A 230,686-nucleotide genomic window follows, 5' to 3' on the forward strand; every position below is an offset into this window, starting at 1 on the left:
AAATATTTTGTGGCTAACACCCCACTAAGGGGCGATAACACATGGGCTAAAATTAGGAACGAAGTGACGCAGCCCATGTGTTAGCGTCCCAGCGAGCGAAGCGAGTGCCTTGAGTGGATTGTTATGTGCGTTTAAAAACAACAGCATATTAACTACGCAGATAACGGACAAATTTAAGCGTTTGTTTGACCGCAAAAAAAGCCATAAATACTACAGCTACTACAGAAACTATAAAAACGAACCAGGTAGGAAAAAAATTTAAAAACCTAGTTTTTCTGCTTACTAGCTCGAAAGCCGTCCCGTTTTGCCATGCTTCGAAAACAGATTTTGACATCCAGCAGGTTGCAATAGTTGCTACCCAGTAAAAAAGAGCTGCTAAAAAAGCAATCTCAGTATCGCCGTTTTCCTTTTGCATGTTACTCCAAGCACATAACGGTTAACATATGGGGATTTTAGGAGCGCTTTTGGCCGAAGGCCAGCGAGTAAAATTCCCACCATAATGTTTTTGTTAGTTGCCACTTTCATGATACTTCCCTACCGAGCAGTTTGCAGGTCTTGTATTATTCCAAACTGTGATAAGTGCTTTTTTAGCCTTCATATTGTTAAACCAGTATTCAACCTTTCTTTTTTCTTTATTAGGCAAGCTGCCTTCGATTAATTCACAATTGTCGAGTCTAAATGCTGCTTTTGAATTTGGAGTTACAACATGAAAATGAGGTGGCGGATGTTCATTTGCGTATATTTCAATTTTGAGACTATTTATTCGCTCTACAAGTTGCTTAATTTCTAAAAGAACTGGACCGTCAGGGTCTAGATCATCTCTGACCAAAGTTTGTGATGAAAGCAAAGAATGTAGATGTTCAGCTAACTCATCTAAAGAATCAAAATCTTCAGGTGAATCATCATAAAACCATTTTGTTCCTTTAAAAGACATAAACCTTCCTGTGGCAACTAACGCCCAAATAATGGGCTAAAAATGGTTGGCTAAAATAAGCGACGCAGGAGCAAAAGCCAACTGTTTTTAGTCCTGATTAATTTGCTTGTTAGCACTTGTCAGCTTCAGACTTTAAGGAATATTCAATAACTGTTCTTGCCATAACATTTCCTATCTCATATTGGACAATAGCCTGTTTAACAATGGATTCAAGATGCTCCAGTAAAGGCCTCCATTCTCGATACCAGTCAATCATAAGCATTTGCTCTGTTGAAGTAATAGTATCAATCACTTCGTTTTTGACTTCTGCGTCTGCATTTTTTGTGAAAGCTGTTATAGCCGTGTGAATATACCTCATGTTCCGCACTATTGTTTCTAACTTCAAATATGCTTCGTAATCGAAATCATCTCTAACAGAATCAAGCGGATATAATAATTCATTTTTTACATCCTTTTTACGAAAGTATCCCCATATTTCCATTATGTCTTTGTGGGGTTGAAATGTTGCATTTGGATGTCTTCCGGTATCATAGTTACTTACGAAACTTTCGATTTCCATATTTATTCGCTCACGGCACTCTTCGATATAAGGAGTTAACTTTTCTATTTTATGATCTACATACTCTAATACTTTGAATATTTCTGCTGACTTTAGAGATCGAGCCTGACTTTCATTAGCCTTTTTCATACTCTTAATTTCGGAATACTGAAGCTTTAAATCTCTATTCTGTAACAACGCAGTTACGATAATCCATAAAAAGGCTAATACTCCAGCAAACCCAGCCAGTGAATCCCCAATTTCATTCATGTTTTTAGACATGATATTTTTTTCATTAGCAGTAATAATAAAGATCAATACAACCACAAAGCTAATATAGCTAGGGTAAGTTATTAACTTAGGATTTTTCTTATGAAATTTTTTAAGCATCACCGTGATGTATCTTAAAAGATACTTACCAAATTTTTTTAACTTATCCATACTAAGAATGCGATCCTTTAAAGAGTGCTAACGCCCGTATAAGCGGCACAAAAACGTAGCGGCGTTAAGTTAAAATTGCGAAGCACAAAAATAAACGCCGCGTAGTTTTTGTGTCCGAGCGAGCCTGCGAGCGACTTGATGCGTTTGTTAGCTGCCCAACTGCGTAATGTGCAACAGTTCACCCACTGGCCCCCATAAATAAAATACCTTACCCCATGACTCTTGTTGAACAGGGGTGATTTTTGTTTTGTGCTTTGAGTTTGAGCACAATTCAAATGCTTCGTAGATGTCTGAAACGCATATTTGAAGCATAAAATTATTTGCCAAATCTTGGTTGTAAAAACGTTGAAGAAAGAAAAGACAATCGCCGTTTTCAAACAAAGTGAGATCGTTTGTAACATACTCTGAACTAAACCCAATTTCCGAGTAAAACGATTTTGAGATTTCGTAGTCTTTACTTGGTACAAATGCTTTTATATCTATTACATCCATGATTCTTTCCAAAGGCAGCTAACGCCTAAATAAGAGGCTAAATATAGTGGGCTAAAATGGAGCGAAGCGAACAGCCCGCTGTATTTAGTCCTGCTTAATTTTCTTGTTATACGTTTTTACTACTGATTATTAGATTACAAGCACTTACCACATCAACTCGGTAAGACTCTACAATTTCAGCTAACTCTTTATCTGATTTAATTAAGAACTCAGCTGAACAAGCTTCTCTAACATGACTTAAAGGTAAATGATCTGTATCAGATGAAATTACACCAAAAACATGAAACTCAGTATTCCAACATTGACCATACCTTTTATTTCCAATTCGACAAAGATTTATAACTGTATTTAAGTAATCATCATCGCTTTCAAGTAATTTAGTAGCAAGTTTTATTGCATCATCAGACATTTAATTTACACCGAACTTTAGAAACGTATAACACCTAAATATGGGGCACAAACAGGCAGGCTACAATGGCGAAGCCGCCTGTTTGTTTGTGTCCCAGCCCGCCTGCGGGCGACATTATTTTTTTGTTAGGTGCCGACATAGTCCATTAAACCCATTTTATTTTTAATCCTTTTGGAAAGCGTGTTAAGCTCATTTTCTCTTTCAAAACCTTTACAGCCATGGTCTACTCGAACGGTTTTATGTTGTCCCGCATATTGAAAAGATAATATGCTGAATGGTTTATGAGGCACCTTTTTCTTACATTGAGGGTCTACTCCCTCCATATTCACACCATAACTATCTGAAAACAGGGTAAACTGATAACTATCTAATAGTTGCAGTATTTCTAAAAAGGTATCTGCTGAATTTTCGATTTTAAATGTTCGGCTTACGAAAGTACCATTTTCAATAATAAGCACCGTTGTACCATCACTAAAAATGGTTGCTTTATAATGTTCCCAGGGTTCCTCAAAGCTAGCTGAAGATATTGTAAATGAGTCGTGACTTGGCTGCTCACAAAACACGTTAAACACTACTAGATAGAGAGTTAGAAAGATGAACCTCATTTGAATCCCTTTAGCACCTAACTTTTAAATAAGGGGCGCAGACATGTGGGGCATAATGGCGAAGCCGCCCCGCGTGTATGCGTCCCAGCGAGCGAAGCGAGTGACTTAATTTTTTTGTTAGGCGCGCTACTAAACTGTTTCATATAGTTTTTGCTCCACTTGATGGTAAGCATTAATTTGAGATACTACGCTGCTTACCTCATCAAATGAGAATTTTGAACCGAAGTACAATATATATTTCTGATTTTCATCATCCATAACCCTGAACTCACAATCAACATCAAATTTTTCAATTAGCACATCATCTATGTAATCAATATGTTCGTAATCTAAAAGCTTGATTGCAGCGCCATACTGAGTATCTTGAAAAACTGTTATTTCTGAAAGTAGATACTGAAATTGATTTAACACTCTAGCTACCTAACGTTAAGCGAACCGGCACAAACCGTGGGCTATCATGCGCAGCAGCCCACGGTTTGTGTCCGATTGCGCGTTTTGTTAGCCACACTAGCAAACTGTCGCGGCTTGCCGCCAACAAATGCTAAAACTGCCGATTGCATTAATATATTGGCTTTTACTTTATGACAACCTAGGGATATTTGAAACCACCTTTGTTGTTTTAATTGACCTTTGAACGGATGCTGAAAAAAGAGAACCCTGTTAGGTAGACGATTAAGTAGTACAACTAACGTTGCCGACACTGATTTAGGCAAGTGGTTGAATGTGGCTAAGAAACGTGAAGCTACAAACGGTTGAGCATAATTAAAACCTAACTGCTGATATTTACCTGAGAAATCCATTCTCTACCCTGATTGATGCTTATGGTGGCTAACACCCACATAAGGGGCAGAAACACGTGGGCTAAAATATGGAGCGAAGCGACAGAGCCCACGTGTTACTGTCCCAGCGAAGCGACTTAATGTGTTTGTTATATTCGTTCCAAACACATCCTTGATGGCGTTTACCAAGGTTGTTGCAACTTAATAGCATACTTCTATTATCGTTTTATGTGTTAAATGCTTTATATAAGAAACCACTAAATGCAATAAGTAACAGAGCGTGTAACGCAATAGCTAATATGAAAAGGCTTGAGCAAGTTTCTTTAACATGTTCATCATCTATGGAATTCCATTTTCGCGTAAGAAGGAACTTTAAAAAGGCTACATTGTTAGAAGGCGTGCTGTTCATGAGCAGGGAAGGTGAGCCTATACTTTTAAAAGTCTCTGTATGATTTTCTTCTAAATAATGAAAAAAGTTCCTGCACAGAGCCATCCAGCACAGCACTGCCGGTATCAGTAAAACGAATAGGATTTCCATGGTATCCCTTAAGAATATAACGCCACGTTAAGCGGCAAGTAATAGCTGGTTAAAATAGCGAGGAACGAGCAACAACCAGCTGTTAATTGTCCGTTTGAACGCCTTGTTATGTGTATTTGCTTGTTTCTAATAGAATTTCATTTATTTCATGTTTTAATGCAAGGTCTGAAGATGACTTTGCAGCCTCATTTGCAAAATTAGCAAACTCCCAAGATTTATTAAACTCTTCCAATTCTTGGTATTGACATGCAATTGCTAAATTAATAGATGCAATGTACTCAATTAAGTTAGATTTTTTTGCAAGTTCTAATGCTTTAAAATAAATTGATAGTGCTTTTTCATTATTTGTATACGTAAAGTCACCCAATGTCTCCCATTGAAAAGGATGATCTAAAGGTGTGCCTTCGTGCGTTTCGCAAATATCTCGAATTGCATCATAAGCACCACTCTCTGAATTACTGTCCACAGCATTTACAATTTCTAAAGCTAGTAGATGAATTTTTTCATGATGAGGAGGTCGATTCATACTCTATACACATAACGCCCCAGTAAGGGGCAAATGCTTGCCCGCGAAAATAGCGGCAGCGCGGGCGAGTATTTGTCCCAGCGACCGAAGGGAGCGAGCTTGACTGGTTTGTTAGGTGACATTAGCGCTCCGGACTTTCCTGTAACGCATAGCAAGAATTGTAAGAATGCCACATAAAATACCGGTGCTAATTGCTCCATTTAGACCAAAAGAAACTACAAGCGGGCGCAAGATAAGCAAATGAATAATAAGCGCTGGTATTAATGCAATAGCGAATACTTTCAGCTTAACCGTTGATTCAAAAGGAGAGTTGCAGTGTGGACATACTTTTTTCTTTCCCCACTTATTGGCAGTTTTAGAGAAGAAACCTATTTTCTCTTCACAGGTTGGACACTTAAAGAACTGTTCGTTTGGTTCAAAATTATCTTCAAGCGTCTCTAGGCTACTTTTCTCTAATGGTTGTCGCGAAATTAATTCGCCTTTTATTCGCTCTGCTCGGTCTGGAAAGGCTTCTTTATCTATATTGGCTAGTGCATCTTCTAGCTCTGTAATCGAATACTCTGAATAATTTGGTTCCATCTATTAAATTCTCCTTGTCACCTAACACCTAAATATGGGGCACAAACAGGCAGGCTATAATGGCGAAGCCGCCTGCGTGTTTGTGTCCCAGCCCGCCTGCGGGCGACATAATTTTTTTGTTAGCTGTCATTGTTTAAACTGCCTCTGAAGCTTTTAAAAAGTCGAAGAAGACTAACAGTAAGTAATACGATAGCTAATGACGGGGAGTAAACCACTAACAACTCTGTTAAAGACAACGTATCGTTTTCCTGATAGCTATACTCTGATACGACGCCGGATAGGATACTTAGAATCAGTACAGTTATACAAGAGTAGACAAGCAGCCGAGAATCTTTGGAGTTAATGCGATGATTTAACTTAATTGAACTTACTAGCAAAGCGATGAAGCAAACACAGATGACAAGGGCATCTATAGCGTAAAAAAGAAATTCCAGTAAAGTAAAACCGTACATTTCATATATTACTTCCTCAAAAAATTCCATTTAACTTAATCCTAAAACCTGACTGCTAACTTTTCAATAACGGGCGCAGGCGCGTAGGGCATAATGGCGAAGCCGCCCTGCGTGTATGCGTCCCAGCGAACGAAGTGAGCGAGTTAATTGAGTTGTTATGTGCGTTCACGTCATTACCCCATTTAGCAGCATTCCAGGCATGAAAAAGCTAAAGGCGAATATACCAGAGCCTGTCAAAGCTAATGCCAGACAACAAAATGATGCTTGTAATGCGAAGACGCTAGGTTTTGCAGAATTACTATGCCTGATAGAAATTAATGCGAGATTAAGAATGTTTTTAAACTGTACGTAGAAGCGTTGTAGCCAAGCCGAAAGAGGTTGAAAGGCGACAAGCAAAAATGCAAACGCTACTTCGATACCGCCAAACTGCAAGAGTAGCGCGATTTCGGGAGCTAACGCTGCAATTACCAATATGCAGATGCCTATTACAGCCTTCTGAATGAATGTTAAATTTTCCCAATTTCTCATATAAATCCTTTTAGCACATAACAATTTAATGTACGGAAATAATCCTTTATGCAACATGGAATATTTCCATATATCCGTTTAATCATACTCTAACTTTGGCACGTAACTTCACATATATCAACATCCTACACTTTGTATCTGAATATCCTGTATCTAAGTACGGAATGTTTCCTTTTTATTTTACTGCGTTACAAATTCGCGTAAGACTGTTTGTATTTACAGTGAAAGACGAGAGCTATATGAGGTCTATGTTTATGCAGATGGTGGTCCAGCATATGCGAAATCGTCGGTATGCTAAGCGCACTATCGAGCTTTATTGTCGCTGGATCGTCAGCTATATACGCTTTAATAAAAATACTCATCCAGCAGAGATGGGAGACAAAGAAGTCGAGTTGTTTCTCTCTTATTTAGTGAACAAAAAGGATGTGGCACCAGCAACCCAAGCCAGTGCATTAAACGCATTGGCATTTCTTTATCGCGATGTGCTAGAAAGCCCTTTGTCTTTAAATTTAAACTTCGTTGCAAGTCGACGTCAGGCGAAACTACCCGTGGTATTAACCCAAGACGAGGTTGCGCGACTTTTGTCACAAATTCCCGCTAATTTGAAGCTCCCTGTTTCCTTGTTGTATGGAAGTGGTTTGCGGCTGATGGAAGCTGTTCGTTTACGTGTTAAGGACATCGATTTTGACTATAACGCAATTCGTATTTGGGACGGAAAAGGGGGTAAGCATCGTGTGGTTACTTTGGCTTGTGAGCTTAAACCTGGGCTAATACGGCAAATAAGCCTAGTGGAAAATTATCTGGCTGCTGATTTAAATAACCCTAAGTACAGTGGCGTCTATTTACCGCACCGTTTACGCGTGAAATACCCCAATGCTGCTAAAGAGCTTGGCTGGCATTATCTTTTTCCTTCTGCTCGTTTATCTGTAGATCCTGAAAATAAACAAATACGTCGGCATCACATCGATGAGTCGAGTATTCAAAAAGCAATCAGAAATACAGCCAAAGTGTGCCATATCAAAAAGAAGGTAACGCCCCATACATTACGCCATTCATTTGCCACGCATTTATTACAAGGGGGCGCTGATATTCGAACGGTGCAAACACAGTTAGGTCATGCTGATGTAAAAACCACACAAATTTATACCCATGTGCTGCAACAAGGCGCCCAAGGCGTTGTAAGTCCTCTTTCCCGGGTACTAAAATGAGTAAACAAAAAAGGGCCAAAGGCCCTTTTAAAATTAACACCAAATGAAGCTAGCTAAACCCGTTCAAACACCGTGGCTATGCCTTGGCCAAGACCGATACACATGGTTGCTAAACCAAGGGTCTTGTCTTTGCTTTCCATAAGGTTTAGTAAGGTCGTACTGATACGAGAGCCAGAGCATCCTAAAGGATGGCCAAGTGCAATAGCCCCACCGTTCAGATTTACTTTCTCATCGTATTTATCCAGCCAACCCAATTGCTTAATACAGCTCAATGCTTGAGCGGCAAAAGCTTCGTTGAATTCGGCGATTTCAATGTCATCCATAGTGAGGCCAGCCCGTTTTAGTGCTTTTTGTGTTGCAGGCACTGGGCCATACCCCATAATGGCCGCATCACAACCCGCTACCGCCATACTACGGATTTTGGCGCGAGGGGTGAGCCCTAACGCCTTGGCTTTGTCGGCAGACATTACCAGCATGGCCGATGCCCCATCGGAAATGGCCGAGGCCGTCCCTGCTGTTACCGTACCGTTAACTGGGTCAAATACGGGGCGCAATCCTGAAAGGGTTTCCACGGTGGTTTCCGGGCGAATAACTTCATCAGCTTCAATGAGTTTTAAAACCCCGTCTGCATCATGGCCTTCCACCGGCACAATCTCGTTGTTCCAGCGTCCTTCAAGGTGGGCTTTATGAGCCAACTGGTGTGAGCGCGCACCAAAGACATCCTGCATTTCTCGGGTGATGCCATTTTGACGCCCCAGCAATTCTGCGGTCATCCCCATATTACCCGATGCTTTTGCCGTATATTTTGCCAGTTCTGGGTGGAAGTCCACATTAAAGGTCATGGGAACGTGGCCCATATGTTCTACGCCGCCAATCAGGTAAACGTCTCCGCGTCCTGTCATGATGCCACTAGTAGCATCGTGCAAGGCTTGCATTGACGAGCCGCACAAGCGGTTTACGGTTACCGCCCCCGTAGAGCGGGGAATGTTCGTCAACAATTGGGCATTACGGGCAATATTAAAGCCCTGTTCTTTCGTTTGTTGAACACAACCCCAAATAATGTCTTCAATTTCAGCCGGATCTAAGTTTGGATTTCTTTCTAACAACGCATTCATTAAGTGCGCGGTAAGGGTTTCGGCCCGTACATTGCGAAAAACACCGCCCTTCGAGCGACCCATGGGCGTACGAATGGCGTCAACGATGACTACTTCTTTCATTTTCTTCTCCTTGGGTCGTTATGCGAAATAAGATTTGCCTTCGGCGGCCATTTGGCGAACACCGTCGGAAATCTGATAAATAGGGCCAAGATGGGCGTATTTATCGGCCAATTCCACAAATGCGGTTAGCCCCATTGTTTCGATATAACGGAAAATACCACCGCGGAAAGGCGGGAACCCTAAACCATATAACAGCGCCATATCTGCTTCGGCGGCGCTGGCCACAATACCTTCTTCTAAGCAACGAATCGCCTCATTGGCCATGGGGATCATAAGCCTTGCGATAACTTCCTCTTTGCTAAAGGTTTGGCTTTCTGCACTATGGGGAGCAATTAGGGCATAAGCGTCTTCGGCGGCTTCCTTCGTTAGACGGCCGCGCTTATCTGTACCGAAGTTATAAAACCCTTTGCCGTTTTTCTGACCTAAACGAGAGGCTTCATAAAGTAAGGTAACCGGATCATTAGGCAGCTTCTGCATACGCTCGGGTATGCCTTCAGCCATCACGCTAGCGGCGTGATCAGCGGTATCCATGCCCACCACATCAAGTAAGTAAGCAGGGCCCATTGGCCAACCAAAGTCTTTCTCCATCACTTTATCAACGCTAACAAAATCAGCACCGTCTAGTACCAGTTGGCTAAAGCCGGCAAAGTAGGGGAACAATACGCGATTGACCAAAAAGCCCGGGCAGTCGTTCACCACTATGGGCGTTTTGCCCATAGTAAGGGCGGTGGCAACCACCGCATTGATGGTATCTTCAGAGGTGTTTTCACCCCGAATAATTTCCACCAAGGGCATACGATGCACCGGATTAAAAAAGTGCATGCCACAGAAGCGTTCTGGCTTGTGGAGGTTTTTGGCTAATTGGTTAATAGAAATGGTTGAGGTATTCGAGCAAATAATTGCGTCATCACTGACCACTTCCTCGGTTTCCTTGATAACAATACCTTTCACTTTGGGGTTTTCTACCACGGCTTCAATAACTACGTCACAGTCTTTCATGGTGCTGTATTCAAGGGTCGGCGTAATGGCATTTAACGTTGCGGCCATTTTCTTGCCGTCCACTTTGCCCCGCTGCATGCCCTTGTTTAAAATTTTAGCCGCTTCGTTTAGGCCTAACTCCAAGGCGTCTTCATTAATGTCTTTCATGACCACAGAAAGACCTTTAGAGGCGCTTTGATAAGCAATGCCACCGCCCATAATGCCTGCCCCTAAAACCGCGTTTAATGTTGCCGTTTTCGTGGCCGCCTTAGCGAGTTTTTTACCTTTACTTTTAACCAGTTGGTCGGCTAAGAAAATACCTATCTGTGCTTTAGCCGCATCGGTTTTAGCCAGTTTGACGAAACCTTCGTTTTCCAATTTTAAAGCACCGTCACGATCAAGACGGGAGGCATTTTTAACGGTTTCCACCATCATATGCGGGGCGGGATAGTGTTTGCCTGCTTTAGCAGCAACAAAGGCTTGAGCGGTAGAAAAGCTCATGGTGGCTTCGTTTTTATTCAGTTTAAGCGGTGCTTTTTTACTTGCTCTGCGGCTTTCCCAGTTTAGCTTGCCAGCGATGGCATCTTTAACCATCGATTTGGCGGCGTCACCTAGTTTCTCAGGTGACACTACAGCATCTACCGCACCCACGCTTAATGCTTGTTCACCTTTGTGGTTTTTGCCAGTAGACATCCATTCCAAAGCGTTGTCTGAACCAATAAGTCTGGGCAGACGCACCGTACCACCAAAACCTGGCATCAATCCAAGCTTAACTTCGGGTAACCCAATAGAAGCCGTCGTGTCTGCCACCCTAAAATCACAGGCCAAGGCCATTTCACATCCGCCACCCAAAGCAAATCCATTTACGGCGGCAATGGTCGGGAAGGGAAGGTCTTCGAAGCGGTTAAATACTTCGGAGGTTTTCCCCACCCAATGCAATATGTCCTCTTCGGATTGCTCAAACATGGCTGTAAATTCAGTAATATCAGCACCTACAATAAATGCAGATTTGCCACTGCGTACTACAACTGCAGATACACCGTCATGACTAGATAGGGCAGTGGTGGCTTCATCAAGTTCAGTAATGGTTTCACGATCAAATTTGTTAACTGAACCATTGGCATCAAAAATCAGCTCAGCAATACCATCATCTGACAACGTAACGGTCAGATTTTTGCCTTCGTATATCATATTCGTCTCCTTCGGCAATGGCGGAAAATCAGATAAGCAACAGCTAAAATTTCATTTTAGCGTCATACTCTGACATGTTAGTGTGGCATTGATTCTGACAATGCTACGAAAAATTTCAATAAAAATTCAAACAACTGTTTACATTTTTTTATTAAGTGGCGTTTTGTGCGGTGAAATTCAAGGTCGAATTAACCTCGTTAGTTTGTATAATGGTAAGAGAAGCAGGTGTTCGCCAGCATAAATCGTTTTTTGGGGTGTTTTATGTTCATGCTCGTTGGCTTCACTGTTGTCCTTTTTTCTTGGCTGGATGGTTAATATGCATATTTTTGCGGTAACCCGCCTTAAGTGTCTTTGGTGTTTTTCGTTCTCTGGTGTCTTTCTCTGGGGTATTTTAAGTGCGGGTGTTCTAGCGCAAAGCCAGGATGAAGGCTCATCAGCATTGCTATCTCAGCGTGCACAGTTTCTTGAACTTGAAAAACAGCTTGGTCGCGCCAGCCGGCAAACGGTAGAGCGTTTAGAAGATGAGGTGGCCGCCTTGTCTAGTTATCCTTTGCACCCTTATTTGGTTCGACAGCAACTCGATCAGCGAATGGACTTAGCCCATCGCCATGCCATTGAAGAGTTTTTACTCACATACAATAACCAACCATTTACCTACGGACTAAGAGGTAGATGGCTACGTTATTTAGCTAAACATGATCAGAAAAAAGCGTTTTTAGCCAATTACCGAGATGGTATGGGCGCCACCATTACCTGTCAGTATCTTGAATATCAATTGCAAGATGCCAAGCAACCACAGTATTGGTTAGAAAAAGTCACGCCGATATGGTTAAGTGGCTATTCGCAGCCAAATGAATGCGATCCCGTTTTTAAGCAGTGGCAACAAGCAGGGTTGATGACCACAGAGCATGTGCTGCAACGTATTGAAAAGGCGGCATTGGCCGGCAATGCCAATCTCGTAACATACCTCAAATCGAAATTACCTAAAGCCAAGCAATACCTTCCTGCCCTGTGGCTAGGAATAACTCGCGCTCCTCAATGGGCGCTCAAACAATCGAAGTTTCCATTAGCTCAACCCACTGTAGAAGCCAAAATGCTCGCTTACGGGGTTGAAAAGTTAGCTTGGAAAGATCCCGAATCAGCCATTCGTGCCTATCATTTATGGCAACCTAAAAATCTGTTTAACCAAACCCAACGGCTTAGTATTCATAGAGCTATCGCACTAAGCTTGGCTATTGATGATAAGCCCCAAGCAGACGAGTGGTTGCGGCGGGCCGATGTAGCAGGTGCAAAAAGCGATATTAAACGCTGGCATATGGCTTATTTATTGAAACACAGGCAGTGGAAAGAAGTGTTGGCACTTATTGCTGATGCACCAGATACTATTCAACAACAAGATAGCTACCGCTATTGGCGCGCCCGCAGTTTAGCAGAACTGGGAATGGAAGATGAGGCGCAAACCTTGTATCAAGCCCTATCTCAAGAACGGCATTTTTACGGTTTTATGGCCAGTGCGAAACTGGCACAGCCGCCAACCATCAAGCACCAATCAGTACCTAAAGACGAACAAACCTTGTCAATGATAAGTCAGCGTCCAGCTGCACAGCGCGCGAAAGAATTTTTGGCACTTAACCGATTAGTGGACGCACGTCGTGAGTGGCGTTATTTGGTGAAGTCGTTAGATCCGGCGCAAATTAAAGATGCGGCTTTACTGGCTAGTGAATGGGGGTGGTTCGATCAAGCCATTATCAGTTTTACTCAAAGCGGGTTTATGGACGATATCGAAAAGCGTTTTCCATTAGCTTATGCTGAACAGTTTGCGGCGCTAGGAAGCGTGTATGATATTAAGCCGGCCTTTGCCATGGCTATCGCCCGCCGCGAAAGCTCATTTATGGTCGATGCCGTGTCGCCAAGCGGTGCTCGTGGCCTCATGCAGCTCATGCCTGGTACGGCTAGGTATATCGCCAAGAAGAAGGTCACCACCAGTGAATTGTACGATGCAGACCAAAATGTTACCTACGGTGTGCAGTATCTGCGGTATTTGATGGATAAAATGGGCGATGATCCGGTACTGGTGTCGGCATCCTATAACGCCGGTTGGCAAAGGGTAATGCAGTGGTTACCCGAAGATCGCACAGTCGACACCGATATATGGATTGAAACCATTCCCTATAAAGAAACCAGAAGTTATGTGAAAGCAGTTATGGCCTATCGCTATATTTATGAATATCAGTTGGGTGAATCTCCGTCACTTTTCCAGCAATTGGCAAAATCTGCTATTCCTTCTGCTCCTGGGCTGTTGCCCGCCTCAGGAGGAAAAACGGGTACCTACGCACCGAAATAACCGCTGCCAGTGAGGTCATGTACTGACCTCATCTTCGCTTTATTTTTTCCGGCTTTTTCTCGTGATAAGCTTAGCCCGTGGCTTAATCGGCAGTGTTAAAAACGACAGTATAAGAGGCTTTATGACAATAATAACAGACAGTTATGCATCCCATGTTGCAACCATGCAAACCCGAACAAAAGAAGCGCTACAGCGTGAAGGTCTAGATGGGTTTGTAATACATGCCGGTCAAAGTAAACGCTTATTTTTAGACGATAACGATTATCCGTTTAAGGTAAACCCCCATTTCAAAGCTTGGCTACCGGTTATCGATAATCCCAATTGCTGGTTGGTAGTCAACGGCTCAGATAAGCCCAAACTCATTTTTTATCGGCCTAAGGATTTCTGGCACAAAGTGCCCCCAGAACCTAATGATTTCTGGGTAAACTATTTCGACATTGTGTTACTGACACAAGCCGACGCGGTAGAAAAATATCTGCCGTATGACAAAAAAGGCTTTGCCTACATCGGTGAGTATATCGAAGTTGCCAGAGCATTAGGCTTTGACAATGTAAACCCCGACCGAGCGCTTCACTATTTGCATTATCAGCGCGCTTATAAAACCGATTACGAACTGGAATGTATGCGCGAAGCTAATAAGTTGGCGGTACAGGGGCATAAAGCTGCTCATGCTGCATTCATGGAACAAGGCAGTGAATTTGAGATTAAACAGGCATACAACAGCGCGGCATCCCATGGCGACAACGACTTACCTTATACCAGTATTGTCGCATTAAATGAGCATGCGTCTATTCTTCACTATATGCATTACGATATTACCCGCCCTGGGGTTCATCGCAGTTTTCTTATCGATGCCGGTGCGACTTATAACGGATATGCCGCTGATATTACCCGCACATATAGCCATCAAGATGATCACTTTGCCCAACTTATCGCCCAAGTTGACAAGGTAACCACCACATTGGGCGATGCCCTTAAGCCTAACGTGTCCTATTCAGATCTCCATGTACTGGCCCATGATGGTATTGCTCAAATTTTACATGATGCCAATATAGTTAATTTACAGCCCCAGGATATTGTAGAGCAGGGCATTACCCGTACGTTCTTTCCCCATGGGATTGGTCATTTTCTTGGCTTACAAGTGCATGATGTGGGCGGGCTCGTTAACGATGATCGCGGCACACCTAAACCACCACCGGAAGACCATCCATTTCTTCGCTGTACCCGCCTGGTAGAAGCCAGACAAGTTTTTACCATTGAGCCCGGGCTCTATTTTATCGACAGCTTATTACGAGAACTTCAAGCTAGCCCAGCGTCAAAATACATTAACTGGGATACGGTTGAACTGTTTCGTCCATTTGGTGGTATTCGAATTGAAGACAATATTATTGTTCATCGTGATCGTAACGAAAATATGACCCGTGAGTTAGGATTAAAGTAAGGAGCAAGCCGGTATGCCTGATCAGCATGTGTTAACGGTGATTGGTGTTGCACTGCTGGCAGGACTCGCCATGCCTGCGGGCGCAATTTTAGCCTTTAACGATAAAATACAGCCCCAGTGGTTAGAGCAGGAAATTCGTCACGGGGTAATGGCATTAGGGGCAGGGGCGCTTATTTCAGCCGTTGCCCTTGTGCTTATCCCTGATGGCATAAAGCATCATACAACGGTGTCAGCTTCTTTGTGTTTTATTGGCGGGGCGTTGGCGTTTATGGCGCTTGATGTATACCTGGCTAAACATAATACGCCGGCCAGTCAACTGGCGGCCATGCTTAGCGATTTCATACCCGAATCTCTTGCGTTAGGAACAACTGCAGCCATGGGCGGCGGTACCATGTTATTGGGAATGCTCATCGCCATCCAGAATTTACCTGAGGGGTTTAACGCTTATCGAGAAATGAGCGACTCTTCGGCGTCGAACCCTAAACGACTGATTATGAAGTTTGCAACTATGGCGTTGCTAGGGCCAATCATGGCGGCCATAGGATATTACTGGCTTGCAAGTTATCCCACCATTATCGGTGGAATTATGCTGTTTGCTGCGGGTGGTATTTTATATTCGGTTTTTCAAGATATGGCGCCACAAATCCATATGAAGAATCGATGGATGCCGCCAATGGGGGCAATTCTAGGTTTTCTTATAGGAATAATTGGGTTTATGCTCGAAACAAGCTAATACTCTTTTTGTTCCTACTCCCTCCATGGAGAGGAACACGGTAGTCTTGTCACAACGCTAGCTTGTTCGTGCCACTGCAAGGTGAGCCAAGCCTTTAAGCGCCTCTTTAAAAGGAGAATCCGCAATAACAGCAAGGGCTTCTATGGCTTTGTTTTTTTCTTCTTCGGCGCAGCGTCGGGTGTAGGCTAAAGCGCCAGTTTGATGCATGATTTTTTGAATCCGAATCAAATGTGGCAATCCATTGGCTTTTTCTATTGCCTCTCGAATCAGCGCTTTGTCGTCGGCATTATCACTATGCCACATGGCGTATAACAGCGGCAGAGTGGGTTTGCCTTCGGCCAAATCATCACCGGTATTTTTACCCATTTCTTCGGCTTCAGAGGCATAATCAAGAATATCATCGGCTAGTTGAAAAGCGGTGCCTAAATGTTTGCCATAATTTTGCATTGCAGTTTCAACTTGCGGTGACTGATTAGTGAGTACCGCGGCAAGTTGTGTGGCAGCTTCAAATAAGCGGGCTGTTTTTCCATAAATGACATCAAAGTAACGTTGCTCGGTGGTGTCTGGGTCGTTGCAATTCATTAATTGCAGTACTTCACCTTCAGCAATGCGATTGGTGGCATCTGACAGAATTTCCATAACTCGCATGCTGTTTAGGCTCACCATCATTTGAAATGATCGTGAATATAGGAAATCACCCACTAACACACTGGCTTGATTACCAAAAATCGCGTTGGCGGTTTCTTGTCCACGCCGCAGTGTTGATTCATCAACAACATCATCATGAAGAAGGGTTGAAGTATGAATAAATTCAATGATGGCAGCCAGTGTATGATGCTGCTCGTTTTCGATACCCATTGCTCTAGCAGACAGAACTGCTAGCAGTGGACGTAACCGTTTGCCGCCGCTATTTACAATGTAAAAGCCCAGTTGATTAATAAGGGAAACCTCAGAATCTACCTGCTGTTGAATGAGTGCATTCACGGCTTTCATATCCGCAGCGGCAAGCTCGCGAATCTTATCTATATCCATTAACATTACGTGCGCGTTGATTCTATTATGTTTAGTCTGAAGCGATGATTGTACCTGAAACTCTATGGGTATCCACCCACATAACTGAAAAACTCAGACTTCCGCAGAAATTTTCGTCAAAAACCCAAAGTTTCGTCGAAATTATTCGTATAAATGTGTGTAACATCGAAGTTAAATGGGTCAAAATGCTAGCATCAGTCTGTTGCGGCTGTGTTTAGCCGAATTAGTTGGCATACTGGAAAAAATATTGTTATATCAGTGTTCTAGTAGAATATTAAGGCGAATTTTTGTGCCACGAAACTCACAGGAATCGATATCTAACCCCATGATTATCACAAAGAGTGAAAAATAATCAAATTTTGTGATTTTCGGGGTTGTGATTTAAGGATGTTTCACGTACAATTCGCGCCCTGTTTTTTGAATTGAAGCGTCAAGTGACGCAGAGCGGAGTAGAATATGTACGCGGTTTTCCAAAGTGGCGGTAAACAGCACCGTGTGGCTGAAGGCCAGACCGTTCGTCTAGAGAAGATCGAAGTCGCGCCAGGCGAGACTGTTGAATTCGATAACGTATTAATGGTTAGCAACGGTGACGATGTTAAGATCGGCACACCTTTAGTGGCAGGTAGCAAGATTACTGCTGAAGTTGTACAACACGGTCGTGGCGATAAAGTAACTATCGTTAAGTTCCGTCGTCGTAAGCATTCTCGCAAACAAGCGGGTCACCGTCAGTGGTTCACAGAAGTGAAAATCACTGGTATTAACGCATAATAGGAGCACTAACACATGGCACACAAAAAAGCTGGTGGTAGTACCAAAAACGGTCGTGATTCAGAAAGTAAACGTCTTGGTGTTAAACGCTTTGGCGGTGAATCTGTTCTTGCTGGTAATATCATCGTAAGACAACGTGGTACACGTTTCCACGCTGGCGACAATGTAGGTATCGGTAAAGATCACACGTTATTTGCTTTAAAAGACGGTAAAGTTCAGTTCGATATAAAGGGCAAGAACAACCGTAAATTTGTAAGCATCGTTGGCGAGTAATCGCAACCAAGCTTAACGCCGAACAGGCTTAAAAAACCCCGCTTAGGCGGGGTTTTTTGTTTCTACCGGTGTTGCCGTTTTATACACTGGTACAAATAAAACGAAAAACCAAAACTGATTTGACACTGTAGTGATTGGCACAATGGTGTAAACTTAGCGTTCAAATTGAGTAGTCGATAACGACTCGGAGTGATAAATGAAATTTGTTGATGAAGCTGAAATTCGTGTTGAAGCCGGCGACGGTGGGAACGGCGTAGTTGGCTTTAGACGAGAAAAATACATCCCGAAAGGTGGTCCTGACGGCGGTGATGGTGGTGATGGTGGCTCTGTTTACCTACAGGCCGATGAAAACCTCAATACCCTCATTGATTATCGCTTTGAGCGTTTTCACCGTGCCGAACGTGGTAAGAATGGCCAAGGAAGCAACTGTACGGGGCGTGGAGGTGAAGATCTCACTTTACATGTGCCAGTAGGTACCCGAGCAACGGATATCGAAACAGGAGAGGTTCTTGGCGATCTCACCAAACATGATCAACGAATGAAAGTGGCCCAAGGCGGATTCCACGGCTTAGGTAATGCACGGTTTAAAAGTAGTACTAACCGTGCACCTCGACAAAAAACCAATGGTACGCCGGGGGAAATTCGTAACCTTAAACTTGAATTAATGCTGTTAGCTGATGTGGGCCTACTTGGTATGCCTAATGCGGGTAAATCTACCTTCATTCGTTCCGTTTCGGCCGCTAAGCCAAAAGTGGCTGATTATCCGTTTACTACCTTGGTACCGAATCTTGGCGTGGTTAGACAAGACGCTCAGCGTAGTTTTGTCATTGCCGATATTCCCGGTCTTATTGAAGGGGCAGCAGAAGGCGCGGGTTTAGGTATCCGGTTCTTAAAACACTTAGAACGCTGTCGCATCTTGCTCCATCTTGTGGATCTTCTGCCCGCGGATGAAAGTGATCCTGCTGAAAATGCACAGAAAATCATTTCCGAGCTAGAAAAATACAGTCCAAAACTGGCAGCTAAGCCTCGTTGGTTGGTCTTTAACAAGGTGGATCTTCTGTTAGAAGATGAAGTTGAAGCGCTTTGTAAAGAAATTACCCAAAAGCTGAACTGGGATGGCCCTGTTTATCAGATTTCTGCGTTCCAAAAAATGAATACTGACCCCTTGTGTCACGATATCATGAACTTCATTGAAACCTTGCCCGCAGTGGAAGAGGTAGATGACAGTGAAGAAGAGGAAATCGAATTTAAGTGGGACACTTACCACAAAGAAACATTAGAGGCTGACGTTGTTGATTACGACGACGAAGACGATGATAATGACGACGACGAATGGGATGATCATCCCAACGTAGTTTACACCAAAGAATAAGCGGCGTTATTTGCCTTTTCCCCACCTGCTGCGAGTGCGTCGGCAGGTGGTATATGAGGTTTCTGCTCTTTTTACTCCCTATCTGTTATTAACTAAGAAGCTTTTTGATTTTCTTATACGCCTAAATCTGGCCCGTTTGTTCAGTAGTCTCCCGCTATTATCACTGTCACTATAGAGTCACGGATTGTGATTTTGCTAATTAGGTTACTAGTTACGTTAAAGGGACTACGCCATGACGATAAGGGAATATTTTCAACACTACTACCACATTGTATGCCAAGGCGATTTAGCCCAACTAGATGGGCTGTTTCATACCGATTCCCCGTTTTTAATTGCCATAAAAAATCAATACGAGTTACTGCGTAAACAGGTAACCATGCGTGTGGATATCGAATTGCTTGAGTTGCTAGCCAAGCAAGATGATCTCATTGTAGTACGCGACAAAATTATGGTTGAAGGGGCGAACGGCAACAATGTACATCGTAACCATTCGGGTAACCTTCATGTATTAACTAAGCGCGCTGATGGCGAATGGAAGTTTCTTTCCTCGCTGTGTATTGATGCGGTAACGCCGTAATACGTGTAGGTACAACTATGTCTTCATTTTTTAGAAAAGAAGCATTGGCTCATCAAAAACATAAATTAGACGGCAGCGTTATTATCGCTACGCCGATGTCTTTTCACATCACCCTGGCACTCATTGTGTGCATTGTACTTACCACAGGAATGTATCTTTTTTGGGCCGAATACCACCGTAAAGAGGTGGTCGCAGGGTATTTACGTCCTGCCACAGGCGTAAGTAAGGTCTATGCTACAGCATCAGGCATTGTGGATGAGGTGTACGTTAAAGAAGGCGATGTGGTGGAAAAAGGCCAGCCTTTGGCTCGGATCCGACTGGATAGACAATTAGGATCTGGGGCGGGTCTTAACGAAGCTATTATTAATGAACTACTTACTCAAAAGCATTTACTCGAAACCAACTTGCATCGTCGTCAAGCGCTATACCAAGTACACGATGAAAAATTAACTGCGCAAATACGAAATATAAAAGCGCAACACCAGCAAGCCCTTACCCAACAAGATTTATTACGGGAACGTTTACGCCTTAGTGTGGAAAAGCATGATGATATCCAAAAACTGGTAGAGCGGGGGTTTGTGGGAAAGCACCAACTTGATACTCAGCAAGATACGGTACTTACCATCCGTCAACAATTACAAGATATCAATACGCATATATTGGCAGTGACCGATGAGCTCAATCAGTTTCACTATCAACACCGTCAGTTACCCATCGAACATCAACAATCTATTGCTGACCTTCAATCTGAACTAGCAGGGATTAATCAGCAAATATCCCAAGCTGACGCTCAGCGCAGTTTTGACGTTGTCAGTAATCGGGGCGGAGCCGTAACCAGTTTGCTGGTCAAAGACGGAATGATGGCCCATGCTAATCAGCCATTAATGTCTATTTTACCTGAAGAAGCACCTTTAGAAGCGGTGTTATTTGTGCCTACCCGCGCCTATGGTTTTGTGACCAAAGGGCAGTCTACTCGGATACGTTATCAGGCGTTTCCTTATCAGCGTTTTGGTATTTATGAAGGTCAGATCAGCGCGGTGGCTAAATCGGTATTATTGCCTAATGAAACGGCACTGCCAGTGTCTTTTAATGAGCCAGTCTACCAAGTAGTGGTAACCCTAGCGCAGCAAAATATCATGGCTTATGGTGTTACCGTATCCCTTCAATCGGGCATGTTACTCGAAGCTGACATTATGGTTGATAACCGCAGTTTACTTGAATGGTTGTTTGAGCCTATTTTTAGTATTCAAGGAGCCGTGTGACATGAACAACCCACGGCACTTACTCAGACTTAGCGGCACTAAGCGGCTTCCGTTAATTATGCAAACTGAAGGGGCGGAATGTGGCTTAGCTTGCTTAGCCATGGTGGCAGGATATTATGGCTATAAAACAGACTTAACCTACCTTCGACAGCGCTACGCCATCTCTTTACAAGGTGCCACCCTAGAACAATTAATGGAAATAGCTGACCGAATGCAGCTAAGTTCTCGAGCGCTTCGGGTAGAAATCTCGCACCTAAAGCAACTCACATTGCCGTGTATTGTGCATTGGGATATGAACCATTTCGTGGTGCTCAAGCGAGTTAAACGAGATCAGGTCGAGCTTCATGATCCCAGTTTAGGCGAGCGTACCGTGAAAATGCGTGTTTTCTCAAACCACTTTACCGGCGTTGCACTTGAACTGTCGCCTACCAAAGGGTTTAAACCCGAAGATACACGCACCAAGATGACATTGAGTGATTTTTGGAGCAGTATCTCAGGGTTAAAATCGGCCCTAGCAAACCTCTTTATTTTATCTCTATTGCTGCAGCTATTTGTCATAGCGTCGCCTTATTATCTGCAATTGGTCATCGATGAGGTAACTATCAGTCATGATAAAAATCTCCTGATCGTACTGGCGATGGGGTTTGGTGCACTGATGTTCATTGACGTTGTCACCAGTGCCGTACGAAGCGTACTGATATTGCATTTTGGTAACCTTATGAGTATTCAGTTAGGCGCAAACTTGTTTCATCATTTAATTAGATTACCCCTACAGTACTTCGAAAAACGTCATATCGGCGATGTGGTTTCTCGGTTCGGTTCTTTGCAACACGTAAAAGCTTTGCTCACCCAAGGGCTCATTGAAGCCGTGGTAGATGGCATGATGGCGTTAATTACCCTAGTGATGATTTTTATTTATAGCCCACTACTTAGTATGTGGGTGCTTGTGGCTATTGTTCTGTATGGCCTTTTTCGCCTTGTGATGTACCGCCCATTGCGCCACATGTCTGAAGAAATGATTATTAACCAGGCCAAAGAACAATCTAATTTCATGGAAACCGTAAGAGCAATACAAGCGATTAAGTTATTTGGCCGAGAGGTGCAACGGCAAAGTTTGTGGCATAACCGCTATGCCGATAGTTTAAATTCAGGCATAAAAGTGGGTCACTTAACGATAACCTACGAAACCTTTAACAAATTTATCTTTGGTTTGGAAAACGTGCTGGTGGTGTATTTTGCCGCCTTATTAGTAATGGATGGCGCGTTTTCGGTGGGTATGATGGTGGCGTTTATGGCATACAAGCGCCAGTTCACAGAAAAAATGGCAGGGCTTATTGAAAAGCTAATCGAGTTTAGAATGATCAGCTTGCATTTTAACCGGTTGGCCGATATTGCTTTAACGGCAAAAGAAACAAGCTTAAGAGGGATGCAAGCCCTCAATCCCTTGTCTGGAAATTTATCGGTACAACAACTCACGTTTCGCTACAACCACAAATCGCCACCTATTTTTTCTGGTCTGAGTTTTACCATACGAGCAGGAGAATCACTTGCCTTGGTAGGGCCTTCAGGCTGTGGCAAAACCACACTGATAAAAATTCTGTTGGGGCTTTTTATCCCCGAAAGAGGCCAAATTAAAGTGGATGGCATAGAGATTCATCAGGCTGGGTTAGAAGAATACCGTCATCAAGTTGCAGCCGTCATGCAAAATGACCAATTGTTATCAGGCTCCATTGCCGAAAACATCAGTTTTTTTCACCCTATACTGAATATGAAGCGAATTGAATGGGCCGCAAACATTGCCGCAGTCCATCAAGATATTATGCAAATGCCAATGGGGTACAATACCTTGGTTGGCGACATGGGCGCTGCGCTATCCGGCGGACAAATACAACGAATTTTGCTAGCAAGGGCATTGTACAAACAGCCTAAAATTCTAATTATGGACGAGGCGACCAGTCATCTAGATACCGCGCTGGAGTCGAAGGTAAACAGTCAAATAAAAGCACTGGATATTACTCGCATCATCATTGCACATCGCCCTCAAACCATCGCCAGTGCAGACCGTGTTATTGAAATTAATCAAGGCAGTCTTATCGAGTGGGATACACCGCTGGGTTTCAAACCCGAGCAACCTTGCCCTGCGGTGTGTTTGGATGTCAGCGATGTTGCCCCTTTGCACGAATGTGATCCAAAAGGTTGTGAAATAGACCTAAGCCATTGCTAATTCAGTGACAAAAAGCAATACGCTATACTCAAATATAAAGCGGTGGGCCAAAACCGTATTACTAGGCATGCAGGGTAAGTTCTATTACACTCGCTGCCCTCAACAACATGAATATTGCAACGGTAGTAAGCGAATATGAAAATAGCAATGATAGCCGCCATGGCAGAAAACCGAGTTATTGGTGCCGACAATGATATGCCATGGCATTTGCCGGCTGATCTAAAGCATTTTAAATCGGTCACTTTAGGCAAGCCCGTTATTATGGGAAGAAAAACCTATGCTTCCATTGGTAAACCCTTGCCCGGGCGTCCTAACATTGTTATTTCGTCCCAACCTGCATCTTCGTTTCCTGCTAGTGTTACCGTGGTGAAAACGCCCCAAGAGGCACTCAATCATGCTGTGATGTTGGTCGGCGAGCAAGATGAAGTCATGATCATTGGTGGCGGGGCCATCTACAATACCTTCCTTCCATTAGCCGATGTGCTTTATCTTACGTTTATTAAGTTACAAACCGAAGGGGATACGGTTTTTCCTGATTATACTCAAGAAGGAGCGTGGCAAGAGGTCTCTCGAGAATCCCACTGCGCCGACGAGAAAAATGCTTATGATTATGAGTTTGTGACATTGCAGCGAAGCTAACAAAAAAAGCCAGGGGATGAGACCCTGGCCTTTTGTTACACATTACACACGTACGGGTGTTATTCACCCATTTGATCGAACATGCTCTCTAATGTTAGCCCTTGATGACCTAACGTGTCTTTCAGGCGACGTAACGCTTCTACTTGAATTTGTCTAACACGTTCTCGGGTTAAACCGATCTCTGTGCCCACATCTTCTAGTGTAGACGGTTCGTAACCAAGAAGACCGAAACGACGAGCTAATACTTCACGTTGCTTAGGATTCAGATCCTCAAGCCACTTTACAATATTCGCTTTCATATCGTTGTCTTGAAGGTTTTCTTCAGGACCACACTCGTTGCTATCGGCAAGGATGTCCAACAACGCCTTGTCATTTTCACCACCAATGGGAATATCAACAGAAGTAATGCGCTCGTTGAGTCTTAGCATTCGGCTGACTTCTTCCACCGGTTTATCTAACGCCTTCGCTATTTCATCCGCCGTAGGCTCATGGTCAAACTTCTGTGACAACTCTCGAGCACAACGCAAATACACGTTAAGCTCTTTGACCACATGAATGGGCAAACGGATTGTACGGGTTTGATTCATAATAGCCCGCTCAATGGTTTGTCGAATCCACCATGTTGCGTAGGTTGAGAAGCGGAAACCGCGTTCTGGATCAAACTTCTCTACCGCTCGAATTAATCCGAGGTTACCTTCTTCTATCAAGTCTAGCAGTGCTAGACCACGGTTATTATAGCGTCGAGCTATCTTAACCACTAAGCGAAGGTTCGATACGATCATTCGCTTTCGAGAGGCGTCACAGCCTTTGAGCGCGCGACGTGCGAAATAGACTTCTTCTTCAGCGGTTAGCAAGGGAGAAAAACCTATTTCTCCTAAGTAAAGCTGAGTGGCGTCTAAATTTTTTGGTGCTTCCTCCTGAGATAACTTGTTGTTATCTTTGTCAGATTTTATATCAGCGCCAGAATTATGATCCGGCATTTCCCTCTCGAGTTCTTCCCGAGAATTTGATTCGATTACAGCGGTTTTTTGTTGACCCACGACTGCATCTCCTGCGTTGTTGGTTACCCTGCGATGTTCTCCTTAACTTTCTTATTATTTATTTTTATTATTTTATTTTTTTGGCAGATAACGGAGTGGATCTAATGATTTCCCCCGATATCTAACTTCAAAATGAAGTCTGACCGAATCTGTTCCCGTGTTACCCATGGTGGCAATTTGCTGCCCTGCGGCTACCCATTGCTGTTCTTTCACCAAGATTTTGTCATTGTGTGCATAGGCACTTAGCATGGCATCGGTGTGTTTTATAATCACCAGGTTGCCATACCCGCGTAACGCATTTCCTGCATAAACGACTTTACCTAATGCCGCTGCTACAATGGGAGTCCCTTTTGGGGCTTCGATATCAACGCCTTTGTTACCCGATGCTTCGGGGTCAAAAGCGCCACTTACCTTCCCATTTGTTGGCCAAATCCATTTTGACACCGTTTTCGGAAAACTCCGCCGAAGCGGTTTTTTCTGCTTTTCCGTCAAAGGTTTGACAATAGTAACTTCTTGGTTGTTAACACGAATTTCACTTTCACTGTACGCTTGGGGCTTTTTGGGGTCAACACTCCTTTTGTCGTAATTTTTCGTGGTCGTACCAGTTTTTTCTTGAACTTTTGGATGAGAGGTGTTTTGTGTCAGCGCTGTCATTTTCTTCGGTTTAAGACGCAGCGTTTGTCCGGGGAAAATAGAGTAAGGTGCTGAAAGATCATTGTAATTTGCAAGATCACGATAGTCGTTTCCGGTGTACCAAGCGATGGCAAATAAGGTATCTCCTTTCTTTACCATATAAGTACTACTGTGAAATGCATTTTCTTCGGTAAGGGGTTGGCTATCTAATAAAGTGACCGGAGCGGGGGCTGTTCTACTAGAACAGGCCGTCAAAAAAATGACGGGGAAGAGTAGGGAAATTGACAAATAAGCTGTTTTTTTATCCATTTCCCCCTCCATCAATGTAATAGTAAATAAGCAATAACGGCGATAACGACAGTTGCCCAACCTAATATTTCAACGTAATCCCGCAATTTGGCTTCCATTGCGGCTCCTCCCCATCGCATGAGTCCGGCAACCAGAAAAAATCTAGCGCCTCGTCCAATGGCTGAGGCAATAATAAATGGCGCAAAGGCCATACTGAGTATACCGGCACTGATGGTAAATATTTTATACGGAATAGGTGAAAAGCCAGCTAAAAATACAACCCAAATGCCATATTGTTCAAACCAGCTCATGGTGGTGTCTAGTTTCTCTCCATAACCGGCAGAAAGAATAATGGGCTCTAACCATACATCAAAGGCAAAATAGCCTAATACGTACCCGCCAATCCCGCCTAACACCGAAGCCAGAGTGGTAAGGGCAGCATATCGCCATGCCCGATGAGGCTGAGACATAGACATAGGCGCTAGCATGACATCTGGTGGGATGGGAAAGAACATGGATTCTGCAAAACTAAGCCCAACCAAATACCTGCCGGCATGACGGTGTTTTGCCCAACGTAATGCAAGGTCATAACACGACTGAAATAACTTCACTGCAAGTCTCCTGCAATTAGCGGTACAAAGCGTACGGCTTCAATGGTATTGGTTTCAAGTTTGCCGTTGATGCGATCAATGCATAATAGATTTTGCTGTTCACTGCCTACGGGAATGATGAGGCGTCCACCTTCTTTAAGTTGATCACACAGATCATGGGGTAATTGACTCGCCGCTGCGGTAACCAGAATGGCGTCGTAAGGGCCTTTGCTAAGCCAACCTTTCCAGCCATCACCATGCTTCATGGATATGTTGTGTAAATTCAGCTGATTCATTCGGCGTTTAGCCTGAAATTGTAAGGTTTTAATTCTTTCTACACTAAAAACATGACCAAAAAGCTTAGCCAAAACGGCGGTTTGATAACCAGAGCCCGTACCGATCTCCAGGATCTTTTGCGGTTGATTTTCTGCCTTTAGTAGCAACTCGGTCATCTTCGCCACTATATAAGGTTGAGAAATAGTTTGTCCTTGGCCAATAGGTAGCGCCGTATTTTGATAAGCCTTGTGCTTAAGAGCATCAGGGAGAAACAAATCTCGGGGTGTGGCTGCTATGGCCATCAGTACTTTTTGATCCCTAATCCCTTCACTGAAAAGCAGTTCGGCGAGTTTTTCGCCTTTTCTTGTTGTTTTCATCGCAGTGAGTCTGTTCCTGTCTGATTATTATGAAATACTTTTATTTAACCAGTCTTCCATACTGGCAAGGCTATTTTGTGCAGTCATATCGACGCTAAGAGGCGTCACTGAGCAATAGCCATGGGCGATGGCGTGAAAATCGGTGCCGGGCCCGGCTTCTTGTTCTGCACCTGATGGTCCATACCAATATATTTCCCGTCCAAAGGCGTCGGTATCCTTTACCATGCCTTCAGCGCGGTGGCGTTTTCCTTGTCGGGTTACCTTGATGCCTGTTAACTCGTCGTAGGGCACATCAGGTACATTGATATTTAAAATTTGATTCGAGGGTAATGGGTGTGCCTGAAGCTTACGAATAACCTCAAGTACTACTCTGGCGGCGGTATCAAAGTGCTTGCCTTCATGACTGGTTAGCGACACCGCAATGGCAGGTAACCCCATGTAACGGCCCTCTGTTGCTGCGGCTACCGTACCGGAGTAAATCACGTCATCGCCAAGATTAGCCCCGTGATTAATGCCAGATACAACCAGTTCGGGATCTTCATCTAAAAAACAGTTTACCCCTAAATGCACGCAGTCAGATGGCGTGCCGTTTACCGAATAGAAGCCGTTGTCGAGTTGTTGGATCCGAAGAGGATTATGCAAAGACAGGGCATTACTGGCACCACTGCAATTTCTGTCAGGAGCGATAACCGTTACATCATGGACTTGTGCCAGTGTTTTATGCAGTACGGTAATGCCCTTGGCGAATACGCTGTCGTCGTTACTCAACAAAATTCGCATGTCTTGTTCCTTATTAGCTAAGTAGTAGGTTGTACATGGGTAGGATCCGCAGCTTATAACAGCGTCACACACTCACGCAAAACAGTTGTGGCATAGCAACCGGCGGGTAAACTGAACGAAAGGATCACTGTATCACCCTTGTGTTGCCATTCAAGTTGTTGTGGCCAGATTTTTACTGGACGCCTTTCTTGCTTCATGCCTGTTTCTTCCAGAAAGTGCACCAACTGAGGATAGCGAGTGGCAACCGTTTGTTCTAAGGCAAGGGCATCGTGAAGCGTGGGCGGCACACCGACGCCCCAGAGCGGTGCTGTGGGCGACAGGTCCCGTTGTACGTACCGCTCTAAAAAGCTTGAATCGTTATCGGTGTTAATAAAAAAGCTGTGTGAGCCAGACAACATCAATGCATCTCCGGGCATTACCCGGTCAAGCCAACCCTTTTCAATGCGTTGGCTTAATACCTCATTAAACAGCCAACTACGCAATGCTGATAGCGCCATATTGCGTTTGTTTCGGTTACGAATGACTTCTTTTTCAATCATTCGCATGCCTAATTGAAGGTTACCTCCTTCCATCCGTTGACCTTGCTCGTCCGTCCGTACTTGTCCAAAACGCTGATCACCAAAATAGTTAGGTGCGCCGTGCTCATTAACATAGGTTAATCTGTCAATTAGCTCTTGGCTGTTGGCCACTTCCCGTAATGTAATACTAAAATGGTTGCTCTTAAGCTGTCCGGTTCGTAGTTTTTTATTATGTCGATGAGTCGACAATACTTTTACCCCGGGTATGGACATTGATGAAAAATCAAAATCATCTTTGCCTGGGGCATGTAAACCAAACCATTGTCGGGTGACCGCATATTTGTCTTTTCTGCCTGCATAGGACACATTTCGCAAAGGAAGGCCGGTAAACTTAGCAAGTTGTTCCGCTACCCATGCTGTATTGGCCTGGGTCTTTTCCACCCAAATAAACTGATGCTCACCTTCCTCGGTAAGTGAATAGCCTAAATCTTCTGTTACCACAAAGTCTTCGGGCTCTTGCTTAAATACGCCAACAGCGGTTGGAGGCGATGTGGCGTAGCGCCAGTGATCAGTACTTAGCATGGTGTGGATACCTTTTGTAGCAGTACCACTGCATGAGCGGCAATCCCTTCTTTTCGGCCAGTAAAGCCCAATTTTTCGGTGGTGGTGGCTTTCACATTGATGGCACCGATATCACAATTGCAATCTTCTGCAATTAAGGTGCGCATGGTGTGAATATGCGGGGCCATTTTTGGCGCTTGTGCCACAATGGTCATGTCGGCATTGCCTATGCAGTAACCTTGCTCATTTACCAGTGACAAAACATGGCGCAACAATTGACGGCTGTCAGCGCCAGAAAAAGACGCATCGGTATCTGGAAAGTGCTTACCAATGTCGCCTAAAGCAGCGGCACCAAGTATGGCGTCACACAACGCATGTAACAGCACATCACCGTCTGAGTGGGCGATAAGTCCCTGGGAATATGGAATAGCGACGCCACCTACAATAATAGGTCCGTCACCACCAAATTTATGTACATCAAAGCCATGTCCTATTCGCATGCCGCGCCTCTCAACAATTAGGGGGAGTGAGTTGTTTAAGATAAAATTCAGCCAGTGAAAGATCGGCTGGCTGGGTAATTTTGATATTACCCGGGTGGCTGTCAATCAGTGCCACTGTATAACCTTGGGCTTCCATGGCCGAGGCTTCGTCAGTAATGGTTAATCCGTTTTTCATGCCACTTAGCAATGCCTGCTTAAGTAAAACCGCAGGAAATAACTGAGGCGTTAGGGCGTGCCACAGGTGTTCTCGGCTTTCTGTATGTGCAATCTTTTGCGACCCAGCGTTAGCCCGTTTCATGGTATCTCTTACGGGCGTCGCTAATATGCCGCCAACCACATCATCGCGCTGGCGAAGGGCAAGCAGTGTATCGAGATCACTATGGCGCAGACAAGGGCGCGCCGCGTCATGGACCAGTGCCCAATCATGACTATCTAATATCGATAATCCAGAAAGCACCGAGTCAGCCCGTTCTTTCCCCCCTTCCACCACCGTTAACCAAGGGGCTTTTGCCACGGGCAAGGTAGGAAACCAAGGATCTTCTTTGTTTATAGCCACAACAATGTGGTCGATGGCACTGTGAGCGTGTAAGTTTGTTAACGTGTGTTCTAAGATCGTTTTACCGGCTAGGGTAAGGTACTGTTTGGGTCTATCAGCCTGCATTCGACTGCCGACACCCGCCGCCGGTACTACGGCCACTACTGAAGGTTCTGTCATGAGGTTAATCGTTGTTCGCGGGAATAATACGGTAAAAAGTTTCTCCGCGTTTTACCAATCCTAATTCGTTGCGCGCCCGCTCTTCAATAGACTCAAGGCCTATTTTTAAATCACTAATATCGGCTTTAAGCAGGCTATTTCGTTGTGCAAGATTTTGATTTTGTGCCGATTGTGCTTTTACTTCGTCTTTTAATTTTAGGTAATCAGGAATGGCATTTTTACCAAACCAAAGACGGTATTGCAGCATGCCCAGAAGTGCAATCAATATGAGGGTTATCCATTTGTCCTGCCGCACAATCGCTACCTAGTTGCTAATCATCGACCTATTATGCCCACTCCGTTGCGGCGGGTCTACTGGCGGCATCGCTTTTACATTAATAGTAGGCAATTTTTAATCAATTTAATGGCTGCACAGTGGGCTTTTCACCGAGGCTGCTTTGTGTTGTTATGGGGCGTGTTAGAAAACAAATATTATTGACATTTTATTGTACATAAATCGGTACAAAACAGCGTAAGAATGGGGGCTGTGAATTACTATTAGGGTCTCGCTTGCGCGTTTAAATTTCGGTAGCATCCGCCAAAATTAAGGTTACACGCTGATCTTTACAGCGTCTAGCCGTTATATAAGACCTTACAGGGGCGAAAACAGATACCACCTGCTTTACTAAGTGGTATTGCCCATAAACATTAAACGATAGAAGGGTTTCAATGCTCAGTCACGATGATCTCAATACACTATCTTCCATTCGTCAGCGGATTCGTGATCACTACCGTATCGATGAATCTACCGCCATTGATCAGATCTTACCTATCGCGGAAGTTAACCCGCGCGCTCGTAGCCGAGCGTGGGAACGGGCGCGTAAAATGGTATTGCAAATACGCCGCGAGCAAGAAGGTCATGGCGGTGTAGATGCTCTGCTAAATGAGTATTCTCTGTCTACAGCGGAAGGCGTGGTGCTAATGTGTTTGGCCGAAGCCTTGTTACGGGTTCCCGATAAAGCGACGCAGGATGAACTGATCCGCGATAAATTATCTAAAGGGCAGTGGACTCCCCATTTAGGGAATTCCGATTCTATGTTTGTTAATGCATCTGCGTGGGGGTTATTGCTCACCGGTAACATGGTGAACTACGCCGATAAACGCAGGCAAGAACAATTCGGCTTGTTGAAGAAAACATTGGGTCGGTTAGGTGAGCCGGTTATTCGTCGTGCCATGAACATTGCAATGCGGGTGATGGGCAGACAATTTGTTATGGGCGAAACCATCAGTGATGCCGTAGAGCGCGCCAAAGAGAAAGAAACCAAAGGCTACGTCTATTCCTACGACATGTTAGGCGAAGGTGCCCGGACCATGGCCGATGCAGAGCGTTATTACGAAGCTTATGTCGACGCCATAAAGGTTATTGGCAATGCGGCAGCAAACCGTGGTCCGAAAAGGTCGCCGGGGATTTCCGTAAAATTGTCAGCCATTCATCCTCGTTATGAATTCTTGCAATCTGAACGTGTATTAGAAGAAATTCCACCAAAACTAAAAGCCCTATGCATGATGGCAAAAGAATACGATATCGGGCTAACGGTGGATGCAGAAGAAGCCGACCGTTTGGATATTTCATTAGACATCATCGAGCGGGTATTTCGTGATCCCGATCTAAACGGTTGGACCGGTTTTGGCTTAGCGGTTCAGGCTTATCAAAAACGGGCTTTGGATGTTATCGAATGGTTACGCACCCTGACGGTTGAAGTCGGGCGAAGCTTAATGGTTCGCCTGGTGAAAGGGGCTTATTGGGACACCGAGATTAAACTGACCCAGCAATCGGGCGTTGAAGGGTTTCCGGTATTTACCCGTAAATCTTCCACAGATGTGTCTTATCATGCCTGTGCAAACCGATTGCTAGATTACCGCGACACGATTTATCCCCAGTTTGCCACGCACAATGCCTATTCTGCTTCGGTCATTATCGAATTGGCCGGAGACGATAAAGAGGGGTTTGAGTTCCAATGCTTACACGGCATGGGCGATACCTTATACGATCAGGTAGTCAGTGAAGATAAAATTCAGTGCCGTGTTTATGCCCCGGTGGGCGAACATGAAGATCTGCTAGCATATTTAGTCCGCAGACTATTAGAAAATGGAGCTAACTCTTCTTTCGTTAATGCCATTGTTGATGACGAGCAGCCCGTAGAGGCGTTGCTAGAAGATCCGGTGGAAAAAACCCAACGTCTTAAAGTGCGCTACAACAAGCAAATTAGCACACCGCGAAACCTATACGCTCCGGAACGTGAAAACTCACGAGGGCTCGATCTAACCGATGTGAATGCGGTGAATGCATTGCAACACGAATTATCCCGCTGGAAGGGGTTTTACACCAAAAGTAAGCAGCAGTTACCCGATGATGCCACCGCGGTTATTAATCCTGCTCATCATCAGGATATCGTCGGTTACCATCATTACGCCGAGATAGACGATATGCGTGGGGCATTGGAGAAAGCCCATACCGGATTTTCGTCTTGGTCTAAGCGCTCCGTGGAAGAGCGAGCCGATATTTTAGAGCGAACGGCCTATGCACTAGAGCGTCACATGGGTGAACTCATTGCCATATGTATTCGTGAGGCCGGTAAGGTTACCCAAGATAGCATTGACGAAGTGCGGGAAGCCGTGGATTTTTGTCGCTATTACGCCGTACGCGCCCGAGAGCTAGATGAAGACCAGCGCTTTGTTCCCCGAGGTGTGGTGTTGTGTATCAGCCCATGGAATTTCCCACTTGCCATCTTCTTGGGGCAGGTAGCCGCGGCTTTAGCAACGGGTAATACGGTGGTCGCAAAACCGGCAGAGCAAACGAGTTTAATTGCGAAACGTGCTGTTGAAATCATGCATACCGTGGGCTTACCCGAAGATGCATTACAACTGATCATCGCACCAGGTAAGCATGTGGGTAGCACCTTATTGCCAGACGAGCGGATCAAAGCCGTGATGTTTACCGGCTCCACCCAAACTGGTACGTTAATTTCCCAGCTTTTAGCCGAACGGGGTGGCGAGCAGGTTCCGCTTATTGCGGAAACTGGCGGTCAAAACTGCATGATTGTTGATTCTACCGCGTTACCGGAACAAGTGGTGGATGACGTGGTCCATTCAGGCTTCCAAAGTGCAGGACAGCGTTGTTCAGCACTACGGGTGCTGTTTGTGCAAGAAGATATTGCCGATGACCTTATCACAATGTTGATTGGCGCAATGAAAGAGCTGGCCATTGGGGATCCCGCCTACCTGCGCACCGATGTGGGGCCGGTCATCGACGAAAAAGCTTTCAATAGCTTAAAAGATCACGAAGAATTTATGCAGGAGAACGGCACGTTGTTGTATCAATGCCAAGTGCCTGATGACCATGATGATGGCTACTTCTTTGCTCCTACGTTATACGAAATTAGTGACATTAGCGTGTTAGAACGGGAAGTATTTGGCCCTGTGGTGCATGTTGTGCGCTTCAAAGGTACAGAAATAAGTGACGTGGTGGATAAAATCAACGGTACAGGGTTTGGTTTGACCATGGGGGTGCATTCTCGCATCGAAGAGCGTGCCAATGAATTAGCGGCGAGAAGTCGAGCCGGTAATGTGTATATCAACCGCGATATGATTGGCGCCATAGTGGGCGTTCAGCCTTTTGGCGGTCGAGGTTTATCCGGAACCGGCCCGAAAGCGGGTGGGCCGAATTATTTACGCCGACTCATGCAAGAAAGAGCGACCCCTAAACCTTCACATGTTGATGATGTGGAAAACTTAGATGCGGCGCTGGTGGGAGAAAAGCAGGATGCCGAAGCCGCCAATCGTTTGATGAACCAAGGGGTTGCAGTAGAGACACAGTGGCGTCATACAGCATTAAACGATCGCATTTCTATGGTAAGGCAGTTGCTTGCCAAGCTCGCGAAAGTCGACATTGTAGATGAATTGGCCGACGATCTTAATCGTACCTTGGCCACGGCACGTCAACAGCTAACCAGTATTGAACGGAAACTGGCTAAGCCTAAACAATTACCTGGGCCAACGGGAGAGTCGAATAAGCTTTACCTTGAACCCCGAGGCGTCATGGTTTGTTTTGCCGACAAAGGGGTAACCTTTGAGTATTGGACATTGTCGATTGTGACAGCGCTAGCCACTGGAAACGTGGTGGTATCAGTGGTCTCCGATCTGTTTTATGAAGAGGCTTTGGCATTTCAGAAAAGCTTCAATAAAACCGGCGCCAGTGAAGGGGTGTTCCAAGTTGCTCGGCTTAGTCATTTAAATGATTTGTTGATGCATGAACATTTAGCGGGTGTGGTGGTCGATTCCAACACCGAACGCACAGCGCAGATTACGGCTATGTTATCTTCTCGGGAAGGGGCAATCTTGCCCGTGATCACCGCTGAATATAACGATAACCTGATTCAGCGTATGGTAACGGAAAAAACCATTAGTATTGACACCACGGCGTCAGGCGGGAATACCTCGTTGATGACGCTAGTGGAAGATGACGAATAGGTCCACAACCATCAACATCGATAGCAAACAAAAAGCGTGTCGAAAGACACGCTTTTTTTTCATCACCGCTTTTTTTGGGTGTTAAAGGTTATACCCACTCGCTAGAGCGTCGACGCTTTCTGGGTAAAAACGTCAGGATCACGCCAAGTAATACGCCACTTCCAGCGACAATACCGCCCCAAGTGAACCACTTAATCATCTCGTCTTTGCTTTGCGCTTCAAGCTGGCTGGTAAGTTTTTGTATTTGTCGAGTTTGGGTCTCTGTCTCTTTAGATAAACGGGACACGTCCTGCTGAGCGGTGTTCAACTGCTGTTTAAGACGGCCGTTTTCTGATTGAAGCCCTTGCACACTGGCTTCGCTGTCCGCTAATCGCTGACTAAGAATCGGAAGCTGTTCTGCGCGAGACATGGTATTACTGACAAATTTAGACTCAACCCAACCGGTTCTATCTTGGGTGTCTTTGACTTGAGTAAATTCGCTCTCGGTGTTCCTATCGAGCACCGTAATTGGCGTTCCCGCCTCAATTGAGCCGAGAATACGATAGTTTCTGCCCGGCCCCGTATGAAGGAAGACAAACAAGTCATCGCGAATATAATGAGAAGAAGAGGCCTCTAATTGTAGAGACTCATCGATGGGCTCCTGTTGCCCGAAAACCTGAAAAGAGAGACCGATCATGGTGATCGTAAGCCACTTTCGTAACATAATGCGTCCGTCGTTATATTGAAAAAACTCTGTGATGGTATTGGCTGTAACACTGAAAGGCAAGCTTACAACCAACGATAGGACAGATAACTTTCCATTCCGTTCATATAAAACGGTAATTTCATTTGTCATAAACGAACTAAGATTGCGAAAAAACATAGACAAAGGTATGGTGTTAGCCTTATTAGCCCACCGACCTGTTTGCGCATTATGTCGGAAATTGAAATAAAATTTGTCTCTCGGGAAAGCGCGCTGTCGCCTTTTTTGGAAAACGTGCTACCCGCCCTCGACCGCGCGGGTTTTTCCGTGCATCGAGAACCTGAAATCAGGTTGCAAAACGATTACTTCGATACCCCAGAACACCAGTTCCAGCATCGTAAAATGGGCTTTAGAGTCCGTGGGTGTAACGAGCAATATGAACAGACAGTAAAAACCCAAGGTAAAATCAGTGGCGGGTTGCATCAGCGTGCAGAATACAATGTTGATTTGCAAAGTGCAGAGCCCGATTTACGTCTTTTCCCCGCAGATATTTGGCCCGATGATTGGCAAGTCGAGCAGATAAACAGCGCGCTACAGCGTCAGTTCAGTACTCACTTTTCCCGAGTCGCCTTTAATGTCAGCCGGGGCGAAGCCCTTGTCGAGGTGGTCGTCGATGAAGGGGAAGCAACCACGGGGAAAAACAGTTCACCCATCCGCGAAATAGAACTGGAATTAAAACAGGGTGAATTAACGGATTTATTTGCCATCGCTAATGTACTTGTTGAACATATTACGGTGCGATTAAGCGATGTGTCGAAAGCCGCCCAAGGCTATCAGTTACTTAATGGGTTATCGCCAGTTGTGGTGCCCATGGATGCCTACCTTTCTTTAAAAGAAGGCATCACTACCGAAGAGGCATTTTGTCGAGCGGTGCAATATGCACTGGGACATTGGCAAAAGCACGAGCATCAGTTTTATGAAACGGGCTCGATAAAGATGCTGCCAGAGATTGCTAATAGCGCGCGATTGTTAATGCAGACCATCTCCTTGTATCTGCCGGTTTTACAATGCCCGCAAATGCTTTCGGTACACCAAGTGCTCATGCGCTATATGCAACATTGGCTGTGGCAAGATGATCTACAAAGCTTGCGTTATTTACTGTCTAAAAAAAGTGTATTTCATAAGTGCTTAAGCCGCTATCCAGCGTTAAACAGCTACCTTCAGGGCAGAAAAGCCGGCCTTATTCATGCCCATGCGCCCGATGAGTTACTATGTAGTAAAGAAACCAATAAATTAAAAATCCTGTTAACAGAGATTATTACTACCAAACCGTGGCGCGCCCATTCTAAGGCGTATGATATACCGGTTATGGAACATGCTAAGGGATGGCTATCTCAAGGTTGGCAAACGGTTCAGCAAACCATGCCTTCCGCCCGGGGAATGGCGCCAGAAAATTATATTGCGATTGAAGTCTTATTGCGTCAAACCCTATGGAATGGTTTTCTATTGGCGAGTTTATTTGATGAAGAACGTCATCATTTTAGAGCGCCTTGGCTCGATCTCTTAACCGGTATTGAAGAACTTAAAGCATTAATGATGTTGCGAGGGGTAGCGGAAGAAGCAGAGCTTGACGATACCAGCGATATTTTTGCGTGGATAGACGAAAAAATTTCACGGTTAATGCGGGTGATGGAGCTTACCCGTAATGCGGGTATGCAAGGCGATGTGTATTGGTAATGTCACAGTGCTTAAAAGGATAAGGTAGGTACACGTATGATGCATCATTACGCGTTGGGTATTCTGTTTCTTTTTTATATTGTATTAATGATTCAGTTTATCCGCGAACGACAACGTATTAATGCTGCTAATTGGGTTTTCGCTGCGTTACTATGTTGGCCCTTCATTCTTACCGACGAATTCATACGTATGACTGGTGAAGGCACCAGCTTTATCGGCCTTACGGTGTTTGTTCCAGTACTTATCATTACGTGTTTGTATCGGGCAGTAAAATTACTGGTGATTGATAATCCCCCCCCTTCTAAATTAATGTTGTGGTTGCCCCTGGGGCTTACTCTGCTTGGTCAACTTGCCATTGTTTTTGTGCCCGTTGCTGAGCGAATGTCTTGGGCCGCCACATCACCGGTCGGCGATCCCTTAGGACACAAAGCCGTTTATCTAACCTCTATGCTGGCAGGGTTTAGCGTGCTGGTTTTAGGAATACTCATCTCCGAAATGGTGCAAAATTATCATCGTTATCTGTCTTCTCAGGTGGCAGAAATAGCACGTTTTAAAGTACGTTGGGTTGGTGGCTCCATTGGTATTTGTGTCGGCTCTGCATTTTGCTGCATCCTGTTGGTAACCGCCGGCACCTTCGGCTTTTTCAACGTAATTTTCTGGCAATCGTTAATTAACCTATTACAAGCCATTGCCATGTTACTGGTGTTATTGGCGTTAATTCGTCCTCAACACACCTCGCCGTCGCCACTAGACTATTATCGTCTTGATGAATTAAAAGCGGAACAGAGTGTGATGCGTGAGGCGCTAGCCCGGGCACAGGCCACTATGGTGAGTTCTGAAGCCTATAAAACCCCAGGCCTTACCCTTAAAACGTTTGCAAAAGAATGTAAGGTAGAGCCGACAACGCTCACCATCGCCTTGCGTTTACTGGAAAAGCGAGATTTTCGCAGTTTTGTGCATCAATATCGATTGGAGCATGCCCAGACCATATTGATCCCCAACAACGAACGTCTTGCCAACTTAGCGAAACGCTTCGGTGTGCAATCAGATCGGTTTTTAAACGATGTATTGTCGGCTTATTTTAAGAACGCCCAGTAGGTTAGTCGTGGCCTAATAATGCATTTGTGCATATTTGTCAGCCAGTTGCGCTTGGCTTTCTCGGTGGGCGGGATCCGGTGAAATACAATCTACCGGGCATACCTGAACACAACTTGGCTCGTCGTAGTGGCCGATACATTCGGTGCAACGGGCATGATTTATCTGATAATACGTTTCCCCTAACGAAATGGCGTCATTGGGGCATTCCGCAACACACATATCGCAATTAATACATTCTTCGGTAATAAGTAATGCCATTGGGATATCCTGTTTATTGAGCAATTCCTAATAGGTAGTGTAACGAAAGGAGACAAAGCGGATCTTGACGTACGTCAAAGTAGCGAAGGTCTCTTTGATTACTACGTAAACTGGTGATGTAGTATGTGTTCAGTGAAGCTTTTTCGCAGATAAAATCCTCGCGGACGGGTTCGAATCTTTTCTCCTTCATCGCCAATGGCGTCGGTAAGAACTTGCCCACTGGCTGCCTTAGGCCGAATATGCAATGCTTGGCCTAAACGGGCGGTAATTTGCTCTACTTTTCCTACAGCGATTAATTCTGTCAGTTCTTCCCAATCTTGTTGTAGCAAGGCGTTCTCTTCGTTATTTGGCTGCCAAAAAAACGCCGTCGCTACTCGCCGGTCTGCAAGGGGGATTTCCCGATCTCCTTCCACAGGCACCCACATCACCCGTTGAAGTTTATTCTTCACATTAGAGGTTTCCCAAGAAACACCGGCTTGATTCGTCAAAGGTGCATAACATACATAGGTGGTTTCAAGTGGTCGGTAGTGTTGATCAATGGGAATGGTTTTTAGCTCGATACCCAGTTCGGGAAAATCCTGTTGTGGCTTAGACCCTGCTGTCGCACCTAACCATTTTTCGATAAGCATACCCGGCCAGCCCTTGTGTCGCTGGAGGTTGGCTGGAATTGCAATTTGTGCCATGTGGGCTAAATCACCAAGGCTGAGGCCTGCAATTAGCTGGCTACGCGCCAGTAAATCAGCCTGATTTTTCGGTGCCGTTTGTGGTGGTTGCAAAGGGATCTCCAGACAATATGCGTTGAATTAGTATTAATGCTTTGAAAGGGCTATAGTTTATGGAAGAATGCATCAATAGAAAAGTTTATCGTGCCCGGGAGTCTATGTGATAGATGCCGACGGATTCCGTGCGAATGTGGGCATAGTGATTTGCAACAAAATGGGTCATGTATTTTGGGCAAGACGTTATGGTCAACATTCATGGCAGTTTCCACAAGGCGGAATTGATGAAGGGGAAACTGCAGAAGAAGCTATGTACAGGGAGTTACACGAAGAAGTAGGGTTAACACAAAAAGATGTCACTATTCTTGGTGTTACCCGCAACTGGTTGCGATATAAATTACCTAAACGACTTATACGTCAGGGTAGTTCTCCTGTGTGCATAGGTCAGAAGCAAAAATGGTTTTTACTCCAGCTTGATTGCCAGGATAAAGACGTGGATGTGTTAAAAAGCGGACATCCAGAGTTTGATGACTGGCGGTGGGTAAGTTATTGGTATCCCATTCGAAACGTCGTGTCTTTTAAACGTGACGTTTACCGCAAAGTGATGAAAGAATTTGCTGGAGTGGCTATGCCGGCCGGGCAGCGCATGCATAATACGCAGTCTAACAAGCGTTATCGCAAACGCCGTCGAAATGGATAAATAGGAGAGCATCCAGGTGGCCGAGACTGGGAATATTCTCACCACGTTAAAACGTATCGTACAAGAGATGATCCAAATTCCAGAATTGGATCAAGCTCTGTTTCGTCTTGCCTCTCGGGTCAAGCAAACCATGCGTGTGGATTCCTGCTCAATTTATCTTGCCGACGAAGAGCACCATGTTTTTATTCTTAAGGCCACCGACGGACTGCATCCCGATGCGGTCGAATTTGTGCGCATTGGCTTTGCCGAGGGGCTAATTGGTTTAGTGGGGCAGCGAGAAGAGCCCCTTAATATTGAAAATGCCCACAATCATCCACGCTTTAAACATTACCCCGAAGTAAAAGAAGAAAACTACAATGCCTTTTTAGGCACCCCAATTATTCATCAACGGCGCGTGCTTGGTGTGATCACCATGCAGCAACAAGCCATGCGCAGATTCAGCGAAAATGAAGAGGCGTTTCTGGTGACACTGGCGGCACAGTTAGCGTTAGAAATTACCAATGCAGATATTCGAGGGGCGTTAAGCCATTCTTCTGGGGTGGGGGTACTGCCCCGGCAAAAGAACGTTAGAGGTATCGCCGGTTCCCAAGGACTTGCCGTGGGTATCGGCTGCTCCAACGACAGTTCCATCTCGTTACGCAATTATGTGGTAAAGCGCTGTGTAGACAAAGATCACGAAATTCATCGCTATCGGCGTGGTGTGGAGTTAACCCGTAAGCATGTGGATGACTTATCCAGTCGTTTAGACAGTGCCATTCCCGACGATGTGAAATCCATTTTTCAGCTATATCACCAATTACTTGATGCCAACAGTTTAGGGCGCGAAGTAGAAGCAAAAATTCGTGAAGGGTGGGATGCCGGTTCGTCACTAAAGATGGTGGTGGAAGATTACGCCACGCGCTTTCAGAATATGGATGACCCGTACATGCAAGAACGGGCTATCGATATCGTCGACCTGTCTAATCGTATTTTGCTTAATATACTGTCTGATGACGACGGTAAAATGCCGGCGGCCAGAGATGTTACCCAACCAAGTATCTTAGTGGCCGAAGAAGTCAGCGCGTCTATGTTAGCTGAGTTTCCCCGTGCCTATTTAATGGGGATAATCTCTATTCGGGGGTCAAACAACTCCCATGCTGCCATTTTAGCTAGAGCCATGGGCATACCTGCGGTAATGGGGTGCCAGAATATTTCTCCGGCCCTGATCAATGGCAAAGAGCTGTTACTGGATGGTTATTCCGGCGAGGTGATTATCTCACCGGAAAGCTCTATTCGAGCAGAGTTTATTCAGCTTATTGAAGAAGAGGAAACCCTTGCCGAGCGCATCGACGCAGAAGCCAGCTTAGCCTGTGAAACCCAAGATGGGTGCAGTATCTCGTTGTTTGTGAATGCGGGCTTGTCTGCCGATATTGAAACGACCCAGTACGCTAATGCACAAGGCATTGGGCTGTATCGCACGGAAATTCCCTTTATGTTGCGAGAGCGGTTTCCCTCTGAACAAGAGCAAGTGGAATTATATCGGCAAATTCTCATGGCTTCTCCCGAGCAGAGTATTACTATGCGTACGTTGGATGTGGGCGGTGATAAACCCCTTCCTTATTTTCCCATTAACGAAGAAAACCCTTTTCTTGGTTGGCGTGGCATTCGTTTAACCTTGGATCATCCTGATATTTTCTTGGTCCAGATCAGGGCCATGTTGCGAGCCAGTATTGGTCTGACTAACCTTAAAATCATGTTGCCTATGATTTCCTCGGTGGGTGAAGTGGAAGATGCTGCTCGACTGATAGAACAGGCTTACCTTGAAATCAGCGACGAAGTGAGCGATTCCGACGTGATTTTGCAAAAGCCTAAACTTGGGATCATGCTGGAAGTGCCTTCGGTACTGTATCAGTTACCCCAACTGGCCAAGCTAGTGGATTTTTTCTCCGTAGGTAGCAACGACCTAACCCAGTATTTATTAGCGGTAGACCGTAATAACGCTCGGGTGGCCAGTTTGTATAACAGCTACCATCCTGCGGTACTCAGTGCCTTGTATGATATTGTGCGACAGTCTAACGCCAATAAGATCCCCGTTACCGTTTGTGGTGAAATCGCCGGCGAACCGGGTGGGGCAATTCTGTTAATGGGGATGGGATATCGCAAACTTAGTATGAATGCCCATAATTTGCGGAAAATTAACTGGGTAATACGTAACGTAAGTTTAGATGAAGCAAAAGCGTTGCTGGCAAAAACACTCACCGCATCCAGTCATGAAGAGGTATTTAATCATATCAATCATTACTTAGAACATCGGGGGCTAGGCGGGTTAGTTCGCGCGGGTTCCTAGACGCTTTTGTTATTCATTGCACAGCATCTTCGATTTGTCGGTTATCGCTGCCTTAGCGCTTTATGGCGGCCCATTCTGTGATAGGCTACGTCCTCATTTTTAAGAGATTTTAGGCATGGAACCAACTACGCTGATTTTTCTATGGTGTCTGGGTATCGGCTTAATCGTTGGGTTATTGGCGGGTATGCTAGGTATAGGAGGCGGACTGATCATTGTTCCTGCCTTGTCTTACCTGATGGTACATTTTTTAGATATGAGCACAGACACTGTCATGCCGATGGCGGTGGCAACGTCCTTATCCACCATTATTTTTACTGGTTTCTCCTCTGCGTTGGCGCATCACCGGTTGGGAAATTTAAGTCGTTATCTGGTGACATGGAGCGGCATGGGTATCGCGGTGGGGTCCATCGGTGGCGCATTAACTGCCAGCTCTATTTCTGGGCACACGTTAAAAAACATTTTTGCCGTATTGGTAATGGTTGTGGCTGCGCAAATGGTGTTTCACAAACGTCGTCCCTCATCCCACACAGCCAATAAGCCTGTGTTGATGGGAGTGGGAACCGGTACTGGATTTATCAGTGCTCTTATGGGCATTGGCGGTGGTGCTCTGTTGGTTCCGGCGCTAACATGGTTTCAGGTGAATGTTCGCCAAGCCATTGGTTGTGCCGCATTTAGCGGTCTTATTGTGGCGCTGTTTGGCACAGCGAGCTTTATCAGTGCAGGGCTTTCAGCGCCAGGTTTGCCAGACAATGCCATTGGTTTTGTCTATTATCCGGCCACCCTGGGTATTGTCACAACATCGGTATTTACCGCTAACCTTGGCGCAAAGCTAGGGCAAAAAATGAATACCGATTTACTAAAAAAATTGCTAGCCGGATTATTGGTGCTGGTGAGTATTCGAATGATAGTAGGAATTGAATAAATCATGGTAGAAAGTGGTTTCCTGGTTTTTCCAAATATAGACCCCGTCATTTTTAGTGTCGGGCCGTTAAGTGTACGATGGTACGGCATGATGTATCTGGTCGGCTTCGTTGCTGCCTATATGCTGGCACAGAAGCGTTTATCACAAACTAATTGGACACGAGAGCAACTTAGCGATCTATTGTTCTGGAGTTTTGTGGGGGTGATTTTAGGCGGCCGCATAGGTTATGTGTTGTTCTATCAATTCGGCATGTTTGTCGATGATCCCCTCTATCTATTCCGTATCTGGACTGGCGGCATGTCGTTCCACGGCGGCTTGTTGGGCGTTATTGTGGCGTTATTTTGGCAAGCCAAAAGAATGCAAACCACCTTTTTACAAATTGGTGATTTTGTCGCACCTTTGGTACCCATTGGTCTAGGAGCAGGGCGCATTGGTAACTTTTTAAACGCCGAGCTTTGGGGTAGAACCACGGATGTTCCATGGGCTATTATTTTTCCTGCTGCTGGCAGCGAGCCCCGTCACCCTTCTCAATTGTATGAGTTTGCCCTCGAAGGGGTGTTACTGTTCGCCATTTTATGGCTATACTCGGCAAGGCCTCGCCCTGTAGGCGCAGTGGGTGGTCTGTTTTTACTCGGCTACGGCTGTTTCCGGTTCTTTGTCGAATATTTCCGTGAACCAGATAGACAAATTGGCCTGTATCCAATGGGCTTAAGTCAAGGGCAGCTTCTTTGTATACCGATGATTGCTCTGGGCGCAGGGTTAATGATTTGGGCATACAAACATACCGCTTCGGCAACCAATAAGAACCAGTAAAAGACATCGATCATGAAAGAATATTTGCAGTTAATGCGTCATGTGAAAGAGCAGGGCGTCAAGAAGGAAGACAGAACCGGCACCGGTACGGTGAGTGTATTCGGTTACCAAATGCGCTTTGATTTGGCAGAGGGCTTTCCATTGGTTACCACCAAAAAATGTCATCTTAAGTCGATTATTCACGAGCTGCTATGGTTTCTTAAAGGCGAAACCAATATCCAATATTTAAAGGAAAATGGAGTTTCAATTTGGGATGGCTGGGCAACCGAAGAGGGCGAATTAGGGCCGGTTTATGGTAAGCAGTGGCGCAGCTGGGATGCCGGTGACGGCACCACCATCGACCAAATTCAACAAGTCGTCGAAGAAATAAAAAAGAACCCCGATTCCCGTCGACTTATTGTGAGTGCGTGGAACCCCTCGGTTTTGCCCGATCCAACTTTAAGCCCTAAAGAGAATGCGGCAGCAGGAAAACAAGCCTTACCGCCGTGTCATACCATGTTTCAGTTTTATGTGCTAAACAACAAACTGTCTTGCCAATTGTATCAGCGCAGCGGCGATGTCTTTTTAGGTGTGCCTTTTAATATTGCCAGCTATGCTTTACTAACACTGATGATCGCTCAAGTCTGTCACCTTGAGCCTGGCGAGTTCATTCATACCTTGGGGGATGCTCACTTGTATGTGAATCATTTGGAGCAAGCTGAACTACAGCTTTCTCGGCAGCCCTATGCTCGTCCTACCATGGCCATCAACCCTGAAATTAAAGATATATTCGATTTTTCGTTTTCTGACTTTGAATTGAAAGACTATCAGTGCCATCCTCATATAAAAGCGTCAGTAGCTATCTAATGTAGGGAATGATCAGCGATGACAACGCCGGTTCTTATTTGTGACGATTCGTCTTTTGCCAGAAAACAAATGGCTAGATCCATACCCGATGGTTGGGATGTGGCCTTATCATTCGCGGCGAATGGTGAAGAAGCTTTAGAAGCTATTCGGGCCGGCAAAGCCGATGTTATGTTTCTGGATTTAAATATGCCGGTTATGGATGGGTATCAAACCATGGAGGCCATTCGGGAACATGACCTACCTTGTCTGGTGATTGTTGTATCAGGGGATGTACAGCCCGAGGCCCGCAGCCGTATGATTTCGTTAGGTGCTCTGGATTTCATTCGTAAACCGGTGGACAACATCAAGCTGTCAGAGTTGCTTAATCAGTATGGTATTTACCGGGGAGAAGCGACGGCAGAAAAGCGTCTGGCAGACACCCTAAAAAATGATCAAGGCAAACCTGATGATCGCCTTGATGCCTATCGCGAATTAGTCAACGTTGCCATGGGGCGAGCCGGAGATAACCTGGCGCGCTTGCTAGGTGAATTCATTGATTTACCCATTCCCAATGTGAATGTTATTGAAACCACCGAAGTACACATGGCCATTGCTGAAATCAATCAAAATGAACGGGTTTCGGCGGTTTCAAAAGGATTCACCAGTGCCGGTATTCACGGCGAAGCCATCGTAATTTTTAACGACATGAAATTTGATAATGTTATTAAGCTTTTAAATTACGATACCTCTTGTGAAGGCGAGCAATATCAGTTGGAAGCACTCATGGATGTGTCCAATATTCTTATCGGTGCGTGTTTAAATGCCTTGTCCGCCCAGCTTAATGTTAATTTTAGTCATAGCCACCCGATATTACTCGGTCAGCACAGTGGGCTAGGTGCTATGCTAAGTAGCAATGGCATGCGCTGGGGGAAAATCATGGCGGTGGAAATTGCCTACGCCATTAAAGAGCGGGATATCTCCTTTGATCTATTGTTACTGTTCCCTGAACACGCAATGAAGAAAATCTACTCCCGTTTAGTTGATGAGGAATCTGTGGCGTGATTGATGATGAAATTCGGCAAATGCATTGGCAAACAGACTTACTTAACTCCATCGAAGTGGGTATTGTGGTCTTGGACCGAGATCTACGTATTGAAGTGTGGAACCAGTTTATGGCAAACCATGCCGATAAGTTGCCCAGTGAGGTCACCGGTCAGTCTCTGTTTTCCCTGTTTCCCGAAATCGAAGAGAAGTGGTTAAGAAGTAAGGCCGAACCGGTGTTTAACCTTAATACGCCGGTTTTTATTATTTGGGAACAGCGCCCCTATTTGTTTAAATTTGCCTCGTCTCGTCCTATTACCTCAGACGCCTCACACATGTTCCAAAATGTAACTATGTTTCCCTTGTCATCCCCTGATGGCACAATTCAGCGCCTATGTATGCTGGTGTACGATGTTACCGACGAGGCGTTGCGAAAACTGCGTATTGAGCGGCTGAACGACGAACTCAAACACATGAGTCGAATTGACGGTTTAACCGGACTATTTAATCGCCGCTATTGGCAAGAGCAGTTCGACAGAGTTTATAAGCTCGCTTGCCGGAAGCACGGTCCCACGTCTGTGATGATGCTGGATATTGATCATTTTAAGAACGTTAATGACACCTACGGTCATCAGGCTGGTGATGCAGTGATACGGGTTTTAGCCAGAGTGATTCAAAAAAGTATCCGTGAGACTGACGTCGCCGGTCGTTATGGCGGCGAAGAATTTTCGATTATTTTGGAAGATTCAACACTAGACAACGCACGTAAAGTTGGAGAACGGATCCGTCGACTCGCCGAGGCGATGACCGTGGAACATGAAGGGCGCCAAATTCCTTTTACCGTGAGTATTGGTGTGAGTGAATACAGCGCCGATATTGCTTCCGCTATGACCTGGCTGGATTACGCAGACAAGGCCTTGTATTTATCGAAAAAGAACGGACGCAATCAGGTGACGGCACTGGAGATCGAAACCGCTTAATCTGGCAATGCCAGCAGCAGTTTCAAGGTATTCTTTAGTTCTTGGTAGGCCACGGGCTTGACTAAATGATACCGTATACCAACCTCGAAAGAGCGTTTTTTATCGCTTTCATAAGCGCTGGCGGTAACCGCTACCATGTGGGCTTTACACCCACGCTCTTTTAGAATTGTCGCGACTTCAAACCCTGACATGTCTGGCAGATGTAAATCGAGCAAAATCACATCAAAATTCTCACTTCCCGCCTTAGATAATGCACTTTCTCCGTCTGGAACCACGGTGGCATCGTAGCCAAGGTTTTCCACCATATCTTGAATTATTTCAGCGTTAATCGGTTCATCTTCAATAATGAGTACAGATACATTGTTGCGCAACGGTGCTGGGCTTTCTTTGCTTAACGTAAGATGATGAATGGCATCAATGAAGCGATTTTTATCCAACGGTTTAACGAATATTTGCCAAGCAGGTATATTGGCACTGGCTATAATATTGCTAATTTGTGGTGCTGCCGACACTAAAATGATGGGGGGGACCCGGTTACCTAGCATCGCTTGCAAGTAATTCGACAGTTCTGCACCGTTTAATCCTGGCATGTAGTAGTCGGTGATAATGCCGCAGTAATCTTTTATTTTTTCTTGGTTGGCCAGAAGTTCTGCCCCAGATTTGTAAGTATCGACATGAAAGCCCTCATGTTCAATTAAATAACACAAATGAATACGGGTAATTTCCTGATCTTCGACCACCGCAAAGCGTAACGCCGGGTTTATCGGCTTAGATGCTTCGTCTAGTTCTGAGGCCTGCAATGGCACCGTAAGAATAAATTCAGATCCACTGTGTAGTGCACTGGAAACGGTAATATTGCCGCCGATTTCTCTTAATTGACGGCGGGCGGCATACAGGCCTACTCCTGCACCACTGTAACGACGAGGATTTTGGTGTGCTTTATAAAAGCGCTCAAAGATATATTCACAATCTTGAGGTTTAATGCCAATACCTGTGTCGACCACTCTAATGGTCAGTAGCAGTTTTCCGTTTTCAGCAGAAACCGTATTGTGAATCGATATCAGGCCTTCATGGGTAAATTTAACCGCATTATCAAGGACATTTTTCAACGCTTTGATGATGGGTGATGGGCATCCTTTAACATGGTGAGGTAACCGTGTTTCATTTACTACCTGGTAGTTAAGGTTTTTTTGATGACAACTAAAGAAAAACTGGCTCAAGCCATCGTCTAACAACCGGACAAGATCAAAGTCTTCCTGCTCTAAGGTTTCATCTACTTGCTTGTTTTGCATGCTGTCTACAAGGTTGCTTGTCAGCATGAGCAACCGATAGCAGGACAACTCAGCCCGTTGGATAAGTTGTTCTTGTCGGGTTTTCATATTGGGTATGAGTTCCAGCGCACCAATAATGGCAGCAATGGGAGAGCGAAATTCGTGGCTCATGCTGGCCAGAAATTCTTCCTTTGTCGCCACTAGCCGGTTTGCTTGTTCTCGTTCAAGTTGGGCATCTTTGCGAGCATCTTTTACCAAGTTAAATTGTTCTAGCACCAAAGCCCGCAATGGTTTAAACAGAAAATGTACAATGGCTAGGGAAAACATGAGCGTGAGCACCCAAATAGCCAAAAGCCATCTTTGATTCAATGCGATTTGTTGGGAGAGCTGTTCCTCAAATAATTTAACCGCAAAATCTAGTTGTTTAAGCATGGCCGAAGCTTCGTTCAGTGACGTAGGCTTCACGGTGACATAGTTTTTGGGTTGAGTACTGACAAGCTGTAAGGCGCTTTCGGTGTAAGCGGCCACGTGTTTATCTAATGCTGCAGGCTCTTTAAAATAGAGTGCTTCAAGCTTATCGGTCAGTGAATTAAATGTACCATCAAGGGATTGACGGCCGACCAATATTTCATTGTTTTGAGTGAAATCCCGCACCAGTGAAATCAATTCTCTTTCTAGGGTAATACGTTGGGAAGTGTCGGTTTCAGCTATGAGTAGGTTTTCTAGAAATGCGATCCGTTGAGAAAGCATGCGTTGGTAACCGGCAATATTAATAATCTGTGGTTGTATGGCGGTGGCGTTTAAATAATGTTGGGTCCAGCCATAGTAAATCGTAAGTAGCAAAGTCATTGTTACGATGGCAATAATATAGGTGTTTTTTATTTTTTGTTTTAAATTATCGAGGCCAGGCATTCACGAATTTCCGTTACTTTAATCCATTCGAACGTGTCAAATGAGCTTATTATTTCAAGTTCCATTATGTTGAACGTTAACTACTAAAAAACGTTTGCATAGAATATAGTCACATAATAAGTACTAGGTACAGTTTTATTTGCCCATGCAAGTAATTTGAACCTGGTTCATATACGTTCTATGGACGAATTCCTACACAATCGGCAGGGTACACGCCACTGCCTTCTAAAAACGACAAACAGGTGTCTAATTCCGTCATTAGGATCTGGTCTTGTTTGAGCTTAACTTCGGACCAATAGTGCAGTTGGTGTAAAACATGCCAGAAAACGCGCTCTTTTGATGTATAAGGCTGGTCTAATTGATAATCAATTTGGCTCCACTCTTCCATTGTATCCCAAAAAAATATATCCAGTTCCGAATAAGGCACACTTTCCTGCCAAAAACCACGCAGGTAAAAACACAGCTGTGTAGCTTTGGTATCGACAAAGGATAAAAGCATAAAGAGGGCTGCCAGACGGTTAAATTGAATATTAGTATAGCCAGTGAGAAAATAATTTCAGTCAATTGTATTTAAAAGTAAACAGGACGTTGATTTTAAACGAAATATATTTAGAGTCGTAAAAATGCTTTTACCAGCCTAAATAGCTCGTCCAACCGTATATTTCTTTATCAAGGGTCGCCGCCAGTGCTGATGTATTATGGTCTGCTGACAAATAGCTCATCACGGCTAGATGCTTTTGTCGGTAGTATAATTTAAGTGTTTTGTTGACTGCCCGCTGACGGGCAGATAAAGGCGAGGTTTGCCGATAAACCGGCGTTGTGTGTAAATCCATGACGGGGATGTCGAGGTGAGCAATGTTGTCGGTGAGTTCAGCGTTGATGTCTTCTTCTGGCCAGTAAGCATCCAGAAAAACTAAACTGTCTGCTTTAGGGATAATCTCTTTTGCCGTTAGACCAATAAGTTGGGCACCTGTCATGCCTTGGGAGATGACCAGACGAAAGCCCGCAATGTCGGCAGTACTGGCAAAGGCGGCTTTCACCCATAACGTAAGCGCAGATTCTGAAGCTGTGAAATCAGCAACATAGGTCGGATTAGACGCGCGAGGGTGTAGGGCATTGGCTGTGGCGCTAAGGTCTAGAGTGCGCATTTGCCATTGCACTGTATCGGAAGGCAAGATGCGGGTATGCCAACCGCGCTGATTAAGTTGGGTGGCTAAGCGTTGCGCATTACTAAGGGTTAACCCTTGCTGCCCGCTATCGAGGAAAATAAGGGCAACGCCGCGACTTAACGGAGTGGTGGGCGTTGCTGTAAATACCGGGACATCTTCGTCGCCCACCAATAGGGTTTCATATTCAGTCGGCAAATAATGTTGACGGATATCTTCAAGCAACCCGTTGGCGTTCACCTGGGTGACAGCCAACAACATGGCAAAGTATAACAGTCGATATATCACAGCAATCTCACGGCGTTTACACGTATAAGGTGTATCGGCCGTGGATGTCATAACTTAATGGCTATAAGTAAAGTGGCTAAATAAGCGGTTGAGGCTGGTGTGTCATAAAGGGAATGGGCGCGCGAAACTGACACCATTGTTCGCTAGTAGGATGCTGCAGCACCAATGTTTCAGCGTGTAATTGCAACCGTGGTGCCCGAGCAATCACGGGGGCAGGGGCATAAAGCCTATCGCCCAAAATGGGGTGTCCAAGAGAAAGCATATGTACCCGCAGTTGATGGGAGCGCCCAGTGACCGGCGACAGTTCCATCCAGGTTTCGTCCTCAAAACGCTCAATCACCCGATAGTGAGTGAGAGAGGACTTGCCGTTTTCCATGTCGACTTTCTGTTTTGGGCGATTTGGCCAATCCACAATTAACGGTAGTGTAATGCTGCCGGAATCTTGTTCCACCACACCATCTACCCTAGCAAAATAGCGTTTTTTGGTTTGCCGCTGCTGAAACTGGCGGGACAGATGGCGATGGGCGGGTTTATTGAGCGCCATAACCATAATGCCCGATGTGGCCATATCGAGGCGGTGTACCACCGTTGCTGTCGGCAGTACTTTTTGAACCCGGGAGATGAGCGCATCTTTATGAGCCGGTTGGATCCCTGTGACGCTCAATAATCCACTTTGTTTGTTGGCGATGACAATATCGTCGTCATAATACACCAACGACAAAAAGGGCGTCATAGGGGGCCGATAAACGAAGTTCTTTTTCATGCTGCCAGTCATTAAGGGTTATTCACTACGATGCGTAATCCGTCTAGCTGTACTGACGCCCCGCGCAACGCATCGGTAAGGCCGCTGCGCTGTTTCTCAATAAAGTCAATTTCGCTATCTCGGATAGCGGGATTTTGTTGCTGTAAATCTCGCAAGCGTTGTGCTTCGTCCTCTAATGTTTGTTGCATGGTGGCAATGGCGTGGCTAAGAATTTCATCGGCTTGATGCTGAGCAGTCGCCGTGGCTTTTTCAATATGCAACGTCAAGGGCTGTTGCAGCGCTTTAATGAGTTGTTGTGATAGCTTTCTGCCTGCGGGGCGGCCCACTTCAAAGTTCAGATCTACCGGTTTGCCTTGGGCATCCATACAGATACGAATAGGGGTGGCAGGCAAAAAACGACCGGGCTGTAAAACTCGTTCTGCGTTGGCTTGCAATACATACAGGGTTTCGAGCCAGTAAGCCCCTTTGGGAAGTGATTTATCAGCAATAAAGCCCACACTGGCTTTACCTAGCACATCAGACAGCACCATATCGATGGCATTGTGTACCAAGGGGTGATCCCAGCTAAGAAAATGCACATGTTCTAAGGTGGTGGCAATACGCCTGCGATAGGTCACGGTCATGCCTTCCGGATCCAGCCCCGGCAAATGGTTGACCATGGATTCTGAGGGTTTCAAAATAAAGCAATCGTTGCCCTTTTCTTCCTGATTCACGCCTAAGGCATCAAATAGTCTGCCCATAAAGCGAGACAGTTCTACGGAGGTATCTTGCTCTACTATTTCTTCAATAAGGCTGTCTACCCGACCTTCTCCCGAAGCATTGAGCTCCAATAACCTATCTCGGCCTTGTTCAAGCTGGGCTTTTAAGGTGGTATTTTGCACTTGTGTTTCTGCAATCATATCATCGATGATGGCGTTATCTTCCGGATCAAGACAGGCGCTAATGAGTTGTTCCTTCACGCTGGCAAAAACTTCAGAGCCGGTGGGGCAGGTATGGGTAAATGCGGCTAATCCCTCTTGGTACCATTGCAACAGCACCGATTGGGCTGTTTGTTCGATATATGGCACATGGATTTGAATATCTTTGGTTTGGCCAATCCGGTCCAGTCGCCCTATGCGTTGCTCTAACAAGTCAGGGGTAAGGGGTAAATCGAACAAAACCAAGTGATGGGCAAACTGGAAGTTACGCCCTTCGCTGCCTATTTCACTGCACAGCAGTATTTGCGCCCCTTCCTCGGGGTCAGAAAAATAGTGCGCGGCTTTATCCCGTTCAACAATACTCATGCCTTCATGAAACACACTATGGCGAATACCACTGCGTACTCGAATGACTTCACCAAGTTGCTGCGCGGTAACTTTGCTGGCACAAATTAACAGTACCTTGGCAGGACGTACCGTGGGTAGAAAGTCCAGCAGCCAGTCTACCCGCGGGTCGTGGTCAAACCAACTGTTTACAAGCGTCGGTTGGCGTTCAGGATACAAAGCCTCGGTAAGATCGCCGCCATAAACTGCACTGTCATAAATTTCCGGTAGCGGTAACGGATATTGATGGAGTATCCGTACTGGGAAGCCTTCAATACCAGCCCGTCGGTTACGAAACAAAATACGGCCAGTGCCGTGTCGGTCAATAAGCTGGGTAAGGATCGCTTGCTTGTTTTCTGCTGCATTAAGATCATCAAAACGAGCTAGTACGTCTGGGGCGAAGGTATTTAACGTGTTTATGGTCTCTTCGGTAAGCGGCCCGTCATCAAGGAGCGGGGTAACGGCTTCTGCCAGGGCACTATAGTGTTTTTCTTCTTCTAAGAAGGCGTGGTAATCATGGTAACGGGCAGGGTCAAGCAACCGCAAGCGAGCAAAATGGCTTTCATGACCTAATTGATCGGGAGTAGCCGTTAACAACAGTACGCCTGGGGTTTGCGCTGCCAAGGCCTCAATACGCATGTAGGCGTCAGAAGGAGCGTCCACAGACCATGCCAGATGATGCGCTTCGTCTACCACCAGTAAATCCCAGCCAGCTTCTAAAGCTTGCCCATGACGCTTTGGGTACTCTTTTAGAAAATCGATACTGCACAATATACATTGTTCATTTTCAAAGGGGTTGGTCCCCGATTCATCTAACGCTTCGCAGCGACTTTCATCGAATATGGCAAAAGATAAATTCACCCGGCGCAGCATTTCTACCAACCACTGGTGAATCAGTGAGTCGGGCACCACTATGAGGATCCGCTGGGCACGACCAGTTTGAATCTGGCGGTGAATAATCAGTGCAGCTTCAATGGTTTTCCCCAAGCCCACTTCGTCAGCCAGTAATACCCGTGGCGCGTGGCGATTACCCACTTCAGAGGCAATGTGTAATTGATGGGGAATAAGTTCAATACGAGCGCCAGATAAGCCGATGGTGGATGACTGCTGGTAAGCGTGTTGATGGGCTAGGGCCCGCTCTCGTAAATCAAACCATTTGGGCGTATCGGTTTGAAAATTAAACAGTCGTTGCTCTGGCTGATTCAGCCGGATGTTGTGATCGAGTAAGGTTTCCGCCAGTTTGGTGCTTTCTTTGGTGTCTTCACGCATACCGTGATAAATCAGTACACCGTTAGATTCTTCCACTTGTTGCACGTACAAATGCCAACCTTCTTGACTGGCGATGGTATCGCCTTCTTTGAAAACAAGACGGGTAAGTGGCGCGTTTTCTTTCGTGTACATGCGGCTTTCACCGGTAGCGGGAAACAGTATTTCCACAGAACGAAAGTCCACCTTAAGTACCGCTCCTAGGCCTAGTTCTGACTCGGTGTTACTTAACCAGCGTTGGCCAACGGAAAATGCACTGACTGAATTCATAGTGATACCTTAATTTTTAGCGGCCGGTATTGTACTGTCTGAACGAGGGTAGTTAAAGGCGCAGGCACCATTTAAACCTCATCAGCCCTTTTTTCGGCATTGAGGCTAACCCTAACATAAAAAAAAACGGTAAAAAAAAGTGATATGTTGGCAAAACTGGATTATGGTGGAATTGAAAGTCGACGCGACACGGAGTAGAGGGTCCGATTCGACGACCACATCTTCTCCTGAGCGAGACTCTTGATTGCACGTCAGCAGTTAGGCGGGCCCTGTATTACTCTTGCCGGAGCGAAGGATGCCAAAAAAAAAGTCCACAGACACTAAGATCTATGTCTTAGATACTAATATCCTGCTACATGAACCTCATGCTTTTCTCTCATTTAAAGAACACGATGTTGTTGTGCCTATGACGGTACTAGAAGAGCTCGATTATATTAAAGACAGCAAAAAAGACGTGGCCCGAGATGCGCGGGTTTCCATTCGTTCGATGGAAGATTTACTGCATGATGCGACCCCAGAAGATATGCTAGCAGGGGTATCGTTGGAAGGCATGGGAGCCGGTGAAAACAAACCGTCGGGAGCCTTGTCTATTTTTGCCGATCTGAACATGGCGGAATCCCAACAAATATTTACCAGTAACGAAAACGATAATCGCATTATCAACGTGGCGTTACATCTTCAGAAAACGTACGCCCCTCAGCAAGTGGTGCTAGTTACCAAAGATTTAAATATGCGCCTGAAAGCCAAAGGGGCAGGGTTAGCCCATGTGGAAGATTACCGCACTGACCAATTAATCAGTGACATTAAGTATCTTTCAAAAGGCTTTTATAAGTTCGAGGGTAACTTTTGGGAGAAGGTGAAATCCGTCGAAAGCCGATCTGAAGGACGGGATACTATTCATACGGTGGCCCGTAATGTCATGCCCGATCCTTATATCAATGAATATTTACTGGATGATAGCCACCAATTTGCAGGGCTTATTGAAGGGATGACCGAAGACACCCTAGAGGTGTTAGATCTTGGTTATGAACGCTTGATGGGCCGGCACGCGTGGGGGATTTCGCCAAAGAATATTGGTCAGGCCATGGCACTGCATTCCTTACTCGATCCTCATATCGATTTAGTTATTCTTACCGGTCCTGCCGGTAGTGGTAAAACCTTACTTGCCTTGGCTGCCGCCCTAGAAATGGTGGTAGAAAAGAACATGTACGATAAAATTATCGTCACCCGTTCTACCCCAGAGATTGCTGAATCCATTGGCTTTTTACCGGGCACGGAAGAAGAAAAAATGGCGCCGTGGTTGGCGGCCATTACCGATTCACTGGAAGTGCTACATAAACATGATGAAAACGCCAAAAGTTCTATGAATTACATTATGGAAAAGGCCAATATTCAGTTTAAGTCAGTGAATTTTATGCGCGGCAGAAGTATCCAAAATGCCATTGTTATTCTAGATGAATCGCAAAACCTCACGGCGGCGCAGTTAAAAACCATCATTACCCGCTGTGGTGAAGGTACCAAGTTGATTTGCTCGGGCAACCTAGCGCAAATTGACAGTAACTACTTAAGTGCCGTGACCTCTGGGCTAACGTATCTGGTAGAGCGATTTAAGAATTTCTCTGGCAGTGCCACCATTAACCTTGATGGCGTGGTGCGGTCCCGTTTGGCGGAATTTGCTGAACAAGAACTCTAAACATCAAATGATAAACGCTGGGTATCTACCCGGCGTTTATTGTATTTCTTCCACAGTATAGCGTCTTTGTGCCAAGGCTAACGCGGTACTGTCTGCGACTTTTCCCATTTCAAACAACGCCGGCCCAGTGGGCTCGAATAACACATAGGTTTTTCCCTCTGCGGTCAGGGTCTCGTCGTCGCCTAGAGGCGTCAGTGCGATCCCCAATAATGCATGCTCAGGTAATAAGATGAGTACCATGGGCGTATCGGGTAAAAATGCCCGAATAATCGCTGCGGTGAGAACCGATTTACTGTCGCAGTCTCCTTTGTTTTCTACCAATAATTGGGCCGGTGGCGCGAAGCCCGAGCCATTGCTTTCACTGCGATTTAAAATAGGATCATAGGGGATGTTTTGTACCCAGCCTAATAATAGGTTTATGTATTCTCGAGCGTCGGAGCGGGTATTTATTTTCTCGTAAAAAGCTTGAGAAAGCGGGATAAGGCCCTTTTGGGTTTCTCGTATATAGCGCGTATGGTCGGGTTTGATCCTTTCCTGATTAAATGAGTTTCGGTATCGGGTGTAGTAGTGGGTATACAAATACTCATCAAAGGCCGTTTCTTTTACTTCACGTAACCGGCGTTGCACAGCGTCAATCTTTTCTTCATTGCGGGATTGTACCGAAATAGACACCGCCTCGCCTTGTTGATGCACCTGAATGTTCACATCTTTGGGGTTATACAGGCGGGCTTCTTGTAAAAGTTTGACTGTCACAAAACGCATGGCCAGTGCTGGGCGATAGTTCATTTGCGCAGAAGGCGAAGCGGCCAGTGCTTGGTTAAGCAGGCTAAATTCCATGGTTTGTGGTTGGTTGTCTGCGTCTATCCAAACGTAGGAGAATTGCAATTTATCTTCTACGGATTGTACAGAATAAGCCGTTTGTTCAGCGTTGGCCCACGCCGTGACGGTTAGTAGCAAAAATGCTGTCAGCCATTGATGTCTCATATCAAGCCTCTAAGGTTCGCTAGGTTGATTATGGCGTAAAAACGGCAAACCTTAAAATCACTATGAAACGGTTTTTACGAAGTTTGGGTAAACCAGTCTAGTTGGCTATGCAAAGAAACCACAGAACCTACGATAATTAACGTAGGGGGCTCTAATGTGGCCACTTTCGGGTTTGCGTTTATTGTGGATAAGGTGCCGGTGACAACCCGTTGTTGATCTCTTGTGGCTTCTTGAATAAGGGCAATGGGCGTTGCGTCGCTAAGACCATGCTCTATGAGCTTTTCACAGATTATGGGCAGTCCAGTTAATCCCATGTAAAACACAACAGTTTGATTCGCATGGGCTAGGGCATGCCAATTTAAGTTAATGGTGCCGTCCTTTAAGTGACCTGTGGCAAAGGTAACCGATTGCGCATGATCGCGGTGGGTAAGGGGAATGCCAGCATAGGTGCTAGCCCCCGATGCCGCAGTGATGCCAGGTACCACTTGAAAGTCGATATTCGCTTGGATGAGCTGTTGTATTTCTTCACCGCCACGGCCGAATATAAAGGGATCACCGCCTTTTAACCGCACCACGCGGTTGCCTTTACGGGCTTCTTCAACCATTAACGCGTTGATGTCGTCTTGGGGCAGAGAATGGTTGCTTTTGGCTTTTCCTACGTAAATTTTCTCGGCATCCCGGCGCACCAATTCCAGAATGGCTGGAGACACAAGTCGATCATAAACCACCACATCTGCTTTTTGCATCAAGCGCAAGGCTCTAAAGGTGAGCAAGTCAGGATCGCCTGGGCCTGCGCCCACTAAATAGACTTGTCCGGTAATTTTTTGTTCTGATTTCGCGGCATCTAATGCGGCTATAAACTGGGCGTCGGCTTTTGCTTCCTGACCCTTTTCCACTAATTCGGCAATATCGCCATCCAACACATCTTCCCAAAAATAACGTCGGGCGGTGACCCCGGCTAAAGTTGCTTTCACTTTCTCACGAAATTTTTCGGAAAATGCACCTAACCGGGCAATATTAGATGGGATCACCGTTTCTAATTTTTGCCGTAGATAGCGCAAAAGTACGGGAGCCACACCGCCGCTGCTTAATGCAATGACAATAGGAGAGCGGTCGATAATTGATGGCGTTATAAATTGGCACAATGGCGTATTGTCTACCACGTTTACCAGAATATCTTGTGCCACTGCCAAATCGTGAATGCTGGCATTAAGTTCACTGTCGCTGGTGGCAACAAAAACCAAGCCTTTGTTGTTTAAGTCCTGTTTGTCGAAGGGACGCTTGAGCACAGTGACTCTAGGATGATTGCTATAGCCTTCTACCGTACTGCATATCCAAGGTGCGACAACAGTCACTTGCGCTTCCGATTTAAGAATAAGTTCTAACTTTCGCGCGGCCACTTCCCCGGCACCCACAATTAGGCATTGTGTGGTGCGAGTATCAATAAATAAGGGAAAGTAACGCATGGAGGCAGTGATCCTTAGAAACAGAGTTATAAGTAAAGTGGTACAGCCCTTATTGTCGCTGTTTTTGATATGAACAAAAAATCGATTTTGAACATTTATATTTCAAAAAGATATAAAAAAGGCAAGCTTTCGCTTGCCTTGTTATATTAGTTTTTACGGGGTTGGCGTCGCTTCGGTGGTGTATCTGACCACTCTCGCATAGACAAACGCTGACCTGCTACACGGGTGTTTTGCAGTAAATCTTTTGTTTCTTTTGGCATACCTTCAGGTAAATCCACGGTACTGAATTTATCAAAGATTTCTATGGCACCAATTTGCTTACTGTTTATATTCCCTTCGTTGGCGATAGCGCCTACGATGTTGCCTGGTTTAGCGCCGTGGGTATGGCCCACATCGATGCGATAACGTTGCATGCCAGCTTCTGGCTTGCTTGGTGTACGTTTACCACGACGTTCGCCACGCTCACCGCGTTCGTTTCTGCGGCTACTGCGCTCGCCTCGGTCACCACGATCTTCTCGAGGTGGCGCTTTGCTGTGCAAGTCTGGACGATCAGTCTCTTTCAATAACAGAGGCTCGTCACCCTGAGCTAGTTTAATCAGTGCGGCAATCAAGCACTCTGGCGAGGCTTCGGTTTCTTGTTGCAATGATTCAACAATGGGCATCAATGATTCTAAGCTGTCATCGGTAGTGGCATCACGAACCGCATCTTTAAATTTACTTAAACGGGTCTCGTTTAATTCATTAATCGATGGGATCGGCATGCGCTCTAACGGTTGACGCGTGGTTTTCTCAATGGCGAACAACAAACGCTTTTCGCGATGAGAGATGAACAAAATGGCTTCACCTTTACGTCCAGCACGGCCAGTACGACCAATTCGGTGAACATAAGATTCAGTATCGTAAGGAATATCGAAATTAATCACATGGCTAACCCGCTCAACATCCAAGCCACGGGCAACTACATCTGTAGCTACTAGAATATCGATCTTGCCTTGTTTTAGTTTTTCCACTGTGCGCTCACGGGCATTTTGTGGAATATCACCATTTAACGGTTCGACATCAAAGCCACGGGCAGATAATTTTTCAGCCAATTCCACCGTCGCGGTTTTCGTGCGTACGAAAATAATCATGCCATCGAAAGGCTCAACTTCCATGATACGGGTGAGCGCTTCCAATTTATGGTGCGGCGCAACTTGACAGTAACGCTGACGGATAGTGCTTGCCGTACTTACTTTTGAGGCGATTTTTACGTGCTTCGGATCTTTTAAGTACCGTTGGGTAATTTTCTTAATTGGCCCAGGCATGGTAGCTGAAAACAAAGCCGTTTGTTTTTCTGCCGGCGCGTGGCTAAGAATAGTTTCTACATCGTCAATAAAGCCCATGCGTAACATTTCGTCAGCTTCATCTAAAACCAGATACTTTAATTCACCTAAGTTTAATGTTTTGCGTTTAATATGGTCGATAATACGGCCGGGGGTACCCACGACAACTTGTACGCCACGTTTGAGTTGACGTATTTGGTTATCGTAAGACTGACCACCGTATACAGGTAGCACTCTAATTTTTTTGGAAAAGCTGGCATAAACTTGAAACGCTTCTGCGACCTGGATGGCCAGTTCGCGGGTTGGAGCGAGTACCAGCAACTGAGGAAGCTTTGCTTCGGGGTCGATATTCGCGAGCATTGGTAAAGCAAAAGCTGCCGTCTTACCTGTTCCGGTTTGAGCCTGACCGAGTAGATCATGGCCTTCAAGCAGAAGTGGAATACTTTCAGCCTGAATAGGAGAAGGCTTTTCGTAGCCAACTTTCTCCAGAGCTTGTAAGATGCTTGGTGGTAAGTTGAGGTCTTTAAATGTCAGCTCGACAGTATTGGTCATTAAGTATCCTGATGAATAGATAGGGGCGCTTGGCATCAGCCAGCATATATTACTAAAAGTGTATTATATTCCATTCGCTTGGTGGTTGCCATGGAATTACATGTAATCCCTTTATCATACAATGAAAGCGATGCCTAGCATATGAATTTACTGACTTATTTTTGTTCGATTACGATCAAATATGCAGGCACTTTGTGAGATAACCGGCGATTGTTTGGATGAATACCAAAAAAAAGGTGTAAGGATGAAGAATAAAAAAGCAGGAAAAAGGTTTTTGGTTTCGCTGGCTGTAGCGGCTTGTTTAAGCGGTGGTTTGGCCGGATGTAGCAAAAAATCTACTGAAGAGCATCTGGATGCAGCCCGCCAGTTTGTCAGTGTAAACGACCAAGATGCGGCAGTTATTGAATATAAAAACGCCATAAAGACAAATCCAAAAGCGGCCTTGCCACGGTTCGAACTGGGGAAATTATATTTGCAAATGGGTGATTACCCAGGGGCAGAAAAAGAGCTTAACCGAGCACTGGACGCTGGCCAGCCCGCGCCTGAAGTTATTCCGCTATTATCGCTGGCCTACCAAAAAACCGGCGCAGAAAACGCATTGGCCGATGTCGATTACCGTATGGACGGAATGACGGCGGTGGAATCGGCTGAAGTGGGTTTCTACAAAATGCAGGCGCTGGCTCAGCTGGGTAAAGATAATGAAGCCCGAGCCATCATCGATGATTTAGAGACCTTAGACACCAGTTCGGTTTATCGAGGTCTGGCGATAACCTATCGTGACATCTTAAATCAAGATATTGACAAAGCCATTGAGTCTCTTAAAACCCTCAGAGTCCAAGCGCCACAAAATAAAGATGTGTTACTGCAACTCGGTAAGTTGTCATTAAGCATTGGCGATAAGAAAACCGCAATCGATGTGTACGAAGATTATGTAGAACACAATCCTGAAGATCTCACCAGCAGGTTTGCTTATATATCGCTATTGGTGGAAGCCGGACGCACAGAAGAAGCCGACCCCTTGGTGGATAGCTTATTGGCTAGTAACCCTCAGCATCCGTTATTAAATCAGTTTAAAGGCATCATCGAAGCAAACGCAGGGGAATACGAAAAAGCCATTGAGCATCTGCAAACCGCCATTAATGGTGGCCAAGATAACCCTGCATTAAAGCTGATTACCGGATACGCAGCCTATCAAATGCAAGATTATGCTTCGGCTAATACCTACTTGGCACAAGTGGTTCCGTCTTTGCCTGATGATCACCCCGCGTTAAAATTATACGCCGATAGCTTGTTACAATTGGGCCAAGGGGAAGTTGCATCTCAGGTACTCAATAGGGTGGACTCTGATAGCACCGGTGACGCCTCACTGTTTAGTAAAGCCGGCTATCAATTGCTGAAACAGGGCAATATTGTTGATGCTAAAGCCATGATCGAGCGTTCTAGTGAAACCAGTGAAAGAGCAATAGACTTAGCGAGACTTGGGTTGTTGCAGCTTTCAGTGAACGATGTGGATGGCTTAGTGAACATAGAAGCGGCAGCGGCAAAAGCGCCTGAGTCTATTTCTACCCAGCGTACCCTCATTTCGGCTTATATGAGTACCGGGCATTTTGATAAAGCCATGAGCACAGCGCAAGATTGGGCTGATAAAGAGCCGGACAATCATGTCCCCCATTTGTACTTAGCTGAAATTGCCTATAAATCCGGTGATAAAGCACAAACCATGGCAGAAATTGAGAAAGCCACAACCCTACAACCCGATGCCGTCGATACGGATTTAGTCAGGGCCCGTTTGTTGCTGTCCGAAAGTAAAATCAGTGAAGCGGTGACAGTATTAAATCAGGCTCTTGAAAAAGCGCCAGCAAACGAACCGGCACTCTCCATGCTGTATGCCGTGGCAACGGTAAACGATAATGTGGATGCAGAAGAGGTGGAACAACGGGTTTTCGCGCAATTGTCCCAAAATGCCGACAACACGCCGCTAAGGTTACTTGGCGCTCGTATTGCTTTTACCAAAGGCGATTTCAATGAAACGTTGAATTTGTTGGAGCCAATTCAGCCTTCTATGGAAACACCAACGCTGTACTGGAATTTAAAAGGGCAGGCATTAATCCGTAAAAATGATTTGCTCGGTGCTGCTGGTCATTACCAACAGTGGTTAAGTTTTTTCCCGCAAGATAAAACCGCGGTATTGGGCATGCTCACCTTACTGGACGCTCAGCAAAAATATCGAGAAGGTCTGGATCTAACCAACCAGTTTTTAAGTAAACGTCCTGATAGTCAGGTGCTGTTGTTAAAAGCGCACTTTTTAGCCCTGACTCAACAACCTAAACCAGCAAGAGCTATTTTAGATAGCCTACCTGAAAATGTGTCTACGCTACCCGTTGTAAGAAGCATTGAGGCAAGGGTGAAATTACTTGAAGGTAAAGGTTTAGCCGCCCTTGATGATGCCATGGCGGCGTACAATGCCAAACCGAACAGTAAAGCTGCCACCTTGGTGGTTGCCACCTATGAAAGTGGTGGTGAAGGCGAAAAAGCCATGGCCTTTATTAATGAACATTTAGCGAAGTTTCCAAATGATACGTTAGTGGCGATGATGCAGGCCGAGCGACTCATTGGCCGAGATAAAGATGCTGCGAAGAAGGCCTATAATGCGATTATCGAGCGGTCGCCTAATAACTTTGTGGTACTCAATAATTTAGCTTATTTGTATTACGAAGACGGAGAATTGGACAAAGCCGCCACGTTGGCGAGAAAAGCCGTTGGCCTACAGCCCAAAAATGCTGACTCCGTAGATACACTGGCACAAATTCTTGCACAACAAGATAAATATGAAGAAGCACTTTCTTTGTATGACAGTGTGATGGAAGAAGGCCAGGTGTCTGACACCGTGTATTTGAACTATGTGCAGGTATTGTTGGATATGGGAAGAAAAGAAATTGCCCGCCAAAAATTGGGGAATAAAACTTTTACTTCGCCACAAGGCAATAAACGGGCAGAAAGAATGCGCGCTCGTTATAGTTTATAGTGCCACAATCGATACAAGCATAGCCCGCTTTTAAGCGGGCTATTTTGTTTTGTCAGCCTGTGATAACTGCTCTACCTTACTATGCAAGGCTTTAAGTTCTAGCATCACATCATCTAGTGTGGGTTCATTGTTTTCTGCCGCGGCTTCTTTTCTTGCGGCGGCGTTTTCTTGTTCCATTACACCCACCACGATACCAATCACCATGTTCAAAAAGGCAAAGGCCGTGAAGAAGATAAACGTAAGGTAATATAGCCAACTAAGTGGGTATACTTCCATGGTCTCGTACATTACATCGGTCCAGTCTTCAAAAGTCATCACCCTAAATAGGGTAAGCATTGAAATAGTAATGTCGCCCCATAAGGTGGCATTGATGCCTTCAAAGAGCGTGCTGCCGATGGCGGCATAGATATAAAAGATGATAAACATCAGCAGCATGACGTAGCCAAGTTGAGGCAGGGCTTTGACCAATGAAACGAGGAGGATGCGAAGTTCAGGAATAATGGAGATCATCCTAAGAACTCTGAACACCCGTACCAGGCGTCCAATGACAGCAAGGTCGGTGCTATCGGCAGGAATTAAACTAACTACAACAATCAGCGTATCAAACCAATTCCAGAAGTTAGCAAAAAAGTGCCGTTTTTGCTTTTCGCCTAAAAAGCGAATTAATATTTCGATGAGAAAAAAGGCACTAATAAACCAATCGAGAATGCGGGTAACGGAAGCGAATCCTCGTGGCATGTCATAGGTTTTCGCCCCCACTAACAATGCAGAAATAATGATCACTGAAATAACAAAAATTTCGAAAGTCTTATTTGAGCGAATGCGTTCGAAGCGGGCTTGGAGTTCGGTGGCTTTCATGAGTATCCAAAATGCGTAAAGCCGCGTTGCTATGCACAACACGGCCTATTATCGTAAGATTACCTTCTACGGTTAGCTTTCTTCTAAAGTCGCCGGACGTAATCCACGGTTTATCATTTCTACATCTTGCACAGTTAACGTGCCAGCGGCTTGTTTTAAATTAACCACGGACTGGATAAAGTCGTAGCGTGCACTGGCTAGGTTACGTCTGGCATCAAACAAATTCTGAGTACTGTTTAGTACATCTACAATGGTTCGCGTTCCCACATCGAAACCGGCTTCTGTGGCTTCCAGTGCGCTTTGGGCCGAGACCACGGCTTGTTCTAATGCACGAATGGTCGACATAGATGCTTTAACATCGTTAAAGGAACTGCGTACCGATTGGACAGTTTGACGATAAGTGAGCTCCAGAGTTTGGCTAGCGGCAACGTAATTATGCTTCGCTTGTTCTGTGGCCCCAGACACACTTAACCCTTGAAAGATCGGTACGTTCAGCTCCACTCCTATACTGTAATTGTCTAAGTACGGCGTGGTGTATTCAGTACCAGAGGCGGAGATATCGTATTTATTTTTACCTGCTGAGGCAGACAAATCAAGGGTGGGATAATGCCCGGCCCGAGCCACCGAAATATCGTCTTTTGCCACATCAAGGGCTAGGCGGTCTACCAACAATGACAGGTTTTTATCTTCTGCTGTTTTTAACCAATCCTCAGGGGTTGCCGGTTGCGGCATGGTGGCAGAAAAGTTCTCTGTGTTAAGTTCAAATAACTTATCGTGGTATTTACCAGAGATAACCCGAAGCGCTTCAAGAGCCAGCTCTACACTATTTTCAGCCTGAATTTCTTCGGCCACGGTGCTGTCGTAATTAGCTTGAGCTTCGTGCACATCAGTAATGGCAGTTAATCCAACCTCGAACCGTTGTTTAGTTTGTTCAAGTTGTCTTTCAATGGCACTTTTTTGCGCACGGACAAACTCAAGGTTATCTTTAGCTCGCAAGACATCGAAATAAGCGGTGGTCACTCGAACAATAAGATTTTGCAGGTTATAAGCGAGGGTTGCATCATATTGTTCGGCAACTTTTTCCGCGCGGTCTAACCCTACCCAATTAGCATGATCATACAGTGACATAGAGAGGCTAAGACCATAACTTAAGGTATCAACATCAGAATCCAGTACCAGCAGCGAGAGTTCTTCTTCGCTACCGGAAAATTGGGTGCTTTCTGACGACGACATGGTGTAGCCCACTGACCCGGATATTTGAGGCAGTAACGCAGCGCGAGTGGTGGTGATGCCTGAATAGGCCGCATCCCGTTCCGCTTTCGATTGATTAACAACCGGATCGTTTGCCAGTGCTTGCTGATATACCTGCAGAAGATCGTCTGCAAGGGCAGTTGCTGGTATGCCAGCCGTGACACCCAATCCAATCATTACCGATAAGAGTGTTCGTTTCATTAAATGTGCCTTCCTGTAAAATTTGACGGTCCACTGGTCTCATAAGTAATGAAGTGTATGAAATCGCGTAGCAAACCGGTAGTCTGTTCTTGGTAACAGGGCATGTCCAACTGTAACAGAATATGTTGTAGACGCTTAAGTGTTTACGCCTTTTACTTGATTTTTTGCCCGTTAACCAAATGGTGACAATTACGTCAGTTTCAAGCTGAAGGTTATCATATGTGCTTTACATGCGAGAATGAATGTAAATGAACAATAAAATAGAGACGTTTAACTCAAAAGATATCACCATAGAAGGGAAATCTCCTTTATATCAGGGGTTTTTCAAGATGGTACGGTATGATTTCAAGCATCGCCTGTTCAAAGGGGGATGGAGTGATCGGGTAAGTCGGGAAATTTTTGAACGTGGCCATGCTGTGGCGGTATTACCTTACGATCCTGAGCACGGCGAATTCGTATTAATTGAACAATTGCGTATTGGCGCCTTGGCCACCAAAGATAATCCTTGGCTCATTGAAGTGATTGCTGGCATTATTGACGAAGGTGAATCCGAAGCGGATGTGTGTCACCGCGAAGCGCAGGAAGAGGCGGGTATCGCTCTTAGTCGGCTTACACCGGCAATGAGTTACTTAGCCAGCCCTGGCGGAACCACAGAACGCATACACATCTTTATGGCACAAACAGATGCTTCTGTCGCATCGGGAATACACGGGTTAGAACACGAAGCAGAAGATATTCGTGTGCACCGGGTTACAGAGCAACAAGCCATAGAGTGGCTAGAAAATGGCCGAATTGATAATGCGGCTACCATTATTGCGCTACAATGGTTTTTTATGCACAAAGCAACGTTACTGGAAAATTGGAGTCAAGTTTGAGTCAGTCAACCCGCAAATATGTTCCTCATTTGCCCAGTATGCAGGCATTGTGTGAGCTTAACTACAGCCGATTTTTGCGGATGCTGCCCGATTGCGATACCGAATCGTTAACGTACCGGTTTTGTGTCGCCGACCAATTTAGCTATTGCATTACCATTGATGATGCGGCTCGTTACACCACCACAGTGACGGTGGAACAAGAATGTAATGGCACGCCGGCTTACTTAAAACCGACTATGTCTGTTCGCTTGTATCATGACGCCCGTATGGCAGAAGTGATAACAAGCCAGAACACCGGGGCCTTTGCGCCCTCTTACGAATACCCCAATAACAAAATGCGCCAGCGCAACGAAAAATTAATGATCAATATTTTTCTGGCTGAATGGTTGCAGTTTTGTTTGAAAAATAAGCCCCGAGTTTTTGCGCCGGTATGACCCGACTGGTTCAACTCACCGATTGTCATTTGTGCGCCGATAGTGGTCAGTCTTTTTATAATGTTAACCCCTATAAAGCCTTACATCGCGTGTTATCACAGGTTGCCAAAGATGCCCCTGACGGTGTGTTAGTTACCGGTGATATCAGTGGCGATGATTCAGCACAAAGTTATCAACACTTTATTGCGTCTATGAAGTTGTTTTTGCCTGATTGTCCTTGGCGAGTGATCCCCGGTAATCATGATAAGAATGACGCGTTTTACGAGGCCATGGGGCAAACACAATTGCAGGCGGGTGTACCGTGGTCTTTGCCAAAGTGGCATATTCATGGGTTAGATACCCGTTTGGTGGCGGCACGAGGTACGGTGCGAGAAAACGAATTGGCATCGGTGGCCGCGGCAATGGCTGAACACCCACAAAGCGCACATTTAGTGGCATTACATCACCATATCCAGCCTACACACAGCTGGATGGATCAACACAGTTTAACCAATCCCGATGTGTTACTGGCATGGTTGGCGCAAAACCACAGGGTGTCATTACTGATACACGGCCATGTCCATGCCGCATTAGCGTACACCGCAAGTCAAAAAACAGTGCTGGCGGCGCCCTCAACGTGTTGGCAATGGGCATTGAACAATGACTTTGCCGTGGCCCCATTGGCACCGGGTTATCGTGTCATCGAACTGGCAGATGACGGAAGCTGGTCGTCGTGGATAAGGAGAGTGGAATGAGTCACCTGTTATACTTACATGGATTTTTAAGTTCACCTAAGTCAGTGAAAGCCCAGCAAACCCTTCAGTGGTGCAAACAACATCTTCCCGACGTCACTGTGCATATTCCCCAATTATCTAACTATCCTTCACAGGTGGGGCCACAATTACAAGAATATCTCTCGGCTCATCCGGCCTTACTTGAAGGCGGCCTAAAGGTGATGGGAAGTTCCATGGGAGGCTATCTTGCGACCTGGTTGTTATCTCACTATCCCGGGCGGGGAGTGTTAATTAACCCTGCGGTAAAACCCTTTGAGCTGCTGTTGGACTATATTGGCGAGCACGTTAACCCCTATACCAAAGAAACCTTTACCATTGCCGCCAGCGACATGGAAGCATTAAAAGCGCTGGATGTTGCACATATTCACGAGCCGGAACGATTTAAAGTGCTACTGCAAACCGGTGATGAAGTGTTAGATTATCGTTTAGCAGAACAAAAATACGCCGGCAGTGTGTTAACAATTGAACAAGGGGGCGATCACAGCTTTGTGCAATATCAGTCCCACCTTGGCAATATCATGGATTTTCTACTTGGCCGCTGAATTGCCCATTGGTGGCCGTCCTGCTACCATCAGAAAATCATCCGAACAGTCACATCTGTGACTTGCAGTGTCATAAGAAACCATCATTATGTCGAATCAATATAATTCTGAAGCCATTGAAGTTCTTAACGGTTTAGATCCGGTAAAACGCCGTCCTGGCATGTACACCGATACCGCTCGTCCAAATCATATGGGACAAGAAGTTATCGATAACAGCGTGGATGAGGCGCTGGCAGGGCATGCCTCCTCGATTAAAGTGATCTTACATGAAGATCAGTCTTTAGAGGTTATTGATGATGGTCGGGGGATGCCGGTGGACATTCATCCGGAAGAAAAAATCTCCGGGGTCGAACTCATCATGACCAAACTCCACGCCGGCGGAAAATTTTCTAATAAAAACTATGCCTTTTCAGGCGGGCTACACGGTGTGGGCATTTCTGTGGTTAATGCCTTATCGACCCGGGTAGAAGTGGTCATTCGACGAGATAGCCAGGTTTATCAAATCGATTTTGCAAACGGGGATAAAACCGAAGACTTAAGGGTCATCGATACCTGCGGCAAACGTAATACCGGCACCCGAGTACGGTTTTGGCCTGATCCTCAATATTTTGACAGTGCTAAATTTTCCGTTAGTCGCTTAGTGCATAATTTGCGGGCGAAAGCGGTCTTGTGTCCGGGCCTGCGTATTCGCTTTGACAATAAGGTCGCCGGAGACACCACCGAGTGGTATTTCGAAGACGGATTACAAGATTACCTATATCAGGCGGTAAGTGAATTTGAAACGCTTCCTAACGATGTTCCTTTTGTGGGTACCTTTTCAAGTAATACCGAAGCGGCAGATTGGGCGGTGATGTGGCTTCCAGAAGGGGGCGATTTAGTGACTGAAAGTTACGTGAATCTTATCCCCACAGCCCAAGGCGGAACTCATGTAAATGGGTTACGACAGGGGTTGCTTGAATCCATGCGAGAGTTTTGTGAATTTCGTAATTTGATGCCCCGTGGCGTGAAATTATCACCGGATGATATCTGGGACCGTTGTGCGTATATTTTATCTACCAAAATGCAGGATCCCCAGTTTGCCGGGCAGACCAAAGAGCGGCTATCCAGTCGACAAGCTTCTGGGTTTGTTAGTGGCGTCGTCAAAGATGCGTTTAGTTTGTGGTTAAATCAACATACCGATATTGCCGAAGCCTTGGCGGAAATGTGCATTAATAATGCCCAGCGCCGGTTACGACAAAATAAAAAGGTAGCCCGTAAAAAAGTTACCCAAGGCCCAGCGCTGCCAGGTAAATTAACTGACTGTTCTTCTCAAGACATCTCCCGATCTGAATTGTTTTTAGTGGAAGGCGACTCGGCAGGTGGGTCGGCAAAACAGGCTAGAGACCGAGAGTTTCAAGCCATCATGCCATTACGAGGTAAGATCCTAAACAGCTGGGAAGTAGACTCTTCCCAAGTACTGGGTTCTCAGGAGATCCACGATATTTCAGTGGCATTGGGCATTGATCCAGATTCCTCGGATCTTTCCGGCTTACGGTACGGCAAGATATGCATTTTGGCTGATGCCGATTCCGATGGGCTGCATATCGCTACATTATTATGTGCGTTGTTTGTTCGACACTTTAGAGCTTTGGTGGATGCCGGCCATGTTTACGTTGCCATGCCACCTCTGTTTCGTATCGATGTGGGTAAAGAAGTATTCTATGCGTTAGATGAAAGCGAAAAACAGGCAATTTTAAATCGTATAGAAGCAGAGAAAAAGCGCGGTAAAGTGAATGTTCAGCGGTTTAAAGGGCTAGGGGAAATGAACCCCATTCAGCTTCGAGAAACCACCATGGATCCCAATACTCGCCGTCTGGTGCAACTGACCATCGATGACGATACCGCCATGCTTGAAATGATGGATATGTTACTGGCGAAAAAGCGGGCCAGTGACCGAAAATCCTGGTTGGAAAGCAAAGGAAATATGGCCGAAGTGGTGTTGTAAAAGCCCTTACATCGCCCTTCGATACTGCTTTAAACCCACCCTTGGTTTAAAATAGATCTTTACGAGTCTGCCTTTACAAGGGTCATATCAATATGAGGGATGTCATCTTCAAGGTAGGGCGCAGAGCTAGGGGTAAAGCCAAACTTACCATAGAAGTGGGTTAAATGGGCTTGGGCGCCAATCTCGATATTATGTCCCGGCCAGCTATTCTCGCATTGATGAAGGGCCTGTTCCATCAGTTGGTAGCCCAAACGCTGACCTCGGCAAGTGGCGTCGGTAAGTACCCGTCCAATGCTCACTGATGGATAGCTCACTCCCGGTGGCAACAAGCGGGCGTAGGCCACAATTTTGTTATCGTGGGTGCCGAGCAAATGTTTCACCCCTATTAAGGTATCTTTACCGTCTAGCTCAGGGTATGGGCAGGTTTGTTCTACCACAAAAACATTAATACGCGCTTGAATAATGGCATAAAGCTGGGTTGGGGTTAGCTGGGTAAAGTCGAGGCACTGCCAGTTGATCATTCGTTTTTTACCAAAGTTAAACCGTGAGTTGTGAGTAGTTTTGTTTTATTACGACCGCTTTTTTTGGCGCCGTACAAGGCCCTGTCAGCTCGCTCCATAATGGCTTGCCAATTCATATCGCCGTGTTCAAGGGTAGCAATCCCTACGCTTACAGACAATGTAATGGCTTGGGTTGAGATATAAAAAGGCGCTTGGTTGATCCCTTCGCGGATCCGTTCTGCGATGCCTTTAAAATCACTGATTTTTAACCCAGTTACCATGACAATAAAGGTTTCACCGCCGATGCGAAAATGATAGTCGTATTCTCGAGTGGCTTCTTTCGCTACCTTTGCCACATGTTTAAGTGCTTTGTCGCCGGCCAGGTGCCCGACGTTATCGTACACTTGGTCGAAATGGTCAATGTCGAATGTGATAAAGGCCAAAGAGGTATTGCTACGCTGACACCGGGCAAATTCCCGTTGGGCATAGTCGGCTAAGGCTACACCGTTCAACCAATGGGTCAGAGAATCAGTACGCGAAATGGTTTTTAAGGTCTGTTCTCTTTTCCACATGTACATATTGAACAAGCTTAGCAAAATAAAGGTAATAATGATTAAATTACCCAATGCTAAATATTGCGGTAGCCAAGCCATCGGTAATGTGTCGGCTAGTCCTGCGCTTAGGGCAAGCAACACAATGAATGTATTGTGAAAAATACTCAAGGCTAATGCTAGCATAATGACACCATAACTTTGTCTTTGTGTAGGTTGTTTTACATGACAAAGAGGAATGAGTGCCAGTGTGTCCACGGAAATCAGAAGCCCATACGTAATGGCAAGTGAAGCGGTTTCGTTGCCGGGTATGAGTAGATGACTAAAGGCCGCTATACCAATACATATTAGGCTAATGATGTGCTGTTTTTTGGCCATAAAATGGGTGGTTAAACCATTGAGCACAAAGGCGTGGGCGGCGATTAGAAAGAGGCTGGCCAGTAAGGTTGTGGAAGCGTTTTGAAAATAAACGTCACCGGCTAATGACACACTCCCATAGCCAAGAAAGCAGAAGCTTACCCAAGCCCAGTTGCGCAAGGATTGATCATTGACGTTGGTGCGTTGTAAGACCATCCACCAAATGGTGAGCACTAAGCTAAGTACAAATGTACTCATTTTTATTGTTATCACGTCCATATGTACCTCTGGGAAATCCATCAGCCTTCTGGTGACGAAATAGCTAATTTGCTGTAATTATTACAACATTTCAATAGCCGTGGGATAAAAGGTTGAAAGATAAGCAGCCTTATGGTCTGTATACGGCGTTAACTTTTACCAAAAAAAAGAGTAGGTTAAATGCAAGGAAAACACCCGATATCAAAGAAAACCCGCACCATATTATTCGATCACGACGGGACGCTCATTGATTCAGAACAAGCCCATTTTGCCATTTGGCAGGATTTACTTGCCAGCTACGGGGTTACCCTGACCGATGATTTTTATACTCAGGTGATGGCGGGTATACCGGTAGCACAAAATGCCGTTGATGCAGTTAAGGCATTTTCCATGACGGTGACACCGGCGGTATTGGCGGAACAAAAACATGAAAAAACCCGTCAATACTTGTACAAACAGGCATTTCCGCTTATGCCTTATGCGCTAACCATGATAAAAAAAACCTACGATGCGGGGTATCAGTTGGCGATTGTAACGGCAGGAAGTCGGTTGTCGGTAGAGCGCACACTATCAACCTATGGGGTTAGGCACATGTTTAGTACAACTGTGGCCGTAGAAGATGTGGCAAACAGCAAACCTGCCCCTGATTGCTACGAGCTCGCCATGGCACGGTTGAACCGTACAGCAGAAGAATGTGTTGCCGTAGAAGACACCGAACATGGTATGCGTGCAGCACTGCGCGCGGGCATTCCTGCAGTGGTGATCCCCACGGCCCATTCCCAGGCCCATGATTTCTCTGATGCCACCGCGCAATACAATTCGTTACAACATTGGTGGGCAAAAGCATTCTAATAACCACCTAAAGCGAGAATTTAAGATTGAAATCAGGCTTTAATTAACGAAAAATAGCAGCGTTGAAAATAAAAGGCGGTGTCGGTTGCGCATAATTCGTGGGTTATTATTAGTTCTTGTTCTGCTAACCATGGCGGTAGCAGGGATCATTGTGTTAATGATTGAGGCCGAGCCGGTGGTTCAGGCTAAGGCGGCGGAACAAGTGGCTGACGCAGATACCGTCCATGATTTACTCAAACAGGTGACAACCAGTATTGAAGATCGGCATCAGGGTCATGTGATCACGGTTTCCTCTCAACAAATCGATTCCATTGTGGGTTTTCTACAGCGAGCAAAGTCAGATTTTCGCGGTTATGTGGATGTCACACCCGCCGGTACTCAGGTTAAAGCCAGTATGGCGCTGCCGCTAGGTGGCTTTACAGGTTATATCAACATCGATTCGACCATTTTACCTGCTGACCGGTTTGTACTGGATGAACTGAAAATAGGCGACCTATACGTCCCCGGTGAGTTAGCCGTTTCATTGGTAGAATGGTTGGTGAATCGGTGGACAAAAAGTGATATTGCCACCCAGGCCCGCACGCAAATAGAAAAAGTCAGCATGGATGAGCAGGCGGTTTCCGTGACGTTGCGTCCGTTAGATGGCTTCTTACGTCAATTAAATGAAGTGAAAAATGGCTTAACGGTGGATCAAGACGACGAGTTGCGAGATCTGACCGCCTACTATCTTCGCTATATTTCTTGGCAAGATATCGCACTGGCCGATACGCCTCAGCCGGCTATCGAGTTTATTCGTCTTACGATGAAACGGGTGCAACAAAAAAGTACCCAAGAAACTGCTGTTACCCATAACCGCGCGGCGATTTTAGCCTTGGCGATATTTATTGGGCATCACCGAGTAGCCAACTTCGTTGGTGATGTACAACCGGATGCTGACAAAGCCTTGCGTCCTGCTTCTTTGCCAGTGTTACGAGGGCGCAACGATCTAGCCCGTCATTTTCTTATTTCTGCGGCGTTAAAAGTGCTTAGTGAGCAGGGGGTGACCTTAGCCATCGGTGAATTTAAAGAACTGATGGACAGAGCAATGGGCGGCAGTGGGTATTCCTTTGTCGACCTAACCGCTGATATGGCTGGAGTCGAGTTTGCCCGAGTGGGCACCACGCCAGAATCCGCTCGCGCTTTCCAGCAAAAAATGAGTACCCTTCAAGATGAAGGAACGATTATGCCGGCCATCGATGGGTTGGTAGAGGGGTTGTCTAAGCAAGCATTCATCGACAAATACCAACAGGTAGACAGTCCTGCCTACCTCCAAGAAGTCGCGCGTATTCGCGAGCGGCTAAGTCAAATCCCTCTCTATCAGTCAGGGCCTTAACTTTTACTCACAGCCTTAAATTGGTTGATGGTTTTTAGGGCCAGTTCGATTTTTTTCACCAGTAGGGGAAGACCAGCTTTGAACTCTTCCTCGGATTGGGCTTTTAAATCTTGCCAATCTTGGGCTATTTCTTCCACATAAGGCGAAAACCGTTTTGCCTGGGTTTCAAAGCCACTGTCTTGGGCAAAGACGGCCTGAAACTTTCCTTTTTGTGCCTGTTGCAGTGCATCGAGAGTGGCATCTGCATCAATGGCTTTTCTGTACAATGTTTGAATGGTGTCTTGAAGTTGTGCGTTGATCGCCTGCATGGTGCTCCAAATCTCTGCTAAAGTTATTAAACGTGTGGCCGATAGCCTTACGAAGGCGGGCAATTTTGCCTACTTTTTTACTTTGCTACAAGCAACAAAGGAAACTGGTATGGATCTACAAGGTGCTAATGCCTCTGGAACGTCCGGTGCATCGCTTGAACTGGCTTCTCTCAAAATGGCGAAAAGCCATCAGCAACAAGAGGGACAAGCGACGCTTCAGCTGCTGGAGTCAGCCGCTGACGTACCAAAACCTTCATCTGCCAACCCTGCGGTGGGCGCTAATGTGGATACCTTCGCATAAGTTAAGGGTGAAGCCGTAAGTCTACAGGCGTCTTTCCGGGTTGTCCCCCGATCTCTCTGGTGAGTTTGGGTACAAGAAAACCGGGAAGACGCTGTATCATTCCCGCCATCAGTTTACGGGCTTCATCGTCGCTAACATCAAAATGTGCGGCACCTTGTACTTTATCCAACAAATATAAATAATACGGCAACACGCCGGCGTCAAAGGACGCTTCTTGCAGTTCACAAAGTGCTGCTACCGAATCATTCACACCTTTTAGTAGCACGGCCTGATTTAATAAGGTAACGCCCTGATTGCGTAATGGACGAAGCCGTTCTTTTAAGGCTGGACTAAATTCGTTGGCATGATTGGCGTGTAATACCAAAATGGTTTTAATGGGTAAGGATGTGAGCCATTGAACAAAGGTATCGTCTATTCGCGAGGGCATAACCACCGGCAGGCGAGTATGAATACGTAAACGCTTAATATGTGGTATCGCTGCTATTTTTTCCGCCAACCACGCTAAATGGCTGTCTTTGGCCATTAATGGGTCGCCGCCAGAAAAAATCACTTCATTGATGTTGTTATCTGCGCTGACATAATCAAGTGCGTCTTGCCATTCTTGTTTGCTGACTGAATGGGATTGATAAGGGAAATGTCGGCGGAAGCAATAGCGGCAGTTGACCGCGCAGCCACCTTTAATAATAAACAAAACCCGGCTTTCATATTTGTGCAATAAGCCTCTGCCAGCAGTGTCATGCTCTTGCAATGGGTCGATGCTGTAACCGGGTGACACGTCAAATTCGTTGGCCAAGGGAAGCACTTGCCTCAGTAAGGGATCATGCCAATTTCCCTTTTCCATTAACGAGGCAAAAAATTGGGGAACCCGCATAGGAAAAAGGGCTCTGGCGGCACTGTGGTGAGCGATATTTTGGGTATCAAGATGTAAATATTTGAGTAATGCTTCAGGCGTGGTAAACGCACTTGCTAATTCTTTTTGCCAGTTAGTCTCTACAGACAGCGGATTTTTAGGTATTATTTGCGCCACTTCGTATTTACACCTTTTTGTATTGGCAGAGGATATATGGCTTCTTACAGCACTAACGAATTTAAAGGCGGCCTCAAAATTATGCTTGATGGCGAGCCTTGTAACATTCTGGAAAACGAATATGTTAAACCGGGAAAAGGCCAGGCGTTTAACCGGGTTAAGATCCGTAAACTCATTTCAGGTAAGGTTCTAGAAAAAACCTTCCGTTCCGGTGAATCAGTTGAAGGCGCAGACGTATTAGATACCGAGTTAGCCTATCTGTATACCGATGGTGAATTCTATCACTTTATGAATAACGATACATTCGAACAAATTGCTGCTGACGAAAAAGCGGTGGGTGAGAATATAAAATGGTTGGTCGAAAACGACGTATGCACCATCACGTTATGGAACGGTGCGCCGATTACGGTAACGCCACCTAACTTTGTTGAGCTGGAGATCACCGAAACCGATCCAGGTCTTAAAGGTGATACTGCCGGTACGGGCGGCAAACCGGCTACCCTTTCAACCGGTGCTGTAGTGCGCGTACCTTTATTCGTGCAAACAGGTGAGGTTATTCGTGTGGACACCCGCAATGGCGAATATGTCTCTCGGGTTCAGAAGTAATCTATTTATCGGCGGAGTCTTTGTGCTCCGCCACAAGGTTGTATGACGACGCCCTCAGCACATTGGATGCCTACCGCTTCGCTTTTTGCTCTTAGGCAACGGGCCGCATTGTTGCGCCTTATTCGCGACTTTTTTGCTGAACAAGGAGTGTTAGAGGTGGAAACACCGTTACTGTCTCACGGTACGGTGACCGATGTGCATATTGCTGCATTTTCCACGGTATTTGACTACAGTGAGCAGGGGTCTCAAGAAACCCTCTTCCTTCAAACCTCTCCTGAATATGCCATGAAAAGGCTGCTGTGTGCCGGCAGTGGTGATATTTACCAAATCTGTAAAGCATTTCGTCATGAAGGGGCTGGTCGCCATCATAATCCGGAATTTACCTTGCTGGAGTGGTATCGATGCGATTACGATCATCACCAGCTAATGGGCGACGTTGACGCTTTGCTGCAACGGGTATTAAATACCCCGCAGGCCGAAAAAATCAGCTATCAACAGGTGTGTATGCGGGAACTCGATATCGACCCGTTAGCGGTGTCTTTGAGTCAATTACAGCGCCAAGCTGTGACCCTGGGACTGGACATGGCATCGGCCATGCCTGACGATGTAGATACCTTGTTACAGCTTCTTTTTAGCTTATATGTCGAGCCTAAAATTGGGCAGGAGGCACCGTGTTTTGTGTACGGTTTTCCAGTCAATCAAGCGGCTTTGGCTAGGGTTAATAGCGAAGATCCGAGAACCGCTGATCGATTCGAAGTGTATTTTAAAGGCATCGAGCTAGCGAACGGATTCTATGAATTGCGTGACGCCGGCGAACAGCGCAAGCGCTTTGACCAGGACAATGGCTTGCGACAACGACAAGGGCTTGCCCCTATGCCCCTTGATGAACATTTTCTTCATGCTCTTGAAGAGGGATTGCCTGCCTGTTCCGGCGTTGCCATGGGGGTAGATCGTTTACTCATGTTATCTCAAGGCATATCTCATATAGACCAGGTTCTTGCTTTTCCTGTCTCGCGGGCTTGATGGTTATTACACCCACACCGCGCGATAAAGTGTAAAAATATTTCCCAACCCGTCGATTATTAATCAGTGAATACGCATTTAATTATGGACTTAATGATTGCTTTCAACTTATGATATGTTATAACATACATAAACGGTTGATTACTTTAGATAAAACCTTGACGATAAACTTGATTCGTTTAAAAATGTTATAACATCACTCAAGCTCACTTAAGTTATAACGAGAATAAAAACATGTTTAAACCAACTACTCTTGCATTGGCCTTAATGGCCGCCTGCAGTGCGCCAGCTATTGCCAATACCATTAGTGGAAAGGTAACCGACGAATCTGGGGCACCCATTACCGGTGCTAAAATTTCTATAGAAGGTTCCCGTCTTATCGTATTTACCGATGAACAGGGGCGCTATTCCTTGGCAAATGTTCCTGAGCAGAATGTGCATGTTCACGTTTCCACTCAGAAATTCCTTCATGGCGATAAAGACCTTGGAAGCATTACAGACGATCAGCAGTTAGATTTTGTGTTACTACCAGCTTCCATCGAAAACATAACTGTTACCGCCTCTGCTATGCACAATTCAGTGTTAGAAAGCGTTACCCCTGTTTCGGTAATCAGTGCTGATGAACTGCGCCGTAAACAACAGCCCACCCTCGGTGAAACGCTGAAAACCAGCCCCGGTGTTCATTCAAGTTACTACGGACCGGTTTCTAGTAGTCCTATTATCCGTGGTGCCAGCGGCCCAAGGGTGAAGATTGTTCAAAACGGCTTGGACGTGGGCGATGCCTCGCGGATCGGCCCGGATCACAATGTGGCAGCCAGCACATCCAGTGCTACTCAAGTGGAAGTGCTACGTGGTCCAGCGACATTGCAGTATGGATCCGGTGCGATTGGCGGTGTGGTAAACGTCGTTGATAAACGCATCCCTCAACAGATGCCCTATGAAACCGAAGGCGAGGCGGAAGTTCGCTACTCTAGCGTAGATAACGGTAAATTCGGCAAGGTAGATGTGACCACTGGGGTGAATGATTTCGCATTTCATTTTGATGGCTTTAAACGAAAAACTGACAATGTAGAAGTACCTGGCTATGCGTCTGTGGAACCCGATGACGATGAAGTAAAGGGTGAAATTGCCAGCAGTGATATGGATACCACCGATTTTACTGCCGGTGTCAGTTATATTCAGGATGAAGGGTACATTGGCTTCTCGGTAGAAAAACTGGATAACCTTTATGGGGTTCCCGGTCATTCTCATGAGCACGAACATGAGGAAGAAGAGGAAGAAGAAGACCATGACGAACTGGAAGAAGGCACAAAAATCGATGTGGATATGACTCGCTATCAAATGGCGGGTGAGTGGTATTCCCCAGTCGATGGCATCGACAATGTGCGTTTTATGGCCGCTTACACAGATTATACCCATGTTGAAATTGAAGACGGTGCAGTTGGAACTGAATTTAACAACGACAGCACAAACGTAAAATTGTCAGCTACCCATAATGGTATTAATGGTTGGCATGGCGTCTTTGGTCTTCAGTATACCAACAGCGATTATGAAGCCATTGGTGAGGAAGCCTTTTCACCACCTACAACAACAGATACTTTTGCCGCTTTTCTTATTGAACAAAAAAAGGTGGGGGATGTGTTGTTTGAATTTGGCGGGCGTGTTGAACAAACTCGCTATGATGTGGACGATACCGAGGTTGAATTTCACGTAGAACACGCTGATGAACATGATGAGGACGATCATGACGAGGACGATCATGATGAAGACGATCATGACGAAGAAGAGCACGAAGAGGAAGCCCTTGCCTTCGATTTTCCTACCTATGATTTTACCAGTGTTTCGCTTTCTGCGGGGGCTAACTGGGAATATAGCAAAGGTTATTCCGCTGCATTGACCTTGTCTCGGAACGAGCGAGCACCAAGTCAGCAAGAATTGTTCTCTGGGGGTCAACATATCGCCACTCGAACTTATGAGTTAGGACTAGTTTACGAGCTGGATGACGATGGTGAGTTGCTGGATACCTTGCGCGATGTGGAAAAAGAAGTCAGTACTAATCTTGATCTAACTTTCCGTAAATTCGGTGGTGACTGGGGCTATACGGTTTCATTTTTCTATACTCAGGCTGATGACTATATCTACGAAAGCGGCACGGGATTACTTGCCGTATCTGAAGAGCATGAGCACGAAGAAGGTGAAGAGGAAGAGGAAGAAGAAGGGACGCCGGTTTATCATTTCCAACAGGCTGATGCCGACCTGTATGGTCTGGAAGCAGAAGCCTTTATCAGCCTAAATGACACTTTAGAGCTTACTGTCTATGGAGATTATATTCGCGCTAAATTGGATACGGAAAACTTACCCCGTATACCGCCTCTGCGTTTAGGCTCTACGCTACGCTATCAAGGGCAGTCATTGTCCGGTGAAGTGGGCGTGGAATGGTACGACGATCAAGATGAAATAGCATCCTTTGAGACCGCTACTGACGGTTACACCATGCTCAATGCCAGTGTTGAATATGACATTGCTGCACAAGGTGTTGACTGGGTATTGTTCGCCCAAGCTGACAATATTACTGATGAAGAAGCGCGGGTTCATACTTCCTTCTTGAAAGATTACGCGCCGCTACCAGGGCGTAACTTCTCAATAGGTGTTCGCGCTGTGTTTTAAGTCCCTGGCTGCTGCTTACGTTGGTGTGTGAGCTAAGTACCTCGATAAGGGGTAAAGTGTAAGCAGAAAATGGCTATACTGACTCCCATTTTGGTTCGCCATTGTGGGAGTTTTTTTATACACTGGGCGTTATGTTACTTGTTCTGTTAATTGCTATGTATAGAAATAACTTGGCAAAATTATGGGTCCGCTAAGTACCACCCGATTGCTATTGCGTTTGCCCAATAAGCACGACCGCAATTGGATTTTTGCCTTGAATCACGACCCTTTGTGGTTGCGCTTTATCGGCAACCGGGGGGTGCATACGTTAAGCGATGCCAATACCTATATCGATAATGTGCATCGTCATTTTTCGGCTAACGGGTATGGTTTGTTTGTGATTGAAAACAAAATGAATCATCGGCCTCTTGGCATGTGCGGGCTAATCAATAGAAACATTTTCTCCGCGCCGGATTTAGGCTTTGCTTTATTGCCACAAGGCCGGGGACAAGGGGTGGGTTTAGAGGCTGGACGCAGAGTCGTGAAGTTCGCGCGTGAGACCCTTTCTTTACCGTATCTTACGGCCATGACGCATATCGAGAACAGGGCTTCCCAGCAGCTGCTTAGCCGGCTAGGGTTTGTGCAAAGAGGGACGCTTTTCTTACCTTCAGTTACACCCCAGCGCTTTTATTGGCTTCATTTAACCTAGCATGGCTGGGGTGAAAATAGAGTAATTACAAGGGAGGAAGTACGGTAACTTTTTTCAGTATAATAGGCTCTAACGGTGCGTTAGGCTCTCCTAAAGCAATCTGATATTCCCGTGGCACTGTCATCATATTTTCCACCACTTCTTCGCCTTCTATAATCATCCCGAAAACGGTATAGCCCCAGTTGCGACCCGGATCTAAGCTAGGGTTATCATTCATGTTGAAAAAAAATTGTCGAGTGGCCGTATGAGGATCATTCTCCCTCGCCATGGCAACGGTATAAAGGGAGTTTTTCAGTCCATTACCTGATTCATTATAAATGGGATCATAGGTGGGACGTTCCTCGTATTCGGGGGTATAACCTCCACCTTGAACCACAAAGCCGGGAACCACACGATGAAAAATGGTGCCATCGTAGCTTTTGTCTGACACATAACGGAGAAAATTATTTACTGTAATAGGGGCTTTGCGACGGTACAGTTCCACCACAAAATCACCCATGGTGGTTTCCATTTTTACCCGAGGATAATAATTATCAGGTTGGATTTGTGAACCATCATTTTTCGTTTTAGCAACGGTAGCCGTTGTTACCAGCAGTAAAGCTAGAAATAACGAACGCAGCATAACAATCTCCCTTAGCGTTTTGCGCAGCACAGAATGACAAATTTTTGATGGCTTGCCAGTTGGGTCACACCACCAAAAATACGTTTTAATTTCACATGGTAATCGAGATGACGATTACCTACCACCACCAATTGCCCTCCACGCGCTAGTACGTGGCGAGCATCGGTGAACATTTGCCAAGCAATATGATCGGTGATGGCATTTTGTTGATGAAAGGGCGGGTTGCAAAACACTTTACTGAAATTATCTTGGCCTTGTTGTTTTAAGCCATCTAAACAGTTTGATGGCACAAATTCACATTGATCTAAGGCATCAGGAAAGTTAGTCGCCACATTGTCTCTAGCCGATGCCAGTGCCATGAAAGATTCATCCACAAATGTCACTTTTGCCTGTGGGGCAAGGGCTAATGCGTTTAAACCTAACACACCGTTGCCACAGCCTAAATCGATGATCCGCTCGTTGTTGGTCACCGTCATATGTGTCAGTAAAAAGCGCGCCCCCACATCCAGCGATTGCCTAGAAAATACATTGGCATGATTGGTGATGGTTAATGTCTGCCCGTTTTGTGCCGCTGTCGTCCAGCTTGTTGGGTAGGGCGAGTGTTGGTCCTTGCTTTTGATGGCTGGATCAACGGTGGCAAATATTAAACGGGATTTTTTCTTCGCTAAAGATGTGGTGGTAGTACCTAGATAACGCTCGAATAAAGCGAGTACAGAGCGGGTAATGGTCTTTACCTTTGCGCCTGCGATGACCCTTGTATCGGCGGTGATCACCTTTTGTAAGGCGATAAGTTGATGTTCTAATAGGGCAAGGGTCCGAGGGATCTTGATGATAACTGTATCGGGTGAGGATGGCAGCGGGTCTAAGCAATCGATGGCGTTAATGGGAGCCCTTACTTGCGCTTTTTCTGATAATTCACAGGGAATGTCATTGCCTGTGAGGTTATCGGCCAACGAGCGATGGGCAATCCAAGAATCGGATACCCAGCACGGGTGCTGAGAAGCAAAATAACAACCTAAGGCACCAAAATCGTCATTGAATATAATGCTTTTACCCAAAGATCCATCCAAAACAGTATGAATATGATCAATGATTAATTCGTCTGCGCTGTCCCAGGCTTGTAAACTGACATGCTGATGTTTGGCAGGGTGGCGGATTAACGTGAATGGTTTGCCGTGGCAAACGAAACGTGTATTGTCACTCATGATGATTATTTCTGGCTCTAGGTAAATGCAATTTTCTTTATTTGATGATGACAATGAACATGCCCCCGTGCCCCGTAGGCTCGATTTGCCCGGCGCGGATGTGGTGTATATTGGTAACTGGCTAGATGGCAATACCGCCAGTGACTACTTTCGTCATTTTGCATCATCGTTATGTTGGCAACAGGATACCATTAAACTATTCGGTAAGCCGGTTAAAATTCCCCGGCTACAGGCGTGGTATGGCGACGCCACCACGGAATATACTTACTCGGGGTTGACCATGACGCCCCATGCCTGGACCCGGGCGTTAACGACTTTACGTATGAAATGCCAGCAAACAGCCAATGCATCATTTAACAGTGTGTTGGCAAATTGGTATCGACACGGGCAAGACAGCATGGGCATGCATGCTGACGACGAGCCTGAACTAGGTGCACAGCCAATTATTGCCTCGCTAACGCTGGGCCAAGCACGGCCATTTATATTTAAACACAAAAAGACAAAACTCACCCACCGACTGCTTTTAGAGCATGGCTCCTTACTGCTAATGCAAGGGGACACCCAACGTGAATATCTACATGGTATCAACAAGACGACTAAAGCCGTAGGTGGTAGAATTAACCTCACTTTTCGCTATGTGTATCCTGCGATACCGGAGTTTCTATGCAAGACGTAAAAGCATTTATTGAACAACAGCTCAGCGATGAGCTTGCCCCTGTCTATTTATCGGTACTGGACGAGAGCCATATGCACAATGTACCGGATGGCGCGCAAAGTCATTTTAACGTTACCATTGTCTCCGATGCCTTTAATGAAGTGCGACGGGTGGCTCGCCATCAACGAGTAAACGGGCTTGTGGCCGCAGCATTGCAAGGTCCTGTTCATGCGCTAGCTTTACACACCTTCACCCCAGAGGAGTGGAAGCAAAAAGGGGGAAGCGTCAACCCATCACCAAATTGTTTGGGCGGCAATTAACAGACAGTCACAAGGTAATATTGTCAGGGTGGTGTGGGGATAAGGCCGGCAAAATTAAGATAAAAAAAACCGCACGGGAACGTGCGGTTAAAAGGTTGGGATGGTAACTCAATTAGCGAGGAGCAGACATCTATTCATTGTCTCCGTCTGCACGGTCTCCGCGGTCTCCACGGTCTCCACGGTCACCTCGGTCTCCATGGTGACCTCGGTCTCCCCGATCTCCGTGTTTATCACCTTTATGGCCGCCACGATGAGGTTTCGTCATCTCTTCTAGCATGGCCACTTTCTGCTCGTCTGTGAATACAGACCAGAATTCATCTTTAAGGGCTTTTTGTTTTTCCCGTATCTCTGCCAATTTGGCTTTTTGTGCATCGGATAAGCTGATGTCATCCATTACTCTGTGTAATTGGGGAGGCATCATTGGTGGTTTTTTCGCGCTTTTACCACTGTCTGCTAGGGCAACACCGCTTGCACCTGCACCGATAAAAAGTAGCGCACATGTCGCCAGGCTAAGTTGTTTCATTGAACGTTTCATAAAGTTCTCCTGTTATTGGGTGAAGCCTCTGTGAGAGGACGATTTAAATATTACCCCTTTGAACGCAAAGTAACGTTAAGAAGTGCAAATAAGGTGTGAACCTATGAAAAGTCAGGCATTATTTTCCTTGAGTCACGCTATTGGAGTCACGTTTTATGTCTATCTTATTAATTGAAGACGATCAGTCGTTAGCCGAACTGCTCACTGAATTTCTCTCGTTATCGGGCTATGAGGTTGTACATTGTGCTGATGGTGAGGTGGGGTTAGCTACCGCGCTGAACACCTCGGGCATAGAACTGGTTCTGCTAGATGTCATGTTGCCTAAATTAAATGGCTTGGATGTGCTTAAAATATTGCGTCAGCAAAGCGAGTTACCGGTATTGATGCTTACCGCTCGGGGCGATGACGTGGATAAGGTGTTGGGGCTGGAATTAGGGGCCGACGATTATCTGGCCAAGCCGTTTAACGATCGGGAATTGTTAGCGCGGATCCGTGCTATTACTCGCCGTACCCGAGAAACATCTGACACTGAACGTCAGAGCAAATCGCCACTTAAGTTTGGCGATCTTATCATTGATAGTGCCAAAATGACGGTGACCTGTCGGCAGCAGAACTTAGAGTTAACGGGCAGCGAATACGCACTTCTTAAGCACCTGTGTAGTACGCCGGGCGAACTTGTTAGTAAAGCGGAGTTATCTGAACAATGTTTCGGCCGCAGATTGCAGGCTTTCGACCGTAGTATCGACACTCACATCAGTAATTTGCGTAAAAAATTACAGGCGGCACAGTCAACGTGCGAGGTAAAAAGCCAGCGGGGTAGAGGGTATGGCATTGTTGAAGGATAAGCTTGGCACCATGGGGAGCTTTAACCTCAAAGTCTTGGGCTGGTTTTGGCTTACATTACTGGTTTGTTTGTTATCTATTGCTATTCCCGCCAGTATTATTAGTAAATTAGACGAAAATACGTTAGAAAGCCGAGAAGCGACGTTAGTGACTAAGGCGGCCTTGCAGGTGGATCAGTATCTGCAAAGTCGAACTGGACGTGTGCCCCGTCGTTTAAACGGTTTTAAGTTCAAAATTCCTTACCAGCTGATGATCGTGGATACCGATTTAAATGTGGTGGCATCTAGCATTCCTATTCGCAACAATCTACGAGAACAGCTTGGTGGCAATGCCTTTTGGCAATTTATTCATCAAACACAACCCCGACAAATCAACGTGGCTTGGACACGCATGATAGGGCCGGTGGCATTATCCACTAATCCCGATTGGCGCCTTATTTTATGGCGGCCCGAGCGTCCTCAATTTAGCGATATCTTCCGTAATTTTCCGTTGTGGAGCATGGTGGTGATATTTCTGGTTGTCACCACTGTAATGAGTTGGCTGCTGGTGCGCTACATCGCTCGTCCGTTAAACCGCCTAGGGAAAGCCTTCAGTGAGGTAGGTCATGGCCGACTTGCACACCGAGTAAAAGAAGACGAAATCAATAAAACGGACGGGCAGTTTGTGAAACTGTTTCGGCAATTCAATGAAATGGCGTCAAAAATAGAAGCCCTTATAAAAAATCAAAAGCGGCAAAGTGCGGATATTTCCCATGAACTACGCACGCCGTTAACCCGCTTACAAATGACTTTAGCCTTGTTACGAAATAAAAATCATGATCATGATTTAACCAGTTTGTTGGAAAGAGCAGAAAAAGAAAGTGAAACACTGAATTTACATATTCAACGCCTATCAGAGCTTACTACGCTAGAAGCACGGGCTATTCAAGAAGGTAAGCAAGTACTTACTGTTTCTTCTTTGCTTTATGAATTGTGTGAAGATGCCGCCTTTGAGGCCAAAGAGCTGGGCATGAGTTGGCATCATCAGATTGGCGAAGGTAAGCTGCAAGTATTTGAAGAGCCGTTTCTTATGGCTATCGAAAATGTGGTAAGAAATGCGTTTAAATATGCTCGCAGTGCGGTGACATTACAAACGGTTTTAGATGATAAATATATCAGTATTGTGGTTTCTGATGACGGCCCAGGAGTGGCACCGAACGAGCTGGATAAGCTGACTGGCGCATTTTATCGAACAGACGATGCTCGCCATAGCGAAACCGGTGGTCTTGGTCTAGGACTGGCTATTGCTGCCGAATCGGTGCGGCTTAACGATGGCGAATTGCTCTTCTCCCATGCAAAAGAAGGGGGATTACAGGTGAGCTTTCGCTTTCCCTTATACCGTTAAGATTATTTACACCAAGCCTAATGCCATAAGGCTAGTAAATGCGATGGCGGTAATGGGTAAAGAAGCCAAGGTCGTCACCGCTATAATGCTGGCCGCTAATCGGTGATCGCCGCCAATATTTCTTACCATCACATAACTGGCCGCAGCGGTGGGCGAAATAGCAAGTAACAGAATGATGCCCAAATGCATACCCCGAAACCCTAATAGGTAGGCTACTGACACCAAAAACAGCGGGTATAGTATGCACTTACTTACCGTGCTTAATGCAATGTTATACCAGTCTGATGAAAACGAACGAAACTGCAACGAAGCACCGGTGCAAATCAGTGCCAACGGCAACGTGAGTTGGGCGAAATACTCGCCAGTTCTAATTGCCACTTCCGGTAAGGTCCACTGAAAATAAGAAAACGGTAAGGCAATAACAATGGCAATAATCAGTGGGTTTTTGGCAATGCCGTTTAATTGTTGTGTTAGCGAACGCTTACCGTGCTGATAGATATTTAAAACATAAACGGACATAACGTTAAATAAAATCGTTACTGCCCCCATGTACACGGAGGCGGCGGCTAACCCCTCCTGACCATAAGTGTTTGCACAATAGGCGAGGCCAATGATACCCATATTGGCGCGAAAGCCCCCTTGTACTACCACACCTCTGGCAGAGTGGGGGGTAACGGTATAGCGGGCAGCCACAAGGAGTAATAAGCAACTGATTACCGACCCGACAAGACCAATCATGATCATTCTTATGTTAGCGGCGTGGCTGAAATCTGACTGACTAATAGACAAAAATAACAGGGCGGGGAGCGCCACGTTGAAGACGAGCTTTGAGCCTGTGGCAACAAACGCATCATCTATCCAGCGGATACGAAAAAAGAACCACCCCATAAGCAGTAAAATAAGCACAGGAACAAGAGTACTGGAAATAAATGACAGCATGAAATTGGATCACGGCGACTGATTAGCTCCAAGTGTACCAAAAATAACAAGGAATTAGCGAACTTGATTGGGATTAACTCGCAGACAAAACAGGCATTACATTGGGATCCAAATGAGTTCTTAATACGAATAAACACAAACTGACTTTTAAGCTGGGTTTACCGTGACAGAATATGTTTCAGCCAAACGCACCTTGTTTTTAGCCGCCATGGGCGTCAGCCTGTTTATTTTGATCGCAGTGTTAGTGAATGCGGGGGCCACTACTGCATTTGACAACGGCTTGTTACGTTTATTTCGAAACGGCAGCGAACCTGTGGGGCCTGAGTGGCTAACGGTTCATTTTCGCGATATCACCACCTTAGGAAGTAACTGGTGGATTATTTTTATCGGTATCGTCAGTTGCCTTATTTTGCGTAATGATCAACACACTGCAATGGCCGGTTTTTTACTGTTAACCATTGGTAGCGGTATGCTGATGAGTTTTGCTCTCAAGGTTGGCTTTCATCGGCCCCGCCCGGATCTCGTTGCCCATGGTACGAAGGTGTACACCAGCAGCTTTCCATCGGGTCATGCCATGGTCTCGGCGCTAGCTTATTCGTCATTTGTTTACGTTATTGATCGCGTCTCTCGAAATGGAAGAATAAGCCGTATTGTGATCGGCGCGGCCGCATTGATAGTGCTATTTGTCGGAATTAGTCGGGTATTTTTAGGGGTGCATTGGCCTACCGATATACTGGCAGGTTGGGTGGCTGGCTTAACCTGGTTTTTATTATGTTGTGGCATACTCAAAATAGGTAGGCAAGAGAATTAACTCGAGCTCACTTTTGCTGCGGCCTTTACTACTTTGGCGGCGACATCCGCAAGACGACAATTTTGATCCATGGCTGATTTTTGTAGCCGGCGGTAAGCCTTTTCTTCTGTGAGTTGCCACTGTTGCATCAACAGTAACTTGGCACGATCGATATTTTTTTGATCGATTATCGCTCGTCTGGCTTCGTCAAGTTCCGCAGACATGGTTTTTATATGCTCAGATTGGTCACACAAAAGGTCGTAAAAGGAGCGGTGGGCAGACAGGTTTTCTGCCTCTGCAATATGATTAGCCGTTACACTTTCAGAGCCTCTTAACCCCGGTATTTGAGGGTCAAAGAGCATCGTTAACGGACTGCCGCTTTGGGTACTTTGCTGTTCTAATGATTTCAGCCGTTGGCGATGGTTTTTTAACTCAGCGTCAGCTTCCGTTACCCGTTTAGTTGCCATATCGACAAGGGCTGCGGTGAGTGTTTCTTCGATATCTTTCATTGCATCAATGCGTTTGGTGGTTACATCGTACCAAACTTCACTGATCTGCCCATCAATGGGGCTGCCATCGGCGAGTTGTTGGATCATACTTCGTAATCGTAATACGTCTTGATGCATCTCACTGGCAAGTACTTGTTCCCATTGGGCATTGATGGTTGGACAAGCAAAGGCGGTAAAAATATCAAAGCTATGGTCTTGATCCTGTTGTAAGCTTTTTAGTCGCTTGCACATGGAACTATCAAAATGGGTTTCGGCAAAACCAATGGCACCCCATGCCCTTTCTTGTCCGGCGTATTCCTTACCTTGCAGAAAATTAAATAACGCCACTAATATGCGGGTGATAGCTGGATCGCTGGCCACATCTGCCGCTTCAAAAATCACCGTCAGTAGGCCGCCGATAAGTCTGCAAAATGCTTGGGTAGAAGAAAGCGCGGTTAATGATCTGTCTTCAATTTGTTGTCGCAGCATAGGCAGGTTATCTAGCCCTTGCAGTGCCATGGTAATACTGGCGAGTAATCGCATGTTGGCGGCGTTCTCATCCCCGCCTAGATACAAGGATTTTAACTGACTACGCAGCTGACCTTCGGCCAAGCGACTTTGATCGACCTGCTGCATACGGTGCTGGCTAAAACGCAGACCTTTAGAAGCCAGAAAGATATTGCTGGCGCCCCGTTCTCGTTGTAATTGGTGAATCATTTCAGCCACAGTGGTCACTAGGCGACAGTTCGACGCCAGCTGATTTAGCGCCTGAATTTCTGCATGTTTTGCCGCAAGGAGAAAGCGTTTGGTAGCTTCGCTGTAAGTAGCCATAGTCGTCCATTGCCTAGGTTATGGTGTAATCCTGTACTTAATTTACGACGTCGTTAACGGTAGTGCCCATGGCGAAGATGAAAGCCAATTGCTGATTTTAGGCCGCCATCAAATCACAAACCATGCCGACGTCTGTTGGTAAACGTAAAAGCAAGTGTTGTTCCACAACTCAAGCACAGTAAAAATACAGATAGCACCCACTACACGCTCACTTAATGAGGGCTTTGCTTAGCCTTTAGGGCATAAACTGCCTTATTTTGAATGCAATTGGTGCAAGTGCGCACTATAAAAGGGCAGGCTGTGTATAGTTTGTTCGTTTTTTTCTTGAGCGGTGTTTGGTATGTTTTTGAAATTTAATGTTTTTAATTTTCTGGCCTTTTCCTTGCTGTAGGAAGTTAGATTGCGTTATCGCTAACAACCTAATGTTAATTTGGATAAAGACGTCCAAAACCACATCGACAGATGTTTGGTTTGGGCGTTTTTTTGTGCCCGCATTTTGGTGTATCGATGAGTTATGCAACACAAGTTATGCAAGTTATTCCAACAAAACATTCAACGTAAAGGTATACACAATGGCTTACTTACTACCCAATGAATTTGTGACCAAAATGGTGGATGCGGGTGAATCCAAAATTTATATGTCTACTCGCGATACCCTTATTAGAGGTTATATGGCAGGCGCGATACTGGCCCTAGCCGCAGTTTTTGCGATTACTATTGCTGTGCAAACAGGGGTGTTTTTCCTTGGTGCAGCCATGTTCCCTGTGGGCTTTTGTATGCTCTACCTGATGGGCTTTGATTTACTTACCGGGGTGTTTGTCTTGTGCCCCTTGGCGTGGCTAGCAAAGCGTCCTGGTGTGACTTGGCCGCAAATATTACGTAACTGGGGGCTGGTATTTTGCGGCAACTTCGCCGGAGCGCTAACGGTTGCGTTGATGATGTCTTTTATCTTTACCTATGGCTATAACACCGACGGTGGTGCCATCGCCACGAAAGTTGCCGGTATTGGTGAGGCGCGAACGCTAGGCTATGCCCAGTACGGTACGGAAGGTTGGTTCACCATTTTTGTCCGTGGCATGTTGTGTAACTGGATGGTATCTATGGGGGTGGTTGGTGCCATGATCTCTACCCACGTGAGCGGAAAGATCCTTTCTATGTGGATGCCTATTATGTTGTTCTTCTTCATGGGGTTTGAGCACTCGGTGGTCAATATGTTCTTGTTTCCCTTTGGCTTGATCATGGGCGGTGAGTTTTCTGTCATGGATTATCTGGTATGGAATGAAATTCCAACGGCGTTAGGTAATTTGGTGGGTGGCTTGGCCTTTACCGGCTTAACTCTATACAGCACCCATTATCGTACTGCACCAAAGCGTAAACTCGCGGCGCAGTCAGCGCCAGTAAGAGCCGAAGCTGAAACAAAACCGGCAGCGGTTTAAGCGTTCAAACTACGATAAAAGCCGCAACAAAGCGGCTTTTATCGATAACAAAAATAATGAGTGAGACTGACTATTTATGTTGAAACTCGCTTTGAGCCAATACTCCAGTGCCGGCGAAAAAACGCAAAATCAGGACAGTTACGGTGCTAGGTTGCCAGACTCAGATCTGCTTGCCTATAAGGGAGCATCTGTGGTTCTTGCCGATGGCATAAGTAGCAGCCAAGTCAGTCACATTGCCAGCCAAGTGGCGGTGAAACAATTTTTAGATGATTATTACTGCACCTCCGATACCTTATCGGTTCCCCGTGCCGCGAATCAGGTCATTCAAGCCATCAACCGCTGGCTCTACGGCCAAACCAAACAAAGCCCTTACGCTGGTGAGCAGGATAAAGGCTACGTATGTACCTTTAGTGCTCTCGTTTTTAAGCATCAGCGTGTTTACTGGTTCCATGTGGGCGATGCTCGTATTTATCGTGTGCGTCACGGACAACTTGAGTTGCTCACCCGTGACCATCGTCAGTATGCCGGCGGACAGCAACATTATTTAGCGAATGCGTTAGGCATTGCCAACACGGTAGGTGTCGATAGCGATAGTTGCGCCTTATCCGTTGATGATTGTTTTGTGTTACTTACCGATGGCGTGTATGAACATGTTGATGACCAGACAATTTGTGGGTTAGTGGCCCAGCGAACGGGTAACGGTAGTGATACAGCCAAAAACCTCGTTGAAACCGCTTTTCGAAATGGCAGTGATGATAATTTAACGGCCCAAGTGGTGTGGGTAGAAAGCGTTTCTACCGACGATGGCGTTATTGCCGCGGACGAGTTACCCATTCCTGCAGTAATGGAAGCCGGTGATGAAATTGACGATTATCGGATCCTGCGTACGTTATACAACAGTGCCAGAAGTCACGTTTATTTGGCCCAACATAAAGGGTCGCAACAACAGGTGGTATTGAAGGCTCCGTCTGTCGAAATGGCTCATCACAGTCGACATTTAGAAAAGTGCTGTTTAGAAGAGTGGATCATGCGCCGCATCCACAGTGAATATGTGGCTAAAGCGCCCGCTCCCATGGGCGCGCGTAGTGCATTTTATACGTTGAGTGAATTTGTGCCGGGTATCACGTTAACCCAATGGATAATGGATAACCCGAACCGTGATATGGAAGACAACCGGCGAGTGATTGAGCAGGTGGCTCGAGGATTAATGGCGCTGCATCGTCGCGATGTACTGCATCAAGATGTACGACCTGAAAATATCATGATAAATGCTGATGGCAACGCCATTTTGATTGATATGGGGGCTGCATCAGTGGGCACAATGAATGAAATGGGAGGCCACGATGACGGCGTACCTGGCACGGCGATGTATGCCGCACCAGAGTATTTTTTGGGGCAAGCAGGCAGCGAGGCGTCGGATTTATTTTCCCTCGCGGTACTGAGCTACTATTTACTCAGTGATCGCTATCCCTACGGTACGGATGTGGCCAAATGTACCAGTGTGGCAGCGCAACATAAATTGTCTTACCGCAGCGTGCTTGACCCAAATCGGAGTATTCCGTTTTGGCTGGATGCGACACTAAAAAAAGCCTTACACCCTAACCCCTTAAAACGCTATTCCACATTGTCTGAGTTTATTTACGACCTCAGGCACCCTAATCCTGCTTACGTTTCCCGAAACCGTCCACCCTTGTTGGAGCGTAATCCGGTGGCTTTTTGGCAAGTCACGAGCGGTGTGCTTTTATGCATTACCCTATGGTTACTTGCTGAACGCTTTTTATAACTTGAACTTAAGGAGAACCACGATGATCACTGACAGACAACAAGTGACAGAGATGATAGTAAGCGCAAAGGTAAGAAAGCACATTAAATGGGCCGATGCTGCCGCCGCCATTGGTGAATCGAAGGAATGGAGTACCGCTGCGTGTCTAGGGCAGATGGCGCTTACAAAAAACCAAGCAGAAGCGGTGGGAAAGCTATTTGATTTGTCTGATGAAGCCATCGCTTGGCTGCAAATCGCCCCGTATAAAGGCTCATTGCCTACGGCCGTACCCACGGATCCTTTGATCTATCGATGGTACGAACTAGTGAATGTGTACGGCACCACATTAAAGGAATTGATCCATGAAGAATTCGGTGATGGCATCATGAGTGCCATCGATTTTTCTATGGATTTAAGCCGCGAACCCGATCCGAAAGGTGACAGAGTAAAAGTGGTGATGTCAGGGAAGTTCCTCCCCTACAAAACGTATTAATCCCCAAAGAGGAAATCGATGGCTTGTGGTTAAGCTTAACGATTTCCTGTCTGTTTTTTATTTTTTCGTGAATCAATCAGCGCCGGACAACATGAAGAAACCAACCTACAAAAACCGATATGAGTATCCCAAAGAAGCCGAGTAAGGGCTGAATAGTCCACACCCAGTCACGGACTTTTTCAGCATTTGCGTCTGTGCCTAAGGGTAAATATAACAGTCCTAAGGTTGTGGCAGCGACAATCAATACTGAAGATAAAAGGGTTGCACGCCAGAAGGGGCGGGGCATTAGCCAGTTGATTGCAAATGCAATGATAAGGGCCACAGCAGCCAGTAAATACGCGGTCAAAACAGCTCCGATTTGCTATTTGGAAAGGGCTACAGTGTGCATAGCTATGAAACCAATTGCAACCAAACTTTAGCGCCTTTAAGGGCAGACGCCACACCGTTTTTTTTACATTCTATTAAAGGACTTTATCAACGTATGATGGTAGAATCGCCGCCCGTTTTTTAACCAACCCATTAACTACATTGGATTTCCATGTTTGATCTGATTACTAACAAAGACAGCAACGTAAAAAATGATGTGCTGTCGGGTATTACTGTTGCCCTTGCCTTGGTGCCCGAAGCCGTGGCTTTTGCTTTTGTTGCCGGTGTAGAACCTATGATAGGCCTCTATGCTGCGTTTATGATGGGGCTAATTACTTCTGCCATTGGCGGTCGTCCCGGTATGATTTCTGGTGCCACTGGCGCGATGGCTGTGGTTATGGTGGCCCTTGTTGCAGAACACGGTGTGCAATACTTGTTTGCTGCTGTACTGCTAGCCGGATTGCTACAAATACTTTGTGGTATTTTCCGGCTTGGAAAGTTCATTAGGTTAGTGCCGTATCCGGTAATGTTAGGGTTCGTCAATGGCCTTGCTATCGTGATTTTTCTGGCCCAACTTGGCCAATTTAAAGTGTTTAATGCCGCAGGTGAAATGACATGGATGCAGGGTTCAATGCTTTACATTATGTTAGGGCTGGTGGCGTTAACGATGGGGATTATCTTTTTATTGCCTAAGTTAACTAAAGCAGTTCCGGCCTCTCTTGTGGCCATTGTCACCATTACCTTGCTGGTGCATGGGTTAGATCTTGAGGCCCGCACGGTTATCGATTTTGTGCGCGACTTGCTTCCTGCCGATCAAAAAGACACTGCCACATTGGCCGGTGAATTGCCTGGCTTTGCCATCCCTATGGTGCCGATGACCTGGGAAACGGTCATGATTATTTTACCCACCTCTGTGATCTTATGTTTAGTGGGATTAATCGAATCCTTGCTGACCTTGTCGCTAATTGATGAAATGACCGACACCCGTGGACAAGGTAATAAAGAATGTATTGGCCAAGGTGTGGCTAACACCGTGAATGGTTTCTTCGGTGGTATGGGTGGTTGCGCCATGATTGGCCAGTCCATGATCAATATTAACTCCGGAGGACGTGGTCGTCTTTCTGGGATCACCGCTGCTTTGGTTCTGCTGTGTTTTATCTTATTTGCAGCTCCATTAATTGAAATGATCCCCCTTGCGGCACTGGTAGGTGTCATGTTTGTGGTGGTTATTGGAACCTTTGAATGGGCGTCGTTCCGTATTATTCGGGGCGTTAACAAAGAAGATGCCTTTGTCTTGTTTTTGGTCACAGCGGTTACCGTGATTTCCGATTTAGCCATTGCTGTGGTGGTTGGGGTTATCGTATCGGCGTTGGTGTTTGCTTGGAAAGCAGCAAGGTATATCGAAGCGAAAACCCATATTGATGATGATGGGTGGAAAGTTTACACGCTGCGTGGACCGGTATTCTTTGGTTCTATTCAGCATTTTAAAGATATGTTTGATGTAGCTAACGATCCTCACGATGTGGTCATTGACTTCAACAACAGCCGTATATGGGATTCATCGGGCATTGACGCGCTAGATACTCTGGCCGATAAATACGAACAGCAAGGTAAGAAATTGCATATTCGTCATATTAGTGCCGAATGTCGTGTACTGCTTAAAAAAGCCGACAAATTTGTAGAAATAAATGTCAGTGAAGACCCCCGTTATCGGGTAGCGACAGATAAACTGGCTTAGGTTAGCGATGCACTTGTATAAAGCATTATGCATTATATGAGTGCATTTAGGGGAGGTATTGACCTCTGCTAGGCTAGCTAAGTCATTGTATTATAGTTGGTAAGAATGTTGGCATTAATGTTGATTGTCTAATTGTATCGTTATAAGTAAGCGGGGCGAAAAAACCGCTTAACGGTAACAACATTATTTATTTTGTACGTTTACGTGCAATAGGCAACGAAGCCCACAACCAGTGAAAACTGGATGTGGGTTTTTTTTTGGCTCAAAAAAGGGTTCAACAATGACAGCATCAACAACACATCCAAAAATCCTGGTCGTCGGAAACGGGATGGTTGGTCATCATTTTGTCGAGCAGCTGGTTAGTAGCCAGTATGCATGCAACATCACTGTATTAAGCGGTGAAAAACGATTGGCATATGACCGTGTTCATCTTTCTTCTTGGTTCAGCGGCTCTAATGCCAGCGATTTGGCCATGACAGACGAACAAACCTATCAACAGTGGGGCGTTAATTTTGAACTTGATGCCCAGGTTATCGATATCGACAGGGTACACAAAACTGTCTCCACGGCCACAAAAACCTTTTCTTATGATGTGTTGGTGCTGGCGACGGGATCCTATCCTTTTGTTCCTCCTATTCCGGGTAACGATCAACCCCATTGCTTGGTGTATCGCACCATTGAAGATTTAGAAGCCATCGAAGCTTCTGCAACCGAAAGTAAAGTGGGTGTAGTGGTTGGCGGCGGCTTATTAGGTTTAGAAGCAGCGAATGCGCTCAAGCAGGCTGGTTTGGAAACCCATGTGGTTGAGTTTGCTCCCCAGTTGATGGCCGTGCAGCTTGATGGTCAAGGTGGCGATTTGCTGCGCCAAAAAATTGAAGACTTAGGGGTAACCGTACATACTCAGAAGGCGACGCAAGTGATTGAAGCCGGTAATGATTGCCGTTATCGAATGGTGTTTGCCGATGAAAGCTTTCTGGAAACCGACATGATACTTTTTTCTGCCGGTATTCGTCCTTCTGACTTTCTCGGTAAGAAAGCCGAACTGGCAGTGGGGGAACGGGGTGGTATTGTGATTAACGACCAATGCCAAACCAGCGACCCGAACATCTATGCCATTGGGGAATGTGCCCTGTGGGAAAACCGGATTTTTGGTCTTGTGGCACCGGGTTACACCATGGCCCGCACCGTCGCTGCCCAAATAGCCGGTGGCGAGGGGGCCTTTACCGGGGCAGATATGAGCACCAAGCTTAAATTAATGGGGGTGGAAGTGGGCTCCATCGGTGATGCCCACGGCAAAACCCCAGGTGCCCTGAGTTATACCTATCATAATCAGCCCGATGGCGTGTATAAAAAACTGGTGGTGGATGCAACACAAAAGCATGTGCTTGGCGCAGTACTGGTGGGCGATACCGGCGACTATGACACCCTATTACAATACAGCTTAAACGGCATTGAATTACCTCAGAAGCCAGAGTCGTTGATCTTACCGTCAGCCGGCGAACAGCCGGCCTTAGGGGCGGATGCGCTACCGGATTCTGCCACCATCTGTTCGTGTCACAACGTAGCAAAATGCGATATTACCCAAGCCATCGACAGCGGCTGTTGCAGCTTAGGTGACGTGAAATCGGCCACCAAGGCCAGCACGGGGTGTGGTGGTTGTACCGCCTTGCTTAAAAATGTGGTGGACAGTGAATTGGAAAAACGGGGCGTAGAAGTCTCCAAGGCCATTTGTGAACACTTCGACTATACCCGCCAAGAGCTTTTTCACATTGTCAAAGTCGAAGGGATCCGTAGTTTTGATGATTTACTGGCTAAACACGGTACTGGGCTAGGGTGCGATATCTGTAAACCGGCAGTGGGGTCAATATTGGCTTCGGTGTGGAATGATTACATTCTTAGCCAAAACAATCTGCCCTTGCAGGACACCAATGATACCTACTTAGGCAATATGCAAAAAGACGGGACCTACTCTATTGTGCCCCGTATTCCCGGCGGCGAAATTACTCCCGAAGGACTTATTCTGATTGGTGAAGTGGCCAAAAAATACGGCTTGTATACCAAAATCACCGGCGGCCAACGTATCGACCTGTTTGGTGCACGAGTAGACCAATTGCCTGATATTTGGCAGACCCTCATTGATGGTGGATTTGAAACTGGCCATGCCTATGCCAAAGGATTAAGAACCGTAAAATCTTGTGTGGGCAGTACATGGTGTCGCTATGGCGTACAAGACTCGGTGGGCGAAGCCATAAACATCGAAAATCGATACAAGGGGTTACGTGGGCCCCATAAAATTAAATTTGCTGTTTCTGGCTGTACCCGAGAGTGTGCCGAAGCCCAAAGCAAAGATATTGGCATCATTGCCACAGAAAACGGATGGAATTTATATGTCTGTGGAAATGGAGGGATGAAGCCTCGTCATGCCGACTTATTTGCCACCGATCTGGATACCCAAACCCTGATCAAATACATCGACCGTGTGTTGATGTTTTATGTGAAAACCGCCGATCGTTTACAGCGTACTTCGGTATGGATGGAAAACCTAGAAGGCGGTTTAGATTACCTCAAAGCCGTGGTGATTAAAGATTCATTAGGGATGGCCGAGGAATTGGAAGGGCAAATGCAGCTTATTGTTGATGCTTATCAGTGTGAATGGAAAACCACACTCGCATCAGAAGAATCCCGTAAACGTTTCAGACAGTTTGTGAACAGCAAACAAACCGACAGCAACATTCAGTTTGTGGATGAACGTGGGCAGATACGTCCGGCCACGGAAGCTGAAAAAATAGCGGGCGAAGCGCGCATTCCCGTTGAAGTGATTTAAGGAGAAGACCATGCAGGCAAATGCAGAAATTACCCCTCTTTGGCACGACATTTGTGCCGAATCTGAACTGATCAGTAATAGCGGCATTTGTGCGCTGATTGACGATCAACAAATCGCCATTTTTACTTTGGATCTAGCTGAAGGGCGTACCCTGTACGCGGTGTCCAACTGGGATCCGGTGGGAAAGGCCAACGTCATTTATCGCGGTATCATTGGTTCGGTGGGCAGTGAACCGGTGGTGGCTTCCCCCTTATACAAGGAACACTACTCGTTAATCAGTGGCCGATGTATGGAAAATGACGGGGTGAGTTTGATGGTGTATGACGCTCAGATCGTTGACGGTCGTGTGCAAATCGCTATTTAGATAAGATTACATAAAAGGTACCAGGTATGCACCACGCGCGCCCCACAGTGATTTCGGTTAAGTCTTCCTCTCAGCCTAATGTCAGGACACCGACGCTGGCACAAACGACTTGTCCGTACTGTGGGGTCGGGTGTGGGGTAGATGTGACCTTGCAACATGCTCACAACGGCGGCTGTAGGGCCACAGCCGTAACCGGTACACCAGAACACCCGGCGAATTTTGGCCGTTTGTGTGTCAAAGGGGCAAACCTGTTAGAAACCAACGATCTTACCCATCGTTTACTGACCCCACGTGTGAATAATAAGCCTGCTTCTTGGGATGAGGCCACCTCAGCCATTGCGGATAAAATGGCCGCGGTTATACAGCAGTATGGGCCCGACGCCGTGGCGTTTTATGTTTCTGGGCAGCTACTCACAGAAGATTACTATGTGGCCAACAAGTTAATGAAAGGCTATATAGGCAGTGCCAATATAGATACTAATTCCCGCCTTTGTATGTCATCGGCGGTGGCGTCTTACAAACGGGCATTTGGCGAAGACATAGTGCCTTGTGATTACGCCGATTTAGAAGCTACCGATTTACTGATATTTGTTGGCAGCAACGCAGCCTGGACCCATCCGGTGCTGTTTCAGCGTATTGAGCGGGCTAAACGTGGTAACCCCAACATGAAGATCATGCTTGTGGATCCCCGTTCAACCGATACCGCGACACTGGTCGATTGTCATCTTGCGATAAAACCCGGTACCGATGCCGTCCTATTTAACGGTTTATTGCGTTATCTCGCCCTGCATCATTATTTAGATGAGGGGTTTATTGGTGAATCGACTCTGGGGCTTGATGAGGCACTATCGAGTGCATCGGCATATACCCCACAGCAGGTAGCTGATGAATGTGATGTGCCTTTAGCCGATGTATTGGCGTTTTACGACGCCTATGGAAACAGTCCCACCGCCATTACCTTTTATTCTATGGGCATTAACCAGTCGACCACCGGCACCGACAAAGGCAATGCCATTATTAATTGTCATTTGGCGTCGGGAAAAATTGGCAAGCTGGGTTGCGGGCCATTTTCTATTACCGGACAACCCAATGCCATGGGCGGACGGGAAGTGGGTGGCCTTGCCAATATGCTGGCTGCCCATATGGATATTGATAACCCGGTTCACACCGAACGAGTGCAGCGTTTTTGGCAATCCCCCACCATCGCCAGCAAGCCAGGCTTAAAAGCGGTGGATCTGTTTAAACGAATGCAGGAAGGCAAGATTAAATTTGTTTGGATCATGGCCACCAACCCTGTGGTGAGTATGCCCAATAGGCAAGAGGTTGAATCGGCCTTACGTCAATGTGAGCTGGTGGTGGTGTCAGATATTGTCGATAACAACGACACCCTTAATTTTGCCCATATTGCCCTGCCTGCCACCGGATGGTCAGAGAAAAACGGCACAGTAACCAATTCAGAGCGTCGCATCTCCCGGCAACGGGGTATTTTGCCCGCCCCGGGTGAAGCGAAACACGACTGGCAAGCCCTCTGTGAGGTAGCCAAGAAACTGGGCTTTGAGGAAGGGTTTACCTACACTCACCCGGCTCAAATTTTCCAAGAACATGCGGCACTTACCGCCTTTGAAAATGAAGGCGAGCGGGCCTTGAATCTGGCGGGTTTAACGGCGCTTTCACTACGAGAATACGACAATTTACGGTCCGTTCAATGGCCGGTGTTAACCGCCAAACCAACAACGACCCAACCCCGTCTGTTTGCCGATGGTCGTTTTTATACGAATACTGGACGGGCGCGGTTTATCCCCATTACCCCCAAAGAGCCAGCGCAGCAAACCTCAAGTGCCTATCCCTTTTTACTTAATTCCGGCCGTAGCCGGGATCAATGGCACACCATGACGCGAACAGGTAAAGCGCCCACCTTGTTAAAGCATGCGGCTTTTGCCGCGTTATCTATGCACCCACAAGATTGTGCCGAATTAGGGCTTAGCGATAACAGTCTGGTGGCCGTTGAAAGTGCAGTGAGTGGTAAAAAGCCCATGATCCTGCCCATCGTTATGGATGATAAATTACGCCAGCAGACCTGTTTTGCCCCTATTCATTGGTCGGCGGTGTGGGGCTCTCATTTGACCTTGGGTGCCATGTTTGATGGTGCTTGTGATAGGGTTTCAGGTCAACCAGAATTAAAGCAGGGGGCTGTATCTGTGCGCCCTGTTACCTATGCCTATGAGGGGCAGATGGTATGCGCCGTTCCTGCATTACAGTCCAAGTTATGTGCGGCATTCGACTATTGGGCAAAAACCACATTAACGCAAGGGGAAGGGGTACGTATTGCCACGGATAGTGCCTTGGTCGATATTGAGAAAGCCCTGATTAGTCAATTCCCCGAACAATGGGTTATCACCGGCGTTAAAAGCGCGCAAAACCTGGTACTGATTGCCCAAAGCAACAACCGATTACAATTTGCTCTGTGGTTAAATTCTCTCTATGCACCGCTCCCTTTTGATTGGTTAGAGGATTGCTTAGGCCAAAGTGAATTAGCGGATGATGCCTTAGCCGCCATGCTTCGCAGCACCGCCGATGACACCTTTTTACAAGGCAAAGTGGTCTGTAGCTGTTTTTCTGTGCGAGAAAAAACCATTGAAACGGCCATAAACGAGGGCTGTGATTCTGTCGAGGCCTTAGGCGAAACCCTTAAATGTGGTACCAATTGTGGCTCTTGTAAGCCCGAGCTGAAAACCCTTCTTGATAAAACCCGTTCAACGATACCGGTTAAAGCGGTAACCAAAGAGGTAATACTTCATGATTAATTCAACAGCGATTAAATTTCCGTTTCTTATTTTCCGCAAACGACTTAATCGAAAGGCGGCGCAAACGCCTACTGGTAACCTCTTACATGCAGATAATACTGCGGGTAAACCCGGTCAGGTATTCATTGTTGGCGCAGGTCCGGGGGATGCTGAGTTACTCACCATTAAAGCGTGGAAATGTTTACAGCAAGCGGATGTGGTGTTATTCGACTGGTTGGTGGATAAATCAGTATTGGCTGAAATTCCTCGCCATGTAAAAACCGAATTCGTTGGTAAGCGTTCTGGGCAACATTCCATGGTGCAACAAGATATTTGCACACGCATGGTGGCGTTAGCCTCATCGGGCTTAAAGGTGGTACGTCTCAAAGGGGGCGATCCTGCGGTATTTGCCCGCACCACCGAGGAAACGGCAGCCTTACAACAAGCTAATATTCCTTTTGCTATTGTCCCTGGGATCACCGCCGCATCGGGGGCTTCTGCCTATACCGGGATCCCGTTGACAGAACGCAACTGTGCCCAGTCTGTCACCCTTGCCACTGCACACTTTAAAGATCCGGAAAAAATGCCTGATTGGCACAGTCTGGCTAAAGCGACAAAGACGCAGACGGTGGTGATCTATATGGGGCTATCTCGCCTTAAAGAGATAGCGGAAAACTTGTCATCAAGGGGCGTAGCTGAAGATTTTCCGGTCGCGGTGGTAGAGAACGCCTGTTGTTCGAATCAACAGGTGATTGCCGGTAACCTAGCGGACATTGCTGATAAAGTACAAGGGGCTAAGTTGACAGGTCCTGCTTTGTTGATCTTTGGAGAGGTGGTAAAGTCTCGCCAACAGGTCTCATTGCAGTTACTTCAACAGGTCACCCATGTCACAGGTTTTTAGTCAATACATCAAAATTATCGGGAAGGGACAAAAAGGCAGCCGTAGCCTTACCCAAGAAGAAGCGTATACCGCAATGAAAATGCTGCTAGCCGGCGAAGTCACCGGTGATCAACGTGGCGCTTTTCTCATGTTATTACGTACCCGGGAAGAAACCCCCGAAGAAGTTATCGGTTTTGTTCAGGCCTGCCGAGAACTGTTACCTGATGCCCTAGCCAGCATAAATCCTATGCTCGATATTGGCTGCTATGCCGGTAAGCGCCGCCAATTACCCTGGTATCTTTTATCTGTGGCGTGTCTTGCCCAACAAGGTATCTCTGTTTTTATGCATGGTGCCCACGAACCGGGTTCCGGTCGGCTTTATGCTTCTCATGTGTTGCCGGCACTCGGCTTACCGGCGGCGCAAAGTATTGCCCAAGGGGAAAGCCAATTAGCCAAGTATAACGTCAGTTATTTAGATTTAGGGGTGGTACTGCCGCCGTTAAATACGTTAATCAAACTTCGCGAAGTATTTGCGTTGCGCTCTTGTGCCAACACCTTAGCAAGACTGCTCAATCCGTCGCTAGCCCCCTACAATGTTCAAGGGGTTTATCACATGCACCTTGATCACAAGCATCAGCGAGTCAATGAAGCTTTTAACCATTTTGATGCCTTGTGTTTTCGTGGCGATGGTGGTGATCCTGAAGTGAACAGTGAACGGCCAACAGAGTTATTTTTTACCCGAAAAGGACACACCGAGGTGGTGACCTTGCCAGAAATGGCCCAAGCTTGGGCAGTGAAGGATAAAGCCATGGATGTTAATCATATGCTGGCTTTTTGGCGGGGTGAAGAAGAACATAAGTACGGTGCTCAGGCTGTCAAAGCAACATTGGTCAGTTACTTAATGCTGGTGAAAGGGTTGGATTTAGCCGAAGCCTTAAGCTTGGCACAAGAGTTTTGGGATAACCGCCACCGACAAGTATTGCCTTTTCACCCTATTGGCGCTTAAAGGCTGCATCATCAGTGAGCAACGTCAGACGTGATTTTGCACTACCTTGATACACGAGGCCTAAGATATTCACTACAGTTTTTAATAACTAACTGAAAAATATGATTAATTAATATTGGCACTGTTGATGCTTTATATAAATTAAGCGGCAGCATAAAAGAATAAAAACGCTTTCAAGCGTACCAAGCTGTCACCACAACATTATGATTCATACATCTTAGGATGTACGGCAACGAAGCCCACCAGGTTAATGGTCAAACATTAACCTGGTGGGTTTTTTTTTGGCTAAGAGGAATACACATGAATGCGTTAACACCCTTACGCGGTTTAACCCACAAAGTAAAAACGCTGGCGTCAGCGCTGGTAATGTCAATTACCTTAACGGGGATAAGCTCGCCTTCAATGGCGGCAGATAAAATCGACTGGCCAGAAAAAGAAGAACTCAAATTTGGTTTTATTAAACTGACTGACATGGCGCCGCTGGCCATTGCGTACGAAAAAGGTTTCTTCGAAGATGAAGGCTTGTACGTCACCCTAGAAGCCCAAGCAAACTGGAAGGTGTTACTTGACCGCGTCATCGATGGTGAACTCGATGGCGCCCATATGTTGGCCGGTCAACCCTTAGGTGCCACCATTGGTTTTGGTACCGAGGCCCATATCATCACTGCATTTAGTATGGATCTCAACGGCAATGGCATTACGGTTTCCAACGAGATTTGGCAGCAAATGAAAACCCATATGCCAATGGAAAATGGCAAGCCGGTGCATCCAGTGAAAGCCGATTACCTAAAACCTGTGGTAGATAAATACCGTGATGAAGGTAAAGCGTTTAAAATGGGCATGGTATTCCCCGTTTCTACCCACAATTACGAACTGCGCTATTGGTTAGCCGCCGGTGGTATTCACCCCGGTTACTACGCCCCCCACAAAGGTGATACATCAGGACAAATAGACGCACAAGCTCTGTTGTCTGTAACCCCTCCGCCGCAAATGCCAGCCACCATGGAAGCCGGCACTATCTATGGCTATTGTGTTGGTGAGCCGTGGAATCAGCAAGCGGTGTTTAAAGGCATTGGCGTGCCGGTGATCACGGATTACGAGATTTGGAAAAATAACCCAGAAAAAGTATTTGGCGTAAGTAGTACCTGGGCAGAAAAGTACCCTAACACCCATTTGCGAGTGGTTAAAGCCATGATCCGAGCTGCCATGTGGTTGGATGAAAACAACAACGCAAACCGTCCTGAAGCGGTAAAAATTCTAGCTAAAAGCACCTACGTAGGGGCTGATGAAGCAGTGTTGGCAAACAGTATGACTGGCACCTTCGAATACGAGAAAGGGGATAAGCGAGAGGTACCGGATTTCAACGTATTTTTCCGCTATAACGCCACCTATCCTTATTACAGTGATGCCATTTGGTATTTAACCCAGATGCGTCGTTGGGGGCAGATTCCTGAAGGAAAACCCGACAGCTGGTATATGGATATGGCGAAGAAAGTTTACCGTCCTGATATCTATGCCGTGGCGGCAAAAGCTTTAATTGCTGAAGGTAAAGCGGATGCGGCAGACTTTCCTGACTTTGACACAGAAAGCGGCTTTAAACCGCCACAAAAAGAGTTTATCGATGGGGTGACTTATGACGGAACCCAGCCTAATGCCTACCTTGAGAAATTTGGGATCGGCCTGAAAGGCGACACGGTTCTTTAATTACTAGCACAGGGATATAACTATGAGTAAGTCAGCGTCTTTGGTGACATCTATCGGACAGTTTAAAGAAGGAGGCTCGGGCAAAATATTGCTGAGTAGCCTGCAGGCCTTGCTACTACCACTAATTGGACTTTTATTGTTCTTGGCAGTGTGGAACGGGGTGGCAAAATCCATTGATACCTCGTTAGGACAGTTTCCTGGCCCGGCCCAAGTTTGGACCCAGGCGCTGACACTGATTGATGAACACAGTGCCCAGCGAGAACAGGCTGAGGCTTTTTATACCCGTCAGGAAGCGCGAAATGCGGCGCGAGTAGAACAGGATCCGTCTTACCAACCTAAGGTGCGTCCTTTCACCGGTGCGCCCACCTTTTTCGACCAAATCTGGACAAGCCTCTATACCGTGATGATTGGTTTTTTGATTGCCTCGGTAATTGCGGTGCCGGTGGGGATCCTTTGTGGATTAAGTAAGTCGGCTTACACCGCCATTAACCCCCTTATCCAGCTTTTTAAGCCCGTATCGCCATTAGCCTGGTTGCCGTTAGTTACCATGGTGGTCAGTGCCCTTTATGTGTCGGACGACCCCATGTTTTCAAAATCCTTTGTGACGTCTGCTTTTACCGTGTCGTTATGTTGTCTGTGGCCCACATTGATCAACACGGCGGTGGGGGTATCGAATATAGAAAAAGACTTGGTGAACGTGAGCCGAGTATTGCGTCTTAAGCCGCTAACCCACCTGACCAAAATTGTACTACCGGCTTCCATTCCTATGATTTTTACCGGCTTACGTTTGTCGTTAGGGATTGGTTGGATGGTGCTTATTGCCGCAGAAATGCTGGCGCAAAACCCAGGGCTAGGAAAGTTTGTTTGGGATGAGTTTCAAAATGGTAGTTCCGAATCCTTAGCGCGCATCATGGTGGCTGTGCTTACCATTGGTGCCATTGGTTTTGTATTAGACCGTTTAATGTTATCGCTCCAGCGAAAAGTTAGCTGGGATAAAAATAGCGTACTGCGCTGATCCACAGGAGAATTGACCATGACAGGAAAACACCTTGAACTGACACAGGTAGGCATTGACTTTCCTACCCCAAAAGGTCCTTTCACCGCACTGAAAGACGTTAACTTAAAAATCAATAAAGGAGAGTTTATTTCTCTTATTGGTCACTCTGGTTGCGGTAAGTCCACCGTATTGAATATTGTGGCGGGCTTACATCAAGCCACCAGTGGCGGCGTTATTCTCGATAATGCCGAAGTAAAAGAGCCCGGCCCAGAGCGCGCGGTGGTGTTTCAAAACCACTCTTTGTTACCTTGGCTAACCGTGTATAAGAACGTTGAGTTGGCCGTAAAGCAAACCTTGCGGGGAAAAACCAAAGCGCAAATTCGCCAGTGGGTGATGCACAATCTTGAATTGGTGCACATGACCCATGCCGCAGATAAGCTGCCATCGGAAATATCCGGTGGTATGAAGCAACGGGTAGGGATAGCCCGCGCCCTGGCGATGGAGCCCAAAGTGCTGCTGATGGATGAGCCTTTTGGGGCCCTTGATGCCTTAACCCGTGCCCATTTACAAGATTCACTGATGGAGATCCACGCCGATCTAGGCAATACGGTGATCATGATCACTCACGATGTGGATGAAGCCGTATTGTTAAGTGATCGCATTGTGATGATGACCAATGGTCCAGCGGCGACGGTGGGAGACATTCTGGACGTTAAACTACCTCGACCCAGGGATCGTTTGGCATTGGCGGATAACCCAGAATATAACCATTACCGCCATGAAGTGCTCACCTTCCTGTATGAAAAACAGAAAAAGATTGAGCCGGTAGGGAAAAGATCGAGCACAAAAAAAACGCCATCGTCAAATAAATCCGACGCGGCTTAAAATTTCATAAAACACTAAAAAACAAAGGGATAGCCTTGTCAGCAGCATGAGGCGGGCTAGATCTGTCTTAAAAACAGAGGAACACATAATGAAACGAGCAGCCATGTACCCACGCACTGTTATTGCCATTGCCCTTACCGGTGTCTTATTTCCTGCCACTGCAGCAGATTGGTATGATGCGATGAAAGAAACCACGGCCCATGCGGATTTCCGTTTGCGCTATGAATCGGTGGATCAGGATAACGCCCTAAAAGATGCCGATGCGTTGACGTTGCGAACCTTGGTTGGCATTACCACCGGAAGTTACAATGGGTTTTCACTGACCACTGAGATAGAAGACGTTCGCATTGCCTTTGGTCAGGGAGATTACTCAGTTCCTCCTGCGAATTACAAAAGCGGTGAGTATTCGGTGATTGCTGATCCTGAAACCACCGAGCTACACCAAGGGTTTGTGCAATTTAAGCAGGATGGCTTTACGGTTAAAGCAGGGCGTCAAATCATTGCTTTAGATGGCCATCGCTTTGTTGGTCATGTGGGATGGCGACAGGATTGGCAAACCTTTGATGCTGTGACGGCAAAATACAGTGAAGAGAATTGGTCGGTATTTTACGGATTTATTGGCCAACGTAATCGTATTTTTGCCGAGGATGGCGATTTAGACAGTAAAGATCATTTGTTTAATGGAACCTATAATTCATCGATAGGTAAATTTACTGCCTATGCCTATTTACTCGAAGTGGATAATGATACCGACAATGGGTTAGATACTTATGGTATTAGCTACAGTGGTTCCATGGCCACAGACAGCGTAAAATGGCTCTACAGTGGCGAATATGCCACCCAAAGCAGCGACAGTGGTGAAAGCAGTTATGATGCTGATTACCTTAAATTGGAAGGAGGCGCCGTGGTGTCCGGCATCACAGGTAAGGTCACTTATGAAGTGCTGGGCTCTGACGATGGAGGGTATGGCTTTGCCACGCCCTTAGCCACACTGCATAAATTTAACGGTTGGACAGATCAGTTTCTTACAACGCCTGCCCAAGGTTTGGAAGATCTAGTCTTCTCACTTAGCGGCAAGCTTGGTGGCGGGGCTTGGACCTTGGCCTACCATGATTTTGAGGCTGACAAGGCCAGTGCTGAAATCAGTGACTTAGGTAGTGAATTTAATGCGCAATATGTGACTAAGGTGGCAGAACACTTTTCTCTCGGTGTGAAGTACGCTAGCTATTCTGCCGGTGATATCAATGTAGATACTGACAAGTTATGGGTTTGGATAGGCACTAAATTCTAATGCATACGGTGGGGTTTGTACTTTGTGGTGGGGCGTCATCTCGTATGGGGGAAGATAAATCTTCCCTTATCTTTGATGGCGAGACCTTGTTGTCTCGGGCCCGCCGTACCTTAGCTCGTGAATGCGACACTGTGTACAGTGTGGGCAAAGCGGGGGCCGATATCATTGATGAGAAGCCCCTTGCTGGTCCCGCCTGGGGCATATTGTCCGCCATAGAAAAGCTTCATAGTAATCAGCCTACCCGTATTGTGATCATGCCGGTGGATATGCCTTTGTGTGCATCGATGGCGATAAAAACCTTACTTTGTGCCAGTGAGGGGCGCCAGCGCAGTGTCTATGCTGAAAAATATTTACTGCCCTTGGTGCTTATTAGCGAGGTGGGAGCCTTAGCCAAAATAAAGCGGGTATGCGCAAAAGAACAATCCTTGTCGGTGCGTTTTTTGTTGTCTTTATTTGCTGCCTTGCCGGTTTCCATGGATAGGTTTCCTAGCACTACCTTCATGAATGTGAACAATAAAGAGGATTGGCAGCGATTGCATCAAGTTAGTCAAAACCAATAAAAAACGCGCCATCAAGGCGCGTTTTTTGTCATTGGGGCAAACTTATTGTTTCGTTAACCAGACGATGAGATCTTTAACATCATCCATAGACATGTCGCGGGTAAAGGTTGCTTGATAACGACCATTGATAATAAATGTTGGCGTACCATGTACTGCACTACGGTAATCTTCCAGCATTTTGTTATTTTTCTTCACCATGCTGTTAACACCAAAGCTGGCGGCTAATTTATCAAATTCAGCAGGATCTACATCATTCACCACATACAGGTTTTTAAGATCGGCTAAACTGTTAACCGGTGCCCGTTGTTCGTGGATATACTTAAAAATAGCGGTGTTGAGCTTATCTTCTTGCTTCATTGCCCGGCCAATCATCATGGCCCGTGTGGCAGCATCTTGGGTTTCAGTGGAAGCGCCACCCATGAAGTTAACATGGATTTTGGTAAACTTAGTCCCTTCTGGTAATGACTTTTTGATTTCAGCAACCAACGGTTCGAACCGGTAGCAGTGACCACACCAAAAAGAAACAAATTCATATACTTCTGGGGTTTTTGTCTCGGGCTTATCGAGCACGGTATAGTGTGTACCTTCTTTCCATTTAACGTCATCAGCACAGGCCTGCAAAGGGATGAGCAACGCCGTTAAAAGAAATAATGCAATTTTTTTCATTGTTCGAACTTCCGTCATACGTTTTTAAAAGCAAAAAAAAGAGTAACACAGAGGGGCAAATAGCACTAGTCAACGGGATAAATCGCAGCCATTGCAAGATAATCGCACCCTTGTTTTTGTTAACCATTCCCCTCAAAAGCCTAATTTTAGCGGCGGCTCATACAGGGCGGCCATTTGCTCCTTTAGTGCGAGAATTTGTCCTTCCCAATATTTGTCTTCGGCAAACCAAGGAAAGGCTCGAGGAAAGGCCGGGTCTTGCCAGCGCTGAGACAGCCATGACATATAGTGCACCATGCGCATGGCGCGAAGGGGCTCGATTAAACTAAATTGGCTATTATCAAAGTGATGAAACTCTTCGTAGGCTTCAATCAGCACATCTAATTGCAGTAACTGTTGCTGGCGATCTCCACAAAGCATCATCCAAAGATCCTGCATGGCCGGCCCCATTCTGCAATCATCTAAATCCACAAACATGGGGCCATCTCGCCACAAGATGTTGCCTGGATGGCAATCTCCATGAAGGCGTATTAGCGACGTTGCTTTGTAACGGGATTGGGTTTCCGCAATTAAGGGGTCAAGAATAGCAAAAAATGCCGTTTGCAGGTGGCTTGGCAGCAGTGTGCTAGATGTGAGTATCTCGCGAGGCTTTTCTAAAAAGCTCTTAGGATCCAATTGAGGGCGACTGGCAAAGGGTTTGCTTTGGGCAACGCGATGGATGCGACCAATAAACCGTCCCATCCACTCTAATTGGTCGATGTTGTCTACTTCAAACTGGCGTCCACCCACCGATGGAAATACCGCAAAACGAAATCCACAGGCATGGTGAAGGGTTTTTCCCTCTATGGCTAAAGGCGCAACCATGGGGATGTCCGCGGCGGCTAATTCCTGGGCGAAATCGTGTTCTTCTAAAATTTGTTCGTCACTCCAGCGGTGAGGACGATAAAATTTGACCACCAATCGCTGTCCATCTTCGGCTTTGAATTGATAGACCCGATTTTCGTAACTATTAAGTGCCAGCAAACCGGATTCAGGATAAATCCGGCAGCTTTCCAAGGCATCTAACACGGTATCCGGACTGAGCCCGGAAAAAGCAAAATCCGTTGCTTGGTTAGTCTCGGTAGAGGTATTTAGTTGGTTCATTGACTTCCACAACATTACCCTCGGCGTCAGTGGTACTTACCCGAAAAGAGATCTCGGTTACCGCCTCGCTGAGGTTTTTGGGTGAGGTTTCCACAGATAGTGGCATACTGAAGACTTCTCCGCCACCCACAGTCACTTCTGTTTCACCCAAAATGTTGTAACTCGCTAACCCTTCTATTTCGATGTTGTAGGTGTGGCGATCCTGAGATTTGTTCAAGATCTTAATGGTATAGACATTTTCCACGTTACCCCGTCCGTTCTCTCGGTAAAGCGAATTGCGGTCACGGATCAAATCCACCGCAAGGGGCACTCGAGTCACAATATCAGCCACTAAAAAACCAATCATTAACAACAGCACAATAAAGTAGCCCACCAGTTTTGGCCTTACAATATGGGTTGTGCCGCCAGATAAACGTTCTTCTGAAGTAAAGCGAATGAGGTTTTTGGGATAATTCATTTTTTCCATCACCCCGTTGCAGGCATCCACACAGGCACCACAATTTATGCATTCGTATTGTAATCCATTACGAATATCAATACCGGTGGGGCAGACCTGAACGCACAGCTGGCAATCGATGCAGTCACCTAAGTTTTTCTCGGCCAAGGCATCATGACTGAGCTTTCTTGGCCGAGGGCCCCGTTTTTCGCCACGATTAAAATCGTAAGAAACAGTAAAGGTGTCTTTGTCGAACATGGCAGATTGAAAGCGGGCATAAGGACACATGTGGGTACACATGATTTCTCGCATCCAGCCAGCATTGCCGTAGGTGCAAAAAGTAAAAAAGAGAATAGAAAAAACCGCCCAAAAACCGGCATTAAACGTGAAAAAATCAATAAAAAGTGCGCCAATGGGGGTGAAGTAGCCCACAAAAGTGAGTGAAGTAAGTAGCGCAATGGCAAGCCAGGCGAGGTGCTTAAGGGTTTTGCGGATGAATTTATCCCCATCCATGGGGCGTTCATCAAGCTTTATACGCTTGTTCCGGGGGCCTTCGATTTTTTCTTCGCACCAGATATACATGTATACCCAGGTAGTTTGGGGGCACATAAAACCGCACCAAACCCTACCGGCAAAGGTGGTAATAAAAAATAAAGCAAAGGCGCCAACAATAAAAATATAAGCTAAAAGGGTGAGATCCTGGGGCCACAATGTTAACCCAAAAATAGTGAACCTCTGCTCCATGATATCCAGCAAAATGGCTTGATGACCGTCATATTGTATCCACGGAAAGACGGCAAATACGGCAAGAAAAATGAAACCAAAAAAGCGTCGAAAGTTCTCAATAGGCCCTTTTACGGCCCGAACATAGATCTGGCTACGAGCCGATTGGCGTTGTTTGCCGCTACCGCCAGCGGGCTTATGCACTTTTACCGGCGTAACGTCTTTAACCTGAATGTGTTCGCTCATGAAAAACCTTAACTGGCACAGGAGTAATTTTAGCGGGCAGTATAACAACAGATGTGTCAGTCGTATTAATATAGATCAATCAACAGATAGACGTAATACTACTCTGGCTTATAAAACTTAATAAATAAGTATGAAAAATAATCTATTTTTTTCCCAATTCACTGAGTACAGTACGCTGCTATAAGTATTCCGCCTAGCCCAAAACATAAAAATATGGCGCATAAATGACGTAGAGGAAGCAGAAATTATGTGGCGCAGTATCGTGGTTTTATTTGAAATTGCAGCACTGATTACAGTGCTTAGACTCCCTTTTGTCCAATACCTTTTTGAAGATGTTCATGAGGAAGTGGCACAGTGGTACGAAAGTATTGCCACCTGGCAAGAAAAAAGAGAATTGTCTGTTTTAGAGCGGCTCACTGCGTCACAGCGTGAAAAGCTTAGGCCGTTTCAACAAGAGTATATTGACGATATACTCAGCAGTCGTGCCAAAATCGCCTCGTTTCACCAGACCTTTTGTATTACCGATAACATCAATCCGTTTATTCATGGCGCAGAGCTGGCTCAATTTTGCAGTGCCATTGACAGTACTCACTTACTCGCAGCCAATCATTAGCCATTTTTACATTGGTTCAGCTTCGGTTCATCCGCGCCAAGATAAAGTTTAATTAGGTTAAATAGCGGGAACTGCCCGTTTTATATTGGCTCTAACCCTATAGGTTCGCCGGTATTCATGTGCATACACTACATGCGCATAAAAACCGGTGGTTGTGATGAATTTGTGAGGAGACTTATAGCATGGTCAAACTAGTGAAAAACAGCGCATTGTGCTTTTTTGTGGCTGCCCTCGCTGTATCAGCTAATGCTTATTCTGCAACTGCCGAGGTAACGTGGCAAGCGCCGGATGACTACACTGACGTTCGCGCAGCAAACGAAAATCGGGCCCGCTTTAAAGAACGTACATTCAAAACCCTTGATGAGTATTTTGCTAAATTAGCTGAAAAGCTCCCTGAGGAGCAAACCTTGGTTATTACGGTAACGGATCTTGATCTCGCTGGCCAAGTTTGGCCAAGCAGTTTTGTTTTTGGTAATGGCATGGGGTCGGATGTGCGCATTATCAAACGGGTGGATATTCCCCGAATTGTATTTAGCTATACGTTGAAAGATGGCGCGGGCAACGAAATAAAAAGTGCTAATGTAAACCTCAAAGACATGGGCTTTTTAGAAAATTCACGTCTGGTCGCACAAAGTGATAACTTGGCTTACGAAAAAGCCATGATTAAAGACTGGTTTCGTGACGAAATGGCCGATGTAACGGTTAAAAATCTCTAATATCTTCTCTTTTTTATGGCGTTTTCGGTGTGATAAAACGCCATATTCCTTGCATAATCTTCTTCGTTAAATACGGCAATATTGCTTTTTTATTCGTCCATTGATGGATTTTCTTTGTGTTTGAGGGGCATTCCCTCTTGCTTATCATTTGTGCATCCCTTACTGCGCCTGACCTACAGACCATCTGGTCAAAAAAGTGGCACGATCGGTCAAAAAGTTGTCATTTCTTTGTAGTAAATTCTTTATACTCTTAAACTGCACTTTGGGACAGTTACTAATAATAAGCAGGAGCATAATAATGAAATCACTCATCCTGTTTCCACTCGCACTCGGTATGTCTGTGTCTGCCATTGGCAGCGAATTACTTATCAGTCAGTACGTTGAAGGAAGCAGTAACAACAAAGCAATAGAGATCTATAACCCCACGGAACTGCCGGTTACCCTCGACAGTTATACCTTATCTTTCTATTTCAATGGCAACGAGGCTGCGGCTGCTAACATTGGTTTGTCTGGCACATTGGCCGCAAAAGACACGCTGGTAATCGCCGATGATAATGCGAGTTCGGCGCTATTGGCGCTCGCAGATATGACCTCGTCCCAGAGTTTTTTTAATGGTGACGATGCCATTGTACTGACCGACGACACCGGCGTTGTCCTCGACAGTATTGGACAGGTTGGCGTTGATCCCGGCTCCTCTTGGGGCAGCGGAAGCATAACCACTGCCAACGATACCTTGGTGCGCCTAGCCACGGTGGTAAGCGGTGATACAAATATTTTTGACGCTTATACCACCAGTGAATGGACAGGTTTGCCGCAAGATGATTATACCGGACTCGGCAGCCACAATGTGGACGACAGTGGTGACGATGGCGGCGATGGTGGCGGCGATGGTGGCGGCGATGAGGGTGGTGATGATGACCCCCTCGATGGAGTGTGTACCAATTGCCCAGAGTTAGACAAAGTGGCTGATGCCAGTACCTTTGATGCCTCTATTTATTATGCCGCGGTACAAGCCGAAATCGATGCTGGGGCCAGTGAAGCGGTGATCCGCCAAGTATTAAGCGACACTATTTCAGGGCAACGGGTACTAACCTACACCCAGGTATGGACCGCATTGACCGAAACCGACGAAGATCCTGACAACAATAACAATATCGTGTTGATTTACTCGGGTAACTCCATTCCCAAAGCCAACAATGGCTCTGGTGCTGATTCTAGCCAACCTGATTACTGGAATCGTGAACACAGTTGGCCAAAAAGTCACGGCTTTGATAGCAGTGGTTATGAAGCCTACACGGATATTCAGCATCTACGGCCTGCCGATATTACGGTGAACAGTAGCCGTGGTAATCTCGATTTTGATGACAGTGATAGCCCGTTAGCTGAAGCGCCAGAAAACCGGGTAGATGGCGATTCCTTTGAACCTCGCGATGCGGTGAAAGGGGATGTGGCGCGTATGATGATGTACATGGATGTGCGTTATGAAGGGGCCGGAAGCGACAGCACTCCAGATTTAGCCCTCGTTAATGAAATCACATCCACCGGAGAGCCCGAATTAGGCATGTTGTGCACACTGCTTTCATGGAGTGATGCCGACCCTGTTGATGAAACTGAAATTCGTCGACAAAATGCTATCTATGAATATCAGGGAAACCGCAACCCCTTTGTTGATCACCCTGAATGGGTAAGCTTGTTCTATTCACAAGACACCTGTGGTGATACAAGTGAAGAGGAAGAAGAAGAAGTCGATCCTATTCCTGAGGCAACGGGCACGCCCGCAATTATGCTTACCGGCGTGTTTGATGGCCCTCTAAGTGGCGGTGTTCCCAAAGGCATTGAGTTATATGTCACCCGAGATATTGACGATCTCAGTGTTTGCGGCGTGGGTAGTGCCAACAATGGTGGTGGTTCTGATGGCGAGGAATTCACCTTCCCATCTGATTCAGCCTCCGCCGGCGACTTTTTGTATATCGCTAGCGATACCGATGGCTTTATGGCCTTCTTTGGCTTTGCTCCCGATTACGTAGCTAGCAGCATGTCCATTAATGGTGATGATGCTATCGAAGTCTTCTGTGATGACGAGGTGGTAGACTTATACGGTGATATCAACACCGATGGTACTGGCGAAGCTTGGGATTACCTCGATAGCTGGGCTTATCGCGTAACCGGTGGGCCGTCTGCAACCTTTGATATTGGTCAGTGGAATGTCGCTGGCACCAATGCACTGGATGGTGAGTCTGATAACACTACCGCAGCAACACCTATTCCGTTAGCGACTTATATTCCGCCAGCCACAGAGTTGTTTTTCTCTGAATACATTGAAGGATCTGGCAATAACAAAGCCGTGGAAATCGTTAACTTAGGGCTAACCGAGGTTGACCTGAGTGACTACGATGTACAGATTTTCTTTAATGGAAGCGTGACCGCCGGACAAACCATTGCTCTGTCAGGTACATTGGCCGCAGGCGATGTGTACGTGATTGCCCATAGCAGTGCTGATACAGAGGTGCAGGTAGAAGCCGACTTGCTATCTGGCAGCTTGGCGTTCAACGGTGACGATACGGTATTGTTACGCAATGACGGTACCGTGGTGGATAGTATCGGACAGATAGGCGTTGATCCGGGCTCTGCCTGGACCAGTGAAGGTGTCAGTACGCAAAATGCCACACTGGTGCGCAAAGCCACCATTACCGGGGGTGATGAAAATGCCGATGATACCTTTGATCCAAGCTTAGAGTGGGATGGCTATGCCAGCAATACGTTCGATTACTTAGGTAGCTACCTTCGTGATGAAACTGAAACCGTGGATTTAGGTTTCTGCGGCGAAAATGCCACCTTGATCAGCACGATTCAAGGTTCAGGTAGTGCTTCTCCCATAAGCGGTCTGGAAGTGGCTATTGAAGCCATTGTTACCCACGTCACCCCTGATCTTGATGGATTCTGGGTGCAGGAAGAAGGGGCCGATGAAGATGGCGACCCATTAACTTCTGAAGGGGTGTTTGTAGCTGGCTCTGATCTACTTGATTCTGTTAGCGAAGGCGATCTCGTTCGGCTTGCTGGTAATATCAGCGAAGAATTTGGACGTACTACGATATCGGCCACATCTGAAGTGCTTGTGTGTGGTTCGGGAAGTGTAGCGCCTACTCTGATTGCTCTGCCGATGAGTGATGCTGACGAGTTTGAAAAATACGAAGGCATGTTGGTAACCAGTAGTCAAAACTGGGTTATCAGTAACGTTTATGCTTACAGCGATTTTGGCGAAATTTGGGTATCTACCGAGCGCTTGTTCACACCAACCCAGTTGTATGCGCCAGGTTCCACCGAAGGCGCTGCGTTAGCACAAAGTAATGGGTTAGATTTACTCATTATTGATGACAATGCCGATGGCTATGCTGAATCGTGGATGTTGCCAGTAGAAGGGTTTTCTCCTTCCAACACCATTCGTTCAGGGGATCTTATCACCGCGGTTACTGGGGTGATGGATTATGGTTACTCTGCTTATCGCATACGTCCGATATCTACGCCTACCTTGGTGGCGGATAACCCACGTACTGAAGCGCCCGAGCTTTCTGATGGTAATCTGAAAGTAGCGAGCTTCAACGTGTTAAATCTGTTTAATGGTGATGGCCTAGGGGAAGGTTTCCCCACCGAACGTGGTGCCACTACCTATGAAGAGTATCAACGTCAATTAACTAAAATTGTTAAGGCGTTGGTTGCCATTGATGCCGATGTAGTGGGCTTGCTAGAACTGGAAAACGATGGTTTTGATAGTAATAGCACCCTGGCACAGTTGGTCGATGCGTTAAACACGACCATGGGTGCTAACACCTATGCATATGTGGATGCAGGCGTAGAGCAACTGGGTACGGATGCAATTACCTCCGGTATTATTTATCGCCCAGGTAGCGTTACCCCTGTGGGGTCACCTGAAGTGCTGACGTCTGCCAATAGTATTGTGGATGACGAGGGCGCCTTGTTCGATGATTACGGAAACCGTCCGTCATTGGCACAGCTGTTTACCCATAATGAATCCGGTGAAAATTTTGCGGTGGATGTGAATCACTTAAAATCTAAAGGCAGTAGCTGTGGTGAAGGCGATGATAGCGTCGAGCAAGGTAACTGTAATCTGACACGGACTCGCGCAGCAACCGGACTTGCGGCTTGGTTGCAAGAGACCTTTGGCGATACCGCTACCATCATGCTGGGTGACTACAATGCTTATGCCCAAGAAGATCCGGTACAGGTATTAACCGGTGAAGGGTATGTGAATACCGTGGCGCAAATCTTTGGTTCACAAGCTTATAGTTATAGCTTTGATGGACTCGCGGGCACCTTGGATTATCAGTTTGTTAACGATACCGCCTTAGCTTGGTTAGTGGATGTCACCGAATGGCACATCAACAGTGATGAGCCTGAAATCTTCGATTACAACGAAGAATATAAAGACGAGACCTTCCTTAACGAACTGCTATATCGTGCCTCAGACCATGATCCGGTAATTGCTACCTACATGCTGGTATCGGAAAGTGGCACCTTAACCGGTGACTGGGATGGCGACGGTGATGTGGATAACGACGATATTCGTGCTTTCTTGCTTGCCTTATTTGCAAGAGAAGATATTGATATGTCGTTTGATTTGAACGGTGACAATAGCATTAGCAGTAGCGATATTGCGGTGATGCGTACCTTGTGTACCCGTGAAGATTGTGCAACCAGTGATGGTGACGATACCACCACAACAAGCACACTGTCTTTGTTCAGTCGGTAAGTGGTGGTAAAAAACCAATACCATTAAAAATAAAACAGTAAAAAAGGCGCTTTTAAAGCGCCTTTTTTTATTGTTTTAAGGTTGTTTGTGGTTACTCGTTGGCGGTATATGCCTGTGGGGTGGGTAAATCACATTTCATCGCCGTTAAGTGTGCCTCAGCACGAGGCAGTATTCGGGTGTTGAAAAAATGAGCGCACTGGTGCTTGCTTGTAGACAAGGCTTTATTGTCTGAACGGGCGGCCACGTCAGCCATGCTCGACCAGCACACACTCAGCAATGAATAGGCGGTGTAAGCAAGATAATCGTAAGCGGCACCTGCCAATTCAGCGGATGGCATATCTAAACAAGCCAAAGACGTTCTATGCCAGTTTTGCAACACTGTTTGAGCCGAAGCTTGGGCTGTGGGATCCTCAATGGCTGTCACTAGGTCAGAGAATACCGCAAAGGTAGTATTTAGTTTTTCGCCTTGATCCCGCACCAGTTTTCGGCCGATCAAATCTGTCGCTTGTATGCCGTTGGTGCCTTCATAAAGCTGGGTAATGCGAACATCCCGCATCAGTTGCTCCATTCCCCATTCACGAATATACCCGTGACCACCAAACACTTGGATACCTAAGCTGGTGGTTTCTAGCCCCATATCAGTGAAAAAAGCTTTGCACACAGGGGTAAGAAATTCCACCACCTGTTGTGATTGGTGCTTGTCTTTATCGCTACCAAAATGGGCAATATCCATATGTTTGGCATACAGTAAACTTAAAGCGCGACATCCTTCAGTGAGCGATTGTTGGGTGAGCAGCATGCGAGCGACATCTGGCTGGTAAACGATGGGGTCAGCTTTAGCGTCGGGCTTAGCCGGACCTTGTGGTGCACGACTTTGCAAGCGCTCTTGGGCGTAATCCAACGCGCCTTGGAACGAAGCTTGCGCAGCCCCTAAGCCTTGTATGCCCACCTGAAATCTCGCATCGTTCATCATGGTAAACATGCAAGATAATCCCTGATTTTCCTCGCCAATCAGCCACCCTGTGGCATCGTCAAAATTCATCACACAGGTGGGACTGGCTTTGATCCCCATTTTGTGTTCAATGCTGCCCACAGACACGGCGTTGTGTGGGCCGGGTTGGCCATGCGCATCAAGTAAATATTTAGGTACTAAAAACAGACTAATACCTTTTACCCCTGCTGGTGCATCAGGCAGTCGGGCAAGCACCATATGAACGATGTTCGATGTCCAGTCATGATCGCCGCCGGTTATAAAAATCTTGCTGCCTGTTATGGCATAACTACCATCATCTTTAGGTATTGCTTTTGTTGACAGAAGCGCGAGGTCGGTGCCTGCTTGAGGCTCGGTCAGATTCATGGTGCCGGTCCATTCACCACTAACAAGCTTGGGAAGATACGTCTCTTTTAGCCATTCACTTGCATGGCGGTTTACCGCTAATACGGCACTTTCGGTTAGCATGGTGGTCAGACGCCAACTTAAGTTAGCCGAGTTGAGCATTTCATGAACGGGAACCGCCATGGTATAAGGCAACCCTTGACCGTCATATTCCTCTGGACCAAGCATGGCGTTCCACCCGTTGGCCACATATTCTTGGTACGCTTGAGCAAATCCAGGTGGGGTCTTAACCTTTCCCTCCTGCAGACTACAACCAATTTCATCCCCAGGTTGATTCAACGGAGCCACTACATCTTGAGCAAACTTCGCTCCAGCAGAGACAACCTCCTGGGCTAGCTCGCCATCAAAACCCTGCAAGTCGAGTTGATGATAATGCTTATCCACCGATAACCAGTCTTGCAGAAGAAAGGTGAAATCCTCAAGGGGAGCTCGGTATTCGGGCATGAAATACTCCAATTTAAACGATTGTTTGAATTTTAACATTATATACACAAATTAATGCCAGGGAGTAGGGGGAAATTGGCTTTTTACTTTTTTACTGTCAACAGGCATGCTTAGGCGTAATTGCTAGCGAAGTGAAAATACAAGTGAGGCTTAACATGAACGATAATTCACCTGTTTGCGTGGTGACCGGCGGAAGTCTAGGTATTGGCTTAGCGGTGGTTAAAAAGTTTGTTGCCGAGGGGTATCGGGTTTTTAACCTGGATATTCGCGATTTCGAGACACCAGTTAAAAATAGCAAGTGGTTACCCTGTGATGTGACCAATATTGATGAAGTGAACGGTGTTATTGCGGCGCTTGCCACTGATACTCAACAAATTGATGTGCTGATTAGTAATGCCGGACGGCATGTGTCAGCCAACATCGAAGAAACGTCACCTGAACTATTCGATGACATCTTTGCGCTTAATGTAAAGGGCGCATACGCCGTCGTTAGGGCGGTATTGCCGGTGATGAAATTGGCCAATTGCGGCGCCATTGTCTTTATGGCCTCAGATCAGGCTTTGGTGGGTAAACGCAATTCCTTTGCTTATAATTTAACTAAGGCTGCCCTGGCATCCATGGCAAAAACCACAGCATTGGATTACGCCTCATTCAATATACGGGCAAATGCGGTTTGTCCTGGCACCATTGAAACGCCGTTATATCATCAAGCCATTGACACTTACGTGGATAAAAGCGGCGCAGATAAGGCCCAAGTGCACCAAGAAGAAGCGGCAGCACAGCCACTTGGACGGTTGGGACAGCCAGAAGAAGTCGCCGAGCTTACCTACTTTTTAGCCAGCGATAAAGCCGCTTTTATAACGGGTAGCCTACACAGTATTGATGGAGGCTACACAGCCCAGTGATAGACATTATCGATAGCCATGTGCATTTTTTTGCCCTCGATACAGGGGATTATCACTGGTTAAAACCCCACAACCCGCCTCATTGGCCGGACAAAACCGAGTTGGCTCGGCCGGTGTCAGAAGCCGATTTACGGTTGGGTGATACCCTGTCCCTAGCGGGGTTTGTGCATATTGAAGCCGGGTTTGATAATGCCCAACCTTGGCGAGAGATCGACTGGTTGGCCCAGCATTGCCATCGCCCTTTTGCGGCAGTGGCAGGGTGGGACTTAACCGATGTTCAGGGCGAGCACACGTTGGCTAAGTTGCTGCAACGAACAAAGGTTACCGGGGTAAGGCATATCTTAGATGAGGACGCCGTTTCGATTCTTACTCATCCACTAGCGGCGCAACATTTCGGCCTGTTACAAGACGCCAACCTGCGCTTTGATGTACAGCTTCCTTTATCAGATAGTAAAGGGGTTAATGCATTGGTTAAGATCATTCGCCAGTTTCCTGCTTTGCCGTTTATTATTAATCATGCAGGCTTTCCTTTTAGTGACACGTTAAGCCCCAACCATTGGCAAAATAACCTGGCTGAATTAGCCCAATATTCCAATGTGGCCATTAAGTTATCTGGGTGGGAAATGCAGGAACGGCAGTGGAAAACAAAGGTGATTCGCCCGGTGATGCATCATATCTTTAATGTGTTTGGGCGGCAGCGAGTGATGCTAGGCAGTAATTTTCCACTTTGTTTGTGGCACGCCAGTTATGAGAATTTTTGGCAGACCATGGTCTCTATTGTTGCTATTGATGATGTTGAAGCCGTGGCATGTAACAATGCACGGCACTGGTACGACATACCAGGCTAGGCTTATCAAGCCCAGCCTGCTGGCCGTTTATTTTAATGCCGTAATGGTCATATGGGGTGAACGGTAAATAATATCGTCATTTAAATCGATACCAATTCCCGGTGTATCTGGCGCTTCAATGTAGCCATTTACTGGCTGGGGATCTTGGATGCATAGCTCGCGATTCCAGTCTTTTGTTGCATAGGTATGATGCTCGTGGATCAAGAAGTTAGGAATAGCGGTTTCTAGGTGCAAGCTGGCCGCAGTGGCTACCGGGCCGCCACAAACATGGGCTTGAATGCGCACATCGTATACATCTGCATAGTCACACACTTTTTTGGTTTCAGTGAAACCACCGCATAAACCCACATCGGGTTGCAGAACATCTATGGATTGATCTTCTAAGTAAGGACGCACACCCCATCGGTTGTATAAGCGCTCTCCGCCAGCAATGGGCACGTTAACGCGCTTGGCCACCTTGTCGTGTACTTTTGAATTAAGATAATTGACCGGCTCTTCATAATATAAACAGCCAATTTCTTCTACTATGTCACCGAGTTGGATGGCAGTGGCAGCGCCAAGTAAGCTATGGCATTCAAAAATGATGTCGCCTTCGTCGCCCATGGCATCGCGTATGGCTTGCAAACGGGCTTTAAAGAGTTTCATTTCTGCGCGGGAGAACAGCTTGGTACGATCATAGTGGGTAACGCCGTCTTTGTCGTACACGATAGGATCAACTTTAACCGCGGTATAGCCTTCAGCCATTGCTTTTTCAGCGGCTTTCCCATAATCGGCAGGATCATTAAGCTTGGTAATTTCAGTATCCCAGTCGAATTGTAATTGGCTGGCGTAAGCACGAAGTTTGCCATTAGTTTTACCGCCAAGGAGCATATAAACCGGTTGGTTAAGGGCCTTTCCTCTGATATCCCACAAGGCCGTATCTATGGCGCTCATGGCAGAATAAATTACCGGTCCACCGCCTAGTCCCCAAAAGCTTTCACGTAGCATGCGCGCCCACAAACCCTCTGTATTAAAGGGGTTCCAGCCAATAAGCATGGCCTCGGCGATTTCTTTTATCATATGCGCTGCCGCACTATGGCCTAGGTCATAGGCAAGACCGGCTTCACCCACGCCGGTGATCCCTTCATCGGTATATATGCGCACAAACACCGGGTTCCACATGGGACGCTTAGGGCATTCGGTGTCAAAAATTTCAACTTTGGTAATTTTCATTTTAATTCCTGATCTGTTTTATCGTGTCGAGGCTTTGAAATCGACAACGCCGGTTATTCGCAAAAGCTAGGATCCAGCTTATAGGCCTTTCTTAACATGGCCGGCCAGGCTTTTTGTCCGCCGGTTGTGCCTGAATGTACAACACTGGCTTGTTCGTAAATCCCTTTGACGATGGGTTCGGGTATTTCCATGACCTCACCCCCTGCTTGCATAAGTGCAAGTTGAATATCGCAAGCCCGTTCTAAATCATAAAAACGCATGAAGGCATCACCCACTGTGGGGCCTACGGTGAGGCCGCCGTGATTGGGCAGTAACATATGATTGGTGTTACCAAGATCGGTTTGCAACCGCTTGCGTTCATTGTCATTGACCGCTAACCCTTCATAGCCGTGATAACTAAGGGATGGCAACGAAAAGAGAGAGTACTGACTCCAGGGTTTTAATCCGCCTTTCATTGAGGCCACAGCAATGGTGGCTTTAGTATGTAGGTGAACCACGCACTTGGCATCTTCACGTACTTCGTGAATAGCACTATGAATGGTAAATCCAGCGGGGTTAATTTCATAAGGTGAACCATCAAGAATGTTGCCATGTAAATCCACTTTTACCAGGTTTGAAGCTTGTACTTCATCAAACCCAAGGCCGAAAGCATTAACGAGATAATGCTCTGTACCTGGTACTTTGGCCGAAATATGGGTATAGATAAGATCGCCCCAGCGCATGTGATCCACTAACCGATAGCAGGCTGCGAGATCGATGCGAGTCTGCCATTCTTCTGGTGACACTTTGTCTTTGAGACTGAAATGCGCAAGTTCGTACATGGCATCACTCCTTTTATTCTATTGATTACAAGGTAGCAGACGTGCTGAATGGCAACAACGTTAGTTGACGTCAGACTGATGCTTGGTGCTACTTTTAGTTTGTTGCTGTAAACGTATTAGTGCATCTCTTACTGGTACCAAGAGCTCTTTATGGGTCATTTCTTTTTCGGTAAGTATAAACGGATCTCGTTTCACCCATTTAAGGGACGGATTTGCCCAATCGGGGCTAGCAAATGACGTCTCGATAGTGGCTAACCCTGCTTGCTCTGCACACTGATAGATACCGGTGTTTTGTGGGGTAGAGATAAGTAATGGACCGACTTCTACATTAATACCCGTTTGCCGCCAAATATGCTGATGCAATACGCACTGCTCATTGGCTTGGTCTGCCGTATCGGCAATGGGTACCGTAACCTTACCGGCTGAGTTTTGTAGCATTAATACCTCATTGAATTCGCCGGGAATCAAACACACTGCTTGGGCATGGGCCTGCACAGAAGGGGCACTCATCCGACATGCGGCATCATTCGGCGCGTCTGTGCAGCCTAAAAGCGGTAGAAGTAACAAAACGACTGATGAGCGAATCCTAATTAACATATGAGTAGGTACAATAAAAACTAAAAATAATATTAATAAGCCGGTGAAAATCCCTCTTACTTCGTTAAAAGGGATTGCAGGCAGTATAACAAGAATAATCCGGGCCACGAACTATCCGCCCAATTTTATGTATCAAGTGCAACACGTTGATAGGAATCAGAGATGTCAAACAAGAAGTTTTTATCGCCCCTTTTGCTGGGTGTCGTCGCCCTTGGCGCGTTTTTAATTTATGTAAATGTGCCGCAAGAGGAATCTTCAAAAGGGCCGGGTAACCGAGAAACCCCAGTGCGGGTGGTTACCGTTACCGAGCAAACCTTTCCTATTACCGTGGAAGCCCTTGGTACAGCGAAAGCCAATGAATCTGTCACAATTACGGCACAGCAAACCGAGTTGATTAGCGAAGTGTTGTTTGATGATGGCGATACGGTTAAAGCCAATCAACTGTTAGTGCAGTTAAACGATACCCAAGAACAGGCTCGACTTGTGGAATTGCAGGCCAATATCGATGAAGCCAAACGACAGTACGAGCGGGTAAAGAACTTGGCGTTAACTCGGGTGGCGTCAGAGCAAATTGTGGATGAACAACAAGCCAAAGTAAAAGCCCTTGAAGCCCAGCTTGATGTGGCAAAAGCGCAGTTAGCCGATTTACAGGTGCGTGCACCATTTGCAGGTGTGCTTGGCATTCGAAGTGTCAGTAAAGGCTCACTTATTCAGCCTGGAGACGAAATTACCACCCTTGATGACGTTAGCGTCATTAATGTGGATTTTAGTGTTGCAGAAGGTCAGTTAGCCAGTTTATCCATAGGCCAGAGCGTGGAGGCCCATTCCGTGGCCTATCCGGGTATCGATTTTAACGGGGAAATTAAAACCATTGGCTCAAGGGTGGATCCGGTGGCGCGGTCGGTGTTGATACGCGCTGAAGTGGACAATAAAACTGGCATGTTACGTCCGGGTATGTTGTTACAAATCACGCTACAAAAGCGGGTATTAGAAACCCTAGTGATTCCCGAGAAATCCTTAGTTCCGGTACAGAAAAAACAATATGTTTTTGTGGTCGACGATGGCATTGTGCATCAGCGAGAAGTGTCTATTGGTGAGCGTAAACCGGGAATTGTTCAAATTGTGAGTGGCCTAAGCGCGGGTGAAGTTATTGTTACCGAAGGCACACTGCGGGTACAAGAAAACTCGAAAGTGCGCATACTCAACCAAGGCGGGCAATAAACATGTGGTTGTCAGACGTCTCAGTTAAACGACCGGTATTTGCCTCGGTTATTAATTTACTGGTGATTATATTTGGTATCGTCGCCATCAGTATGTTGTCGCTGCGGGAATACCCTGATATCGATCCGCCCATCGTGTCCATCAACACAAATTACGATGGCGCGTCGGCCAATATTGTAGAAACTCGTATTACTCAGTTGTTAGAAGATCGTATCAGCGGAATTGAGGGAATAAAAAATATTACCTCTACCAGTCGTAATGGACGCTCTTCAATCACCATTGAATTTCAGTTATCAAGAGACATTGATGCCGCGTCCAACGATGTGCGAGAACGGGTCAGTCGAGCGTTAAACAACCTGCCAGAACAGGCGGATCCACCGGAAGTATCAAAAGAGAATTCTGATGAAGACGTGGTGGTATGGTTTAATTTGCGCAGCACCAACCTAAGCTCCATTGAACTGACCGATTACGCCGAGCGTTATTTGGTGGACCGTTTATCGATTGCCGATGGTGTGGCCAGAGTGAGACTCGGTGGCGGGCGCACCTATGCCATGAAAGTGTTTTTAGATCGCAATGCCATGGCCGCCAGGGGGATTACGGTAACCGATGTGGAATCGGTGATCCGCTCTGAAAATGTGGAGTTACCTGCAGGTGAGGTGGAATCTACCGACCGAGATTTTGAAGTGCGGGTGGCTCGCACGTACTTAACCCCAGATGATTTTTCTCAACTCACTGTCGCGGTGGGGGATGACGGATACCTGGTGCGTTTAGGTGAAATTGCTCGGGTAGAATTGGCCGCAGAGGACGACGAAAATGAATTTCGTGGTGATGGCGTGAACATGATTGGCTTAGGCGTGATTAAGCAATCTAAAGCCAACACCCTTGATGTGGTGCGGGCGGCGAAAGCGCAAATCGCCCAAATCGAGAAAACCCTGCCAGATAATATTTTCATTGTGCCTAGTTATGACTCATCGGTGTTCATCGAAGAGTCCATTAATGAAGTATACAACACCCTTATTGTTGCCATGATTTTGGTGATGGTGGTGATTTATTTATTCTTAGGAAACATGCGGGCAACCTTAATTCCCGCCGTGACCGTGCCCGTCTCCATGATAGGCGCGTTTATTGTGATGTACATGCTGGGTTTCTCTATTAACCTGCTGACCTTACTGGCCATGGTACTGGGCATTGGACTGGTGGTGGATGACGCCATTGTGGTATTGGAAAACATATATCGACGTATCGAAATGGGTGAACCACCTTTGTTAGCCGCATATCGAGGGGCTAAAGAAGTGGGCTTTGCCGTTATCGCCACTACCTTAGTATTGATTTCCGTGTTCGTGCCATTGGTCTTCTTAGAAGGCAACATTGGTCGACTCTTTACCGAGTTTGCCCTTGCCATGGCCGCGGCGGTGGCCTTTTCTAGTTTTACCGCGCTAAGCCTTTCGCCCATGATGGCATCAAAACTACTGAAGCAAAAATCACGTTCAAACGCTTTTGGACGCTGGTTAGACGATCGCTTCAAGCGTATCGAAAGTGGTTATTATCGTAGTTTAGGGCAAACCATTCACCAGCCCATATTGATGGGCTTGTTGTTCGTACTTTCTTTAGTGCTCACTTGGCAGTTGTCGAATAAAATTCCCAGTGAATTCACCCCTAAGGAAGATCGGGGCAATTTTTATGTGTTGATGCAGGGGCAGGAAGGCTCGTCTTTTGAAAATAATGCAGAAAACTTGCGCAAAATTGAATCAATTTTGATGCCTTATCGAGAAGAAGGAAAAATCAGTCGCTTGTTGGTGAGAACCCCAGGATCTGGTACTAATGCCGGCATGGCAGTGGTGGGCGTGGTGCCTTGGGATGAGCGGGATTTCACCTCTTTTGAATTAATGGATGAAATTTCCAAAAAGCTGGAAGCCGTGCCCGATGTGCGGGCTTTTTCTGTGATGCGTAGCGGGATCAGCGGCGGTACTGGACGTCCGGTGCAGTTCGTATTGCAAGGGGATACCTATGAAAACCTGGTGGCATGGCGTGATATCGTGATGGAGAAAGCCAGTGAAAACCCCGGCCTAGTGCGTCTCGATTCAGACTACAAAGATACCTCGCCCCAGTTACTTATTAATATCGACCGAGACCGCGCGGCAGATTTAGGCGTGTCTATCTCCGATATTGGTGGCACCTTAGAGGTCATGCTAGGTCAGCGACGTGTTTCTACCTATTTGGATCGAGGTGAAGAATATGACGTTATTATGGAAGGGATTGAAGCAGATTACCGCAGCCCAAGTAGCATCGATAATTTATATGTTCGCTCTTCCCGCACCGGTCAATTGATCCCCATGGATAACCTATTAACCGTAGAAGAGCAGGCAACGTCGGCACTGTTAAATCGTTATAACCGTATGCGCGCCATCACTATCACGGCGAACTTAGCCCCGGGTTATACTCTAGGTGAAGCGTTAGGCTACCTTGAAGAGATTGTGCAAACGGAATTGCCTGACACTGTGTCCATTGACTATAAGGGAGAATCCCAGCTTTATCATGAGGCCGGTAACTCCTTTGTTTTCGTGTTTGCCTTGGCATTGGCCGTTACTTATCTCATCTTGGCAGCCCAATTTGAAAGCTGGATCCATCCGTTGGTGATCATGCTGACGGTACCTTTAGCATTGGTGGGAGCCTTTATTGGATTGTATCTGGCAGATATGACCATCAATATATACAGTCAGATAGGCCTTGTGATGCTAATCGGACTGGCGGCGAAAAATGGCATATTGATTGTGGAATTTGCCAATCAGTTAAGGGATGCCGGTGTGGAGTTTGAAGAAGCATTACGTCGCGCGGCAGCCCAACGTTTGCGTCCTATCGTAATGACCGGCTTTACCACTGTATTTAGTGCGCTACCCTTGGTCGTTGCCTCTGGGCCGGGCTCTGAAAGCCGCATGGTGATTGGCATGGTGATTTTTGCCGGGGTGATTGTCTCAGCCTTTATGACCTTGTTTATTGTGCCTGCGGCTTACGCAGCCTTTGCTCGCAATACCAGCTCACCGGAAGGTAGAGCCAAATTACTTGCCGAACAAGACGAAGGGATCCCTTATCATAAAGGTGAATTAGAGTAACCAAGGTCGATACGCTGTGTTGGCTAAAATAAAAACACCGGTATGCCAAATACCGGTGTTTTTTTATTTTGCGGGTAATATTTTTTATTATTTGGGGGTTAGTTGCCACACTTGTTCATGAGCCGGAACCTTGCCTTTTAGATTAATAGGGTGGCTGCTAAGACAGGCTAGATGGTAGTGATTCTGGTAATGTTGTTCTACTTCTCGGTCAGGGACTGAAAACGGCGGCCCTGGAAGCACAGCTTGATCGTAATGAAAAGTAATCAGCAATTGAGGGGCACATTGGGTGATTGTTCGCAGGTGTTCTGTGTAGCCAGTGCGCATAGCCGGTGGCAAGGCAACCAATGCCGCTCTGTCGTAGATGGCATCAATTGGGCCTAGCATTTCGCCGGTTAGATGAAATATATCACCACCGAAAACGGTCACCCCATGGCTCTCATAACGGGTAATCTCACCTAGTTTGGTGGTGTGGGGGATCACGTCGAGCTGCTCAAACAATTGTTGAATGGCAATGCCACTGAGTTCTGCACCTACCACCTCATAGCCACAGGAAATTAACCAGGAAATATCTAAGGTTTTTCCGCACAAAGGAAGAAAGACCCGTTGGTTTGGCTGCAGGTTAAGGGCTGGAAAATGGGTCACTAAGTTAGGGTTTGCATCTTCCTCGTGAAAGCCCGTTTCGTTGTTATGCCATTTTTGTAACCAAAATTCCCGATCCATACTACGCTCATTATTGAATTAACTGAGTGGTAGACTAACGAAACTCCGTTCTCGGGTAAATGGAATTTAAAGCCCGATACGGTGTTTTTGGTGAAAGTGTGTATATGCCTATCTAGTGGTTAACCAAGGTAGAACATACATCAGCACCCCTATTAAAACCAAGCTCCACACACCAAGTATTAGTGCCAGTTGATAACTGATACCGCGTACAGAGGGCAGCTTATGTGCTGCATCGTTAGGAAACTTAATGCTGATTAGGGCGCTAGTACTTACCGTGACAATAAAGCCAATGAGGTTCCACCAGAACCAGAACAGGGTACTGTCACTTAACCATAAAAATACATTGATGCTTACCCCAAGAATTAGCCCACAGTTAGCGGCTAACGGGGAGATACGACGACTGTGAATACCGGTGAGGAAAATGGCCAGCACTGGGCCATAAAACACCGATCCGATTTTGTTGATTGCTTCGATAACAGTGGGGGCAATATTGCCGGCGTAAAGGGATAATACCAAGGTGATCAAACCCCATGTGATGCCGGTGATCCGAGCACGTTTTAAATAGCGTTTATCATCTAATTTAGCACCGGTTAAGCGACTAATATCTTCTGTGGTTACCGCCGCTAAACTATTAATGGCAGAACTTAACGATGACATAGCCGCGGCGAGGATAGCCACCACTAAAATGCCTACAATACCTGCTGGTAAGTAATTAATAATAAACACAGGCATCATCCAGTCGGGCTCGTCGGCAGGTATTTGTGCTTGAATGTCAGGAGACGACATAACTACAGCACCTATCACCAGACCGGTACCGCAATATAATGCGGTTATAGGAAACCGGCAAAACGCCACGGTAATGAGCATTTTTTTTAAATCGGTAATGCTATGACTAGATAAAGAGCGCTGGGCTTCGGATTGATCACAACCATAGTAGGATGCATAAAGGACCACACCACCAAATATCATGGGCAGTAGCCCAAAGTCATTACCGTCTAATCCCGCGGTATCGGTGTTGATGGCTTGCAGGCGCTCAGCGGGAATAATGGCCATCACATTTTGCCACCCTCCTGCGGCTTCTAGGCCTGCCCACAAACAAACAGCGGCTCCGGCCACAATCAGTACCATTTGAATGGCATCACCATAAACAACGGCTTTCATGCCCCCCATTGAAGAGTAAATTAGGGTGATAACACCAATCATCAAGATGGCATAAAACTGATCGATGCCCATGGTGCCTTGTAAAATAAGAGCAATGGCATAAATCATAATGGCAGTGGCAAAGGAACGGCTAATTTGAAAGACAGCGCTGATCAACAGACGAGTCGAACGAGAAAAACGTTGTTCCAGGTAATCGTAAACACTGACCACACCGGCATTGTGTAATGTGGGCAATAAGCGCCACAGCATAATGATCACGGCCAGCGGAAGGGCGAGTTCGTAACTGAGCCATATAAGGCCGCCCCCCTCTCGTAATCCCACAAAGGCCGGGGCTGATATAAAACTAATGGCAGATAACTGGGTGGCCATCACAGACAAAGCTAACGCTGGCCAAGCCAGGGTTCTACCACCTAAAAAATATTCTTTTCCTGAGTGCTGATGACGAAACATCAGCCCTAATACCAACATGCCTACGAGGTACGCGCCAACAATGCTGTAATCCAGCCAGGTCATTCCTTCTCTCCTTTTTAAGGCGTGGTACACGCACTTGATGTCAATGGTGACAAGATACGTCAGATAAACGAGTTTCGATTACTCTATCATATTGATTTATCTAGCGCAGAAAGAAGAAATGTGTCGTGTGAGAAGGGATATTGAAGGGCAGTCCTGTTACTGCCCTGTAATCGGTTGTTAGTCTGTGAGGCTGTCAGAGGCTTGCTGCAGTTGTTTGATTATGGAAGGATCCGACACCGTACCGCTATGTTCATCGAAGATTTCATAAAAGTTGGCGACAGAAACCGAGGCCTTCACATTTCCACCAAAAAAGCCCGCGGACTGGGTTGCGGCGTTAAGCACCGACTTGGCGCCGCCAGGGCCAGGGGAAGCCGATAAATATACCGCCGGCTTGTCTGCATAAACCTTGCGTTCAATCCGGGTAGCCCAATCGAATAAATTTTTGTAAGCGGCAGGATAATGGCCATTATGTTCAGCAAAAGAAATAACCAGTCCATCGGCGTCTGCAATGGCAGCAAGAAACTGTTTTGCCCCCTCAGGCTGCCCCACCTCTTTTTCTGTGTCTTCACTAAATAAAGGCACAGGGTAGTCATTTATATCCAGCACCGTCACTGTTCCACCTTCCACCTTCCACCAAGCTGGCCGTGTAGGTGGCAAGGGCTTTGTTTATAGAATGGCGACTTGTGCTGGCACCAAATGCGACGATTTTCATTGTTAAAACTCCATTGATGTAATGATGACCGTTACAATAGTGCTTTATGGCTCGAAGCATAAGCGCTAAAAATAAAACGTATCGTTCGATATTATGCAATGTACGTAACACTGCCGCTTACAGTATTAGGGCGTTCCCCACAAAAACGGCGTAGGTTGCCACATTTTGCCGTTATCAAAACCGAAGCCCTGTGTTCTATCTTGGGCAATCAGCAGCGGTCCGTCGAGATCCACAAATTCAGCCTGGGCACACAACAAGAAAGCCGGCGCCATAGCCAAAGAGGTACCCACCATGCAGCCAACCATCACTGAAAAATTCAGCGCCTTTGCTTCTCGATACAACTTCACCGCCTCTGTTAAACCGCCGGTTTTGTCCAGCTTGATATTGACACTCTGGTAACGACGTTTAAGTACTGAAAGGTTGTCTGATGTGTGACAAGACTCGTCTGCACATAAGGGGATGGGACATTGGTAGGATTCCAATACCTCATCATCTTGGGCGGGGATCGGTTGCTCAATAAGAACCACATTACAGGCTTTTAACGGCTCAGCCACGGCTTTGAGATCGTCAATGCTCCAGCCTTCGTTGGCGTCCACAATCAATTGGCTTTGTGGTGTTGCCTCGTGAATAGCGCGTATTTTCTCAACCACGGCATCGGGATCAAGCTTAACTTTTATTAACGGCGCGCCGGCCAGTTTGCGAGCAGAAGCCTGCATGTTTTCAAGGGTATCTACGCTAATGGTTTGGGCGGTAAAACAATGTGTTGTTTCAGGTAGAGACAACAGGGAGGAAACCGTTTGTCCTGATACCTTCGCTCTGAGATCCCATAAAGCGCAGTCTAATGCATTTCTGGCCGAACCGGCGGGTAAGTACTGGGCTAATTTATGATGGTCATCCAAGGTAACGATATGCTTTGCCACGTCGGCCAATTGTGAGGCAACGCTTTGCAAAGACTCATTATACCGAGCATAAGGTACCGATTCACCTTGACCAACATGTTCTCCGTCTACCACGGTAACCTTGATCACCTCGGCTGCGGTTTTCGCGCCTCGTGAAATACGAAAAACCTGGGCCAGAGGAAAACGTTCTTGCTCAATGGTAATGGTTAAAGACATGACAGGGCCTTGATGATGTTTTCTACACCAAAACGCAATGGATCAGTACAAGGTAAACCTAAACGGGCGCTAGTGGTCGCGCAGTACTCGCGGGCTTCATCCTCGTTTACGCTGGCAGTATTAACGGCAATGCCTGCTACCTTGACGCCGGGGTTGGTAAGCTTGGCGGCGTTTATCGTCATATCGATAACCGTTTCTAACGTCGGTTGAGGGTAGTGGGGTAAGCCTCGCATGTGCGTGCGACTAAGGGCATGACAGATGATCAACGCATCAGGTTGGGAACCGTGCAATAACCCTAAGCTAACACCGGCAAAAGCCGGGTGAGACAAAGATCCTTGGCCTTCGATAATATCCCAGTGATCATCATCGTTATCAGGGCTCAGTGATTCCACCGCGCCAGAAATAAAATCTGCCACCACACAATCAATAGCAACACCTTCACCGGCCACCAAAATGCCACTTTGGCCCGTGGCTCTAAATGTGGCTTTGTGTCCAGCGGCTTTTAATGCATTAACCAAACACATTGAGGTGTACATTTTGCCTACCGAGCAGTCGGTACCCACGGTGAGTAGCCGTTTACCCGTACGTTTAATACCTTTACCGGTTTTAAAGCGGGTGGTGGGGTGACGAATATCCGTTAAGGTAACGCCCTGCTTTTGTGCTGCGGCGACCACGCTGGGAATGTCGGTGAGTTTTTCGTGTAACCCACTGACCACATGCATTCCAGCTTCGATGGCTTCTATGATGGTGGGAACCCAACTTTCATCAATAAAGCCACCGCTATTGGCAAATCCGAGTACCAGTGACTTAGCACCCGCTTCAGCGGCTTGCTCAATACTCATCGGGGCACAACCTGTGGTTACCTCGCAGCCTGGTAGTCTATATTCGCCTACACAGGCGGCGGGGTTCCAGTCGGCGACACTTTTGGCCATTTTAATGCTTAATGGATCGGTAGCGTTGCCGATGAACAGTAAATAAGGGGGGGTCAATACCATGTCAATTCCTAACACGCTTAATCAATCAATAGAATATCTTAAAAGATTCAAGCAAGATGATAAGTAGCTTCCTTTACGGCACCTATAACGTAAGGTTATTGGCTAACCGTATTAATTACTTCTGTCAGCGTATCGAGAAACCCATCACAGACTTTAGCTAAGGGCCGATCGGTTAACGATAACGCTTTTATATCGAAATTCAAGCTGGGAGAAAAGCGGGCTATGCCGGTTTCTTTCGTCAAATTTCCTTGTGCCGTAAGTCGATCTACAATACAGCACCCTAAGCCTGCATGCACGAGTTTGGCGGCGATATAATAGGTGTCCACTTGAATATGAGTTTGAATATCAAGACCTGACTGTTCGATATGCCGCCAAGCCATTTCGCCCAACGGGCCGCTTTCCCATATGCCTATGATATCCATGGAAATCAGTTCGTCGAGGGACAAGGCTTCAGGTTGTGTAGCAAAAGCTTTTTTCGGGTACATGACGACCAAATCTTGCTTTGAAAGCGTGCGCTCTGTCACCCCAGGCATGGTAGGGGAAGAGAACAATACCGCGGCGTCACACTTATGCTCCACCAGCGATTGCAAGGCTTCTGTGTTATGTACGGTTTTAATATTGATCGCCACATTGGGGTGAGCCTGATTAAACAGCGCCATGGCCTTAGGTAGTACGTCAAAGCCAAGGGCAGGGGTAACGGCAATATTAATAAGCCCACTACGCCCACGGCGAATATTGCTGGCTAATTGTTTAACAGTATTAAGCTGCTGATAAATTCTATCGATTTCTGGAAACATCATGTCAGCTTCGGCAGTGGGGCTTAGCTTTCCTTTGTGGCGATGAAATAAAGCAAACCCTAATTGCTGCTCAGCATGGGCCAGTACTTTGGATACAGAAGGTTGAGAGACATAAAGTAAATGTGCAGCGCCGGTGATGGAGCCGGTGGTGTAAATGGCGTGAAAAACTTCAATATGTCGCAAACGCATGATCTTTCCCTGCTTATGGTTAACCTCTCACAATAAGGTGAATGCCAAATTAAAGGCAATGTTGATGAGGTGAGGTGCCATACCCTATAGAGAAGTAGCAGAAGAAGCGAACTTCTTCTGCTAGAAGAGTTTACAAGTCATCGAGCAAAATTTTACGCTTGTCGGCGTATTCTTGTTCATTTATTAATCCATCATCAAACAGCGATTTGAGGATAGCCAGTTTTGCTCGCACATCTGAGGGAATGGCATCAGCGTCTTCGCCCACGATAGAACTACGGATGCCCGTTAGTGTTTCATCAATGGTGGCTACGTAGATTTTGTTATATTTTCCGGCCCGTTTGTACTTGCAGTCGGTTTCACCATCTAAAGCCCACGGGGCATTATCCCATTCTTGTATTTGCGGTGTGTCGTCAGCACATTTGCGAATTTGTCCAAGCTTGATCAAATTTCGCCCTTCTAATTGAAATTTTTCAATAACGCTCCACGACCAATGGGCGTTGCTAGGGTGTTGGCGCACATACGTGGGGGATTCTAAAAAGAATTCTTCATGATGGCCATAAGCCATATACAAGTAACTTCCATCGTATATTGCGAGGATTTTAGAACGGGTCCAATTGCAGTCCGTACAGGTATACCATCCATAAATAACATTATTTTCGTCCATGCGTTCGAACTGAATATAGATGCCATCACTGACATACTGACGATAGAGTTTTTCTTCTGGTTCAATGGGCTTAATATCTACTAACTTTTGATGAACCTCTATCTCGCTCATAGGAGAAGGTGGGTTCCAAATGGCACAACCGCCTAACTGTAATCCAGTAATAATGAGCAATAGGTGTAAAAATTTGTTCATGGATCCTTCCTTATTAGCTATGGCTATCACCCAATATGAATGAAATTTGTACTCCTCACAAGTCAATAAGGAAAAAGAGAACAGATTAATATTTGTACTTAAATAGACGGCAGCGCAAAAAAAAGCCACCTAAACGGTGGCTTTCATAGTATTGGGTATTTACTCGTCGAGGAAGCTTCGTAGTTGCTCAGAGCGACTAGGATGACGCAGTTTCCGTAGCGCTTTCGCTTCAATCTGACGGATACGCTCGCGGGTAACATCAAATTGCTTGCCCACTTCTTCAAGTGTGTGATCCGTATTCATATCGATGCCGAAACGCATACGTAGCACTTTGGCTTCCCGTGCGGTTAATCCTGCGAGAACCTCTTGGGTTGCATCTTTAAGGCTACCACCGGTGGCAGAATCGAGGGGCTGAATAATGGTGCTATCCTCGATAAAGTCGCCAAGATGTGAATCTTCATCATCACCAATGGGGGTTTCCATAGAGATGGGCTCTTTGGCAATCTTAAGCACTTTTCTGATCTTGTCTTCAGGCATCGCCATGCGTTCTGACAATTCTTCAGGTGTTGGCTCCCGACCCATCTCTTGCAACATTTGCCGTGAAATACGGTTTAGTTTATTGATGGTTTCTATCATGTGAACAGGGATACGAATAGTACGGGCCTGGTCCGCAATAGAACGAGTAATGGCTTGTCGAATCCACCAAGTAGCATAAGTTGAAAACTTATAACCACGACGGTATTCGAATTTATCCACAGCCTTCATCAAGCCGATGTTCCCTTCCTGAATAAGATCAAGGAATTGCAAACCTCGGTTAGTGTATTTTTTGGCAATGGAGATAACCAAACGAAGGTTGGCTTCCACCATTTCTTTTTTCGCACGACGTGCCTTGGCTTCACCAATGGACATGCGACGGTTAATATCTTTGATGTCTGCAATCACTAACCCGGTTTCTTGTTCTACCTGGTTCATTTTTGAGACAGAGCGTTCGATATCTTCCTTGAAGTTCTCTAGTACCGGCACATAGGCGGCACCAGAAGACAGTACGGTTTCTAACCAAGCCGTGGTCGTTTCATTGCCAGCAAAAGCTTTAATAAAGTCTTTTTTCGGCATTTTGGAATTGACCACACAGTACTTCATGACCAGACGTTCTTGAATACGAACCTTGTCCATCATGTTCCGCATGTTTTTCACCATACGGTCGAACTGTTTTGGTACTAAACGAAATTCTTTGAAGACTTCACTTAGGGTGGCGATCTCTGCACGGGCTTTTTTATCTGAGCGACCATGGGATTCGATAACCGTACGTGCTTTAAGGTACTGCTCTCGAAGTTTACCAAATTTCTCTCGGGCTAACTCAGGATCGACGCCAGTATCTTCTTCTTCATCGTCATCATCGTCATCATCGTCATCATCATCGTTCTCAAGTTCCTTAGCCGGTAACTCGGAGCCGATGTGGGTGGCGGTGGGCGCTAAATCCTGTTCTTCGTTAGGATCCACAAAACCAGAAATAATATCGCTAAGGCGTATTTCTTCAGCTTCGTATAAATCCCATTGCTCAAGGAGATAAGTGATGGCTTCGGGATATTCAGCCACAGAACACTGTACCTGATTAATTCCGTCTTCTATCCGTTTTGCGATTTCGATTTCGCCTTCCCGGGTAAGAAGTTCCACGGTGCCCATTTCACGCATGTACATGCGCACAGGGTCGGTGGTTCGGCCAATTTCACTTTCTACCGTAGCTAATGCTTGAGCGGCTGCTTCTGCAACATCTTCATCGGCGGTAGTTTCCTGCATCAGGAGTTCATCAGAATCAGGAGCAGATTCTGAAACCTGAATGCCCATGTCGTTGATCATTCGAATGATGTCTTCGATTTGATCAGAGTCGACAATATCTTGCGGCAGGTGGTCATTAACTTCTGCAAAGGTTAAGTAACCTTGCTCTTTACCTTTGGCAATCAAAAGTTTAATCTGAGACTGCTTGCTTTGCGCCATATAACCTACACTTCTCACATTTAAATATTAAGCAAAAAAGCATGCTAATAAACAGAGTGAACTGGCTATTTCATGCTTGCTGTTCGTTCGTTACCGCACCCATAAATACATTGGCTGTTTTCAAATACGGCCTGAAAAATGCATACTAAAAACACATTAAAGATACAAAAAAATGTATTAATGCATTTGAAAAGTCTGCTTGCAGCGAATTAGCCAGTATAACAGACAGACACTATTTTTGACCAGTTGTTCAGCGTGATTTTTCAACAAAATCCTCCCTTCATTACGACTTTTGACGTTCCATCATCAGCAATGTCAGTTCCCTTTTTTCTTCTTGTGAGAGAGGGTGCATACGTGAGCGGGAGATCAGCGTTTCAATTCGGCTATCAAAATGCCAGTCGAGCAATTTAGCAAAACTGTCGCAATACACGGTGTCTGCATCGTCGTCTTTGACCAGGTGTTCTTGTAGCAGTAACTTCGCGATGACAGAAGAATGGGGATGGTCTCGGAAGTTTTCAAGGACCTGGGCAGTATTGAATTGTGGATTTTGTAAACACACATTGTGGGTATCAATTAAAACATCAATGCCAGCCACACCACTGTCGGCCAAAATTTGCGGAGCACACTGAGGATGGGCAGCGGCTAAGGCCGGATTATCAATGAGTAGTCGCAACATGGTGCGCACAGGCGAAATTTGCGCTTTGTGCTGATGTCTTGCTGTCTGTCGGGGCTGGGCACCGGCTTGATTGGCATGCTGTATGTCTTGTTGTAGCTTGAAACGATCGTATTCGCCAATATGCTTTGCTAACTCTGCTTGTAACATGGCGCGCTGACCGTCACCAGCCACGTTATCTATTAGCGGTTGAGCTGCGGCTTTCAACGCTATTTTACCTTCCGGCGTGCCCACTTCATGGGTCTTTAATAAAGACTCAAAGAAAAAACGAGAGAGGGGCAAGGCGGCGTCAACCATTTCTAAAAAGGTGTCGGTGCCAGCTTGTCTTACCATGGTATCTGGGTCTTCACCGTCAGGCAAAAATAAAAAGGTGAGTTTGACGCCATCTTTTAGTGCCGGCAGGGCATTTTCTAATGCGCGCCATGCTGCTTCTCGTCCGGCGCGATCTCCGTCATAACAACAAATAATATGGGAGGTTGAACGCATCAGTAATGCCAGATGTTCCGGCGTGGTTGCTGTGCCTAAGGCGGCGGTGGCGATATTAATGCCATATTGGCTTAAGGCCACTACATCCATATAGCCTTCTACGATAATAACTTTATCGAGATGGCGCTGGCTTTGTTTGGCCTGATAGAAGCCAAATAGCTCATAACCCTTATGGAAAATACGGGTTTCTGGAGAGTTAAGATATTTAGGCCCGTCGCTATCAATGACCCGGCCGCCAAAACCTACCACCCGACCGCGGCGATCTCGAATGGGAAACATGATCCGGTCGCGAAAAAAGTCGTAGGTCTGCCCGCGATCATTACGGGACACCAATTTAAGATCAATTAATTGGGTGATGCGTGCATCGTCCGTGCCGAAGGTCGTTAACAGCTTGTCCCATTCTGCCGGGGCATAGCCAATTTCCCATTGTTTGACAATATCACCGGACAACCCGCGTCCCTTTAAGTAATCAATGGCTTTTTGACTATTCGGATGTTGACGAAGTTGTTGTTGGAAAAAACGGGTAACCTTGTCCATTAACCCGTAGTCGTCTTGCTGTTGCTGCTTTTTTTCTTCCGTCATAGCCGGACGATTACTTTGCTCTCGAGGAACCTCAAGACCATGTATGCGCGCCAACTCTTCAACCGCCTCTACAAAATCCAGTCGATCAAATTCCATTATAAAGGAAATGGCATTGCCATTGGCGCCACAGCCAAAGCAGTGATAAAACTGTTTGTCTTGGCTAACGGTAAATGAAGGGGTTTTTTCGTCGTGAAAAGGGCAGCAGGCCTGATAATTTTTACCCGCTTTTTTTAATTTAACTCTGCTATCGACTATATCAACAACGTCGGTTCGGGCGAGAAGATCATCGATAAAATCGCGGGGTATTCTTCCGGACATTTTGTATCAACCTTACACCTAGGAACGAGAAAGTAGCATGCAGAAGTTTGCTCAGCGTCCATAATACATCGGCATCAATGAGAGACTTTAATTGAAAGACGGTCATGACGGCGGCAACATGATGTAACGCCAGGCTGTTTTTTTTCAATACTGTATCAGGCAAAGAACCCGACGCAAAGTGTATTGCGTCGGGTAAAAAAATTAGGCGTTTAGACGTGCCTTAATCTTTCCGCTCAAGGCACCCATATCGGTACGGCCTTGTACTTTGGGCTTGAGATAACCCATGACCTTGCCCATGTCTTGCATGCCACTGGCACCCGTAGAGGTCATGGCTTCTTCGATAAGGGCAGACAATTCGCTATCAGACAGAGGTTGAGGCAAAAAGGTTTCGATAACAACAATTTCAGCCCGTTCCGTGCTGGCGAGATCATCGCGTCCAGCTTGGTCATACTGGGCCGCAGCGTCGACTCTTTGTTTAACCATTTTGGTTAAAATTGCCAAAACCGCATCATCAGTTAGGGTAATTTGCTCATCAATTTCTTTTTGTTTGATTGCAGCTAGCGCCATGCGTATTGTGCCAAGCTTTACTTTGTCTTTGGCACGCATTGCATCTTTTTGCGCGCTTTTTAAATCGTCAATTAATGCCATGGAAGATTCTCTGTCAAACGAAGGGGGGGGATTTTTTTGTGGCCCTAAGACAACAAAGGTGCCCTAAAGCACCTTTGTTAAGCCAACACTATCTTAGTAGAGTTTTACGCGACGGGCGTTTTCGCGAGCCAGCTTTTTCAGATGGCGCTTTTTGGCAGCCGCTTTTTTACGCTTGCGTTCCCAGGTTGGTTTTTCGAAGAACTCACGACGACGAACTTCAGACAGTACACCTGCTTTTTCACAAGAACGTTTAAAACGACGAAGAGCGACATCAAACGGCTCGTTTTCTCTAACTTTAACGATGGGCATTAAATTCTCACCTCAAAAATTTTAGTGTCTAGCCGGGCGTGAAATTGTGCGCGAAATCGACACCCGGGTTAAAAATGGTGCGAAATTCTATTCTTTTACAGCACAAATGTAAAGTGGCTACAGCCAATAAATTGAACAATATTGCAATAAGAGTGAAGTATACCCGTTTTCACCTTGATTAAATAAGAGTAAACTTGCGCCCTTGAGTCAAAGATAAGGGTGAAAAAATGCGTATACTGGGAATTGAGACTTCCTGTGATGAAACCGGAGTGGCGGTTTTTGATGATGAAAAAGGGTTATTGTCTCATGAATTATACAGCCAGGTTAAATTGCATGCCGACTATGGTGGTGTGGTGCCTGAACTGGCTTCCCGAGATCATGTACGCAAAATTGTGCCTCTTATTAAAAAAGCCCTACTTGATGCTAACACTGATCATAACACCCTAGACGGTATTGCCTTTACTCAAGGACCTGGGCTAGTGGGGGCCTTACTGGTAGGGTCTTCAGTGGCGCGCTCCCTTGCCTACGCCTGGGATAAGCCTGCGGTGGGTGTGCACCATATGGAAGGGCATTTATTAGCGCCCATGCTAGAAACCCATGCACCGGCATTTCCTTTTGTGGCTTTGCTGGTTTCCGGCGGGCATTCTATGTTGGTGGATGTTAAAGGCATTGGCGAATATGAGGTACTTGGCGAATCCATTGATGATGCTGCTGGGGAAGCCTTTGATAAGACGGCCAAGTTACTGGGCTTAGATTACCCCGGGGGGCCGCTATTAGCCAAGTTAGCCGAACAAGGTGAGGCCGGGCATTATAAGTTTCCCCGACCCATGACCGACCGCCCTGGATTGGATTTTAGTTTCAGTGGCCTAAAAACCTTTGCCGCCAATACCATCCGCGACGCCGATGATACTGCACAAACCAAAGCCAATATCGCTTATGCGTTTCAAGAAGCGGTGGTCGATACCCTGATCATTAAATGTCGCCGAGCGCTTAAGCAAACCGGACGCAAGCGTTTAGTGATTGCCGGCGGTGTGAGTGCCAATACCTATTTGCGTGATGCCATGAAAGCCATGATGGCGAAAATGAACGGTGAAGTCTTCTATCCTAGCCTCGGCTTTTGTACCGATAATGGTGCGATGATTGCCTACGCCGGTATGCAGCGATTAAAAGCGGCCCAATATAGCCCCCTTTCTGCGGCGGCCAAACCCCGTTGGCCGTTAGATTCTCTGCCGGCATTGTGAATGGGTTAAAGTGAAGGCAAAAGAACCTAGGCTATTTTAGTTTCACTTTGTCCCAGACTTTGTTTTCTTGGTGTTTAACAAGGCGTAGAATATTGTCTTTGTGGCGAATAATAATCAGTACTGACAGCATCAGCACTGGAATGGTGTAGGCAGGCTTAATAAACCAAGTAAACACAGGGGCAAAGCAGACCGCTATGATGGCGGCAAGCGACGCATACCCCCAAATAAACACTGTAATTGCCCAGGTTAATATCAACAATCCAGTCAGCTCTGCACCAAGGGGCAATAGCACGCCAAAAGCGGTGGCGACGGCCTTTCCCCCTTTAAAATCGAAATAAAGAGGGAAAATATGGCCCAAGCAGGCTGCTAAACCAATAAATCCTAAAGGTATGGGGTCGATGCCCATCCAATAGCTGCTATACACAGGTACTGTCCCTTTTAATATATCCATAAACAGTACCAACGTGGCTGGCATCCGACCACCTAAGCGAAAGACATTGGTTGCCCCAGGGTTTTTCGAACCCGTGGTTCTCGGATCAGGCAGACCGTAAAGTCGACAGATAATCACAGCACTGGACAATGATCCCACCAAGTAGGCAATGCAAATCATCAAAATTACGGTGGCGATCATCTCGTAAGGCTATTGTAAAAAAAGGGTTACCATGTACGCAGACTAACAGGAATAGCCTATAAATTTCCAGTGAGGTTTATCGACATGTTATTCACATGTGGTAAAGTTGCCGCCATCTTTTTCCTCTTTCGGGCTTTGTGCCTGTTTTCATATGCAACAAATCATTTTATCCGGTCTTAAAGTCGATACACTTATTGGGGTTTATGATTGGGAGCGCACGCAACAAACCACATTATTGCTTGATGTTACCGTAGACGCAGATCTGTCTGAGGCAATGCAAAGCGATGATGTCACCCAAACCATAGATTATGCTAAGTTGGCCGATTGTTTAAAGGCTACGGCCTCAGAGCAAACCTTTGAATTACTCGAAGCATTGGGCGCATGCTTGATGCAGGCCGCGTTTGACCGTTTCCCCATACAACGGATGCGCCTGGCCATTACCAAGCCGAACATACTGCCCGATGTTGACACTGTAACCGTAGTGTTTACCCGGTCTCGCGACCTATGAAGCATCGTATTCTTATTAGTCTTGGGACTAATATTAACCGCACTTTTTATGCCCGGCGGGGGCTAACGCGCCTTACACAATCCTTTGCTCAGGTAACATGCTCTCGTATGTTTGAGAGCGAAGCGGTGGGGTTTCCTGGTTCACCTTTTTACAATTGTGTGATTCAAGCTTTTACCCATAAAGATATCGCGGGTGTTGTGCAGGAACTAAAAACCATTGAACGCGAAAATGGGCGTACCCACAGCGAAAAAAAGTATTGTTCTCGCACTCTCGATTTGGATCTATTAACCTTTGACGATGCCGTCACTTGCGACCCTGTGGTGTTGCCCAGAGAAGAAATATTGTTGAATGCTTTCGTCTTGCAACCGCTAGCTGAACTGGTGCCCAACGATATCCATCCTGTGGTGGATAAAAGCTACCTACAGTTGTGGCAAAATTATGATAAAACCGCCCAGAAACTCTGGCCCATCGACTTTACATGGAGTGAATTTTAGCGATGACACTTTTTGAGATCATTATTCTCGCCCTTATTCAGGGAATTACCGAATTTTTACCCATTAGTAGTTCTGGGCACTTACTTCTACCCGCCGAGATTCTAGGATGGGATAGCCAAGGCCTCGCCTTTGATGTGGCTGTGCATGTGGGCAGTTTATTGGCGGTTATACTTTATTTTAGGCAAGAAATTGCTCAGATGACGGTGGCCTGGTTAACCCGTGGATTTAGCAAGCAACAAAATACCGACAGTAAACTGGCCTGGTACGTTATCTTAGCCACGATCCCCGCGGTGTTGGTGGGGTTAGCCTTAGATGACTGGATTGAAATGAATGCCCGTACTGCTTTGGTGATCGCTGCCACCACCATTATCTTTGGTTTGTTGTTGTGGTATGCCGATGCTAAAGCGACGCATATTCGTACTTTGGAAGATATCACGTTAAAACAAGCCATCATTATTGGTGTGGCGCAAGTGATGGCACTGATACCGGGGACGTCTCGCTCGGGCATTACCATGACCGCAGGGCTTATGCTTGGACTTAACCGGGAAAGTTGTGCCCGTTTTTCGTTTTTGTTGTCCATCCCCGTCATTCTTGGTGCCGGTACGCTAAAAACCTTTGATTTGCTTGCCGCGGATAACCCCGTGGATTGGTCCGCGTTACTCTACGGAGCAGCTTTTTCCTTTGTCAGTGCTTACTTGTGCATATTTTTATTTCTTAATTGGATCTCCCGTATTGGTATGTTGCCGTTTGTCATTTATCGCCTCATACTGGGTGCAGTTTTGCTGTGGTTTGTTTTTGGCTAACCGACTCAAAATACGCCGCAAGGCTGGGTGACTCGATTCATAAATCAGTGAGAAAGGTACATTATGTCTGAAACTATTTTTACAAAAATCATTAGCCGGGAAATTCCCGCCGATATTATTTATGAAGACGATATGGCACTGGCATTCAAAGATATCAATCCCCAGGCACCGGTGCATTTTTTAGTGATCCCGAAAAAGCCCATCGCCACTATTAACGATATTAGCGAAGACGATCGTTTAGTGGTTGGGCATTTAAGCTTCGTTGCCGCTAAATTGGCAACAGAGATGGGGTTTGCTGAAGAAGGGTATCGTACAGTGATGAACTGCAATGAATTTGGTGGGCAAACTGTCTATCATATACATCTGCATGTGCTGGCCAAAAAGCTAATGGGTTGGCCGCCTTACACCAATAAAGCAAAAGCACTGGAATAAATACTTTATACCGGTGACTGGCGAGGAAGCTGGGTCACCGGTAGCGCCTTTATTTTCCTTTAAACGCCCATTCTAGCGGCGTTTTAACACTTCATAGCCTGTCATGTCGTCAAGACAAAATCCCATCAATAGTTCCTATCTCTATTCTTAATGTAGAAAAAGTTCATATGCAGGATGCAGTTTTTGCATTCTACTGATATATTTTTATTTCAGACAAAGAAACTAAAACCTTTTCGTTCACGCGTAACGGATTACAATTTTTACATACCTATTCACCGCTTACCCTTGGGTGGCGGCTTTGATGAAATTTATAAAAAGGTGGGTACATGTCTACACAAAATGCGCTTCTCTCTATTCTGGTTGATAAAATCAATAATGACACATTGGTTTTACCCACCCTGCCGGCCATAGCATTAAAGGTACGAAAGACGGCAGATGATCCAAACGTTAACCTCAATGCCATGGGCGATGTGGTGGGGAAAGATCCATCATTGAGTATGCGTATGATTAAAATCGCTAACAGCGCCTATCTTGGCAGGACGGTTAAGGTCACTTCTATCGGTCAGGCGGTTACTCGTATCGGTTTGCGCCAAATAAAGAATATTTCTACCGCATTGGCCATGGAACAATTGTTTGTGTCTAAAAACGGTGTGGTGGGTAACTACATGAAGCGAGAGTGGGAAAATACCGTGAATGTGGTTGCCTATTCCATGGCGGCGTTGCAGCTTTACAATAATCGAACTAAAAAGCGAGAACTAAACCTCGATACCATGACATTAGCCGCTTTAGTTTATCATATTGGCGTGCTTCCCATTCTGACCGAAGCCGAACGTCACGAGGAGATCTTTGCCAACCCCACGTTTCTTGAGGTTGCTATTGATAAACTCGCGGGCCGTATTGGCGGAAGCATTATGCGGGCTTGGGGTTTTGATAAAGACTTCACGATGGTGGCAGAAAGCTGGAATGATTTAGCCGTTATGCCAAATACACTTTCTTATATCGACTTTGTTCGCATTGGCGCAGCCTTAGCAGGCAAAGTTGATTCGCAAAAAGATGCCATACTGAATTTGGCGATCCAGCGCGGTGCATTGGAAGACATTAATGAACTCACTACCGATGAGTTTAAGGAAATGTGCGCCAGCGCTAAACAGGTATTTGCCTGATAAATACCGCAAAAAAAAAGGGCGTTAAGCCCTTTTTTTGTACCGTAAAAACAGTGTGTTTCGCTGGTCTAGCAGAATCACTGATAAGCCCAATAGAAGGCCCCATACGGGAGCCCCAAGTTGCATAATGGAAATGCCAGAGGCTGAACAAAGTAAGGTGATGGTGGCGGCTTTTCTGTGTGCTGGATTAGCGAAACTCCGTTGCACGGATGCTGTAAAGGTTGCGAATAACGCAAGGCCAGCGACCACATGGACGAGTGTTTGATTCATGTGGCTGAACAATATCACCACTACGGTGGCAGACAAGCCAAATATAAGATAAAAGCCACCGGCAACAATGGCAGCCCAAAACCGATGTGATCTATCGTCACCGGCGTCTTCGCCCATACAAATTGCGGCTGTGATGGCAGCTAAGTTAAAGGCAAAGCCACCAAAAGGAGCGGTAACTAAATTAATAATACTCACCCCAGTAAGCACCTGAGATACGTTCGGTTGGTAGTCATAACTTTTTAAAATAGCGATCCCCGGTAAATTTTGCGTTAGCAGGGTAATCAAAAACAAGGGGAAGGCCAAACTGATGGTGGCAGACAGCGAAAAGGTGGGTGTTACCCATATTAATGCTGGCCACGTGACAGGGATTTCAGACCCTTGTCCGCTGTTTAGTTGTAAGCTTACTAGGACAGCAACGGCTAGCATCATCAACATGAGATAACGGGGAAATAGGGCACTGCCTACTACATACAGGGCGACAAACCCTGCCACTAACAAGGGGGCCGTAGTTCCTTCGGTAAAGACTTGCAAGCAAATGGGTAGCAGTATTCCCGCCAGCATGGCAGAGGAGATAGACGAAGGGATGCGAGTGATTTGACGAGTAATAAAGCGACTTCTTGCCGTTAACAAGGCTAATAACGATGAAATAATAAATGCGCCTATTACCTCTGGTAGCGAAAAGTCCCCTGCCGTGCCGATTAAAAACGCGGCGCCGGGTGTGGACCAAGCCGTCACCACGGGCACCTTATAGTGCCAAGAGTAACCGATACAGGAAATGCCCATGCCTATTCCTAATACCAGTAGCCAACTGCTGACCATGTCGGGGGTGGCACCTGCCGCTTTAGCCGCTTCAATGACAAGAATGACCGCACTGCTATACCCCACCAGCACCGCTGTAAAGCCGGCGGAAATATGGCTGATACTCAAATTTCGTTTTTTTGTCATCTGACACCTCGTTATATTTGTGCGTTATAGCGCACGAGTGTTAAGCCTATCATTGTGCGTTATAACGCACAATGATAGAGTGCCGAGGTTAGCAAGACCGTGAAGGGCGTCAGATGAATAAACAAGATAGGGTAGGCCAACAGATTGCCGCAGTGTTAAAACGTGAGCGTCAGGCAAAAGGATGGTCGCTAGATAAAACAGCAAAACAAACCGGGGTATCTAAGGCCATGCTAGGACAGATTGAACGCCTTGAATCAAGCCCCACCATTGCGACCTTATGGAAGATCGCCACCGGGTTACAATGTTCTTTTTCTTCTTTTATTAGCCAAGATGAAGCAACAGATGTCGCCCTTCAGGACGATCCCCGTGTTCAAGGTTTTACCGAAGATCCGAATATGACGGTAACGACCTTATTTTGTTATTCACCGAAGACAAAGTTTGAAACCTTTGAAATTACCTTATCCAACTATCATGAACAGCGCTCGTCACCTCATCATTGTGGAGTGCTAGAGCATATACACGTGTTAGAGGGTCGCTTACGTATTTTTGAAGGGGCTCAAGAGCGCGTGCTCACGGCTAACGAACAGTGTGTGTTACACGGTGATGTGCCTCATGGATACCGTGACGAAGCGGGAAAAAGCCGTTTTATCGATATTATCTTTTACCCCTGAACTTCCCGCCGAGAGCTTGATTGCGGGCGGCACAATCAGAGCACCGTCCGCAATGGTTTTTTTATCACGCTTTTATTGAGGGTTGATGGCCACGATGACCCGACCAGACACCTTGCCCGCTAGAATTTTATCTAGGTAGGGATCAAGTTGGGACAGTTCAATTTCTTCGGTTAACGCATCAAGGCAATCAAGTTGCCATTCGGTGGCTAGTTTTTTCCACAATGCCAATCGAGGAGGCATGGGGCATTGAACTGAATCGATGCCTAATAGGGAAACACCGCGTAATATAAAAGGGAAAACATTAATGGGGAGTTCTGGCGACGCCGTTAAACCACAACAGGTTACCGCACCACCGTAGCGGGTAGATTTTATCGCCGCAGCAAGATAATCACCGCCAACGCAATCCACGGCTCCCGCCCAGCGTTCTTTTAACATGGGGCGTTCTTTATTTTCTAGCAGGGTTTCTCGGCCAATGATCTCACTGGCCCCTAAGGATTGTAAGAACGCATGTTTGTCCGCTTTGCCTGTAAGGGCTACCACCCGATAACCGGCTTTGCTTAGTAGGGCTACCGCAACGGAACCTACGCCGCCGGTGGCGCCGGTGACCAATATGTCACCATCTTCTTTTTTCACTCCCCCATCAATTAAAGCTTGTACTGATAGCGCGGCGGTAAAGCCGGCGGTGCCAATAACCATGGCATCACGGGTGGATAAACCTTGGGGTAAAGGCACCACCCAGTCGGCGGGAACCCGAATTTTTTCACCAAAGCCACCTGGGGTATTCATGCCTAAATCGAATCCGGTCACCAATACTTTGTCACCGACGGCAAAGTCACCTGAATCACAAGACAGTACCGTACCCGCGGCATCAATTCCCGGTGTATGGGGAAAGTTTCGAGATACGCCTGGGTTGCCGGTGGCAGAAAGCCCATCTTTGTAATTGAGCGACGAGTACTCGACGTTAATGACAACATCGCCAGCGGGCAAATCAGTCAAGTTTCGGGTAGTAAGTTTACGGGTAAAGGTTTTTTTATCCACCTGCTCAACAAGCAATGCGTTGAAAGTATCTGTCATATGTACTCCGTATCAATGTGAAGTTATGCGAAAGGCAACTTTTCAATGGTGCCAGGCTAAGCTATTATCCACTTAACGAACTAAAAGGCTAGTATGCACCTTTTGGTATGGTACTTACCAAAAAGATACTATTGAGGCAGTAATGACAACACCAAAAGAAAAACCCACCCCATCGAATGAAGGCCATTACCTGTGTGGGGTAGCGGTAGCATTAAGCTTAATTGGCGGTAAGTGGAAAGGGGTTATTTTGTGGCACCTTACCTTTAAAACTTTGCGCTTTAGTCAGTTGCGAAGACGTTTACAGGGCGTAACTCAAAAGATGCTTACCCAGCAGCTCCGGGAATTAGAAAAAGACGGGTTAATCCATCGGCAAGTGTATGCAGAAGTGCCGCCACGGGTAGAGTATTCTCTTACCGAGCGGGGGGCGAGTTTGCAACCGATGTTACAACAAATGTGTGATTGGGGCCGCGCCTATCATGAGGATCATGGAGGGCAAAATGAAGATGAAAACGTGGCGGGTTGAAAGGCTGCCCCCAGTTGAGAGCAGCACTTTTTTAGCTTAATCGTTTTCTGTTAAATTAAGGGTGGTGCGCATAAAATCTAAGAAGGCACAGAGTTCTGCAGACATAAGCGCAAATTCCGCATCCATACGGGCGCTGGCCTGATCTTTCGGTATATCGTCTGTTTCTTCTTTGAGTCTGTCGGTGAATTTTACCCGCTTAAAAGAGCCATCTTCGGCAATGGTGGCTGTTAGCACGTCTTCGTAGGCAAAGCCTACTTTTTGTACCAGTTTGCCATTATCCAAATGCATGGTAATTTCATCGCTATCTAAAGGCTGGTTTTTACAGCGAATAACGCTTTCTAGATCGTCGGTGGATTTTAGTTCTGCTTCTTCTAGCAGTGTGATCCCTTCAGGTGCACCTTCGGTTAGCCAGTGTGTTAATTCACTTTGCAAGCTTCTACGCGCTAAGGGCACCACGGGCAATGACGTAATGGCCTTTCGCACAAGAGCAAGCCAGGCTTCAGCTTTACCGTCCGCGGAAGCATCCACCACTACCAGTTTTTCCGGAATAGAGATAAAGCCGTGAGTAAAGGTATTGCGCACAAAGGCTTGCGGTAACAAGCGAAACATAATTTCTTGTTTAAGATCTTGTTGTTGCTTTTTTCCTACCGGCGAGCCAGTTTCGGCTTCAATGGCAGCTACTTTTTCTGCCAGTTCTGCATTCACCACTGTGGAAGGCAGAATTTTTTCCTGTTTTTTAACCGTGAGCCAATATCGCTCTTGTACTTTATGAAACATGACCCCTTCGTTGCCTACTTGGGCAAATGGCGAGGCAAACCCCATGGTGGCGGTATCTTGTTTGCCGCAGGGGCGAAAAGCGTTATCCATTAATGCGCTATTTAAATCATCATCGTCAAGCGAGAGTGTTTGCGTGAGTTGATAAGCCTTAAGGTTTTTAAACCACATAAGAATGTAATCCTGATTTGCTCGATGAAAATTTTCGGGCGGCAAGCGTACCAATGGCAGGGCCATGCTGCAACGATGTATTTAACCGTTAGAGGGATTTATTTAAAAACCGGATGATATAGCGAAGACCTTCACCCGGTTCACTGTAGGCTTGAATACTACCGTTTAAAGCTTGGGTAACAAGGTTATACACAATGTGGGTACCTAATCCGCTGCCACCGTGTTCGCGACTGGTGGTATAAAACGCGTCGAAAAGCTGGTTAAGGCCTTTTTTGTCCATGCCTTTTCCATCGTCACTATAATCGATAGTAACGTAATCATTTTCTTGGGTAACGACCAAACGAATATGGCCTTGTTCGCAATTATCAAATCCGTGGACCAAGGAATTAATGATCATGTTGGTGATAATTTGCGCAATAACACCGGGTGCGCACAGTATTTCCAAATCGTTAGGACAGGTAATGGTCACTTGGTGCTGGGTTTTTTTAATGGTGGGTTGGAGTGACAGTAATATTTCATGTAGGTAGGTATTTAAATTAAAAAGACGTTCAGCCTCACTGGTTTGATCAACCGCAACCTGTTTAAAGCTGGCGACTAATTCAGATGCCCGGTTTAAATTATTCATCAGTAATTCAGCGGTTTGACTCGCTTCTTCAATAAAGGCGGACATATTTTTACCGGATAAGGATTTGTCTTTATACGCGGCATTTAATTTGTTGATACGTTCTTGTAAATAACTGGCTGCGGTAACACTTACCCCAATGGGGGTATTCACATCATGGGCAATCCCCGCCACTAAGCCCCCTAAGGACGCCATGCGTTCGGATTCCACTAACTGATCTTTGATAAGGTTCATCATGTCCATATGCTTGGCCAGCTCGCTATTGCGTTTACGCAATTCATCTTCGATAAATTGACGGTTTTCGTTTTCCTGTCGAAGCTCTCGTTGGTTCGCAATTAACTCGTCTTTTTGCTGTTCTAGGTCAAGCATGATTTGGGACAAGGAGGCGGTCTTCTTGGCCACTTCTTGTTCTAAGATGAGATTTTGGTCGTCTAATTTTTTGTTCGCGTGAGTCAGGGCGCTTTGAACCCCTTTTAATTTTGACTGGGAACTGATGAGATCATCGATGACCTGATTAAATGATTGTTGTAAAAGCCGAAGTTCATTGTCGTCATCGGTGGTCACTTTTACTTTGGATTCTTGAGGATGCTCAGGATCAAAGGATGTCATTTGGTCGGTAAGTTCAGAAAGGGGCTCGGACAACATCCGTTTAAAGGCGGTCATAAACAGAAAAACCAAAAAAGCAGTTTTGATAATGGCATTACCAATGAGGAAGAAAATACCCACTTCGATACGGCTTAATATAATGTCGAAGCTAGAATAGAGCGTTACGTCCCCAACGTAAGACTGGCGTCCGGAAAATTCAAAGACCAAAGGGAAGCTGTAACTAAAAATGCCGCCAGGGTGATCTTGTTTGATACCTGATTGAACCGGGGGGCCGGTTACTGGAATGGTTTGCCCGTCATCAGCGATAAGTTCGCCGTTTTCGTCTCTTACTTGCACGCCTTCCACAATGGGTAACTTTGTCAGGCCTTCAGCAATCACCCGCGCCTGCACTTTGTTCAGCTCCCAGTTGGCGCGAGTAAGGCTTTCTGCAAAGGTGTTTTTTAAGGTTTGTAATTCGCTTTCTATGTGATTTTTGGTACTGAGGTATTCAGTGAATATTTGACCGATGGTCACCAGCAATGTGAGGATGAAATAAACGGACAGCACACGCGTTAATAATTTACGTGACAATCCTGTCTTCACCGTGGTCATCCTGATGCATCCTCACCGTTAGGAAAATCTGTAAGCCACAGAATAGGCGTAAATTGCTGAATAAACAAGCTACTTCATTTAACATAAAGGAGATAAAATACCTTTTCCCTTGACACAAATTTGTAATCGTTTTAATAAAAGTGTCACAGACCCCATCAATAATAGCGGCGATTTGTCATGAGCAGGAAAAAAGTTATGTCTCGATCAGTATTGATAGTGGAAGACGAAGCGCCAATTCGCGAAATGCTAAAATTCGTCCTGGAACAGTCTGGTTTTGATACCGTAGAGGCTGAAGATTACGATGTGGCCCAACAGAAAATTTGTGAACCTTACCCCGATCTGATTTTGCTAGATTGGATGCTGCCGGGCGGCTCGGGTGTGCAATTGGCAAAAAGCCTCAAACAGCACGAGTTTACTCGGGATATTCCGGTAATTATGCTTACTGCTCGGGGAGAAGAAGAAGATAAAATCCGAGGACTGGACGCGGGGGCTGACGACTATATTACTAAGCCGTTTTCTCCCAAAGAGCTCATTGCCAGAATTAAAGCCGTGATGCGCAGGGTAACCCCAACCTCAAGTGAAGAACCTATTGAATTTAATGGGTTAAAGCTAGAGCCTATTTCCCATCGGGTAATGGCCAACTCCGATCCTTTAGATATGGGGCCGACAGAATTTAAATTACTGCATTTTTTTATGACCCATCCAGAGCGGGTATATAGCCGAGAGTTATTGCTCGACAATGTATGGGGAACTAACGTCTATGTGGAAGATCGAACGGTGGATGTGCACATTCGACGCTTACGCAAAGCGGTTTCTCTACACGGGCATGATGCAATGATCCAAACCGTACGTGGTGCAGGTTATCGGTTTTCTACTAAAATGTAATTGCTGGGCGCCGATTGCACCTAGGGCTCAGCATTGTCACAATAGCCGTTCATCCTCATTACAAGGCCGCTTACTGCATGTATTACCCATTTTCCTGGCTTAGAAGTGCAGTACGCTTAACCTCGTACCTGCTGATCTTCGCTTTAACAGGCTGGTATATGGATGACATGGTCCTAGCTGTGGCGGTAGGGGCGACCGGGTTACTGGCAATAAATTATTGGCAGCTTTTTAAGCTTAATCGGTGGCTATGGCATAGTAGAAAAATGTCGCCTCCCACCGTCACTGGCGTGTGGGAACACATTTATGAAGGTATTTATTATCTTCAACGTCGCAACCGTAACAAGCGAAAAGAGCTGGGGGCCTTAGTAAAACGTTTTCGGGAAGGTTCAGAAGCGCTGCCCGATGCCGCGGTGGTGGTGGACTCTAAAGCTTGTATTATCTGGTGTAATCGATTGGCGCGCTTAGAGCTTGGACTGAAATGGCCAAGTGATGCTGGTCGTCGCCTAGATAATCTTATTCGTCACCCTGATTTTATCGCTTATTTTCATGAAAGTGACTTTAACCACCCCATTGAGGTGCCATCCCCCACAAATCCGAGCAAATCCTTCGAATACCGGGTAATGCCTTATGGCGAAGAGCATCTATTGGTGATTGCCCGGGATGTCACCCGTGTCTCCCAACTAGAAGAAATGCGTAAAGATTTTGTGGCCAATGTATCCCATGAATTACGCACCCCCCTCACGGTGATTTCCGGTTATCTTGAAATATTACCTGACACCGAGCAAAACCCCATGGTCAATAAGGCTCTCGGGGAAATGAGCGCGCAAACTCAGCGAATGCAAAGCCTGATTGAAGATCTATTGGTGCTGTCTAGGATTGAAGCGAGCTCAGAAAGGATCTATGAAAATACGGTCAATATGCCGGTGATGTTACAACAGTTGGAAAAAGAAGCCGCTACATTAAATAAAGAAAAACAGCACCAAATTCATTTTCATGTGGATACCTCGTTAATTGTGTATGGCGTGGAAACCGAATTGCGCAGCGCCTGTTCCAACCTTGTTTTCAATGCCGTACATTACACCCCGAAAGGCGGTGAAATTCATGTTTACTGGCGACGTGAAGACGACGGCGCCAAATTTATCGTTGCCGATAACGGTGATGGGATTGAGCAAAACCATTTAGCACGGTTAACCGAGCGTTTCTATCGAGTAGACAAAGCCCGTTCACGGAAAACTGGGGGGTCAGGCTTAGGCTTGTCCATTGTAAAACATGTGCTTAGCCATCATAATTCCCACCTAGAAATTGCCAGTGAAATGGGAAAGGGCACGACATTCTCGTTTCTTTTAGATGAAGAATTACTTGCGGAGACGCCATGACAGCCATGAACATGTGGCGTTTAATCCTAGTGTGCTGTTGCTGGTCATGGGGCGCCTTGGCTGAGACAACAGCCGTACCTGAGTATCAAAGGGTGCCTGGCGTGGCGGGTAAAATCACCTCTGTAGGTTCAGATACTCTGGCCAATCTGATGGCGTTATGGTCTCAAGAATTTCAACATTTATATCCGCAAGTTAAGTTTCAGGTACAAGCATCCGGTTCATCCACTGCACCGCCAGCGCTAACCGAGGGGACCGCCACCATAGGTCCGATGAGCCGTGCAATGAAACCCAGTGAAGTACGAGACTTTGTAAGAGCCCATGGTTACCCACCGACAGTGCTAAAAGTGGCCATGGATGCCATCGCCATTTTTGTCGAGCGTCGCAATCCCATACAAGGGCTTACCACCACCCAGGTCGATGCCATTTTTTCTGCCACCCGATATTGCGGCGGCGCAACACCAATTACCCACTGGCAACAGCTGCAACGTGGGACCTATGATAAGTCCACGCCTATCCGCCTTTTCGGCCGTAACTCGGTATCAGGTACCTACGGTATGTTTAAGTTGATGGCGTTGTGTAATGGCGATTTTCGCCCCACAGTGAATGAACAACCGGGCTCGGCGTCGGTTGTATTATCGGTGGCGACCAGTAACACCGGTATGGGGTACGCTGCCTATGGATATAAAACTGCCGGCGTGAAGGCCTTATCAATTGGCCGTAGTCGCCGCGCAATGATCCCGCTAACCAGTGAGACGGTGCGCAACGAAACCTACCCGTATACCCGTTTTCTATATTTGGTCGTGAATAAAAAACCCAATGAACCTTTGCCAACCTTAGAACGGGAGTTTTTGCGATATGTCTTGTCCCAACAAGGACAACAACAGGTCACCCGAGACGGCTATTTTCCCATACTTGAAGACGTGCTGCTGCGCCAGCGACGACTCCTTATCAACGACTAATTCCCTGCCTTGGGATTAGCGATTTAAATATATATTTAAAAACACGCCTTTTTGTTATCTACCAGCAACTTTTTATGACAGAAGAAATATGACAGCCATGTAATAAAACTGTCATGGAAACTTCCTATCCTACCCGCAGAATTTTTAGTCGGTGTGTACCGATTTCTATTAACAGTAAGGTTTGAATGTATGAAGCTTTTCAACTCGTTGCTGCTGGCGAGTGCCTTGTCGGCTACCTTTGCCATGGCACAAGACGACAGCGTCTTGAACCCCGTTGTCGATGAAGCGGCTAAGATAAATGAAAGTGCCGCTAAGTCACAGGATAAAATCAACACTATCGCTGACCAAATCGATGACAAACTTCAAGCGTTCAAAACGTTGAATAAGGAAATCGAAGGCTTAGAAGTCTACAACACCCAGCTGAGTAAACAGATTGCCAACCAAGAACAGGAAATGGCCGATCTTAACGCCTCCATCGACGAAGTATCGGTGATTGAGCGTCAAATTACCCCATTAATGATTCGTATGATTGACGGACTCGAGCAGTTTATTGCCTTGGATGTTCCGTTTCTTGCCGAAGAGCGCGAAAACCGAATTGCCGATCTTAAAGCCATGATGGACAGAGCCGATGTCGCGCCGTCGGAAAAATTCCGTCGGGTCATGGAAGCCTATCAAGTTGAAATGGATTATGGCCGCACGTTAGAGGCTTACAGTGGTATTCATACCATTGACGGTTCTGAGCGCGATGTGGAATTTTTACGCTTGGGTCGCACAGCGTTAATTTATCAAACACGTGATGCAGGTAAACAAGGGGTATGGAATAAGCAAACCCGCCAATGGGAAGAGCTAGATAGCAGTTACCGTACGCAAATCACCAAGGGCTTGCGTATGGCGAAAAAGCAATTGGCTCCAGACTTACTCATGCTGCCAGTAGCAATCACGGATTAAGAGGTAAAGACCATGTTTAAACAAATGAAATGGTTAGCAGTAGGTCTGACCGCTGCGACATTAAGCGTTAATGCAGTGGCACAAAATGATCGCGCGCTGGATCTGGATGCCCTACTCAAGCAATTAGAAGAAGGTCAGTTCGCCCAATCTCAACAAAACAAGCAACGAGAGCAAGCGTTTGTCAGCCAACGGGCACAGCAAGATCAAATTCTTGCCGATACCCGAGCTCAGCGAGATCAAAAACTGGCGACCTCCGAAGCGTTGGAAACCCAGTTTGAAGAAAACGAGTTTAAATTAGCGGATCTTAACCAAGCCCTTGATGCCCGTTTAGGCTCATTAAAAGAATTGTTTGGTGTATTGCAGCAAGTTGCTGGCGACACCAAAAGTAAGTTCCAGAACTCTATGATTTCTGCCCAAATTCCAGGCCGTTCAGACTTTCTTGATAATATGGCTCAAGAAATGGGAAAAAGCTCCAAGCTAGCCTCTATTGATGAAATCGAACGGGTGTGGTTTGAGATGCAACGTGAGATGACCGAATCGGGCAAAGTCACCAAATTTACTACCAACGTGGTAGAAGCCGGTGGTCAGAAGGTCAGTAAAGAAGTGGTACGAGTGGGCCCATTTGCCTTAGTGTCAGGTGGTAAATATCTCGACTATAACGGCATCACAGGTACGGTAGCAGAATTGATTCGCCAACCGGCCGACCGCTACGGTAGTTCTGCTGCTGATTTGCAAGCTTCTAACGGTGAGTTGGTGCAATTGGGTATCGACCCCACCGGTGGCTCTATCTTAGGTTTGCTGGTACAAGCCCCTGATTTACAAGAGCGTGTAGAACAAGGTGGTGTCGTAGGCTATATCATTTTAATTGTGGGCGCGTTTGGTTTACTGCTGGCGTTAGAGCGTTTGATTACCCTTACCTTGGTACGAACCAAAGTAAACAAGCAGCTTAAAAGCAAATCCATTAACCCTAACAATCCATTAGGCCGCGTATTAAAAGTACGCGAGGACTATCCTAACGCGGATGTAGAAGCATTGGAGTTGCACCTTACTGAAGCCATTTTAGGTGAAGTGCCTAAACTAGGCCGTAACCTCACCATTATAAAGATCATTTCGGTGGTTGCGCCATTGATGGGGTTGTTAGGAACCGTGACCGGTATGATCAATACCTTCCAGGCCATTACTTTATTCGGAACCGGTGACCCTAAACTGATGGCGGGTGGTATCTCTACTGCATTGGTTACCACGGTGCTAGGACTGGTGGTCGCTATTCCTATGACGTTGCTTTACGCCATGCTAAACACTCGCAGCAAAAACATTGTGTATATTCTGCAAGAACAAGCTTCTGGTGTAATCGCAGAGCGCGCAGAGCGGGGCTAAGCCATGATCGCATTTCTCGAAGCAATACGCGATTTTACAGAGACAGGTGGCCAGGTTCTCCTGGTCATCGGTCTGCTGATATTCACCATGTGGTTGTTGATCCTCGAGCGTGCGATGTACCTGATGATTTGGCACAAGAACTTTAAAAAGCAAGCGGTAGCAGACTGGAAAGCGCGACAAGATCGATCTTCCTGGTTAGCTGAGCAGATTCGTCAAAAGACCATCTCCCGTTTGTCCATTCAATTAACCGGCAGTATTCCTATTATTCAGTCGTTAGTGGCCCTTTGCCCGCTGCTAGGATTGCTCGGAACTGTCACCGGTATGATTGAAGTGTTCGATGTCATGGCCATTTCAGGCTCAGGTAACGCCCGTTCTATGGCCTCAGGGGTGTCGAAAGCGACCATCCCCACAATGGCCGGTATGGTGGGAGCCCTGTCAGGCGTATTTGCGTCTACCTGGTTAAACAGAAAAGCAAAAACTGAGCGCTCGCACCTTGAAGAAGCGCTAATTATTGACCGTAAAGCCGGGTAACGGCGCGAGTCTAAGGTAATCACTATGAAGCAGCACTTTCAAAATCTGGTGGATGAAGAAGAAGCCACTATCGATATGACGCCCATGCTGGACGTTGTTTTTATCATGCTTATCTTCTTTATTGTAACGGCCTCTTTTGTTAAAGAAGCCGGGATAGATGTGAATCGACCAGAAGCCGCCACAGCGGTAAAACAAGACCGAGCGAATATTCTTATCGCTATCTCTGATACCGGTGAAATATGGATCAATAAGCGTCGGGTGGATGTGCGGGCTGTACAGGCGAACATCGAGCGTTTACACGCAGAGAACCCTCAAGGCACCGTGGTGATCCAGGCCGACCAAAAATCCACCACAGATACGCTGATTAAAGTTATGGACGCCTCCCGCGCGGCAGGTGTTTACGAAGTTTCCATTGCTGCACAAGAGCCATAAACTATGCCACGATTTATCATCGCATTTGTCATATCGCTGGCCATTACGCTGGGTCTGTTCTTCTTGATGCAGTCATTGATCAAGATGGGCGGAAGTGCACTCACCGAGCCGCCCAAGGGCAGTGTGCTCGATTTTGTTCGGGTTAAAAAGGAAGAATCCGTAGAACAAAAAGATCGCAAACCCCGCAAGCCGCCACCGCCTAAAGCGCCGCCGCCCCAAATGAGTCAACCGCAAATGGACTCACCGTCACCGGATGCCAATGGCACCTCGATGAATTTTGGTGGTGATGTGGGCGCCGATGTGTCGTTAGACGGCGGCTTAGCCTTGGAATCTGGCGATGGTGAATATTTACCCATTGTAAAGGTTGCACCGGTATATCCACGCAGAGCATTACAACGGGGAATCGAAGGATTTGTGATCGTCGAATTTACAGTGACTAAGCAAGGCACCGTGCGGGATCCTTTGGTGGTAGAAGCCACACCTGAAGGCATTTTCGAACAGGCTGCCATGGATGCGGCACTTAAATTTAAATATAAACCGCGGGTGGTGAATGGTGAAGCAACGGAAGTTTCCGGCGTGCAGAACCGCATTACCTTCCAGATTGACGGGTAAATGAGATGAATTGGGTATTATCCACACGTTTGGTTTTTGCAGGCACGTTGGCGATTTGTTTGCTTGTTACCGGCGTTTCGGTCAATCAGGCTGTCGCACAAGACGTTAAAGCCAGTGATAAAAAGACCCGTAAAGTACCAACCTTGCGGGCCAAGGTGTACGAACAACTGGCTCGGGCACAAACGGCAGCGGATGAAGAGGATCTTGACGAAGCCATTGCCATACTTGATGAAGTGGAAGAAAAGAAAAGCTCAATGAATAGCTATGAGCGGGCAATGATGTACAACTTCTATGGTTTCATTTATTACAATGCTGAGGATTATGACAAGGCGTTAGCGTCTTTTGCTAAGGTGGTCGAGCAACAGCCTATTCCTGAGGCATTTGAGATGACAACCTTATTCAGCTTAGCCCAGTTAAACTTAATGCAAGGCAACTATGCACAGAGTATTGATTATCTTGAGCGCTGGGAGTCGTTAAATACTGGGCCGGTGCCACCCAAAAACCTGATAATCAAAGCCCAAGCTTATTATCAGAATAAAGACTATGAAAAAGCCTCTACTTACATCACTAAAGCCATTGATGACCATGAAGCCCAAGGCATGGTACCGGATGAAAACTGGCTAATATTACAGCGCGCTATCTATTATGAACTTAAGCAGCCAGAAAAAGTAAAAGAAGTGCTGATTAAATTGGTCAAGCTGTTTGATGAGCCTAAATATTGGATCCAACTGGCGGGCATGTATGGTGAACTCGGTGAAGAGCGCAAACAGCTAGCAATCATGGAATCCGCTTATCAACAAGGTTATGTCACATCCAGCGCCGATATTTTTAACCTTGCACAGCTTTATTACTATCACAAGGTGCCTTATAAGGGCGCTAAATTGATGGCCCAGGCGATGGAAGAGGGCGTGTTGGATAAAAACTTGCGCAACCTGAAGTTTTTAGGTCAAAGTTGGACTTTGGCCAAAGAGCAGGATAAAGCGATCCCGGTTATGCGCGAAGCAGCAATGCTATCTGATGACGGTGAACTCGATGCCCAATTAGCGCAAATATTACTGAATGCCGAGCGATGGGGTGAAGCCATCGAGGCTGCGGATCGCGCCATTGACAAGGGTGAGCTTCGTAATCCTGGCCTGGTTTATCTGGTAAAAGGCATGGCACTGTACAATCAAAAGCAGTATGCCAATGCGCTTAACCAACTGGCCGAAGCTGAAAAACATCAAAAAAGCCGTGCTATGGCCCAACAATGGAAACGGTTTGTTGAAACAGAGAAACAACAGCAAGAACGCCTAGCCGTGGAATTGTCGAGCTAGCTAAAAGGGCTTTCTTTACAATTAAAGGATCATCATTAAAACCATGCCGGCCCGTTTTGTTGCCGGCGGTTTTTATTTCAAACTCGCCATCGTCTTTACACAATAAACTAGCACGACTATGCTGGTTTTATATCTATCTCAATCTTTTTTAAGTCCTGATATTCATTCTTAGGTATGGCTTGTAAGGCTATGACACTGATAGTTATCGGTTATAGTAGTGAAAGATAGTGACAAAATAATTAAAACGGCCACGGCATCCTACGCTAGGTCGTACCCATGTTCACTTTAAGGGCGACGTTAATGTCTGATACAAGTAATATTAATGAAAACAGTTATAATCTCACACCCATCCTTTACGATATTCGCGGTTTTTTCATTCTTACGTTGGCGTACCGAAATACACTCGCCTCTCAGGTACGTTTCTTTGCCGAAAACTTAAAGGGGCATCATCTTGAATGTGCCATCGGTACCGGAACCTTCACCGAAATCTGTATGAAGCATGCCCGTAAAAAGCAGCCTCATCAGGGCTTTTCTCTGGTGGGCGTTGATTATTCAAAAGCGCTTATGGGCGGGGCTAAACGCAAATTAAAAGGGGCCGAGTTGGCTATCGAAGACCTGCGTAACATGAGTTACGAAGATGAAACCTTTGATACGGCAAACTTACCCAATGGATATCACACCATCGCAGATATCGAAAAAGCCATGTACGAAATAGTGCGTGTGTTAAAAACCGGCGGGCAACTTTATATGAATGTTTTGCTCTATCCAGGTGAGGGTTTTATGAATAAAATCAGTACCAAGGTGAACGATTATGGGCAAAGCATCGGTATCTTAAATCGTCCCTACAGCCGCCAAGAAGTGCTTGAAAGCTTACCTAAATTTGGCTTACGCATTGACGATGAACGGACCATTAAAAACTGTATTTTTATTAAAACGACGAAAATATAACCCGAGTCTGCCCGTTTAACCGTAGCGTTTTTGTTGACGGGCAAGCAAATACCAAAACACACCGCCACCACAAAAACCCGCTAAACATTGCAGCAGTAACCCCGTTGCGCTTCGTGCTCCCGCTATCAAGGTGATCCCCATAATAGGTTGCAACGACACCAATAGGGTCAAGAGGGCCGTCATACCGGCAAATGGTAAAAGAAACCGTCTTTGGCTATACCCATTGGTGAGTATGGCAGCAAAGGCAAATGCTAAGAAAAGGGCAAGGGCAATACCACTGCCATAGGCAGGCAGTAAGCCGTAAATGTCATATAACGTGGTTTGCAAGTTTTCCTTTGCCGATATCTGTACTTCCAGTTTGCTCAGTTCATAAAGGACTGACTGAGTGTGTGAAATACTGGCAAAAAGATAGGTGACACACCAGGCCGGCATGAAAGATCGCAAAAATGATAAGGTAATGACTTGCACCATAGTGAACCACTTGGCAAATACTAAACCCCAGCATCATTTCATGCTAGGGTAGAGAACTCAAGTTTCGGACGATGATTAACCCATGGGAATTTGTCGCATAGTTGGTTTTATGCTGCTGTGGTCACTATTTGGCGTGGCCGACGCAAAGCAGGTAGATGAGATTCATTTTCAAGCCAAACGGATTGCTCCTGCTAGGTTGCAGTCTCCCTGGGCATTGGTGCAGTTGCCAGACGAACGTTGGCTTATTACAGAGCGCGAAGGGAACCTTGTGCTTTTAGGTGAACACCCTCGCGTCACTCGAATTCCTCTTGATTTACCCGCACTTTATTATGCTGGCCAGGGCGGGCTACTTGATGTTGCGCTGACTCAAGACTTTCCCTTGTCTGGGCGTATATTGTTAACCTTTTCACAGGGCACTGGGGATAAAAACCATCTCGCTGTGGCCACGGCGGTGCTGGAAAACGACCAAGTTCATGATCTCAAGGTGATCTTTTCTGTTACACCCGACAAAGATACGCCGGTTCATTTTGGTGGCCGATTGGCTGTGATGAATGACGGCACCTGGCTTGTGACGACGGGCGATGGATTCGATTTTCGTGAACAAGCGCAAAAGCGTACTAGCCAGCTAGGTAAAATACTGCGTATTCGCGAAGACGGACAAGCCCCTAAGGATAACCCGTTTGCCGACGCACCTTTTGTTTTTTCTTATGGTCACCGTAACCCCCAAGGGTTAGTCATTGATGAACAACACAATAAGATTTACGCCCATGAGCACGGGCCCGATGGGGGCGATGAGATTAATCTTATCCAACCGGCAAGCAACTATGGTTGGCCGGTCGCGACGCAAGGACTTGATTACTCAGGGGCACGGATTTCTCCTTTTACCTCTTATGAGGGGATGGTAGAGCCCCTATTTAATTGGAGTCCTTCTGTGGCACCTTCTTCAATGATTTTATACCAAGGTAGCTTATTTCCTACCCTTGACGGTCAGCTGCTGGTAACCACACTAAAAGCGCAAACCCTCATTGCTGTGGATATTGGGGCTAAGCCTGTTCATTCCCGAGAGATTTTTGCTACTATTATGCAGAAGGCGCGTTTGCGTGATATCGCTGTTGGCAACGACGGCGCTATTTATATTTTGACAGATGGAGAAAACGCAACCGTATTTCGTATTGCCCCCTTAAAATAAATAAGTATTCGTTTTAAACTTTTTGTTCTTCATAAACAGGATGAATGATGGTTATAAGTCGGCTACAGGGGCAATTAAATGTTATTTCGTTGTATGAGCCGGTATAATCTCGGCGTTTAACAGTCAATTTTTGGTCCCAAGACCGTTAATTTTACGGGCCAGAATAATTAAGAGGAAGCAATCGTGTTAGAAGACTATCGCAAACACGTTGAAGAACGTGCTGCTGAAGGTATCCCCCCGAAACCCCTCAATCCAGAACAAGTTGCAGGCTTAGTTGAATTATTAAAGAACCCGCCTGCAGGTGAAGAATCGTACCTTTTGGAACTGATTTCTGAACGTGTTCCTCCGGGTGTGGACGAAGCAGCCTACGTAAAAGCAGGCTTCCTAAGTGCAATCGTTAAAGGTGAAGATAATTCTCCTCTTATCGACCGAGAGAAAGCCGTTGAATTGTTAGGCAACATGCACGGCGGTTATAACATCATCACTCTCGTTGACTTACTTGATGATGCAGACCTTGCACCACTGGCTGCTAAAGAGTTAAAGCATACGTTGCTGATGTTTGATGCCTTCCATGATGTGGAAGAAAAGCATAAAGCGGGCAACGCTTACGCCACCGAAGTTATCCAATCTTGGGCCGATGGCGAATGGTTTACATCCCGTCCAAAACTGGAAGACAAAATCACTTACTCTGTCTTCAAAGTAACCGGTGAAACCAATACCGATGACTTGTCTCCTGCACCTGATGCTTGGTCTCGTCCTGATATTCCTTTACACGCGCTAGCGGCTTACAAAATGACCCGTGACGGTCTTGAGCCAGAAGAGCATGGCGTGAAAGGCCCAATGAAACAAATCGAAGACGTCAAAGCAAAAGGTTTCCCTGTTGCATTCGTCGGTGATGTTGTGGGTACGGGTTCTTCACGTAAATCAGCAACGAACTCTGTGTTGTGGTTCTTTGGTGAAGATTTGCCGGGCGTACCGAACAAGCGCGGTGGCGGTGTCTGTATTGGTAGTAAAGTTGCACCAATCTTTTTTAACACCATGGAAGATGCTGGTGCATTGGTTTTTGAAGCCGATGTAGAAAAAATGAACATGGGTGATGTCATCGACATCTATCCATATGAAGGCAAAATCACTAACCACGAAACTGGCGAAGTACTGGCTGAATACGGCTATAAATCAAAAGTTATTTTGGATGAAGTACGCGCCGGTGGCCGTATTAACCTGATCATTGGTCGTGGTCTGACAGACAAAGCCCGTGAAGCCCTCGGCTTAGGCACGGCTGATTTGTTCCGTTCGCCAGAGCAACCCGCTGACAGTGGAAAAGGTTTCTCACTGGCTCAGAAGATGGTAGGTAAAGCTTGTGGTGTTGAGGGCATTCGCCCCGGTACATACTGCGAACCTAAAATGACCACGGTGGGATCGCAAGATACCACAGGGCCGATGACCCGTGATGAACTTAAAGATCTGGCTTGTCTTGGCTTCACTGCCGATTTGACCATGCAGTCTTTCTGTCACACAGCGGCTTATCCTAAGCCGGTTGATATTGAAACCCAGCATACTCTGCCTGACTTTATTATGAACCGTGGCGGTGTGTCATTACGTCCAGGCGACGGTATCATTCATAGCTGGTTGAACCGTATGTTGTTGCCCGATACCGTAGGTACAGGCGGTGACTCCCATACACGTTTCCCTCTGGGTATTTCGTTCCCAGCAGGTTCCGGTTTGGTTGCTTTCGCAGCGGCAACTGGGGTCATGCCTTTAGATATGCCAGAATCCATTTTGGTACGCTTTAAAGGTGAGCGTCAACCTGGTATCACATTACGTGACCTCGTTCATGCCATTCCGTTATACGGGATCAAGCAAGGCCTGCTAACGGTTGAGAAGAAAGGTAAGATCAACCAGTTCTCTGGTCGTATTCTTGAAATCGAAGGCTTAGAAGACTTAACGGTTGAACAGGCTTTTGAATTGTCAGATGCCTCTGCTGAGCGCTCTGCGGCAGGTTGTACTATTAACCTGTCTGAAGAGTCTATCGCTGAATACCTGCGTTCTAACATCACCATGTTACGTTGGATGATCAACGAAGGCTATGGCGATCCACGTACCCTTGAGCGTCGTGCTCAGAAAATGGAAGAATGGTTGGCTAATCCTACGCTTATGCGTGCTGATGCCGATGCTGAATACGCAGAAGTCATTGAAATTGACTTGGCTGACATTAAAGAGCCTATCGTTTGTTGTCCTAACGATCCTGATGATGCGAAAACATTATCAGAGGTTGCTGGTAATAACGTAGACGAAGTCTTCATTGGTTCTTGTATGACCAACATTGGTCACTTCCGTGCTGCCGGTAAATTGTTAGAGCAGTACAATAAAACGCTGCCTACCCGTTTATGGGTTTCTCCACCGACTAAGATGGATAAAGCGCAGTTAATGGAAGAAGGCTATTACAACATCTACGGTCGCGTAGGTGTGCGTACAGAAATGCCAGGATGTTCTTTGTGTATGGGTAACCAAGCCCGTGTAGACGCTGGAACCACGGTATTGTCTACCTCTACTCGTAACTTCCCTAACCGTCTTGGTGATGGTGCCAATGTTTATCTGACTTCTGCCGAATTGGCTGCGGTTGGTGCCATTATTGGCCGTATTCCAACTGCCGAAGAGTATATGGAATATGCAGGTAAAATTGACGCTATGGCAGCCGATGTTTACCGCTATCTGAACTTTGATAAGATGGAAAGCTTTAAGAAAGCAGAAGAAGATGCGAAGGCTAAGATCATTCCAACATTGAATGTTGCCTGACTTGGCGTATAAACTAGCAAGCCGGGCACCTTAGGGGCCCGGCTTTTTTTATGTCTTTTTACAGACCCCACAACAAGGTAGACACAATGAAAATATTGTCAGTGATAAGAAACCTGTTACTTGTAAGCACGGTGGCATTGGTTGCTTGTCAATCGTCAGCTCAGGAGCCGGTGGAATTTGCCCAAGCCAGTATTGTCATTAATGACAAGCCTCTTACGGTGGAATTTGCTAATACCCAAGAGCAACGAGCCAGAGGGATGATGTATAGAAAATCATTGTGCGATGATTGTGGTATGCTTTTTTATTTTTCACCTCCTCGCCAAGCGAGTATGTGGATGAAGAATACTTACGTAGCCCTTGATGTGGCATTTATCGACAGAAACGGCGTGATTACCGATATAAAACCACTAATGCCTCACGATCTTACGTCTGTGGGTGCATCAAAAGTGGTAACTTATGCGCTGGAAATGAATCAAGGCTGGTTTGCCGCTAACAACGTTCACGTAGGCGACCAGATAAGTGTCAATTTATAGCTCAATTAAAGGTTGGGTTTTCATCGGAGAAAGCAGTGACTAATTCTCTTAATATCGCCAAATTTGGTGGTACCAGTGTTGCTACATACGAAGCCATGGAAAATTGTGCTCGTATCGTGGTGGCGAATGTTGCAACCCGCATTGTTGTTGTAAGTGCTCAGGCCGGCGTGACGAATCACCTAGTCAGCATGGCGCATACACCCCTTACCAGTGAGCAGATAGAAACGACCTATCAAGCCATTGTAGCAATAGAGCGTGCCGTACTTAGTCAATTAAAAGACAAAGACAGCGTGGCTGAGAAACTCGATGATCTGTTTGAGGAATTGCGTGGATTAGCCTTCCATGAAGAAATTCTTCACCGGGACGATTTAAAAGATCAACTATTGTCCATGGGCGAGCGCATGTCATCGCTGTTATTTAGCGCTGTGCTAGCAGAGCAATCTGTACCTACATTGAATTTTGATGTGCGAAAAGTACTGCGTACTGATGATGTTTATGGTGAAGCCACCCCCCAATTAGAAGAAATTTCCTCGTTGGCAACACAATTGCTACGGCCAGAAATGGAGCGAGCCATTGTGGTAACCCAAGGTTTTGTGGGCGCTGATGCGAAAGGTAAAACCACCACTTTAGGTCGAGGTGGCTCTGATTTTACCGCGGCGTTGCTAGCAGAAGCTTTAAATGGCGATACCTGCGAAATATGGACCGATGTAACCGGTGTGTACACCACCGATCCCAGAATCGTAGCGGCTGCTTATCCGTTGCCAGAGCTGAGTTTTGAAGAAGCGGCAGAAATGGCGACTTTCGGTGCTAAAGTGTTACATCCGGCGACGATGGAGCCCGCGTTACGCAAAGATATCAAGGTCTTTGTAGGGTCTAGCAAAGCGCCGGAGAAAGGCGGCACTTGGATCATGCGTAACTGTGAGCATGAGCCACCATACCGAGCCATCACCCGTCGTAAAGAACAGGTAATGGTAACGGTTAAAACCCCTAAAATGATGTACGCACAAGGCTTTTTGAAAGAAGTCTTCGGTATCATCGCCAAAAATAAACTGAGTGTGGACTTGGTAACGACCTCTGAAATTTCCGTTTCTTTTACCTTAGATAATCCGGCAAACTCGGTAGCGCAACGGTTAAATAAAGCCACCTTGGCAGAATTGGAAACCATTTGTGATGTGACCGTTGAACATGGCTTTGATTTGGTCACCGTGGTGGGCAATCATATGCAAACGGCCAAAGGGGTATCCAGTAAAATATTTGCGGCGGTTCACGATTACAATTTACGGATGATTTGTTTCGGTGCCAATCCACACAACATGTCCTTTTTGGTTAACCACCAAGACAGTGATGATATTGTGCAGAAGTTGCATCGAGAACTGTTTGAATAGAGCGACGGCAATCTACAAGGTTGCCACAGCCTGATGATCAATACCTTATCAGTACGTGCGTATAGCCGGCAAAAAGTTGGCCATGCGCATCCCTTCTATCAACTGGTTTTACCGCTACATGGTGTGATCAATATCTCTGTGGGAGGCTTTAACGGCAGTGTAGGGCCTAGTGAATGCGTAATGGTAAAACCCCATGAAATCCATCATTTTACTGCCGCAGAAAATGCCCGCTTCTTAGTTGCTGATCTTGATACCTTGCCTTCTACACTGAGTCATTCTGAGGTCAGCGTGTTTTCAATCAGTCAGCCCATGGCTAAGTTACTGCCGTTTATCGCTTGCCAACTTGAAACCAAAGTGAGTGCTCAAATTGAACAAGCAATGATGACCACATTTGTTGCCGTTCTTAATGAACAACAACTGGGACTATCCATGTCGCCCCGTATGCGTAAAGTGGTGCATTTCATTCATGAGCACCTTCATTGTTCTTTGAGCATTCCTGTTCTCGCCGAGGTAGCTTGTCTAAGCCCAACCCAATTTAAAAAACAATTTCGAGCCCAACTTAAGACCAGTCCTGCCCGTTATATTCTTGCCTTGCGGATGGAAAAATCCAAGGCACTGCTAATTAATACGGATCTGAGTATGCTGGATATTGCAGAAGCAGTAGGTTATCAGGACGTCTCCGCTTTTAGTCGCCGCTTTTCCCACTACTTTGGTTTACCGCCGTCTAAAATCGCCTGCTAGAGGACGTAAGCAATGCGTCTTTTTGAACATGGAAAGTGTCCAATCTGCAAAGAGAAAAAAAACCTTAACTTATATAATGAGCTTATAATCGAAGGTTGAGTTTTTCATTATGTCTGATCAGCAATATACAATTCGCTGTGTTTTTGCCATCGTTGTTGCCAGTATCTTGTGGGGAACCACGGGGACGGCGGCAAGCTTTGCCTCGGGTGTAAGTCCACTGGCCATCGGCGCTATTGCCATGGGAGGCGGCGGTTTACTCATGTGTTTGCGGGTACTAAAAGGCCTGTTACAACACCGTGGCGCATTGTGGATGCAGGGCCGGGCCTTATTGCTGGGCGCCGCTTGCGTGGCCATATATCCGTTAGCGTTTTATTCTTCCATGGCTATGGCGGGGGTGGCCATCGGAACCATTGTTTCTATCGCTAGTGCGCCGTGTTTTGCGATGATCCTCGATATGTGGCTCAACCGAAAGCCATTAACCGCGAGGTGGGTGCTGAGCTTGGTGTGCGGGGTCGCCGGCATTGCCTGTTTAACCTTGACTAAATCCCCTGAACACAGCGAGACTGTGATGAAGACAAGAGAGTGGGGCATTGGTTTGGGGTTGCTGGCAGGGTTGACCTACGCTGGCTATTCGTGGATCACAAAACACCTGATTACCGGTGGTGTTGTCTCCGGTGTGGCAATGGCAGCCCAGTTTGGCCTGGCTGCTTGTGTGTTACTTCCTTCACTGCTTTTTACCGGCGCTAATGTTACTGACTCCATAACCAATATGAGTGTGTCGATTTATATGGCAGTAGTGCCCATGTTTTTAGGCTATCTGTTATTTGGCTATGGCTTACGTAAGATTGATGCTAGCACCGCAACGCTGATCACCTTGTTAGAACCCGTTGTGGCGACATTACTGGCGGTGTATTTGCTTACAGAGCGATTTACGCTAACAGGATGGATAGGCATAGGATTGATTGGCTTGTGCTTAAGTATACAAATGGGCAAAAAGCCGGTTAAGAGGAAAACGGCCGCACCGGATAGTGCGGCAACTAAAACTTAAACTTTAAATTGTCGAATGGACTGTTGTAATTCCTCAGCCAAGCGAGCGACCTCGGTGCTGGATTCTGAGGTTTGCTGGGCGCCAGCGGTGGTTTCTTCGGCTATATCCACAATGGTCTCCAGCTTTTCGCTGATTTCCTGAGAGACAGTATTTTGCTCGCGGGCTGATTGCTCAATTTGAGTGCTCACATCATAGGCTTTACGTACCGCGACAGAAATTACATCGAGCGCTCGTGTGGCGTTATCGGTTTGCTCTACACATACCGTGGTTTGATCTTTACCTTGGTTCATCACCGATACCGCTTTTTCTGCGCCCGCTTGCAGCACTTCAATCATCTCGTTGATTTCTTGGGTTGATTGCTGTGTACGGGATGCTAGGGTGCGTACTTCGTCTGCGACAACGGCGAAGCCGCGACCATGTTCACCGGCACGGGCCGCTTCGATGGCAGCGTTCAAGGCAAGCAGGTTAGTTTGGTCTGCGACGCCGCGTATCACATCGAGAATACCACCAATGCTGGCACTATCCTGATGCAACTTATTGATCACCTCTGCGGCTTGTTGTACGTCTTCGGCTAATACTTCAATGGTACGTTTGTTTTCGGTAGAGATAGCGCGGACCTTTTCTGCCTCTGCATCGGCGTTACGGATTTCGTTTAACGTATCTTCTGCACTTTGTGTCACCATTTGCGAGGTGCTATGCATCTCGGTGGTGGCGGTGGCGACCTGAGCAATTTGCGATTTTTGGTTTTGAATAGAGTGGGTGGTCTGTGTGGTTACCGTGGATGTTTGCTCTGAGGCGGCCGCTAATTGCTCCGCCCGGGTATTGATGCCCGCGATCAGTGTTTTGAGGTTGGCGATAAGGGTATTACAGTTTGTCGCTAACTGCCCAAACTCATCTTCCGCTGAGTCATCAAGGCGCTGGGTAAGATCGCCAGAAGAGGCTACGGTAAGTAGCTTATTCACCCGATTTAAAGGACGGGTAATGGCGGTTACCGTCCAGTAACCAATACCTAAGGCGGCTGCCAATGACGCTAATGCAATGACAATAACAATCACGTTCCCAGAGGTAACTTTGTTCGTCACCTGTTCATCAATCATTTCCGCTTTCGCATTGGCTGCCTTAAGTAAGGTTTCTAAAGCCGCGATACCCTCTTGCCCATTGCTATCTGAACGATCCAATGCTTCTTGGGCGGCATTACGAAAGTCTAAGCGGGATTTTTGCAACGCCAGTACGCCATCGCTGCCGCTGATAGCATCAATGGCGTCATCCACCAGTGTGGCAATTTCATCTAATGTGCCAGTGGTGTCATTTCCGCGGGCTGCTCCCTGCATACTGTTCATTAACTCTTTAACATTCCCGACAATGAGCTCTACCTCATTACCAATAACCTGAGCGCGAACCTGTGTCTGAGTTTTTGCGTATTCCGTTGAAACGGTAATCAGTGACATCAATGCGGTTTCTAACTTGCCGCCAATTTCTGAGGCTTCCTGTAACGCACGGTTACCGACCACTTCATCAGATTCTGAAAAATCTAACAGGTAGGTGGAAGCATCATCCGCATTATCTTCAAGATCACCCACTCGCAGAGAAATCGCGTTGCGCATTTCCATGGATTTGCGGTGATTGGCATACATGGCTTCTACATTTTCTACATAGGCTTGATAGGCTGACTGGGTATCTTCAAGACTTTTTTGCATATCACCGTCACCGGCCAGTACGGTGTCGAGCTTTTTCAATTCTGAAGCAAAGGTTGCCTTACTTGTGGTGAAAACTTTATATTTTTCTTCAAGGCTGGCGAGGTCTTCTTCAATGTAAGCTTCAAATGTTACGCGCCCCATATTGAGGAAGCTGGCTTTTAGCGCGTTACTGCTTGATAACGTAGGTACTGCTACCTGATTGACTTCATCCACTGCTGAGCCGACGGAGTTTAAGTTTATCAGCGACGAGACACTTATGACTATCAGCAACAAACTGATGGTGATAAATCCGCCGATAATGCGCATTGCGACCGTGATTTTCATCCGAACTCCTAAAAACACAGTTTAATTTTTGTGTATTGTAATATTGTGCTTGTGTGGCTGCATTGCCACGCGTTGGTTGTTGCCTCTGATCGGCCAACAATGTTGTATCGCTGCTGGCTCTAGTACTTATCGACGTGAAAATATTATTCTTTAGTCGGATAGATGCAGACTCACGATGATTGTAACCAGATTATCATCGGGATCGCCACCGCTAATGAGAGTGGCAGAGTATTCACCCATCCAAATGGGTATTCAAGCCGATACGCAAAGGTAAGAATTCGATTCTACATGCAAGGCGGTGAGGGTGTTGCCCCACACATAACCGGTATCTAAGCCAATGAATTGGGAAGAGCCAGTTTCGCCTTCAAGGGCGGCCCAGTGTCCGAACACAATACGTTGTTGCGGATCCAAAAAAGGATTAGAAACGGTAAACCAAGGGTGTAATTCCTTCGACGCTTCGCTTGGGTGGGATTTACTGGCAAATTCTAATTGCTGGTTGTTTCGTAAAAAACGCATGCGGGTGCATGCATTAATTATAAAACGCTCTCTAGGGATGTCGCTGAGGTCGTCATGCCAATTATCTGGGCCATCGCCATACATATTTTTAAGTAGCGTAACCCAATCTGGTCCTTTCAGTTTGTCACTAATTTCGGTACTCAATGCTAATAACTTGTCCGTAGACCAGCTTGGATAGAGCCCTGCATGTATTAGTGTGTGGTGCTTGGTTGCTTGCAGCGCTAAGGGAAATTGACGAAACCAGTGGATGATCTCGGGCAGATGGCGATGGTTAAGCAAAGGGGTAAGGCGATCATTCTTTTTTGCCTTTTTTAGCCCTTGAGTTACCGCTAAAAAGTGAAGGTCGTGATTACCTAAAACCGTACTAAACCTATCGCCAAGTTTCATCAGAAATTGAACGGTGGCTAAGGAGTCTTCACCACGGGCAATGAGATCGCCAACAGCAAAAAGTGTATCGCGCTTGTCATCAAAATGTGCTTTTTCAAGCAATTTCATGAGACCACCGTAGCAGCCCTGTATATCGCCCACGATCAGCGTTTGAGAACGGCTCATTACTTGCCCTGTTTGCTTGTTTTTAAGAAATTATAACGAATATAACTAGTTGAGTGCGTTTGGCACACTCAGACTGAAAATATCGATGGGTACACGAAATCGTTCACCGTCTTCGTTTTTCATCTCGTAATAGCCTTGCATACTTCCTACCGGTGTGTCCAGTAATGCTCCGCTGGTATATTGATACTCGCTGGCAGGTTCAATAAGAGGTTGCTTACCCACCACGCCTTCACCTTTCACTTCCGTGTTCTTACCGTTTCCGTCAGTAATCAACCAGTATCGGTTGATTAGTTGAACCCGGGAGGTGCTGTAGTTTTTAATGGTGATATGGTAAGCAAAGGCGTACTTGTCTGAACCACTGGCCGGATGGTCCGGCAGATGTTTTGTGGAAACAGAAACCATAATATTTGACGATGAATGCATTACGCTTCCTCATCACGTTCTGCAACAAAGTTAGCCACAGCGGCAAAATCTGCCAATGAAAGGGTTTCTGCCCTCGCCGTAGGCGATAGGCTTAATTGCACAAGTTCCTCTTCATTTACCCAGTCTTTTAAGCTGTTACGAATGGTTTTACGGCGTTGATTAAACGCCGAGGCACAGACCTTTTCTAGCAAGTTCACACGGGTAACTGCCACCGGCGGAACAGCATGAGGAATTAAGCGCACTACGGCGGAGTCTACCTTTGGTGGTGGCTTGAAAGCCTCTGGTGGAACATGTAAAACCGGAATAACCGTACAATAATACTGGGCCATCACTGAAAGGCGTCCATAGCTTTTCGAGCCAGGCGCAGCGGCCAACCGATTCACCACTTCCTTTTGCAGCATAAAGTGCATGTCATGGACGTAAGACGCGAAGGAAAACAAATGAAACATTAATGGTGTAGAAATATTGTAGGGAAGATTACCAAAAACCCGAAGTTTACCGTCTGGGTTGGGCATATTCGCTAATAATTCAGTGAAATCTAATTTTAGCGCATCTTGTTCCACAATGGTCAGCTTGGCACCATTAAATGGGTGGTGGCGTAATCGATCAGCAAGATCTCGGTCAAGTTCCACCACCGTGAGCTTGGAAACCTCTTCACAAACCGGATCGGTGAGAGCGCCTAAACCCGGTCCAATTTCGACTAAGTTCTGGCCCTCTTGTGGATTGATAGCATTGACGATATTACCAATGACGTAGTCGTCGTGCAGAAAATTCTGTCCAAAACGTTTACGTGCCGTGTGGCCTAGGTGTGTTTTACTCATTGTTGTCTATTCGCTAGCTCGATGGCTTTTTGTAGTGCAATTCTGAAACTGCCGGCATCTGCCTGACCTTTCCCCGCAAGATCGCAGGCGGTGCCGTGATCCACCGAGGTTCTGATAAACGGCAGACCAAGGGTGATATTCACTGCTGCACCAAAGCCTTTATACTTAAGCACGGGTAATCCTTGATCATGATACATCGCCAGCACCACATCGGCATCATCCAGATATTTAGGCTGGAAGATGGTATCTGCGGGTAAGGGGCCGGTAATCTTCAGACCTTCTTCTCGTAACGATTCTAAAGCGGGAATAATGGTCATCAGCTCTTCAGTGCCAAGGTGACCGCCTTCACCGGCATGAGGGTTTAGTCCACACACATAAATATGAGGTGAAGCAATACCGAATTTTAGTTTTAGGTCGGTATTTATAATGTGTATGACTTTGTATAAACGTTCTCGGGTGATGGCTTTAGCCACATACTCTAAGGGAATATGTGTGGTGGCTAAGGCCACGTTTAACCCTTCTGTGGACAACAGCATCACCACATCCATGGTATTGGACTGATGGGCGAAATACTCGGTATGTCCACTAAAGGAAACGCCAGCCTTATTAATAATGCTTTTATTTACCGGGCCGGTGACCACTGCATCAAAGCCTTCTTCCATATTGGCGTGGCAGGCTTGTCGTAACGTTTCCACCACATAATGGCCGTTGTCGCTGTTGAGTTCGCCGGGCACCACGCCAGTAGTGGTATCGATTTGCTGTAGGAACAAGGCGCCAGGAGGTTGAATCTCTTCAATTTCATCCTTAAAGGGGATCAATGTGAGGGGGTAACCTAACATTTCAGCCCGCGCCTTTAGCATATCGCCATCGCAAAATACCACCAGTTGTGCATCCCAGGCTTCCTGAGCTAATGCAATAATAAGATCCGGTCCGATTCCGGCCGGTTCCCCGGGTGTTACGGCAATGCGTATTGGCTTCATATAATTAACGTTTGTCCGTTTTACTCTAATACTTCAATGTAGGCTGAATCACGCATTTCACGCAACCAGGTTTCTGACTCTTCTTTGAATTTTCGGCTGTACAGTAACTGCCGTGCTTTATCTTCTTTGCGCTTTTCGGTGGCGTCATCGAAACGTCGGTCGATCAGTTGCATTAAGTGCCAGCCATGAACGGTACGTACAGGTTGGCTGTATTCGCCAGGCTTGAGTTTGGCCAATGTATCTCTGAATTCAGGTACATAAATGGTAGGGTCAGCCCAACCTAATTCGCCGCCTTTAAGCGCTGAACCGGGATCTTCAGAGTACTCTTTAGCCAGTTCTGCAAAATCTGCTTCGCCGTCGATCAATTGTTGGCGGAATTCAAGAAGCATTTCTTTGGCTTTCTCATCACTTAAAATAATAGAAGGCTTAATAAGAATATGGCGAGAGTTTACTTCTTCAATCGTCACCTTTTCTATGCCGCGGGTGTCTTTCACCTTAAGAATGTGAAAGCCTGCACCACTGCGGATAGGTCCAATAAGATCGTCTTTTTCTTTTCCTTGCACCGCTTCTGCGAACAAAGTAGGCATGGAGTTAATGTTTAACCAACCCATGTCTCCGCCTTCAAGGGCATTGGAGCCTGACGATGATGTAATGGCAATTTTAGCGAAATCAGAACCATTTTGAAGTAATTCCATTACCTTATCGGCTCTTGAGCGAGCGCTAGCCAAATCTTCTGCAGACGGGTCTGAGGGCAACCCGATAAGAATATGCCCAAGGTGATATTCGGCCTGTTCAGCGCCTTGTTGATCCATCAGGTTCACCAGGGTTTCAACTTCTTGAGGTGTGATATAAACCCGACGGCGTACATTGGCACGGCGGACTTCACCAATAATTAATTCTTCGCGCACATCTTCACGGTAATCGTCGTAAGACATGCCTTCTTTTTGCAATTCAGAACGTAAATCGGAAACCGTAGCGCCTTGCTGTTGAGCAATGTTGCTGATGGTTTCTTCTAATTGGGGATCACTAACCTGTATACCCATTCTTTCAGCCATTTGCATTTGCAGGCTCTTAATGATGAGCCTTTCGATGGCTTGGGTCCGCAGCACGCGGTCAGAGGGCAATGCTTGGTCTTGGGCCTGAGCATTTTTCTTTACTTCTTCAATGAGGCTTTCGATTTCACCTTCAAGAATAACGCCCTGATCGACAATTACGGCGACCTTGTCTAACGAGACAGGCTGAGCCATGCTCATAAATGAGAACAGAGCACTGATACAAATCGCGCGGATAATGAACTTCATAATCACTCTTTTTATAGGTTTACTTTATGCAGACCATTGTTTCACAGAACAACGGGCGCGTTAATTTATACTATATGGCTGTCGGTAGCCAAATAATCCGTTAGACAACATATTACTGGTGGTTGAACTAGAACCCATTCCTTTGAATATAAACTGCATGGAAATGCTTGAGTCAAATTCGTCAATGGATTGTTCGCCATCAGATGAGTAACGATTACTCAATTGCCGCTGGGCGATAATTTGTATGGCCCAACAGCATGATTCATATTGCACACCGATATAGTTTTCTATACTTCGGTCCCTTTCAAGATCGCGATAGGTTCGTCCCACCACTTGCCATCGATCAGAAATAGGCCAACTGGCAGACAGTCCTATTTGGTCAATGGTTTCGTCTGAGAGTTCCCTCACATAGCGATGGGTCAGTTGCAGTAATTTATTGCTGCTACGACGATACTCAAGGGTTGTACTGCTGCGTTCTACTTTATCCGTTTCGGTAGCAATCTGTAAATCGGAGTGGAACACCCAGTCTTTATGCATTCGCCAGTCTACCTCGCCTGCTAATAGTGAACGGTCAGTTTCTTTTGCCGCAGCAATCACTCGATTTTCATCGAGATAGAATATCTGACCTACGCTGACCACAAATTGTTCCCGGTTAGCACTATCAAGAAAGCGACTGGTTAGCGCTAAGGTAATCTGGTTGTTATCGGTAATACGATCAAAGCCGGTAAAATCTTGGGCACGGAATAAGCCTTCGACGTCGGTTAACCACAAGGTGGTATCATAAAAACCAATGTTGCTCTGATCTTCATAGGTGGTGTAAAGATATTGGAAGCGAGGTTCAAGGGTCATGGATAAATCGTCACTAAACCAGCTGTCATCTCGTTCGAAGTATAAGGCGCCGTATAACTTGGCTTGCCCTAACGTACGGTTCACGGTCTCATCGAGTTCCGTGCCTTCAATATTGCTTTGACGGTAATAGGTATTTAATGCGCTAAATTCTGCGGAAAACTCACCCCATTGCCGCTGATATGGAATGGCAAGGGTAGGGGCAGCATGAAAACGCATGGCTGTTGGGGCATCCGCAGAGTCACTATCAAACCAGGCCAGCTCTGAATCTAAGCGAAATTCAAAATATTCACTTAGCGGCAGCGTGTAATTCATTTTTGCTTCTGGTAGTGCACGGTAGGTGTCTGGGTAGTCACCGATAATTTCAAAATCTTTTGCGTGTAACGTAAATAATAAATTGTCTGACGCATAGTTGATACTGCCTGTACGGGACAGGTGAGTGTCGGCACGGGAATAAAAATCTGAACTGAGATCAACAATGTAGTTGTCGTCGCTAATACCATTTAAATTAACAGACGTGCTCCAGTCATCGTTTATTTGTCCTTGGTGATACAAGCGATAGAAATAACGGTCTGGACTACCTGTCATATCCGTATCATTCGGCAAATATTCCACATTGACTTGGCTGTTACTGCTTTCAGTCATATGCCTGAACTCAGTTTTTAACTGTATTCCTCGGTTGGTCATTAGCCGAGGCGAAATGGTCATATCGTAATTAGGGGCGATATTCCAATAAAAGGGCTGTTCGTAGTCGATGCCGGTGGTCGACGAGTTCGACAATGTGGGGAACAAAAAGCCGGTTTGTCGTTCGGTGGTCAGCGGAAAAGCAAAATAAGGCAGATAAAAAATGGGAACATCACCGAGATAAAAACGGGTATGTTTGGCTTCTCCCCATGCTTTGCCTCGTCGAATGCTGATTTCCGACGCTTTGATTACCCACTCTTCCTCACCTTCTGGACAGGTAGTAAAGCGCGCATCACGTAAAATCAGACCATCTTGGGTATTTACTGCAATACTGCTGGCATCCCCCCTTCCTGCTGAATTATTGAGGTGATACACCGTCGAAGACATGGTTAAGCTTTCATCCACTGAATCTATATCTACCGTATCTGATGAAACCTGCAATTGTTTGTCGGCATAGTTAACATCGCCTTTGGCAAACAATTGCTTTCCGTTTTCATTAACTTGGGCTTGATCGGCAGAGATGGTGGCCGAATCAGAAACAATATCGACATTGCCGGTAAATAAGGCAATCTTGCGTTCAATAATTTCAGCCCGGTTTGCTTCGACTTTAATTTGCCCAGCAGGCATAAGCTGCTTTGAGTTAAATGTCACAGAGGTGACAGGACAAAGGCCCATAACGTCGTCTGGACTATTTTCAGATGGTACTTGCTGAGCCAATGCAAAATGACTGCTCAGCGAGATTACCAAAAAGGAGGCACAGGTTTTTTTCATGTGTCAGTGGAAGGCCTGTTTAATTATCACACTCTAGGTACATGACAGTACGCTCAGAACAGGTGTTTCTGTGTGTGAATCGTGTCCGGATCAAGGCATAATCCCCTTGGTACGGGTACTTGCCATAAAAGTGTCAATTCTAAGCACTTCTGCGCCAAGAACCAACCTTAAGACCAAAAAAATTATTAAGTTTTACACAGTTTCTGGTTTACGGTAGGTTTTTCCCTTTAATCTTCCCTCAACAATGCCATATATAGGGGAGTGAAAAGGCGCATGGCCCTCAGCGGGAATTAACAGGAGAATAGCAGTATGTCTTATTGGGGAAAGATCCTCGGTTTTATCTTTGGATTTATGTTTCTAAAAATTCCCGGCGCCATATTGGGGCTAATTGTAGGGCACTTTTTTGATAAGGCCTACAGACAGGACTTTAGTCAACTAGGTGGTTTCGGACGCTTTTTTACCGATCAGTCCGGGGTAAAACAGCAAGCGGTATTCTTCCATGCTCTGTTTTCTTGTCTTGGGCATCTGGCGAAAGCCGATGGTCAAGTTACAGAACGGGAAATTAAAATTGCTACCTTGTTAATGGATGATATGCAGCTGTCTGGCGACGCTAGGCAGGAAGCGCAACAAGCATTCAGAGAAGGTAAGTCAGCTGATTTTCCGTTGTTACCCACCCTTAAAGGGTTTATGGAATCTTGTCACGGCCGACGTGATATTTTGCAGATGTTTCTGGAGATTTTGATTCAAGCGGCATTTGCCGATGGCAATCTATCTGCACCAGAGTACAAGGTACTAGAAAAAGTGGCCATGACGCTGGGCTTTAAGCGTCGAGATCTTGATCTACTCATTGCGGCTTATGATGCTCAAATGCGTTTTCGGCAACGGGGAGGCCAACAAGGCCAGCAGCAGCGCACGTCATCCTATTCGGATACGCAAACGTTGGAAGATGCGTACCAGATACTCGGCGTGTCTGCCAGTGATGACGACAAAGCCATCAAGCGGGCCTACCGTAAGCAAATGTCAGAGCATCACCCAGATAAACTGGCATCAAAGGGGTTGCCTCAACAAGCATTAGATATTGCCAAAGAAAAGGCTCAGGACATTCAGGCTGCCTACGAACTTATCAGAGAAAAGCGCGGTATATGATTTATGCCTAGCCCTACCTTGAACGAACAAAATCAGGCACATATCGATAGTTTCATTGAGATGTTGTGGCTGGAAAAAGGACTGAGTGACCACACCCAGCAAAGTTACCGGACCGATTTGGCTAAACTGGCCTTGTTTTGTCAGGGTGAGGGCGTCAACGATATTAGCGTATTGACCACAGAAACCCTGCAAGGTTATGTTCACTATCGGCATCAGCAAGGGTTGTCGGCCCGCAGTACGCAACGGGCTATGTCAGCCATGCGCAGTTTTTTTACGTTTATGATAGCGCAGCATGCTCGTACCGATAACCCGGTTACCCAATTGGCAAAACCAAGGATGCCCAAGACATTACCGTCGTCATTAAGTGAACGGCAGGTGGATGACTTACTCGAAGCCCCAGACGTGGCCGTTCCGGTGGAATGCCGAGACAGGTGTATGCTGGAAGTGCTGTATGCGACGGGTTTACGAGTCAGTGAATTAACTGGGCTACGGATGGATCAGGTGAGCTTACAGCAGGGCGTTGTACGGGTAACGGGTAAAGGGAATAAAGAACGCTTAGTTCCCCTTGGTGAGGACGCCATGGAGTGGATCTTAACCTACACCAAAGAAGCCCGCCCAATGTTAATTAAACACAATACCGATGTGCTGTTTGTGAGTTTACGGGGGGTGCAAATGACGAGACAGACCTTCTGGCACCGCATAAAATGTTATGCAAAACGCGCTGGGATTGTCCAACCTCTATCGCCTCATACCCTGCGTCACGCCTTTGCCACTCACCTATTAAACCATGGTGCGGATTTGCGGGTTGTACAAATGTTGTTGGGTCACAGTGATTTATCGACCACGCAAATTTACACTCATGTGGCAACTGAGCGTTTACAGAACCTGATCCATACCCACCACCCACGGGGATAGACTACATTGTCGATAAAATGTGCGAAAGGTGATACCAGATACCTTTGTGTTGTGTGGCTTTATGGTAGTATCGATAAAATGAACATTTTTGACGTTTCACCCGGTCATGTATGACCGAAGTTGAAGTCATCATTAACAACCGGGTCATCATAGGAGTCTTTGTGAAGAAAATTCGTCAAGCGGTGGTTTTAGCAATGGGAGTGGTTATGTCTGTTAGCTGCTCAGCAGAATCCGTAGAATCACAAACGGAGCAATCGCCAAAGGTCGATGCCAGTGTAGACAATAGCGCATTAATTACCAGCAAGGTGAAAGAGTTAGTGGGGGTAGGTCCTGATTCTATTGCCAACTCTCCGGTTAATGGCTTACTGGAAGTGGTGGCGGCAAATCAGGTTTTCTACCTTACCGATAATGCCGATTACATGTTTTTTGGTCACATTTATGATGTTAATGCGGGCATGAAAGATATTACTGAGGCATCGCTAGGACAAGTGCGTCTTGATGCTATCGCTCCATTTGAAAAAGACGCCATTGAGTTTAAAGCCGAAGATGAAAAACACGTGATCACCGTGTTTACTGACTATTCCTGTGGTTATTGTAAAAAGCTACATAGCGAAGTGGATGAATTAAACGATGCGGGTATTACCGTACGGTATTTGGCATGGCCGCGGGCAGGCTTAGGTACTGACAACTATCGTAACATGGTGTCTATTTGGTGCTCAGATGATCCCAAAGAAGCCCTATCCCGTGCTAAAGCCGTGTCAAACCCAACATTTAGTGGTGAAACCTGTGAAAACACGGTTGCGGAACAGTTTAACGCGGGCCGAAAATTAGGCGTACGCGGTACCCCAGCCATTATCTTCGATAACGGTAAATTGGTACCCGGCTATAAACCTGCTGAGGTTCTGATCGACGAAATTTTCGCCGCTGAATAAAGCGTATGTCCCTTCCCATTGTTAGGCGCTCTGTTCATTCACAAGCGCCTCTAAGTCAGTCTTTGCATCCTGTGCTTGACCGCATTTATCGTGGTCGAGCTATCGCATCCCTTAGTGAACTAGATAATGCGGCAGGCCAGTTGGCCCATTTCCAAGATCTTAAAGGGATTGATGAAGCGGCATTATGCTTGGTCAATGCCATCAAAACAGATAAGCGCGTCACCATTATTGGTGATTTTGATGCCGATGGTGCCACTTCCACTGCCGTGTGTATGTTAGCGCTCACTCAAATGGGGCTTTCCCGGGTGTCTTACCTAGTACCCAATCGCTTTGACTTTGGTTATGGCTTAAGCAAAGAGATTGTGGATGTGGCTTATGAACAAGGCACAGACCTTCTGCTTACTGTCGATAATGGCATTGCCTGTGTGCCTGGCGTTACCCACGCCAAGACATTGGGCCTTGAGGTCATCGTTACCGACCATCACTTGCCCGCAGAAACCCTACCGCCGGCCGATGCCATTGTTAACCCCAATCAACCAGGTTGTTCGTTTACATCTAAAAACCTTGCTGGGGTGGGGGTGGCTTTTTATCTTATGCTGGCGCTGCGATCGGCGTTAAATAAAGTAGGCTGGTTTAATGCACAAAATCCCGCCCCTAATTTAGCCTCGCTATTAGATATCGTGGCGGTGGGTACGGTGGCCGACGTGGTGCAGTTAGATAAAAACAACCGAGTGCTCGTGCATCAGGGGTTACAACGTATTCGCAGTGGTCGCTGTCGGCCCGGCATCAAAGCCTTATTTGAAATTGCGAATAGAAATAAACCCCTTAGCTATTTAAATGCCGTCGACCTAGGGTTTGTTATTGGGCCACGACTAAACGCGGCGGGGCGCTTAGATGATATGGCCCTTGGCATTGAATGTCTGCTTTGTGACGATCCCTTACAAGCTCGGCATATGGCCGCTGAACTGGATCGACTAAACTTGCAGCGCCGGGCTATAGAAACAGAAATGAAAGAAGAAGCTGAGTCGGTCTTGGCTTCGTTAACCATGGCCGATTCTTTACCGCCAGCACTGATTTTGTATCAAGCCCATTTTCATCAAGGGGTCATTGGTATCGTTGCTGGCCGCCTAAAAGAGCAACATCACCGTCCCGTTATTGTTTTTGCTAAACAGGATGAGAATACCTTGAAAGGTTCTGCCCGTTCTATTCCGGGCCTGCATATTCGAGATTTGCTAGATGAAGTCAATACCGGGTGGCCAGGTGTTATTAGCAAATTTGGCGGACACGCCATGGCGGCAGGACTGAGTTTACCCATTGCTGCACTGCCTGAGTTTGAAAAAGCCCTCCATCATGTCACCGCCCGTCATATGGCAGCGTTAGACTGTGAAAGAAAAATTCTATCTGATGGCGAGTTAGACGGTGCAGACATTCAACTTCCACTTGCCCACGAAATCCGTCAGGCAGGGCCTTTTGGTCAGGGGTTTGAATTACCGTTATTTGATGGTGAATTTGACGTTGTCGATCAGCGGATGGTGGGAGAAAATAAAAATCACCTTAAGTTGGTACTAAGAAAAGCCGACGGTGAAGAAGTGGATGGTATTGCCTTTTCAGTGGATACAGATGTTTGGCCCAGCACAGAGATTAAACGGGCTCAAGTTGCTTACAGACTGGACATCAATACCTTCCGCGGGCGAGAATCAGTGCAACTGTTGATCGAAGAGATAGCCCCCGTTGAGTGATAGTAAAGCCCTGATCAAAAAACATCCTGAACTCACTCACAGCGAGAACTGCCGAGTGGTGTCCCATGTTCAGCGCCAGGATGGTGATTGGATAAGACATACCATCATGCTAGAAGACCTTGATGTACCTTTTGTTTTTAAAAGAAAAAAACCATATAGAACATTGCGTGGCGGGCGGGTAAATATGACCTACTATCGCCAAAGTGAGGTGGTGGCCGGTATGGAATTTGAGTTTATGAAAGTGGTTCGGATAAAGCGTAGTTAAACCCTCATATGCAAAATAATGAATGGCTAGATACCTATGTCTTGCACCGACGCCCCTACCGGGAAACGTCTTATATTGTTGATTTTTTTTCGTTACAAAGTGGACGTGTCAGTGCCGTCGCCAAAGGAGTACGTAATGGAAAAAATGACAAAAAAAGCGTACTTCAGCCCTTTCGACTATTACGCATCCAACTATCTGGCCGCAGTGAATTAAAAAATTTACGTCTTGCCGAATGCGTGGGCCCCATGTCGATGCTAGCAGGCCAAGCCTTGTTTTGTGCCATGTATCTCAATGAGCTGATCAATCGTCTTCTTCCCACCGGCGTGGTCAGCGAACCGGTGTACCGACAATATCAGCATGCGCTAACACAACTTAACCTTGCTCAATCTATCGAGCAAACCTTACGTGAATTTGAATTTGCCTTGCTTGACGAAATGGGGTTGCTTGCCGATTGGTTTACCGATGGCATCACCGGTGATCCTATTGTGGCGGACAAGTGGTACTTGTATTCTCCTGAACAAGGGTTTGTTCGGTGCCGGCAACCGAATCACAAATCCCGTATTTCGGGGGCGGCATTGATGCTGCTTGGTAATGGACAATGGACCGATTTATCCCTAGGGGCTGCAAAGCGTATAAACCGCCTTGCGTTAAATCACCTTTTAGGTGGAAAACCGTTAAAGAGCCGAGAACTTTTTCGCTAATAAAGCCATTATAATGGCACGAATTGCAGCGGCAACCCATGGCGCTTTTTGCTACAATTTCCTAATTTTATCTTAAGGGCAGATGTACCTATGAATGAGATCCTTCTTGGCGTAAATATTGACCATATTGCCACCCTTCGTAATGCTAGAGGCACGCGCTACCCTGATCCAGTACATGCTGCGGATATTGCCGAGCGAGCCGGGGCAGATGGTATCACGGTGCATTTACGAGAAGATCGCCGTCATATCAAAGACCGAGACGTAAAGCTATTGGCTCAGACTATCAACACCCGTCTTAATTTAGAGATGGCCGTGACCGATGAAATGATTGAGATTGCGTTGGCTACTCAACCGGCTTTTTGTTGTTTAGTGCCTGAAAAACGACAAGAATTAACCACAGAAGGTGGCCTCGATGTGGCTGGGAATCTTGATACCATCAAACAAGCTTGCGATAAACTTGGACAAGCTGGCATTGCGGTGTCTTTGTTTATTGATAGTGATGAAAAGCAGATAGATGGGGCCATAGAGTGTGGCGCACCCTATATCGAAATTCATACCGGCCAATACGCAGAGGCAAAAAATGAACAACAGGCAGCACAAGAGTTAGCGCGTCTAACCCAAGGCATTCAATATGCCAGTAAACGGGGCTTAAAAGTTAACGCCGGTCATGGACTGCATTATCACAACGTGAAGCCCATTGCGGCCATTGCCGAAATTATCGAGCTGAATATCGGTCATGCCATTATTGCCCGAGCTGCCTTTGATGGACTAGAAACGGCGGTACGAGACATGCGGCTGCTTATGCAAGAGGCACGTTTGGGGAATGCGGTTTAGCTAATGGCCATAGTAGGAATAGGCACAGACATTGTTGAAATAGCGCGCCTTGAAAAGGCCCTCTCCCGCAGTCAGCGTTTGGCCGAAAAAATACTGACCGAGGCAGAGCTTGTTTTGTATCAAAACAGTGCAGAACCAGTGCGTTATTTGGCTAAACGTTTTGCTGTCAAAGAGGCGGCGGTAAAAGCGTTGGGCACCGGTATTGGCCGTGGTATTGGCTGGCAGCATATCGAGGTTAGCAATGATGATTTTGGGGCGCCAAAATTGGCGTTCTTTAACGAATTTGCCAACCGCTGTGATGAAAAGGGGGTGGCTAATAGCCATGTCTCCATCTCCGATGAACAACATTATGCGGTGGCGACAGTGATCCTCGAATCAGGACAACGTTAAATCATGGTAAGTTTTTATAAACCATCAACGGGTAAAAAAGCGCAGACACCACGTCGTACTGTCACCGTGGATACATGGGATATGTTAGGGCAAGGTGTTTGTACCCAAGCGCAGCCGGTATTATTTGTAGAAGGCGCTTTGCCTGGGGAGACCGTTGAAGTAAATGTGCACAAGCAACAAAAGCGTGTTGCTTATGGTTCAGTACATCGTGTTATTGAAAAAAGTGATGCGAGACGTTCGCCATTTTGTCCTGTGGCTAAGCAGTGCGGCGGCTGTCAACTTCAACATGTTGAAGCGCACCAAGCCTTGTCTTTACGGCAGCAAGCGCTAACAGATTACTGGCACAAGCAGTTGGGAATAGCGGCATTACCTTGGGCACCCCCTATTGTGGGAAACGCGCAAGGGTATAGGCGCAAAGCGCGCTTTGCCATTGATGCTCGTAATAAGAATGGTTTGAAGCTGGGTTATCGCCAGATAAATGGTAAAGATGTCATGGACATTGATGCCTGTCCCATTCTTGAGCCGGCATTATCATCATTGATTGTGCCGTTAAAAACACTGTTGTCGGCCCACGGTGATCAAAAGAATATTGGTCATGTCAGTGTAATGGCAGGTGATGAGGTCACTGCCATTACGTTACGAATGACCAAACCGGCTACTGCAGCATTCGAGCAAGCCCTTATTCAGTTTGCAAAAGACCACCAAAGTAATGTGCAACTTCAATTGAGTGGTGGCATTAAAATATTGCACGAGGCCGGCCCGCTAACTTGTGAAACCGAGCCTGGATTGGTCATACGACCCGGACCGGATGATTTTATTCAGGTTAACAAACAAGTGAATCAGCGTATGATTCAACAAGCGATGGCGTGGTTAAACCCCCAACCGGAAGAGAAAATCGCAGATTGGTTTAGCGGACTAGGCAATTTCTCTTTATCTTTAGCCCAACGAGGGGCAGAGGTCTTTGCCGCTGAGGGCGTGGCACAAATGGTGCATCGCGCTAATGAGAATGCGCTATTGCAGAGCATTGACGGGATCCACTGGTCGCATCTTGATTTGAGTTGTGCCGATACAAGCGAAGATGCCTTACAGGAAGGGTTCCACAAGATTCTCCTGGATCCGTCACGAGACGGTGCTCAGGTGGTATGTGAAGCGTTAGCAAGACACAGAGTTGACACAATTTTGTATGTTTCTTGCAACCCCAGTACGCTCACTCGAGACGCCCGTTGCCTGCTGGCGTCAGGTTATAGCATTGAAAAGGTCGGTTTAGTGGAAATGTTTCCTCAAACTCGCCACCTTGAAGTCATGATGCTATTCACGGACAAAAACAACGCATAAGCGAGTTGATGTTTTATGGTATCAACACGAAAAGTACATGAGGCACAAAGGCCTCCCTTTGATGTTTGGTTAGACAGCTTGTCTATCAGCGATACGTCGAAAGACAAACTAAAAGCCGTTTCACATATGCCCGAACGTTTGTTGGTCGGACAGGAAATGGTAGAAATCTTGCACCAACTCAATATGGATGATGCCACGCTGCAGGCAGCATTGGTGTATCCGTATTGTGAAAAACACGCCCTGGGTGAAACGGAAATTGTTGCTGAGTTTGGCCAGGAAATTAATGATTTAATAAATGGTGTCCGTCGCATGGATGCCATTAAAACCCTGCACAGTCGTCGCCTTGGTGACGCCGTGTTAGCCACGGCCGACGAACAGCATATTGATAGTATTAGACGCATGCTGTTGGCCATGGTGGAAGATGTGCGGGCGGTAGTCATAAAGATGGCTGAACGTATTTGTGAACTTCAACAGGTGAAAAAAGCCGATGAAGAAACCCGAGTGCTGGTGGCCCGTGAGTGCGCTACGATATACGCACCGTTAGCCAACCGTCTGGGCATTGGGCAGTTAAAGTGGGAATTGGAGGATCTGGCTTTTCGCTATTTGCATCCAAAAACCTACAAACAAATTGCCAAGCAACTGGATGGAAAGCGTAAAGAGCGGGCTGAATACATCGATAATGTGGTGGAAGACCTACAGGGGTTGATGGACAACGAGCACATCAAAGCCGACGTGTATGGGCGTCCTAAACATATCTACAGCATATGGAAAAAGATGCAGAAAAAGCATCTCACTTTCGAACAGCTTTTCGATATTCGTGCAGTGAGAATTATTGCTGAACGGTTACAAGACTGCTATGCCGCGTTAGGCACCGTGCATGCTAATTACAAACATATTCCCAAAGAGTTTGACGATTATATTGCTACCCCAAAACCCAACGGCTACCAATCGATTCACACGGTGATTGTCGGGCCAAACGGTAAGCCGGTGGAAATTCAAATTCGCACACAACAAATGCATCAGGATGCTGAGCTAGGGGTGGCGGCACATTGGAAATACAAAGAAGGATCAACGGGTAAAACTTCCGGTTATGATGAGCGTATTAACTGGTTGCGCCGTATCTTGCAGTGGCAAGAAGAAGTTGCCGAAAGTGGCGATTTAGTAGAAGAACTGCGTAGTCAGGTGTTCGATGACAGGGTGTATGTTTTTACCCCCAAAGGCGATGTTGTGGATTTACCACAAGGCTCTACGCCGCTGGATTTTGCGTATTATATTCATAGTAACGTGGGTCATCGCTGTATTGGCGCGAAAGTTAACGGCCGTATTGTGCCATTTACTTACCAATTGCAAAGTGGCGATCAAGTCGAAATCCATACCGGCAAAGAATTAAATCCTTCCCGAGACTGGATGCATCCAGGGCTAGGTTACGTGCATTCATCCCGAGCACGAGCCACGATTCACTCGTACTTTAAAAAGCAAGATAAAGAAAATAACCAACAAGCGGGAAAAGAGCTTTTAGAGCGAGAGTTACAACGGGCCCATCTGCCGGTAAAAGTGCCGCCGGAAGCTTGTGAAAAATATAACCTGCAAAGTAACGACGATCTATATGCGGCAGTCGGGGTGGGCGACATCCGTGTGATGACGGTGGTCAATCATATTCAGCAGTTGTTATCACCAGAGCCATTACCGGAACAAGATGAAATAAGTCCGAAGGTAAAAACCCGCCGCAAAGCCGGCGCTAACGGCAAGGCGGATTCCGTGGTGATTGAAGGGGTTGGGCACCTGATGAGTCAGTTGGCCAATTGCTGCAAACCGGTCCCAGGGGATGCCATTATGGGTTACATTACCCAAGGACGTGGGGTGAGCGTACACAAAGAAAACTGCGATCAACTACAACATTTATTGTCGCAACACCCAGAACGTCAAATTGAGGTGTCTTGGTCAAATGATCTAAGAGTAGGGTTTGAGGCGGCCATTGATATATTTTGTAGTGATAGAACGGGTATTTTACGTGATATCACCACCGTGTTGGCAAATGAAAGTGTCGCCTTGCTTGGGGTTAATAGTTTAAGTGATAAAACCCGGCAAACTGCCATGATCACGATTTCCGTAGAGGTGCCTGATAAACAAGTTTTATCCAAGGTCATGTCTCGCTTGCTGCAATTAAAAGGTGTGGTGGATGTCAAACGAAAGACCGGTTGAAGCCACCGAACCCATGGCCCGTTTACTCAGCATTATGTCGCGGTTGCGGGATCCTGAACAAGGTTGCCCATGGGATGTGGCTCAAACCATGTCAACCCTTACTCGCTATACCATTGAAGAAACCTACGAAGTGGTGGATGCCATTGCCAGTGGGCAACCAGAGGCAATTTGTGATGAGTTGGGCGATCTGCTTTTTCAAATTGTGTTTTATGCGCAAATTGGCCAAGAGGAAGGCGCCTTTTGTTTTGACGATGTGGTAAACGGTATCAGTCAAAAGCTTATTCGACGACATCCGCATATTTTTGCCGGAAAATCCGTACCCAAAGAAAAGCTTGCCGCACAATGGGATGCCATTAAACAAGCCGAGCGGGCCGAGGGGAATCAACCCCAAGGGTTGTTAGACACGGTTCCTAATAACTTACCTGCGTTGATGTATGCTCAAAAGTTGCAAAAACAGTGTGCAAAAGTAGGGTTTGATTGGGCCGACACCGCCCCTGTACTTGCCAAAGTGCAAGAAGAGGTAGATGAAATTGCCGAGGAACTCGGCGCGTGTGATATTTCTGCTAAAAGGGTAGAAGAAGAAATTGGTGATGCTTTATTCGCGATGGTGAATCTTGCTCGCCACTGTAATGTTGACGCTGATACCGCCCTGCGCAGCGCCAGTAGAAAATTTGCCGCGCGATTCAATCAGGTAGAATTATTGGCAAAGCAAGCTGGCAATAGGGTTGAAGAATTGAACCTAGACCGGCTTGAAGCCTTGTGGCAACAAGTAAAACGCAACGAAAATTAAAACCAGGATTCGTTGCGCGCATAGAATTCTTGTAAAAAGGCTTGGGGCGACGCTTCCCAGTTACTATTGTCCCAGGTATAGGGAAGGACGCTGGAAGACAAGTGATGTACTACCCGATGATCCTTGTTCACCATCATTTTGGCTTTTCTGTGTTCAGGATAGTGATTGAATAATTTTGCTAGCTCTCCATTTTTCAATAGTATTGTTAATCCCTCATAAAGCCGTGCTTGTAGTTCAGGGCGTTGGGGGGAAACAAAAAGATATTCGTAACTTGGGTAAACCAAAAGGTGATTTTTCTCAATACGTAGTTTTTCACTGAGGTGGTAATTGAGATCCCGCTGCACCTCTATCACATTTCGTGGAAAATAATCCGCCATCCCTTCCTCTAAACTTCGATACATGCCGGTATACCAATCAGACCATGTGGCGGAGTGCACAGTAAAATGATGATCTTTTAAAATCTGTGTATCCGGCCAATCCGCCCCTTGTACGCAGGCCATACGCTTTATATTGTCCAATGTTTGATTAGGGGGAAAGTGAGCTTGCATGGCTTGGTTGATAACAAAAATGCGGTGTCCACCTAAGCCTTGGAGCAAGGGAAATCTTACCGGCAGTAAGGTATTTTCTAATTTCTCGGTGGTGACACTCCACATTAAATCGGCTTTACCGTCGAGTAGTGTGACTATTTGACGGCTTTGGGACATGGGGAATGGATGGGACTTAAGAGAGACTTTATCGTATTTTTTGGCTGTAACATCAAGGGCCGCCTGCATAACATCAAATTGATACTTACCGTACTGAGTACCCGTAAATGACTGGGTGTAGGTATAGGTTGTTGATTGGCAAACCGCTGATATAAGTATGCATGCCATCAAGATAATGAATCTCCACATTAACTTTTATATCCCTTGAAGTTGAAACATATACCACGCGAATAAGAGGTGAAGCCGTGCCAAATAAACAGGCTGCGGGTATTTCCAAGGTAGTCGATTTTCATACAATTGCCAGTTAACAGAATAATATTGCGCTATTTTTCTTGTTAGGGGTTCGCTTTTTATGCAAATCCTGTATAATTCGCGCCCTGCCCAGTTACACCCACCTTTGGGAAGGTGGAAGAATCAATGGGCTCGAAGGGGTCCGGTCATTGATTTTCATGAGATTTCCGGGTGTTCCGGTAATCTGTAACGAAGAAATTTTTCGGGTGATTTTAAATGAAAACTTTTGTTGCTAAGCCAGAAACGGTACAACGTGACTGGTATGTGGTAGATGCCACAGACAAAACTCTAGGTCGTTTAGCGACTGAAATTGCGCGTCGTCTGCGCGGTAAGCATAAAGCTGAATACACGCCTCACGTTGATACTGGCGATTACATCGTTGTTATCAATGCTGATAAAGTAACCGTGACGGGTAACAAAGCGCAAGGTAAAATGTACTACTCGCATACTGGCTACCCTGGTGGTCTGAAAGAAACTAATTTTGAAAAGCTGCTTGCTCACAAACCAGAAATGGTTATCGAAAAAGCGGTTAAAGGAATGCTGCCAAAAGGTCCTCTGGGCCGTGCAATGTTCCGCAAAATGAAAGTTTACGCTGGTGCTGAACATAAGCATGCAGCACAGCAGCCACAAGTTTTGGACATCTAAGGAGCGTTTGACATGGCAGATACTCAATACTACGGCACAGGCCGCCGCAAAAGTTCTACTGCTCGTGTGTTCCTGCGTCCTGGTACAGGTAACATCGTAGTAAACCAACGTGCTCTTGATGAGTACTTTGGCCGCGAAACCGAGTGCATGGTTGTTCGTCAGCCACTTGAGTTAGTAGAAATGACTGAAAAGTTTGACCTTTACATCACTGTTAAAGGTGGTGGTTCTAACGGTCAAGCTGGCGCAATCCGTCACGGTATTACTCGTGCACTGATGGATTACGATGAAGCATTGCGTCCTTCACTGCGTAAAGCAGGCTTTGTTACACGTGACGCTCGTCGCGTTGAACGTAAGAAAGTTGGTCTGCATAAAGCACGTAAGAAGCCACAGTTCTCAAAACGTTAATACGTTTATTGGAATTAAAAAAACCCGGTCATGTACCGGGTTTTTTATTGCCCAAACTACCGTGTTTAATCACGGTAGTTTAGTGCAGGTTGGCGTTCGCCAACGAGGGGTTGATAATCGATCCCGGCTCTACGTTGATTAAATTCGGCGTTGGCTTTTTTAATTTTTTCAGGTTGCTGATACAACTTTATGGCCGTTAATGCCAAGGTACTCGCGGCCAAGGTCATGCCTTTTTTGCCAATGGTAGTGCCACCAGCCGCTACGGCTTGCCAGCTATGGGGCGGTGTACCGGGCACCCAGGTTGCCGTTCTTATTCCCGCGGTGGGAACTTGCCAACTCACGTCACCCACATCCGTTGATGCTGACCACACTGGGATAACTTCAGAAAAAGGTTCGATATCTTTCTGTGTTCCTACCATCTGGGTGGCTTTGTTTCCTAACGTCGGCGCAATGTCTTTAGCAAAGGTTTGCTCTGAGGAGCTATATTCAATACCACCGATGGCGTGCATACTGCTGTCCATCTGCGCTGCGAGAGTGAGATTGGGTAGTAGATTCCACGTTCCACCTAACACTTCGTAATCCACTCTGGTTTCAGTGCCCATGGCAGCAGCATCGGCAATGGTTGTTAGGCGATCCCATAACGACAGCACGACATCAGGCTCTGGTGAACGAACGTAATAATAAACTTCAGCAAAATCAGGAACAATATTCGGGGCCGCACCGCCATTAGTGATAACGTAATGGATACGGGTGCCATCTGGAACATGTTCACGCATCAGGTTTACCATCATGTTCATGGCTTCAACAGCATCTAAAGCAGAGCGCCCTCGTTCAGGGGCAGCAGCTGCGTGAGCGGCGACACCATAGAAACGAAATTTGGCGCTTTTGTTGGCCAATGATGACGAAGCACGGGCAGAATTTCTATCTCCAGGATGCCAATGTAGTGCGATGTCCACATCATCAAATAATCCTTCCCTTGCCATATAGACTTTGCCCGAACCGCCTTCCTCGGCAGGCGTGCCGTACACCCGGATTTGTCCCGGTAGTCCGCTTTGCTCTAAGTAGTCTTTAATGATCAATGCAGCGCCAATGGCACCGCCAGCAAACAGGTGATGGCCACAAGCGTGGCCGTTTTCCATTCCGGGTTGCTTTTGCTTAGTGGCAGAAGGCTGTTGAGACAAGCCCGGTAAAGCATCCATTTCAGCAAGTAATGCTATAACGGGGCCCTCATTGCCAAAACTGGCTTCAAAAGCGGTAGGTATGCCTGCGACACCGGGGGTAACAGTAAAGCCGTGATTCGACAGTACGTCTTGCATTAAAGCCGTGCTGCGGGTTTCTTTGTAGCCAAGTTCGGCCCACTGCCATAAAGAGTCGGCTATGGTGTCTGCCTCAGATTGATAAGAAGCCATTTTATTGCGCACAAATGCGGTGTCTGGATCTGCGTGTTCCTTGGCGATAGTGAATAACGGAATCACTAGTAATAATAATGTGATACCTGCTTTCATTTATTCGGTTCCTTTTTGGGTCATAGTGTTAGGTAGGTAAGCCTCATCCGGTAAAGCGAGCATACTTTCCATTAAGGTTCTGGCTGCTTTATGAGCCACATAATCGATTTTGTGTCGAGGGGTGGTATCACCTACTTCATAGGTGACACCGTGAGAATGAAATTTATCGGCGATGTATTGTTTAAATACCCCGGAACCTGCTTTATTGCCAGGCTTAATGGTTAAGTTAAATATGCGTTGGGTTTCAGACTTTAATTGGGCAAGCCAGTCGTTAACCAGTGTAGAGGGCGTAATATCGGCATCTTCGGGGATGGTGTAAAACACATCGTAAAAGGTAGAATGAAAATCTACCGCCATAGCAATGTTGCCTCCTTTACTTACAATCTCAGTAAGGTAGTTATCGACTAATCGGGTTTCTGGCTGAGTCAGATTATGCCAGTCTCTATTAAGGTCAATGTGACCATCACTATGACGCCAGTTACCTTTGGCCATCCCATCAACATTTAATGCAGGTATAAGCAGTAGGTTAAAGCGGGATAAGAAGGTTTTAGATAGTGAAGAATGACGTGTAAGTTCATCCACAAATGCAAGTAATGCGTATGCACCCGTTAGCTCCGGTGGGTGTTGTCTGCCCAGTATTGCTAGCCACTGTTTACTGTCGCTCTGATGCGTTAAGCCGTATATGGGGCGTTCACCTAGGCTCTTCCCCATGACATTCACTTTTGTCTTTAATCGTTTGGCGATGGTATTTAACCAGCGATGATACTCATCATTTAATAACGGTGCTTGGGCTGCTACATAAACCGGTTCGTTGTCTACCGTCAAAGTGATTTGCATTGCATTACCTTTAGAGTCAAAAGGGATGGCAGTCCAGGTCTTTTTATCATGACTAATTTTAGGTAAATAGCGAGGTAGGAACTCGCCAAAATCAAGGGATACGTTAATGGTACGGGGTTGTTCTGTTTGTGCACTAAAGTAAAACCAAGGGCTTGGATTAATGGGGGTATCTTCAGGTTTGAAATGCAAGATAAACTGATTTTCCTCACCAGATTCACAGCCCGCTAATCGTCCGGCTTCAAATTGATTGGAAAAGTGTACGCCGTTAACGGTACAGGCAAACAAATAAGCGGGGATATAACTAAGGATGAGAGTGACTAAACGAACCATGTTAACTCCTAATAAAGGCACCAGCACATGGTGTTTCGCTGGTACTGAGAGGAAAAGATATAAACGAGAACAGCTAACCGAGTCAGTGATTTAAAAACTGAACTTACTTTAACAGCGGGGCGATAAAAGTCGATAGATACCAAGACCATGCTGTGATAATCCATCATACAGCATTCTTGTTGATGTGCTAAAAAACGGTAACAGTATTGAAATATTATGTGTATGAAATGTTCATGGCTTTTTTTGTCCCTTTGATGACAAAACATTAAAATAGCGGGGATAACACGATTATTTGTTATGCTTAGGCTATAGTTTCAAAACGAACGGAAAGTAGAAGTTGAATATCTTTGTTGCTGAAAGTTAAAGATAATTTAGTTATGGAATGGGGTAGCGGTCAACTGCCGGATGAACCATCTATAGACAATGTTATTTCATTACGTTTCGCACATAATATGTTCATTGTCTTTGATTGAGCGCATGTTATCGGCGTTTTATCGACGATAAAACCTTGTAACAATAAGGGCTTTTCACTTATCATTCCCGATCGAAATAACGATAACTATCGAGTCGCTCAGTGTCTTTGGCACTAGCAATGCAAACAAGACAGGCCAAAGCGGTACTTTTGTAATTAAAACGTTAATTGATTACAACGGGCCCAAAATCCAAATTTGGAGAAATGTGGATGAGTAACGTATCAGTCGATGCAAAAGACTCTGCACTCAACGGAAGCCAACCTGAAAGCAACAATCGTCGCCGTTTTTTAACGGTTGCGACGTCCGTTGTGGGTGCGGTAGGCGTTGTTGGCGCGGCGGTTCCTTTTGTCACTTCGTGGAACCCTAGTGCAAAAGCGAAAGCTGCTGGTGCTGATGTGGAGGTCGACATCAGTGCGATTGAACCTGGGCAGTTAATTCGTGTGATGTGGCGTAGCAAACCGGTATGGATTGTACGCAGAACACCTGAAATACTGGAAGAACTCGCGGCCCATGAAGACAGTCTTCGTGACCCCAATTCAGAAGCGGAACAACAACCGACCTTCGCTAAGAACCGATATCGGTCATTAAAGGAAGAGTACCTCATTCTGGTCGGGATCTGCACCCACTTAGGATGCTCGCCACAATATCTAAAAGATGGTGCCTTTGAAGAAGCCGTTGAAGGTGTGCCGTATGGGTTTTTCTGTCCCTGTCATGGTTCTAAATTCGATATGGCTGGCCGTGTATTCCAAAGCGTACCGGCACCATTAAACCTTGTTGTACCACCTTATCAATTTGTCGATGACACAACGGTCATTATTGGTTCGGAAGCGGAGGCTGTATAACATGAATGCTTTCTTAAATTGGATTGAAGAACGCATCCCGATGATGCGAGTGGCGAATATGCACGCCATTCAGTACCCCGCACCGCGGAATATGAATTTTTGGTACGTATTCGGCTTTTTAGCCACCATCGTTCTGGTGAATCAGATTGTCACCGGTATTTGGTTAACAATGAATTTCAATCCCACCGCGGAAGGGGCTTTTTTCTCGGTGGAATACATCATGCGGGAAATCGACTTTGGGTGGGTTATCCGTTATATGCACAGTACGGGTGCCTCGGCATTCTTTATTGTTGTCTACGCGCACATGTTCCGTGGCATGATCTATGGTTCATATCAAAAGCCTCGGGAATTACTCTGGGTATTTGGTATGTTCATTTACCTTGCCTTAATGGCTGAAGCCTTTATGGGCTATGTACTGCCATGGGGACAAATGTCTTATTGGGGTGCTCAGGTTATCGTTTCTTTGTTTAGTGCGATCCCTGTTATTGGTCCTGATTTGGTGATTTGGATCCAAGGCGACTATGTTATCTCTGGCGCCACCCTTAACCGCTTTTTTGCCTTACATGTAATCGCACTGCCGTTGGTTATCGTGATCTTGGTATTCCTACATATCATTGCATTGCACGAAGTGGGCTCTAATAACCCTGATGGCGTAGCCATCAAACATAAAAAAGGGTCCCTACCTGAAAGCGAGAAGACCAAATACGAAATCCATGAATACTATACAAGTAAGTACGATATCGCCGATGATGTTGTGCCTTTCTTCCCCCATATCGTGCTTAAAGATTTGGTGGCATTTTGTATTTTCCTGTTTGTCTTTTGTTACATTATGTTTTTCGCGCCAGAAATGGGCGGTAAGTTCCTAGAGCATCCAAACTTTGAGATAGCTAATCCGCTGAAAACGCCAGAGCATATTTTCCCTGTTTGGTACTTCACGCCTTTCTACGCCATTTTGAAAGCCGTTCCCGATAAACTATTTGGTGTTATTGCCATGTTTGGCGCCATCGCCGCCTTGTTTGCGCTACCTTGGCTAGATCGTGGACGTGTGAAGTCATGGCGTTATCGTTGTGGTTTACATAAAGTCAATTTATTGCTCTTTGCAGCGGTGTTTGTGTTCTTAGGTTACCTAGGCGGCACGCCGCAAGAAAACTGGAAAATCATCGCTTCACAAGTTGCGACAGTACTTTATTTTGGCTTCTTTGTGGCATTGTTCCTGTACAGCAAAAATGAGCGTACTAAACCTGTACCTGCGAGGATCCCGAAATGAGAAAATTGATGTTAGTGTTGGCATTTTTCATCCCGGGTATGGCAATGGCCGCTGGTGGCGCAGTCCACCTTGATAAGGCGCCTGTCGATTTAACCGACAAAGCTTCTTTGCAACGGGGTGCGAAAGTGTTTATGAACTACTGCTTAGGCTGTCATGCTATGCAGTATCAGCGGTACCAACGCACCTTCCAAGATTTGGGTATTTCCGATGAACTCGGTCAGCAATATCTTCAGTTTACCGGAGAAAAGGTGACCGATTATATTACCCGGTCAATGCCTGAAGAATCGGCTGCTACCTGGTTTGGTGCGGCACCGCCAGACCTAACACTGGTTAACCGAGTGCGTGGCTCTGACTGGATTTATACTTATCTTCGCAGTTTTTATGTCGATGAAAGCCGGCCTTTTGGGGTAAACAATGCGGTATTTAAAGACGTGGGTATGCCTCATGTACTGCAACCATTACAAGGTACACCTCGTATGGCCCATGAAGAGGTTATGGTTGACGGCGAGATGAAATCTCAATTTGTTGGCATCAAAACCGATGGTGATGGTGCACTGACAACGGAAGAATACGACCAACTGGTGGCGGATCTCGTTAATTTCTTGGCCTATTCAGGGGAACCTTTCCGCTTGCAGTCTGAAAATATCGGCAAGTGGGTTTTGGTTTTCATTGTTGTTCTTTTCTTCTTCGTCTACTTATTGAAGAAAGAATACTGGAGAGAAGTACACTAACAGCACATATTTTGTGTATAATACGCAAGGGGGCATTCCGCCCCCTTTTTTAGCATGTGGCAGGCGAAAATTAGCGCCTGCATCGTATCACTTCTCGACGGAGGAAAATGAATGGCCGTAGCCGCGAATAAGCGTTCAATCATGACGTTGTTCTCAGATACCATCGACATTTACAGTCACCAGGTTCGTATTGTTTTGGCGGAAAAAGGTGTTGGTGTTGAAATAAGCTACACAGATCCCACGAATCTGCCTGAGGATTTGCTTGATTTGAACCCATACGGTACCGTGCCAACCCTCGTTGACAGAGAATTGGTTCTATATAAATCCCATATCATCATGGAGTATCTCGATGAGCGTTTTCCTCATCCACCCCTGATGCCTGTTTATCCAGTATCTCGGGGACAAAGTCGCCTGATGATGCACCGAGTTGAACAGGACTGGTATTCTTTAGCGAATAAAATTTTCCGTAATGAAGGTGATGTGGAAGCAGCCCGTAACGATTTACGAGAAGCATTGTTGGCCCTTGGTCCTGTATTTGATGAAATGCCTTATTTCATGAGCGAAGAGTTCAGTCTGGTTGATTGCTACCTCGCCCCCTTATTGTGGCGTTTACCTGCATTGGGTATCACATTAACGGGTAATGGTAGTAAAGAAGTTAACGCTTATATGACTCGAATCTTCTCACGTAGCTCTTTTAAAGCGTCGTTGACTGATCAGGAACGGGAAATTCATAACCCGTTATGAGTATGATGACACCTAATCAACCCTATTTACTTAAAGCATTTTACGACTGGATAGTGGATAACCAGCTTACTCCCTATATTGTGGTAGATGCCACCATGGATCGGGTTGATGTGCCGCAAGAGTTTGTTAAAGACGGTCAGATTGTACTTAATGTCTCTCCAGCCGCCTGTATGAACTTCACATTGGATATAGAGGCATTGTCCTTTCAGGCTCGGTTTGGTGGCCAACCCCGCCAAATCTATATTCCCTGCCATGCTGTGCTGGCCGTTTATGCCAGAGAGAATGGAGCAGGTACGGTTTTCTCTTTAGAAGAAGAAACGGAAAAGCCAGATTCACCGGCACCGCAGAGCAGTGCCGATGGCGTTAGCCGGCCTTCAGGAGACACCAGTGATGGTGACTCAGAAAGTGCGCCAGTACCGCCGAAAAAGGGTAAACCCAACCTGAAAGTGATTAAATAATAAAAAGTCGGCAATGCCGACTTTTTTTTTGTTCGTGCAAACCTTAGATGATGTTTTACCAGCATGATCGAATTTCTCACCCACAAGAGGTGAAGCCAGTCTGGTTACATCAATAATAAGGTCGCGGTTCCGAGGAAGGCAAAGATCCCCACCACATCGGTGATGGTGGTGAGGATCACGCTTCCAGCTAGCGCGGGGTCAATTTTCAAGCGTTTCATGATAATAGGCAGTGTGGCACCGGCTAATGCTGCAGCAATCATATTTACCAACATGGCAAAAGCAATCACCACCCCCAGTATTAAGTTTTGCTTCCATACCCCTATTACAGTGGCAATAAGCAGGGCCCAAATTATGCCATTTAAAAAGCCGATAGCGATTTCTTTGCTGATTAGCCAACGGGCATTACTGCCATTAACGTGGCCAAGGGCCATCCCCCGGATCACTAACGTTAGCGTTTGATTACCGGCAACCCCACCCATGCTTGGCACGATAGTGTTTAAGATAGCCAGTACGGCTAGTTGGCTTAAGGTGGCTTCAAAAAGATCACTAACCGCCGCGGCCATCAAAGCTGTGACTAAGTTTACTGCTAGCCAAACAGAACGCCGCTGGGTACTTTGTAATACTGGAGCGAAGGTATCTTCTTCATCATCTAAGCCCGCCATACTCATCATGGAGTGTTCGGCGTCTTCGCGGATGATATCCACCACGTCATCAATGGTAATACGGCCTACAAGCCGGTGGTTTTCATCGACCACAGGTGCTGACAGCCAGTTATACCTTTCGAACAAGCTCGCCACTTCACCGTCGGTCATATTTACCGGTACGGCTTCGGCGTCTTCGTCCATCACTTCGGCCACCTTATCTTGAGGATCGGCGGTGAGTAATCGAGCAACGGGTACCAGACCTACCAGGTTATCGGTTCTGTTGACAACGTAGAAGGTATCGGTATTTTCGGGCAGGTCCCCTTTAAGACGCAAATACCGCAACACCACGTCAACGGTCACATCGGGACGCAAAGTAATGGTGTCGGTGTTCATGATAAAGCCGGCGGTTTCTTCGCCGTAGGCTAAAGCTTGCTCTGCACGATGCCTGTCTTGGGCGTCCATGGACTGCAAGATACCTTGTAACACTTCATCGGGAAGACTACTGAGGGTTTCGGCTAAGTCATCGGTGTCCATTTCTTCAAGGGCATCGACCACTTTTTCCGGCATCATTTTAGTAATGATGCCGTTACGCACATCTTCTGAAAGTTCTTCAAGAATATCGCCGTGAAAATCACTGTCGATAAGATCCCATAGTTCATCACGGGTCTTCGTCGGACTGGATTCTAGGATGAGGGCGACGTCACTGGGGGGCAATTCATGAAGCATTTTTCGTACGGATACAAAGCGACCGTCACTTAGGGCATCATTGAGTGACCATAACTGACCTTGAGCTGACTTACTTTCCAATGCTTCTGCCACTTAAAATCCTTTGAGAAACAAGATGGCGGGATGGCTTATAGGATACCCCAACAAGGAAATGCTGTCATGAGGATTGACCAGAGAAATTCCCTCAAATGGCCAGTTGTTAGCAAGGCTTGTGTGGTTTTGCTTATATAGTGAACAATGTGGGAAACAAAGAGTACAGAATTACTGATAGTGTGATGGTTGCGCGTTTTGTAGGTGCTCGGCGAGTAAACGATTAAATTCACGCATAAAGTCCTGATCCACGGAAAAGCGGCTAAACATAAAATATATTTTTTGGTGCTGTATCACTTCTTCACTAATGGTCAGGTCAATACCTTGTTTTAGCGCGTTGTAAGCTAACACCTCGGTGTCATCTAGAATTAAGTCGACTCTGCCTAACGCGAGAAACTCCAGCCGCCGAGCGACGCTATCTATGTGGACCAGTTGGGATTGATAGGGCTGAGCAAGATGGTAAAAAAAGTCATCACCAAACCATCCGCTGGTATTGAGCGCCAATGTATTGCCTTCTTTTAAGCGGGTGATTAAATCTTTTTCAACCACAGGAAAGGATTTACCATCCAAATAGCCATAGCCTACGGTTTCCGTACGATATGGAATGGAATAATAGTTGTTTTTTGCGCGCTCTGGGGTATAAGCAGCACCTAATACCACGTCTATTTTTCCTTGATTAACCCCCCTAGTTACTCGCTTCTCTGGCAAAATCTCAGGAAGTAACTGGTAGTCCATGCGTGCCAATATAGTTTGTAGTAGAAGGTAGTCAGTGCCGCCGGGGCGATTCGAATCTTGCAGGTAGAAGTAGGGGGGCCATGGCGCGCCGCCTAAATACAGGGTATCTTTCCCATATGCAAAGGTGATAGGAAGAAGGAGTGCCGTTACCACTATGACCATCGATAAACGATGAGGACGGGGCATGTTCATATCCTTGAACGTAACTAAAGTGGTCAGTGGTTCACCACCGACCAATGATAATTAACGTTATAGCAACTTAATTGATGGCGAGGCAATCAATAAGGGGAAATATTCAGTTGTATGTGGGATTGTGGTCGGTGAATGACCATTACAGGTTACTCATCTTCATTGAATTTATGCACGATCAATCCTTCAACAGCATCTAATGCTGCCTGGGCATCTTGTCCTTCTGAAATAATTGTTACTTCTTCCCCTTGATGACTTTCCATCATCATAAGGCCTAGCACGCTGTTCGCATTGGCGGTTTTGTCTCCCTTTTTTAGGGTAACTTCAGCATCAAATTGATTCGCCAGCTGCACTAACTGAGTCGCGGCGCGGGCATGCAAGCCTAATTTATTGACAATAGTAACGGACTTTTCCAATCGCATAACTATTTTTGCTCCCGATGACGGATCTGCACATCTGAATGGCTCTCCCCTAGGTTCTTGGCAAGCGACTCAGCCACATAAACGCTGCGGTGTTGCCCGCCAGTACACCCGATGGCCACCGTAACATAACTGCGGTTATTGCGTTCTAGGTGGGGTAACCAAGTGGTGATAAGGTTTTGAATTTGATAAATAAATTTAGTAACGATAGGTTGCGAGCTTAAAAAAATCTGGACCGGTGTATCCAGCCCTGTTAAGTGCTTTAAGTCAGGCTCCCAATGAGGGTTAGGTAAAAAACGTGCATCAAACACGTAATCCGCATCTTTAGGGATACCATGCTTAAAGCCAAACGATTCGATTACCAACACCAAGCGGGCACTTTTTTTACCTAAAATCCGCTCTCTGATGAGCTCGGCTAATTGATGGATGCTTAATGAATCCGTATCGATGTTAAGATCGGCCCGTTCAGCTATGGGGGCGAGTAGCTCTTTTTCGGTAAGGATGGCGTCGGATAAGGATTTGTTGAGTTTAGCCAATGGATGTAAGCGACGTGTTTCGCTGAAACGTTTCATCAGCATGTCTTCGCTGGCATCAATGTATACGATGGTTACCGTCCAAGACTCAGGCAGATAATCAAGAATTTCGACTAATTCTGCGGGATCTTTAGGCAGGTTACGCACATCAATACTAACCGCAACCTGCTCATATTCATCTGCCACAGTGTGGGTAAGAGCGGGCAGTAAATTAACTGGGATATTATCAACGCAGTAATACCCCAAGTCTTCTAGGGCCCGCAACGCAACAGATTTTCCAGAGCCTGAACGGCCACTTATGATGATCAGATTCACCGTTTATCTCCTAAGTCGGCAGGCAACGAATGTCCGTTTTCTATAACTTACTGTAATGCGCGAATAATATCATCATTGGATTGCGCTTTTCTGATGGTTTTAATGGTTTCTTTGTCGCTGAGTTTTCCTGCCACCATGGCCAGGGTTTGTAGATGGCCTTCTGTTTGGTCGTGGGGAACTAACAGGGTAAAGAAAATATCCACGGGTTTATTGTCGATGGCATCAAAATCTATGGCTGGTGAGCTGGTGACGACAATGGCGATAACGTGATCCAATCCTTCTAGACGACCGTGGGGTAGCGCAATACCATTACCAATACCTGTGCTGCCCATTCTTTCTCTAGAAAGCAGGCTGCTTAGCACGGTGGCTTCATCAATATCAGGATTATTTTGGGCAGCGATACCGCTGATGATTTCCAAAATACGCTTTTTACTATTGCACTGGACCGCACATTTAGTGCGGTCCAGGCTAACGATGGCTTGAATATCCATAAATATTGCTAATGCTTCTTCAGCTTCTCTTTATGTTTCAACACCTGCCTGTCCAGTTTATCAACCATATTATCTATCGCGGCATACATATCCTGATTTTCTGAAGAGGCAAAGACTTCCGCTCCGCTAAGAAATACAGTCGCTTCTGCTTTTTGATTGAGTTTCTCAACATTCAAAATAACGTGCACGTTTGATATATGATCAAAGTGGCGTTCTAGCTTGCTGAATTTAGTATCGACATAATTACGCAAAGAGTCAGTGATCTCAACATGACGACCGGTAAGGTTGATTTGCATATTTCGTCTTCCTTATTTTAAGCAGCCTTAAATCAGGCTTTTGCGTTGGTTAGACGGCGGAATCGATAGCGATTCCCGGTATTTTGCTATTGTTCGCCGAGCTACCATAATACCTTGCTCGGCCAACAACGAAGCAATCTTGCTATCACTTAACGGCTTACTCGGTTTCTCTGCCGCTACAAGCTTCTTAATTAATGCGCGTATTGCCGTGGAAGAACATTCGCCACCCGATTCTGTTGCTACGTGGCTTGAGAAAAAGTATTTCAATTCGAAAATACCGCGGGGTGTATGCATATATTTTTGCGTCGTTACCCGCGAAATTGTTGATTCATGCATATCCACCATTTCTGCAACATCATTGAGCACCATGGGTTTCATCATTTCTGGTCCGTGCTCGAAAAAGCCCATTTGCTGTTGCACGATACAGTTAGCCACTTTTAATAAGGTATCATTGCGGCTTTCTAAGCTTTTAATGAACCATTTGGCTTCTTGCATATGGGAGCGAATAAACTGAGAGTCGCTGCTGTTCTTAGCTTTGCGACTCATGGCAGCGTATTGCTGATTAACACTCAGTTTTGGCAGACTATCAGGGTTAAGTTCCACCACCCAGCGACCATTTTTCTTGGCCACGGATACATCAGGAATGACATATTCGGGTTCTTTGGTGATCAACGCACTGCCCGGGCGAGGGTTCAAAGTCTGCAATAACCGCATCGCTTCTCTAAGCTGGTCTTCTTTTAGACGGGTTTTACGCATTAACGTTCGATAATCTTTGCTGCCAAGTAGATCACAGTGATTTTCAAGCAGCATTTTGGCTTCTTCTAACCACGGCGTTTCTGGCGCAAATTGTTTTAGTTGCACAAGCAAGCATTCTTGAGGCGTGCGGGAGCCTGAGCCGATAGGATCAAACAACTGGATACGTTTTAAGACGCATTCTACTTCGTCTTCTTCTACTAACTCATCAATATCGTCGCTGTTGACGCTTTGCAGAATCTCATCAACGCTAACCGTCAGATAGCCACTTTCATCAATGGAATCGATGATTGCCAGGGCGATGGCCCGATCCAGTTCGGAGAAGGGGGTAAGACGCATCTGCCATAGCAGATGATCCTGAATATTTTCTGTGGTCTCACCCTGAAAAACTTGTTCGTCGTCGCCACCGGACGCCGCTGAGGTGGGAGCGGGGGCTGAGGAGGCAGAAATATACTCATCCCACGTACTGTCTAAGGGTAATTCTTCGGGTAAGTCGTTTTTCTCTAACGCTTCCCCTGTATCCATACTTTCAGCAGCGGATGCCGATTCCACAACCGTATCGTCGTTTTCTAAATTATTTTTCTCGCCAACATCGCCGTCGGTATTTTCGTCCACTTCTAGCAGCGGATTAGAGTCCAGGGCTTCCTGAATTTCTTGTTGTAAATCAAGTGTCGACAACTGCAATAGTTTGATCGCCTGCTGGAGTTGCGGCGTCATTGTAAGTTGTTGGCTAAATTTTAACTGTAACGATGGTTTCATCTACGTCTTATATAACTCTTTCAAGGGATACCCAGTATTGGTCACGATTAACCGAATCCGATATCCTAACTATAGCCTGAATTGCTCTCCCAGGTATACATCACGAACTTTTTGATTACTTAATACTTGTTCCGCGGTGCCCTGTGCGATGAGCTCGCCATGACTGACGATATAGGCTTCTTCACAAACATCAAGGGTTTCCCGAACATTGTGATCCGTAATAAGGATACCTATACCTCTGTCACGTAAATGCTGAATAATCTTCTTTATATCATTCACCGAAATTGGATCAACTCCGGCGAAGGGTTCATCTAACAAAATAAATTGTGGATTAGCGGCCAGCGCTCTTGCGATTTCCACTCGGCGGCGTTCACCACCAGATAAACTCATGCCTGTACTATTACGTATATGGTTAATATTAAATTCATCAAGTAGGGCATCGGCTTCTGCTTCACGTTGTTCTGTTTTTAAGTCTTTACGGGTTTGCAAAATAGCCATAATATTTTCATGAACGGTAAGTTTACGAAAAATAGACGCTTCTTGCGGCAGATAACCAATCCCTCTTCGTGCCCGTTCGTGCATGGGTTGATGTGTCAGTTCTTGCTGATCAATACTAATTTTGCCTTTATCTAAAGGCACCAGCCCAACAATCATATAGAAGGTGGTGGTTTTACCCGCACCGTTAGGACCCAGCAAGCCAACGATCTGCCCGGTGGATACTGACAAGCTAACATCCCGTACAACCTGGCGGGATTTGTACGATTTAGCCAGATGGGATGCCGACAAAGTAGCCATTATTAATTATCTTCCTCGTTGTTGTCATTATTACCCGAATTATCTTGCTGCTTTTTGTCTTCCATGGCTTCAGGTCTAAATACGGTGGTTACTCGGCCTGAGGAGCTCTCTGAGCCACCGGTAGCTAACAGTTGTTCCTTACCCATATCATAGGTGATGCTATCACCTTGAACCATGCTGGTGTCTTGCTGAATTTGGGCGCTACCATTTAGCGAAATCATTTGTTTTGCCACTTCGTAGCGAATTTCATTCGCACTGGCTTTAACATTCGCACCATCATCAAGCGTTTGCGAATAATGGGCAGGGTTTCCCCGCGCAATAAAGATTTCCTGTCCTTCCCCTTTCGATGCGATAACCTCAACTTCATCAGCATCAATGACCAATGAGCCTTGGGTGATTTTCACATTTTCTTTGAAAATGGACGTTTTCTTTTTACCGTCAATAAATTGTGAGCTGGCATCTACGGTAATGGGCTTTTTAAAATCACTGGAATCTGCCCAGACAGGGGAAGACATCAGTAACACTGACAGACTGTAAAGGCTAGCTGCCAGGGGAATAAACGGTTTGAACATGATCAATTAACTCATATTGTTGTGTGCTAATGTTTGCGTTAAAACCATTACTTTTTATGACGGTCTGAACACCGCGTATTGCTACGGGTTGATCGGAAATCATGGTTTTATCGTCTAAATTAACCTTGATGAATTCGGTGGTAATGGTGCGTATAAAATCGTCCTCGTTAAGGCTCTTAATCACCACATTGCCTTCCAATTGTATCAGGTCGTTGTCGTACAGTGTGCCTTCAACGGCGGTGACTTGCCAGGGCGCTTCGCCTTCTTCTACAAAGACGGTATATTTGGGCTGGGAAAATAGCACAAAGCCCAATTGGTCATAGTGCTCCATAGAAACAGCAAACACTTCATGATTGAGTTTGCCATCACTGTTAAAGATAGTGGTTGTTAGATTTTTAGCTTTGTAAGCTGGGCGTAAGGCATCAGACCCTGCGTTTTGTTTGAGTGGATCGTCTTCTTCCATCCATAGGGGCACATATAGCATCAGTGCCAGCACAAATAACGCACAAATACTGATCCCTAGACGGTTCATACGCTCGCACCGTGAAGGGTATCTAACGTGCCTAGTGCTTGCATAACGATATCGCACACTTCACGAACCGCACCAAAGCCGCCAGGTTTGGTGGTGATCCAGTTGGCTTCTCGTGTGACGGCAGGGTGGGCATCTTTGACGGCTATTTTTGTATCTGCGTATTGGTACATGCCTAAGTCTGGCATATCATCACCAATGGCCGCCACTTGATTGGGATTTAATCCCAATCGGGCACAAAGCTCCGCCATCGCGTCGGCTTTGTTTTCTTGCCCTTGAATAATGTGTTTAACATTTAATGCGGTCATTCTGTTTTGCACGATTTTAGAGTCGCGCCCGGTGATCACTGCAACATCAACGCCGCTGTTAACCAGCGCTTTTATGCCATAGCCATCGCGGGTATGAAACGCCTTAAGTTCCTCGCCGTCGTTACCTAAATAAATTCGGCCGTCAGAAAAGACCCCATCAATGTCACATACAAGTAATTTCAGCGATTTGAGTTTTTCAAAGCGTTCCTCGCTAATGACGCCATAAAAAGTAACTGCGTGACCCATTATATTACTCCTGCCTTTAACAACATGTGCATGTTGAATGCCCCAACGGGTTTTTGCTGAGCATCCACCACCATAAGGGCACTTATTTTATGCGCTTCCATTATATTGAGCGCTTCCACTGCCAGCGTCTCGGCGGTGGTAACCCGACCACCCTGTGTCATCACCACATTTACCGCGGTGGTATGGATGTCAGTTTTGGCATCCAGAATGCGCCGTAAATCACCGTCTGTAAAGATACCCACTAAGGTTTTATCTTTGTTAATGATACCCGTCATCCCCAACCCTTTACTGGATATTTCAAGTAGCGCTTCGGTAATGGTGGCGCTCTCTTTAACAAGGGGTAAATCATCGCCAGTGAGCATAATGTCTTCTACTTTAAGTAGCAGCTTTCTGCCGAGACTGCCACCAGGATGGGACAAAGCAAAATCGGTGGAGGTAAAACCTTTGGCATCCAACAATGCAATGGCGAGCGCATCACCAAGCACTAACGTCGTTGTGGTACTGGAGGTAGGAGCAAGCCCTAACGAACAGGCCTCTTGTTCCACGCTGATATCTAATACGATATCGGCGTGCTGGCCTAAACTACTCGTCGCACTGTTGGTCATCGCAATAACCGGCACATTTAATCTTTTTACCACGGGTAATAAGTTGACCAATTCACTGGTTTCGCCGGAATTGGAGATGGCCAATAGCACGTCGTTTTCGCTCAGCATGCCAAGATCGCCATGATTGGCTTCACCCGGGTGCATAAAAAATGAAGGGGTGCCGGTACTGGCTAAGGTGGCGGCAATTTTGTGTCCAATATGCCCTGACTTACCCATACCGCTAACCACCACTTTGCCTTTGCATCCCGCAAGGAGTTCACAGGCCTGCACAAAGTGATTATCCAGTCGTTGTGCAAGCTTCTGCACGGCGGATGTTTCTATATCTATCACCCGTTTTGCAGACAAAATATACGCTGATGTGTTTTTCATGTTATCCAAAAAGCCAAAATTGATACGCGATAAAACAGGTCACAAATATACCGCCTTCAAGACGGCCTAATTGCCGTTTGCCAATAAAGTTAAAACTAAGGAAAAACAATAATACGGTGAGGGCAAACATAACCCACATATCTCGATTAAAGACATTGTCGTCAAGTAACCCGGGTGCGATAAGGCCGGGCATACCTAACACCGCTAGCAAATTGAAGATATTAGAGCCGATAATATTTCCTAACGCCAGATCACTTTCGCCTTTTAGTACTCCAGCAATACTGGCGGCTAGTTCCGGTAAACTGGTACCAAGGGCGATAATTGTTAGGCCGATGACGAGATCGGAGACGCCAAAATAATGGGCAATGTCTACGGCGGCTCCCACCATAAAATGGGCACTTAAAGGCAGTAAAATAATACCAACGCCAACCCACAGCACGGCACTTGAGGTATTCACCCCTGTGGGGATTTCGCCGTCTGTTTCTGCTACTAGAGGGTCTTCTTTATCGACTTGCAGGGAAATCCACGCCATACCGGCAAGAACAAACATAAACAAGCCCATCAGTATCATGCCCTCAATATGAGAGAGGCTGCCGTTGTTTAGAAAAAACATGGCTAAAACAGTGACGAGCAGAAGAACGGGAAATTCACGTTTTAAGGTGGTGGAAGAAACGACCAAGGGGCGAACAAGGGCAGTGATACCGAGCACTAAAGCAATATTGGTGATGTTAGAACCGAGGGCATTCCCTACCGCTGTATTCATATTACCGTTGGCCGATGCGATGGCAGAAACCACAATTTCCGGCGCCGAGGAGCCCATGGCCACAATCGTAAGCCCTATCATCATAGGGGATATTCCGACATTCTTCGCCAGCGCCGATGCGCCATAGACAAATCGATCAGCACTCCAGCTTAATACCGCTAAACCCAGCAGGAAAATACAGATAGAAACAATCACTAGATACCATTCACCCTTAGTTTTTTCGGATTGTCGCAAAAACGACGGCTTTTGCCTACGTTTTCAGTAGAATACTGCTACATACGCGCTCAATTGGTTAATAGTGCATCAATCAGAGGAAATCTTTCTCTTACTTCCCTGTGGCGTTGGCGTTAAAAGTGATATTTTCTGTGACTATTAAAAGTATCAGCAGAAAAAATCACCGCCAGCCTAAGTCTACTGTCAAGATGTAAAAATAGAGTAAGTCTTGTGCAGCATGACGTTTTTAATTGTCCTAATTCGGACGAATAAGCGTTGTGATGCGTATTTATTTGGTCTCAGTTTGTTCACCAATTATAAGCACAGTGGCTTGGCTTTTGCTAAGTAGCGTATCATCGTTCGCTTATTACGAACATAACTTGTAACTTTTTCGCTTTGGCGTTGGGTTCTAAAGCGCGTACAATTGCAAAAAAACTACACTGATGAGTGAAGTTCGTGTTTTCATCCGGGTACATACCCATGTACCTGCTAAATAGAAGGCTTGTTTTCAAACCTATGGGAAATTTAGTCGAAATAGAGAATATGATGTTTCGCCGCGGCGAAAGAGTCATCTATGACGGCGTGAGTTTTGTTGTGCCAAAAGGCAAGATTACTGCGGTAATGGGGCCTAGCGGGATAGGTAAAACTACGTTGCTCAAATTAATTGGTGGTCAGCTAGCACCTGACGAAGGCGATATTCGTTTTGACGGCAGCAGTATTGTGTCGATGAATCGGAGCGAGTTATATCAAACCCGACGTCGTATGAGCATGTTATTTCAAAGTGGCGCGTTGTTTACCGATATGACGGTACACGACAATGTGGCTTTTCCGTTAAAGGAACATACGAAATTAAGTGACGACATCATTGATACGATTGTCGCACTTAAGCTACAGGCCGTAGGGTTGCGGGGAGCATCAAATATGATGCCCAGTGAACTTTCCGGCGGAATGGCCAGACGGGCCGCATTGGCTCGCTCCATTGCCCTTGATCCAGATTTAATCATGTATGACGAGCCTTTTGCCGGGCAAGACCCCATTTCCATGGGCGTGTTAGTAAAATTAATACGTCAATTAAATGATGCCCTTGATGTAACCAGCATAGTGGTGACCCATGATGTGACCGAAGTGCTTACCATCGCGGATTATATTTATATCCTTGCTGATAAACGCATTATCGGTGAAGGAACGGCAGATGAAATTCGCAATAGTGATTCGGCACTGGTGCAGCAATTTTTGAAAGGGGAGGCCGATGGACCTGTTCCGTTCCATTATCCTGCCGGTGATTTAGCCGACAGTCTGTTTGGAGAGAAATCATGAGTTTCTTGCAGCAGGTAGGGGCAAATACCATTGCTCGCATTGCCGCCGTAGGCAGAGCCGGTCTTATGTTGAGCGGCGCACTGTTTGCCGCGCCTAAATTGAAAAATGTCTCTCTCACCGTACGCCAAGTGTATGTGGTGGGGGTGCAGTCTTTGTTGATCATTGTGGTATCCGGGCTATTTATCGGCATGGTCATGGCCTTACAAGGCTATACCATTTTGGTGGATTACGGCGCGGAAGGCAGTCTTGGTCCTATGGTGTCTTTGTCGTTGTTACGTGAATTAGGCCCAGTGGTCACGGCGCTCTTGTTTGCGGGTCGGGCCGGGTCGGCACTTACCGCAGAGATTGGTCTTATGAAGGCCACAGAACAGTTGTCCAGCTTAGAAATGATGGCTGTGGATCCATTACGGCGGGTGGTCGCCCCTCGTTTTTGGGCCGGTATTATTTCTATGCCTTCATTGGCGTTGATATTCAGTGCCGTGGGTATTTTAGGTGGGCATTTAGTCGGCGTTGACTGGCTTGGCGTTGATAGTGGAAGTTACTGGTCCATTATGCAATCGACGGTGGAGTGGCAAAAAGATGTCATGAATGGGGTGATAAAAAGCCTCGTCTTTGCCTTGGTTGTGACCTGGATTGCCATATTTAAAGGATATGATTCGATACCAACATCAGAGGGTATCAGTAAAGCAACCACAGAAACGGTGGTATTTTCATCTTTAGCTGTATTGGGGCTGGATTTTGTCTTGACCGCCCTGATGTTCGGAATTGAGTAGGGGATAATAAATGAACAAGTACAAAACAGAACTCATGGTAGGGGTGTTTGTTGTTCTCACAATCGGTGCCATTTTACTGTTGGCGCTAAAAGTAGCCAATCAGACTATGTCTAGTGCAGGGGATACTTATAGCCTCTATGCCAAATTTGACAACATTGGCGGACTGAAAGTGCGCTCAGCGGTGAAAGTCGGTGGTGTAACTATTGGACGTGTGTCTGATATTCACCTAGATAAAGACGATTATACCCCAGTGGTAACACTGAATATTTCCACTGATTACGAAGGTTTTCCTGATACCAGTTCTGTGTCTATTTTGACATCCGGCTTATTAGGAGAACAATACGTCGGTTTCCAGCCAGGATTTTCTTTTGATGGGGTTGAAGACCTTAAAAATGGTGACTATTTACAGGACACCAAATCGGCCTTGGTGCTAGAAGATTTGATCGGTCAGTTCTTGTTTAACCGTGGTGGAAGCGACGATTAAACTGAAATCTTTTTATACAGCGTCCGGTCTTTATGATTACTGATGACGCTGTCAGGACACGATTTAGGAGATTGCCTTGAAAAAATTAGTACTTATCGCTTTGCTGACGATTGCATCGGTGACCGGAAACGCATTCGCGCAAGAGGTGGATGAACAAAACCCGTATGCACTGGTCAAAAACGTGGGTTTAAAAACATTTGATCGCATAAAAGCGAATCAAAGTGAAATTGCCGCCGATCCTGAAATGCTGCGCACTATCATGAAAGAAGAGTTGCTGCCGCATATTGATTATCAGTTTGCTTCTTTTATGGTGCTGGGAAAGTATTTTAAGACGGTACCAAAAGATAAGCTTTCTGAATATGTGCAAGTGTTTAGACAATATCTAATTACCACATACGCCGTGGCGATGGGGTATTACGATAACCAAACGGTGACCTTTGAGCCCGAAGGCGATTTTGCAGACAAAAAATCAGTCACCGTGCGAGCCGTGGTTGAAGATCCTACTCGCCCACAAATTAAAGTGGCGTTTAAGGTCAGAAAAGACAGCCGTACTAACGAATGGAAAGCCTATGACATGGTAGCCGAAGGCATTAGTTTGCTGAACAGCAAACGTAGTGAATTTGAACCTATTTTGCGTCAACAGGGCATCGATGCAGTGATAAAATTGATGCGTGAAAAGATTGAGCAACCCGTGGGTGAGCAAGTTAAACAAGCGAAGGAAAAGGAAAATTCGTGAGTCTTTTTCAATTAAATGATGAAGGCGTTTTGCATATTCACGGTCATTTAGATCGTGATACCCTCGCTAAGAATTGGTGGGGTATGCTAAGCTCCGCCGAACAATCTACCCTCATTTCTAAGGGCCACTGTGTCTTAGATTTAAGTGATGTAGAGCGGATAGATAGCGCCGGCTTAGCGTGGCTAATCAATGCAGTACGTGATGGTAAACGAAGTCAGGTCAATATTACCTTGGCAAATGTACCAGACAAACTGATAAAACTAGCAAAAATCAGCGACGTTGATACGCTTTTACCGGTAAACTGACACACTTTTAGCTTAGAGTTGACATAGATATGGAATTAACCGAAATTGAAGCCTTGTTGAAAGACAAGCTTGATCTCGCCGAAGTGCACGTGCGAGGTGAAGGCTCTCACTATACCGTCATTGCCGTCAGTGATAGTTTTAGTGAGATGAGCCGGGTAAAACGTCAGCAAGCTGTCTATGCGCCGCTGCAAGACAAAATTGCGGACGGTACCATGCACGCGATATCGATCAAAACCTTCTCAGAAGCAGACTGGCAAAAAGAACGTCAGTTCCATTTACCCCAATAACGGTTTAGGTATTCGTGGATAAACTTGTAATTAAAAAAAGCCCGCCTTTAAAGGGTGAGGTCCGTATTAGTGGCGCTAAAAATGCTGCGCTGCCCTTATTAATGACCCCTTTGCTAACGGACGACACATGTCGCTTCACTAACGTGCCGGCATTGCGTGATATCAATACCACCACCGCATTGCTAACTCAGTTAGGTGCACAGGTGTCACGCCCTGATACCAATGAAGTTACAATTTCAGCGGCAAGCTTAAATAGCGTGACCGCGTCTTATGACCTCGTTAAAACCATGCGTGCTTCTATTTTGGTCTTAGGTCCGTTATTGGCTAAGCAAGGTATGGCTAATGTTTCATTGCCCGGCGGTTGCGCCATTGGGGCTCGTCCTGTGAATTTGCATTTGACTGGCCTTGAGCAAATGGGGGCAGAAATTGAAGTGGACGAAGGCTATATTCGTGCTCGGGTAGATGGCCGTCTTAAAGGCGCTCGTATCTTTATGGATATGGTGAGTGTTGGGGCAACCGAAAATCTGATGATGGCAGCAGCGTTAGCTGACGGGACCACAGAGTTAGAAAATGCCGCACGGGAACCCGAAATTGTTGATTTAGCCAACTGCCTAAATCAAATGGGTGCAAAGGTGCGTGGCGCGGGTACGGATCATATTACTATTGAAGGTGTTGAACGTTTGGGCGGGTGCGATTATCGGGTATTACCGGATCGCATTGAAACCGGTACCTTCTTGGTGGCGGCAGCCGTTTCTGGTGGTAAAGTTACCTGTACTGGGGCAGCCCCCGATACATTAGAAGCGGTGATTAACAAATTGCGCCAAGCTGGCGCTGTGATCACTGTGGGTGAGGATTGGATAACCTTGGATATGCAAGGTAAAAAGCCACAGGCTGTACAAGTAAAGACAGCCCCTCATCCCGCTTTTCCCACTGATATGCAGGCGCAGTTTGTTACCTTAAATTGTGTCGCACAAGGTACTGGCGTGATCACCGAAACCATCTTCGAAAACCGATTTATGCATGTTCCTGAATTGCAGCGTATGGGAGCTGAAATTTCCTTAGAAGCCAACAGTGCTGTATCAAAGGGAAGTTCGTCCTTAAAAGGGGCCCCTGTAATGGCTACCGATTTACGGGCATCAGCAAGTTTGGTCATCGCAGGGCTGATCGCAGATGGAGAAACCCATGTCAGCCGCATCTATCACCTTGATAGGGGCTATGAGAGCATCGAAGAAAAGCTCAATGGTTTAGGCGCTAACATTGTGCGTATGAGTGAGTAATCGTTAATCCTTAGGGGCATGCCCAAGGTGGCTATCCCCAATACCGCTATATAATCGCCATCGTGCAAGGTGCCTCAATATCCTGTCGATGGCGAGTTCTAATTTACATCCTGCTATAGATAAACGGTGTTTACACTGCAGCCTTGGTGTACAAAAAAGATAAGAAGTTATCAAAAAATAGGCAGTTGACCTTCACTATTCCCCTTTTAAGTTCTAAGTTTTTTATCCTTATGCTATACATACTTTTTTTAATTATGACTCCAATTACATCCTTTTTAGGTACTGGAGCGTAGTTAACTAAGAAAAAAGCATGGATGCGATTTAGCAAAAATAAACATCTTTATTTTAATCATAATTAATAGGTGAGTAGCGTGTTATTTTTTCGACGTTTAGGTCGTCAAGGGGTGTTTAAAAACCCCAAAAATGCCATTCCGGTGGTCCTATTTTCTATCATGATAGCCACCATCGCGATTATTGGTGAACCCTCTTTTGCAACGGCCAAGGGGAGTTCATCGCAAAGCACGGCGAAAACTGCGCCCGTTTGTAAAAGCGAGGATTGTTTAGCGGAAAAAAACCGAGGTTAAATAGAGAGGCAGCAGCTAGCGAGAGCCACCGGAAGAGAGTGCTGTCTGGCCTAATTCTGCGACCACCGCTTTTATTGTTAGACTTTCACCGCCACGGCTTATTTCTAATTCAAGGGTAGTGCCAGGCTGGGTTTCGGCAATCATATCTAAAGTTTTAGAGGCACTTTCAAGGCGTATCCCATCTATAGCCATGATGATATCGCCTGCTTGAAGACCTGCACGATCAGCCGGACTATTGCTGGCAACTGCGGTAACTTCAATACCAGGTCGCTCTCGTATTTCACTACCGATAAAGCCAAGCTGTCCACGGGTGACTTTGCCTTTTTGGATAATCTCATCCATTACCCGTTTTGCCAGTTCATAAGGCACCGCGAAATTAATGCCATCGACGTTACGCACGCCGTTCTGTGAATCTCGTACTTGGAAGTTAGCGTTAGTAATGCCCACCAACGAGCCATTGCTATCTACCAGCGCTCCACCTGAATTGCCCTGATTTAAGACTGCATCGGTTTGGATAAAATCCACATAGTTAGAAAGCCCGTTTCTTCCCGCTCGACTTACGATGCCGTGGGTGATGGTTTGGCCTAAATCAAATGGGTTACCGATGGCCATGACCAGATCGCCAACGTGTACATCGGGCTCTTCCATTTGGGGGATCACGTGTAGGTTGTCGGCGTTAACTTTAAGTACTGCTAAATCGGTGAGTTCGTCGGTACCCACAATTTGTGCTTCAAGTACGCGACCATCTTGTACGGCAACGAAAATACTATCTGCATCGGCTACCACATGGTTACACGTCAGCAAATAGCCATTGTTTGTCATAATAACCCCAGAACCGAGACTGGCTCGTTCACGGGGACGGTTTCTAAAGAGGCCGGTGTCGGTTTCTATGCTAACACTGTATATATTCACCACTGCGGGCGCAGAACGGCTAAGTGCTGCATAGTGAGATTCACGTTGGGGTTGTGCACTCTCAATATTGAAAAAGTTGTCGGCAAAACCGGCACCATTGCGCAGCCCAGGCATAAACAAAAGCATGATTGCTGCGACGATAACGCCCAGCACGATAGATTTTATGAAGAAATGAAAAAATTGCTTACCAGCCACGCCTGTATTATTCCGTCTTGCCTCTTAGGGTATTCCTTGAACGAGGCGGGGTTCGTGCTGCTAAGGATATCACCTAAATGCTTGAATACCAATTTGAAACGGTATCTGAATGGAAACAGACACCCTGACAGGTTAATGCCAGGGTGCTGTATAAAGTAGATTAACGAATAACGAGGTAAATTGTTGCTGAGCCTCTTCTGACGTTCAGGGCAATAACATTTTCCCCTGAATCATCCACTTTATTGCGGAAGTCCGCTACCGTTCTTACTCGCTGGCGGTTGACGCCAATGATCACATCATCGGCTTGCAAGCCAATGCGAGCAGCGGGACTATTACGTTCAATTTCTGACACCTTGACGCCATCGTTGCCCGCTTCGTCTTTACCATTTACAAGGGTTGCCCCTTCTAATGCAGGATGTAAGGTTTCCGCAGTGACTTTGCTGTTTGACGCATCATCTAAGGTCACGGTGACTTCCTGTTCATCCCCTTCACGGACGATGGTGAGGTCAACTTCGGCCCCTGCCCCCATACTGGCGATTTTAGCCGCAAGTTCACGGAAGCTATGTAGTTCGCGACCATTCACCTCGGTGATAATGTCACCGGCTTGTAAACCTGCTTTTTCCGCTGCAGATTCTGGAGTGACTTCACGTACAAATGCGCCGCGATTGGCACTTACGCCCATGGCTTTCGCCAAGCCTGCATCCACATCGTTACCCATGACGCCCAGGAGGCCTCGACGCACATCACCAAACTCCACGATTTGATCCACAAGGCTCTTCATCATGTTGCTCGGAATGGCAAAACCGATACCTACGTTGCCGCCGTTTGGTCCGAAAATAGCGGTGTTGATACCCACTAATTCGCCACGAAGGTTGACCAGTGCACCACCAGAATTACCTCGGTTAATGGCAGCATCAGTTTGAATGAAATCTTCATACCCACCAATATTTAAGCCAGAGCGACCTAAAGCAGAAATGATACCTGAGGTGACAGTTTGAGAAAGCCCAAAGGGGTTACCAATGGCAACCACATAATCACCCACGCGCATTTCGTCAGAGTTCGAGATAGGCAGGGCGGTCAAATCATCGGCCTCGATTTTCAACAGTGCAATATCACTTTGATCATCGGCGCCTAACTTTTTCGCCTCAAATTCACGTCCATCACTGAGCTTAACGGTAATTTCATCTGCGTTTTCAACCACATGGTTATTAGTGACCACATAGCCTTTACTTGCATCGATGATAACCCCAGACCCTAGCCCTTTAAATGGCCGTTCTTGCACCTGTTCTTGTGGACCGCCAAAAAAGTACCTAAACATTTCAGGTACACGTTGTGTGGCGGTTTGGGTTCCTTCTACCGATATACTGACTACCGCTGGCATTGCTTCTTCCAGCATTGGCGCTAATGACGGCACTTCCTGTTTTTTATCATCACTAAAAAACGGTAATGCGGCACCTGCATTTGCAGACATACCTAAGGTACTCACTACGATGCTTGATACAACTAACATCTGGCGTAGAGATTTCTTCATATTCGCTTACACTCCTCATGTCTCGTGCGATTATGGCTACTTTCACTGACAGACTCAGGCTAATAGAAAAAAGTTCCGGTTTTAGTCTTTTTCTGCGGTGGATTGTCCGGATGTGCCGACAAACAAACCGGAACCCGCATTGGCGAAGTCTTTCGGTTGAGTCTCTGGCGTTACTTTTTCTGTTGCCTTTTCTCTGCCTTTAATATTATTTCGTAAGTAGGTACTGGCCTGTTCGCCGTAGAACGGAACTTTTGGATCCTCGTCTTCGTCTGTCTGTGACAGCAAGGTTTCATAGTCGGCGATCTGTTGTTGTAATGTCTCGCAATGCTTTTCGATGGCTTCTACCGTCTGTTTTGTTTGATGCAAATGGTGTGAAGCTTGCTGAGACATCAATGCTTTAATGTTCTGTTCAGCCTGTTTAGTGGGGGTGGCGTTGCCATTACGTTTGTATGCAAAACGGGCAGCAAAAAAGCCGATGATTAGGCCTACAACTAACAAGGCCACGGGGATTAGTACGTCCATTAAACTCTCCAAGGTATCTTCGTGCAGCAAATAGCAGCAAAGTAAAACTAATACACGCACAGACTATAGCAACTATCAAAGGTGAATGCGCTGCGCGAATTGTCGCAAGGTGTAACTTACTTCAAGCAAATGACCGATAGGCTGTTTTTTTAAACAAATCTATCAGGATAAAGGCGGGTAGCCCTTCATATGCTTGTATGCAATGCGGTATGATACAGCAAATAGTACACTTTCTTAGTTATAATCCATTGAGTTTTTGATTTAACCGCGCAAGTGTCGGCTGCGATTTTACCCGTCTCTGTGGGTAATTTAAGTTCAGATTTTGATTTTTCAAGGAGGTCGGCGCAGCCAGACTTTCTGCTCACCCGTTTTTTCAGGAGTAGGTAAGGCGATGACGCCATGGGAAAAGTATCAACAGGATCTTCAGTTACCAACGTTTAAACACGACCCAGCTCAAGAAATAGCGGTAAAAGCGTTACAGCGTTTGTATGACGAATTGTGTAATCAGTCACCCACTCATCCTGGGTTAGCGCGTAAAGTGTTTAAGCTATTAAGTAAAAAAAAGGCCCCGGAGCCGGTGAAAGGGTTGTATTTTTACGGTGGTGTTGGACGAGGTAAAACCTATTTGGTCGATACCTTTTATGATTGTCTTCCGTTCAAACGTAAACTGCGTATTCACTTCCATCGTTTTATGCATCGGGTTCATAATGAACTGAAAACATTACCCAATGAAGCCGATCCTCTCAATATCGTCGCCGATCGATTAGCCGATGAAGCGCGAGTGATATGCTTTGATGAGTTTTTTGTTTCAGATATTACCGATGCGATGATATTGGGTACCTTAATGCAGGCCTTATTTGCTAGAGGAATAACCTTAGTTGCCACATCCAATATTGTGCCCGACGAACTGTATAAAAATGGCTTACAACGGGCCCGTTTTTTACCTGCCATTGCGTTAATAAACAAATATACCGATGTAATCAATGTTGATAGTGGTATTGATTATCGGTTGCGCACCCTTGAGCAAGCCGAGATTTTTCATAGTCCTCTTGATGCCGACGGTGACGCCCATCTCAATGAGTATTTTCAAAAGCTGGCTGGGGAAACAGGAATAAGAAACAGCACCATTGAAATTAATCATCGTCAAATTCCCACTCGTCGCCATGCCGAAGGGGTGCTATCTATTGAGTTTGCCGCTATGTGCGAGGGGCCGCGAAGTCAGAACGACTATATTGAACTGAGTCGCTGCTATCATTCTGTGTTGGTCGCCAACGTGAAGCAGATGGGGGCCAATAATGATGATACCGCTCGACGGTTTATTGCCATGGTGGATGAGTTTTACGAAAGAAATGTTAAATTGATCATGACCTCAGAAGTGGCTTTACCCTCGCTATACACCGAGGGGCGGTTGAATTTTGAATTTCGTCGTTGTTTAAGTCGGTTAAAGGAAATGCAATCTAGAGAATACCTGGCTCGGGAACACTTGCCTTAGCCGTCCATCATCGTATATCGGTGCTAATTGAACCTAATCAGCACTGTTAACAAGTAGGCAAAATCGGTACTATTCATCACCCGTTTTTATTTGGCTCGGCATTTGTTGCGGGGCTGTAACTAGCAAGATACAGAGAAATACCATGGGAAGAGCGTTTGAAGTAAGAAAAGCAGCGATGGCTAAAACAGCTGGCGCAAAAACCAAAGTTTATTCCAAATACGGTAAAGAAATTTACGTATGTGCGAAAAATGGCGGTGCGGATCCAGACAGTAACCTATCGTTGAAGCGTTTAATGGAAAAAGCGAAAAAGGATCAGGTCCCTAGTCATGTTATTGACAAGGCCATTGATAAAGCCGCCGGCGGCGCAGGGGAAGATTTTGTTCCCGCCCGCTATGAAGGGTTTGGTCCTGGTAATTGTATGGTGATTGTGGATTGTCTAACCGACAACAATAACCGCACCATTACCGATGTACGGAATTGTTTTACTAAATCCGGAGCCAAAATTGGTGGTCCAGGTGCGGTATCACATATGTTCGACCATCAAGCCATATTTCAGTTTGCAGGTGACGATGAAGATGCCGTACTAGAAGCATTGATGGAAGCAGATGTTGATGTTACCGATGTCGAAAGTGAAGACGGAAAAGTCACGGTTTATGCCCCGCATACTGAATTTTACAGTGTAAAAACGGCACTGGCTGATGCATTCCCCGATATCACATTCGATGCTGAAGAAATCAGCTTTATACCGCAAACCGAAGTGGAAATTAGCGAAGATGATATGCCCATGTTTGAAAAATTCATGGACATGCTTAACGATTGTGATGATGTGCAAGATGTTTATCACAACGCTATCACGCCGGGTAATTGATGCAAAAAAGCCGTCGCACTTATTGTTTAAAGACTAACAGTCGCTTCTGCGGCTAAACTCGAGTAGAATGCCCGCCGGAGCTGGCCTGGCAATCGCTGCTTTCGCAAGAAAGGAGAGGAAAGTCCGGGCTCCACAGGGCAGGGTGCCAGATAACGTCTGGGCGGCGTAAGCCGACGACAAGTGCAGCAGAGAGTAAACCGCCTAAGCGCGCAAGTGCCGGTAAGGGTGAAAGGGTGCGGTAAGAGCGCACCGCACGGCTGGTAACAGTTTGTGGCAAGGTAAACTCCACCCGGAGCAAGACCAAATAGGCCTTCGATACGTGCGGCCCGCACGGAAGGCGGGTAGGTTGCTTGAGCCTGTGAGTGATTGCAGGCCTAGAGGAATGATTGCCCATGACAGAACCCGGCTTATGGCTGGCTCCACCTCATTTTATGCCTACCTACGCTTTTCGCGGATAAGCGTAGGTGTAAGTTTGGCGCTATCTAAGGGCAACGCAACAGCAGTTGCGTTGCCCGTTTTTTATGCTTCTACGTTGACGAAGCACTCAGCAGTTATTGTTCCCCTAAAGCGAAAGCCATCTTATCTGCACAGAAGGTCAGGATTAATATTATCGTTGGCGCTTTGCAATTCCATTCGTATGGGAGCGAGTTTGTAGACGGGGCTGGTTTTTTGTACCTGCAATGCGGGGGCTTTCCAACAAAAACGAAGGTTGGCATGTTCTCCTTGGGCATCAGCAAATAATGCCACAAGTGTGTCATCGTTAAGGGTGGGATTATCCTTTATAGCGGCCTCAATTTTTTGCTCCACCACGGCGTGCAGCAACTTACATTGATCCAAGGCTATATTGTCATCACAAGGAATCTCCGGACAAACCGTTTTTAAAAAGGTTGTCAGCGCATTGTAATCTATTTCACTTTTTAACCGGTTAGACTCCAACGGATCACGTTGAAGGGGCATCTTTGTCATCCATAACCAATGAATCGCCAAATAATGAATATTACGTGGTGTATTCTCAGTTTGGAATTGTTGCTCTACCTGTGCTTTCACACTGGCGGCAAGTAGAGGTTCTTGGTCATGGATACCATGAATGACCACAGCGATTATGTTTTCCTGCATAGCACCCTCTGAATCTATTTATTTTCTAATGTGTATTGTTGTATAGAAATGAGTGACACGAAATTTATGACTCTCTCACCAAAATAAGAAAAAAGTTGTATTTTTTGTCATTTCCAGCGATGTAAAGGGAGCCCCTAAAACGGCACATAAGCGTTGATTTAACACCCGTTACCCGATAAGGTTGGGAGCAATCTTCTTTACCCATTAGTTAATCAAATTTAGGAATGCGCGTGACGCCGGCAGCGGAACTTATTGAACGAATCGTTCAAGGCGACAGACAAGCAGAAAAGCAACTGGTGGACTTTTATTATCAAGGCTTGCTGTTCATTCTTTATAGGCAGACGGAAGTCATGAGTCTGGCTGAAGATCTCGCTCAGGATAGTTTTGTTATTGTACTTCGTAAATTGCGAAACGGTGATCTAAGAAATGCCAACGCGCTGGCGTCTTTTATTCGTCAAACAGGTATCAACACACTCATTGCTTATCGGCGTCAGCAAAGTCGCAGACAAACTGATAACACAGAGTATTGTGATGCGTTTGAAGATACTTCATCGGGTTTACTTCAAACGGTGCAAAAGGAGGACGTGGCTCGTTTAGTCAGGTCGTTGTTAGCGCAAATGTCGACTAACCGGGATCGGGATATTCTGACGCGTTACTATTTACACGATGAAGATAAGCAAACCATATGCGCCCATTTTGATTTAACCCCAGCGCATTTTGATCGTGTGCTATTTAGAGCTCGCCAACGGCTGAAAAACCTGGTTGAAAGCCATGAAGACAACGGGGCCGATTTCCGACAAGTCATCAATGGTGTGGTGGTATTAGCAATGCTGATCCCATTAACGCATATTCAAGGCGATGACAGTGTTCAAAGGCATAAATTATTGATGGATGTGAGAGATTTTGCATTGTCCCATCACTTTCCTAGTAAGAATGATGGCGCATATGGGCAGACCATCAACAATGAAGATTGAAGATTATGTCTGACATTCAATTGGCTGATGAACAGCAGTTGCAGGATTATCTGGCGAAAAAATTATCCCCAGAAGAAGAAATCGACTTCGAAAACAGCATGCTTTGTGATCCCCACAAAACCGAGCAGGTAATACTGGCTCATACTCTTCGCGCAGGCATGAGCACCCAATCTAGGGTGCAACAGTTACGCAAACGCCGGCAAAAGCTGGGTGCTTCCGTGATGTTGAGTTTAGCGGCAGCAGCGGCATTTTGGATATGGTTGCCCGGCGTATTGGTTACGCCTACTTCGGTAAGTCCTGGTATTGTGTATCTGGAAGATTTTAGAAGCCATGTGACCGAACCCGTTATTTTGTCGTACGCAGAAGGAGAAGCCTTTAAAGTCGTGGTTAGCGATGCGCCACCCTCGTTCAATGGCGCCGTGAAAGCCGTGCTGGAAGAGGAAGGTGGAAAGACTATTTTTACGACATGGGTCTACCCGAACGAAAATAGTGAAATCTCACTTCTGGTATACGAAGATGCTGTTGAGTCAGGCCGATATCAACTGACTTTATCCAGCGAACGCACTGAGATTAACCGCTTTTCCTTGGATGTGTTGAAGGAATAAGGATGGACGTAGAAGATAAGGACTATCTTTTTGGCAAATCAACATGTAGGCCACCATCCAGTGAAGAAATAGCGCAAATGGTCGAAGGGATCATCCCATGGTCTGATCCCATTGCCGATGACACCGAAGGTTCCTTTGACACTGACGCCTTGGCCTTGTTACGGCAAAACGTGGCTGCGCCTGTTACCGCGGCGTCACCTTCGGTAGGGGTTAAGCCAATGATCCCCTTAAACGGAAAATTGCCCGCAGGGTATACTTATTGGGGACAATGGATTGCCCACGATATTGTAGAGCCTACCCATCCTAATCAGAATCATTACTCATCACGCAAGGTCACACCATGTTTAAATCTCGATAGTCTTTACGGGGTTGAAAAAGGGCTTCCTTCGCATATTTATGTGGATGAACGTGGCTTTTTTCGTTTGCCCGACAACTCTTGGGATTGCCTGAGAGACAGTCATCAAACCCCGCTTTTACCCGAGCCTCGCAATAATGATAATGCCATTATTTTGCAGTTCCATGTGCAGTGGCAACGTATTCACAATAATATTTTAAACACACTTTCTACGCAGCCGTTACCCCACTTATGGGATGATGGGCGCTATTTCTATCAAGCGCGCCGGCTCACTACGCAGCTTTTTCATCACCTAGTAAAGCAAGAATGGTTAAAAGCCTTACTAGATAAGTCTGTTTATCAGTACTATTTTGCCTCCACAGAGCCAAAGCAACGACTTATTCATTTTACCGATCAGTTAGCCCGTGTACCGTTGGAGTTTAGCCATGGCGCGTTTCGTTTTGGCCATAGCATGGTGCGGGAAACCTACAAGTTAACGGCCAGTGACAGTTTTAATCTGCATGCGTTACTTACCCATCAACCTTTTAACGGTAAGCCGATTGGTGGTATCGATTGGTCGTTATTTTTTGGTGATTATGCCCAAGAGATCCAGCCTATTAACCTTATCGTGGTGGCCGGTATGGGCAAGGTGCCGGTTAACCGAAATATTGCAGAGCGCAATATTCTTGCCGGTAAAAAAGTCGCGTTAGCGACGGTGCATGAATGTAAACGCTACCTCATGGACAATTATCCATGGTTATGTCAGCAAACGGGGTTAACTGTAAAAGAAAGCAATCAGGTGCTCGAAGAGCTTAAAATTGACCCTATGAGTCAAACCTCCACGTTTTATCGACTATATGAAGATAACCGTCTGCCTCTTTGGCCTTACGTGCTGGCAGAAGCGTCAGCGCAAGTCGATAACCCTGGACACCGGTTGGGCAAACTTGGCAGTATTATCGTTGCGGAGGTATTGGCTTACGCCATGCACAAAGGGGTAGAAAATAACGACAAAAACACCGGGGCTGTAGACAGCGATGTTGATCTAGCCGTCACCTGCCGGACACTAAAGTTACCTGAACCACAGGTTTTAACTATGGCTGACATGTTATGTCAAGGAGCAGAAAATGGGTGAATATAAAGACGGGTATTGGGCAACGGCAAAAGCAGGCGTAAGCTATGTTAATCACCGTAGTATTGTTCCCTCACTAAGTAGCTATCATCCCGAAGGGCTGGGGAAAAACTATCCGGTGAAATTTGTCTATAATCCTAAACGTAATACTTATGGGGTTAGTCTAGGCGGTTTGTGGAACGGCACTGCACAAGCCATTATGTCGAACAGTGAATTTAAAGTCATCGATCCAAATGGTATTTTTATTTCTAACACCATTCCTTTAAGCGCCAAGTTAGGCACAGACGTCGCTGGATTTAAATCTTTGCGTGTATCCATTGTGGCCCATGAATTTGAACTAAATGGCAAGCCTGCTAGAGATTACACCTCCACTTTGGCTTGGTTGCGCGATGGCAGTGGCGAAGGAGATGGTGATCCAAGCGAGATCGTGATGACAAGTTATCGTTGGCGCGATAATGACTAAAGAGTAACAAAGACGAGGATTGTTGTGGCGTTGAGATGTTATTGGGTCGTAAGGTACGTGATAACCATTGGCGTAATTTGTTGCGCCAGTTTTGCTAACGCTGCGGAGAATGTCTGCGCGGATATCACCCCTTCTTGGCAACAATATACTCGTGTCGTACAAGATAGCGGCAGCTATTTTCAATGCACAGAAAATAGGTCGCTACCCTTAGCCAGCGATACACCGGATGCGGTGACAGTATTGTCTATGCTCGCCGATTTTGATCTTCGTATGGCATCTCAAAAACGCGATCTTTCTACAGCATACCTCGAAAAAATACAAACACTGCTAACCGACAGCAATAGGCTGCAAAAAGACATTGCGTTGCGTCTAATTCTTGGCTATTTGGCCAATATGGATTATCAGCAGGCAGCCTTGCAAGCCGGGCAATTTATTCAACAGTGGCCAGCGGCGTCAGCAGGGGAAAAACATACGGCAATATTAGCACAACTACAAAGTGAGTTTGCATTGCAGCATTACCGCCAGACCTTGGCATTGTGCGATGAGTTTGGCGAAAAAAACGTCATGTCCTCCCCACAGCAACAAGTTGTGCTGTTGACATATTGCGGGTTTAGCCAAGTGTTAAGTAACAATAGCTCGGCGCAACGAGAAGAAGGGTTTCTTCGCCTTCAACAAGCAAATCAGTTAACCGAACAGTACTCGGAGCCTTTAATTTGCGCCGAAATAAACAATGGTTTTGCCAGTTATTATCGTATTCAATCTGATTTATCGAGCACTGAAATACACCTTAACGATGGCATTGATTGTTTGGCGTCAAGTGGGGGAGCTAGAGAAGATGAGATGCGAGATGATCTCACCAATAATTTAGCCTGGGTCTATCGACGGCAGGGCAATTTGCCAGGTTATTTATCGGCCCTACGAGCTTCGGTGTTTCAGCACACTCACCATCTTGTACCAGAGAAGTTATCGGTGAGCTACAGTAACCTGGGTCGCGCCTATTTGCTGGTGGGAGATCTTGCCAAATCCGAGCGTTACTATTTACAGGCGCTCAAATATGCCAATTTACAGGTTATGCCTGAAGATTATGTTCATACGTTATTGTCATTAGTGCGGTTAAGGGCAGCCCAACAAGACTGGAAGAGTGCCCGATATTACTTAGATGAAGTGCTAGCTTTACCGTTAAATAAAAAACAGCGCATACTGGCCCGGGTATTTGACGCTCAGTGGCAAGCTTATACACAGGTGGGCAGTTTTAATGAAGATGAATACCATCAAGCCATAGATGATATTGATAAAACCTTTTCGGCCACAGAAAGCGTGCAGATCTACAGTGATTGGTTGGTGGTTTTGCAACGTTATCAGCGCCTGGATCTTGCCCAAGGGTTGATCTCCCGTATCGAGTCGTTTGCCACGTATCCCCTTTCTGTGAAATTAGCTATTGCTAATATTAAGCTAGCCTTACTGCTTAATGAGCAAGAAAAAGCCAATACTGTCTCGCAGATAGATAGTATTTTTGCACAAGCATTTAAGGAAATTGTCGACGCGTCAACCCAGTTTAAAAGTAATGACGTAGGAATGAGTTGGCTAAGCCAGTCGCGTTCACTCATTAATCGGTATATTGCCTGGCTATTGCCGAGTAGCAACGACAAAGACATCGAAAAAGCCCTTATTTTGTCAGAACGCTTTGCCAGCATCATGTTTCAGCGCCATAGGATGTCGTTGTCTAGCCAGCAGGTAGACGGGGATCCTTCGGTGTTAGATCCATCTTGGGAATTGAACGATGGCATGCCAGGCCATTACACCGACAACCAATGGTTAGTGCACGATGTAAAATCTGAACAGATGCTATTATCCCAACATCCTTTTCAGTCTATATCGGCCACAAGCAAGTGGCCTTCGTTAGCTGATTTACAGCGTTCTCTAGGCACTAAACGGGCGTTATTAAAGATATTTTCTTTAAAAGAAAAGCACTGTGCGTATTTAATTGCATCATCCTATATCGAAGGAACATGTTCCGAAAATGAAGGGGAAACCACCGATGACATTCGTTCATTGTTGTTTCGCTATCATGGCTTTCAGACCCTGTATTTATTGCCAGAAGGGCAGTGGCGAAATATGTCCTTTGCTGCTTTACGAGACAAAACCCAAGCACGCTACCTAGGTCAAGAATTATCGTTAATTCACATGGTGTCTTTACTTGATTACTTTCAATCTGAAAATAAAGACAATAACAATGGATTGGCCGTCACCTTTACCAACCCTGCAAACCCATCGCCTAGTCAAATTCAAGGTAGTGAGGCAATGCAGTGGCGGGCAGGTTTTCCTCCACTGCCTTGGACTGCACTTGCCAATGAAACTATTTCTCATGCGTTTCCGGATAGGGAGGTGGTTTCCTATAGTGATCATCAGGCGACCAACGAGAATCTGGTGTCATCAACGGCCCGCCATGCCCGGTTACTTCACGTGGGGAGCCACGCGTTTTATTCACCCGAAGCCCCTGATATGGTGGGGCTGGTAACCGCGTATGATGAAAATAATCTTCATGAAAAAGGGATTATTTCCTACGAAGCATTGTTTTCAAATACATTTTCCAACCGATTGGTCGTTATCAGCGCGTGTGAAACAGAAATGGGTAGAGCGTATCGAGGTATTGGTATGCGAAGCTTAAGTCGTGGCTTTTTATATCAAGGTGCTGGGGCGACAATTTCTACGCTGTGGAAAGTTCCCGACCGCGCCACGGCAGAATTTATGGCATTTTTCTACCAAGCCACCGCTGAAAATGGGGGCGACATTGCCCAAGCTCTATTGGTTGCGCGGCAAAAGCTCTCACACAAAAGACGTTTTAGAGATCCTCGATATTGGGCTGGGTTTGTATTTACTGCTTCTGCAAAGCAGTACGAGAAGCTCGATCTTTGATATTAAACCTTTCAGTTATCACAAACCCCATGGTAAGCAGGGTGACAAATACAATCGGTAAAAAGTAAATACCTGCATTGGTGTCAAAGGAGGCCTGAAACAAATAGGTCATAACACCGGCGCGACACGCAAAGAGAGCCCCATACATTCTGGTATGGGTATGGCGAAATAACATGAGCCATAAGAAGCCAATAGACATACTCAGAAATAAAAAGCCCATAAGTCCCGTCGTCGCCATGGTTTCTAAATAGTCATTATGAGCGCGCTTTGACATCTTAGTGTTGCCAAGCAACATGGTTTTGTATACATGTTGAATATAGGGGTAGGTGCCTAGTCCTGTGCCCACCACAGGATGATCTTTAAATACGGCAAAGGCTGTATCTCGAAGTTCAATGCGGCCATTATCGTCAAGCTTCTCTTTGGAAAAACGCTGATAGATTGATGACTGGGCAAAACCAGCGCCCAACATAAGGGAGATAAGCACCGTCACTGCGATGGTTTTTCCTGTTAACCACCGTTTAAGTAAATTAGGTGCACGCACTACCTGTATGCACACGGTGAGCCCCATGCCTGCTATCAGTGATACCAAGGCGCCGCGGCTACTGGTATTAAATAGGGTATATCCCAGTAAGCAAAGGCATAAAATTAAGGTAACAATAAGCCATTTGGGCATTTTTAAATATTTGCCATCACACAACAAGCCGATAACGATCAAACACGCCAGAGCAATATAAACCGCGTATTGATTCTTGTAGCTGAAGGTGCCTCGGATCCCATTTTTCCACGAAAATGTCCAAGGTGGTACGGCGTCCACCCATTCATAAGCCCCAGCGGTAGCAAAATTAACGACTGAATATAGCGCCGTTAATAAAGCCCCGAATAAGAGAAGCCCCATGAGTATGTATATGGTCTGGGGTCGACGCAGATAATGTATCAAAGCGAAAAAAAGACAGCCAAGCCCAAGTATTTTTATCCATTCAATAAGGGATGCTTGCCAATAAACCGTGAGATAGGGCTGAGCATGATGGGCATAGGTGTCATACCACACGATGGTTTGTGGTGACAGAAATGTGATAACGCCAGCGGGTAGGGGAATAAGATAAAGGGCACAGTATGCAATCCAAAGAAGCCACAACCACATGGCCCGCTTTTCATTAGGCGAATGTGGCGCTGACAGAGTGAGAGTTTGCCAACTAGCTAATAACAGTGCCGTGCCTGCAATGGTAAGTTGTTCCCATATAAGGTCGAGCCCATGTAGCCAAGGAGCCACCACAAATACAACTACCAAGAGACTGACAACGATGGTATTTCCCTTTCGGTTATACATCGGTGTTAGTAACGGTTTGTTCAATTCTTTGTAATCGTTTGGTGATCCATTTACCTGGTGATAACCCCACAAATGGTGCAACAATGCGAGTGTTCTCCATCGTTGCAATAAGCCGCTCGCGGGTAGGCTTTTGTCGTAATGCCCCCCGTATCACAGGCTTGGCTTTTTGTTTTATCGAGGAGGGGAGTTCATACCAATGGGCGATCAACACCGGGCCTACAATGGATTGGGTTTCCCATTCAAACGGGGCAAGTACAAGGCCGTTTTCCAATGAATTGATATCCAGCGGTTTGTGAGAAGTAAACATCTCAGTGATCGCCATCTTTACTGCAAACGCTTCGTAATGTGTTGGCTGAGCGTCTTCAGCTTGCATGACGTACTGCATGGCCAATGCCCCTGATTCTAGGCCTGCCTTAGTGCCAAGCCCTTTTAGCGAATAAGCTTTAGCCAGCGCCAGTGATATGCTTCCGTCACGGGGGAGAGCCTGGTGAAGAGCATGTAATTGGACAATATGGTCATTTGGGCGCTTTGTTGGTTGGGCGTTGTCCATTACCGCGGAGACAAACCCTTGATGAGACAAAGGGCCAATCTTGGCAAATTGATAATAGCGTGTTGCTAAGTAGAGACATGTCACTGCTGAAACGAAAATGACGAGCGCTACCACCAGCTGTAACCTGTTAGCCGTTTTAGCAAGGGGAACTGCAGTTGTACCATGGAATGAGAATACACTTTTCACGATGAAGTTCCTGCCTAATTAGACATTGAGGTTTTCTAACCCATGGTTATCAGCAATATTCATTCCATACTAAAAAAGTTTGAGTTAGTAGATCCAAGTATGGACATTCAGAGACTTACGATGGAACTGGAAGAGCAACAATTCAGCAAATGTTAAAAAAATGCATAATTGGGGTAGTGATTGTCAGTTATTTTTACACTTGCATCATGATGGTGCTATAGGATCAAAGGTAGGTCATGATGGCTTAGGTGTTTAAATAACAGCCAGTTTGTGACCGATTTATTCTACTGGACGGGCCTCTTGGGGGATGATGTGTGTAATAGAAAAACGATAAAGGTTACAAAAATGTAATTTAAATCCAGTGTAAAGGGCTAAATGTCAGTTTTTTTTACATTCGACGAAAGTATAAAAAAGATAATCAGTAATTCGACCTTTCCTCATCAAAGAGAACGATAAAGTTAGGAAAGTGCGCTACACTTCACAACATAATAAAATAGTAGTAAATCTGGCGTAGTCTGTTAGTACGTCCTTCCTAAAGCATCACAAGAATCATTTTTTAATATTATTTAAGTTTTGGCTGATTTATTGCTTACTGATATTTTGTATATGTTAAAGATGGTAAGTGACATATTTTTTCAACACGCATTTTGTATATCTGCAGCATTCAGTTATTAACTTGTCATCAAGG

Annotated in this window: 217 protein-coding genes and 1 other RNA gene; 119 read left to right on the forward strand and 99 right to left on the reverse strand. The window is 46.1% G+C overall.

Annotated elements, in window-relative coordinates; all coding sequences use genetic code 11:
• Positions 1-148: 148 nt before the first annotated feature.
• The 10 genes from KO501_RS04645 to KO501_RS04690 all read right to left on the reverse strand — a co-directional run bounded on the left by KO501_RS04645 (position 149) and on the right by KO501_RS04690 (position 6,821).
• Positions 149-415, reverse strand: coding sequence for a hypothetical protein (locus KO501_RS04645; RefSeq protein WP_216028484.1), 267 nt, complete (start codon positions 413-415; stop codon positions 149-151).
• Positions 416-508: 93 nt separating this feature from the next.
• On the reverse strand, positions 509-934 hold the full coding sequence (locus KO501_RS04650; protein ID WP_216028485.1) for a DUF4160 domain-containing protein: 426 nt from the start codon (positions 932-934) through the stop codon (positions 509-511).
• Positions 935-1,043: 109 nt separating this feature from the next.
• Positions 1,044-1,913 (reverse strand): hypothetical protein, encoded by an 870-nt coding sequence (locus tag KO501_RS04655; RefSeq protein WP_216028486.1) that lies wholly within the window; start codon positions 1,911-1,913, stop codon positions 1,044-1,046.
• Positions 1,914-2,060: 147 nt separating this feature from the next.
• Positions 2,061-2,405: a lactoylglutathione lyase gene (locus KO501_RS04660; protein WP_216028487.1), complete on the reverse strand. Its 345-nt coding sequence runs from the start codon at positions 2,403-2,405 to the stop codon at positions 2,061-2,063.
• A 106-nt stretch (positions 2,406-2,511) separates the two neighbouring features.
• Positions 2,512-2,814, reverse strand: coding sequence for a hypothetical protein (locus KO501_RS04665; RefSeq protein WP_216028488.1), 303 nt, complete (start codon positions 2,812-2,814; stop codon positions 2,512-2,514).
• A 125-nt stretch (positions 2,815-2,939) separates the two neighbouring features.
• Positions 2,940-3,377, reverse strand: coding sequence for a hypothetical protein (locus tag KO501_RS04670; protein WP_216028489.1), 438 nt, complete (start codon positions 3,375-3,377; stop codon positions 2,940-2,942).
• 171 nt (positions 3,378-3,548) lie between these two features.
• Complete coding sequence (locus tag KO501_RS04675) at positions 3,549-3,830, reverse strand: hypothetical protein (RefSeq protein ID WP_057791331.1); 282 nt, start codon at positions 3,828-3,830, stop codon at positions 3,549-3,551.
• A 1,012-nt stretch (positions 3,831-4,842) separates the two neighbouring features.
• Complete coding sequence (locus KO501_RS04680) at positions 4,843-5,262, reverse strand: hypothetical protein (RefSeq protein ID WP_216028490.1); 420 nt, start codon at positions 5,260-5,262, stop codon at positions 4,843-4,845.
• 111 nt (positions 5,263-5,373) lie between these two features.
• Complete coding sequence (locus tag KO501_RS04685) at positions 5,374-5,841, reverse strand: hypothetical protein (protein WP_216028491.1); 468 nt, start codon at positions 5,839-5,841, stop codon at positions 5,374-5,376.
• Positions 5,842-6,458: 617 nt separating this feature from the next.
• A complete protein-coding gene (locus KO501_RS04690) occupies positions 6,459-6,821 on the reverse strand; it encodes a hypothetical protein (protein ID WP_216028492.1) in 363 nt (120 codons plus the stop codon).
• A gap of 239 nt (positions 6,822-7,060) precedes the next feature.
• On the opposite strand from KO501_RS04690, the gene KO501_RS04695 reads away from it, so the two are divergent.
• A complete protein-coding gene (locus KO501_RS04695; RefSeq protein WP_216028493.1) occupies positions 7,061-8,029 on the forward strand; it encodes an integron integrase in 969 nt (322 codons plus the stop codon).
• Between the two features lie 53 nt (positions 8,030-8,082).
• Here the strand turns inward: KO501_RS04695 and fadA are convergent, their stop codons facing one another.
• Both fadA and fadB read right to left on the reverse strand, forming a co-directional pair.
• Positions 8,083-9,246 carry an acetyl-CoA C-acyltransferase FadA gene (gene fadA, locus KO501_RS04700; RefSeq protein ID WP_216028494.1) on the reverse strand — a complete coding sequence of 388 codons (1,164 nt, stop codon included), beginning with the start codon at positions 9,244-9,246 and terminating at the stop codon, positions 8,083-8,085.
• An 18-nt stretch (positions 9,247-9,264) separates the two neighbouring features.
• Positions 9,265-11,415: a fatty acid oxidation complex subunit alpha FadB gene (gene fadB, locus KO501_RS04705; RefSeq protein ID WP_216028495.1), complete on the reverse strand. Its 2,151-nt coding sequence runs from the start codon at positions 11,413-11,415 to the stop codon at positions 9,265-9,267.
• A gap of 316 nt (positions 11,416-11,731) precedes the next feature.
• On the opposite strand from fadB, the gene KO501_RS04710 reads away from it, so the two are divergent.
• The 3 genes from KO501_RS04710 (at position 11,732) to KO501_RS04720 (ending at position 15,933) form a co-directional block, all read left to right on the forward strand.
• Positions 11,732-13,759 carry a transglycosylase SLT domain-containing protein gene (locus KO501_RS04710; RefSeq protein WP_216028496.1) on the forward strand — a complete coding sequence of 676 codons (2,028 nt, stop codon included), beginning with the start codon at positions 11,732-11,734 and terminating at the stop codon, positions 13,757-13,759.
• A 121-nt stretch (positions 13,760-13,880) separates the two neighbouring features.
• Positions 13,881-15,200, forward strand: coding sequence for a Xaa-Pro dipeptidase (pepQ, locus tag KO501_RS04715; RefSeq protein ID WP_216028497.1), 1,320 nt, complete (start codon positions 13,881-13,883; stop codon positions 15,198-15,200).
• Between the two features lie 13 nt (positions 15,201-15,213).
• On the forward strand, positions 15,214-15,933 hold the full coding sequence (locus tag KO501_RS04720; RefSeq protein WP_216028498.1) for a divalent cation transporter: 720 nt from the start codon (positions 15,214-15,216) through the stop codon (positions 15,931-15,933).
• Positions 15,934-15,990: 57 nt separating this feature from the next.
• On the opposite strand, the gene ispB is transcribed toward KO501_RS04720, so the two are convergent.
• On the reverse strand, positions 15,991-16,965 hold the full coding sequence (gene ispB, locus KO501_RS04725) for an octaprenyl diphosphate synthase (RefSeq protein ID WP_216028499.1): 975 nt from the start codon (positions 16,963-16,965) through the stop codon (positions 15,991-15,993).
• A 456-nt stretch (positions 16,966-17,421) separates the two neighbouring features.
• Here ispB and rplU point away from each other — a divergent pair, with 456 nt between their 5' ends.
• From rplU to folA, 7 genes are all read left to right on the forward strand, one after another.
• Positions 17,422-17,733: a 50S ribosomal protein L21 gene (gene rplU, locus KO501_RS04730; RefSeq protein WP_216028500.1), complete on the forward strand. Its 312-nt coding sequence runs from the start codon at positions 17,422-17,424 to the stop codon at positions 17,731-17,733.
• 15 nt (positions 17,734-17,748) lie between these two features.
• Positions 17,749-18,006 carry a 50S ribosomal protein L27 gene (gene rpmA / locus KO501_RS04735; RefSeq protein ID WP_216028501.1) on the forward strand — a complete coding sequence of 86 codons (258 nt, stop codon included), beginning with the start codon at positions 17,749-17,751 and terminating at the stop codon, positions 18,004-18,006.
• 196 nt (positions 18,007-18,202) lie between these two features.
• Entirely contained in the window at positions 18,203-19,378 is a 1,176-nt protein-coding gene (gene cgtA, locus KO501_RS04740) for an Obg family GTPase CgtA (protein ID WP_216028502.1), read from the forward strand.
• Positions 19,379-19,610: 232 nt separating this feature from the next.
• Complete coding sequence (locus KO501_RS04745) at positions 19,611-19,955, forward strand: hypothetical protein (RefSeq protein ID WP_216028503.1); 345 nt, start codon at positions 19,611-19,613, stop codon at positions 19,953-19,955.
• 17 nt (positions 19,956-19,972) lie between these two features.
• On the forward strand, positions 19,973-21,217 hold the full coding sequence (locus KO501_RS04750; RefSeq protein ID WP_216028504.1) for an HlyD family efflux transporter periplasmic adaptor subunit: 1,245 nt from the start codon (positions 19,973-19,975) through the stop codon (positions 21,215-21,217).
• Position 21,218: 1 nt separating this feature from the next.
• A complete protein-coding gene (locus KO501_RS04755) occupies positions 21,219-23,441 on the forward strand; it encodes a peptidase domain-containing ABC transporter (protein ID WP_216028505.1) in 2,223 nt (740 codons plus the stop codon).
• Between the two features lie 135 nt (positions 23,442-23,576).
• Positions 23,577-24,080 (forward strand): type 3 dihydrofolate reductase, encoded by a 504-nt coding sequence (gene folA, locus KO501_RS04760; protein WP_252728177.1) that lies wholly within the window; start codon positions 23,577-23,579, stop codon positions 24,078-24,080.
• 59 nt (positions 24,081-24,139) lie between these two features.
• Here folA and rpoS read toward each other — a convergent pair whose 3' ends face one another.
• The 9 genes from rpoS to ftsB all read right to left on the reverse strand — a co-directional run bounded on the left by rpoS (position 24,140) and on the right by ftsB (position 30,653).
• Positions 24,140-25,120, reverse strand: coding sequence for an RNA polymerase sigma factor RpoS (gene rpoS / locus KO501_RS04765; RefSeq protein ID WP_216028506.1), 981 nt, complete (start codon positions 25,118-25,120; stop codon positions 24,140-24,142).
• A gap of 72 nt (positions 25,121-25,192) precedes the next feature.
• Positions 25,193-26,062, reverse strand: a complete 870-nt coding sequence (locus tag KO501_RS04770) for a peptidoglycan DD-metalloendopeptidase family protein (RefSeq protein ID WP_216028507.1) — start codon at positions 26,060-26,062, stop codon at positions 25,193-25,195.
• A gap of 11 nt (positions 26,063-26,073) precedes the next feature.
• On the reverse strand, positions 26,074-26,652 hold the full coding sequence (locus KO501_RS04775) for a YqaA family protein (protein ID WP_216028508.1): 579 nt from the start codon (positions 26,650-26,652) through the stop codon (positions 26,074-26,076).
• On the reverse strand, positions 26,649-27,284 hold the full coding sequence (locus KO501_RS04780; protein ID WP_216028509.1) for a protein-L-isoaspartate(D-aspartate) O-methyltransferase: 636 nt from the start codon (positions 27,282-27,284) through the stop codon (positions 26,649-26,651). Before KO501_RS04780 ends, KO501_RS04775 begins: the two co-directional genes overlap by 4 nt.
• 27 nt (positions 27,285-27,311) lie before the next feature.
• On the reverse strand, positions 27,312-28,064 hold the full coding sequence (surE, locus tag KO501_RS04785; RefSeq protein ID WP_216028510.1) for a 5'/3'-nucleotidase SurE: 753 nt from the start codon (positions 28,062-28,064) through the stop codon (positions 27,312-27,314).
• 53 nt (positions 28,065-28,117) lie between these two features.
• Complete coding sequence (truD, locus tag KO501_RS04790) at positions 28,118-29,164, reverse strand: tRNA pseudouridine(13) synthase TruD (RefSeq protein WP_216028511.1); 1,047 nt, start codon at positions 29,162-29,164, stop codon at positions 28,118-28,120.
• Positions 29,158-29,643: a 2-C-methyl-D-erythritol 2,4-cyclodiphosphate synthase gene (ispF, locus tag KO501_RS04795; RefSeq protein ID WP_216028512.1), complete on the reverse strand. Its 486-nt coding sequence runs from the start codon at positions 29,641-29,643 to the stop codon at positions 29,158-29,160. The genes truD and ispF overlap by 7 nt, the downstream gene beginning before the upstream one ends.
• Before the next feature lie 10 nt (positions 29,644-29,653).
• Positions 29,654-30,358, reverse strand: coding sequence for a 2-C-methyl-D-erythritol 4-phosphate cytidylyltransferase (gene ispD, locus KO501_RS04800; RefSeq protein ID WP_216028513.1), 705 nt, complete (start codon positions 30,356-30,358; stop codon positions 29,654-29,656).
• 4 nt (positions 30,359-30,362) lie between these two features.
• Entirely contained in the window at positions 30,363-30,653 is a 291-nt protein-coding gene (gene ftsB / locus KO501_RS04805) for a cell division protein FtsB (protein WP_216028514.1), read from the reverse strand.
• A 413-nt stretch (positions 30,654-31,066) separates the two neighbouring features.
• Here ftsB and putA point away from each other — a divergent pair, with 413 nt between their 5' ends.
• On the forward strand, positions 31,067-34,867 hold the full coding sequence (gene putA / locus KO501_RS04810; RefSeq protein ID WP_216028515.1) for a bifunctional proline dehydrogenase/L-glutamate gamma-semialdehyde dehydrogenase PutA: 3,801 nt from the start codon (positions 31,067-31,069) through the stop codon (positions 34,865-34,867).
• Between the two features lie 88 nt (positions 34,868-34,955).
• On the opposite strand, the gene KO501_RS04815 is transcribed toward putA, so the two are convergent.
• Positions 34,956-35,702: a TIGR04211 family SH3 domain-containing protein gene (locus KO501_RS04815; protein ID WP_252728178.1), complete on the reverse strand. Its 747-nt coding sequence runs from the start codon at positions 35,700-35,702 to the stop codon at positions 34,956-34,958.
• Positions 35,703-35,780: 78 nt separating this feature from the next.
• Between KO501_RS04815 and KO501_RS04820 the strand changes: the two genes are divergently transcribed.
• Both KO501_RS04820 and KO501_RS04825 read left to right on the forward strand, forming a co-directional pair.
• Positions 35,781-37,286: a CYTH domain-containing protein gene (locus tag KO501_RS04820; protein ID WP_216028516.1), complete on the forward strand. Its 1,506-nt coding sequence runs from the start codon at positions 35,781-35,783 to the stop codon at positions 37,284-37,286.
• 36 nt (positions 37,287-37,322) lie between these two features.
• Positions 37,323-38,384 carry a DNA mismatch repair protein gene (locus tag KO501_RS04825; RefSeq protein WP_216028517.1) on the forward strand — a complete coding sequence of 354 codons (1,062 nt, stop codon included), beginning with the start codon at positions 37,323-37,325 and terminating at the stop codon, positions 38,382-38,384.
• A gap of 12 nt (positions 38,385-38,396) precedes the next feature.
• Here KO501_RS04825 and KO501_RS04830 read toward each other — a convergent pair whose 3' ends face one another.
• Positions 38,397-38,642 carry a YfhL family 4Fe-4S dicluster ferredoxin gene (locus KO501_RS04830; protein WP_216028518.1) on the reverse strand — a complete coding sequence of 82 codons (246 nt, stop codon included), beginning with the start codon at positions 38,640-38,642 and terminating at the stop codon, positions 38,397-38,399.
• A 101-nt stretch (positions 38,643-38,743) separates the two neighbouring features.
• Positions 38,744-39,418 (reverse strand): DNA mismatch repair endonuclease MutH, encoded by a 675-nt coding sequence (gene mutH, locus KO501_RS04835; protein WP_216028519.1) that lies wholly within the window; start codon positions 39,416-39,418, stop codon positions 38,744-38,746.
• 106 nt (positions 39,419-39,524) lie between these two features.
• Here mutH and rppH point away from each other — a divergent pair, with 106 nt between their 5' ends.
• The 7 genes from rppH to KO501_RS04870 all read left to right on the forward strand — a co-directional run bounded on the left by rppH (position 39,525) and on the right by KO501_RS04870 (position 46,968).
• A complete protein-coding gene (gene rppH / locus KO501_RS04840; RefSeq protein WP_216028520.1) occupies positions 39,525-40,061 on the forward strand; it encodes an RNA pyrophosphohydrolase in 537 nt (178 codons plus the stop codon).
• A gap of 34 nt (positions 40,062-40,095) precedes the next feature.
• A complete protein-coding gene (gene ptsP / locus KO501_RS04845; protein WP_216029041.1) occupies positions 40,096-42,387 on the forward strand; it encodes a phosphoenolpyruvate--protein phosphotransferase in 2,292 nt (763 codons plus the stop codon).
• 115 nt (positions 42,388-42,502) lie between these two features.
• On the forward strand, positions 42,503-43,309 hold the full coding sequence (locus tag KO501_RS04850; RefSeq protein WP_216028521.1) for a sulfite exporter TauE/SafE family protein: 807 nt from the start codon (positions 42,503-42,505) through the stop codon (positions 43,307-43,309).
• Between the two features lie 3 nt (positions 43,310-43,312).
• Positions 43,313-44,122: a prolipoprotein diacylglyceryl transferase gene (gene lgt / locus KO501_RS04855; RefSeq protein WP_216028522.1), complete on the forward strand. Its 810-nt coding sequence runs from the start codon at positions 43,313-43,315 to the stop codon at positions 44,120-44,122.
• A 12-nt stretch (positions 44,123-44,134) separates the two neighbouring features.
• Positions 44,135-44,968 (forward strand): thymidylate synthase, encoded by an 834-nt coding sequence (locus KO501_RS04860; RefSeq protein ID WP_216028523.1) that lies wholly within the window; start codon positions 44,135-44,137, stop codon positions 44,966-44,968.
• 18 nt (positions 44,969-44,986) lie between these two features.
• A complete protein-coding gene (locus KO501_RS04865) occupies positions 44,987-46,009 on the forward strand; it encodes a response regulator (RefSeq protein WP_216028524.1) in 1,023 nt (340 codons plus the stop codon).
• A gap of 20 nt (positions 46,010-46,029) precedes the next feature.
• Entirely contained in the window at positions 46,030-46,968 is a 939-nt protein-coding gene (locus tag KO501_RS04870) for a sensor domain-containing diguanylate cyclase (RefSeq protein ID WP_216029042.1), read from the forward strand.
• On the opposite strand, the gene KO501_RS04875 is transcribed toward KO501_RS04870, so the two are convergent.
• The 5 genes from KO501_RS04875 to rapA form a co-directional block, all read right to left on the reverse strand.
• Positions 46,965-49,151: a response regulator gene (locus tag KO501_RS04875; RefSeq protein ID WP_216028525.1), complete on the reverse strand. Its 2,187-nt coding sequence runs from the start codon at positions 49,149-49,151 to the stop codon at positions 46,965-46,967. The genes KO501_RS04870 and KO501_RS04875 overlap by 4 nt on opposite strands.
• A gap of 178 nt (positions 49,152-49,329) precedes the next feature.
• Complete coding sequence (locus tag KO501_RS04880) at positions 49,330-49,650, reverse strand: hypothetical protein (RefSeq protein ID WP_216028526.1); 321 nt, start codon at positions 49,648-49,650, stop codon at positions 49,330-49,332.
• A 130-nt stretch (positions 49,651-49,780) separates the two neighbouring features.
• Positions 49,781-50,656, reverse strand: coding sequence for a DUF3530 family protein (locus KO501_RS04885; RefSeq protein ID WP_216028527.1), 876 nt, complete (start codon positions 50,654-50,656; stop codon positions 49,781-49,783).
• 25 nt (positions 50,657-50,681) lie between these two features.
• The gene (locus KO501_RS04890) at positions 50,682-51,368 is read right to left on the reverse strand and encodes a pseudouridine synthase (protein ID WP_216028528.1); all 687 of its coding nucleotides are present in this window, start codon (positions 51,366-51,368) and stop codon (positions 50,682-50,684) included.
• Between the two features lie 11 nt (positions 51,369-51,379).
• Entirely contained in the window at positions 51,380-54,205 is a 2,826-nt protein-coding gene (gene rapA / locus KO501_RS04895; protein ID WP_216028529.1) for an RNA polymerase-associated protein RapA, read from the reverse strand.
• Positions 54,206-54,500: 295 nt separating this feature from the next.
• Here rapA and KO501_RS04900 point away from each other — a divergent pair, with 295 nt between their 5' ends.
• Positions 54,501-55,898 (forward strand): PhoH family protein, encoded by a 1,398-nt coding sequence (locus KO501_RS04900; RefSeq protein ID WP_216028530.1) that lies wholly within the window; start codon positions 54,501-54,503, stop codon positions 55,896-55,898.
• A 36-nt stretch (positions 55,899-55,934) separates the two neighbouring features.
• Here KO501_RS04900 and KO501_RS04905 read toward each other — a convergent pair whose 3' ends face one another.
• The 3 genes from KO501_RS04905 to KO501_RS04915 all read right to left on the reverse strand — a co-directional run bounded on the left by KO501_RS04905 (position 55,935) and on the right by KO501_RS04915 (position 60,222).
• Positions 55,935-56,882, reverse strand: a complete 948-nt coding sequence (locus KO501_RS04905; protein ID WP_216028531.1) for a hypothetical protein — start codon at positions 56,880-56,882, stop codon at positions 55,935-55,937.
• Positions 56,883-56,956: 74 nt separating this feature from the next.
• Positions 56,957-58,348: a siroheme synthase CysG gene (gene cysG, locus KO501_RS04910; protein ID WP_216028532.1), complete on the reverse strand. Its 1,392-nt coding sequence runs from the start codon at positions 58,346-58,348 to the stop codon at positions 56,957-56,959.
• A gap of 146 nt (positions 58,349-58,494) precedes the next feature.
• Positions 58,495-60,222, reverse strand: a complete 1,728-nt coding sequence (locus tag KO501_RS04915) for a DEAD/DEAH box helicase (protein ID WP_216028533.1) — start codon at positions 60,220-60,222, stop codon at positions 58,495-58,497.
• Between the two features lie 244 nt (positions 60,223-60,466).
• On the opposite strand from KO501_RS04915, the gene prsT reads away from it, so the two are divergent.
• Positions 60,467-63,247 (forward strand): XrtA/PEP-CTERM system TPR-repeat protein PrsT, encoded by a 2,781-nt coding sequence (gene prsT, locus KO501_RS04920; RefSeq protein ID WP_216028534.1) that lies wholly within the window; start codon positions 60,467-60,469, stop codon positions 63,245-63,247.
• Between the two features lie 39 nt (positions 63,248-63,286).
• Here the strand turns inward: prsT and KO501_RS04925 are convergent, their stop codons facing one another.
• Together KO501_RS04925 and tolC are read right to left on the reverse strand one after the other, a co-directional pair.
• Positions 63,287-64,105: an ion transporter gene (locus KO501_RS04925; protein WP_216028535.1), complete on the reverse strand. Its 819-nt coding sequence runs from the start codon at positions 64,103-64,105 to the stop codon at positions 63,287-63,289.
• Between the two features lie 72 nt (positions 64,106-64,177).
• Positions 64,178-65,557 (reverse strand): outer membrane channel protein TolC, encoded by a 1,380-nt coding sequence (gene tolC / locus KO501_RS04930; protein ID WP_216028536.1) that lies wholly within the window; start codon positions 65,555-65,557, stop codon positions 64,178-64,180.
• A 248-nt stretch (positions 65,558-65,805) separates the two neighbouring features.
• On the opposite strand from tolC, the gene nudF reads away from it, so the two are divergent.
• The 5 genes from nudF (at position 65,806) to parE (ending at position 70,165) form a co-directional block, all read left to right on the forward strand.
• Positions 65,806-66,432, forward strand: coding sequence for an ADP-ribose diphosphatase (gene nudF / locus KO501_RS04935; protein ID WP_216028537.1), 627 nt, complete (start codon positions 65,806-65,808; stop codon positions 66,430-66,432).
• A 38-nt stretch (positions 66,433-66,470) separates the two neighbouring features.
• Positions 66,471-66,866 (forward strand): DUF1249 domain-containing protein, encoded by a 396-nt coding sequence (locus tag KO501_RS04940; protein ID WP_216029043.1) that lies wholly within the window; start codon positions 66,471-66,473, stop codon positions 66,864-66,866.
• The gene (locus KO501_RS04945; RefSeq protein WP_216028538.1) at positions 66,863-67,600 is read left to right on the forward strand and encodes a metallophosphoesterase; all 738 of its coding nucleotides are present in this window, start codon (positions 66,863-66,865) and stop codon (positions 67,598-67,600) included. Before KO501_RS04940 ends, KO501_RS04945 begins: the two co-directional genes overlap by 4 nt.
• Positions 67,597-68,181, forward strand: a complete 585-nt coding sequence (locus tag KO501_RS04950; RefSeq protein WP_216028539.1) for a YqiA/YcfP family alpha/beta fold hydrolase — start codon at positions 67,597-67,599, stop codon at positions 68,179-68,181. The genes KO501_RS04945 and KO501_RS04950 overlap by 4 nt, the downstream gene beginning before the upstream one ends.
• Before the next feature lie 88 nt (positions 68,182-68,269).
• The gene (gene parE, locus KO501_RS04955) at positions 68,270-70,165 is read left to right on the forward strand and encodes a DNA topoisomerase IV subunit B (RefSeq protein WP_216028540.1); all 1,896 of its coding nucleotides are present in this window, start codon (positions 68,270-68,272) and stop codon (positions 70,163-70,165) included.
• Between the two features lie 59 nt (positions 70,166-70,224).
• Here the strand turns inward: parE and KO501_RS04960 are convergent, their stop codons facing one another.
• Positions 70,225-70,686, reverse strand: a complete 462-nt coding sequence (locus KO501_RS04960) for a GNAT family N-acetyltransferase (protein WP_216028541.1) — start codon at positions 70,684-70,686, stop codon at positions 70,225-70,227.
• Positions 70,683-71,852: a GGDEF domain-containing protein gene (locus KO501_RS04965; protein WP_216028542.1), complete on the reverse strand. Its 1,170-nt coding sequence runs from the start codon at positions 71,850-71,852 to the stop codon at positions 70,683-70,685. The genes KO501_RS04960 and KO501_RS04965 overlap by 4 nt, the downstream gene beginning before the upstream one ends.
• A 159-nt stretch (positions 71,853-72,011) precedes the next feature.
• Here KO501_RS04965 and KO501_RS04970 point away from each other — a divergent pair, with 159 nt between their 5' ends.
• Both KO501_RS04970 and KO501_RS04975 read left to right on the forward strand, forming a co-directional pair.
• Positions 72,012-72,683: an HAD family phosphatase gene (locus KO501_RS04970; RefSeq protein WP_216028543.1), complete on the forward strand. Its 672-nt coding sequence runs from the start codon at positions 72,012-72,014 to the stop codon at positions 72,681-72,683.
• 85 nt (positions 72,684-72,768) lie between these two features.
• Entirely contained in the window at positions 72,769-74,055 is a 1,287-nt protein-coding gene (locus KO501_RS04975) for a hypothetical protein (RefSeq protein ID WP_216028544.1), read from the forward strand.
• Here KO501_RS04975 and KO501_RS04980 read toward each other — a convergent pair.
• Positions 74,052-74,363, reverse strand: coding sequence for a hypothetical protein (locus KO501_RS04980; protein WP_216028545.1), 312 nt, complete (start codon positions 74,361-74,363; stop codon positions 74,052-74,054). The two genes, KO501_RS04975 and KO501_RS04980, sit on opposite strands and share 4 nt — an antisense overlap.
• Before the next feature lie 109 nt (positions 74,364-74,472).
• Here KO501_RS04980 and KO501_RS04985 point away from each other — a divergent pair, with 109 nt between their 5' ends.
• Complete coding sequence (locus KO501_RS04985; RefSeq protein ID WP_216028546.1) at positions 74,473-74,664, forward strand: hypothetical protein; 192 nt, start codon at positions 74,473-74,475, stop codon at positions 74,662-74,664.
• 1 nt (position 74,665) lies between these two features.
• Here KO501_RS04985 and epmB read toward each other — a convergent pair whose 3' ends face one another.
• Entirely contained in the window at positions 74,666-75,691 is a 1,026-nt protein-coding gene (epmB, locus tag KO501_RS04990; RefSeq protein ID WP_216028547.1) for an EF-P beta-lysylation protein EpmB, read from the reverse strand.
• Between the two features lie 36 nt (positions 75,692-75,727).
• Here epmB and efp point away from each other — a divergent pair, with 36 nt between their 5' ends.
• The 4 genes from efp (at position 75,728) to KO501_RS05010 (ending at position 80,675) form a co-directional block, all read left to right on the forward strand.
• Positions 75,728-76,297 carry an elongation factor P gene (gene efp, locus KO501_RS04995; protein ID WP_216028548.1) on the forward strand — a complete coding sequence of 190 codons (570 nt, stop codon included), beginning with the start codon at positions 75,728-75,730 and terminating at the stop codon, positions 76,295-76,297.
• Positions 76,298-76,339: 42 nt separating this feature from the next.
• Complete coding sequence (gene epmA / locus KO501_RS05000; RefSeq protein WP_216028549.1) at positions 76,340-77,320, forward strand: elongation factor P--(R)-beta-lysine ligase; 981 nt, start codon at positions 76,340-76,342, stop codon at positions 77,318-77,320.
• A 234-nt stretch (positions 77,321-77,554) separates the two neighbouring features.
• Positions 77,555-79,987 carry a TonB-dependent receptor gene (locus KO501_RS05005; protein WP_216028550.1) on the forward strand — a complete coding sequence of 811 codons (2,433 nt, stop codon included), beginning with the start codon at positions 77,555-77,557 and terminating at the stop codon, positions 79,985-79,987.
• Positions 79,988-80,168: 181 nt separating this feature from the next.
• Complete coding sequence (locus tag KO501_RS05010) at positions 80,169-80,675, forward strand: GNAT family N-acetyltransferase (RefSeq protein WP_216028551.1); 507 nt, start codon at positions 80,169-80,171, stop codon at positions 80,673-80,675.
• Positions 80,676-80,700: 25 nt separating this feature from the next.
• Here the strand turns inward: KO501_RS05010 and KO501_RS05015 are convergent, their stop codons facing one another.
• Both KO501_RS05015 and KO501_RS05020 read right to left on the reverse strand, forming a co-directional pair.
• Entirely contained in the window at positions 80,701-81,297 is a 597-nt protein-coding gene (locus tag KO501_RS05015) for a peptidylprolyl isomerase (RefSeq protein ID WP_216028552.1), read from the reverse strand.
• Positions 81,298-81,308: 11 nt separating this feature from the next.
• Positions 81,309-82,502: a methyltransferase gene (locus KO501_RS05020; RefSeq protein WP_216028553.1), complete on the reverse strand. Its 1,194-nt coding sequence runs from the start codon at positions 82,500-82,502 to the stop codon at positions 81,309-81,311.
• Between the two features lie 25 nt (positions 82,503-82,527).
• On the opposite strand from KO501_RS05020, the gene KO501_RS05025 reads away from it, so the two are divergent.
• Complete coding sequence (locus tag KO501_RS05025) at positions 82,528-83,178, forward strand: alpha-ketoglutarate-dependent dioxygenase AlkB (RefSeq protein ID WP_216028554.1); 651 nt, start codon at positions 82,528-82,530, stop codon at positions 83,176-83,178.
• A complete protein-coding gene (locus KO501_RS05030) occupies positions 83,166-83,477 on the forward strand; it encodes a BolA/IbaG family iron-sulfur metabolism protein (RefSeq protein ID WP_216028555.1) in 312 nt (103 codons plus the stop codon). The genes KO501_RS05025 and KO501_RS05030 overlap by 13 nt, the downstream gene beginning before the upstream one ends.
• 130 nt (positions 83,478-83,607) lie before the next feature.
• Here the strand turns inward: KO501_RS05030 and KO501_RS05035 are convergent, their stop codons facing one another.
• Positions 83,608-84,012, reverse strand: coding sequence for a hypothetical protein (locus KO501_RS05035; RefSeq protein ID WP_216028556.1), 405 nt, complete (start codon positions 84,010-84,012; stop codon positions 83,608-83,610).
• A 155-nt stretch (positions 84,013-84,167) separates the two neighbouring features.
• Between KO501_RS05035 and KO501_RS05040 the strand changes: the two genes are divergently transcribed.
• Positions 84,168-84,857: a response regulator transcription factor gene (locus tag KO501_RS05040; RefSeq protein WP_216028557.1), complete on the forward strand. Its 690-nt coding sequence runs from the start codon at positions 84,168-84,170 to the stop codon at positions 84,855-84,857.
• Positions 84,838-86,238 carry an ATP-binding protein gene (locus KO501_RS05045; protein WP_216028558.1) on the forward strand — a complete coding sequence of 467 codons (1,401 nt, stop codon included), beginning with the start codon at positions 84,838-84,840 and terminating at the stop codon, positions 86,236-86,238. The genes KO501_RS05040 and KO501_RS05045 overlap by 20 nt, the downstream gene beginning before the upstream one ends.
• Positions 86,239-86,244: 6 nt before the next feature.
• On the opposite strand, the gene KO501_RS05050 is transcribed toward KO501_RS05045, so the two are convergent.
• Positions 86,245-87,177 carry an AEC family transporter gene (locus KO501_RS05050; protein ID WP_216028559.1) on the reverse strand — a complete coding sequence of 311 codons (933 nt, stop codon included), beginning with the start codon at positions 87,175-87,177 and terminating at the stop codon, positions 86,245-86,247.
• A gap of 163 nt (positions 87,178-87,340) precedes the next feature.
• Between KO501_RS05050 and KO501_RS05055 the strand changes: the two genes are divergently transcribed.
• Positions 87,341-87,988, forward strand: a complete 648-nt coding sequence (locus tag KO501_RS05055) for a phosphatase PAP2 family protein (protein ID WP_216028560.1) — start codon at positions 87,341-87,343, stop codon at positions 87,986-87,988.
• Here KO501_RS05055 and KO501_RS05060 read toward each other — a convergent pair.
• On the reverse strand, positions 87,985-89,286 hold the full coding sequence (locus KO501_RS05060) for a nitrate regulatory protein (protein ID WP_216028561.1): 1,302 nt from the start codon (positions 89,284-89,286) through the stop codon (positions 87,985-87,987). The two genes, KO501_RS05055 and KO501_RS05060, sit on opposite strands and share 4 nt — an antisense overlap.
• Before the next feature lie 572 nt (positions 89,287-89,858).
• Between KO501_RS05060 and KO501_RS05065 the strand changes: the two genes are divergently transcribed.
• The 3 genes from KO501_RS05065 (at position 89,859) to cynS (ending at position 92,977) form a co-directional block, all read left to right on the forward strand.
• Positions 89,859-90,722, forward strand: a complete 864-nt coding sequence (locus KO501_RS05065; protein ID WP_216028562.1) for a formate/nitrite transporter family protein — start codon at positions 89,859-89,861, stop codon at positions 90,720-90,722.
• Positions 90,723-90,798: 76 nt separating this feature from the next.
• Positions 90,799-92,505: a bifunctional protein-serine/threonine kinase/phosphatase gene (locus tag KO501_RS05070; protein ID WP_216028563.1), complete on the forward strand. Its 1,707-nt coding sequence runs from the start codon at positions 90,799-90,801 to the stop codon at positions 92,503-92,505.
• A 22-nt stretch (positions 92,506-92,527) separates the two neighbouring features.
• On the forward strand, positions 92,528-92,977 hold the full coding sequence (cynS, locus tag KO501_RS05075; RefSeq protein WP_216028564.1) for a cyanase: 450 nt from the start codon (positions 92,528-92,530) through the stop codon (positions 92,975-92,977).
• A 76-nt stretch (positions 92,978-93,053) separates the two neighbouring features.
• Here the strand turns inward: cynS and KO501_RS05080 are convergent, their stop codons facing one another.
• The gene (locus KO501_RS05080; protein WP_216028565.1) at positions 93,054-93,323 is read right to left on the reverse strand and encodes a hypothetical protein; all 270 of its coding nucleotides are present in this window, start codon (positions 93,321-93,323) and stop codon (positions 93,054-93,056) included.
• A gap of 192 nt (positions 93,324-93,515) precedes the next feature.
• Here KO501_RS05080 and KO501_RS05085 point away from each other — a divergent pair, with 192 nt between their 5' ends.
• From KO501_RS05085 to KO501_RS05135, 11 genes are all read left to right on the forward strand, one after another.
• Complete coding sequence (locus KO501_RS05085) at positions 93,516-95,081, forward strand: SulP family inorganic anion transporter (RefSeq protein WP_216028566.1); 1,566 nt, start codon at positions 93,516-93,518, stop codon at positions 95,079-95,081.
• A gap of 280 nt (positions 95,082-95,361) precedes the next feature.
• On the forward strand, positions 95,362-97,905 hold the full coding sequence (gene nirB, locus KO501_RS05090; protein ID WP_216028567.1) for a nitrite reductase large subunit NirB: 2,544 nt from the start codon (positions 95,362-95,364) through the stop codon (positions 97,903-97,905).
• 10 nt (positions 97,906-97,915) lie between these two features.
• Positions 97,916-98,269, forward strand: a complete 354-nt coding sequence (gene nirD, locus KO501_RS05095; protein ID WP_216028568.1) for a nitrite reductase small subunit NirD — start codon at positions 97,916-97,918, stop codon at positions 98,267-98,269.
• Between the two features lie 26 nt (positions 98,270-98,295).
• Positions 98,296-101,073: a nitrate reductase gene (locus tag KO501_RS05100; protein ID WP_216028569.1), complete on the forward strand. Its 2,778-nt coding sequence runs from the start codon at positions 98,296-98,298 to the stop codon at positions 101,071-101,073.
• The gene (cobA, locus tag KO501_RS05105) at positions 101,066-101,953 is read left to right on the forward strand and encodes a uroporphyrinogen-III C-methyltransferase (protein ID WP_216028570.1); all 888 of its coding nucleotides are present in this window, start codon (positions 101,066-101,068) and stop codon (positions 101,951-101,953) included. Before KO501_RS05100 ends, cobA begins: the two co-directional genes overlap by 8 nt.
• Positions 101,937-102,938, forward strand: a complete 1,002-nt coding sequence (locus KO501_RS05110) for a glycosyl transferase family protein (protein WP_216028571.1) — start codon at positions 101,937-101,939, stop codon at positions 102,936-102,938. The genes cobA and KO501_RS05110 overlap by 17 nt, the downstream gene beginning before the upstream one ends.
• Before the next feature lie 366 nt (positions 102,939-103,304).
• Positions 103,305-104,642 carry a CmpA/NrtA family ABC transporter substrate-binding protein gene (locus tag KO501_RS05115; protein ID WP_252728203.1) on the forward strand — a complete coding sequence of 446 codons (1,338 nt, stop codon included), beginning with the start codon at positions 103,305-103,307 and terminating at the stop codon, positions 104,640-104,642.
• A 22-nt stretch (positions 104,643-104,664) separates the two neighbouring features.
• The gene (locus tag KO501_RS05120) at positions 104,665-105,657 is read left to right on the forward strand and encodes an ABC transporter permease (protein ID WP_216028573.1); all 993 of its coding nucleotides are present in this window, start codon (positions 104,665-104,667) and stop codon (positions 105,655-105,657) included.
• Positions 105,658-105,675: 18 nt separating this feature from the next.
• A complete protein-coding gene (locus KO501_RS05125) occupies positions 105,676-106,524 on the forward strand; it encodes an ABC transporter ATP-binding protein (protein WP_216028574.1) in 849 nt (282 codons plus the stop codon).
• A gap of 103 nt (positions 106,525-106,627) precedes the next feature.
• The gene (locus KO501_RS05130; RefSeq protein ID WP_252728204.1) at positions 106,628-107,815 is read left to right on the forward strand and encodes an alginate export family protein; all 1,188 of its coding nucleotides are present in this window, start codon (positions 106,628-106,630) and stop codon (positions 107,813-107,815) included.
• The gene (locus KO501_RS05135; protein WP_216028576.1) at positions 107,815-108,375 is read left to right on the forward strand and encodes a molybdenum cofactor guanylyltransferase; all 561 of its coding nucleotides are present in this window, start codon (positions 107,815-107,817) and stop codon (positions 108,373-108,375) included. The genes KO501_RS05130 and KO501_RS05135 overlap by 1 nt, the downstream gene beginning before the upstream one ends.
• 42 nt (positions 108,376-108,417) lie before the next feature.
• Here KO501_RS05135 and KO501_RS05140 read toward each other — a convergent pair whose 3' ends face one another.
• The 3 genes from KO501_RS05140 to ccoG form a co-directional block, all read right to left on the reverse strand.
• Complete coding sequence (locus tag KO501_RS05140; protein ID WP_216028577.1) at positions 108,418-109,041, reverse strand: thiol:disulfide interchange protein DsbA/DsbL; 624 nt, start codon at positions 109,039-109,041, stop codon at positions 108,418-108,420.
• Between the two features lie 132 nt (positions 109,042-109,173).
• Entirely contained in the window at positions 109,174-110,181 is a 1,008-nt protein-coding gene (locus KO501_RS05145; protein WP_216028578.1) for a serine/threonine protein kinase, read from the reverse strand.
• On the reverse strand, positions 110,150-111,586 hold the full coding sequence (gene ccoG / locus KO501_RS05150; protein WP_216028579.1) for a cytochrome c oxidase accessory protein CcoG: 1,437 nt from the start codon (positions 111,584-111,586) through the stop codon (positions 110,150-110,152). The genes KO501_RS05145 and ccoG overlap by 32 nt, the downstream gene beginning before the upstream one ends.
• A 247-nt stretch (positions 111,587-111,833) precedes the next feature.
• Here ccoG and KO501_RS05155 point away from each other — a divergent pair, with 247 nt between their 5' ends.
• From KO501_RS05155 to KO501_RS05165, 3 genes are all read left to right on the forward strand, one after another.
• A complete protein-coding gene (locus tag KO501_RS05155) occupies positions 111,834-112,199 on the forward strand; it encodes a hypothetical protein (RefSeq protein ID WP_216028580.1) in 366 nt (121 codons plus the stop codon).
• 182 nt (positions 112,200-112,381) lie between these two features.
• A complete protein-coding gene (locus KO501_RS05160) occupies positions 112,382-112,915 on the forward strand; it encodes a DUF3016 domain-containing protein (RefSeq protein ID WP_216028581.1) in 534 nt (177 codons plus the stop codon).
• A 298-nt stretch (positions 112,916-113,213) separates the two neighbouring features.
• A complete protein-coding gene (locus KO501_RS05165) occupies positions 113,214-117,683 on the forward strand; it encodes an ExeM/NucH family extracellular endonuclease (protein WP_216028582.1) in 4,470 nt (1,489 codons plus the stop codon).
• A 91-nt stretch (positions 117,684-117,774) separates the two neighbouring features.
• Here KO501_RS05165 and KO501_RS05170 read toward each other — a convergent pair whose 3' ends face one another.
• On the reverse strand, positions 117,775-119,523 hold the full coding sequence (locus KO501_RS05170; protein WP_216028583.1) for an acyl-CoA dehydrogenase family protein: 1,749 nt from the start codon (positions 119,521-119,523) through the stop codon (positions 117,775-117,777).
• 155 nt (positions 119,524-119,678) lie between these two features.
• Between KO501_RS05170 and KO501_RS05175 the strand changes: the two genes are divergently transcribed.
• Entirely contained in the window at positions 119,679-120,428 is a 750-nt protein-coding gene (locus tag KO501_RS05175; protein ID WP_216028584.1) for an SDR family oxidoreductase, read from the forward strand.
• The gene (locus KO501_RS05180; RefSeq protein ID WP_216028585.1) at positions 120,425-121,276 is read left to right on the forward strand and encodes an amidohydrolase family protein; all 852 of its coding nucleotides are present in this window, start codon (positions 120,425-120,427) and stop codon (positions 121,274-121,276) included. The genes KO501_RS05175 and KO501_RS05180 overlap by 4 nt, the downstream gene beginning before the upstream one ends.
• Positions 121,277-121,303: 27 nt before the next feature.
• On the opposite strand, the gene KO501_RS05185 is transcribed toward KO501_RS05180, so the two are convergent.
• From KO501_RS05185 to KO501_RS05195, 3 genes are read right to left on the reverse strand one after another with little or no spacing between them, the layout of a single operon-like run.
• On the reverse strand, positions 121,304-122,488 hold the full coding sequence (locus KO501_RS05185; RefSeq protein ID WP_216028586.1) for a mandelate racemase/muconate lactonizing enzyme family protein: 1,185 nt from the start codon (positions 122,486-122,488) through the stop codon (positions 121,304-121,306).
• A gap of 53 nt (positions 122,489-122,541) precedes the next feature.
• On the reverse strand, positions 122,542-123,309 hold the full coding sequence (locus KO501_RS05190) for a class II aldolase/adducin family protein (protein WP_216028587.1): 768 nt from the start codon (positions 123,307-123,309) through the stop codon (positions 122,542-122,544).
• Positions 123,310-123,369: 60 nt separating this feature from the next.
• Positions 123,370-123,819 carry a hypothetical protein gene (locus tag KO501_RS05195; protein WP_216028588.1) on the reverse strand — a complete coding sequence of 150 codons (450 nt, stop codon included), beginning with the start codon at positions 123,817-123,819 and terminating at the stop codon, positions 123,370-123,372.
• Positions 123,820-124,068: 249 nt separating this feature from the next.
• Here KO501_RS05195 and KO501_RS05200 point away from each other — a divergent pair, with 249 nt between their 5' ends.
• Positions 124,069-125,127: an efflux RND transporter periplasmic adaptor subunit gene (locus KO501_RS05200; RefSeq protein WP_216028589.1), complete on the forward strand. Its 1,059-nt coding sequence runs from the start codon at positions 124,069-124,071 to the stop codon at positions 125,125-125,127.
• 2 nt (positions 125,128-125,129) lie between these two features.
• On the forward strand, positions 125,130-128,237 hold the full coding sequence (locus KO501_RS05205) for an efflux RND transporter permease subunit (RefSeq protein WP_216028590.1): 3,108 nt from the start codon (positions 125,130-125,132) through the stop codon (positions 128,235-128,237).
• Between the two features lie 87 nt (positions 128,238-128,324).
• On the opposite strand, the gene tmpT is transcribed toward KO501_RS05205, so the two are convergent.
• The 12 genes from tmpT to rpsU form a co-directional block, all read right to left on the reverse strand.
• On the reverse strand, positions 128,325-128,957 hold the full coding sequence (gene tmpT, locus KO501_RS05210) for a thiopurine S-methyltransferase (protein ID WP_216028591.1): 633 nt from the start codon (positions 128,955-128,957) through the stop codon (positions 128,325-128,327).
• 108 nt (positions 128,958-129,065) lie between these two features.
• The gene (locus KO501_RS05215) at positions 129,066-130,631 is read right to left on the reverse strand and encodes a sodium/solute symporter (protein WP_216028592.1); all 1,566 of its coding nucleotides are present in this window, start codon (positions 130,629-130,631) and stop codon (positions 129,066-129,068) included.
• Between the two features lie 177 nt (positions 130,632-130,808).
• On the reverse strand, positions 130,809-131,243 hold the full coding sequence (locus KO501_RS05220; RefSeq protein WP_354667810.1) for an NADPH-dependent FMN reductase: 435 nt from the start codon (positions 131,241-131,243) through the stop codon (positions 130,809-130,811).
• Entirely contained in the window at positions 131,221-131,343 is a 123-nt protein-coding gene (locus KO501_RS18460) for a hypothetical protein (protein WP_289847278.1), read from the reverse strand. Before KO501_RS18460 ends, KO501_RS05220 begins: the two co-directional genes overlap by 23 nt.
• Before the next feature lie 125 nt (positions 131,344-131,468).
• Entirely contained in the window at positions 131,469-132,458 is a 990-nt protein-coding gene (dgcA, locus tag KO501_RS05225) for an N-acetyl-D-Glu racemase DgcA (RefSeq protein ID WP_216028593.1), read from the reverse strand.
• The gene (dgcN, locus tag KO501_RS05230) at positions 132,449-133,453 is read right to left on the reverse strand and encodes an N-acetyltransferase DgcN (RefSeq protein ID WP_216028594.1); all 1,005 of its coding nucleotides are present in this window, start codon (positions 133,451-133,453) and stop codon (positions 132,449-132,451) included. Before dgcN ends, dgcA begins: the two co-directional genes overlap by 10 nt.
• A 95-nt stretch (positions 133,454-133,548) precedes the next feature.
• Positions 133,549-134,439: a LysR family transcriptional regulator gene (locus KO501_RS05235; RefSeq protein ID WP_216028595.1), complete on the reverse strand. Its 891-nt coding sequence runs from the start codon at positions 134,437-134,439 to the stop codon at positions 133,549-133,551.
• Positions 134,440-134,569: 130 nt separating this feature from the next.
• Complete coding sequence (locus tag KO501_RS05240) at positions 134,570-135,295, reverse strand: SHOCT domain-containing protein (RefSeq protein WP_216028596.1); 726 nt, start codon at positions 135,293-135,295, stop codon at positions 134,570-134,572.
• Between the two features lie 159 nt (positions 135,296-135,454).
• Positions 135,455-137,290 (reverse strand): RNA polymerase sigma factor RpoD, encoded by a 1,836-nt coding sequence (rpoD, locus tag KO501_RS05245; protein WP_216028597.1) that lies wholly within the window; start codon positions 137,288-137,290, stop codon positions 135,455-135,457.
• Between the two features lie 283 nt (positions 137,291-137,573).
• Positions 137,574-139,349, reverse strand: coding sequence for a DNA primase (gene dnaG / locus KO501_RS05250; protein WP_216028598.1), 1,776 nt, complete (start codon positions 139,347-139,349; stop codon positions 137,574-137,576).
• A 201-nt stretch (positions 139,350-139,550) separates the two neighbouring features.
• A complete protein-coding gene (locus KO501_RS05255; protein ID WP_216028599.1) occupies positions 139,551-139,997 on the reverse strand; it encodes a GatB/YqeY domain-containing protein in 447 nt (148 codons plus the stop codon).
• Between the two features lie 93 nt (positions 139,998-140,090).
• Positions 140,091-140,306, reverse strand: coding sequence for a 30S ribosomal protein S21 (gene rpsU, locus KO501_RS05260; protein ID WP_012517258.1), 216 nt, complete (start codon positions 140,304-140,306; stop codon positions 140,091-140,093).
• A gap of 227 nt (positions 140,307-140,533) precedes the next feature.
• Between rpsU and tsaD the strand changes: the two genes are divergently transcribed.
• Positions 140,534-141,547, forward strand: a complete 1,014-nt coding sequence (gene tsaD, locus KO501_RS05265; protein ID WP_216028600.1) for a tRNA (adenosine(37)-N6)-threonylcarbamoyltransferase complex transferase subunit TsaD — start codon at positions 140,534-140,536, stop codon at positions 141,545-141,547.
• A 31-nt stretch (positions 141,548-141,578) separates the two neighbouring features.
• Here the strand turns inward: tsaD and plsY are convergent, their stop codons facing one another.
• Positions 141,579-142,178, reverse strand: a complete 600-nt coding sequence (plsY, locus tag KO501_RS05270; RefSeq protein ID WP_216028601.1) for a glycerol-3-phosphate 1-O-acyltransferase PlsY — start codon at positions 142,176-142,178, stop codon at positions 141,579-141,581.
• Positions 142,179-142,329: 151 nt separating this feature from the next.
• Here plsY and folB point away from each other — a divergent pair, with 151 nt between their 5' ends.
• From folB to KO501_RS05295, 5 genes are all read left to right on the forward strand, one after another.
• Entirely contained in the window at positions 142,330-142,686 is a 357-nt protein-coding gene (gene folB / locus KO501_RS05275; protein ID WP_216028602.1) for a dihydroneopterin aldolase, read from the forward strand.
• Positions 142,683-143,180, forward strand: coding sequence for a 2-amino-4-hydroxy-6-hydroxymethyldihydropteridine diphosphokinase (gene folK, locus KO501_RS05280; protein WP_216028603.1), 498 nt, complete (start codon positions 142,683-142,685; stop codon positions 143,178-143,180). The genes folB and folK overlap by 4 nt, the downstream gene beginning before the upstream one ends.
• 2 nt (positions 143,181-143,182) lie before the next feature.
• The gene (locus KO501_RS05285) at positions 143,183-143,983 is read left to right on the forward strand and encodes an undecaprenyl-diphosphate phosphatase (RefSeq protein ID WP_216028604.1); all 801 of its coding nucleotides are present in this window, start codon (positions 143,183-143,185) and stop codon (positions 143,981-143,983) included.
• A 63-nt stretch (positions 143,984-144,046) separates the two neighbouring features.
• Positions 144,047-144,415 (forward strand): histidine triad nucleotide-binding protein, encoded by a 369-nt coding sequence (locus tag KO501_RS05290; RefSeq protein ID WP_216028605.1) that lies wholly within the window; start codon positions 144,047-144,049, stop codon positions 144,413-144,415.
• Positions 144,416-144,741: 326 nt separating this feature from the next.
• Complete coding sequence (locus KO501_RS05295) at positions 144,742-145,578, forward strand: HDOD domain-containing protein (protein WP_216028606.1); 837 nt, start codon at positions 144,742-144,744, stop codon at positions 145,576-145,578.
• A gap of 24 nt (positions 145,579-145,602) precedes the next feature.
• On the opposite strand, the gene KO501_RS05300 is transcribed toward KO501_RS05295, so the two are convergent.
• Complete coding sequence (locus KO501_RS05300) at positions 145,603-146,793, reverse strand: benzoate/H(+) symporter BenE family transporter (protein WP_216028607.1); 1,191 nt, start codon at positions 146,791-146,793, stop codon at positions 145,603-145,605.
• Between the two features lie 113 nt (positions 146,794-146,906).
• Here KO501_RS05300 and KO501_RS05305 point away from each other — a divergent pair, with 113 nt between their 5' ends.
• Positions 146,907-147,464 carry a helix-turn-helix domain-containing protein gene (locus KO501_RS05305; RefSeq protein WP_216028608.1) on the forward strand — a complete coding sequence of 186 codons (558 nt, stop codon included), beginning with the start codon at positions 146,907-146,909 and terminating at the stop codon, positions 147,462-147,464.
• A 72-nt stretch (positions 147,465-147,536) separates the two neighbouring features.
• Here KO501_RS05305 and KO501_RS05310 read toward each other — a convergent pair whose 3' ends face one another.
• Positions 147,537-148,538: a YhdH/YhfP family quinone oxidoreductase gene (locus KO501_RS05310; RefSeq protein ID WP_216028609.1), complete on the reverse strand. Its 1,002-nt coding sequence runs from the start codon at positions 148,536-148,538 to the stop codon at positions 147,537-147,539.
• Between the two features lie 142 nt (positions 148,539-148,680).
• Here KO501_RS05310 and KO501_RS05315 point away from each other — a divergent pair, with 142 nt between their 5' ends.
• Positions 148,681-149,061 carry a helix-turn-helix domain-containing protein gene (locus tag KO501_RS05315; RefSeq protein ID WP_216028610.1) on the forward strand — a complete coding sequence of 127 codons (381 nt, stop codon included), beginning with the start codon at positions 148,681-148,683 and terminating at the stop codon, positions 149,059-149,061.
• Between the two features lie 36 nt (positions 149,062-149,097).
• Here KO501_RS05315 and rdgC read toward each other — a convergent pair whose 3' ends face one another.
• Together rdgC and KO501_RS05325 are read right to left on the reverse strand one after the other, a co-directional pair.
• Positions 149,098-150,006 (reverse strand): recombination-associated protein RdgC, encoded by a 909-nt coding sequence (gene rdgC, locus KO501_RS05320; RefSeq protein ID WP_216028611.1) that lies wholly within the window; start codon positions 150,004-150,006, stop codon positions 149,098-149,100.
• Between the two features lie 88 nt (positions 150,007-150,094).
• Positions 150,095-151,825: a HAMP domain-containing sensor histidine kinase gene (locus tag KO501_RS05325; RefSeq protein WP_216028612.1), complete on the reverse strand. Its 1,731-nt coding sequence runs from the start codon at positions 151,823-151,825 to the stop codon at positions 150,095-150,097.
• Between the two features lie 195 nt (positions 151,826-152,020).
• Between KO501_RS05325 and phoB the strand changes: the two genes are divergently transcribed.
• From phoB to KO501_RS05375, 10 genes are all read left to right on the forward strand, one after another.
• Complete coding sequence (gene phoB, locus KO501_RS05330; RefSeq protein WP_216028613.1) at positions 152,021-152,710, forward strand: phosphate regulon transcriptional regulator PhoB; 690 nt, start codon at positions 152,021-152,023, stop codon at positions 152,708-152,710.
• A gap of 77 nt (positions 152,711-152,787) precedes the next feature.
• The gene (gene phoR / locus KO501_RS05335; protein ID WP_216028614.1) at positions 152,788-154,086 is read left to right on the forward strand and encodes a phosphate regulon sensor histidine kinase PhoR; all 1,299 of its coding nucleotides are present in this window, start codon (positions 152,788-152,790) and stop codon (positions 154,084-154,086) included.
• Entirely contained in the window at positions 154,083-155,045 is a 963-nt protein-coding gene (locus KO501_RS05340) for a phosphate ABC transporter substrate-binding protein (RefSeq protein WP_216028615.1), read from the forward strand. Before phoR ends, KO501_RS05340 begins: the two co-directional genes overlap by 4 nt.
• A gap of 189 nt (positions 155,046-155,234) precedes the next feature.
• Positions 155,235-155,993, forward strand: a complete 759-nt coding sequence (locus KO501_RS05345; RefSeq protein ID WP_216028616.1) for a DUF3450 domain-containing protein — start codon at positions 155,235-155,237, stop codon at positions 155,991-155,993.
• Between the two features lie 12 nt (positions 155,994-156,005).
• Positions 156,006-157,370, forward strand: a complete 1,365-nt coding sequence (locus KO501_RS05350; protein ID WP_216028617.1) for a MotA/TolQ/ExbB proton channel family protein — start codon at positions 156,006-156,008, stop codon at positions 157,368-157,370.
• A 3-nt stretch (positions 157,371-157,373) separates the two neighbouring features.
• The gene (locus KO501_RS05355; RefSeq protein WP_216028618.1) at positions 157,374-157,901 is read left to right on the forward strand and encodes a MotA/TolQ/ExbB proton channel family protein; all 528 of its coding nucleotides are present in this window, start codon (positions 157,374-157,376) and stop codon (positions 157,899-157,901) included.
• Positions 157,902-157,925: 24 nt separating this feature from the next.
• Entirely contained in the window at positions 157,926-158,333 is a 408-nt protein-coding gene (locus tag KO501_RS05360; protein WP_216028619.1) for a biopolymer transporter ExbD, read from the forward strand.
• Positions 158,334-158,336: 3 nt separating this feature from the next.
• A complete protein-coding gene (locus KO501_RS05365) occupies positions 158,337-158,945 on the forward strand; it encodes an energy transducer TonB (protein WP_216028620.1) in 609 nt (202 codons plus the stop codon).
• Between the two features lie 5 nt (positions 158,946-158,950).
• Positions 158,951-160,258 carry a tetratricopeptide repeat protein gene (locus KO501_RS05370; RefSeq protein ID WP_216028621.1) on the forward strand — a complete coding sequence of 436 codons (1,308 nt, stop codon included), beginning with the start codon at positions 158,951-158,953 and terminating at the stop codon, positions 160,256-160,258.
• 300 nt (positions 160,259-160,558) lie between these two features.
• Entirely contained in the window at positions 160,559-161,206 is a 648-nt protein-coding gene (locus KO501_RS05375) for a class I SAM-dependent methyltransferase (protein WP_216028622.1), read from the forward strand.
• A gap of 15 nt (positions 161,207-161,221) precedes the next feature.
• On the opposite strand, the gene KO501_RS05380 is transcribed toward KO501_RS05375, so the two are convergent.
• On the reverse strand, positions 161,222-161,638 hold the full coding sequence (locus KO501_RS05380) for a hypothetical protein (RefSeq protein WP_252728179.1): 417 nt from the start codon (positions 161,636-161,638) through the stop codon (positions 161,222-161,224).
• Positions 161,639-161,759: 121 nt separating this feature from the next.
• On the opposite strand from KO501_RS05380, the gene KO501_RS05385 reads away from it, so the two are divergent.
• From KO501_RS05385 to KO501_RS05410, 6 genes are all read left to right on the forward strand, one after another.
• On the forward strand, positions 161,760-162,866 hold the full coding sequence (locus tag KO501_RS05385) for a PQQ-dependent sugar dehydrogenase (protein WP_216028623.1): 1,107 nt from the start codon (positions 161,760-161,762) through the stop codon (positions 162,864-162,866).
• Between the two features lie 183 nt (positions 162,867-163,049).
• Positions 163,050-165,662, forward strand: a complete 2,613-nt coding sequence (gene acnB / locus KO501_RS05390) for a bifunctional aconitate hydratase 2/2-methylisocitrate dehydratase (protein WP_216028624.1) — start codon at positions 163,050-163,052, stop codon at positions 165,660-165,662.
• An 86-nt stretch (positions 165,663-165,748) separates the two neighbouring features.
• Complete coding sequence (locus KO501_RS05395) at positions 165,749-166,195, forward strand: DUF192 domain-containing protein (protein ID WP_216028625.1); 447 nt, start codon at positions 165,749-165,751, stop codon at positions 166,193-166,195.
• A 35-nt stretch (positions 166,196-166,230) separates the two neighbouring features.
• Positions 166,231-167,580, forward strand: a complete 1,350-nt coding sequence (gene lysC / locus KO501_RS05400) for a lysine-sensitive aspartokinase 3 (RefSeq protein WP_216028626.1) — start codon at positions 166,231-166,233, stop codon at positions 167,578-167,580.
• 33 nt (positions 167,581-167,613) lie between these two features.
• Positions 167,614-168,321 carry an AraC family transcriptional regulator gene (locus KO501_RS05405; RefSeq protein WP_216028627.1) on the forward strand — a complete coding sequence of 236 codons (708 nt, stop codon included), beginning with the start codon at positions 167,614-167,616 and terminating at the stop codon, positions 168,319-168,321.
• A gap of 109 nt (positions 168,322-168,430) precedes the next feature.
• Complete coding sequence (locus KO501_RS05410; RefSeq protein ID WP_216028628.1) at positions 168,431-169,369, forward strand: EamA family transporter; 939 nt, start codon at positions 168,431-168,433, stop codon at positions 169,367-169,369.
• Here the strand turns inward: KO501_RS05410 and KO501_RS05415 are convergent.
• The 7 genes from KO501_RS05415 to lptD all read right to left on the reverse strand — a co-directional run bounded on the left by KO501_RS05415 (position 169,366) and on the right by lptD (position 178,284).
• A complete protein-coding gene (locus tag KO501_RS05415; protein WP_216028629.1) occupies positions 169,366-171,390 on the reverse strand; it encodes a methyl-accepting chemotaxis protein in 2,025 nt (674 codons plus the stop codon). The genes KO501_RS05410 and KO501_RS05415 overlap by 4 nt on opposite strands.
• Before the next feature lie 252 nt (positions 171,391-171,642).
• Positions 171,643-172,458 (reverse strand): symmetrical bis(5'-nucleosyl)-tetraphosphatase, encoded by an 816-nt coding sequence (locus KO501_RS05420; RefSeq protein ID WP_216028630.1) that lies wholly within the window; start codon positions 172,456-172,458, stop codon positions 171,643-171,645.
• A gap of 45 nt (positions 172,459-172,503) precedes the next feature.
• The gene (apaG, locus tag KO501_RS05425) at positions 172,504-172,881 is read right to left on the reverse strand and encodes a Co2+/Mg2+ efflux protein ApaG (protein ID WP_216028631.1); all 378 of its coding nucleotides are present in this window, start codon (positions 172,879-172,881) and stop codon (positions 172,504-172,506) included.
• Positions 172,881-173,702 carry a 16S rRNA (adenine(1518)-N(6)/adenine(1519)-N(6))-dimethyltransferase RsmA gene (gene rsmA / locus KO501_RS05430; RefSeq protein WP_216028632.1) on the reverse strand — a complete coding sequence of 274 codons (822 nt, stop codon included), beginning with the start codon at positions 173,700-173,702 and terminating at the stop codon, positions 172,881-172,883. Before rsmA ends, apaG begins: the two co-directional genes overlap by 1 nt.
• The gene (gene pdxA / locus KO501_RS05435) at positions 173,699-174,682 is read right to left on the reverse strand and encodes a 4-hydroxythreonine-4-phosphate dehydrogenase PdxA (RefSeq protein WP_216028633.1); all 984 of its coding nucleotides are present in this window, start codon (positions 174,680-174,682) and stop codon (positions 173,699-173,701) included. Before pdxA ends, rsmA begins: the two co-directional genes overlap by 4 nt.
• Positions 174,683-174,702: 20 nt before the next feature.
• A complete protein-coding gene (gene surA / locus KO501_RS05440; RefSeq protein ID WP_216028634.1) occupies positions 174,703-175,983 on the reverse strand; it encodes a peptidylprolyl isomerase SurA in 1,281 nt (426 codons plus the stop codon).
• A gap of 60 nt (positions 175,984-176,043) precedes the next feature.
• A complete protein-coding gene (lptD, locus tag KO501_RS05445; RefSeq protein ID WP_216028635.1) occupies positions 176,044-178,284 on the reverse strand; it encodes an LPS assembly protein LptD in 2,241 nt (746 codons plus the stop codon).
• 309 nt (positions 178,285-178,593) lie between these two features.
• On the opposite strand from lptD, the gene djlA reads away from it, so the two are divergent.
• From djlA to mazG, 11 genes are all read left to right on the forward strand, one after another.
• A complete protein-coding gene (djlA, locus tag KO501_RS05450; protein ID WP_216028636.1) occupies positions 178,594-179,430 on the forward strand; it encodes a co-chaperone DjlA in 837 nt (278 codons plus the stop codon).
• Between the two features lie 3 nt (positions 179,431-179,433).
• Positions 179,434-180,345 (forward strand): site-specific tyrosine recombinase XerD, encoded by a 912-nt coding sequence (gene xerD, locus KO501_RS05455; protein ID WP_216028637.1) that lies wholly within the window; start codon positions 179,434-179,436, stop codon positions 180,343-180,345.
• A 161-nt stretch (positions 180,346-180,506) separates the two neighbouring features.
• Positions 180,507-181,277, forward strand: coding sequence for a DsbC family protein (locus KO501_RS05460; RefSeq protein WP_216028638.1), 771 nt, complete (start codon positions 180,507-180,509; stop codon positions 181,275-181,277).
• Between the two features lie 5 nt (positions 181,278-181,282).
• Entirely contained in the window at positions 181,283-183,016 is a 1,734-nt protein-coding gene (recJ, locus tag KO501_RS05465) for a single-stranded-DNA-specific exonuclease RecJ (RefSeq protein ID WP_216028639.1), read from the forward strand.
• Positions 183,009-183,281: a hypothetical protein gene (locus tag KO501_RS05470; RefSeq protein WP_216028640.1), complete on the forward strand. Its 273-nt coding sequence runs from the start codon at positions 183,009-183,011 to the stop codon at positions 183,279-183,281. Before recJ ends, KO501_RS05470 begins: the two co-directional genes overlap by 8 nt.
• Before the next feature lie 8 nt (positions 183,282-183,289).
• Positions 183,290-183,982, forward strand: a complete 693-nt coding sequence (gene recO, locus KO501_RS05475) for a DNA repair protein RecO (RefSeq protein WP_216028641.1) — start codon at positions 183,290-183,292, stop codon at positions 183,980-183,982.
• Between the two features lie 90 nt (positions 183,983-184,072).
• Positions 184,073-184,816 carry a pyridoxine 5'-phosphate synthase gene (gene pdxJ / locus KO501_RS05480; protein ID WP_216028642.1) on the forward strand — a complete coding sequence of 248 codons (744 nt, stop codon included), beginning with the start codon at positions 184,073-184,075 and terminating at the stop codon, positions 184,814-184,816.
• 3 nt (positions 184,817-184,819) lie between these two features.
• Positions 184,820-185,206 carry a holo-ACP synthase gene (acpS, locus tag KO501_RS05485; RefSeq protein WP_216028643.1) on the forward strand — a complete coding sequence of 129 codons (387 nt, stop codon included), beginning with the start codon at positions 184,820-184,822 and terminating at the stop codon, positions 185,204-185,206.
• 3 nt (positions 185,207-185,209) lie between these two features.
• Positions 185,210-186,541, forward strand: coding sequence for a 23S rRNA (uracil(1939)-C(5))-methyltransferase RlmD (rlmD, locus tag KO501_RS05490; RefSeq protein ID WP_216028644.1), 1,332 nt, complete (start codon positions 185,210-185,212; stop codon positions 186,539-186,541).
• A 15-nt stretch (positions 186,542-186,556) separates the two neighbouring features.
• On the forward strand, positions 186,557-188,743 hold the full coding sequence (gene relA, locus KO501_RS05495; protein ID WP_216028645.1) for a GTP diphosphokinase: 2,187 nt from the start codon (positions 186,557-186,559) through the stop codon (positions 188,741-188,743).
• Positions 188,721-189,533 carry a nucleoside triphosphate pyrophosphohydrolase gene (gene mazG, locus KO501_RS05500; RefSeq protein WP_216028646.1) on the forward strand — a complete coding sequence of 271 codons (813 nt, stop codon included), beginning with the start codon at positions 188,721-188,723 and terminating at the stop codon, positions 189,531-189,533. The genes relA and mazG overlap by 23 nt, the downstream gene beginning before the upstream one ends.
• On the opposite strand, the gene KO501_RS05505 is transcribed toward mazG, so the two are convergent.
• Complete coding sequence (locus tag KO501_RS05505) at positions 189,530-190,426, reverse strand: hypothetical protein (RefSeq protein ID WP_216028647.1); 897 nt, start codon at positions 190,424-190,426, stop codon at positions 189,530-189,532. The genes mazG and KO501_RS05505 overlap by 4 nt on opposite strands.
• 318 nt (positions 190,427-190,744) lie before the next feature.
• Here KO501_RS05505 and rplM point away from each other — a divergent pair, with 318 nt between their 5' ends.
• Positions 190,745-191,173 carry a 50S ribosomal protein L13 gene (rplM, locus tag KO501_RS05510; RefSeq protein ID WP_216028648.1) on the forward strand — a complete coding sequence of 143 codons (429 nt, stop codon included), beginning with the start codon at positions 190,745-190,747 and terminating at the stop codon, positions 191,171-191,173.
• Positions 191,174-191,185: 12 nt separating this feature from the next.
• The gene (rpsI, locus tag KO501_RS05515) at positions 191,186-191,578 is read left to right on the forward strand and encodes a 30S ribosomal protein S9 (protein WP_216024532.1); all 393 of its coding nucleotides are present in this window, start codon (positions 191,186-191,188) and stop codon (positions 191,576-191,578) included.
• A gap of 65 nt (positions 191,579-191,643) precedes the next feature.
• Here rpsI and KO501_RS05520 read toward each other — a convergent pair whose 3' ends face one another.
• Positions 191,644-193,083, reverse strand: a complete 1,440-nt coding sequence (locus KO501_RS05520) for an amidohydrolase (RefSeq protein ID WP_216028649.1) — start codon at positions 193,081-193,083, stop codon at positions 191,644-191,646.
• Positions 193,084-194,250: a M14-type cytosolic carboxypeptidase gene (locus KO501_RS05525; protein WP_216028650.1), complete on the reverse strand. Its 1,167-nt coding sequence runs from the start codon at positions 194,248-194,250 to the stop codon at positions 193,084-193,086.
• A gap of 682 nt (positions 194,251-194,932) precedes the next feature.
• Here KO501_RS05525 and petA point away from each other — a divergent pair.
• The 5 genes from petA to KO501_RS05550 all read left to right on the forward strand — a co-directional run bounded on the left by petA (position 194,933) and on the right by KO501_RS05550 (position 198,765).
• Positions 194,933-195,565, forward strand: coding sequence for a ubiquinol-cytochrome c reductase iron-sulfur subunit (gene petA / locus KO501_RS05530; RefSeq protein ID WP_216028651.1), 633 nt, complete (start codon positions 194,933-194,935; stop codon positions 195,563-195,565).
• 1 nt (position 195,566) lies between these two features.
• Positions 195,567-196,832: a cytochrome b N-terminal domain-containing protein gene (locus KO501_RS05535; protein ID WP_216028652.1), complete on the forward strand. Its 1,266-nt coding sequence runs from the start codon at positions 195,567-195,569 to the stop codon at positions 196,830-196,832.
• On the forward strand, positions 196,829-197,563 hold the full coding sequence (locus KO501_RS05540) for a cytochrome c1 (protein WP_216028653.1): 735 nt from the start codon (positions 196,829-196,831) through the stop codon (positions 197,561-197,563). The genes KO501_RS05535 and KO501_RS05540 overlap by 4 nt, the downstream gene beginning before the upstream one ends.
• 111 nt (positions 197,564-197,674) lie before the next feature.
• On the forward strand, positions 197,675-198,307 hold the full coding sequence (sspA, locus tag KO501_RS05545) for a stringent starvation protein SspA (RefSeq protein WP_216028654.1): 633 nt from the start codon (positions 197,675-197,677) through the stop codon (positions 198,305-198,307).
• 5 nt (positions 198,308-198,312) lie between these two features.
• Positions 198,313-198,765, forward strand: a complete 453-nt coding sequence (locus KO501_RS05550) for a ClpXP protease specificity-enhancing factor (RefSeq protein WP_216029045.1) — start codon at positions 198,313-198,315, stop codon at positions 198,763-198,765.
• 104 nt (positions 198,766-198,869) lie between these two features.
• Here the strand turns inward: KO501_RS05550 and mgtE are convergent, their stop codons facing one another.
• From mgtE to KO501_RS05615, 13 genes are all read right to left on the reverse strand, one after another.
• Entirely contained in the window at positions 198,870-200,228 is a 1,359-nt protein-coding gene (gene mgtE, locus KO501_RS05555; protein ID WP_216028655.1) for a magnesium transporter, read from the reverse strand.
• A 168-nt stretch (positions 200,229-200,396) separates the two neighbouring features.
• A complete protein-coding gene (locus tag KO501_RS05560) occupies positions 200,397-201,146 on the reverse strand; it encodes a transporter substrate-binding domain-containing protein (protein WP_216028656.1) in 750 nt (249 codons plus the stop codon).
• 152 nt (positions 201,147-201,298) lie between these two features.
• Positions 201,299-201,571 carry an HPr family phosphocarrier protein gene (locus tag KO501_RS05565; protein ID WP_216028657.1) on the reverse strand — a complete coding sequence of 91 codons (273 nt, stop codon included), beginning with the start codon at positions 201,569-201,571 and terminating at the stop codon, positions 201,299-201,301.
• Between the two features lie 2 nt (positions 201,572-201,573).
• Positions 201,574-202,416, reverse strand: coding sequence for an RNase adapter RapZ (gene rapZ, locus KO501_RS05570; protein ID WP_216028658.1), 843 nt, complete (start codon positions 202,414-202,416; stop codon positions 201,574-201,576).
• A gap of 47 nt (positions 202,417-202,463) precedes the next feature.
• Positions 202,464-202,907: a PTS IIA-like nitrogen regulatory protein PtsN gene (gene ptsN / locus KO501_RS05575; RefSeq protein ID WP_216028659.1), complete on the reverse strand. Its 444-nt coding sequence runs from the start codon at positions 202,905-202,907 to the stop codon at positions 202,464-202,466.
• An 8-nt stretch (positions 202,908-202,915) separates the two neighbouring features.
• The gene (gene hpf / locus KO501_RS05580) at positions 202,916-203,203 is read right to left on the reverse strand and encodes a ribosome hibernation promoting factor (protein ID WP_216028660.1); all 288 of its coding nucleotides are present in this window, start codon (positions 203,201-203,203) and stop codon (positions 202,916-202,918) included.
• A 27-nt stretch (positions 203,204-203,230) separates the two neighbouring features.
• On the reverse strand, positions 203,231-204,715 hold the full coding sequence (locus tag KO501_RS05585; protein WP_216028661.1) for an RNA polymerase factor sigma-54: 1,485 nt from the start codon (positions 204,713-204,715) through the stop codon (positions 203,231-203,233).
• Positions 204,716-204,784: 69 nt separating this feature from the next.
• A complete protein-coding gene (gene lptB, locus KO501_RS05590; protein WP_216028662.1) occupies positions 204,785-205,510 on the reverse strand; it encodes an LPS export ABC transporter ATP-binding protein in 726 nt (241 codons plus the stop codon).
• A 2-nt stretch (positions 205,511-205,512) separates the two neighbouring features.
• Positions 205,513-206,082, reverse strand: a complete 570-nt coding sequence (gene lptA / locus KO501_RS05595) for a lipopolysaccharide transport periplasmic protein LptA (RefSeq protein ID WP_216028663.1) — start codon at positions 206,080-206,082, stop codon at positions 205,513-205,515.
• Positions 206,051-206,614, reverse strand: a complete 564-nt coding sequence (gene lptC / locus KO501_RS05600) for an LPS export ABC transporter periplasmic protein LptC (protein ID WP_216028664.1) — start codon at positions 206,612-206,614, stop codon at positions 206,051-206,053. The genes lptA and lptC overlap by 32 nt, the downstream gene beginning before the upstream one ends.
• Positions 206,611-207,165 carry a 3-deoxy-manno-octulosonate-8-phosphatase KdsC gene (gene kdsC / locus KO501_RS05605; protein WP_216028665.1) on the reverse strand — a complete coding sequence of 185 codons (555 nt, stop codon included), beginning with the start codon at positions 207,163-207,165 and terminating at the stop codon, positions 206,611-206,613. The genes lptC and kdsC overlap by 4 nt, the downstream gene beginning before the upstream one ends.
• Complete coding sequence (locus KO501_RS05610) at positions 207,165-208,139, reverse strand: KpsF/GutQ family sugar-phosphate isomerase (RefSeq protein ID WP_216028666.1); 975 nt, start codon at positions 208,137-208,139, stop codon at positions 207,165-207,167. Before KO501_RS05610 ends, kdsC begins: the two co-directional genes overlap by 1 nt.
• A gap of 1 nt (position 208,140) precedes the next feature.
• Complete coding sequence (locus tag KO501_RS05615; protein ID WP_216028667.1) at positions 208,141-209,097, reverse strand: calcium/sodium antiporter; 957 nt, start codon at positions 209,095-209,097, stop codon at positions 208,141-208,143.
• A gap of 534 nt (positions 209,098-209,631) precedes the next feature.
• On the opposite strand from KO501_RS05615, the gene KO501_RS05620 reads away from it, so the two are divergent.
• From KO501_RS05620 to KO501_RS05655, 8 genes are all read left to right on the forward strand, one after another.
• A complete protein-coding gene (locus KO501_RS05620; RefSeq protein ID WP_216028668.1) occupies positions 209,632-210,432 on the forward strand; it encodes an ATP-binding cassette domain-containing protein in 801 nt (266 codons plus the stop codon).
• Positions 210,429-211,205: a lipid asymmetry maintenance ABC transporter permease subunit MlaE gene (gene mlaE, locus KO501_RS05625; protein WP_216028669.1), complete on the forward strand. Its 777-nt coding sequence runs from the start codon at positions 210,429-210,431 to the stop codon at positions 211,203-211,205. The genes KO501_RS05620 and mlaE overlap by 4 nt, the downstream gene beginning before the upstream one ends.
• Positions 211,206-211,215: 10 nt before the next feature.
• Positions 211,216-211,689, forward strand: a complete 474-nt coding sequence (mlaD, locus tag KO501_RS05630) for an outer membrane lipid asymmetry maintenance protein MlaD (protein WP_216028670.1) — start codon at positions 211,216-211,218, stop codon at positions 211,687-211,689.
• Positions 211,690-211,765: 76 nt separating this feature from the next.
• Positions 211,766-212,425: an ABC transporter substrate-binding protein gene (locus KO501_RS05635; protein ID WP_216028671.1), complete on the forward strand. Its 660-nt coding sequence runs from the start codon at positions 211,766-211,768 to the stop codon at positions 212,423-212,425.
• Positions 212,422-212,730 (forward strand): STAS domain-containing protein, encoded by a 309-nt coding sequence (locus KO501_RS05640; RefSeq protein ID WP_216028672.1) that lies wholly within the window; start codon positions 212,422-212,424, stop codon positions 212,728-212,730. The genes KO501_RS05635 and KO501_RS05640 overlap by 4 nt, the downstream gene beginning before the upstream one ends.
• A gap of 29 nt (positions 212,731-212,759) precedes the next feature.
• Positions 212,760-213,017, forward strand: coding sequence for a BolA family protein (locus tag KO501_RS05645; RefSeq protein ID WP_216028673.1), 258 nt, complete (start codon positions 212,760-212,762; stop codon positions 213,015-213,017).
• 14 nt (positions 213,018-213,031) lie between these two features.
• Positions 213,032-214,294, forward strand: a complete 1,263-nt coding sequence (gene murA / locus KO501_RS05650) for a UDP-N-acetylglucosamine 1-carboxyvinyltransferase (protein WP_216028674.1) — start codon at positions 213,032-213,034, stop codon at positions 214,292-214,294.
• Positions 214,295-214,665: 371 nt separating this feature from the next.
• Positions 214,666-214,878, forward strand: a complete 213-nt coding sequence (locus KO501_RS05655) for a hypothetical protein (RefSeq protein WP_216028675.1) — start codon at positions 214,666-214,668, stop codon at positions 214,876-214,878.
• Between the two features lie 15 nt (positions 214,879-214,893).
• Here KO501_RS05655 and KO501_RS05660 read toward each other — a convergent pair whose 3' ends face one another.
• The 3 genes from KO501_RS05660 to KO501_RS05670 all read right to left on the reverse strand — a co-directional run bounded on the left by KO501_RS05660 (position 214,894) and on the right by KO501_RS05670 (position 218,038).
• Positions 214,894-215,916: a trypsin-like peptidase domain-containing protein gene (locus KO501_RS05660; protein WP_216029046.1), complete on the reverse strand. Its 1,023-nt coding sequence runs from the start codon at positions 215,914-215,916 to the stop codon at positions 214,894-214,896.
• A gap of 229 nt (positions 215,917-216,145) precedes the next feature.
• Positions 216,146-217,516 (reverse strand): DegQ family serine endoprotease, encoded by a 1,371-nt coding sequence (locus KO501_RS05665; protein ID WP_216028676.1) that lies wholly within the window; start codon positions 217,514-217,516, stop codon positions 216,146-216,148.
• A gap of 81 nt (positions 217,517-217,597) precedes the next feature.
• Positions 217,598-218,038 carry a DUF1043 family protein gene (locus KO501_RS05670; RefSeq protein WP_216028677.1) on the reverse strand — a complete coding sequence of 147 codons (441 nt, stop codon included), beginning with the start codon at positions 218,036-218,038 and terminating at the stop codon, positions 217,598-217,600.
• A 391-nt stretch (positions 218,039-218,429) separates the two neighbouring features.
• Here KO501_RS05670 and zapE point away from each other — a divergent pair, with 391 nt between their 5' ends.
• The 3 genes from zapE to rnpB all read left to right on the forward strand — a co-directional run bounded on the left by zapE (position 218,430) and on the right by rnpB (position 220,823).
• Entirely contained in the window at positions 218,430-219,530 is a 1,101-nt protein-coding gene (zapE, locus tag KO501_RS05675) for a cell division protein ZapE (RefSeq protein WP_216028678.1), read from the forward strand.
• Between the two features lie 142 nt (positions 219,531-219,672).
• The gene (locus tag KO501_RS05680) at positions 219,673-220,398 is read left to right on the forward strand and encodes a YebC/PmpR family DNA-binding transcriptional regulator (RefSeq protein WP_216028679.1); all 726 of its coding nucleotides are present in this window, start codon (positions 219,673-219,675) and stop codon (positions 220,396-220,398) included.
• A 76-nt stretch (positions 220,399-220,474) separates the two neighbouring features.
• Positions 220,475-220,823: RNase P RNA component class A (rnpB, locus tag KO501_RS05685), an RNA gene on the forward strand.
• Between the two features lie 154 nt (positions 220,824-220,977).
• On the opposite strand, the gene KO501_RS05690 is transcribed toward rnpB, so the two are convergent.
• Complete coding sequence (locus KO501_RS05690; protein WP_216028680.1) at positions 220,978-221,514, reverse strand: hypothetical protein; 537 nt, start codon at positions 221,512-221,514, stop codon at positions 220,978-220,980.
• Positions 221,515-221,744: 230 nt separating this feature from the next.
• On the opposite strand from KO501_RS05690, the gene KO501_RS05695 reads away from it, so the two are divergent.
• The 5 genes from KO501_RS05695 to KO501_RS18540 are packed head-to-tail and all read left to right on the forward strand — an operon-like array spanning position 221,745 to position 227,935.
• Positions 221,745-222,488 (forward strand): RNA polymerase sigma factor, encoded by a 744-nt coding sequence (locus tag KO501_RS05695; protein ID WP_216028681.1) that lies wholly within the window; start codon positions 221,745-221,747, stop codon positions 222,486-222,488.
• Between the two features lie 5 nt (positions 222,489-222,493).
• Positions 222,494-223,093: a hypothetical protein gene (locus tag KO501_RS05700; RefSeq protein ID WP_216028682.1), complete on the forward strand. Its 600-nt coding sequence runs from the start codon at positions 222,494-222,496 to the stop codon at positions 223,091-223,093.
• 2 nt (positions 223,094-223,095) lie between these two features.
• Positions 223,096-224,559, forward strand: a complete 1,464-nt coding sequence (locus KO501_RS05705) for a peroxidase family protein (protein ID WP_216028683.1) — start codon at positions 223,096-223,098, stop codon at positions 224,557-224,559.
• Complete coding sequence (locus tag KO501_RS05710) at positions 224,552-225,019, forward strand: hypothetical protein (protein ID WP_216028684.1); 468 nt, start codon at positions 224,552-224,554, stop codon at positions 225,017-225,019. Before KO501_RS05705 ends, KO501_RS05710 begins: the two co-directional genes overlap by 8 nt.
• 57 nt (positions 225,020-225,076) lie before the next feature.
• Positions 225,077-227,935, forward strand: coding sequence for a CHAT domain-containing tetratricopeptide repeat protein (locus KO501_RS18540; RefSeq protein WP_216028685.1), 2,859 nt, complete (start codon positions 225,077-225,079; stop codon positions 227,933-227,935).
• On the opposite strand, the gene KO501_RS05720 is transcribed toward KO501_RS18540, so the two are convergent.
• Both KO501_RS05720 and KO501_RS05725 read right to left on the reverse strand, forming a co-directional pair.
• Entirely contained in the window at positions 227,895-229,262 is a 1,368-nt protein-coding gene (locus tag KO501_RS05720) for an O-antigen ligase family protein (protein WP_216028686.1), read from the reverse strand. The genes KO501_RS18540 and KO501_RS05720 overlap by 41 nt on opposite strands.
• Positions 229,255-229,998: a hypothetical protein gene (locus tag KO501_RS05725; protein WP_216028687.1), complete on the reverse strand. Its 744-nt coding sequence runs from the start codon at positions 229,996-229,998 to the stop codon at positions 229,255-229,257. The genes KO501_RS05720 and KO501_RS05725 overlap by 8 nt, the downstream gene beginning before the upstream one ends.
• Positions 229,999-230,686: the final 688 nt, after the last annotated feature.

The sequence above is a fragment of the Alteromonas sp. C1M14 genome (assembly GCF_018860965.1).
Lineage (GTDB): Bacteria > Pseudomonadota > Gammaproteobacteria > Enterobacterales > Alteromonadaceae > Alteromonas.

What these genes read in the sequence shown, in the direction of transcription:
- KO501_RS04645 (WP_216028484.1), bottom strand. Translation starts at nt 415, where the DNA reads ATGCAAAAGGAAAACGGCGATACTGAGATTGCTTTTTTAGCAGCTCTT.
- KO501_RS04650 (WP_216028485.1), bottom strand. Translation starts at nt 934, where the DNA reads ATGTCTTTTAAAGGAACAAAATGGTTTTATGATGATTCACCTGAAGAT.
- KO501_RS04655 (WP_216028486.1), bottom strand. Translation starts at nt 1,913, where the DNA reads ATGGATAAGTTAAAAAAATTTGGTAAGTATCTTTTAAGATACATCACG.
- KO501_RS04660 (WP_216028487.1), bottom strand. Translation starts at nt 2,405, where the DNA reads ATGGATGTAATAGATATAAAAGCATTTGTACCAAGTAAAGACTACGAA.
- KO501_RS04665 (WP_216028488.1), bottom strand. Translation starts at nt 2,814, where the DNA reads ATGTCTGATGATGCAATAAAACTTGCTACTAAATTACTTGAAAGCGAT.
- KO501_RS04680 (WP_216028490.1), bottom strand. Translation starts at nt 5,262, where the DNA reads ATGAATCGACCTCCTCATCATGAAAAAATTCATCTACTAGCTTTAGAA.
- KO501_RS04685 (WP_216028491.1), bottom strand. Translation starts at nt 5,841, where the DNA reads ATGGAACCAAATTATTCAGAGTATTCGATTACAGAGCTAGAAGATGCA.
- KO501_RS04690 (WP_216028492.1), bottom strand. Translation starts at nt 6,821, where the DNA reads ATGAGAAATTGGGAAAATTTAACATTCATTCAGAAGGCTGTAATAGGC.
- KO501_RS04695 (WP_216028493.1), top strand. Translation starts at nt 7,061, where the DNA reads ATGAGGTCTATGTTTATGCAGATGGTGGTCCAGCATATGCGAAATCGT.
- fadA (WP_216028494.1), bottom strand. Translation starts at nt 9,246, where the DNA reads ATGAAAGAAGTAGTCATCGTTGACGCCATTCGTACGCCCATGGGTCGC.
- fadB (WP_216028495.1), bottom strand. Translation starts at nt 11,415, where the DNA reads ATGATATACGAAGGCAAAAATCTGACCGTTACGTTGTCAGATGATGGT.
- KO501_RS04710 (WP_216028496.1), top strand. Translation starts at nt 11,732, where the DNA reads ATGCATATTTTTGCGGTAACCCGCCTTAAGTGTCTTTGGTGTTTTTCG.
- pepQ (WP_216028497.1), top strand. Translation starts at nt 13,881, where the DNA reads ATGACAATAATAACAGACAGTTATGCATCCCATGTTGCAACCATGCAA.
- KO501_RS04720 (WP_216028498.1), top strand. Translation starts at nt 15,214, where the DNA reads ATGCCTGATCAGCATGTGTTAACGGTGATTGGTGTTGCACTGCTGGCA.
- ispB (WP_216028499.1), bottom strand. Translation starts at nt 16,965, where the DNA reads ATGGATATAGATAAGATTCGCGAGCTTGCCGCTGCGGATATGAAAGCC.
- rplU (WP_216028500.1), top strand. Translation starts at nt 17,422, where the DNA reads ATGTACGCGGTTTTCCAAAGTGGCGGTAAACAGCACCGTGTGGCTGAA.
- rpmA (WP_216028501.1), top strand. Translation starts at nt 17,749, where the DNA reads ATGGCACACAAAAAAGCTGGTGGTAGTACCAAAAACGGTCGTGATTCA.
- cgtA (WP_216028502.1), top strand. Translation starts at nt 18,203, where the DNA reads ATGAAATTTGTTGATGAAGCTGAAATTCGTGTTGAAGCCGGCGACGGT.
- KO501_RS04745 (WP_216028503.1), top strand. Translation starts at nt 19,611, where the DNA reads ATGACGATAAGGGAATATTTTCAACACTACTACCACATTGTATGCCAA.
- KO501_RS04750 (WP_216028504.1), top strand. Translation starts at nt 19,973, where the DNA reads ATGTCTTCATTTTTTAGAAAAGAAGCATTGGCTCATCAAAAACATAAA.
- KO501_RS04755 (WP_216028505.1), top strand. Translation starts at nt 21,219, where the DNA reads ATGAACAACCCACGGCACTTACTCAGACTTAGCGGCACTAAGCGGCTT.
- folA (WP_252728177.1), top strand. Translation starts at nt 23,577, where the DNA reads ATGAAAATAGCAATGATAGCCGCCATGGCAGAAAACCGAGTTATTGGT.
- KO501_RS04770 (WP_216028507.1), bottom strand. Translation starts at nt 26,062, where the DNA reads ATGGATAAAAAAACAGCTTATTTGTCAATTTCCCTACTCTTCCCCGTC.
- KO501_RS04780 (WP_216028509.1), bottom strand. Translation starts at nt 27,284, where the DNA reads ATGAAAACAACAAGAAAAGGCGAAAAACTCGCCGAACTGCTTTTCAGT.
- surE (WP_216028510.1), bottom strand. Translation starts at nt 28,064, where the DNA reads ATGCGAATTTTGTTGAGTAACGACGACAGCGTATTCGCCAAGGGCATT.
- truD (WP_216028511.1), bottom strand. Translation starts at nt 29,164, where the DNA reads ATGCTAAGTACTGATCACTGGCGCTACGCCACATCGCCTCCAACCGCT.
- ispF (WP_216028512.1), bottom strand. Translation starts at nt 29,643, where the DNA reads ATGCGAATAGGACATGGCTTTGATGTACATAAATTTGGTGGTGACGGA.
- ispD (WP_216028513.1), bottom strand. Translation starts at nt 30,358, where the DNA reads ATGACAGAACCTTCAGTAGTGGCCGTAGTACCGGCGGCGGGTGTCGGC.
- putA (WP_216028515.1), top strand. Translation starts at nt 31,067, where the DNA reads ATGCTCAGTCACGATGATCTCAATACACTATCTTCCATTCGTCAGCGG.
- KO501_RS04815 (WP_252728178.1), bottom strand. Translation starts at nt 35,702, where the DNA reads ATGACAAATGAAATTACCGTTTTATATGAACGGAATGGAAAGTTATCT.
- KO501_RS04820 (WP_216028516.1), top strand. Translation starts at nt 35,781, where the DNA reads ATGTCGGAAATTGAAATAAAATTTGTCTCTCGGGAAAGCGCGCTGTCG.
- KO501_RS04825 (WP_216028517.1), top strand. Translation starts at nt 37,323, where the DNA reads ATGATGCATCATTACGCGTTGGGTATTCTGTTTCTTTTTTATATTGTA.
- KO501_RS04830 (WP_216028518.1), bottom strand. Translation starts at nt 38,642, where the DNA reads ATGGCATTACTTATTACCGAAGAATGTATTAATTGCGATATGTGTGTT.
- KO501_RS04850 (WP_216028521.1), top strand. Translation starts at nt 42,503, where the DNA reads ATGGAACCAACTACGCTGATTTTTCTATGGTGTCTGGGTATCGGCTTA.
- lgt (WP_216028522.1), top strand. Translation starts at nt 43,313, where the DNA reads ATGGTAGAAAGTGGTTTCCTGGTTTTTCCAAATATAGACCCCGTCATT.
- KO501_RS04860 (WP_216028523.1), top strand. Translation starts at nt 44,135, where the DNA reads ATGAAAGAATATTTGCAGTTAATGCGTCATGTGAAAGAGCAGGGCGTC.
- KO501_RS04865 (WP_216028524.1), top strand. Translation starts at nt 44,987, where the DNA reads ATGACAACGCCGGTTCTTATTTGTGACGATTCGTCTTTTGCCAGAAAA.
- KO501_RS04870 (WP_216029042.1), top strand. Translation starts at nt 46,030, where the DNA reads ATGCATTGGCAAACAGACTTACTTAACTCCATCGAAGTGGGTATTGTG.
- KO501_RS04875 (WP_216028525.1), bottom strand. Translation starts at nt 49,151, where the DNA reads ATGCCTGGCCTCGATAATTTAAAACAAAAAATAAAAAACACCTATATT.
- KO501_RS04880 (WP_216028526.1), bottom strand. Translation starts at nt 49,650, where the DNA reads ATGCTTTTATCCTTTGTCGATACCAAAGCTACACAGCTGTGTTTTTAC.
- KO501_RS04885 (WP_216028527.1), bottom strand. Translation starts at nt 50,656, where the DNA reads ATGACATCCACGGCCGATACACCTTATACGTGTAAACGCCGTGAGATT.
- KO501_RS04890 (WP_216028528.1), bottom strand. Translation starts at nt 51,368, where the DNA reads ATGAAAAAGAACTTCGTTTATCGGCCCCCTATGACGCCCTTTTTGTCG.
- rapA (WP_216028529.1), bottom strand. Translation starts at nt 54,205, where the DNA reads ATGAATTCAGTCAGTGCATTTTCCGTTGGCCAACGCTGGTTAAGTAAC.
- KO501_RS04900 (WP_216028530.1), top strand. Translation starts at nt 54,501, where the DNA reads ATGCCAAAAAAAAAGTCCACAGACACTAAGATCTATGTCTTAGATACT.
- KO501_RS04905 (WP_216028531.1), bottom strand. Translation starts at nt 56,882, where the DNA reads ATGAGACATCAATGGCTGACAGCATTTTTGCTACTAACCGTCACGGCG.
- cysG (WP_216028532.1), bottom strand. Translation starts at nt 58,348, where the DNA reads ATGCGTTACTTTCCCTTATTTATTGATACTCGCACCACACAATGCCTA.
- KO501_RS04915 (WP_216028533.1), bottom strand. Translation starts at nt 60,222, where the DNA reads ATGACCAATACTGTCGAGCTGACATTTAAAGACCTCAACTTACCACCA.
- prsT (WP_216028534.1), top strand. Translation starts at nt 60,467, where the DNA reads ATGAAGAATAAAAAAGCAGGAAAAAGGTTTTTGGTTTCGCTGGCTGTA.
- KO501_RS04925 (WP_216028535.1), bottom strand. Translation starts at nt 64,105, where the DNA reads ATGAAAGCCACCGAACTCCAAGCCCGCTTCGAACGCATTCGCTCAAAT.
- tolC (WP_216028536.1), bottom strand. Translation starts at nt 65,557, where the DNA reads ATGAAACGAACACTCTTATCGGTAATGATTGGATTGGGTGTCACGGCT.
- nudF (WP_216028537.1), top strand. Translation starts at nt 65,806, where the DNA reads ATGAACAATAAAATAGAGACGTTTAACTCAAAAGATATCACCATAGAA.
- KO501_RS04940 (WP_216029043.1), top strand. Translation starts at nt 66,471, where the DNA reads ATGCAGGCATTGTGTGAGCTTAACTACAGCCGATTTTTGCGGATGCTG.
- KO501_RS04945 (WP_216028538.1), top strand. Translation starts at nt 66,863, where the DNA reads ATGACCCGACTGGTTCAACTCACCGATTGTCATTTGTGCGCCGATAGT.
- KO501_RS04950 (WP_216028539.1), top strand. Translation starts at nt 67,597, where the DNA reads ATGAGTCACCTGTTATACTTACATGGATTTTTAAGTTCACCTAAGTCA.
- parE (WP_216028540.1), top strand. Translation starts at nt 68,270, where the DNA reads ATGTCGAATCAATATAATTCTGAAGCCATTGAAGTTCTTAACGGTTTA.
- KO501_RS04960 (WP_216028541.1), bottom strand. Translation starts at nt 70,686, where the DNA reads ATGATCAACTGGCAGTGCCTCGACTTTACCCAGCTAACCCCAACCCAG.
- KO501_RS04965 (WP_216028542.1), bottom strand. Translation starts at nt 71,852, where the DNA reads ATGGACGTGATAACAATAAAAATGAGTACATTTGTACTTAGCTTAGTG.
- KO501_RS04970 (WP_216028543.1), top strand. Translation starts at nt 72,012, where the DNA reads ATGCAAGGAAAACACCCGATATCAAAGAAAACCCGCACCATATTATTC.
- KO501_RS04980 (WP_216028545.1), bottom strand. Translation starts at nt 74,363, where the DNA reads ATGCAGGCGATCAACGCACAACTTCAAGACACCATTCAAACATTGTAC.
- KO501_RS04985 (WP_216028546.1), top strand. Translation starts at nt 74,473, where the DNA reads ATGGATCTACAAGGTGCTAATGCCTCTGGAACGTCCGGTGCATCGCTT.
- efp (WP_216028548.1), top strand. Translation starts at nt 75,728, where the DNA reads ATGGCTTCTTACAGCACTAACGAATTTAAAGGCGGCCTCAAAATTATG.
- epmA (WP_216028549.1), top strand. Translation starts at nt 76,340, where the DNA reads ATGACGACGCCCTCAGCACATTGGATGCCTACCGCTTCGCTTTTTGCT.
- KO501_RS05005 (WP_216028550.1), top strand. Translation starts at nt 77,555, where the DNA reads ATGTTTAAACCAACTACTCTTGCATTGGCCTTAATGGCCGCCTGCAGT.
- KO501_RS05010 (WP_216028551.1), top strand. Translation starts at nt 80,169, where the DNA reads ATGGGTCCGCTAAGTACCACCCGATTGCTATTGCGTTTGCCCAATAAG.
- KO501_RS05015 (WP_216028552.1), bottom strand. Translation starts at nt 81,297, where the DNA reads ATGCTGCGTTCGTTATTTCTAGCTTTACTGCTGGTAACAACGGCTACC.
- KO501_RS05020 (WP_216028553.1), bottom strand. Translation starts at nt 82,502, where the DNA reads ATGAGTGACAATACACGTTTCGTTTGCCACGGCAAACCATTCACGTTA.
- KO501_RS05025 (WP_216028554.1), top strand. Translation starts at nt 82,528, where the DNA reads ATGCAATTTTCTTTATTTGATGATGACAATGAACATGCCCCCGTGCCC.
- KO501_RS05030 (WP_216028555.1), top strand. Translation starts at nt 83,166, where the DNA reads ATGCAAGACGTAAAAGCATTTATTGAACAACAGCTCAGCGATGAGCTT.
- KO501_RS05035 (WP_216028556.1), bottom strand. Translation starts at nt 84,012, where the DNA reads ATGAAACGTTCAATGAAACAACTTAGCCTGGCGACATGTGCGCTACTT.
- KO501_RS05040 (WP_216028557.1), top strand. Translation starts at nt 84,168, where the DNA reads ATGTCTATCTTATTAATTGAAGACGATCAGTCGTTAGCCGAACTGCTC.
- KO501_RS05045 (WP_216028558.1), top strand. Translation starts at nt 84,838, where the DNA reads ATGGCATTGTTGAAGGATAAGCTTGGCACCATGGGGAGCTTTAACCTC.
- KO501_RS05050 (WP_216028559.1), bottom strand. Translation starts at nt 87,177, where the DNA reads ATGCTGTCATTTATTTCCAGTACTCTTGTTCCTGTGCTTATTTTACTG.
- KO501_RS05060 (WP_216028561.1), bottom strand. Translation starts at nt 89,286, where the DNA reads ATGGCTACTTACAGCGAAGCTACCAAACGCTTTCTCCTTGCGGCAAAA.
- KO501_RS05065 (WP_216028562.1), top strand. Translation starts at nt 89,859, where the DNA reads ATGGCTTACTTACTACCCAATGAATTTGTGACCAAAATGGTGGATGCG.
- KO501_RS05070 (WP_216028563.1), top strand. Translation starts at nt 90,799, where the DNA reads ATGTTGAAACTCGCTTTGAGCCAATACTCCAGTGCCGGCGAAAAAACG.
- cynS (WP_216028564.1), top strand. Translation starts at nt 92,528, where the DNA reads ATGATCACTGACAGACAACAAGTGACAGAGATGATAGTAAGCGCAAAG.
- KO501_RS05085 (WP_216028566.1), top strand. Translation starts at nt 93,516, where the DNA reads ATGTTTGATCTGATTACTAACAAAGACAGCAACGTAAAAAATGATGTG.
- nirB (WP_216028567.1), top strand. Translation starts at nt 95,362, where the DNA reads ATGACAGCATCAACAACACATCCAAAAATCCTGGTCGTCGGAAACGGG.
- nirD (WP_216028568.1), top strand. Translation starts at nt 97,916, where the DNA reads ATGCAGGCAAATGCAGAAATTACCCCTCTTTGGCACGACATTTGTGCC.
- KO501_RS05100 (WP_216028569.1), top strand. Translation starts at nt 98,296, where the DNA reads ATGCACCACGCGCGCCCCACAGTGATTTCGGTTAAGTCTTCCTCTCAG.
- cobA (WP_216028570.1), top strand. Translation starts at nt 101,066, where the DNA reads ATGATTAATTCAACAGCGATTAAATTTCCGTTTCTTATTTTCCGCAAA.
- KO501_RS05110 (WP_216028571.1), top strand. Translation starts at nt 101,937, where the DNA reads ATGTCACAGGTTTTTAGTCAATACATCAAAATTATCGGGAAGGGACAA.
- KO501_RS05115 (WP_252728203.1), top strand. Translation starts at nt 103,305, where the DNA reads ATGTCAATTACCTTAACGGGGATAAGCTCGCCTTCAATGGCGGCAGAT.
- KO501_RS05120 (WP_216028573.1), top strand. Translation starts at nt 104,665, where the DNA reads ATGAGTAAGTCAGCGTCTTTGGTGACATCTATCGGACAGTTTAAAGAA.
- KO501_RS05125 (WP_216028574.1), top strand. Translation starts at nt 105,676, where the DNA reads ATGACAGGAAAACACCTTGAACTGACACAGGTAGGCATTGACTTTCCT.
- KO501_RS05130 (WP_252728204.1), top strand. Translation starts at nt 106,628, where the DNA reads ATGTACCCACGCACTGTTATTGCCATTGCCCTTACCGGTGTCTTATTT.
- KO501_RS05135 (WP_216028576.1), top strand. Translation starts at nt 107,815, where the DNA reads ATGCATACGGTGGGGTTTGTACTTTGTGGTGGGGCGTCATCTCGTATG.
- KO501_RS05140 (WP_216028577.1), bottom strand. Translation starts at nt 109,041, where the DNA reads ATGAAAAAAATTGCATTATTTCTTTTAACGGCGTTGCTCATCCCTTTG.
- KO501_RS05145 (WP_216028578.1), bottom strand. Translation starts at nt 110,181, where the DNA reads ATGAACCAACTAAATACCTCTACCGAGACTAACCAAGCAACGGATTTT.
- ccoG (WP_216028579.1), bottom strand. Translation starts at nt 111,586, where the DNA reads ATGAGCGAACACATTCAGGTTAAAGACGTTACGCCGGTAAAAGTGCAT.
- KO501_RS05155 (WP_216028580.1), top strand. Translation starts at nt 111,834, where the DNA reads ATGTGGCGCAGTATCGTGGTTTTATTTGAAATTGCAGCACTGATTACA.
- KO501_RS05160 (WP_216028581.1), top strand. Translation starts at nt 112,382, where the DNA reads ATGGTCAAACTAGTGAAAAACAGCGCATTGTGCTTTTTTGTGGCTGCC.
- KO501_RS05165 (WP_216028582.1), top strand. Translation starts at nt 113,214, where the DNA reads ATGAAATCACTCATCCTGTTTCCACTCGCACTCGGTATGTCTGTGTCT.
- KO501_RS05170 (WP_216028583.1), bottom strand. Translation starts at nt 119,523, where the DNA reads ATGCCCGAATACCGAGCTCCCCTTGAGGATTTCACCTTTCTTCTGCAA.
- KO501_RS05175 (WP_216028584.1), top strand. Translation starts at nt 119,679, where the DNA reads ATGAACGATAATTCACCTGTTTGCGTGGTGACCGGCGGAAGTCTAGGT.
- KO501_RS05185 (WP_216028586.1), bottom strand. Translation starts at nt 122,488, where the DNA reads ATGAAAATTACCAAAGTTGAAATTTTTGACACCGAATGCCCTAAGCGT.
- KO501_RS05190 (WP_216028587.1), bottom strand. Translation starts at nt 123,309, where the DNA reads ATGTACGAACTTGCGCATTTCAGTCTCAAAGACAAAGTGTCACCAGAA.
- KO501_RS05195 (WP_216028588.1), bottom strand. Translation starts at nt 123,819, where the DNA reads ATGAGTGCCCCTTCTGTGCAGGCCCATGCCCAAGCAGTGTGTTTGATT.
- KO501_RS05200 (WP_216028589.1), top strand. Translation starts at nt 124,069, where the DNA reads ATGTCAAACAAGAAGTTTTTATCGCCCCTTTTGCTGGGTGTCGTCGCC.
- KO501_RS05205 (WP_216028590.1), top strand. Translation starts at nt 125,130, where the DNA reads ATGTGGTTGTCAGACGTCTCAGTTAAACGACCGGTATTTGCCTCGGTT.
- tmpT (WP_216028591.1), bottom strand. Translation starts at nt 128,957, where the DNA reads ATGGATCGGGAATTTTGGTTACAAAAATGGCATAACAACGAAACGGGC.
- KO501_RS05215 (WP_216028592.1), bottom strand. Translation starts at nt 130,631, where the DNA reads ATGACCTGGCTGGATTACAGCATTGTTGGCGCGTACCTCGTAGGCATG.
- KO501_RS18460 (WP_289847278.1), bottom strand. Translation starts at nt 131,343, where the DNA reads ATGAAAATCGTCGCATTTGGTGCCAGCACAAGTCGCCATTCTATAAAC.
- dgcA (WP_216028593.1), bottom strand. Translation starts at nt 132,458, where the DNA reads ATGTCTTTAACCATTACCATTGAGCAAGAACGTTTTCCTCTGGCCCAG.
- dgcN (WP_216028594.1), bottom strand. Translation starts at nt 133,453, where the DNA reads ATGGTATTGACCCCCCCTTATTTACTGTTCATCGGCAACGCTACCGAT.
- KO501_RS05235 (WP_216028595.1), bottom strand. Translation starts at nt 134,439, where the DNA reads ATGCGTTTGCGACATATTGAAGTTTTTCACGCCATTTACACCACCGGC.
- KO501_RS05240 (WP_216028596.1), bottom strand. Translation starts at nt 135,295, where the DNA reads ATGAACAAATTTTTACACCTATTGCTCATTATTACTGGATTACAGTTA.
- rpoD (WP_216028597.1), bottom strand. Translation starts at nt 137,290, where the DNA reads ATGGCGCAAAGCAAGCAGTCTCAGATTAAACTTTTGATTGCCAAAGGT.
- dnaG (WP_216028598.1), bottom strand. Translation starts at nt 139,349, where the DNA reads ATGTCCGGAAGAATACCCCGCGATTTTATCGATGATCTTCTCGCCCGA.
- KO501_RS05255 (WP_216028599.1), bottom strand. Translation starts at nt 139,997, where the DNA reads ATGGCATTAATTGACGATTTAAAAAGCGCGCAAAAAGATGCAATGCGT.
- rpsU (WP_012517258.1), bottom strand. Translation starts at nt 140,306, where the DNA reads ATGCCCATCGTTAAAGTTAGAGAAAACGAGCCGTTTGATGTCGCTCTT.
- tsaD (WP_216028600.1), top strand. Translation starts at nt 140,534, where the DNA reads ATGCGTATACTGGGAATTGAGACTTCCTGTGATGAAACCGGAGTGGCG.
- plsY (WP_216028601.1), bottom strand. Translation starts at nt 142,178, where the DNA reads ATGATCGCCACCGTAATTTTGATGATTTGCATTGCCTACTTGGTGGGA.
- folB (WP_216028602.1), top strand. Translation starts at nt 142,330, where the DNA reads ATGCAACAAATCATTTTATCCGGTCTTAAAGTCGATACACTTATTGGG.
- folK (WP_216028603.1), top strand. Translation starts at nt 142,683, where the DNA reads ATGAAGCATCGTATTCTTATTAGTCTTGGGACTAATATTAACCGCACT.
- KO501_RS05285 (WP_216028604.1), top strand. Translation starts at nt 143,183, where the DNA reads ATGACACTTTTTGAGATCATTATTCTCGCCCTTATTCAGGGAATTACC.
- KO501_RS05290 (WP_216028605.1), top strand. Translation starts at nt 144,047, where the DNA reads ATGTCTGAAACTATTTTTACAAAAATCATTAGCCGGGAAATTCCCGCC.
- KO501_RS05295 (WP_216028606.1), top strand. Translation starts at nt 144,742, where the DNA reads ATGTCTACACAAAATGCGCTTCTCTCTATTCTGGTTGATAAAATCAAT.
- KO501_RS05300 (WP_216028607.1), bottom strand. Translation starts at nt 146,793, where the DNA reads ATGACAAAAAAACGAAATTTGAGTATCAGCCATATTTCCGCCGGCTTT.
- KO501_RS05305 (WP_216028608.1), top strand. Translation starts at nt 146,907, where the DNA reads ATGAATAAACAAGATAGGGTAGGCCAACAGATTGCCGCAGTGTTAAAA.
- KO501_RS05310 (WP_216028609.1), bottom strand. Translation starts at nt 148,538, where the DNA reads ATGACAGATACTTTCAACGCATTGCTTGTTGAGCAGGTGGATAAAAAA.
- KO501_RS05315 (WP_216028610.1), top strand. Translation starts at nt 148,681, where the DNA reads ATGACAACACCAAAAGAAAAACCCACCCCATCGAATGAAGGCCATTAC.
- rdgC (WP_216028611.1), bottom strand. Translation starts at nt 150,006, where the DNA reads ATGTGGTTTAAAAACCTTAAGGCTTATCAACTCACGCAAACACTCTCG.
- KO501_RS05325 (WP_216028612.1), bottom strand. Translation starts at nt 151,825, where the DNA reads ATGACCACGGTGAAGACAGGATTGTCACGTAAATTATTAACGCGTGTG.
- phoB (WP_216028613.1), top strand. Translation starts at nt 152,021, where the DNA reads ATGTCTCGATCAGTATTGATAGTGGAAGACGAAGCGCCAATTCGCGAA.
- phoR (WP_216028614.1), top strand. Translation starts at nt 152,788, where the DNA reads ATGTATTACCCATTTTCCTGGCTTAGAAGTGCAGTACGCTTAACCTCG.
- KO501_RS05340 (WP_216028615.1), top strand. Translation starts at nt 154,083, where the DNA reads ATGACAGCCATGAACATGTGGCGTTTAATCCTAGTGTGCTGTTGCTGG.
- KO501_RS05345 (WP_216028616.1), top strand. Translation starts at nt 155,235, where the DNA reads ATGAAGCTTTTCAACTCGTTGCTGCTGGCGAGTGCCTTGTCGGCTACC.
- KO501_RS05350 (WP_216028617.1), top strand. Translation starts at nt 156,006, where the DNA reads ATGTTTAAACAAATGAAATGGTTAGCAGTAGGTCTGACCGCTGCGACA.
- KO501_RS05355 (WP_216028618.1), top strand. Translation starts at nt 157,374, where the DNA reads ATGATCGCATTTCTCGAAGCAATACGCGATTTTACAGAGACAGGTGGC.
- KO501_RS05360 (WP_216028619.1), top strand. Translation starts at nt 157,926, where the DNA reads ATGAAGCAGCACTTTCAAAATCTGGTGGATGAAGAAGAAGCCACTATC.
- KO501_RS05365 (WP_216028620.1), top strand. Translation starts at nt 158,337, where the DNA reads ATGCCACGATTTATCATCGCATTTGTCATATCGCTGGCCATTACGCTG.
- KO501_RS05370 (WP_216028621.1), top strand. Translation starts at nt 158,951, where the DNA reads ATGAATTGGGTATTATCCACACGTTTGGTTTTTGCAGGCACGTTGGCG.
- KO501_RS05375 (WP_216028622.1), top strand. Translation starts at nt 160,559, where the DNA reads ATGTCTGATACAAGTAATATTAATGAAAACAGTTATAATCTCACACCC.
- KO501_RS05380 (WP_252728179.1), bottom strand. Translation starts at nt 161,638, where the DNA reads ATGCCGGCCTGGTGTGTCACCTATCTTTTTGCCAGTATTTCACACACT.
- KO501_RS05385 (WP_216028623.1), top strand. Translation starts at nt 161,760, where the DNA reads ATGGGAATTTGTCGCATAGTTGGTTTTATGCTGCTGTGGTCACTATTT.
- KO501_RS05395 (WP_216028625.1), top strand. Translation starts at nt 165,749, where the DNA reads ATGAAAATATTGTCAGTGATAAGAAACCTGTTACTTGTAAGCACGGTG.
- KO501_RS05405 (WP_216028627.1), top strand. Translation starts at nt 167,614, where the DNA reads ATGATCAATACCTTATCAGTACGTGCGTATAGCCGGCAAAAAGTTGGC.
- KO501_RS05410 (WP_216028628.1), top strand. Translation starts at nt 168,431, where the DNA reads ATGTCTGATCAGCAATATACAATTCGCTGTGTTTTTGCCATCGTTGTT.
- KO501_RS05415 (WP_216028629.1), bottom strand. Translation starts at nt 171,390, where the DNA reads ATGAAAATCACGGTCGCAATGCGCATTATCGGCGGATTTATCACCATC.
- KO501_RS05420 (WP_216028630.1), bottom strand. Translation starts at nt 172,458, where the DNA reads ATGAGCCGTTCTCAAACGCTGATCGTGGGCGATATACAGGGCTGCTAC.
- apaG (WP_216028631.1), bottom strand. Translation starts at nt 172,881, where the DNA reads ATGCATTCATCGTCAAATATTATGGTTTCTGTTTCCACAAAACATCTG.
- rsmA (WP_216028632.1), bottom strand. Translation starts at nt 173,702, where the DNA reads ATGAGTAAAACACACCTAGGCCACACGGCACGTAAACGTTTTGGACAG.
- pdxA (WP_216028633.1), bottom strand. Translation starts at nt 174,682, where the DNA reads ATGAAGCCAATACGCATTGCCGTAACACCCGGGGAACCGGCCGGAATC.
- surA (WP_216028634.1), bottom strand. Translation starts at nt 175,983, where the DNA reads ATGAAGTTCATTATCCGCGCGATTTGTATCAGTGCTCTGTTCTCATTT.
- lptD (WP_216028635.1), bottom strand. Translation starts at nt 178,284, where the DNA reads ATGAAAAAAACCTGTGCCTCCTTTTTGGTAATCTCGCTGAGCAGTCAT.
- djlA (WP_216028636.1), top strand. Translation starts at nt 178,594, where the DNA reads ATGTCTTATTGGGGAAAGATCCTCGGTTTTATCTTTGGATTTATGTTT.
- xerD (WP_216028637.1), top strand. Translation starts at nt 179,434, where the DNA reads ATGCCTAGCCCTACCTTGAACGAACAAAATCAGGCACATATCGATAGT.
- recJ (WP_216028639.1), top strand. Translation starts at nt 181,283, where the DNA reads ATGTCCCTTCCCATTGTTAGGCGCTCTGTTCATTCACAAGCGCCTCTA.
- recO (WP_216028641.1), top strand. Translation starts at nt 183,290, where the DNA reads ATGCAAAATAATGAATGGCTAGATACCTATGTCTTGCACCGACGCCCC.
- pdxJ (WP_216028642.1), top strand. Translation starts at nt 184,073, where the DNA reads ATGAATGAGATCCTTCTTGGCGTAAATATTGACCATATTGCCACCCTT.
- acpS (WP_216028643.1), top strand. Translation starts at nt 184,820, where the DNA reads ATGGCCATAGTAGGAATAGGCACAGACATTGTTGAAATAGCGCGCCTT.
- rlmD (WP_216028644.1), top strand. Translation starts at nt 185,210, where the DNA reads ATGGTAAGTTTTTATAAACCATCAACGGGTAAAAAAGCGCAGACACCA.
- relA (WP_216028645.1), top strand. Translation starts at nt 186,557, where the DNA reads ATGGTATCAACACGAAAAGTACATGAGGCACAAAGGCCTCCCTTTGAT.
- mazG (WP_216028646.1), top strand. Translation starts at nt 188,721, where the DNA reads ATGTCAAACGAAAGACCGGTTGAAGCCACCGAACCCATGGCCCGTTTA.
- KO501_RS05505 (WP_216028647.1), bottom strand. Translation starts at nt 190,426, where the DNA reads ATGTGGAGATTCATTATCTTGATGGCATGCATACTTATATCAGCGGTT.
- rplM (WP_216028648.1), top strand. Translation starts at nt 190,745, where the DNA reads ATGAAAACTTTTGTTGCTAAGCCAGAAACGGTACAACGTGACTGGTAT.
- rpsI (WP_216024532.1), top strand. Translation starts at nt 191,186, where the DNA reads ATGGCAGATACTCAATACTACGGCACAGGCCGCCGCAAAAGTTCTACT.
- KO501_RS05520 (WP_216028649.1), bottom strand. Translation starts at nt 193,083, where the DNA reads ATGAAAGCAGGTATCACATTATTATTACTAGTGATTCCGTTATTCACT.
- KO501_RS05525 (WP_216028650.1), bottom strand. Translation starts at nt 194,250, where the DNA reads ATGGTTCGTTTAGTCACTCTCATCCTTAGTTATATCCCCGCTTATTTG.
- petA (WP_216028651.1), top strand. Translation starts at nt 194,933, where the DNA reads ATGAGTAACGTATCAGTCGATGCAAAAGACTCTGCACTCAACGGAAGC.
- KO501_RS05535 (WP_216028652.1), top strand. Translation starts at nt 195,567, where the DNA reads ATGAATGCTTTCTTAAATTGGATTGAAGAACGCATCCCGATGATGCGA.
- KO501_RS05540 (WP_216028653.1), top strand. Translation starts at nt 196,829, where the DNA reads ATGAGAAAATTGATGTTAGTGTTGGCATTTTTCATCCCGGGTATGGCA.
- sspA (WP_216028654.1), top strand. Translation starts at nt 197,675, where the DNA reads ATGGCCGTAGCCGCGAATAAGCGTTCAATCATGACGTTGTTCTCAGAT.
- KO501_RS05550 (WP_216029045.1), top strand. Translation starts at nt 198,313, where the DNA reads ATGACACCTAATCAACCCTATTTACTTAAAGCATTTTACGACTGGATA.
- KO501_RS05560 (WP_216028656.1), bottom strand. Translation starts at nt 201,146, where the DNA reads ATGCCCCGTCCTCATCGTTTATCGATGGTCATAGTGGTAACGGCACTC.
- KO501_RS05565 (WP_216028657.1), bottom strand. Translation starts at nt 201,571, where the DNA reads ATGCGATTGGAAAAGTCCGTTACTATTGTCAATAAATTAGGCTTGCAT.
- ptsN (WP_216028659.1), bottom strand. Translation starts at nt 202,907, where the DNA reads ATGGATATTCAAGCCATCGTTAGCCTGGACCGCACTAAATGTGCGGTC.
- hpf (WP_216028660.1), bottom strand. Translation starts at nt 203,203, where the DNA reads ATGCAAATCAACCTTACCGGTCGTCATGTTGAGATCACTGACTCTTTG.
- KO501_RS05585 (WP_216028661.1), bottom strand. Translation starts at nt 204,715, where the DNA reads ATGAAACCATCGTTACAGTTAAAATTTAGCCAACAACTTACAATGACG.
- lptB (WP_216028662.1), bottom strand. Translation starts at nt 205,510, where the DNA reads ATGGCTACTTTGTCGGCATCCCATCTGGCTAAATCGTACAAATCCCGC.
- lptA (WP_216028663.1), bottom strand. Translation starts at nt 206,082, where the DNA reads ATGTTCAAACCGTTTATTCCCCTGGCAGCTAGCCTTTACAGTCTGTCA.
- lptC (WP_216028664.1), bottom strand. Translation starts at nt 206,614, where the DNA reads ATGAACCGTCTAGGGATCAGTATTTGTGCGTTATTTGTGCTGGCACTG.
- kdsC (WP_216028665.1), bottom strand. Translation starts at nt 207,165, where the DNA reads ATGGGTCACGCAGTTACTTTTTATGGCGTCATTAGCGAGGAACGCTTT.
- KO501_RS05610 (WP_216028666.1), bottom strand. Translation starts at nt 208,139, where the DNA reads ATGAAAAACACATCAGCGTATATTTTGTCTGCAAAACGGGTGATAGAT.
- KO501_RS05620 (WP_216028668.1), top strand. Translation starts at nt 209,632, where the DNA reads ATGGGAAATTTAGTCGAAATAGAGAATATGATGTTTCGCCGCGGCGAA.
- mlaE (WP_216028669.1), top strand. Translation starts at nt 210,429, where the DNA reads ATGAGTTTCTTGCAGCAGGTAGGGGCAAATACCATTGCTCGCATTGCC.
- mlaD (WP_216028670.1), top strand. Translation starts at nt 211,216, where the DNA reads ATGAACAAGTACAAAACAGAACTCATGGTAGGGGTGTTTGTTGTTCTC.
- KO501_RS05645 (WP_216028673.1), top strand. Translation starts at nt 212,760, where the DNA reads ATGGAATTAACCGAAATTGAAGCCTTGTTGAAAGACAAGCTTGATCTC.
- KO501_RS05660 (WP_216029046.1), bottom strand. Translation starts at nt 215,916, where the DNA reads ATGCTTTTGTTTATGCCTGGGCTGCGCAATGGTGCCGGTTTTGCCGAC.
- KO501_RS05665 (WP_216028676.1), bottom strand. Translation starts at nt 217,516, where the DNA reads ATGAAGAAATCTCTACGCCAGATGTTAGTTGTATCAAGCATCGTAGTG.
- KO501_RS05670 (WP_216028677.1), bottom strand. Translation starts at nt 218,038, where the DNA reads ATGGACGTACTAATCCCCGTGGCCTTGTTAGTTGTAGGCCTAATCATC.
- zapE (WP_216028678.1), top strand. Translation starts at nt 218,430, where the DNA reads ATGACGCCATGGGAAAAGTATCAACAGGATCTTCAGTTACCAACGTTT.
- KO501_RS05680 (WP_216028679.1), top strand. Translation starts at nt 219,673, where the DNA reads ATGGGAAGAGCGTTTGAAGTAAGAAAAGCAGCGATGGCTAAAACAGCT.
- KO501_RS05690 (WP_216028680.1), bottom strand. Translation starts at nt 221,514, where the DNA reads ATGCAGGAAAACATAATCGCTGTGGTCATTCATGGTATCCATGACCAA.
- KO501_RS05700 (WP_216028682.1), top strand. Translation starts at nt 222,494, where the DNA reads ATGTCTGACATTCAATTGGCTGATGAACAGCAGTTGCAGGATTATCTG.
- KO501_RS05705 (WP_216028683.1), top strand. Translation starts at nt 223,096, where the DNA reads ATGGACGTAGAAGATAAGGACTATCTTTTTGGCAAATCAACATGTAGG.
- KO501_RS05710 (WP_216028684.1), top strand. Translation starts at nt 224,552, where the DNA reads ATGGGTGAATATAAAGACGGGTATTGGGCAACGGCAAAAGCAGGCGTA.
- KO501_RS05720 (WP_216028686.1), bottom strand. Translation starts at nt 229,262, where the DNA reads ATGTATAACCGAAAGGGAAATACCATCGTTGTCAGTCTCTTGGTAGTT.